The sequence below is a fragment of the Sphingopyxis sp. Soil_C_28 genome, assembly GCF_057657055.1.
The window spans coordinates 1,472,052-1,695,130 of sequence record NZ_JBDGJE010000001.1; the positions used below are offsets into that span (position 1 = coordinate 1,472,052).

Sequence of the window (223,079 nt, forward strand, 5' to 3'; positions counted from 1 at the left end):
CGGATCGCCGCGGAAATCCTGACCCAGCTTGTCGATCTCGTCGAGCAGGAACAGCGGGTTCATCGTGCCGGCCTTTTTCAGGTTCGTCACGATCTTGCCCGGCAGCGAGCCGATATAGGTACGGCGATGGCCGCGAATTTCGGCTTCATCGCGCACGCCGCCAAGCGACTGGCGCACGAACTCGCGGCCCGTCGCCTTCGCGATCGAACGGCCGAGCGAGGTCTTGCCGACGCCCGGAGGGCCGACGAGGCAAAGGATCGGCCCCTTCAGCTTGTTGGTGCGCGCCTGCACCGCCAGATATTCGACGATCCGGTCCTTGACCTTCTCAAGCGCATAATGGTCGTCGTCGAGGACGGCCTGTGCCTTGGCGATATCCTTCTTGAGCTTCGATTTCTTGCCCCACGGCAGGCCGATCAGCGTGTCGAGATAGTTGCGCACCACCGTCGCCTCGGCCGACATTGGCGCCATACCGCGCAGCTTCTTGAGCTCCGCGAGCGCCTTCGCCTTGGCTTCCTTCGACATTTTGAGGCTGTCGATCTTGAGCTGCAACTCGGCCAGGTCGTCACCGCCCTCGCCATTGTCGTTGCCAAGTTCGCGCTGGATCGCCTTCAGTTGCTCGTTCAGATAATATTCGCGCTGGCTCTTTTCCATCTGGCGCTTCACGCGGCCGCGGATCTTCTTTTCGACCTGAAGCACGCCGAGTTCGCCTTCCATGAAGGCGAAGACCATTTCAAGCCGCTTCGACGGGGCGTCTTCAACGAGCAAGGCCTGCTTGTCGGAGACCTTGATATTGAGATTGCCGGCAACGGAGTCGGCGAGACGCGAGGCGTCTTCGATCTGCGACAGCTGCACCGCGGTCTCGGCGGGCATTTTCTTGTTGAGCTTCGCGTAGTTTTCGAACTGATCGACGACCGAACGCATCAGCGCCGCGGTGTCGACGCTGTCGTCGACGGTGTCGCCGACCGGCTTCACGCTGGCCATCACGGTCTTGTCGTTGCTCGTGAGCGCGAGCAGTTTTGCGCGTTCCTTGCCTTCGACCAGCACACGGACGGTGCCGTCGGGCAGCTTGAGCAATTGCAATACGGTGGCGATCACGCCGACATCGTACAGGTCGTCACGCTGCGGGTCGTCCTCGCCCGGGTCGAGCTGCGCAACGAGGAAGATTTCCTTGTCGCTTTCCATCGCAGCTTCGAGCGCGGCGACCGAACGGTCGCGGCCAACGAACAGCGGCACGATCATGTGCGGGAAAACCACGATGTCACGAAGCGGAAGAAGGGGAAAAGATTGCGTCATTACGGCTCCTGGACGGGCGCCGCGACCGGACACACCGCCCTTCTTATAGGGTGTTCATCGCTAATATGGCGTAACTTCGCACGCATTCAATGTCGCTGCGCTGAACAGCGCGGGCAAAGCCGGGCTCAAAACGGCAGCTTGAAGCCCGGAGGGAGCGGCAGGCCGCTCGTCATCTTGCCCATTTCTTCATTGCTCACCCGGTCGGCCTTTTCGCGCGCGTCGTTGAACGCGGCGGCCAGCAGGTCTTCGAGCATCTGCTTGTCAGAGGGGACGATCAGGCTGTCGTCGATGCTGATCGACTTGATCCGGCCTTTCGCGCTGGCAAGGATTTTCACGAGACCACCGCCCGAGACGCCCTCGACCTCGACGCTGTCGAGCTTCGCCTGCGCCTCCTGCATCTGCGCCTGCACCGTGGCGGCGGCTTCCTGCGCCGCCTTCATCATTTCTTCGATCGATTTCATAGGTTGGACTTATGGCGATTGTCGGCTTCATCGACAAGCCTTGCGTCGGGAAAAGCAGCCAAAGCGGCCTTCACCACCGGCAATTCGCGGATTCGCGCGTCATTGTCGGCGAGCGTCGCGGCGCGGATCGTGCCCAAGCTTGGGCGCCCCTCACCCTCGCCCGACCGCACATGCCAGCGGCTACCGGTCTGGGCGAGCAGAGCGTCGCCGAGATCGCGCGCAAACGACGCGCCGAGCGCGCCTGAAGGCGCGAAAACGATACTGCCCGGTTCAAGCTCGATAATTCGCAAATGATCATAAACATCGACTGCAAGTCGATGATTTCCGGTGCTTTCAAGTAGCTGGTGGATCTGCGCGACGGTAAGTGCCGAGGCCGGTGATTCGGTGCTTGCCGAAGCTCGCTGCTCGGCGTCTGATGCAGGGCGAGCTTCGGCCAGTGCGACAGGCTCGACCATCATGCTTTCCTGCGCCGCGGTGACCGCCACCGGCGCGGCGAGCGGCATCGTCGGCACGCCGCCCTTTTCGAGCAGTTTCGCCAGCTCACCCGGATCGGGCATCGACGCGGCATAGATCACCCGCACCAGCAGCATTTCCAGATGTTCGAGCGGATTGTTTGCGCGCAGCACCTCGTCATGGCCCTTGAGCAGCAATTGCCACAGCCGGTTGAGCGGTGCGAAACCAAGCTTTTGCGCCCAGTCGCCGATCCGTTCGCGGTCGGCCTCGGCCAAGGCCGGGTCGTCATGGCGAGACACCTTGGCGAGCGTGATCGCGTGCGTCAGGTCCATCAGCCCGCGCACCATCGCGACGGGTTCGATGCCGAGCGCATATTGCGCTCTAGCAAGGTCGATCGCCGCGCCCGTATCGCCTTCGAGGATCGATGCCATCAGCTGCCCGATAGCCGAGCGGTCGGACAGACCAAGCATCACGCGCACCTGCGCTGCGCCAATCATCCCGCCGCCGTCCAAATCGGCATGCGCGATCGCCTGATCGAGAATCGACAGGCCGTCGCGCACGGATCCTTCGGCGGCATTGGCGATCAGCCAGATCGCCGGCGCTTCGGCCTCGACGCCTTCTTTCTGCAAGATCGAGCTGAAATGGGAAAAAAGCATGTCGGGGGTGATACGGCGCAGATCGAAGCGCTGGCAGCGCGACAGCACCGTCACCGGCACCTTGTTCACTTCCGTGGTCGCGAACAGGAATTTGACGTGCGGCGGCGGCTCTTCAAGCGTCTTCAAAAGCGCATTGAAGGCGTTACGCGACAACATATGCACTTCGTCGATGATGTAGATCTTGTAGCGCGCCGATACCGCGGCATAACGCACCGCCTCGATAATCTCGCGCACATCGTCGACGCCGGTGTTCGACGCAGCGTCCATCTCGATCACGTCGATATGGCGGCCTTCGGTGATCGCGCGGCAAGGTTCGCACACCCCGCACGGATCGATCGTCGGCCCACCCTGCCCGTCCGGGCCGATGCAGTTCAGCGCTTTCGCGATCAGACGCGCGGTCGACGTCTTGCCGACCCCGCGCACACCGGTCATCAGGAACGCATGCGCCAGCCGATCGCGCGCGATCGCGTTGCCGAGCGTACGCACCATCGCATCCTGACCGATCAATTCGGCAAAGGTTTGCGGGCGATATTTGCGGGCAAGGACGCGGTACGGGCCGCTCGACGGTTGCGGGGCCATCTCGGGCAGGTCCATTCCCAGCATCGGGGGTTCGTCGTCGACGGAATCGCTCATGCGCCCGTCTTAGGGGCCACTCGCGTCGTTGTCGAAGGGGGAAATGGGTGGGAGCCGGAACGACCCGCGGCGAATTCGTTGCGGCTGCTTCCTTCCGGACCTGACCGGGTTGGCGAAGACCACGTCCGCCCGACTCCCGCGCCGCATATGGCGGCGGAACAGGCGAAATGCAAGCAGCCTGCTCAGTCGGCCAGATCCGCCGCAACGATGCGCGCCGCGTCGGCGATCACCGCACTTGCGGCGTCACCCTCGACCGTCGGGCGATCGAGATAGATCGCGATCACATATTTCCGCCCGCCCGGCGTCTCGACAAAGGCGACGTCATTATAGGCGGTGCCACACGTGCCGGTCTTGTCGCCCGCAACCCAGCCTTGCGGCAAACCCGCGCGGATGCGTTTCAGTCCGGTCTGACTCTCGATCAGCCAGCCGCGCAATTGCTTGCGGTGTTCAGTCCGCAATCGGTTACCATGGACATAGCCCGCAGCGCTGGTTGCCATCGCGATCGGACTGGTGGTGTCGCGTTCGTCGCCCGGCGCATTTTCGTTCAGCTCGGGTTCTATGCGGTCGAGCCGGGTCACCGCGTCGCCTGTGCGGCGCATCGCGGCGGTGAAAGCGGCGGGGCCGCCGATTTGCTTCAGGATCAGGTTTGCCGCCGCATTGTCGCTGAGCACGACCGCATCGCGCGCCGCGAAGCCAAGCCGTTGCTCGCCCCTGCCATCGGGCCCGATCAGTTTTTCGGTCCCGGGCGAATAGGAGACGAGGTCGGCACGCGTGAAAGATAATGGCGTCCGGAGTGAAATGCCTTTCGCCGCGCGTTCGAGCACCTGTCCTGCGAGCAGCAGTTTGAAGGTCGAGCACATCGCAAAGCGTTCGTCGCCGCGATCGGCCGAAATCAACTGGCCACGCGCATCGACCACGGCGATGCCAAGCCGGCCGCCGCTGCGCTTTTCGATCTCGCGTATCGCCTTGGCAGAGATCACCGAATCACCGAGCGTCTCGCCCGGCGTCGTGGCGCACGCGGATAGTGCCAGTAGCGCAACGGCGGTCAGGACGACCCTCCGCATCAGCGCGGTCCCTGCATATTGCGGCTCTCGGGCGGGATATGCACGGTCAGCCCGTCAAGATCGGGGGTCAGCAGGATTTGGCATGCGAGGCGGCTCGTCCGCCGCACGCCGGCAGCAAGGTCGAGCATATCCTCTTCCATCTCGCTTGCGGGTGGCAGGCGACCGAAATCCTCTTTTGCGACGATGATGTGGCAGGTCGAGCAGGCCATCTGGCCCTCGCAGGTGCCTTCGAGCGGCATCATATGGGCCTGCGCGACGTCGAGAAGGATCGAGCCCGGTTCGGCCTCGGCCTCAGTTCGCGCCTTGCCGTCGGCGTGGATGAAGGTGACGCGCATCAGTTCACACCCTGCAGTCGGGCGGCATCCTTGATGGCAGCGAGGCCGTCACGCAGGTCCTGTTCGCTGGTGTAGCGGCCCCAGCCGAGGCGGATCGAGGCGCGCGCATCGGCCTCGCTGACGCCCATCGCGCGCAGGACGTGGCTGACCTTGCCCGACCCGCTTCCGCACGCGCTGCCAAGCGAAAAGGCAATATGGCGCGCATCGGACATCAGGCGGAGACCGTTCACGCCTTCGCGGCGGACGTTGAGATTGCCATGATAGCGGCGGTCCGCATCGCCGTTGATCGTCCATTCGGGGAGCATGTCCAGCGCGAGCGACCAGAGGCGCTCGACATGCGCCGCATCGGCGTCGAAGCGCTCGGCCGCGAGCGCGGCGGCGGCGCCGAACCCGGCGCAGAGCGCAGGCGACACGGTGCCCGAGCGCATTCCCTGCTCCTGTGCGCCGCCCAGCATGAAGGGCGGCAGGTCAACGCCGTCCCTTACCCACAGCGCGCCGATGCCCATCGGCCCGTGGATCTTGTGCGCCGAGATCGCGATCAGATCGGGGCCGTCAGGGATGGCGACGCGGCCAAAGCCCTGCACGGCGTCGCAAAGCAAAAGGCTGTTTTTTGCGTGCGCCGCCGAGGCGAAATCGGCAACCGGCTGGATCGTCCCGACCTCGTTGTTCACCAGCATGGCGGCAACGATGCCGCCTTCGGGGACGAGCGCGTTTTCCGGCGGCAAAGCGAGGCCCGCGGCATCGACCGGCAGGATCGTCGCATTCAGCCGCTCCAGGCATTGCAGCGACGCGGCATGTTCGATGCTGAGCCCCGCTACACCGCCGGGCATCGCCTCCGCGCCGCGAATCAATGCCCAGTTGAGCGCTTCGGTGGCGCCAGACGTGAAGAACACGCGGCCGCCCGAGGGCAGCAGCGCCGCGACCTGATCGCGCGCGACCTCGACCGCCGCCGCCGCGGCACGCCCCGCCTTGTGCGTGCTCGACGGGTTGCCGAAACCATCGCCCGCGTCATCCAGCCAGCGCAGCATCGCCACGCGCGCCTCCGGGGCGAGCGGCGTCGTGGCTTGGTAATCGAGGTAAATCATCCGGCGGAACCGTCCTTATTGCGAGCGATTCGCAAAAGTTGCAACATGCTACGCAATTTCTATATAGGCGCCATCTTCGCTCCGCCACCCTGCCAGCCCGGCGATTCGGCGGCCAGCCACAAAAGATAAGAGGTGCTCCCATGCCCGACGTGATTTTCCCCGGCCCCGAAGGCCGCATCGAAGGCCGATTCTCGCCCCCGCCGCGTCCGCGCGCACCCGTCGCGCTGATCCTTCACCCGCACCCGCAGGGCGGCGGCACGATGAACGACCGCATCACGCAGGCGATGTACAAGAGCTTCGTCGCGCGCGGTTTCGCCGTGCTGCGCTTCAACTTCCGCGGCGTCGGCCGCAGCCAGGGCACGTTCGACAACGGCATCGGCGAACTGAGCGATGCCGCGTCGGCGCTCGACTGGGTCCAGTCGATCCATCCCGAAGCGCAGACGACGTGGATCGCCGGCTTCAGCTTCGGCGCGTGGATCGGCATGCAGTTGTTGATGCGCCGCCCCGAAATCCGCGGCTTCCTGTCGGTCGCGCCGCCTGCCAACATGTACGACTTCAGCTTCCTCGCCCCCTGCCCCTCGTCGGGCATCATCGTCGCGGGCGGGCAGGACGAGATCGTGCCGCCGGTCGCGGTGCAGAAGCTGGTCGACAAGCTGCGTACGCAAAAGGGCATCACGATCCATCACGACGAGATCCCGCGCGCCAATCACTTCTTCGAGCATGAGCTCGACCAGTTGATGAAGTCGCTCGATAATTATCTGGATATGCGTCTCGCGCCCGATTCGCCGATCCGCTGAACACGCTCCTCCCCGTGGCGCAGCCATGGGGAGGTGGCAGCGGCATGACCGCCTACGGAGGGGCCAATGGCGCGAAGTCGCCGCCCCTCCACCATCGCCTGCGGCGACGGTCCCGCTCCCCATCGCTTCGCGACAGGGAGGAAATTTTGTTATTTCACCGGCACCAGCCAGATCGCGACATTGGCGAACATCACCAGACCCGCAATGAGCATCAGCAGGGCGCGACGGCGATCGCCCTTGCGAAAGACATAGACAGCCCCGCCCGCGAGCAGCGCGCCGGTGAGCATAAGAACAGAGATGATGGTGTCGGACATAGGGCGGCTTTATCGAGGGCGTCACAAATTTGCCACCTCGCTTATGGCCAATCCGCGCGGCTTCGCCTAAAGCGCGCTCATCGATTCCCTGAAGCTTTGCGGGAGCCGCGCCGATGCGCATTGCCATAGCCTCTGATCACGCCGCTTATGAGCTGAAAGCCCTCCTCGCGGACTGGCTTCGCGAGCAAGGCCACGAGGTCGAAGACCTCGGCACCAACGGCCCGGAAAGCGTCGACTATCCCGATTATGGCTACAAGCTCGGCGAAGCGATCGCGGCCGGGCGCGCGGACCGCGGCGTTGCGCTCTGCGGATCGGGCATCGGCATTTCGATTTCGGTCAATCGCAACCCGGCCGCGCGCTGTGCGCTCGTATCAGAGCCATTGTCGGCGAAGCTGTCGCGCGAACATAATGACGCGAATGTCATCGCCATGGGCGCGCGACTGACCGGCATCGACATGGCGAAGGCGTGCCTGGCCGCCTTCCTGACCACAGAATTCGCCGGCGACCGCCACGCGCGCCGCGTCGACAAGCTTTCAAATCCGCCTCAACTGGAGACCAGCCGATGACCACAGACACGCTCGACAAGCCCATCAAATCGGCTGGCTATTTCACGGACGGCGTCGGTACGGTCGACCCCGCCGTTGCGGCGGCGATGAAGCACGAACTCGACCGCGAACAATATCAGATCGAACTGATCGCCAGCGAGAATATCGTCTCGAAGGCGGTGCTCGAAGCACAGGGTTCGGTGTTCACCAACAAATATGCCGAAGGCTATCCCGGTCGGCGTTACTATCAGGGCTGCGCGCCGTCGGACGAGGTCGAAACGCTCGCGATCGACCGCGCCAAGCAACTGTTCGACTGCGGCTATGCCAACGTCCAGCCGCACTCGGGCGCACAGGCGAACGGCGCCGTGATGCTCGCGCTGACCAAGCCCGGTGCGACGATCCTCGGCATGAGCCTCGACGCCGGCGGGCACCTGACCCACGGCGCCCCGCCCGCCATGTCGGGAAAATGGTTCAACGCGGTGCAATATGGGGTGCGTCCCGACGATCATCTTGTCGATTTCGATCAGGTTGAGGCGCTGGCGAAGGAACATCGGCCCGCGCTGATCATCGCGGGCGGCTCGGCCTATCCGCGCACGCTCGACTTCGCGCGCTTTCGCGCGATCGCAGATGACGTGGGCGCGCTGCTGATGGTCGACATGGCGCATTTCGCAGGCCTCGTCGCCGGCGGCGTCCATGCCTCTCCGCTGCCCCACGCCCATGTCGTCACGACGACGACGCACAAGACGTTGCGCGGCCCGCGCGGCGGCATGATCCTGACCAATGACGAGGCGATCGCCAAGCGCATCAATTCGGCGGTCTTTCCGGGATTGCAGGGCGGCCCGCTGATGCACGTCATCGCCGCCAAGGCCGTCGCGTTCGGGGAAGCGCTGCGCCCTGAATTCAAGGACTATGCGAAGGCCACCGTCGCCAACGCACAGGCGCTCGCCGGCCGGCTGAAAGCACGTGGCGCCGACGTCGTCGCGGGCGGCACCGATACGCATCTGGCGCTGATCGACCTTCGTCCGCTTGGCATCACCGGCCGCGATGCGGACGAAGCGCTCGAGCGCAGCGCGATCACCTGCAACAAGAATGGCATCCCCTTCGATCCGCTGCCGCCGGTCAAGACCAGCGGCATTCGCGTCGGTTCGCCCGCGGGCACGACGCGCGGCTTCGGCATCGCCGAGTTCGAGGAAATCGGCGATATGGTCGCCGACGTGCTCGAAGCGCTGCGCGACAAGGGCGAGCATGGCGACGCCGATGTCGAGGCCAATGTCCGTGGACGCGTCCGCACTTTGTGCGAACGCTTCCCGATCTATCAAGGATAAGCAAATGGCACGGCAGCATCCCGAGGAACCGACGCTGGTCGAAGTGACGATCGAAGAAGTCAAGGCGATGGGCAAGCAAGGCATGGCCCATCCCTCGACCCGTCCGGTGCTCACCGGCGGCGCGGTCGGCGCGGTGGTCGGCGCCGTGCTGCCCGTCGTGTCGTGGCCGCTCGGCCTGCTCGCAGGCGCCGCCATCGTGCTTTACAGCCGGGTGAAACGCTAACCCATGCGTTGCCCCTATTGCGGCCATGAAGACAGCCAGGTGAAGGACAGCCGTCCGACCGAAGACGGCGCCGCGATTCGGCGCCGTCGGCAGTGCGAGGATTGCGGCGCGCGTTTCACGACGTTCGAGCGGATCCAGCTTCGCGAAGTCGCGGTGCTCAAGGCCGATGGCGGGCGCGAACCCTTTGACCGTGAAAAACTGATGCGCAGCGTCCAGATCGCATGCCGCAAACGGCCGATCGACGGCGCGCGCATCGAACGGCTGGTATCGGGTATCCAGCGCCAGTTGGAAACATCGGGCGACAGCGAAGTGCAGGCGGCGCAAATCGGCGCCATGGTCATGGAAGCGCTCAAGGGCTTCGACAGCGTCGCCTATATCCGGTTCGCGAGCGTTTATCGCGAATTCACCGAAGCCAAAGACTTTGAGGAATTTGCCTCTTCGGTCACCGAAGCGGCACACAAAAATTGAGCGCGGCCCCGCCCCCCGTCATCGTTCTCGTTCGTCCGCAACTGGGTGAGAATATCGGCAAGGCGGCGCGCGCGATGCTCAATTTCGGGCTGACCGAACTGCGGCTCGTCACCCCGCGCGACGGCTGGCCCAATCCCGACGCCGGACCGGCATCGGCCGGCGCCGACCTCGTGCTGGCCGAGGCGCAGGTGTTTGCCAGCCTGGCCGACGCCGTCGCCGACTGCACCACCATCTATGCCACCACGGTGCGCAAGCGCGGCGTGATGAAACCCGTGCTGACCCCCGAAGCGGCGGCGCGCGAGGTCCATTCGAGTGCGGGCCGCTCAGCTTATGTCTTCGGTGCCGAACGTTCGGGGCTCGAAACCGACGATGTTGCGCTCGCCCACAATATCGTCACAGTGCCGATTAACCCCGCATTCGCATCGCTCAATCTGGCGCAGGCCGTCATCCTGCTGGCCTATGAATGGTCGAAGGGCGTTGCGCTTGCGAGCCCGCCCGAGGTGCCGCTCGACCCGCCCGCGCCGCACGCCGAACTGGAAGAATTCATCCAGCATCTGGTCCGCGATCTCGATGCGAGCGGCTATTTCGTTCCGCCCCAACGGACCGAAGCGACACTGCGCACTTTGCGCACGGCGCTGACCAAGACGGGATGGTCACACAATGATATCAGGATGATGCACGGGGTCATAACCGCTCTTGGCAGGACGCCGCGGCTGCGATAACGGGAGATATTCCTCCTTGGAGACTATCGATGCTGACTCTCGCCCTTGCCCTTGCCCTCTCTGCCGTCGCACCCGAAGCGGACGCCTCGCCGCCGACAACCAGCGACGCGAAGCCGGTGAAACCCAAGATGGTGTGCAGGGCCAACAAAAGCACCGGATCGCGCCTCAAGGGCCGTATCTGCAAACCGCAAGAAGAATGGGACGGCCAGCAGGGCGATCTTCGCAACGACACGAGGCTCCGGGGCGTCGCCGGCAACTAGTCAGACCGCGTCAGCCGGGCCGGCCGGCCCCGTTTCGGCAGTAACTTTGCCGTGAAAAATCCCTCTGAACGCCGCCTCTTTCATGGAGCGATATCATTATGATCTCTGCGTTACTTACCCTTGCCCTGGCGGCAACGTCCGCGAACATGGCCGGAGATCCCCCCGCCAAGCCCGCCAAACCCAAAAAGGTCTGCGAGCGGATCGAGTCGACCGGCAGTAGCGTTCCCAAACGCGTGTGCCGTACCGTCGTCGAACCCGTGAAGCCGAAGGAAGAGGCGACGCAGGCCGTCGCCGACAAGCCACCAGCCGGCGCGACCAACTAAAGGATCAGCTGTCGGCGCGCAGGCGATCCCAACGCGTCGCCTCATAGGCGATCGATTGTTCGACCAGTTCGTTCCACACGGCCCGCAAACGTTCGGGTTCGAGCCCCGCCGATTTGGCTTCGCGCGCGACATTGTCGATCACCTGCGCCTTGCGCGCTTCGTCGCGGACGGTGCCGCGGTCGGTCTTGATGCGTGCGGCCGCATCCATATAACCGAACCGGCGGACGAGCAGCGCGACCAGTTCGCGATCGACCTGATCGACCCCGGCGCGGACATCGATCATCGTTTCGCAGTCTTCGGGAAGTTTGGCGGACGTCATGCGCGCTGCCTTTAGCGGCTTTTTCGACGCTGTCGAGGCATCGTCAGGCAGACAGGCGACAGAAGGCCCTGCAACGCTTGACTTTGCGCCCCTCGCCGTCTAACCGCGCGCCTTCGCAATGGACCCCGCACCCCGGTGAAGCGGCGGTCGCATATGGCATCTCGTCCATATGGTGCGACCCGGGAACCGCCGAAATCCTTCGGCACACAGCATATTGGAGACGACATATGTCGAAGCGCCAGAGCGCCAAGTATAAACTCGACCGCCGGATGGGTGAAAATATCTGGGGTCGCCCGAAGAGCCCGGTCAACCGCCGCGAATATGGCCCCGGCCAGCACGGTCAGCGCCGCAAGGGCAAGATGTCCGACTTCGGCATTCAGCTCCGCGCGAAGCAGAAGCTGAAGGGCTATTACGGCGACATCACCGAGAAGCAGTTCAAGAAGAACTATTTCGAAGCGTCGCGCATGAAGGGCGACACCGGCCAGAACCTGATCGGCCTGCTCGAGCGCCGCCTCGACGCCGTCGTCTACCGCTCGAAGTTCACGCCGACGATCTTCTCGGCACGCCAGCTCGTCAGCCACGGTCACGTCTATGTGAACGGCGTGAAGTGCAACGTCGCCAGCCGTCTCGTGAAGCCGGGCGACGAAGTCACCCTTGGCAAGAAGGCGCAGGAAATGGCGCTGGTTGCCGAAGCGCAGAGCCTGCCCGAGCGCGACCTTCCCGAATATCTGGCGGTTGACGGCACCAAGTCGACCTACGTCCGCGTTCCAACGCTCGACGAAGTGCCCTATCCGGTGAAAATGGAACCCAATCTGGTCGTCGAATTCTATTCGCGCTGATCGGTTCGATCTCGAAATTCAAAAGGGGCGGTCCGGCGACGGGCCGCCCCTTTTTCATCACTTCGGCAAAAAGGCCGATATCTTACGCAGCATGTCTGTGCGCGCTTCGCCGGTTTCGAGGCTGTGCGCGAGTTCGGGATATTCGATCAGCTCGACCCGCTTGCCCTTCCCCTCGAGCGCGCGCTTCATCGTCCGCGATTGCGAGATGTCGACATTCTGGTCGAAACTGCCGTGGAACATCAGCACGGGTACCTTGATCGCATCGGCATTTTGCGCGGGCGATCCTTCGCGGATGTGCGGGCCGGTGCCGATGAATTTCGCGTTGATCCGTGCCGCACCCGCGCCGGACTCCTCATCCTTCAGCTGCTGCAGGTCGGTGACCGGCGCGATCGCGACGATCGCCTTGAACAGATCGGGCGCCAGGACACCCGATTGCAGCGCCGCATAGCCGCCGTATGACCAGCCAACGATCGACAGTTTTTCCGGATCGGCGCCCTGCCCCGACACCAGCCACCGCCCCCCGTCGGCAATGTCGCCGACCGCGGTCTTCCAAGACTGAAATCCATTGTTCTGATACCATTTGTCGCCATAGCCCGATGATCCGCGAAAATTCGGCTGGAGGACGGCATAGCCGCTTTGCGCAAAATATTGGGCCAGCCAGTCAAAGCCCCACTCGTCACGAGCCGACGGCCCACCGTGCGGCATGACAATGGCTGGCAATCCTTTTGCGTCGCTTCGTCCAGGCGGCAGGGTCAGGTATCCCGGCACCATCGTGCCGTCGCCAGCGGGATAGGTCACTGCTTTCACCGGCGACAATTTCAATTCCGATAGCGGAACGCGCGACACCAGCAGCGGGCGCAGCTCTTTTGCCGCGGGGCTGAAGAGATAATAGACACCAGGATCGGTGTCCGATTCCGCACGGACGAGATAACGGCTTTCGTCGGCCGCGGCGTCTACGATCGCCACCTGCCTGCCACCCAACGCATTCGAAAGCGCGCTGGTCATCTTGGCGATCGCCGAATCGGTCATCACTGCTTCGCGCCGGTCGGTCGCAAAGGAAACTCCAGCAATTCGGCCGTTGCGGCCGATGCGCAGTATCTCGTCAACATCGACCTCCGGATGCGCATAAATCGTGCTGATGGTACCGGTGCCGTCAAGCGCCATCGCCACCGCAGCCTTCCGCCCGTCGATCTTCTGAAAGCCAAAAACCCGATTTGTTGCAGCATCGACCGCAACGGGCTCGAAACCGTCTTCGGAAACCACGTCGGTGCGCGACAACGGTTTCCATGCGCCCCCTTCCTTCGGCCGATAAAAGAAGCGGATTATGGGTTCAAACTGCCAGGTATTCGTCGACAACATCTGTACCGCCATGATGCGGACATTGCCGTTCCCGTCCGAGAGATAATGTATGGCATCGCGATTGGCCGTTTCGACACGCCGCGCCGCGCCGGTCACCGAATCGATCCGGTCGACGCCCAATCCTTCCGCGCGGCTCGCAATCCGTGTGCCGGTATCATTTTCGGGTACGTAGCTGCGCGTCATCAGAAGCGAACCATTGTCCGACGCAGACCAGTCAATGACGCTGCCGCCTCGAAAATCTGCGTAAAGCGAGCGCGAACTGCGGCGGTTGCTGAGTACGCGGAGATTTCCGCCGGCGGCGTCGATGGCGATGATGTTCGTCGCCGCCATGATATCGCCCGCGACATTCCCCCTGGTGAACGTCTGGCAAGCGAGTCGCGCGTTCGTCACCCAACCGCACCAGCTGAGGTTTCCGCCTTCTCCGCCGTCGCTCGAAAGGATCTGACGCGGCACGGCCCCCTCGCTCGTATCGACGACATATAGGCCGCGCTTCCGTTTCCCCGACTGGTCTATAAAGGCCAGACGATTGCCATCGGGCGACAGGCTGACGTCGAGGATGGACTCGAGCGCGCCGAACCGCGCCGCATTATCTTTTTCCTGCGCCCCCGACGCACCAATCGGCGACAACGCCGCCACCAAGGCCAGAGCCGAAACGCCCCGGCCAAACCATTCTGAAATCACTGTGCGCCCCCGCTTTTGTTCATACGCGCCGCCAGAGTGATCGAGGCAGCGAAATTATCAAGCGAATTTGGAACCCTAGCGGTTACGATTACCGGCCCGTCCCGCAAAGTCGCCGCGCCTTGCATCGGCGCCCCGCGGCTGGCACAAGCCCGGCCGTCGCAAATGAAACTTTCCAAGGAATTTCCATGCTTCGCTTCCCCCGAACTGCCGCGGCCTTCGCGGTTCTCTTGACTGCTGCCGCGTGCAACACCTCCGACAAGGCCGCGACTTCGGCCACCGCGATCCCCGATGTCCAGATCCCCGAACTGTCGCTCGCAAGGTTGCAGGAAGTGACCAAGGAACTGTCGTCGGATGCCTATGAAGGCCGCGCGCCGGGCACCCCGGGCGAAGAAAAGACCGTCGCCTATATCATCAAGAAATATGAGGAAGCGGGGCTGAAGCCCGGCAACAATGGCAAGTGGACGCAGGACGTACCGCTGGTCGAGATCACTGCGAAAAACGCCACGCCGCTGAGCTTCACCGGCGGCAGGACGCCGGTCACCGCGCAATATGCGAAGGACTATGTCGCGTTCAGCTATCGCGTTCAGCCCAAGACCGCGGTCAAGGACAGCGACGTCGTCTTCGTCGGCTATGGCATAAACGCGCCCGAAAAGGGCTGGAACGACTACGCCGGGCTCGATGTGAAGGGGAAGACCGTTGTCGTCCTCGTCAACGATCCCGACTGGCAGACCAAGGAAGCCAAGGGCGAATTCAACGGCCGCGCGATGACCTATTACGGCCGCTGGTCGTATAAATATGAAGAAGCCGCGCGGCAGGGCGCCGCCGCCGTGCTGATCGTCCACGACACCGAACCCGCCGCCTATGGCTGGAACGTCGTCGAATCGAGCAACACCGGCACCAATTATCTGGCCGAGACGAAGGACGGCGGCGCGAAAGAAACCCTCGCCAACGGCTGGATTCAGCTGCCCAAAGCGAAGGAACTCTTCGCCAGCGCCGGGCAGGATTTCGACAAGCTGCGCGCCGAGGCGGGCAAAAAGGGGTTCAAGCCCGTCGCGCTGACCGGCGTGAAGGCGTCGTTCGGTTTCGACAATGAAATTTCGAAGAAGATGTCGCGCAATGTCATCGGCGTGTTGCCGGGCGCGAAACGTCCCGACGAATATATCCTCTACACCGGCCACTGGGATCACCTTGGCCGCTGCACGCCGGTTGCCGGCGACGACATCTGCAACGGCGCGGTCGACAATGCGAGCGGCATCGCAGGCCTCGTCACGCTGGCGGAGGCGTTCCACAAGTCGGGCGCACCCGACCGCAGCATCGTCTTCCTGGCCGTGACCGCCGAGGAATCGGGCCTGCTCGGCTCGAAATATTATGCCGAAAACCCGGTGTTTCCGCTCGCGCAGACGGTAGGCGGCGTAAACATGGACGCGCTCAACGCGATCGGCCCCGCGAAGGACATCGTCGTTGTCGGCGGCGGCAAGTCCGAACTCGACGCCTATGTCGAAAAGCTCGCCAAGATGGAGGGCCGCACGGTCAAGGCCGAGCCGACCCCCGAAAAGGGCTTTTACTATCGGTCGGACCACTTCAGCTTTGCCAAGCTCGGCGTGCCGATGTTCAATTTCGGCAGCGGCGACGAACTGGTCGAGGGCGGCGTCGCGGCTGGCGAGAAGGCAGCGGCGGACTATGAAAAGAACCGCTATCACGCGCCTGGCGACGAATATGAGGCGATCACCAACTGGGCCGGCATGATGGCCGACCTGCGCCTCTATTATGCCGCGGGCCGGATGCTGGCGATGACCGAGGCGTGGCCGAACTGGACCCCCGGCGACGAATTCCGCGCCGCCCGCGACAAGTCGCGCAGCGCCGCGAAATAGGGCATCGTCATTGCGAGCGAAGCAAAGCAATCCAGGGCGGTTTACGCCGCGCTGGATTGCCGCGTCGCTTCGCTCCTCGTAATGACGAAGCTGAGCAGGATCGAGACCCCATGACCCTGAAAATGCCCGCCGAATGGGCGCCCCACGAAGCGGTGTGGATCGGCTTCCCCCATCTGGCCGACGAATGGTCGGGACAGATCGACGCCGCGCGGCGCGATGTCGCGGCCTTTGCCAACGCCGTCCATGACGGCGGGCGCGGGGAGACGGTGCATCTGCTCGTGCGTGATCATGCCAACGCCGACGTTGCCGAGACGCTCGTCGATGAAGGCGTGCAGCTGTTTGTCGCTCCCTTCGGCGATATCTGGCTGCGCGACACAGGGCCGATCATCGTCGGTACCGGCACCAGGCGCGAGGCGCGCAATTTCGACTTCAACTGGTGGGGCAACAAGTTCGTGATGCCCGGCGACCGGGAAATCGGCCCGATCCTCACCGCGCACGCGGACCTGCCGACGCGGCACCTCGATTGGGTGCTTGAGGGGGGCGGCATCGACGTCGACGGCACCGGGCTGTGCGTCACCACCGAGGAATGCCTGCTCAACATCAACCGCAATCCCACGCTGACCCGTGATGACATCGCGGAGCGGCTGCACCAGTCGCTCGGTATCGACCGCCTGCTGTGGCTCGGGAACGGATTGGTCGGCGACCACACCGACGGCCATGTCGACAATCTCGCGCGCTTCGTCGGCGAGGGCCGGCTCGCGTTGCCCGTCGCGGCGGGTTCGGACGACCCCAATGCGCAGATCTATGCCGACGCGCGTGCCCGCACAGCAGCATTCGGCGGGGTCGAGATCGTCGATCTGCCCTCGCCTGGCCGCGTCGAGATCGACGGCGAAATCGCCGCCGCGAGCTATATGAACTTCTATATCGGCAACAGCGTCGTGGTCGTGCCAACTTACGGCGTTCCGAACGATCAGGCGGCGGTCGAGACACTCGCCGCGCTCTTCCCCGATCGCCGCGCCGTCGGCGTGCCCGCACGCGGGATCATCGTCGGCGGCGGCAGCTTCCATTGCTCGAGCCAGCAGCTGCCGTCATGATCGCGAGCCTGTTCGCCCTTCCTTTCCTGTTTTCTGGCAGCAGTGCTTACATTGTCCGAATGGAATCCTCGCAAGAGCCGCAGCATTACTTCCGTCTCGCCTATCCGCTTACCGCCTTGCAGACTAATGCTGAAGGCGATGCAAAATTCGAAATATGGGTGGATAAGGAGGGGCGACCTGTAAGCTGCAAAATAACCTCATCGGCGGGGCACCCCGCCCTTGATGCAGAAACATGCAAACTGATGATGACCACAGGGAAATGGCGTCCAATGAGGACGCCGGAAGGCGAGCCAAAAGAATTCGCCTATTCCGATACAGCGCAATGGCGTCTGGATCCGTCGACAGAACCGACCCCGCAAACCCGATATCGACAGGACGTTGAATATCCCCCCGCTGCGTTGGCTCTCGGGATTGAGGGCGTCTCCAAGGTTGAACTCGCGATCGACGCGGTGGGCAGCCCAAAGTCATGCAAGCTACTTCAGTCGGCAGGCCATCCCGATCTCGATCAAGCGGCATGCAACTTCCTGATGGGGATGGCGGGATTTCGGCCCAAGGCCGACACCGACGGCGTGCTCCGACCGCTCATATCGGTACAATCGGTAAGATGGAAAATTCCTCGGCCGGCATACAAAGACAAAACGAGCAAAAGCAGTAGCGAATAAGACCGCGACGGACCCGATTCACTGACTGAGCCTCGTGCTATATTAATAGCGACTTTTCTCGCCGCACCGCGCGTGGCATGAGGCGCCCCATGACCCGCACCATCACCGTCGCCGCGCTTCAGCTTCCCCTGCCCGGCCCCGTCCAGCCGAATATCGAAGCCGTTACCGCGCTCGTCGAGGAAGCGGCGGCGAAGGGCGCGCAGGTCATCCTGCCCCCCGAACTCTTCGAAGGCCCCTATTTTTGCCAGGTCGAGGATGAGGAATTGTTCGCATCGGCGCGCCCGACCGCCGAGCATCCCAGCGTCCTCGCGATGCAGGCGCTCGCAGCGAAGCTGAAGGTCGCAATCCCGACGAGTTATTTCGAAAAGGACGGGCCGCATTATTACAATACGCTGGCGATGATCGGTCCCGACGGCGCGGTCATGGGAACGTATCGCAAAAGCCACATCCCCGATGGCCCTGGCTATGAAGAAAAATATTATTTTCGCCCGGGCAACACCGGCTTCAAGGTTTGGGATGTCTTCGGGACGCGGATCGGCGTCGGCGTCTGCTGGGACCAATGGTATCCCGAATGCGCGCGAGCGATGGCGCTGATGGGCGCCGAACTGCTTTTCTATCCGACCGCGATCGGCAGCGAGCCCTATGACGCCGAGCTCGACACCAGCCGCATGTGGCGCCGCGCGATGCACGGGCACGCCGTGTCGAACTGTATGCCCGTGATTGCCGCAAACCGCATCGGCGCCGAGGGCGACGCCAATTTCTATGGCCACAGCTTCATCACCGATGAATGGGGCGACATGACGCAGGCGTTCGGCGCGACCGAAACCGGGGTTCTGATCGAGACGATCGATCTCGACCGTGCCGCCAAGCATCGTGCGGGCATGGGCTTCTTCCGCGACCGCCGGCCGCAGCTTTATGGACGGCTGGTCGAAGATATCTGAACACTGCTGGGGGCGAGCAATGCAACTACCTGACGATATTTTTACCGAGCCCGAGGATGTCGATCCCGAAACGCTCGCGAACCTCGGCCCGCTTCGCCGCCTTGCTGGAATCTGGGAAGGCCAGCGCGGCGTCGACGTCAATCCAAAGGCCGACGGCCCCGAGACGCGCCAATATTACGAGCGGATCGCGATGCAGCCGATCGACCCGCAAGCGAACGGCCCGCAGCTATTCTATGGGTTGCGTTATCATCAGCACGTCAACACGCGCGAGGAAGAGATCAGCTTCCACGACCAGGTCGGTTACTGGCTTTATGAAGTATCGACCGGGCTGATCCTGCAGACGCTGGCGATCCCGCGCGGGCAGATCGCGATTGCGGCGGGGCATGCCGAACCCGATGCGAAGAGGCTGGTGTTGAAAGCGACGCGCGGCGACACCGAATATGGTATCTGCTCGACGAGTTTTCTCGATCTCGCATTCCGGACCGACGCTTACCAGATCAGTGTCGATTTTCATGATGACGGATCGTGGAGCTATATTTCCGACACGACGCTCGTCGTCAAAGGCCGCGAAGAGCCCTTCCTGCATCGCGACCGCAACACGCTGGTGAAGATAGCCGAACCCGACCTCAATCCATGGGCGAAAATCGCCCGCGGCACCTGATCTCAGCTTTCGAAGCGGCGGATGCTTTCGAGGTCGGTACGGTCAAGCGGCTGAGTGAGCCACAAGCCGCCGCGACCAGCACGCGACCAGCGCACAATTGCGCGACGCTTGACCCCGCCCGCGAGGACGAGGTCGAGTTCCTTGCCGACCTCCAGGTGGCCGTCGTGGACGAAACCGGCGCCATTCTGCGAAAGATCGACCAGTTCGATGCTGGTCGTGCCATCGTCGGTCACCGCCTGTGCCTGTGTCCGCACCGGCAGGCGCGGCTGGCGATAGCCGGTGGCGCGTTGTTCGGCCGCCAATTGCTTGAGTACATCGGCGACATCGACTTCTTTATCGAAAGACACGCCGCACCGTCCGGCATCGGACCACACGACTTCGCCCCGCAACACCACGGTATCGGACAGCGCGATCTCGAGTTTCTCGCCGATCGCGATGGGAACCTCGGCCGCAAGCATCATTCCCTTATCGGAAATATTGCGTACCCGCCATAAACCCGCGTCGCCATTGCGCATCACCTTGGCGATGCGCCAAACGGTGCGATAGCGGTCCCCGCCACGACGATCGCCGTCGGCTCCGCTTTGCTGCTCCTCTACCGGATCGGAGAGGCGACGTTGGGTCATGTCATCTACCTTATCGAAACAGCGCCAAACGGAAGCATAACTTCCTATCAATACTGCGTAATACTCAAAATCATTTCGCTACAATACTGGAATTACGCTTAAAATTCAATCATATTGCGGATCATAGTTAACGTCACGTCGGTCAATAAATGCGAAAGCACTCGGATCAGCTGGTTATCGACGGCGAAGTTTTCGCATTTTACATAATTTACGGTGCGAGCGCGCCGGGATTAAGTGTCAAAATGACGGGTTCGACAAAGCCGTCACCGGACCGACCGAACCCAGCGATGCTTTGCGGCATGAAAGCGAAACTACGCTTGACGGCGATATATCTACCGATCAAGTTGAGTTACCGGTTTGATCCCGACCGGCGCAGACGTGTTTTTTCCGGGATCCGCGGCTTTTGACCGGGAAGCAGCTTGCTCCGCGTTACCAACAGCTAAAGCGCGCGATGCTCGGGCGACAGCGCCAGGTATCGTGTTCCCCTCTGCAAAGCATGAGGCGATACGATGCACACATCTACCGAATGATATCATCGCGCGCGCAAAACCACCGCGCCGAACTATTTCACGCCTGACCCAGAAACAGAGGCGGTCTCCCATGAAACTCTCCCTGATACCGCTGCGCGCGTTCGCAGCCGGCGCGCTCCTGTCGCTTGCAGCCTGCGGGGGACCAGCCGATAGCGGCACGACGCTCAAGATCGGCGACCAACTCCACGCGCTCAAATCGTCGCTCGATGTGTCGGGCGAAGGCCAGCCGACCGACTATAAGATCGAATGGGCCAATTTCGTCGGCGGGCCGCCGATCATCGCGGCGCAGACGGGCGGATCGCTCGATGTTGGCTGGATGGCCGAAACCCCGCTGATCTTCGCGCAGGCGGCGGGAAGCCCGGTGAAGGTCGTCGCGGTGAACAAGACGGTCGATGGCGGCGGCTCTCCCTATGCGCTCGTCGTCAAACCCAACTCCCCGATCCGCAGCATCGCCGACCTCAAGGGCAAGTCGGTGTCGTTCATGAAGGGCACGGTTCTCCACTATTTCGTCGCGCGCCTGCTCGACAAGCAGGGGCTGTCGCTGAACGACATCCAGCCGGTGCAGGCCACCGGCTTTGGCACCGGACTGCTCGACAAGGGGGCGGCCGACGCGATCACGATCGGCGAGCCTTATCTGACGCAGGCGCTTGATGCCGGGAAGGTCCGCGTCCTGGCCAGCGGGGCGCCGCCAAACACGCCGGGGTTCTTCTACCTCGTCGCATCGGACGCGGCACTCGCCGATCCTGTGAAGGCGAAGGCGATCGGCGACCTGGTCGCGCGCGCGGCGCGCGCGACGCGCTGGCAGCGCGAGAACTCCGCCAAGGCCGCTCCCGCGCTGGCGAAGCGCTATAATGTCGATGCGGCGATCGCCCAAAAGATCATCACGCGCGCGCCCGCCAGCTATGCGCCGATCAGCGACGCCATCATCGCGGCGCATCAGGACGAGGCCGATCTCTTCTTCAAGGAAGGGCTGATCCGCAAGAAGCTCGACGCATCGCAAATCTTCGACAAGCGCTATGACGACATCGTCGCGGCGCAGGAGGCTCGGAAGTGAACGCGCTGACGCCCATCACGGCCTCGGGCGATCCCGGGCTGCTCGTCCAGCCGATCGTCCGCAAGACGGGAAACCGGTCGGAGCGCTTCTCCTTCGCGCGCCGCGCTACGGGGCCGCTGATCATCGTCGCGCTGTGGGCGATTTCGACGAGCGCGGGATGGATCGATCCGTCAATCCTCCCCTCGCCCGCCGGGCTCGTCGCCGGGTGGCAGCAATTGTGGACCGAACAGGCGCTCGCCTCGCAGATTGCGACTTCGCTCACGCGCGCGCTGGTCGGCGGGACGGTTGGGATCATCTTCGGGCTGATCCTCGGTACCATCGCCGGGCTGTCGAAGCTTGGCGAGGAATTGTTCGACGCCTTGCTCCAGATGCTGCGTACCATTCCGTTTCTCGCGCTCGTCCCCTTGTTCATCGTCTGGTTCGGGATCGGAGAGGCGCCGAAGCTGCTGCTCATCGCGCTCGCGACGATGTTCCCGATGTATCTCAACACCTATGCCGGGGTGCGCAACGTTGATCGCAAGGTGATCGAAGCGATGCGCAGCTTTGGCCTAGGCGGCCGCCGCCTGATCCTCGAGGTCGTGCTACCGCTCGCATTGCCGCAGATTTTCACAGGGCTGCGCTTCGCCCTCGGCGTCTCGGTTCTCGTGCTGATCGCGGCCGAACAGATCAACGCCTCGGCGGGGCTCGGCTACCTGCTCAACAGCGCGCAAATGTACCAGCAGGTCGACGTCATCCTGATCTGCATCGCCATCTATGCCGTGCTCGGCCTCGGCGCCGACCTGATCGTCCGCTCGCTAGAACGGCTGTTCATGCCGTGGCGCGCTGGCATCGCCATCCGATAGGAGATTTATCGATGACCGCCGTCCTTTCGAGCGACTTCGCCGCCGCCGAGCGCGTCGCCGCTCCTGACTTTTCGCACCCCCCGGTCGCGGTCGAGGTCACCGACGTCAGCCGCAATTTCACCGGCGCCAATGTCCTCGACCGCCTGAACCTGACGATCCACAGCGGCGAGTTCGTCGCGCTGCTTGGCGCATCGGGTAGCGGCAAAACGACCCTGCTGCGTATCCTTGCGGGGCTCGATGCCCCCGACAGCGGCGAAGCGTGGGTGCCCGAGGCGCGCACCGTGGTCTTTCAGGAACCGCGCCTCGTCCAGTCGAAGAGCGTCTGGAAAAATGTCGTGATCGGCCTGTCGGGCAAGGACGCGTGGCGTGAACGCGCCGCGGCAGCGCTCGCCGAGGTCGGCCTCGACCATCGCACCGATGCATGGCCCGCGACATTGTCGGGCGGCGAGGCCCAGCGTGCGGCGCTCGCACGTGCCTTGGTGCGTGAACCGCGCCTGCTTCTGCTCGACGAGCCCTTTGCCGCGCTCGATGCGCTGACGCGGCTCAATATGCAGCGACTGATCGGCGAGCTGTGTCAGGCGCATGGCCCCGCCACCCTGCTCGTCACGCACGATGTCGAGGAAGCCATCCTGCTCGCCGACCGCATCCTTGTCCTCAAGGAAGGCCAGATCGGCTTCGACATCCGCGTCCGCCTGCCGCACCCGCGCCGCGCCGGCGGCGAGGAATTCGACGCGCTGCGCGATACGCTGCTCGCCGAACTCGGCGTGCCGCAGGCGCACTAGCGCCCCTTCAACCTACCGCGGCAAAGGCTTTGACCGCCCCGGCATGCATCGGCATGCTGGGGTCAGGGGGATTTCGACTCATGGTAATTTCGCGCGCGCGGGCCTGGGCCACGCGCATGCCCGGATCGGGCTGGATGATCGTCGCGCTTGTTGTCGGCTTTACGATCGGCACCTTCGTCGCTGAATCCTCGCCTGCGGTCGAGGCGGCGCAGCTGGTCGGCGGCATCTGGCTCGACGGCCTTCGCATGACGATCGTCCCGCTGATCTTCGCGCTCGTCGCGACGGGCGTCGCCAGCCTCGGCATGGGCGACCATCACGAAGCCGCACGGCTAGGGCGGCGCTTGCCGCTCGTGCTGATCGGCCTGCTGATCGTCTCGGCGGTCATCGGCGCCTTGATGGTCCCGCCGCTGCTCGGCGCTGTCACAATCGCGCCCGCAGATATCGCCGCGCTGCGCAGCCTCTTCCCTGCCCCGGCTGCGCCGGCGGTCCCCGGCGCGGCTGAAACGGTGCGCGCGATGATCCCGACCAATGTCGTCGCGTCGGCCGCCGAAGGCGCGGTTCTGCCGCTCGTCATCTTCGCCCTCATACTCGGCCTCGCGGTCGGCAAGATCGACCGCGACCGTGCCGAGGCGGTGATCCAGCCGCTGCGCGGGCTCGCCGACGCGATGATCGTTGTCGTCGGCTGGGTGCTGCGCGTCGCCCCTGTCGGCATCTTTGCGCTCGCGCTGGCGATCGGCGCTACCGTCGGCACCGCGGTGCTCGCGATCCTCGCCCAATATCTTGCGATCTCGATCGCCGTCACGCTGGTGCTGATTGTCCTCGGCTATGCGATTGCGCGTTTCGCCGGGGGCGTTCCGCTCGGACGCTTTGCCCGCGCCATGGCGCCGGCGCAGGCGATTGCAGCGAGCACCCAATCGTCGATCGCAACGCTGCCCGCGATGATGGTGAGCGCGGACCGGATCGGCATCGAGGAGCGCAACGCCGCGGCCATCCTGCCAATGGCGGTTGCGACCTTCAAGATCACCGCCCCGTCGAACACGGTGATGATGGCGCTGGCGCTCGCTTGGATGGCGGGAAACGAAATTTCGCCGCTGCAGCTCGCGGTGGCGCTGCCACTCGCGGTCCTCTCGTCGCTCGCGATCCTGGGCATGCCGGGGCAGATCAGCTTCTATGCGTCGGTGGCGCCGACCGCGATCGCAATCGGCGCGCCGATCGAACTGTTGCCGATCCTGTTGGCTATTGACGTCATCCCCGACATGGTCCGCACGGTCGCGAATGTGACGCACGATGTCGCCGCAGCGGCGGCGATCACACCGCCCGCCGCCGTCGATCAATAGCGGCCCGACAGCAGCGCCCCGGCGCCCGGAACTTCGGTCGATAGCCCCAATCGCGTCAGCATCTGGTGGGCGGTACAGATCGCCGCCGACACCACCGGAAGTCCGATCGCATCCTCGATCTTCTGCACCGACGGCAACGACGGCATCTGGACGCACGCCGAGAGGACGAGCGCGTCGATGCCGGTCAGGTCGAGCCTTTTGTAATGGTCGAGCAAGTTGGCGGGATCCTGCGCCGCAACCTCCAGATTATCAGGAATTTCAAGGGCTAGCCAGTCGCTTACCTCTATACCTTCATTCTGAATGTAGGAAACGACCATCTGCGTCAGCGGCTTCATATAGGGGGCGACGAGCGCGATGCGCTTCGCCTTGAGCGCCGCCAGCCCTTCGATCAGCGCACCTGCGCTGGTCACGACAGGCGCGGCGCGGCCGTTCTCGACCGTGCGCTGGTGCAGCCGCGACTCCGACACGCGATGATAGCCCTCGCCCATGCTCATGATCGCAACGAGGCAGGCATAGCCGAGCACGTCGACCGCGGCATCGGACAGTTCGAACGCGCAGCGGTCGGAATCGGCGTCCATCGCCGCGAGTTCTTCCTTCGTCACCTTCTTCATCCGCATCCGCGACGAGTGAAAGGTGAACCGTTCGGGCGCGATGCTCTCCCGCGCGCGGAGCAGCGCGGGGATCTCGGTCTCCATCGTGACGTTCGAGCTGGGCACGATCTGCCCGATGCGGATGGGTCGTGTCATGTTGCGCGCCTCAGACCGCGATGATCGGGTTGCGCAGCGTGCCGATGCCCTCGACGGTGCATTCGACAACATCTCCGGGCCACATGAACTCCTGCGGCGTGCGTCCCGCGCCGACGCCCGCAGGCGTACCCGTGGCGATGATGTCGCCGGGTTCGAGCGTCATCACGCTCGAAATGTCGGCGATCAACTGATTGATATTGAACAGCAGGAAGCGCGTGTTGCTGTTCTGCTTCTCGACCCCGTTCACATGCGTCAGGATGTTGAGATTGTGCGGATCGCCGATTTCGTCGGCGGTGACGATGCACGGCCCCATCGGCGCAAAGCTGTCCTGCCCCTTCGACACAATCCACTGCCCCGCGCGGCGGCAATCGCGCGCCGACACATCGTTGATCACGGTGTAGCCGAACACATGATTCAGCGCATCGGCTTCGGCGACATGCCGCGCGGTGCTGCCGATGATCACCGCGAGTTCGGTTTCCCAATCGAGCTGCTGCGTCACCTTCGCATTGTGGCGGATCGGATCGTTCCACGCGACGACCGCGGTCGGCGGTTTCGAGAAGATCACCGGCTGTTGTGGCAGGTCGTTCGACGTGTCGAGTGATCGCGCTGATTCAGCAACATGCTCGGTATAATTGAGACCAATTCCAAAGATATTCTTGCGCGGGCGCGGGATCGGGGCGAGCAAGCTGACATTGCCCTCGGGCAACGAAGTGCCGATCAGGTCGGCGGTGGTCGCCGCCGCGACGGCTTCCTGCAGGAAGCGCAGCGCAATCGGCCCGAGGTCGATGAAATCGAGCATCGTCGAGGGCAGGTCATGCCCGATCGCATCGCCGAAATATTCGACGTCGATCATAAGCCCGTCGTGGATGAGGCCGAGCCGCGGTTCGGTTTCGACCGTGCGATATGTCACGAAACGCATAGATAGTCCTGTCTGGTCAGGCGGGCTGGTGGCCGCCATTTTCGGAATAGGGTTCCTCGATCCGGACGCCGAGCGCCTCCATCACGGGGAAATCGTTGAACGAGAAGAGGAAGGCCTCTTCGGAAGGATCGAGGTTGATATGCTCGTGCCAGGTCCACGCAGGCACGCAGAAAATATCGTGCGTTCCCCAGTCGAAGCGCTCGCCGCCGATGATCGAATAGCCGCGCCCGCCGGCGACATTATAGACGACATTGCCGGTGTGGCGGTGCGCCTTGCCGCGAAAACCGGGTTCGAGCATCTGCATATGCGCACCCATCGTCTGGAGCGCCCAGCCGCCGGTCAGCGGGTTCGAATAGCGCACCATATGCCCGTCGAACGGCGTGCCGTCGGACACTTTGGCGAGATTCCACAGCGCGTCGCGCGTCGCTTCCCAGCGATAGACCATCACCGGCGACCAGGGCTTATCCCACGCGCCGATGCCTTCGGGCCGAAACGCGCCCCCTCCATAGCTCAACGGCAGGTCGTCGGTCGGAAAGGCGGCTGTCTGCGCTGGCTGGTCATAGACCGCGTAAAAATTGGTCTCGAGGCTGTTCATCAGCGGGATGTCGAGCCCGTCCTGCCAGATCGACATCTCACCGTCGGCGACAACGCCATGGTCGTGCCAGCAGCCCCCCGGCGTCAACACATAATCATTGGCGCCCAAGGTGATGTGGTGCCCATCGACAACGGTATAGGCGCCCTTTCCTTCCATGATGAAGCGATGCGCCGAGGCGGTATGGCGGTGCGCGGGGGTGATCTCGCCGGGGCGCATCGCCTGCATCCCGCTGAACAGCCAGCCGCAGACCGCGGTGTTCTCGCGTCCCGCGTCGCTGTCGTTGAGCAGGGTCACGACGCGGCGCCCGGCTTCCTCGGGCTTCACCAGCTCCAACGCGCGCAGGCACATGTCGCGCATGTCGGCGTAGCGCCAGAGCGTCGGGCGATAGCGCGTTTCGGGCTCCCACGGCTCGATCGCATTGGCGCGCTTCCAGAAGGCGCCTGCATTACGCCCCGCAAGTTCTTGATAAAAGGCTTCGAGTTCGGGCGTATCGGTAACGCGGGCGCGGCCGAGCACATCGTCGCGCGGATCGATGATCGAGCTGTTGTCTGCCATCATGGCATCTCCTCGTCGGAATCGACGGGCTGCGGCTCGTCGACAAACAGGGCCGACGCGCGGGGAGTCCGGTCGACCGTCAGGTTGAAGATGTCGAAGCGGTTATAGCCGCCGATGATGTCGTGCATCAGCTTGGGACGGATACAGTCGCCCAGATCGATATCGGCATAGACGATGCCCTCGTCGTCGATCAGCGCCTCGCCCACCAGATTGCCGTGCGGGTCGATCACCCCCGAAAAGGCGCTGTTCGGGCGCGAGAGCAGCTCGCGGTTCTGCGGGCGCCCGTCGGACATCGCCGCAATGATCTCCTCGCTCACCGCCGAACAGGCGACGATCGTAAAGACCTTGCCCTCGAAGCTGTGCGCGGTCGCGCGGATCTTGATCGCCTCGGCCATATTATAGGCCGCGGGCGCGACGGGCAGCGCGATATAATTGGCGACATGCACCAGCTCGCCCTGCGAAAGTAGCGCAAAGCGCGCGAGCGTATTGGTGTTCTCGCCGCACGCGAGGGTACCGAGCGGCCCGACGGGCGTGTCGTAGACGCGGATCGAGCTGCCGTCGCCGCCGGCCCATGTCAGCTTCTCGGCCCAGGTCGGGACGAGTTTGCGGTGCCGCCCGAGCAGCGTCCCGTCAGCGCCGATAATCAGATTGGTGTTGTAGAGCGTGCCGACGCTCACCGGATCGCGCTCGTTGATGCCGATGACGACGGTGCAGCCATGGTCGCGTGCGGCGTTGCACAGCGCGGCGACCTCCGGCCCGTCGATCAACAGCGAGGCGCGATAGAGGCGCTCGTGCCACTCGGCGCCCTCGATCGGTGTCATCAGCCAGTTCCAATAAGGATAGGCGGAAACGAACACCTCGGGGAAGGCGACAAGCTGCGCGCCGTTTCCCGCCGCCTCCGCGATCAGGGCGCATGCCTTGTCGACGGTGCGTGCGGTGTCGAGAAAGACCGGCGCGGCCTGCACCGCCGCTACGCGCGATTTGGGCAGGAAGGGTGCCGACACCTCGCTCATGTCACCGCCGCCCGCTGGTGATATTGCGGCTTGTCCCACGCGCGCGTTGCGCAGACCTTTTCCAGCCGCTCGACCGTTTCGACAATGTCCTGATAGCGCAAGTAAAGCGGCGTCAGTCCGAAGCGCAAGATGTCGGGCGCGCGGAAATCGGCGATCACGTCAAATTCCTTGAGCGCCTGCACGATCTGATAGCCTTGGCGATGCGCATAGGCGATCTGGCTACCCCGCTCGGCGTGTGCCTGCGTGCTCACCAGTTCGAAGCCATATGCGTCGCACAAAGGCCGCATATGCTCGATAAACAGGTCACCGAGCGCGAGCGACTTGCGGCGCAGTTCGGCCATGTCGGCTTCGAGGATCAGGTCAACGCCCACCTCGAGCGCGGCGAGGCCGAGCACCGGCGGCGTGCCGCACTGGAAACGCTCGATCCCGGCGGCCGGGTCATAGTCCTCCTCGAATTCGAAGGGTCGCGCGTGACCGAACCAGCCCGACAGCACGGGCGTGGCGGCATGGTGCCGCGCGGCAGCGAACAGATAGGCGGGCGCGCCGGGGCCGCCGTTGAGAAACTTATATCCGCAGCCGATCGCAAAATCGGCGTCCGCTCCATTGAGGTCGACCGGGATCGCGCCCGCGCTGTGGCTCAGATCCCAGACGATAAGCGCGCCGACTTCGTGCGCCATCTTGGTTATCGCCGCCATGTCGCGGACACGGCCCGACTTGTAATGGACCTGCGTGAGCAACAGCACCGCGACGTCTTCGTTCAGCGCGTCGACGATGACATCGGGTGCCACGGTCACCGCCTTCACCCGTCCGCACGAAAACGCCTCGATGCCCTGCATCATATAGACGTCGGTCGGGAAGTTCGTCGCTTCCGACAGGATCACACCCCGCTCACGCCGCAACGAAAGTGCAGCCGTCAAAGCCTTGAAAATATTCACCGATGTCGAATCGGTCGCGACGATCTCGCCAGGGTTAGCGCCGATCAGTCGTCCAATCTTGTCGCCAATGCGCCGCGGCGCAGTCGACCATTCGGCGCCAAGCCACGAGGTGATCAGCCCCTCACCCCACTCACTGCCGACAACCTCGGTGAGCCGGTCGCCCGTCGCCTTCGGCAGCGCGCCGAGCGAATTGCCGTCGAGATAGATCAGGCCATCGCGCAGATGGAAACGATCGCGAAACGGCGCCAGCGGGTCGGCGGCATCGAGCGCCGACACATCGGCGGCAAACATCGTGTCGGTCATGCGATTTCCCTCAAGATGGCGCGCACCGGGCTGGCGTCGGCGCCGACAATACGGAGCGGCAGCGCGACGAGTTCGTACCGGCCGGGCGGCACATCATCGAGCACCAGGCCTTCCAATATCCGCATGTCGGCCGCCTTGACCGCATGGTGCGCGTCGAGCGTCTTCGACTGTTCGGGATCGAGCGAGGCGGCGTCGGTGCCAATCAGGCGCACGCCCATTTTACCGAGCCGCGCGATCACATCGCTGGCGATGGCGGTGAAATCGCTATCCCATTGCTCGTGCGGAAATTGCTCATAGGTCCGCAGCAAAACGCGCTCGCTGCCCTCGATCGCACCCCAGTCCACGTCGCCAATCTCGACCCGGCCGCGCGCATGATGGACATCGAGCAGCACGCACGGCCCGATATAGGCATCGAGCTCGCAGTCGGCTGACGAAGCGCCATCATTGGCATAGTGCAGCGGCGCATCGCCATGCGTCCCCGCGTGCAGTGGCGTGAACATTCCGCCGACGTTGACCGGGCAGCCATCGCCGATCACCGCATGGCTGTGCAGCGCGAAAGCTGGCTCTCCCGGCCACACCGGCACCGCGGCGTGCAGCGGCTGCGAAATGTCCCAGATGCGGCTCATGCGCCCTTCCCCGCGGCATAATCGCCGCCCCCATAATCGCCGCCTTCGCGTGGTGCCGCCATGCGCGTGCGCATCGACCAGAGTTCGGGAAAGAAGCTGAGGTCCAGCGCCTTGACGAGATAATTGACCCCCGACGAGCCGCCGGTTCCGGGCTTGTGCCCGATCACGCGCGCGACGGTCTTCATGTGCTTGAAGCGCCATTCCTGGAAATAATATTCGAGCGCGGTGATCTTCTCGGCGAGCATGTAGAGATCCCAATGCGCGTCGACGTCGGTGTAGATTTTGAGCCACGCGTCCTCGACCGCCTCCGACGCCGCATAAGGCTTGGTCCAGTCGCGCTCCAGATGATCGGCCGGGATCGCGAAACCGCGTCGCGCGAGCAGGCGCAGCAGTTCGTCGTACAGCGAAGGTGCTTCGAACGTCGCGCGTAGCCTTTCAGTTGCTTGCGGGTCGTCCTTGTGGACGATCATCATATCTTCGCGCTTGTTGCCAAGCAGATATTCGAGCTCGCGATATTGCTGCGACTGGAATCCCGACGCGCGGCGCAGGAAGCCGCGGAAGGTCAGGAAGTCGTGCGGGGTCAGCGTCGCGAGCACTTCCCAGCTGTGGATCATGTGCCGCTGGATCGTCGCGATGCGGTCGAGCCCCTTGCCCGCCGCGGCGAGGCGATCGGTACGGATCGCGTCAAGGACCAGCCGCCCTTCGTGCAGCACCAGCTTGATCCACAGCTCCATCGTCTGGTGCATGATGATGAAGAGCATCTCGTCGGGCTTGTCCGACACAGGCACCTGCGCCGAAAGCAACTGCGCGGTCTGCAGGTGCCGCGCATAGGTCAGGCCATTGTCCCACTGGATCGTCTCGCCGTCGATTTCGGTCTCGAAAATATCGGTACCGCCGTCGCTCGTTTGCCTGATCATAGGAATGCCTCTCCGCTTGCCGGTCCCGGTCGAGCGAGCGGCAGGCGCCCCTCATAGGCCAGATCGCCCGGATAGACATCTCCGGGCTCAAGCGCGCGCGCATCTGCGATCTTGCGATAGACGCTCGCGAAATCGGTTTCCTCGGTCGCGCGCAGCAAGTCCTCGAAACCCGCCACGACGAAATAAATCTGCTGAAATTCGTCGAAATTATACCGTGTGCGCATCACCCGCTCGATATCGAGCCAGATGCGCTGCGGTTCGGTCGCGGTCAGCGCCGAGAGCGTTTCGGCAAAGCTCGACATCAGGCCGCCGCCAAAGGCGCGCAATTCGCCGTCCTCGACAATCAGACCAAATTCGACGGTGTAGAGCCAGAGCCGCCCGAGAAAGTCAGAAGCGCCCAGCTTCTCGGCCCGCAGGCCGGCTTCCCCATAAGCGACGAGGAAATCGGAAAAGGCCGGATCGGTGAGCATCGGGATATGGCCGAAAATGTCGTGAAACATATCGGGCTCTTCGCTGTAGGCGATCTGCTCGGGCGGGCGGACGAAGTTCGCGGCGGGAAAGCGCTTGTTCGCGAGATGCTCGAAAAAAGGCTGGTTCGGGATCCAGCCGGGCACCGCGACGACTTCCCAGCCGGAAGCGGGCTTCAGCAGCGCGTTGAGTTCGGCGAAATCGGGAACCCCGGGTTTCAACCGGCGAAGGATGTCGAGACCTTCGAGAAACGACCGGCACGCATAGCCATCGAGCGCCACCGCTTGCCGGTCGAACAAGATCCGCCAGGTTTCGTGCTGCCGCGGTGTGAATGCGGCCCAGTTTTGCGGCATCGTCCAGTCGGCCGCGACACCTTCGGGCGGTGCATCGAATATATGTGTTGCGGCCATCGGTCTCTCTCCAAACCTTCGATGCGAGACATAGCGCGGGCGCGAGCGAACATTGTCCGCTTTTTGCGCCCCGACGACGGCGAAAATTCTCAATCGTTCTTTCTATCATGATATTTGCAGGACTATGTTCTTTCGATTACGTTCATGGCCTCAAATTTATGTAGAAACCTGATTCAAGGCAGAACGCATGGACAAGCTCGACTGGAAAATCGTCGCCGCACTCGAACGCGACGGCCGGCAATCCTATGCCGACCTCGGCGAGCAGGTCGGACTGTCCAAATCGCCTTGCTGGTCGCGGGTGAAAAACCTTGAGGAAAGCGGCGTCATCGAGGGCTATGCCGCGCGGCTCGACCCGATCGCGATCGGGCTTGCGGTACAGAGTTTCGTCGAGGTCCAGATCCGCTTCGACGCGCACACCGAATTCGAAGCCGCCGTGCTCGCGCATCCGGCCGTCGTCGAGTGCCACACAACGGCGGGCGAAAGCGACTATCTGCTCAAAATCTTCTCGCGGTCGGCGGATCATCTCGACGAACTGCTCCGCCACAATCTGTCGAAGCTGCCGGGCGTCCAGCGGCTCAAGACCGTGGTCTGCCTCAAGACGATCAAGCGACACGGTCACCTCGCCGAGTGGGCGCGGACGACCGAGAGTCGCGGGCGCGTCGACTAGGGCGGTTGCGGTCACGCCACCCTCGCCTTACGCCCACCATATGACCGAGATTCTCTTGCACGGCTTCTGGCGATCGAGCGCCGCCTATCGCGTCCGCATCGCGCTCGCGCTCAAGGGGCTTGCTTACCGCCAGCAACCGCTCGACCTGATCGCGGGCGAGCAGCACAGCGATGCCTATGTCGGGATTGCGCCCCACCATCTCGTCCCCGCGCTCGAATATGACGGCCGGATATTGATCGAGAGCCCCGCGATCCTCGAATGGATAGACGCCAAATGGCCGGCACCGCCGCTGCTCCCCGCGAATATCGACGAAGCAGCGATCGTTCGTGGCATGGCGGCGCTCATCGCGTGCGACATCCACCCGCTCAACAATCTGCGCGTGTTGAGCGCGATCCGCGGCGATTTCGAGGCGACGAACCCGCAAGTGAAAGCGTGGATCGCCCGCTGGATCACGCAGGGCTTCGCCGCGCTCGAAGTGCTGGTGGCGCGCCATGGCGGCCGCTTTGCCTTTGGCGATACGCCGACGCTCGCCGACTGCTATCTGGTCCCGCAACTCGACAGCGCCGAGCGATACAAGGTCGACCTGACCGCCTTCCCGCGGATCTGCGCCACCGGCGCGGCGGCGCGGGCGCTCCCCGAGATAGCGGCCGCCCGCCCCGAATTGCAGGACGGCGCCCCGGACCAAACGGCGAGAGAATAGCGCCGGCCGCTCAGGGCGCCGCCGGCGGGATTCCGGTCGGGATCAGGAACAATGGCAAGATACGCGCGATCAGGTCGCGCATCGCGTCCTCGGGTTGATCGAGCATCTCGCGCACATGCGGACCGATCAGCGCATCGCCGAACGCCGTGACCGCCATCATCAGCACCGCCGCGCGCACGCGGTCCGGCGCGGCATCGTCGGTCGACTGGCCGACGATCGCCTCGACCAGCCCACGGACCGCGTTGCGGACGGGTTCGAGATGCGCGACATCGCCCGACAGGATGATCCACGCCGCGAGCTGGCCTGCGCCGCCCTTGTCGAACGCATCGAATACCCGGTCGGCAACGGTGCGCGGTGCCGCAGCGTCGGTCTTGAGCAGTTCGACGACATTGTCGAGTGCGATAGTGAGGTCGGTGATCATCGATCCCATCAGCGCCGACTGCAATCCCGCCGCCGATCCGAAATGATGCAATACATTCGCGTGCGACATGCCGATTTCCTGGCCGACGCTGGCGAGCGTCACCGCCGCGGGTCCGCCGCCGAGGAGCAGACCGCGCGCGGCCGCCAGCCCCTCTTCGCGCACCTCGGCACCCGAGCGCTTGCGCCGCTTCTGGTGCGGTCGCGCTTGCTTGTACATGCGATCATCCTTTGCGGCCGCCGCGCCCCGCGACGGCCTTCTGGTAAAAGCCTTACCCGAAAGCCGCCGATTGTCATCCATCCATCCGATCTTGCGCGCTGTCCGGGACGATGATATAAACATTGATGTTAATGTAACTTGATTCACTGAAAGGTTGCACGATGTCCACGCCCCTGCGCACGCCTGATGATATCCGCATTGAAAAGCGCGATCTCAAATTCGGTCGCGATCGGCCGCCGCCACGCTGGTGGCACAGCGGCGATCCCGGCCGCACCGCCTTTTTCAACGCGCTGTCCTCGACCTTCCCCGTGGGCGAGAAATTCTTCATGACCGCGGTGCGCCATTATCGCGAAGGAACCCCGCAGCCGCTGCGCGGCCAGATCGACGATTTTCTCTATCAGGAATCGATGCACACCCGCGAACATGTCGTGTTCAACCGCCAGGCCGAGGACGCCGGTTTCGACATCGCATCGGCCGAAGATCGCGCCCGCCGGACGATCGCCTGGGCGAAGCGTCGGTCGCCGATCCAGCAGCTCGCCGCGACCTGCGCGCTCGAACATTTCACCGCGACGCTCGCGCACGACGCGCTGGCAAACCCCGATCATCTGGGAGGGGCGACCGAGGAGGCCGGGCAGCTGTGGCGCTGGCACGCGATCGAGGAAATCGAGCATAAGGCCGTAGCGTTCGATACCTATCTCCACGCCGCGCGGACAATGACCCCGCTGCGACGCTGGCTCAAGCGCAGCACGGTGATGTGCGTCACGACGATGCGGTTTCACTATGTCATTTTTCGGAACACCGCCGATCTGCTGCGGCAGGACGGCCGCAACGACTGGGCAACGTGGAAGATACTGCTCGCATGGCTCTATGGCCGCCAGGGCCTGATGCGCGCGCTGCTGCGCGGTGTATTCACCTATATGAAGCCGGGATTCCATCCCTGGCAGATCGACGACCGCGCGTTGCTCGGCAATGCGCTCCGGCTGCTCGAAGCCGCCAAGCCGAGGGAATTGGCGGCATGAAGCGGGTCGCTCTCACCCTCGCGGCGGGCGCCGCTTTGGCCATGCCTGCCGCGGTATCGGCTGCTGATATCACCGGGATATGGGCGACGGGCACCGAAGGCGGACGTGTCGAAATCTATCGGTGCGGCAAGGCTCTGTGCGGCCGGATCATCGATGCCAGCCGGCTGCGTGCCAACCCCGACCTGCGCGACATTCGCAATTCGGATGCGAAGCTGCGCCAGCGCAAGTTGAAAGGACTCGTCGTCCTGAACGGCTTCACTGGCGGACCGCGCGAATGGAAAGGCGGCCCGGTCTATGATCCCGAAACCGGCGACGGCGCACCCAGCGGACAGCTGAAACTGCTCGCGAACGGCAAGCTCGAACTCAAGGGCTGTGTCGCCTTTTTCTGCCGCACCAAGCTCTGGAGCCGCGTGAGCTAGCGCGGAATATTGGCAAAACACGCTATTCTGGGCCTTCGCGATGCGCCGCGTCTAAAAGCCCCGGAACGTCGGAACCGGCTCGAACATCAGCGCGAGGAAGCCATAGGCGCTGGCGAGCAGCAACAGCACCCCTGCAGCACCGACCAGCCAGTCGGCGCGCAAGCGGCGGACCAGCAAGGCGCCGATCGGCGCAGCGATAACGCCGCCGATGATCAAGCCAATCGCCGCGGTGCTGAAGCTTTGCCAGCCCATCGTTCCGATAAAGCCGGCGGCGATGGTCACGGTGACGAAAAATTCGGACGCGCTCACCGTGCCGATCACGGTGCGCGGTTCGGCACCCTGCGCCAGCAAATTGGCGCTGACGATCGGTCCCCAGCCTCCGCCGCCTGATCCGTCGGCGATCCCGCCGACCAGTCCGAGCGGCCCGACGAATTTGATGCTGCGATAGGTTTGCGGACGCCGCGCGCCGCGCCAGAGCAGGTAGATGCCGACCGCGCCGAGATAGGCGAGCACGACCGGCCGCGCGATGCTGTTATCGATGTTGGTGAGAATCCACACCCCGATCAGACCACCCACGATCCCGGGCACGACAAGTCGGCGGAACAGCCGCCAGTCGACGTTGCGCTGCATCGCATGCGCCAGTCCCGATACGCCGCCGGTAAAGCTCTCGGCGACATGCACGGCGGCCGACGCCGAAACGGGCGGCAATCCCAGCACGAGCAGCAACGCGGTGCCGATGACGCCGAACGCCATGCCGAGCGCGCTATCGATCAGCTGCGCGGCGAATCCGACAACGATGAAGGGTAGCAGCGCCCAAAGCGTCAGCCCGTCGAATATCGTCACGGGGCGGCCCGCCGGGTGCGCCGGGTTTTGGTCGTGCGACGCGTGAAAAGAAACACGGCCGGAAAACAGAGCGCGATCAGCGACAGCGCGCCGGCGAACACCGGCTCGCCTCCCGCCAGCCATGGCAGTACCGCCGCCCAGATCGACACGCCGAGCACGGTAAGCAGCGTCTGCTCCTGATCGATATCGGTGGCGACCGCCAGCGGGGCGCCGCGGGCGTCGGCGCGCAGCGCCTCGAGACGGCGCGCAACGGGGCTATGCGGCGCCGCGCGCGGACCCGGCATCAGCGAAGACAGGACGGAGCCAAGCCCTGCTCCGACCAGCCGGACACCGACCGCGCGCGCAAAGGCCCGCGGATCTTCCAGTCAGTCGCCCACCGCGCGCAGGCTGAGCCGTCCCCCGAAAACCAGATCGATCAGTGCCTCACCGGTCACCGCCTTGATCGGCCGGTCCTGAACCTCGTGGCTCGCCTCGATCCAGTCGAAGATCGCGTTTGGCACATCGATACTGCAAGCCCGCTCGAGCCCCTGAAATCCGGGCGCGCTATTGGCTTCGCAGATCCGGTATCCTTCATCGTCGAACAGGATATCGATTCCGGCGACCTCCAGGCCCAGCGTGTCGGCGGCGCGCGCCGCAAGGTCGGCCATTTCGCCGGTCGGTGTGTACGCGATGCCGACCCCGCCCAGCGAAACATTGGATTTGAAATGGCCCGCCGGCGAGCGCCGCTCCATCGCCGCGATCACCCGGCCACCAATGACAAGGACACGCACGTCGCGGCCATGGCTCGACCGCACATAATGCTGGAACAGGAAATCGGCCTTGGCGTCGGCGCTTTCGAGCAGGCCCGCGAGATCTTCGAACTGTGTCCGGTCCTCGCATTTGAGGACGCCCGTGCCGCGCGTGCCGCGCAGCGTCTTCACGATCAGCGGGAAGCCCAGCTCGTCCTCGACGATATCGACGCCCATCGGGAACTTGCCCAGGATCGTCGCGGGAATGGGCAATCCGGCGCGCGCGAGCCGCTGCATCGTATGAAGCTTGTCGGCGACAAGGTCGATCGCTTCGGGGCCGTTGATCAGCCGCACGCCGCGACGTTCGAAATGCCGCAGCACCGCAAGGGTGAAATAATCGGTTTCGGCGCCCGTTCGGCACAGGATGAAGTCGGGTCGGGCGAGCGAATGACCTTCATAATGCACCGACCAGCCGTCGACGGGCGCCGCCACGATGTCGAAATTATGGGGCTTCAGGACGTGCAGTTCGATTCCACGCGCCGTTGCGGATTCCTGAAACCGCAGGATTTCTGGCACCTCCGGCAACGCGGGGTCGAGATCCCGTCCAAAGAAAATCCAGCCCAGCAACGATCGCTCCTTCGCTAACCTTCCACTCAGTGCCAGAGAAGGTGCCGCTTGCGCAATCGTTCAAGCGGAAAGCCGCGATAAGCTGTTGTTTTGACGGTTCGATTGCGGTGATCGCTTCATAGCGGACTTAATTAATCCTGCTGATGCGCCTCGCCTAGCCTTAAATCTCGCTTTCGCGGCTCGTTAAATGTCGCATGACCACCAAAGCGACACAATCGAACGAGCCGGTAGGACGGCTTCTGGGTTGGCTGGGGCTTCGCCATTCTCGCGGCGCCCCCCCCGAAGGCGGCCATGCGCCGCCCGACCTTGCGCGGCAGGCGCGATACGAGCTCGCCGCGTCGATCACATCCTTTCTCGTCGACAATGATCTCGACGTCTCGCCGGCCAATCTGCTGCTCGCGCATGGAGCCTTCTCGGGCGGCAATCCCCGGCTCGCACGCCAGATCGTCGCGCAGGCGCAATCGGCCGAAGGCATCAATCAGAAATGGCTCGACGAACTGGGCGAGCAGCAAAGCGGCCAGCCCGACCGGGTCGAACTCGACCGGCTGATGACTCGACTTGAAACCAATCTCGAAGCCTTTCACGCAAATACCAAGGAAGCCCGGACCGCCACCAGCGACTATGGGACCGAACTCGAACAGCATGTCGTCGACCTTGAACAATTGCAGAAAACCGGCCGCATCGTGTCCAGCCTCGCCGACCTCGCCAAGGTCATGCTCGACCGCACGCGCAAGGCGGAGGACGACATGCGCAAGAGCGAGGATGAGGCAAAGGCGCTCCGCCGCAGCCTCGATCGCGCCAAGCGCGACGCCGAACTCGACTATCTGACCGGCCTGCCCAACCGCCGCGCCTTCGAAATCCTGCTCGACCGACATTACAAGGAAGCGCGCGCCGCGGTCGAACCGCTCAGCATCGCCTTTTGCGACATCGACGAGTTCAAGAAGGTCAACGATCTCCACGGTCACGAAGCCGGCGACCGCGTCATCAAAGCGATCGCCGACACGCTGGCACGCATTTCGAACGATCATTGTCATGTCGCACGCCACGGCGGCGAGGAATTCGTCATGCTGTTCCGCGGCCTGACTCCGACACAGGCGGCCGAAAAGCTCGACGATGCGCGCGAAGCGCTCGCCGACCGGCGGCTGATCAATCGCAAGACCGATGAGCCGTTCGGCCAGATCACCTTCTCGGGCGGGGTGGCCGACGTCTTTGGCTATGGCGACACGCGCGCGGCGCTGAAAGCCGCCGACGAAGCGCTCTACAAGGCGAAGGCCGGCGGCCGGAACCGCGTCGAACTGGCCAGCCCGGCTTAAGAAACAAAATTCCCGCGAGGGGGCGGGAGAGCCGCGGACGGTCGCGTACCAGAGCGCGACCGTCCGCGGCTTTATTCATCAGGCTGCGGGTCGCCGTGCGTAAATGCCGAAAGCCGCGATGACCGCATAGCAGAGCGCAGGAAGCAGCAAGGCGATCGCGAGACTGCCCGTCAGGTCGGCGAGCGCGCCTGTCGCCAGCGGCACGACCGCCCCACCGAATATCGCGATGTTGATGATCCCCGATCCATCCGCAGCGCGGCCGCCCAGCTTTTCGGAAGCGAGGCTGAAGATCGTCGGGAACATGATCGCGTTCATCAGCCCGATTGCGAGCAGCGAATAGGCCGCAACATTGCCCGTTGAATTGGCAGAAATCGTGATCAACATAATGGCGCCCACCGCGACGCAGGCCAGCATCTTGCCGGGGCTGATGCGGAGGTACATGAGCAGCGACCCGATGAAGCGCCCGATCATCGCGCCGCCCCAATAGAGCCCTATCATCCAGCCGACCACCGACTCAGGCTGGCCAAGGACGCGGTCCAGCGCAAGATAATTGATGATTAGCGAGCCAATCGAAACTTCCGCGCCGACATAGAGGAAAATGCACAAAGCGCCGAACGCGAAGCGCTTGCGGGTGAGCAGGTCGAAACCGGCAAGGCCGGTGCTCGCCTCATGCCGCTCTCCCTTCAAACGATTGCGGAACAGCCAGACCGCTCCCGCGACCACGGCCAGCGCCACGGCAAGACCAAGATAGGTGTGCAGGATCACCGCGGACTCAGCCGTTCGATACGCATCGAGTGCGGGGCCCGAAAGGTCCGCAGCCTTGACGTTCTGGAGTGACCCCAAGATCAGGCCCGCACCCACAGTCGGAAAAATCCAGGTACCGAGCGAGTTGAACGCCTGCGCAAAGGTCAGGCGGCTGTGCGCGGTCTCGGGCTTGCCGAGCAGCGAGATCAACGGATTGGCGACGACCTGGACGATCACCACCCCGCTCGCGAGCACGAACAGCGCGAACAGGAACAGGCCGTAAACCGCGTTCTGCGACGCCGGAATGAACAGCAGGCAGCCGATCATCATCGTCAGCAAACCCGCCACTGCGCCGCGCATATAGCCGATCTTTTTGACCAGCTTCGCGCCCGGAATGCCGATCACCAGATAGGCGGTGAAAAAGCAGAACTGCACCAGCATTGCCTGCGTGTAATTGAGCGTGAACAGCTCTTTGAGCTTGGGAATGATGACGTCGTTCAGCGACGTGATACCGCCGAAGATGAAGAAAAGCCCCATCACGAACAGCCGCAGTTCGGGCGCGTCGACATGCGTCCCCTGCCCCTCGCCGGCGACCCGATCGCCGCTCGACGCGATATCCGGCGCTAATGCCATTATGTCTCTCCCCAACCTCGTCTCAGGCTAACCCATGCGCCGGTCTTGTCATTTTACGGCGGGCGGGCAAGGCAGATTTTCGCCGACCGCTTCGACATTCGTATTCAGCAGCGTCGCGGCGAAACCCTTGTCGCTCTGGATCGTCGCGGCATAGTCGACCTGCCGCAGATTGGCGCCGGCATCGGCGAAGCAGCGGAGCGGCACCTTAATCGTCGAAACCTGACCATTTGGTGCCGCCTTGACCGCCGCCGAGATGTCGAACGCCTTGCCGCCGAGCGCTATACTGACCGGCGCGCTTCCGACCGCATCGATCCGCCAGTCGACGCGCAGCGCGAAGCTGTTGTTGAGCTGGCGCGACAGATCGGCATAGGGGCCGCTGAGGTGCAGCGCGGCGGGACCGGTCCAGACAAAGGATTTGCCGTCCTCTTGCGCGCGAACATCGACAGAGCGCGTGGCGATCAGCCCGCTCGGGCTCGAAACCGGCCCGGATTCCACCGGCCGAGCGCCACCCGCATCGCTGACCGTCAGCACCCACGGCGCCCGCGCGCGGCCGCCCGAGAAGAAATTCTCGACGTTCAGCGCCGCCGTAATATCGACGCCCAATTCTTCCGATAGCTGCGGCACATTGGTGTTCGTGCCATATTTCAATCCGTAACCGACCGCGAACTGCGGCTTTTCAATCGGTGAGCGTGCGTTAGCGGGCCACGCGAAAGGCAGCGTCCCGGTGAAAGCACGTGCTGTCTTGCCGTCCTTGCCCGCGACCAGTACGTCGGCGACGCCCGCGCCCTGTGAGCCCGGCAGCCAGCCCGCGACGAACGCGTCGGCGGCGTTGATTTCGGGGTTGGTGAACATCGGGCGTCCCGACAGGAACAAGGCGACCACCGGAATGCCCGCCGCTTTCAGCTTCTTGAGCGTCGCGAGGTCGGTCGCTTCGGTCGGCTGATAGTCGAGCGTTGCGACGTCACCCTGGAATTCGGCATAGGGCGGCTCGCCGAACACGACGATCGCAACGTCGGGTTTTTCCTTATACACGCCGCCACCGGACAAAGTCGCGACGCCCCCGGCATCGCGCACCGATTTGTCCAGCGCTTCCCAGATCGTCTGGCCGTTCGGGAAATCCGAACGCACGACGTCGGTGCCCTGCCAGCTGATCGTCCAGCCGCCCGACTGGATCGCCATGCTGTCGGCCGCGGGACCGGTGACGAGCACGCGCGCGCCAGCCTTGATCGGCAAAACGCTGCCGTTGTTTTTGAGCAGGACGAGCGACTTGGCGACCGCTTCGCGCGCGACCGCCAGATGTTCCGGCGTGCCGACCGCTTTCACGACGCTGCGGTCGACATGGCCTTCGGGGAACAGACCGAGCTTGTATTTCACCCGCAAGATACGGCGCACCGCATCGTCGAGCCGCGCGGCCGGGATCGTGCCGTCCTTCGCATGTTTCAGCGCGCTGTCGTACAGCCCCTTCCAGCTGTCGGGCGCCATGAACATGTCGAGCCCGGCGTTGATCGACTGCGCGCAATCGGTGACGCTGCATCCCGCGACCTGCCCATGCCCGTTCCAGTCGCCGACGACAAAGCCCGCAAAGCCCATCCTGTCTTTGAGCGCGTCGGTCAGGAGTCCCCTGTTGCCATGATGCTTGACGCCCTGCCAGCTCGAAAAGCTGGCCATCACGGTCAGCGCGCCCGCATCAATCGCGGCGGGATATCCCATCGCATGTTTCGCGATCAGTTCCTTTTCGTCGACCTTGGCATCGCCTTGATCCTTGCCCTCGAACGTCCCGCCATCGGCGAGGAAATGCTTGGCCGTCGCCGCAACATGCTGCGGCCCAACCGTCTTGCCTGCGACCAGAGGCCCTTGCAGCCCGATCACCATCGCCTTCGCATAGTCTGCAATCAGCTTTGGATCGGACGCATAGCCCTCATAGCTCCGCCCCCAGCGCAGATCCTGCGGCACTGCGAGCGTCGGCGCGAAGGTCCATTCGATGCCGCTACCGGCAATTTCGGCTGCAGTGACCGCGCCGATGCGCTGGATCAGTTCGGGATCGCGCGCGGCGCCAAGACCGATATTGTGCGGAAACAGCGTCGCGCCGGGGATATTGTTATGCCCATGGACGGCGTCGACACCAAAGATGATAGGGATCGCGATGCCGTTCGCCTGCGGACGCAACGACACCGCGCGGAAATCACCGACGAGCTTGGCCCAGTCGGCCGCGCTCGAACGCTCATTGCCACCCGGGCCGCTGTTACCACCCGCGAGGATCGACCCCAGCGGATAGGTTTCGAGATCTTTTGGCGCGATCGTGCTGATATCGGCCTGCACCAGCTGGCCGACCTTTTGCTCGACCGTCATTTTCCTGATCAGCGCATCGATGCGCGCCTCGGTTTTGGGATCGGAAATCGCCGCCGGGCTTTTTGCCGACGGCCACAGGTCCGGATGAACCGTCGCCGCGTCGGTTCCCGAATGTTCCGGTGCCGCCATAGCGGTTCCTGCCAAAAGCATCGCGGTCGCCATGACCATTGCCTGTCGGCGCATCGTCTCTCCCATCCCTCTAATGTGAACGTTATCAAGTTTCATGTCGCATAGCGATGGGATGAAATCAAGCGATGTCTTTCAAAGGAGTTCGGCGCGCGCGCGGCATCGTCGCAAGCAGCAGCACCGCGACGGCGGTCAATCCCGCCAACAGCAGGAAAAGCGCATCGAAACCGAAGCCCGGGACGAGCGAGATCGTCAGCCACGGCATGATCAACGAGGGCACGGTGTTGGTGAGGTTGAAGATGCCCAGATCGCGCCCACGCCGGTCCGAACGCGGCAGGATGCGCAGCGTCTGGCTGGAATGGAGGGAGAGGAAGACCGTCGTCGCGATGCCGAACACCAGATAACTCGCCTTCGCCGCATCGAGCCCCGTGGCGAGCGCCATGCCGACCATCCCAGTCCCCGAAACCGCGGCGCTGACGACGAGGGGCAGAAAGGGCCGGTCGTTACGGTCGGCCCATCGCCCACTCGCCAGTGCGATCGGAATCGCCAGCGACAGCGCCATGCCGAACAGCCGCGCCTTTTCATTGTCGTGCATGTCCGGATCGATCGAGCGGAACCAGAAATAGAGATAGGCGAACAGCGCCGCCTCGGCAATCTGAACGAGGAGGCGAGCAAGCCACATCCGGACCGCAGGACCGCTCGGCCGCGGTGCGGGTTCGCCCAAAGCGCGAGCAGGCGGCGGCGCGACAAGGTCGGCGAAGGCGCGCGGCCGACCGAGCAGCAGCACCGGCAGAACGGCGGTCGCGACGAGCAGCGCGATGACCATCAGCCGCGCCTCGGCGGTTATCAGCCCGGGCCAGGTAACGAGCGCGCCCGACCAGGCACCGAGTGCGGGCGAAAAGGCGAGCAGCCCGCCCAGAAGCCCCTTCTGCTCGTCGGGAACGCAATCCCCCGCCCACGCCGCGAGCGGTCCGAGCATCATGTTGAGCGTCAATTGCCAAGCGACGATAATCGCGACCAGCGACCAGATATCGTGCGCGAGCGGCACCAGCAGCAGCAAGCCGATCGTCAGCACCAACCCCGTCAAGACCCAGCCGCGCCGGTTGCCGGTCCGATCGCTGAGCCAGCCGAACCCGATTCCGCCGATACTCGCGGCAATCGCGCCGAAGAAGGTGACATATCCCAGCATCTGCACATCGGCCGACCCCGCCAGCTGGGTCATTCGCGACGGCAACCAGATCGTCAGGAACGGGACATAGGCGATCGCGCCGCCGGCCGAAGCGAGCGCGTAGAGCAGAAGGAAAGCAGTCGACTGGCGGCGCGGTGCGCCGGTTTCAGCCACCGACGGCAGCCGGCGGCGCCGCGGTCGATCCCCGCTCGGCAAGCCCGCCCTGTACCCGCGTCGGCTCGGTCGGGCGCGGCGCCCCGCGCTGCGCCGCAATGATCAGTTCGACCGCGCGCGATGCGGTTTCGGCAACCGGCTGGTCGACCGCGGTCAGCGCCGGCTGGGTAAAGCGCACCACCGGGGTGTTGTCGAAGCTGACGATCGACAATTGCCCCGGCACATCGAGGCCAAGATCACGGGCGACCTCCAGCGTCGCCAGCGCCATCTGGTCGCTGCTCGCGATGATCGCGGTGGGCGGATTGGGGCGGCACAGCAACTGCCGGGCCGCTGCCGCGCCGGACGCGTAGGTAAAATCGCCTTCTGCGAGCAGCCCGTCAGGCGACAGGCCCGCCGCCGCCATTTCGCTTTCCCAGCCATCGATGCGCCAGCGGCTGAGGCTGTATTCGGGCGATCCCGCGATGAAGCCGATCCGTTCATGCCCCAGGTCGATCAGGTGCCGCGTTGCGCGCCGCGCCGACCCTTCGTCATCCATCGTCAGCGCGATCCCCGCGGCACCGCCGCGCGAGCCGATGCGCGCAAAGGGTATTTTCTGCTGGTCGAGCAGGCCGACGATCAGCGGGTTGTCCGAATGCGGCGGCGTCAGGATCACGCCGTCGGGTTGCAGCGCCGCGATCGCCGCGCGCAGTTCGCGCTCGACATGGTCATTGTGCGTGTCGACGAGCTCGAAGATCATGCGATAGCCGAACTCGGCACATTTCAGCATGCCGCCGAGCAGCATCTGATCGACCCAGTCGACCCCCTGCCGCCCGCGCCAGTCGGCAATCGTGCGTTCGCGGTCGTTTATCGCGAGGATCAGATAGGATCGCGACCCGCTCATCCGCTGCGCCGCGATCGATGGCACATAGCCCAGCTTGTCGATCGACGCCTGGACGCGTTCCTTCATTTCGGGGCGGACATTGGGCTCATTGTTGATGACACGGCTCACCGTCTGCAGCGACACACCCGCATCGGCTGCAACATGCTTGATCGTAACCGACTGCCGCCGACGCCCCATTATGCCCCCTGGCCCACTATCTTGCCGCAAGCGCTAACCGCATCGCCGCGACAATGCCAGCCGCGAACCCGTTCTGCTTCCACAATTTGCCGACATCCGGGGTTGTCGATGCTCATGCCGCCTTCGGTTCTTCGGCGCCGCAATAGCGCGCGACATAGGCGTGATGCTCCGGCAGCGTAGCGACGGTCTGGGCGATATTGTCGCGGATTGACTGGAACAGCCTCTCAACCTCGTCGTCGCGCAGCTTTTCCGCGATGGGGTGATAGCTCTGCGGCTCGATCCCCTGCCCCATCATCACCTGCACCCAGCTGTTCTCGGCGAACAGCTCCTCATATTTGCGGAACACGCGCCCGGTCTCGCGGAACAGCTCGATCTTTTGCTGCAACGAGTCCGGAACCGGCATGTTCGCGACATGGCGCCAGAACGGGCTGTCTCGGCGATTGGTCGCCTTGTAATGCAGCACGACAAAGTCGCGGATCTGTTCGATATCGACGCGCTGCTGGTCGTTGAACTCGGCGGCGTCGCGTTCGCTGACGCGTCCGTTCGGCATCATGCGGATGAAGCGCAGCACCGCACGCTGGATCAGGTGAACCGTCGTCGCCTCAAGCGGTTCGACGAAGCCACCCGCCAGCCCGACCGCAACGCAGTTGCGGAACCATTGCTTGCGTCGCACTCCGCCCCTGAACTTGATGTCGAACGGCTCGATCAGCGGCTCGCCGACGCTGCTCATCAACCGGTCATAGGCTTCGTCGCGCGACAGATAGCCACTCGAATAAACGATCCCCGCGCCCATGCGATGCTGCAGCGGGATGCGCCATTGCCAGCCGGCATCGTGCGCGATCGCCTGCGTATAGGGTTGCGGCGGCCCCAGATGCTTCGACTGCACCGCGATCGCGCTGTCGTTGGGCAGCCAGTGGCTCCAGTCCTCGAACCCCGCATGCAGCGCGCCGTCGATCAGCAGCCCGCGAAAGCCGGTGCAGTCGACGAACATATCGCCCTCGACGCGCCGGTCGCCGTCGAGATGCAACGCGGCAATATCGCCATTTTCACCGTTCAGTTCGACGCGTGCGATCTTGCCCTCGACACGCTTGCAGCCATCGGCCTCGGCCAGCTTGCGCAGGAAGCGGCCATAGAGCGTCGCATCGACGTGATAGGCATAGTTCATGCGTTCTTCGGGCAGGTGCGCGAACTTGCCCTCCATCCCGGCCACAAGCTCAAGGCAATAATCGCTGTACGGCTGTTCGAGCCCGCGTTCGCGCGCGTTCAGCCAGAAATGCTGGAACCCCGCCGACCAATGATCCTTCCCCGACAGGCCGAAACTGTGGAAATAGCTGTCGCCGTCATGCTTCCAATTGTCGAACAGGATGCCGAGTTTGAAGGTTGCCTGTGTCGCGCGCATGAATTCGGGTTCGGGAATGCCGAGGATGCGGTTGAAATTGACCAGCGGCGGGATGGTCGACTCGCCGACGCCGATCGTCCCGATCTGTTCGGATTCGACGAGCGTCAGGTCTATGGTCTTGCCCATCGTGCGCGCGATCGCCGACGCCATCATCCAGCCGGCGGTGCCGCCGCCCGCGATGACGACACGCTGGACAGGTTTCTTGTCGCTCATTTACTCAAAGCCCTCAGCAAGAAGGCGCGCAGCCGGCCCGCCGTCTCGGACGTGAGCGGGGCAAGGATGCTGCGCGCGGTTTCGGGAATATGGTCGGTGACGCGGTCGTCGTTGTCGAAGACATAATGGTCGAACTGATCGCGCCAGATCGCCTTGTCCTCGGGTGGCAGATCGCGGATCGCCAGGATCGCGTGGTTCAGCGCCGCCTGCGGCTGACCGAGCCAGGCGGGTGTGCGGCGCCACCAGTAATTGATCAAAATGTTGAAATCGGCGAGCCCCTCGACATGATGCCACCACATCGACGGGATGAAGATCGCATCGCCGGGTTCGAGGTCGACGGTCAGCGCCTCCGCCATCGCATCGACGAAGCGCGGATGCGCGGCCAGATCGGGCGCGTCGAAATCGACCATGCTGACGACACGACCCGCAGGCGTGTTGTCAATCGGCCCCAGATAGAGGTTGCGGAACGCACTCGGCGGAAACAGCGTGAAGCGGCGGCGGCCCACGGCGCAGCACGCCAGATTGTCGGGAAAATCATTATGCGCGGCGATCTTGGTGCGCGTCCCGATCCAGATGCTCTTGAGCGGATCGCGGTCGCCAAGGCCTATGGGGTTCGCTTCGTCGAGCCCGTCGAAATGCGACGGGATATCGATCGAGGCGAGATAGACGGTGCGATTTTCACCCAGTTCCTCCGCGGTATCGATGCCGGCGAAAATGTCGGCGAGCTTGCCCGTGCCGATGCGGAAATTCATTTCCATTTCGGCGTCGTAGAACAGCCGGCCGTCGTGGCCTGGCGGGCCGATCGATACCTTGAACGGACGCTCGCGCGCATGATCGAGCAAATAGCGCCGCGCCTCACGTGCCGAGCGTTTGCCCGCTTCGACGAGCGGCCAGTCGGCGACAAGGCCGCGGAGGACAAAAGGTTTGCGCGCACCTTCCAGCAACGCATCGAGCCCTGCCCCCTTGTTCCAATCGCGTTCGGGCACCCGCGCCAAACGGTCGGTAAAGGCGCCGTCCTGTTCAGCCACCGCCAAGCCTGCGGTTCTTCCGCGCGACGAGCACCGACAGCTGCGACAGCGAGGCGAGCGCCATGAACATCGGCATCAGGTGCCCCGCCGCGTGCAGCGCGCCCAGCGCCTCGGCGTCGAGCGCGCGCAGCTTCGCCTCGTCGATGATGTGAAAGCCGACAAGCGAATGGATCGACCCATCGTCGAGCGTTACTTCGAGGCTGAAAGGTTCGAGTAGGTCATAGGCAAGCAGTGCGTCGTAAAAGGCGCCGCTCTCGCGATAGCCTTCGTCGAGGTCGCCCAGCCGCTCGGCGATCTCGTCGAGATAAGGGGTCGCGTTGCCATCGGCGTCGAACAGCCGCACCCCTTCGCTCGCTGCCGCAATGCGCGGGTGGTCCATGTCGATATGGACCTGCGCCGGGCCGTCGCCGTTCGCCGGGCGACCGATCAGGAACGGCTGGATCGCGACCGACAGCGGGCGATAACGCGCGTCCCAACGATCACCGTCGAGGAACAGATTCTCGCCATTCTGGAACCCGAACATCGCCAGCGCCGAAAAATCCTCGCGCCCGATTTCGCGGCGGAAGAGGATCGGGAAATGCGCCTGCACGCGGCGAAATTCGGTCGGCACGGTCAGCGTCGCCATAATGTCGTCGCCCAGTTCGGCCCCCGCATCGGTGCGTATGCGCAGGTCGCGGTGGGTATTGTTGTCGAGGACGGCGTGACGAGGCATTAAATTCCTTTCCTATCGCGCGGCGTCGGCGCTGACGCCGGGTTGCAGCGCGTCGAGATAATCGCGACTGGCGGGAAGCGCCGCGGCGAGCGAACGCGCGCGCTGGCGCGTATCGGCGAGCAACCCCGCCGCCCGATCGCTCACGGTCAGGTTGGCAGGCAGCGGATAGCCCATGCCATAGAGGATATATTGGTGGCTTTCGGCCGAGAAAATTTCGTCGACGCGCGGAAAATCCCACATCGACGGCGGCTGATCGCGCCACAGCGCCAGCATCTCGGCCAGCCGCGGCGGAACATGCGCGGGGTCGCGCTGCGCGCGCCAATAGGGCTCCGATCGCCGGCTCAGCGCATAATGGAGCTTGAGGAACTCGACGATGCGGTCCCAGCGGTAGCGGAACAATTCGTTGAAGCGATCGGCGTGGATCGGCATCGCGGCGCGGCTCGCCGGAAAATTGTCGATCAGTGCATTGAGCGACAATTCGATCAGCACGATCGCGGACGCTTCGAGCGGTTCGATGAAGCCCGCCGACAGGCCGATGGCGATACAATTGCCCTGCCAGAACCGCTCCCGATGTCCCGTCGGGAAGCTCAGGCGGCGCACCGGCACCTCGGGCGCGCCCGGCAGGACGCGCGCGATATAGGCGCGCAGCGTCGTCTCGGCCGCATCGTCATCCATGAACCGGCTGGCATAGACGCAGCCGATGCCGCGGCGCGCCGGCAGGCCGATATCCCAGATCCAGCCCGCCGCATGCGCAGTCGATACCGTCTGCGACGCAATCGGGCTGCCCGGCGCGACGGGCACCTGCGCCGCGAGCGCGCGGTCGTTGAACAGGGTGTCGCTGCGGTCGATCCACGCGACGCCCAGATGATTGCCGATCAGCAGCGAGGCATGCCCGCTGCAATCGATGAACAAATCGCCCGCGATATCGCCATTTGCGCGCGTCGCGACCGAGGCGATGCCGCCCTCGACATCGCGCGCGACCGCGACAACATGATCCGAAATGTGCCGAACGCCCAGCTTCTGAACCGCGTGCGATGCGAGCAGCGCCGCAAACTTCCCCGCATCGAGATGATAGGCGTAATTCGCCGCGCCCTGATAGTCGGGCATCGCGCGCTGGCGCGGCGCGAGGTCAAGGTCGCAGACATGCGCTTGCGCGGTCATCGCCGCCGCGAACGGCAGATCGGGCGCACCCGCCTGCCATGCGGCGAGAAGTTCGCCCGTCGGCGCCGCTGGCGGTGAGGTGAACGGGTGGAGATAGCGATCGCCCGCTTCGCCCGTCACCCAGCCGTCGAACCGCGACCCCTGTTTGAACGAGCCATCGCAGGCCGCCAGAAATTCGCCCTCGCCGATCCCGATGGCAGCGAGTGTTGCGCGCATCGTCGGCCAGGTCCCCTCGCCGACGCCGATGGTCGGAATATCGGGCGCCTCGATCAGGGTGACCGAAAGTCGGCCAGCCGCCGCGCGGGTCGAACTGGCGAGACGCGACGCCGCGAGCCAGCCGGCGGTGCCGCCGCCCACGATGACAATCCTCTCGATCGCTTCTTTCATTGCCGTCGATCCTAAGCCAGCTTGCCGCCATCGTCACGCAAAAGAGCCGCGCCCCTAAAAGGCACGACCCTCTTGCCTGCGACCCGGCGGAAGCGGCCCACCCGCTTTAGAAGCTGAACCTGACCCCCGCCGCATAGCGCGCGAAACCGGGCGACACGAAGGTCACATTATTCTCGTGCCTCAGATGTTTGCGTTGCCCTTCGCCCGTCAGGTTGATCGCCTCGACAAAGGCTGTGAGCCCGGGGATGAACTCAAAGCTCGCGCTGGCGTCGATCTGCCAATAGGCCTCGGTGTAGGTCGGATTGGGGCCCGTCCCCGAAAGGAATTTGTCGCGCCAGTTCCACGCGACGCGCGCCTGAAACGGGCCCTTGTCGTAAAAGGCGACCGCGTTGGCCGTGTCGCTGAGGCCGACCAGCGCGAACTGTGCCACCGTCGAGGGCTGCGTGTTGTCGTACGTCGCATCGCCGTTGACGATGGTATAGTTCAGGATCACGCCAAAGCCCGTATCCCAGAAGCTGTGCTGAAGCGCGAACTCCCAACCGTTGAGCGAGGCGGTCTGGTCGCTGTTGACCGGCGTCGTGATCTCGAAATTGACCAGCGGATCGCCCGGCGCGGCATTGATGATATTGCCGGTCACCGTGCTGGGGAAGTTGGTGATGATATATTGGCGGATTTGCGCCACGGTCGCATTGGCACCCAGTGCAGCCAGGGCGGCGTTCCAGCGCGGACCTTCCACCGGCGTAGTCAATCCGAAGGCACTGCTATCGATGCGCGTCGAGGATATGAAGTTGCTCACATCCTTGTGGAAATAGCCCGCCGAAATATAGCTGTCGCGGGCGTAATACCATTCGGCCGACAGGTCGATATTCTTCGACTTATAGGGGATCAGCCCGGGGTTGCCCTGCGCGCCGCCACCGCCGCCAACGCGGAACAATGTGTCGATCGTGCGCCCGCCCTGCATCAGGTCATAGCTGGGACGCGCGATCGTGTGGCTGTACGACGCGCGCAGCTTGACGTCTTCCATCGGCGAGATGTCGAAATCGACCGCGGGAAGCCAATTGTCATAGGATCCCTTGAAGCGCGTGAAATCGCTGTCGCCCGAAAAGACGACGTTGAATTCATTGTCACCCACCCAGGTGGTGGTGACGGGAACCGGCACCAGCGCCGCCGATGAAATGTCGGTCGTTTCATACCGAATACCTGCAACAAGGTGCGCCGGATTTTCGAACAGGTCGAATACCGTCGCCACCTGCAGATAGGGCGCCAGCGTCTTTTCGGAGATGCGCCGGTCGGTGTTGAAATTCGCAAGGCACGTGCCCGGCTGGGCGGAGCCCGTTGCCGGATTGCTGCAGGTCTGGAAATTCTGCTCGACGAGGTCGGCCATCCGCTCGAAATCGAAGGTATAGAAGCTTCCGATCATCCCCTGCTTCGCCAGCCCCGGGAATTTGTCGGGGAGCGTCACGAGCTTGAAAATGTCGTCGGGAATGCTCGACGCCGGCCCCGCGCCGCCCCAAGTGTCGTCGTTCTGGATCGTACCGAACGCCGAACGCACCTTGCTGTCGACGTAGGACACGCCGAAATCGATGCTGTCGAGGAAGCCGACTTCATGGTCATATTGACCGCGCAACTGGACCTGGTTGATCCGGTTACGGAAAACGGCGTTTCGGAAGGCATTGCCGGTCGGCGTGATCAGTGAGGTATTCAGCGGATCGATGCCCGGATACATTCCGTAGGAAATGACCGGCAGGTCGTTCTCGAAATTGATCGTCTGATTCTGGACGCCGAATACCGCGTTGCCCAGCGACATGCTCGACCCGAAACGATTGACCGGATTGACCGCCGCCGTCGAATGATGGCCGTCGAGTTCGAACGTGACGCCGCCCGGCCCGTTCCATTCCAGGTTCACGCCGAGCGACTTGTTCTCCGCCCGGTTTTCGGCCAGCGCGCCGCTGTACGACAGATCCTTACCGCCATAGAGTGCGTTCGGTCCGGGGGTCCCGGCGGGCGCCGCAAAACGCTCGGTATAGAACAACGGCCCGGCAACGGGGCCATCGGTCCACGCGCTCGACGTATCTTCATGGTTAAACCACACGCCGACATTGCTGTTTCGCGTTTCGACCGTGTTGCGCGCGTATGTATAATCGATCGTCGCGGTGAACGCGTCGCTCGGACGGAATTGCAGGACGGCTTGCCCGTTGATGCGCTCACGATTGACGTCGTTGAGGTCATAGGATGCGTTTTGCGGGACCTGATACACATCGGTCGGGTCGGGCCGGTTCGTGATGTTCGCCGCACGCGGCGTGCCCGGCTGCGCGAGCGAACCCCAATTATTCTCGCTACCCAGATAGCCGTCGCGCCAGCCGACATTGGCGTTATTCTCACTCGATTTGCGCTTCTGGTACGAACCCGTGACCAGGATCCCGATCGTGTCGTTGGCGAAGGTCGTGCTGAGAATGCCCGACACTTCGGGCGTGATCGGCTTGCCGTCGTTGCGTGACGAATCATACACGCCCTTGACCGCAAGGCTGCCGCGCAGCCCCGGCTTGTCGAGCGGGCGCGGCGTCCGGAGATTGATGATCGAGCCAATGCCGCCCGATTCCATCGTGACGCGGCCGCTCTTGTAAACCTCGACTCCGGCAATGCCTTCGGAAGCGATGTTGTCGAAGTCGAACGAGCGCGAAGACGGGGCATTGTCGCCGCCGCCGATCAGCGCGGTCGGCATCTGGCGGCCGTTCAGCGTTACGAGGTTGAATTCGGGGCCGAAGCCGCGAACGGTGACCAGCGAGCCTTCGCCGTTCGAACGGTCGATCGACACGCCGGTGATGCGTTGCAGCGATTCAGCAAGGTTGGTGTCGGGGAATTTTCCGATATCTTCGGCGGAGATCGCATCGACGACGCCCTGCGCCTCGCGCTTGATGTCGGCCGACGCCGCAAGGCTGGCGCGAATGCCGGTGACGATGATTTCGTCGCCGTTCACTTCGCCCTCGGCCGGCGCTTCCTGCGCCACCGCCACCTGCGCCATGCCCATCAAGGACAGTGCCGAAGTACCGACCAGAAATTTGGCAAGCCACTGCTTTTGAGACGCCCGCATCCCCATTCCTCCCAATTCAGCCGCTCTTGTAATGGCGGCATTCGCTTAATGTGAACGTTATCTAAATGGGAACGTTATCATTGTCAACGCGCCGACCGTTACATTTGGGTCACAATGTTGCGGTTTTTTGCGCAGCAAACGTATGCAGCAAAAGCCTATGGCTGAAAGCTCAACGGCTCCAGCGCGCAAAAATCGCAGTCGGGAGAAGCAATCCCCGTGCCTCTTCGCGCACCGCAAGCTCGCCGCATTCGACCTTGCCCGGCAGGTCGGCAAAGAGCTGGGCCAGCAGTTCGCCGATGGCGAGCGCCGACATGCGCACGGCGTAGACGGTGAGGAACAGCGCACGGCTGTCGGCGTCGAGCAACTGGCGGCAGTCGGTGAGCAAGGGCGCCAGCCCTTCCTCGAGCTGCCAGCGTTCGCCGGTCGGGCCGCGGCCGAATTTGGGCGGATCGAGCAGGATCGCGTCATAGCGTTTCTCGCGCCGGACCTCGCGCGCGGTGAACTTGCCCGCATCGTCGAGGATCCAGCGGACAGGCTTGTCGGCCATATCTGCCAGAGCGGCATTCTCACGCGCCTGCCCCACCGACTTCTTCGACGCATCGACATGGGTGACCGAGGCGCCCACCGCGGCGAGCGCCTGGCTGCCGACACCGGTATAGCCGAACAGGTTCAGGAAGGCGGGGTCGGGCTTGTCGGCGACGCGGTCGCGCAGCCAATCCCACACCGGCGCCATGTCCGGAAAAAAGCCGAGATGACGAAAGGGCGTGCACTGCGCGGTGAAGCGCGTTTCGCGCCACGCGAGCGGCCAGCCCTCGGCGGGCACCGGCCCGTTATAATACCAGCGCCCGCCGCCATCGTCGTCCGATGCGGGAATAAATTCACCATCGGCCGCCTCCCATTCGGCGGCGGACAGCGCGGGCGCCCACATCGCCTGCGGTTCGGGGCGGATGAAACGATAGCGACCATAGCGTTCGAGCTTGCGCCCGTTCCCGCTGTCGACCAGCCCATAATCGTCCCACGGCTCACCGACGAGCGTGACGAGAGGCAGAAGATCAGCCACGCGCCGCTTCCGCCAGCACAAAGGCCTTCACCGTGTCATAGTCGCCTGGAAGGCGCGTGTAGCGTTCTTCGCGGTCGAAGAGATTGCCGAGCCGCGCCGGGAGCGGCGGACGAACGCCAGTCGCACGCTCGACCGCTTCGCGGAACTTGGCGGGATGCGCGGTCGCCAGCGTGACGATGGGAATGTCTGCATCGATGTCGAGCGCGCGCGCCGCGGCGAGGCCGACCGCACTGTGCGGATCGATGATCTGCCCGCCATGCTCCTGCGCCCAGCGCAGCGCGAGCGCCATCGCATCGCCGTCGATGCTCGCGCTCGAAAACAATCCGCGTGCGCCGGCGAGCATATCGGCGGGGATCGTCATCGCGCGGTTCGCGTCGAATTCGCCCATCATGCCCATGATCGCCGCGCCGTCACGGCCCGACAGGTCGAACAACAATCGTTCGAAATTGCTGCTGACCTGGATGTCCATGCTGGGGGTCGCGGTCGCGGTGACCGTGCCCGCGCTATAATCGCCGCTGGTCAGCGCGCGGTGCAGGATGTCGTTGACGTTCGTCGCGACGACGAGCTTTGCAATCGGCAGCCCCATCTGCGCCGCAACATAGCCCGCGAATACGTCGCCAAAATTGCCCGTCGGCACGCTGAACGCAATCGGGCGGTCGGGACCGCCGAGCCGGACAGCGGCATAGAAATAATAGACGACTTGCGCCATCAACCGCGCCCAGTTGATGCTGTTCACCGCCGACAGCGTGACCTGGCTGCGCGCCTCTTCGTCGCCGAACAACCGCTTCACCATCGCCTGCGCGTCGTCGAAGCTGCCGTCGATCGCAATGTTATGGACATTGGGCGCGAGCACGGTCGTCATCTGGCGGCGCTGTACGTCGCTAACGCGGCCTTCGGGATGCAGCATGAAGATCTGGATATGCTCGCGCCCCGCGACCGCCTCGATCGCCGCCGACCCGGTGTCGCCCGACGTTGCGCCGACGATCGTGATGTTGGTGTCGCCACCCGCAAGAAACTTCTCGAACAGCTGTCCGAGCAATTGCAGCGCAACGTCCTTGAACGCGAGCGTCGGGCCGTGGAACAGTTCGAGCAGCCAGTGGCGATGGTCGAGCTGGACGAGCGGGGTCACTGCATCATGGCTGAATCGGCCATAAGCGGCGCGGCACAGCTCGCGCAGCTCGTCTTCGGTCAGCACGCCCTCGACGAAGGGCCGCATGATGCGCACCGCGGTTTCGGCATAGTCCAGTCCCGCAAGCGCTCGAACCTCCTCGGCCGACATCTGCGGCCATTTCGCCGGCAGATAGAGGCCGCCATCGCTGGCGAGGCCCGCAAGCGTTGCGGCACGAAAGTCGAGGGTCGGCGCAGAGCCGCGGGTGCTGATATATTCCATGGCGGCCCAGCGCCTAGCGGGCCGACGTCAAGGCCGCAAGCGGCGACGGACGGCCAATATATAGATGACGAGCGCCGCCGCAGCGAACAGGAACCATTGCCCCGCATAAGCGAGGTGGTTGTTCGGCGTGTTTTCAGCCGACGGCACGGCGCTGGCACGAAGGCCAGTGACGGGCGTATCGGCAATCAGCATCGCGCGTGCGGGCGTGGCTTTGCCCATCGCGCGCTCCATCACCGTTGGCTGGTCGGGGCCTGGGACGATCGTTCCTTGCACGGTGCCGCCCTTCCATTTGGGAGGGGCAAAATCATCACCGATGCCAATATCGACCAGCACGCCCGGCCCCTCGGCGCCGGTCCGGCAGTCGGCGATCATGCGAATGCCTGCCGTCCCCTTCCGGTCGGTGCCGCTGCGCGGGTCCCAGCGGACGGGTTCGAGGCAGACGATGCTGCTTTTGCGAAAGAGAAAGGCGTCGGGAACAGGCGGCAGTTCGGGATATGTCACCAACGACGACATCGCGGTGTTGCGCTGGAAGAGCGCGATCAGCGCTTCCTTTTCGGTCTTGCGCTGCAGTTGCCAGACGCCGAGCCCGATCATCACCGCGACCGCAACGAGCACGAGGATCGTCGGGATCAGCGGCCAGCGTTTCGTTGCAGCTTCAGTCATTTTTCTCGTCCACCTCTCGGCCCTCGGCGGCCTGACGCTGGTGCTCGCTTGCCAGCAGCGCGCCTTTGCCGATGCGCAGGCCATAGACAATCGCCGCGGCGGTCAGCGGCACCCACAGGATGACATGCACCCACAAAGGCGGCCGCACGAGGGAATCGAGCGTCAACGCGAGCGCAATAAGCAGCGCGCCGACAATGAGCGTGAGAAAAGCCGCGGGACCATCGCCGACATTATAGCGACTATAATCGAGACCGCAGCTGTCGCATTTTGCCCGGAACTTCACCGGCCCGTCGAACAACGTCGAAGCGCCGCATTCGGGACAGAGACCAAAAAGGGCAGCGCGCCATAACGGCGGCTGCCCCTTTTGAATTTGATCGCCAGCGGGCAATTTAGTGCGCGGCGACCGGCGCGCCCCAGCCGCCCCAGACATAGACGATGATGAAGAGAAACAGCCACACGACGTCGACGAAGTGCCAGTACCATGCAGCGGCCTCGAAACCGAAATGCTGAGTCGGGGTGAAGTGACCCTTATAGGTGCGGACGAGGCAGACGATCAGGAAGATTGTACCGACGAGCACGTGGAAGCCGTGGAAGCCGGTCGCCATGTAGAAGGCCGAGCTATAGTTGCTCTGCCCGAAGCCCCACGGCGCGTGCATATATTCATAAGCCTGGATGGTCGAGAAGACCGCGCCGAGGATGATCGTCAGCCACAAGCCCTTCTTCAGCCCTTCGCGGTCGCCGTGGATCAGCGCATGGTGTGCCCAGGTGATCGTCGTGCCCGAGCAGAGCAGGATCAGCGTGTTGAGCAAAGGCAGCGAGAAGGGGTCGATGACTTCGATGCCCTTCGGCGGCCACATGGTGATCGCCGCAGCGCCGTCCTGGCCGAACAGCGAAGTTACCGCGCCGTCGACATATTCGATCGGGACCGGGAACAGCGAGAAATCGAACCATGCCCAGAACCAGCCGACGAAGAACATGACTTCGGACGCGATGAACAGGATCATGCCGTAACGCAGATGGAGCTGGACGACCGGGGTGTGGTCGCCGGCATGCGCTTCGTTGATGACGTCCGACCACCAGCTGAAGAAGGTGGCGATGACGCCCATGAAGCCAAGGCCGAGGACCCATTTGCCGATCCCGCCGAAATAGTCGGCGTGCATCGCCATGACGAGTCCGAAGAACATCACGAGCGCAGCGACCGAGCCGATGAGCGGCCAGACGCTGGGATTTACGAGGTGGTAGTCATGATGTTTCGCACCGGACATGGCGTTTTTCCCGTTTTTAGCAGCCCCAGCATGACGATTCCCCATCATCTGCCGGTCTTGTTAGACTCTTGTTCGCGGCCTTAGCTCGCCTTTTTACCCTCGTCTACAGGGTGGAAGGTGTAGCTGAGGGTGATTTCCTGCACGTCGCGCGCGTCGGGGTCGTCCATGATCTTTGGATCGACGAAGAACAACACCGGCATGCGCATCTGCTGCCCCGGCTCCAGCCGTTGCTGTGTGAAGCAGAAGCACTGGATCTTGGTAAAATATTTGCCGGCCTGATCGGGCGTGACGTTGAAACTGGCGGTCCCGACGACCGGGTGCGCCGAATTATTCTCGGCGATAAAGATCGCCATGTCGCGCGCGCCGACGCTGACCGTGTCGGTCGGATGCTCGGGATAGAATTTCCACGGCAGGTTCGGCGAGACATTCGCGTCGAAGCGTACCGAGATCGTGTTCGACAGGATTTGCGGCTCGGCCGCCGCGGCGACCGGGTCGTAACGCTGCGTCGTGCCACCGAAACCGGTCACGCGGCAAAACAGATCGTAAAGCGGCACCGCCGCGAACCCGAGCCCGGTCATCGCCAGCGCCAGCAGCGCGGCAAAGCTTGCGGTCTTCGCATTAGGGGACATCCGCCCGATCATGAGAAAATCTGCATCTTTGCGATAGTGATGAAGAAAAAGAGGATCGCGAGCGCGCCGAGCATCCACGCCATCATATTGGCACGGCTGCGTTGGCGGCGGCGATATTCGGCCTCATCGAAGGGTTCGAGATTCGGGTCTTCGGTCATAAGGGCCACCAATGGTCGGCGACGACGGCGCCGAACAGAATGAAAAGATAGGCGATCGAATAGGCGAACAGGCGCTTTTCGGGCTGCATCAGATCGCCCTCACCCGTTGCGCGCGTGCCGACCTGGACCGACAGCGCCACAAACAGCGCCGACAGGATCACCGCGGTCCAGCCATAGAGCGCGCCGGTGTAACCAAGCGGCCATGGCGCAATCGCCGCAACCGCCATGATTACCGCATAGAACAGAATCTGGCGCCGCGTCGATTTCTCGCCCGCGACGACCGGCATCATCGGGATACCCGCAGCGGCGTAATCCGAGCGCATGAACAGCGCGAGCGCCCAGAAATGCGGCGGCGTCCACAGGAAGATGAGCAGAAAGAGCAGCACCGGCAGCGGCGCGATCGATCCCGTCGCCGCAACCCAGCCGATCAGCGGCGGAAAAGCGCCTGCCGCACCGCCGATAACGATATTCTGCGGCGTCCGGGGCTTCAGCCACATGGTGTAGATGAAAACGTAGAAGAGGATCGAGCCGGCAAGCAGCAGCGTCGCCTGCCAGTTCGACGCGAACAGCATCAGGAACAGCGAAAAAGCTGCCAGGCCGACGCCGAATTGCAGCGCGGTCTGCGGGTCGAGACGTCCGGCAGGGAGCGGCCGGCCCGCGGTCCGCTTCATCTTTGCGTCGAGCCCCGCCTCATACCACTGGTTGAGCGCACCCGAAGCCCCTGCCCCAAGCGCAATGGCAAGAATCGAGGAGAAAGCGAGCACCGGAGGCACATTGCCCGGCGCCGCGAGCAAGCCGCACAGCGCGGTGAACACCACGAGAGACATGACGCGCGGCTTCGTCAGCGCGAACAGGTCGCGCCAATCGGCGGGTAGCGCCGTGTCGGCTTGAGTCAGGCTTTGCGCCATGGTTACTCCGGCCCGATGATCATGCGCCCCCTGCCGACAATCGGCAGGGGGAAGCACAAATCAGGCGATACGCGGCAGTTCGTTGAACTGGTGGAACGGCGGCGGGCTCGACAGCGTCCATTCGAGCGTCGTCGCGCCTTCGCCCCACGGATTGTCGGCGGCCTTCTTGCCCGCGAACAGCGAGTAGCCGATGTTCAGGAAGAAGAAGAGCATGCCGACGCCCATGATCACATAGCCGTACGACGAGATCAGATGCCAATGCGCATAGGCTTCCGCATAGTCGGGGTAACGGCGCGGCATGCCCTGCTGTCCCAGGAAGTGCTGGGGGAAGAACATGACGTTCACGCCGATGAAGAAGACCCAGAAGTGCAGCTGGCCCAAGGCTTCGCTGTACATCCGGCCCGACATCTTCGGGAACCAGTAATAGAAGCCGGCGAAGAGCGAGAAGACCGCGCCCAGCGACAGCACATAGTGGAAGTGCGCGACGACATAATAGGTGTCGTGCAGGTTGGTGTCGACGCCGCCATTGGCGAGCACGACGCCGGTCACGCCGCCAACGGTGAACATGAAGATGAAGCCGAGCGACCACATCATCGGCGTCTTGAACGTCATCGAGCCGCCCCACATGGTAGCGATCCAGCTGAAGATCTTGATGCCCGTCGGGACCGCGATGACCATCGTCGCGGCGGTGAAATACATTTTCAGGTTCACGCTCATGCCGACCGTGAACATGTGGTGCGCCCACACGATGAAGCCGACGACGCCGATCGCGACCATGGCGTACGCCATGCCGAGATAACCGAACACCGGCTTCTTGCTGAAGGTCGAGATGATCTGGCTGACGATGCCGAAGCCCGGCAGGATCATGATGTACACTTCGGGATGGCCGAAGAACCAGAAGAGATGCTGGTAGAGAACGGGGTCGCCGCCGCCTGCCGCATCATAGAAGGTGGTGCCGAAGTTACGGTCGGTCAGCAGCATGGTGATCGCAGCGGCCAGAACCGGCAGTGCGAGCAACAGCAGGAAGGCGGTGACCAGCACCGACCACACGAACAGCGGCATCTTGTGCAGGGTCATGCCCGGCGCGCGCATGTTGAAGATGGTGGTGATAAAGTTGATCGCACCCAGGATCGACGCCGCGCCAGCGAGGTGAAGCGAGAAGATCGCCATATCGACCGCGGGGCCAACCGAACCGCTGGTCGACAGCGGGGCATAGACCGTCCAGCCGGTGCCCGCGCCATTGCCGCTGCCGCCCGGAACGAACAGCGAGCCCATCAACATGACGAACGCGACGGCGGTCAGCCAGAAGCTGACATTGTTCATGCGCGGGAACGCCATGTCGGGCGCGCCGATCATCAGCGGGACGAACCAGTTGCCGAAACCGCCGATCATGGCGGGCATGACCATGAAGAACACCATGATCAGGCCGTGCGCCGTGATCATCACGTTCCAGAAATGCTTGGCCGCGGTCAGATCCTGCGCGCCGCCGAGCGCCTGCGCCCAGGTGCCCAGATACTGGACGCCGGGATGCGCGAGTTCGAGGCGCATCATACCCGAAAGCGCGCCGCCGACGATGCCGGCGATGATCGCGAAGATCAGATAGAGCGTTCCGATGTCCTTGTGGTTCGTCGACATGAACCAGCGGACGAAAAAGCCCGGCGTGTCGTGGTCATGGTCGTCATGCGCGTGATCGGCATGGCCATGGGCGGGTGCAGTTGCAGCGATATCGGTCATCTGTCGGACCCCTTATTAATTCTTGGCGGCCGGGACGGCGGCAGGCGCCGCTGCGGGTGCAGCTGCGGTCGGCGTTGCGGCAGGCGCCGCTGCCGGATCGGCGGCGGCAGGTGCCGGAGCAGCCGCAGCGGGTGTCGCGGCGACCGGGCCAGCCGGATTGCCGCCCTTCGAGCGAACCCATGCTTCCCACTTTTCGACCGGGAGCACTTCGACCGCGATAGGCATATAGCCGTGATCGACGCCGCAAAGTTCAGAACACTGGCCGTAATAAACGCCGACCTTGTTCGCGGTGAACGTCGCTTCGTTGGCGCGGCCGGGGACCGCGTCCATCTTGGTCCAGAAGGCGGGAACCGCGAAGCTGTGGATCACGTCGGCGCCGGTGATGATCAGTTTCACCTGACGGCCGACCGGAACGACCATGCGGTTGTCAACGGCGAGATGATAGGGCTCGCCCGCGGCGATCGCCTTGTCCTCGGGCAGGATCTTCGAGACATATTCGCCGATGCCCTGGTCGGGATAGGCATAGCCCCAATACCATTGGTAGCCCGTCACCTTGATCGTCAGCGCGTCTTTCGACGGCGGCTCATATTGCTGGGCCAGAAGCCGGATCGACGGCACCGCGATCACCGCGAGGATCAGCACCGGAATGGCGGTCCAGATGATTTCGATGAAGGTGTTGTGCGTCGTCTTCGACGGAATCGGGTTCGCCTTGGCGCGGAACCGGAACATCACCCAGAGCAGAAGGCCCAGAACAAGCAGCGTGATAAAGGTGATCACCGGCAGCAGGATGACGTGGTTGAACCAGTAAGCCTGTTCGCCGACCGGGCTGACCTGCGGCTGGAAATCGATGCCCGCATCGATCGGCTGGCCGACCCCGGGGGTCGGCTTCATCGGGACGTAAGTTGCATCGCCAGCCGGAACGGCGGCGGTCGTCGCCACCGGCGCTGCTGCCGGAGCAGCCGCATCGGCGACGGCCGGAGCCGGATTCGCCGGAGCCGTTGCAGCAGGTGCTTCGGCCGGAGCCGTCGCGGGTGCCTGCGCATGGCTGACGCCCACTGCGCCAAGCGACAAAGCCGCCGCAATTACAAGGGTTTTCAAGCTCTTCATAAGGATAGTGCCGCCCGTTGCCTGTTGTTCTTATTGATGCCCCTTCCCCCCTGCAGCAGCGGCCGGACACGCGTCACGGCAGCCGGCGGAAGGGCTGAAACTCGCGGGCGCTATAGACCCGCTTGCCGCTTGCCTCAAGCATCTCTAACACTATTTTACGGCTGGATAATCTTCACCGCCAAAACCCGGTCGCCTGCCATGGGCGACGCACTGGACAAAAGAACAATTCTCCCATGACCGATGATGAAATCCTGGCCGAATTCCGCGCCGCCGACGCCTTGCTGCAGGGCCACTTCCTGCTCTCCTCCGGCCGCCACAGCGAATATTATCTGCAGTGCGCGCGCGTGCTGATGGACACCGAACGCGCCGGACGGCTCGCGGTCGCGCTTGCCGCCAAACTGCCGCGCGACCTGAAACAGGCGATCGACATCGTCGTCTCGCCTGCAATGGGCGGCGTCATCATCGGTCATGAAATGGGCCGCGCGCTCGGCAAGCCGGCGCTTTTCGTCGAGCGGCCGACGGGCACCTTCGAACTGCGGCGCGGCTTTACCATCGACCCCGGAGCCAAGGTGCTGATGGTCGAGGATGTCGTGACCACCGGCCTGTCGTCGCGCGAAGCGATGGCCTGTATCGCGGCGGCGGGCGGCGAAGTCATTGCCGAAGCAGCGCTGGTCGATCGCTCGGCAGGCAATGTCGACCTCGGCATTCCCTTCTATCCGCTCGTGGCCATCAATTTCCCGACCTATGCCGAAGACGCGCTGCCGCCCGAACTCGCGGCGACCCAGGCGATCAAGCCGGGGAGCCGCGCGAATTGAGCCCGTCGCAGCCCGGCCGCCTTCGCCTCGGCGTCAATATCGACCATGTCGCGACGATCCGTAACGCGCGCGGCGGCGAGCATCCTGACCCGGTGCGCGCGGCCGAGATCGTCGCGGCGGTCGGCGGCGACGGCATCACCGCGCATCTGCGCGAAGACCGGCGCCATATCCGCGACGATGATCTGGCGCGCATTCAGGCCGCGACCGACCTGCCGCTGAACCTCGAAATGGCGGCGACCGACGAAATGGTCGAGATCGCGCTGCGCCACAATCCGCACGCCGCGTGCATCGTCCCCGAAAAGCGCGAGGAACGCACGACCGAGGGCGGGCTCGACGCCGCGGGGCAGCACAACCACCTCGCGCCGATTGTCGCGCGGCTGAACGATGCGGGCATCCGCGTCAGCCTGTTCATCGAACCCGATCCGCGTCAGATCGAGGCGGCAATGCGCCTCCGCGCCCCGGTCGTCGAATTCCACACGGGCCGCTATGCGCATGTCGAAGGCGAAGAACGCGCCATCGAACTGCGCCGCCTCGCCGACGCCGCCGCTCTCGCGTGGAAAAATGGCATCGAACCGCATGCGGGTCACGGCTTGACCTATGAAAATGTCGTTCCGGTCGCCGCGATTCCGCAGCTGGCCGAACTCAACATCGGTCATTATCTGATTGGCGAGGCGATCTTTACCGGGCTTGAGGATGCGGTGCGCCGGATGCGCGCGTTGATGGACGAGGCGCGAGGCGCGCTGTGATCATCGGCCTCGGTTCCGACCTCTGTAATATCAAGCGAATCCAGAACTCGCTCGATCGCTTTGGCGAGCGGTTCGAAAATCGCGTTTTCACCGATATCGAGCGCGCCAAGGCCGCGCGGCGGCCGTTCACCCGCGCCGGCACTTACGCCAAGCGCTTCGCGGCGAAGGAAGCCTTTTCGAAAGCCGTCGGCACCGGGTTCAAGCGCGGGGTGTTCATGAAGGACATCGGCGTCGTCAACGCGCCGTCGGGGGCGCCGACGCTCGCGCTGACCGGCGGGGCGGCCGAGCGGCTCGCACAGATGACACCTGCGGGCCACACGGCGCACATCCATTTGACGCTGACCGACGACCATCCGTGGGCGCAGGCGTTCGTCATCATCGAAGCAATCAAGGACTGAAATCGACATGGCGAAGAACAAGGCGCAGGACGAAGGCGGCTGGGGCAAGCTGATCCGCGACATCGTGGTGATCCTGCTGCTCGTGCTGGGCATCCACAGCTGCGTCGCCAAGCCTTTCTATATCCCGTCCGATTCGATGATGCCCGTGCTGCGCAACGGCGATCGCCTGATCGTCAGCAAATATCCCTATGGCTGGTCCTATTCGTCGGTCAGCTTTCACCTCGCGCCCAAAACCGCCGGCCGCTGGTTCGGCAAGCTGCCCGAGCGCGGCGATATCGTCGTGCTTGAACACCCGGTGTCGCGGATCGACTATATCAAGCGCGTGATCGGGCTGCCCGGCGATACGATCCAGCTCCGCAACGGCGAACTCAGCATCAACGGTAAGCCGGTGAAGCGTGAAGTTCAGCCGATGCTGGCGATTCCGGTCGACCCGAACCTGCCCGGCCCCGACAGCAGTCTGAACCGTTTCGTCACCCGCGGCGCCGACGGGAAAGCGGCGCTGGAGCTTCCCATCGTCCGTGAGACGCTGCCCGGCGGGGCGACGTTCGACACGATCGACATGGGCCCCGGCTACACCACCGACGATTATGGCCCGGTGACCGTGCCCGCCGACCATCTGTTCCTGATGGGCGACAACCGCGACGGCAGCGCCGACAGCCGGGTCGGCACCGACCAGAAGGGGCTGGGCGGCCCCGTTCCGTTCGACGCCATCGCGGGGCGCGCCGAGATCATCAGCTTTTCGACCGATGGAACGGCTGAGTGGTATAACCCGCTCAGCTGGTTCAATGCCTTGCGTTCGGGCCGCGCGGGAACCGACCTGCGCCCCGAACGTGACACCAAAGCAAAATAGGGAATAAGGGCATGGCGGCGACGACGACCAGAAAAACCGGCGGAGCGCGCGCCGCAAAACCTGCCGATGGGCATACCGAAGCCCCCGGCCCGACCGAAATCCGCAGCGAGCCGGTCCGGACCGAATTGCTGAAGGCTGGCGTATGGCTCGGCCTCGCACTGTTGATCGGCCTCTGCATCATATTGATCCAGCCGATCCTGTTGATCTTTGCCGGTATCGTGATGGCCTCGATGCTCGACGGCGGAACCCGCCTGCTGGGCCGGGTGCTTCCGATTGCGCGCGGATGGCGGCTCTTGATCGTCTGCCTGTCCCTCCTCGCTTTTATGGTGTGGACGGCGATGTTCGCAGGCTCGCAGATCGCCGACCAGGCCGCCACCCTGCAAACGGTCGTAATGGGTCAGGTTGAGCGGATCGCGGCATGGGCGAGCGACCATGGCATGGGCAATTTCCAGCTCGATACCAAAACCATTTCGGACAATCTTGCCGGCACATTCGGCCGTGTCACTGCGGCAGTGGGCACGGTCCTCGGCGGCCTGACCAGCCTCGTCATGATCCTTGTCCTGGGCATCTTCATCGCGATCGAGCCGCGGCTTTACGAGCGCGGCGTCGCGTGGATGCTGCCGATGAAAAGCCGCGAGAATTTCTACATCACCACTGCGCGCATGGGCTTCACCCTCCGCCGTCTGATGGCGGGACGCCTGCTCGGCATGCTCGTCGAGGGCATCGGCACCTGGCTCGCCTGTCTCGTCGTCGGCATCCCGATGGCGGCGCTGATGGGCCTTCTGACCGGCTTGCTGGCCTTCATTCCCAATATCGGCGCGATCGTTTCGGGCGTGCTGCTCGTGCTCGTCGGCTTTTCGGCGGGAACCGACACCGGCCTTTGGGCGATCGCGATCTATTTCGTCGTCCAGACGGTCGATGGCTATCTGATCGTCCCGATGGTCGCGAAGAAGACCGTCGACCTTGCGCCCGCACTCGTGCTTGGCGCGCAGATCCTGTTCGGCGCGCTGCTCGGCCTCATGGGCCTGTTCCTCGCCGACCCGATCGTTGCGATGATCAAGGTAGCGCTGGAACGCGAAGCCGAGCGGAATGCCGGCGGCGCTAAAACGAAAACGGCGGCGGACTCCTGAGCCCACCGCCGTTTGAATTTGGTTTAAGCGGCGCGCTTACGGCTGCGGCGCGCCGGGCGGCGGACCGGCCTGACCACCCGGAGCGCCGCCGGGGGCGCCCTGCATCATCTGTTGCTGCTGCATCATCTGCTGCTGTTGCTGCATCTGCTGCTGCATCGCGCGAACCTCGGCTTCCGACCGGAAGTCGAGCAGGGTCACGTCGAAATGAAGCGTGCTGCCCGCGGGGATCGGCCCGGTGGCACGGTCGCCATAACCGAGCTGTGCGGGAATGGTGATCTTGTACTCACCGCCCTTTTTCATCCGGACCAGCGCTTCCGAGAAGCCCGGAACGACCTGAGCCACCTGCATCGGCGCCTGTTCATTGGCATCGAAGACGGTGCCATCGTCGAGCTTGCCTTCATATTTCACCAGCACGACGTCGGCCTTGGTCGGGCTTGGACCCGTGCCTTCCTTGACGACTTCAAAGCCGATGCGGGGAGTCATATGCCAGGCAAAGGCTGCGCCAGCGACGAGCAGCGCCGCAAGGCCGAACCACATCAGCCACAGGCCGCCCTTGTTCACCGGGCGCAGTGGAACCGTCGTTACGCTCATTTTAGCTGATCCTTCCGCAAGCGCCCGCGGGCGCGAATATTGGCGAGGCCTATAGGCGGTGCGGCGCGGGGCGGTCCAGAGGCAATATGCCTGCGTCGGACGCACAAAAAAGGCGCTGCGTTGCCGCAGCGCCTTTTTCACGATCGGATCCCGAACGGAAAACGGGTCTTACTTGATCCCGTCGCGTTCCATCCGCTTGCGCTCCATCTTGCGGGCGCGGCGGACAGCTGCGGCGTGCTCACGCGCGCGCTTTTCGCTGGGCTTCTCGTAATGACGGCGCAGCTTCATTTCGCGATACACGCCCTCACGCTGCAGCTTCTTCTTGAGCGCGCGAAGGGCCTGGTCGACATTATTGTCGCGAACGATGATCTGCATGTGCCGTGTCGTCTCCGGTTCGTCCAACGATGAACGGCCACCGGATATCCGGTCCGCCATAAATCGCCGATATGAGGGCAATAAAAGAAGCGCCGCGAAGCCGCGACCTTCCGATGGCTGGGCCACTAAAAGGATTCGCGGCGAAATGCAAGCCCCCCGCGGTAAACCGGGCTTGTCGCGCTATCGAACCGCCCTGCCCGCTCGGGATTGTGTCGCTCCCTATCCTTATGGCATAGGTAGCAGGACGCAACTAACATCATAATGAGGGACAGGCCATGGCGACCCAGCTCAAGCGCAACAGCAAATATAGCGAAGCCGAATGGACGGCGCGGCAGGAACTTGCCGCCTGCTACCGTATCTTCGCGATGATGGGCTGGGACGAGATGATCTTCAACCATATCACGGTGAAGATTCCCGACGAGGACGGCAGCTATCTGATCAATCCCTATGGCATGCATTTCAGCGAAGTGACCGCCTCGACGCTGATCAAGATCGACATCGACGGCAACAAGGTCGATGAGGACAATCCCTGGCACGTCAACAAGGCGGGCTTTGTCCAGCACAGCCTGTTCCACCGCGTCCTGCCCGACGCGCACGCGATCATCCACACCCACACCACCGCGACGGTCGCGGTCTGCGCGCTCGAAGGCGGGCTGCAGCCTGTGAACTTCTATGCCTGCAATTTTGCCGGCCAGCTCGCCTATCATGATTTCGAGGGTGTCACCGTGCGCGAAGAGGAAGGCGAGCGCCTCGTCCAGAACCTCGGCGACAAGCGCATCCTGATGCTCAAGAATCACGGTCCCGTCGTGATGGGCAAGACGCTGACCGAAGCTTTCATCAAATATTGGGCGCTCCAGCGCGCGTGCGAGATCCAGCTTGCGACGATGAGCATGGGCAAGCCGATCACCGTTCCGCAGGAAGTCATTGCGGTCCACCAGCGCGACCTGTTCATGGCCTCGATCCCCGGACAGGCGGGCAAGGCCGAATTCGACGCGATGGTGCGCAAGGTCGACAAGATCGACGCAAGCTGGCGTGATTGAGGCATCCAACAGGCTGGGCACCAATAAATAGGGACAGTCCCTATTTAATTGCGCAGTTTCGATTGCGCATAATGCCGTCCCGATTAAATAGGGACAGTCCCTATTTATTGGTGTTGCGCAGCGCATGACGCGATTCTCGGTCAACGACCGCCCGGTCGAATATCGCATGGAACCCGAAACGCCCCTGCTGTGGGCGCTGCGCGACGCGTCGAACCTGACGGGCACCAAATATGGCTGCGGCACCGGCGAGTGCGGCGCGTGCACTGTCGATATCGACGGCGAAGCGATTCGCAGCTGCATGGTCACGATCGCCGAATGCGAGGGCCGCTTCGTCACGACGATCGAGGGGCTGGCCCGAGATCGCAGCCATCCGGTCCAGCAGGCATGGGTCGCCGAACAGGTCCCCCAATGCGGGTTTTGCCAGTCCGGGATGATCATGGCCGCCGCCGCCCTCCTCCGGACGAACAGCAATCCCAGCGATGCCGAAATCGACGCGGCGATGACCAACATCTGCCGCTGCGGCACCTATCCGCGCATTCGCACCGCGATCCGGCTTGCCGGTCGCGTCGTGCGCGGCGAGGAACGCATTGCCGCCGCGCCGCCGCCGGGTATCCGCCCCGAAGATGCGGCGCGCGCCGTCCCTGCGCTTCGCTTGCCCCCCGGCACCTGAACCTCTTCGTTCATGTAGCTGAACCGCAGGCAACAGACCGGTCAGCCATCGATCATCTTGCAAGGCGTAAGAATCACACCATCATCCCGGCTGGCGTCTCCAGCAAGCGGGACATGAGTTGGAGAATGGCGAGATGAAGAAGATGTTCGGAGGGTTGCTCATCGCTGCAACGATCCTGACCCCGATCGCCCCGGCCGCCGCACAGGCGTCGGGCGAGCGGGTACAGATCGCGCAGCGCGGCGACCGGGGAGACCGCGGACCGCGCGGTCCCGAAGTGCGCCGCGGTGGTGGCGAAGCACGGCCTCAGCGCCAGCAAAGCGAGCAGCCGCGGGTCGAGCGCCAGCAGCGCAGCGACGTGCGTCAGCAACAACGGCAGCAACGCGGCAATGACCAGCAGCGGCAGGCTCAGCGTCAGCAGTGGCAGCAGCAGCGTGGGAACGACGCGCAACGTGGGAACGATCAGCAGCGCCAGCAATGGCAACGGCAGAACGAGCAACGCCAGACCCAGCAGGTCCAGCGCCAGCGCGGCGGCACCTATGATCGCAACAACGACGGCCGCATCGACCGCCAGTGGGATCGCAATCGCAACGGTCAGGTCGATCAGCGTTACGATCGAAACGACAACAACCGCGTCGATCGCCGCTACGATCGCAATCGCAACGGCGATCTCGACCGCCGCTGGGATCGCAACAACAATAACCGCATCGACCAGCGCGACGGTCGTTACGATCGCAATCGCGATGGCCAGATCGATCGCCGGTACGACCGCAACAACAACAACCGCGTCGATCGCCGGTATAACGACAATCGCAGGAACAGCTGGAACCGCGACTGGCGCAACGACCGCCGTTACGACTGGCGCAGCTATCGCAACCAGAACCGCAGCCACTACCGGATGCCGCGCTATTACAACCCGTATCGCGGTTACGGATATACGCGCTTCAGCATCGGTTTCAGCCTGAACTCGCTCTTCTATAGCTCGCGCTACTGGATCAACGACCCCGGCTATTACCGTCTGCCGCCGGCTTACGGCGGCACCCGCTGGATCCGCTATTATGACGACGCGCTTCTGGTCGACACCTATTCGGGCGAAGTGATCGACGTGATCCACGATTTCTTCTGGTAATATTCCTTTCGGTTATCAGATGACAAACTGAGGGGCTGGTTCGCCAGCCCCTCTTTTTATGCGCTTGCCCTCCCCCGCCCGCCGCGCCACGGTGGCGGAAACAAACAGGGGAGATTTCATGCGTAAACTGGGAATGGTCGCAGCGGCTACGCTCGCGCTGCTCGGCACGACGGCATATGCGAAAACCACCATCGTCTATGCGGGTCGCGTCATCACCGACGCCAGCAAGCCGGCGCAGGGCCCCTCGACGATCACCATCACCGACGACCGCATAACCTCGATCACGCCCGGCCGCGCCGCAGCGCCCGCCGACGCCGAAGTCGTCGATCTCGGCGACAAGACGCTGCTTCCCGGCCTCATCGACCTCCACGTCCACCTGACCGGCGACCCCGGCGACGATTATCGCGCCGCGGCGGTCGATCCCAATGAATGGGGCGTCGTCGTCGGGGCGAAGAACGCCGGAATCACGCTGCGCGCGGGCTTCACGACAGTGCGCGAAGCGGGTTCGGCGCAATATACCGCATACGCGCTCCGTCGCGGCACCGCGAATGGCTTTATCGAAGGGCCGCGTATCATTGCTGCCGGTCCCGCCCTGTCGATCATCGGCGGGCACGGAGACGTGACGGGCTTTCGCGAGGATATTCATGCCGTCCTCGATGAAGGCTATACCTGCACCGGCGCGGTCGAATGCGCCGAAAAGGTCCGCAAGGCCTCGCGCGCGGGCGCCGACGTCATCAAGATTACCGCAACCGGCGGCGTGCTGTCGCAACAGGCACGCGGGCTCGAAGGCCATTTCACCAGCCCCGAGTTGCAGAGCATCGCCGACACCGCCCACTCGCTGGGCCTGAAAGTCATGGCGCATGCGCATGGCGCGGGCGGGATCACCTCGTCCGCCGCAGCGGGTATCGACAGCATCGAACATGGCACTTTCGCCGATGATGCGACGCTGCGGGTCATGAAGGCCAAGGGCACCTATCTCGTCCCGACGCTGATGGCGTTCGAGGGCATTCGCGAACGGCTCGGCAAGGGTATCTACACCCCGACGGTCGAGAACAAGGTGCGCATGACGCTCGGCGACGTCGGCAAGGCCGTGATCCGCGCCAAGGCGCTTGGCGTGCCGGTCGCGTTCGGTACCGACGCCGGGGTGTTCGAACATGGGCGCAATGCCGGCGAGTTCGCGCTGCTCGTCAAATATGGGCTGACCCCGCGCGAGGCGCTGGCGAGCGCGACGACGGTCGCGGCGACGCTCTTGTCGATGGATAATGAAATCGGCCGCATCGCACCGGGCATGTCGGCTGACATGATCGCGGTGACGGGCGACCCGCTGACCGATGTCACCGTGCTCGAAAAGGTCGACTGGGTAATGGCGCGCGGCCGGATCGCCGACTGATCGAAGCCGTCAGGCGGCGCGGCGGACCCGTCCCCGCGCCGGCGGCACGATCTTCGGGCCGATCAGCTCGTCGATATCGACCGCGACCGCGAACTGGACCCCGACGCGGTTGCCCGCCGACCAGCGCGCCTCGGCATCGAGCAGCTGGTCGGCGCCGAATTCGAGCGTCAGCGGGGTTCCGGGCGGAACATTCCACAATCCTTCGACCAGCGCGCCGCGCGACGACATGTTGCGGACGATCGCCTCATAGCGGTAACCGCCGCTGCCGATGTGAATCGTACGGAAGGTCGTCAGCCGCGGGGCACGCGCGCTTTTATATCCCTTCGCCTCGGCGCGGCCGCCGCCTTCGCGCAGCAACGCCAGAACCTCGACCAGTTCCATCGGCTTGCCATAGATATAGCCCTGAACATGGCTGCACCCGAGCCCGCGGATCAGCGCCAGATCGTCGTGCGTCTCAACCCCTTCGGCAGTGGTTTCCATCTTGAGTGCGGTCGCGAGGCCGACGATCGACGAGATGATCGCAGCGTTCATGCTGCTGGGATCGGCGGCGCCGAGGACAAAGCTCTGGTCGATCTTGATCTTGTCGAACGGCGCCTTCTTCAGATAGCCGAGCGCCGAATAGCCGGTCCCGAAATCGTCGAGCGCCAGCCGCACGCCGGTGCGCTTCAATTTCTGGAACATCGCCAGATTTTCCGGACTTTCGTCGAGGAAGACGCCTTCGGTAATCTCGAGTTCAAGCTGGTCGGGGCGAATCCCCGCCGCCGACACCGCGCTCATGATCGTCGCGGGCAGCTTTTCGTTGGCGAACTGGCGGGGCGAGACGTTGACCGCGACACGATAATCGGAACCAAGGCGTGCGATCGTCGCGCAGGCGGTGCGGATGATCCATTCGCCGATCGGCACGATCAGGTTCGATTCTTCGGCGATAGGTATGAACTTCGACGGGCTGATCAGGCCGTCGGTTGCATGGTGCCAGCGGATCAGCGCCTCGAACCCCGAAATCCGTTCGCTGCCGACATCGACGATCGGCTGATAGAGCAGCTTCAGCTCGTCCTTCGCGAGCGCATCGCGCAGCGCATCCTCGATCGCCTTTCGCTCGCTCGCCTGATTGTGCATCGCATCGGCATAGAAGCGATACACCCCGCGCCCGGCGTCTTTCGCCGCGTACAAGGCCAGATCGGCGTTGCGGACGAGTGCCGACGCGCTCACCCCATGCCCGTCCGACACCGCGATGCCGAGCGACGATCCGATGCGGACCTGCTCGCCTTCGATCGCGAATGGTTTGGCAAGGCTGAGGATGATCGCATTGGCGATGCCGGCAAGCTTTTCGGGCTGGCTCATTTGCGGCACGACGATCTGGAATTCGTCGCCGCCGAGCCGCCCGACCTGCCCCTTGTCGCCGACGATCTGCGTCAGCCGTCCGGCGACCTGTTGCAACAACTGATCGCCGACCGGATGCCCCAGCGTGTCGTTCACCGCCTTGAACCGGTCGAGGTCCATCAACAGCAGCGCGCACGGCTGCGGCTGGCCGCTATGGCTCTTGAGCGCGCGTTCGAGCAGGTCCGTGATGTGACGCCGGTTCGCAAGGCCGGTGAGCGTGTCGTAGCGCGCGAGCTGATTGATCTCGCGCTCCGACCTCTTCTTGTCGGTCAGGTCGGTACCGCTGCCCCGAAATCCCTGAAAATTGCCGAGCTCGTTGCTGATCGGATGGCCCGAGATCGACCACCAGCGCTCCTCGCCCGGCACCGCCGCCTGCACCGTCAGCTCCTTGAACGGCGTACGCGACGACAGGCTGAACCCCAATGTGCGCTCTTCGCTTTCGTCGTTACCGATCCGCTTGCGGATGATGTCGGTAAAGGGGTGGCCGAGCAGGTCCGACAACGGTCGTTCGATCCGCGCTGCCACGGTTGGCGAGATATAGACGAGTTGCCCATAGCGGTCGGTTTCCCAGAACCAGCCGCGCCCTGCTCGCTCGAAATCGCGCATCAGGTTCAGCGCCCGCTGCTGGTCGCTGACGCCCAGCCGCGCGGTGCGCGTGGCGCGGCGCTGATGGCGGATATCCTCGCGCATCATCACGATCAGAAGGCCCAGAAAAACAAAGCCTGCGACCGCGAACGGCCACGAGGCGATGCCAATGGCGCCGCCCAGCGCCGTCGCACCCGCAAAGGCGAAGAAAGCGGGCCGCACGACCGCCACCGCCGATGCGGCGACAAGGAGCGAGCCGATGTGGATCGCGGTAAAGGCGTCGAAATGGCGGCTGCCGTCGGGGACCGCGATCGCATCGAACGTCGCCGCCGCGTTAAGCAGCGTCCCGAGCGCGATCAGCGCCATGCACAGCATCGCCATCGCCCGCACATGCCGATGCGCGATCGGTCGCGGCTTGCGCATCGCCTGCCCGATCACCGTCAGCACAATGTCGCACAGCAGGCCGACCGCCATCACCAGCCAGTGCGAGGGGTGATCGAGGAAACCGGCGACGCCCGGCAGGAAAGCAAAGGTCAGAAACGCGAGGACGCGGCCGATCAGCACATAGTGCCACAGCTTCGCCACCCGCATCAGACGGGTGACGAACTCGGGCGAATCGAACAGCGATTCGTCGGATGACGACTCGCCGATCCCCGGCCTGATTATGCTGCGCCGAACCCCCAATTTCCCGATATTCCCCGCTTGTCTGGTCGGGGCAATCAGTGGCCGGGAAAGGGTTGCCAAATCCTTACCTTAACGTCGTGATTTCCGCCGATATTGTGCCAAAACGGAAGGGGTTTGGTTTCGGTTCCGGGCTTGTTATAGAGGGGCATGCCAGCCGTCCGCTCATTCCCTCCCGACCGATTTTTCGACCGCAGCGAATGGTCGGCGATCACCCGCGCCTCGTCATGGCGCGGTATCTGGCTCGTCGCCCACGCATGGATCGTCAGCATCGCGCTCGTCGGCGTCGCCGCCTGGTCGCAGAACCCCGCCCTGTGGCTGCTCGCCATCGTCTTTGTCGGCGGGCGCCAGCTCGGGCTCGCCATCCTGATGCACGATGCCGCGCACGGCGCGTTGCATCCGAACCGCAAACTCAACAATTTCCTTGGCCAATGGCTGACGGGCGCCGCGGTCGGATCGGACCTGATCGCCTATCGCACCTATCATCTGCAGCATCATAAATTCACCCAGCAGCCCGAAGACCCAGACCTGTCGCTGTCGAAACCTTTTCCGACCACGCGCGCCAGCCTGTGGCGCAAGATGCTGCGGGACATGACCGGCCAGACCTTCTTCAAACAGCGCCTCGCACAGTTCGGATTCGCGCTGGTCGGCCTCAAGGCCATGCTGCGCGGCGAAAAAGTCGAGAAGGGCGCAAAGAGCACCAAGGCCGGGACGCCGTTCAACAAGCAGTCCGACGATGGCATGACGTCACCGACGGTCGATGTCGCTGGCGCAATGGCGGTGGCGCGCGCGGTGGGCCGCTTTCTCGTCGCCCAAGCGATACTGTTGGCGGCCTCGCTCGCGCTTTATGGATGGACGCCGTACCTGCTCTGGCTCGCCGGGCTTGCGACGACCTTTCAGCTTTACCTGCGCGTCCGCAACATCGCCGAACATGCGTGCACGACCACCGGCAGCGACGATCCCTTCAGCCATGCGCGGACGACCAACGCCGGCTGGCTGGCGCGCGCGACGGTTGCTCCATATTGGGTGAATTATCACGCCGAACATCATCTGTTCATGGGGGTGCCCTGCTATCGGTTGCCGCAGGTGCATGCTGCGCTCGGCCGCGCGGGCAAGCATGATTCGATGACGATTGCGCCGGGCTACGCCGCGGTGCTGCGGCAGGTCACCGCCAAAGGCTGATCAGCCTTCCTGAACGAAACGCGCGCCAGCGCGGTCCTTGACCGTCTTTTCGGGGTCGAAAATCATCCCGTTCATCGCGACATAGACGCCCGGCGGCAGCGTCTGTGCCGCCGCCAGCGCGAAGCCGACGTTGAATTCGGCATCGCTCGCGCGCACCGACGCGGGCTGCATCGCTCCCGTCATCACGATCGTCTTGCCCGCGATCCCCGCAAGCACCCGGCCGGTGACGACCATCGTATCGGTTCCGTGTGTGACGAGGATGCGCGTGGCATCGCTCGCGGCGACCGCAGCGCGGATCGTCTCGCGATCGGCATCATCCAGTTCGAGGCTGTCCTTGCGCATTAATTGCGTCACGCGGTGCGGAACATGGACATTATTCTCGCGCAGCAGGTCGGGAATCGCCGCAGGGCCGATCTGGAATTCGGACAGGGCATCGAAATAGACTTTGTCGATCGTCCCGCCGGTCGTGAAAATCTCGATCATATCGGTCATGCACACTCGTCCCGGACCGGCAGCGCCGGGGTGCCGTCGGGCGCGGCGAACGGCCGCTTGAAGGTGAAGGCGTCGGCCGACGGCCCGTTCGCGGCGAGCCGCGCAATCGCCGCCATGCCCTCGGCGACGGTCGGGCGATGCCCCGCGGGGACCCACCACAGCGCCTGGAACATGGCAATATGGTCGAACCACTCCTTGCGTCGCCGCATGATCGCGAGGTGCTCGGGATTGCGATAGACATAGGCGGCGAGCGCATCGACGTCGCGCCACACCGACATGTTGGCGATGACGTGCGGGTCGTCGGTCACCGCGACATCGGTCGCATCATTGCCATCGCCTGTGAGGCGCCAGACGAAACCGTCGGACGCCTCTGCGAGCGCGTTCACAGGATCGAGCGCATCCATGAAGTCGCGGTTGGCGACATGCTCGGCCGGCAGGCGAAAGCGTGCGACGTTGATCTGTGCGAGTTCATAGTCCGCCATGCCCCGCTCCTCAGTCCAAAGCCTCGGCGATCAACCGCCGCGTGTTGTCGATTCCGAACAACGCGATGAAGCTGCCCATACGCGGCCCGGCACTCGAACCGAGCAGCGTTTCATACAGCGCCTTGAACCAATCACGCAGATTTTCAAAGCCATAGGCCTCGTTCTTTCCGATCTCATAGACGATATTCTGGATATCGTCGGCGCCGGCGTCGGCGGGCAACTTAGCCAATCTGTCGTCGAGTTCGCGCAGCGCCGCGACCTCGCCGCCTTGCGGCTTGCGGCGATTGAGCGTCGGCGCGACATAGTCGCGATTATACGCCATCGCATTGTCGATCAGCCGGTCGAGTTCGGGCCAGGTCGCGGCGTCGGCGCCATCGACATATCGGCCGAGGTAGCGCCAGATCTGATCCTTCGACGCATCGGCGCCCATCACCGCGACGAGATTGAGCAGCAACCCGAAGGTCACGGGTAGCTCAGCCGCGGGAATATCCTCGGCGCGCGCGACATGGACGTGGTGCACGGGGTTGCCGAGGCGCTTGTCGGCCTCCTGCGCCGGATAGCTGCCGCGCATTTGCAGATATTCGTCGATCGCCTTCGGGATCACGCCGATGTGCAGCTGCTTCGCAGCCTTCGGTTCGCGATAGGCGAAAAAGGCGAGGCTTTCCTCGCTGCCATAGTCGAGCCACTGCTCGAGGCTCAGGCCATTACCCTTCGACTTCGAGATCTTCTCGCCCTTTTCGTCGAGGAACATCTCGTAGATCAGCCCCTCGGGCTTGCGCCCGCCGAGCGCCTTGGCAATCTTGCCCGACTGGACGCCGCTGTCGGTCAAATCCTTGCCGTACATCTCGTAATCGACGCCGAGTGCGACCCAGCGCATCGCCCAGTCGACCTTCCACTGCAGCTTGGCGCCGCCGCCAAGGATGCTGTGCGTGATCGTCTCGCCCGCGTCCTCGAACGACACCAACCCCTTGTCGGCATCGACGACGGTCACCGGCACTTGCAGCACGATCCCCGATGTCGGGCTGACCGGCAGGATGGGCGAATAGGTCGCCGCGCGCTCGGCGCGCAGCGTCGGCAGCATGATGTCGAGAATGTCCTGGTTGTGGCGCAGGACATTCTTCAGCGCGTCGTCGAACGCGCCCGCCTTGTACCGCTCGGTCGAACTGACGAATTCATATTCGAAGCCAAAGCGGTCGAGAAACTCGCGCAGCATCGCATTGTTATGATGTGCGAAACTCTCGAACTTTCCGAACGGATCGGGAATCGCGGTGAGCGGCTTGCCGAGATATTCGCGCAGCATGTCGCCGTTCGGCACATTGTCGGGAACCTTGCGCAGCCCGTCCATGTCGTCGCTGAACGCGACAAGGCGCGTCGGTGCGCCGCCGGTCAGCGCCTCATAGGCGCGGCGAACCATCGTCGTGCGCAGCACTTCGTTGAAGGTGCCGATATGCGGCAGGCCCGAGGGGCCATAGCCCGTCTCGAAGATGATCGCCTCGCCGCCGGGCTTGCCATCCGGATAGCGTTTGACCAGCTTGCGCGCTTCCTCGAACGGCCAGGCCTTGGACGTTTGCGCGGGTTCGCGCAGCGAAGGATGAAGGTGCAGGTCAGTCATGCCGCGCCCATAGCGGCAAGAAGAGGGAATGGGAAGAAGACCGGACGCACCGGCCTTCTTCCTTCGATCACCCGCGCGGCTGGATTGCGGGCAGGAAGCTGCTCTTGCGCAGCAGCAGCGCCGATACGATCGACACCAGCAGCGCGACCGGCAATATCTCCGTCAGGGTCAGCGCCATGCGGAACAGCGGGTTCTTATACTGCTCCGCCATTGCCCCCATCTCGGCCGAAAACGCCGCGATCTCGGCCGCCGGTTTGCCCGCGGCGCGCATATCCTCGACGCTTGTGGCGATATAGTCGGCCATGAAGGTCCCCCCGGTTTGCCACATATAAAATTCCCAGCCGAGGATATAGAATAGCGACGCAACAAGCCCGATCCCGAACCCGACGCCCAGCGCCTTCCAGAAGGTGATGACCCCGCCCAGATTGACGTCGCGATAGCGCTTCACGCCGATGAAGACGAACAGCAGCGCGACCAGCATCGACAGATAGCCGGCGACCATCCCCATCGCGCCATGATCGGCAACGAAGGTGATGCTGATGAACATTCCGATGATGACGATGACGCCCGCGATGGCGCCGTAGACTGCAATGATCCTGCCCATGATATTCTCCCCAAATGGTGGATGCCACCCGGGATGGGACGAAACAACGAGCGAAATCCATCGCCCAAACGGGTGATTTGACGTTGTCGCCCGAATTTACGGCAGGATATCGAGCGTCCGTGCCTTTTGCACCGCCTGCGTCCGGCTGGCGACCGCCAGCTTCTCATAAACCCGCGCGACATGCGTCTTCACCGTGTTGGGCGAGATATCGAGCTGACGCGCGATGACCTTGTTGGCGTGCCCTGCCGCGAGCATTTCCAGCACCTCGCATTCGCGCGCGCTGAGGCCGAGCGCCGCGACCGCAGCGTCGTTGCGCACAAAGGCCTGACGTGGCCGCGCGGTGAGCCGGTTGCCGGCCCAGATTCCGAGCGCGACGAACAGGATCGCGATGCACGCGATGTAGAATTCGGTCGACCAGCGGTGCACGACATGTTTGTAATTCAGCCACTCAAGCAAAAAAGCCGCTGCGGCAAGGGCTGTGCCATAGAGGATGATCGGACGGGCCATGATCGGCGTAGATCATTGTCGGCCGCGGCTTGCAACACTGTCCCGGCGCAAGCCAACATCGTTACCGGAAAATTTACCATGCTGGCGTAGCGTCCGATCCATGGACAATTTTCGCACCCCCACGGCCCGCACCCACAAGCGCACCCCGGTATCGATCGACGTCACCGTCAACGGCGTACTGAATTTCATCGACGGCCGGATCACCGACTTGTCGGAAGGCGGCGCACGGATCGACGGGGCGAGCATGCCCGCGCGTTCGCGTTGCGAAATCCATTATGGCGGACAGGTGACCTATGCGGTCGTGATGTGGTCGGAATATGACCGCATGGGCGTACGCTTTCCTTATGAGCTGACGCACGGCGCGCTGTATAACGCCCTGAAAATCGCGCGCGACGCATCGATGGTCGAGCCCGCGCAGATTTTCCAGACGGCGCGTCCGATCAGCTTCGGACGTCGCGGACTTTCCTGATCGATCCACCGCGGCCGGCTTGCCGCGTTCGCCTTTTGTCCCTAGCTAGGGGGAGATGGCTCCCGACCCGCTCACCCTGCCCGCGATCCATGCGAGTCATATCGGCATCTGGATCGCCGACACGCATGGCCGCGTGCAGCGCGTCGGGCGCGGCGAGGCGATCGCTGCGGTCGCCGCAACGCCGCATTTGCTGCTCAACGCGACACTGACGGGCGACCGGCTTGGCTATCCTGAGCTGTCGGGACTCGACCTGCTCGAACTCTTCGCTTTCCTCTATCCCGCGCGCTTCGCAGTGCCGACCCCGGCGGGAATCGCCGCCGCCATCAGCCTGACGCCGCCGAAGAGCGAGGAAGACATAGCCGCCTTCCTGCCGAAAGCGGCCGCGGCGATGCTCGGCAGCCTCGATGATCCCGACTGGCCCGAGCGCGAAGGCGCATGGCACGGCGTGCAGGCGCTGGTCCGCCAGCGCTGGTCGTGGTCGCCGCTCGTCCAGCCACGTCTTTCGGCGCCGGAAGGCAATGATCGCTGGCTGTTTGCGCGCCTGCCCGAATGGGAGGAAACGCCGCCGCGCGGAGCGCCACGGCAAGTCAAGATCAACGTCGAGGACGTCAGCGCGCGCCTCGACCGGCTGACCGGCGATGGCGCCGAGCGCCGTCCGGGCCAGCAGGATTATGCCCGCGCAACCGCGGCAATCTTCGAACCGCGCGATCGCAAGGACACGCCGCAGATGCTCGTCGCCGAGGCAGGGACCGGGATTGGCAAGACGCTGGGCTACCTCGCGCCCGCCAAGCAATGGATCGACCAGTCGGCAGGCAGCGTCTGCATCTCGACCTTTACCAAGGCGTTGCAACGCCAATTGTCGCGCGAGACCGAAAAGCTCTATCCCGACCCCGAAACGCACCGCGAAAAGGTCGTCGTGCGCAAGGGGCGCGAAAATTACCTGTGCCTCCTCAACCTGGAGGATGCGTTGCAGGGCGGCTTTTCAGGCCGCGCCGCGATCCTCGCGCAACTTGTCGCGCGCTGGGCAGCGTATAGCCGCGACGGCGACATGATCGGCGGCGACCTGCCCGGCTGGCTCCCTGCCCTGTTCCGCCGCAACGGCACCACCGCGCTGACCGACCGTCGCGGCGAGTGCATCTATGCGGGCTGCCCGCATTTCCGCAAATGCTTCATCGAACGCTCGGCGCGCGCTGCGACGCAGGCCGACATCATCATCGCGAACCATGCGCTGACGATGGTGCAGGCTGCGCGCCCGCGTGACGGCGGGGCGCCAGCGACGCGGCTGATCTTCGACGAAGGCCATCATTTGTGGGACGCCGCCGACAGCATGTTCGCCGCGGCGCTCACGGGGCAGGAAGCCGTCGAAATCCGCCGCTGGGTGCTCGGCCCCGAGGGCAAGTCGCGTGGCCGCCGTCGCGGCCTCGCCGCGCGCCTTGCCGATGTCGCGAGTTATGACGAGGCGGGCGACCGCGCGATTCAGGCGGCGATCGCCGCCGCTGCCGAATTGCCCGGCGACGGCTGGCTCGGGCGATTGTCCGAGAATGCGCCGTGGGGCGCGATCGAACAATTGCTCGTCGCGGTGCGCGGGCAGGTTTATGCCCGCGCGGTCGACACGCGGACCGCCGACGCGGGCTATGGCCTCGAAACCGAACTCGCCGACCCCGATTCCGACCTTGTGACGGCTGCCGCGGCAGCGAGCGATGCAGTCGAGGCGTTGCTTCGCCCGCTGATGGCACTCGGCAAGCGACTCGACGCACTCGTCGACGATCCGCCAGACTGGCTCGACGGACAGGCTCGAGCACGCGTAGACGGCGCGCGGCACAGCCTTGGCACCCGCATCGACACATTGGGCGGCTGGCTCTCGCTGCTTGGGCGTGTCGGCGGCCCCGCCGATCCCGATTTCGTCGACTGGCTCGCGGTGGACCGCTACGATGGGCGCGAATTCGATACCGGACTGCATCGCCACTGGCTCGACCCGGCCAAGCCGATCGCCGAGGTCGTCTATCGCCCGGCACAGGGCGTGCTCGTGACCTCCGCAACGCTGCGGAACGGCGGCCATGGCAGCGGCGGCTGGGCCGACGCCGACATCCGCACCGGCGCGCGCCACATGGACGGCGGGGTGCAGCATTTCGCCGTCCCCAGTCCGTTCGACTATGCACGCCAGTCGGAGGTGCTGATCGTTACCGACATCGCGCGCGGCGACCTGCCCGCGCTCGCTGGCGCGTATAGCCGGTTAATCGAGGCGTCCGGCGGCGGCGCGCTCGGACTGTTCAGCGCGATCCGGCGGCTGCGTATCGTCCATTCGCGTATCGCCGACCGTCTCGCGCGCGCCGGGCTGCCGCTTTATGCCCAGCATGTCGACCCGCTCGACACCGGGACGCTTGTCGATATCTTCCGCGCCGACCCGCACGCTTCGCTGCTCGGCACCGATGCGCTGAGGGACGGCGTCGATGTACCGGGCGAATCGCTGCGACTGGTCGTGATGGAGGGCGTGCCCTGGCCGCGCCCGACGATCCTGCACGCGGCGCGGCGCGCGGCACAGGGGGGCAGCGCCTATGACGACATGGTCATCCGCGGGCGCATCGGTCAGGCGTTCGGTCGCCTGATCCGCCGCGCCGACGATTTCGGCCAGTTCGTGATGCTCTCCCCCAGTTTCCCGTCGCGCCTGCTCAGCGGTTTCCCCGAAGGCACGCCGATCCGCCGCCTGCCGCTCGACGAAGCGGTCAACCATGTCGCCGCTGCGAATGTCGAAAGGCGAAAAAGCGCCTATGCCGCCTTTTCACCGTCATGAGTTTGCGGCACAAGGCAGCGAATTTTCGGGGATAGCGCAGCGGCGCGGGGAGAAATTTTGAAGACTTTGACCATATTGCGCCATGCCAAATCGGGTTGGGACGTACAGGTCGAGCGCGATTTCGACCGCCCGATCAACAAACGCGGCGCGCGCGGCGCCGATCTGATCGGGCAATGGCTGAAAAGGCAAAAGCTGCCGGTCGATCGCATCATCGCCTCGCCTGCGGTGCGCGTAACCGAAACCCTCGATATCTTTCAGCCCGCCGCCGACTTGGGCACCATCGAGCCGCACTGGGACCGGCGCATCTATCTCGCTTCCGCCGCGACGCTGATCGACGTCATCCGCGACACGGGTCGCGACGCCGACCATCTGCTGATCTCGGGTCACAATCCCGGGCTGGAAGATCTGATCCTGATGCTCGTGCCCGAATCGGCGGACGATGAATTACGCGCGAAGGTCGAGGAAAAGCTGCCGACCTCGGCGCTGGCGCGGCTCGAACTCGATATCGACGACTGGCACGCCCTCGACGTGAACATGGCGCGGTTCGCCGGCTTCATTCGTCCGCGCGATCTCGACCCGAGCCTCGCGCCAGCGATGGATAACGACTAAAATTTAGTCGAGCGCGGCGACAAGCCTCTGGCGGAGGGCGACCAGTGCTTCGACCGGAACGCCAGCCGCGGTTCGCACCGGCCCCGCACTATCGAGCACCTCGCGCGTCAATGGCGTACGCGCCGTGGGCGCCGCCCCCGGTTCGGACAGCGCCTTGCGCGCACCCTCGACGGTAAAACCCTGCACGTGCAGCAGATGATGGATCCGCTCAGCCAGCGCGACGTCTTCGGTCCGGTAATAGCGGCGGCGACCCGAACGCTGGAGCGGCGTCAATTGGGGAAAACGCGTCTCCCAATAGCGCAGGACATGCGTCGGCACGCCGATGCGGACCGCAAGTTCGCCGATGGCGAGCATGGCGCCCGATGCCTTGCCGCCATCGTCGGACATGTCAAAATCCGACATGGGTCATATCCGGTCTATTTGCCGGCAACGCGCGCTCGCATCGTCTGGCTGGCGCGAAAGGTCATCACGCGCCGCGGCAGGATCGGCACTTCGATGCCGGTCTTTGGGTTGCGACCGACCCGCTGCGCCTTGTCGCGCAGCACGAAGGTGCCAAAGCCCGAAATTTTCACATTCTGCCCGCCGGCAAGCGCGTCGGACATATGATCGAGAATCGATTCGACGATCGAGGCCGATTCATTGCGCGACAGCCCGATCTGCTGGTTGATCCGCGTCGCAATGTCGGCTCGTGTAAGAGTCCCTGCGGTCATGTTGATCCCTTCCCCCTCTGAAGCGAAATGCAAGATTGGTTCCCGGACAGCCCCCACCGTCACGAGTCCCTTCAGCATGTGTAACAAATAGGAATTAATCCGCCAAACTGAAACGGATGGAGCGAGAAGTTCACGCGCCGGAGCGAAACGTCAGACGCGCAGGACTGCGGCGCCCCATGTGAAGCCGCCGCCCATCGCCTCGAGGACCACCAGATCGCCGCGCTTGATGCGCCCGTCGCGCACCGCGAGATCGAGCGCGAGTGGTACCGAAGCGGCAGACGTATTGGCATGCTGATCGACCGTCAGCACAACGCGTTCGGCCGGCAAACCCAGCTTTTTGGCGGTTGCGTCGATGATCCGCTTGTTCGCCTGATGCGGCACGACCCAGTCGATCGCATCGGGTGACAGGCCGACATCGGCCATCACCTCGCCCAGCACCGACGCAAGGTTGGTGACGGCATGGCGGAATACTTCGCGTCCCTGCATGCGGACATGACCGACCGTTCCGGTCGTCGACGGCCCGCCGTCGACATAGAGCATGCCTGCGTATTTTCCCTCGGCATGAAGGCGGGTCGCCAATATGCCGCGGTCGTCATCGACATCCTCGGCCGACAGGACGATCGCGCCCGCGCCGTCGCCAAACAGGACGCAGGTCGTGCGGTCTTCCCAGTCGAGGATACGGCTGAAGGTTTCGCTGCCGATCACCAGCGCATGCTTTGCTGCGCCGGTGCGCAGCATCGAGTCGGCAACCGACACCGCATAGAGGAAGCCCGAACAGACCGCCGCGACGTCGAAGGCGATGCAGTCGGGCGTACCAAGAAGCGCCTGCACCTTCGTCGCGCTGGCCGGAAACGTATTATCCGGGGTCGCGGTGGCGAGGATGATCAGGCCGATGTCGGATGGCTCGAGCCCGGCTGCTGCCAGCGCTTGCTGCGCAGCCGCAGCGCCCAGCGTTGCCGTCGTCTCGTCCGGTTCGGCGATATGGCGAAAGCGGATGCCGGTACGCTCGACGATCCATTCGTCGCTGGTGTCGACACGCTCTGCCAGGTCGGCGTTCGACACCCGGGTGCGCGGCAGGGCCGAGCCGGTGCCAGCCAGGATCGCGCGCAGCGTCATGCCGCGTCGCCGCTACGGAAATTCGCGAGATCCTCGGTCACCTGGCGCGTGATATCCTTCTCGATCAGCTCGGCGCAAAGGTGGACGCAGTTCGCGACCCCCTTTGCATCGGCGCTGCCGTGGCTTTTGAGCACGACGCCGTTCAAACCGAGGAACACCGCGCCATTGTGATTGTTGGGATCGAGATGATGTTTGAGCAGCTCGGTCGCGGGGCGTGAGATCAGGAAACCGATCTTCGAGCGCGTCGAACTGGTGAAGGCGCGGCGGAGCAGGTCGGTGACGAAGCGCGCAGTGCCCTCGATCGTCTTCAACGCGATATTGCCCGAAAAACCGTCATGGACGATGACATCGACTTCGCCGCGCGACAATTTGTCGCCTTCGATGAATCCGGTGAATTCCATCGGCAGGCCATGCGCCTCGCGCAGCCGCGCCGCGGCATCGCGAATCTCGTCGGTGCCCTTGAGTTCCTCGGTGCCGATATTGAGCAGCGCGACGCGCGGCCGCTGAAGCCCCATCGCGGTGCGTGCGTAGGCGGCGCCCATCACGGCGAACTGGATCAGATTGTTGGCATCGCAATCGGTGTTGGCGCCAAGGTCGAGCATGACGACATCGTTATCGCCCAGCGTCGGCAGCAGCGCCGCGAGCGCCGGCCGGTCGATCCCCGGCATCGTGCGCAGCGCCAGTTTGGACATCGCCATCAGCGCGCCAGTGTTGCCCGCCGACACGGCGCCGCCGGCATCGCCGCGCTTCACCGCGTCGATCGCCAGCCCCATCGAGGTGCTTTTCGCTTTGCGCAGCGCCTGGCTCGGCTTGTCCGAACCCGACACCACGCCGTCGGTGTGGATGATATCCGATGCCGCGCGCAGATTGGGGTGGTTTTCAAGCGCCGCCTTGATCTGCACCTCATCACCGACGAGGATGAAGCGGAGGCCGTCGTGCTTGTGGCGCGCCATGGCGGCGCCGGCGAGCATCATCTGCACGCCGACGTCACCGCCCATCGCATCGATTGCGATTCGCGGTGTCAGTGCCATTTTAGCGCCCTCCGGCTAAATTCTTACGCGCCGACCGACACCACTTCGCGGCCATTATAATGGCCGCAAGAGTTGCAAAGATTGTGCGGGCGCTTCAGCTCGCCACAGTTCGGGCATTCCTGAAAGGCTTCGACCTTCAGGCTGTCGTGGCTGCGACGCATGCCGCGCTTCGAGGGCGAGGTTTTTCGCTTGGGAACGGCCATGATATTTCCTGCATTCTTAAAGTGTGTGTCACGAATCGGCTACCCGGATTTGTCACCCCGTTGCCGGAAATGACTGGCCCGCCCGCCACGCCGAAGCCTGTTCCTGGCTATATAAGCCGGGAAAAATCTTCCGCCGGAGGGTGCCTCAACGCCAGATGGTGTCGGGTGCCGGATCGGGCGGGGCTATAGCGTTTTTGCCCGCAAAGGCAAGCCCATTGCATCCACAATTGCGCGGGCTTGCCGCTCCGGTCCGGGGATGCCACAGCGATACAGTCCGATCACGGCAATGTGGCGGCAAACAATGGGGGAAGCCAAATGATAATCTTGCCGATCAGCCTGACGATCGCCGCCGGCGCGGCGCTGCTCAACCTGTGGCTCTCGGTCCGCGTTGGCCGGGTGCGCACGAAAGAAAAGGTGTTCATCGGCGACGGCGGCAACGACCTGCTGACGCGGCGCATGCGCGCGCACAGCAATTTCGTCGAGAACACCGCTTTCGTGCTGATACTGCTCGCGCTGGTCGAACTCGGCCTCGGGTCGTCGCTTTGGCTGTGGGGTGTCGGCGCGCTCTATCTCGTCGGCCGCATCCTGCACGCGCTGGGTATGGACGGGCTGATGTGGGGCCGGATGGTCGGCACCATTATCACCATGCTCACCCAGCTCGGCCTCGCGCTGGGCGCGCTCGCGATCGTCTATCTGACGCCGACGGGCATCACGACGACGGCGATCGAGGAAACCACGGTCGCGGCGCCGCGATAATCCTTCTCCCCTCCCGCTTGCGGGAGGGGTTCAGCCCGCCGCCCCCAGCGCCATGTCGCTGACGAAGGGATTGGTGCGCCGTTCGTGCGCAAAATTGCTGTGCGCGCCGTGCCCGGGCAGGAATGTCGTGTCGCCGCCCAGCGGCCAAAGCTTCTGCGTGATCGAATCGAGCAATTGCTGGTGATTGCCGCGCGGGAAGTCGGTACGGCCGATCGATCCTTGAAAGATCACGTCGCCGACAATCGCCAGCTTCGACGGTCCGTGATGGAAAACGACGTGGCCGGGGGTGTGGCCGGGGCAATGGATGACATCGATCGTGAGGTTACCGACGGTCACCGTGTCGCCATCGACCAGCCAGCGATCGGGCTCGAACACCTCGCCGACCATGCCGAACCGTGCGCCGTCTTCGGCAAAGGCCTCGATCCAGAAGCGGTCGTCCTCATGCGGTCCCTCGATCGGCACGCCCAGCTCTTTCGCGAGCATGCCAGCCTGGCCGCAATGATCCATATGGCCGTGGGTGACGAGGATCTTTTCGACCTCGACCCCGGTCTGCCGGGCTGCGTCCTTCAGCTTGTCGAGGTCGCCGCCGGGATCGACAAAGGCCGCCTTGTTGGTTTCGGTGCACCACAAAAGCGTACAATTCTGCTGGAAGGCGGTGACGGGTACGATCGCGGCGCGGAGCGGAGGATTGGGAGCGTTCATGCCCCGCGATGTGGGCAAGATGACGCAATTTGGCAAGCCCGCGCCGCTTAGCGCAGCGTCATCGTGTCGCCTTCGACGTTCACCGCGGCCAATCTCGAAAGGAAGCTTTGCCCGAGCAGCGATATGCCCATATCGGAGTCGATCACCGCCGCCTGCACGTCGCGCACCTCGACCCCGTCGACCTCGACACTGTCGAGCATGACCATTCGCATCGGCACGACGCCGCCTGCGGTGCTGGCGGAGCCACCGACGGGAAGGTCGTCGACGTTAATCCCGATCGCCTCGGCATCGCTGCGCGTCAGCGCCACGATCGACGCACCGCTGTCCACCAGCATGCGAATATTTCGCCCGTCGATCTCGGTATCGGCGTAGAAATGCGAATCGCCCGAACGCTCGAGCAGAACCTCGCGCGACGAGCGCGAATCGCCGCTGGCCGCCGCCGCGGCCAAAGACTTGTCCTTACGAAGCTTGTGCGTCGTCCAATTGTCGTGATTGCCCGAAACGGCAGCTGGCGTTTCCACGGCGACATGGGACGAAGACCGGCTGGCGACCCCCGCCAAGCCGACCGCCACCGCCGCGATACCGACGGCCAATCCAATAACACGCCCCAACATGAGACGGCTTTTCCCGGAAAAGGGTTGGAGATTGGTTAAACGGGTTCGCGCCGTTCGATGAACGCCCGCCAGGTCGGCGTGTCGCCGCGAATGCTGTAGGCGATCCGCGCGCAGGCATAGGGTGTCCCCGGCCTGTTGTCGGCATCGACGGCCGTGGCCGGCCACGGCCCCTCGCCCTTGCCACCGGCGGACCAGCAAACCAGCGCCTCGGCCTCCTGCCCTGTCTCGATCGCCGCGCGCTCGTCGGCGTTCAACGATGGCGGCGCCGTCCATCCGAATATCGCATGCTGCGTCGCGTCACTGGAAAACAGGGCGTGAAGGAACGGGCTCGCCGGGTCGCGAAGCAGGCTATGGACGAGATCGCGGTCGGCTGCCGCCAGCCATTGTCCGCCGAGCAGCGGCCCCCACTGCGCCTCGTCGCGCGACCGAAGCGCCGCTGCCAATTGGCTTGCCGCGGCTTCGAAGCGCGGCGTCCATGCCGAATCAGCGGCGAATGGAGCAAGTCTGGAGGGCGACGGGGCAGCATCCGGGGCGACCGGCAACAACGAAACGGGGGCTCCGTCGTCGCTCGATTCGGTTGCCATGACCGGCATGGCGGCGAAAACGGCGACCAGCGCCGATGCAATCAGGAAAGCGCGCATGCCCGGGTCATAGCAGAAATTGCCGCGCCTGTCAGGCGCCCGCCGGCACCAGTGCACCGCGCATCCACAGCGGCGCAGCCGACGGATCGATGCCCTCGACCCGACGATGCTCGACCGACCAGCCAAGTTCGGGATAGGCGACGACCTGTCGCTTCTCGTCGGCCGCGCCGATCGGCACGACGACGAGCCGCCGGTTGACCTTTTGCCGCCAGTTCATCCGTGCGGTATTTTCCTGCCCGACGTAACAGCCCTTGGTAAAGCTGACCCCGTTCAGTTCGGCGGCATTGCATTCGAGCCACAGCGTCGTGCCGTCGCCAAGCTCGCCGCGCCCTTCGGTGACGCCGAGCGCCAGGCGATGCGCGCGCCATGCCGCGTCGGCGCCCTCGCCTTCGCCCGGGGGCGCAAGCCAGCGCTGGCCAAGTTCGGAAAGCCGGGGATCGACAACGCCGAGGTCGCCTTCGGGTGCCCAATGGACCGCCAGACCGGGTTCGACCGCAATCGTGATGGCGCGGCGAAGACGATAGAGCGTCAAGCGCTTCGCGAGCGCCTCGGCGGCATCGCGTTCGCAATCGATCAGGACGTCGTCTTCGTCGCCCCAGATCAGGAAATCGAACAGCGCCTTGCCCTGCGCGGTCAGCAGCGCCGCCCATACCGGCAGATTGCCCGACGTGTCGCTGGTCACCAGCCCTTGCAGGAAGCCGCGGACATCCTCCCCAGACAGACGGATGAGGGCGCGGTCGATGAGGGTGGTATTGGCCATGACGATAATTTAGGGGCAGAACAGCCAAAACCAAGCACCCTTTTCTTCGCGAGACCCGCATGACCGACCGCCTGACGATCCGCCGCCCCGACGACTGGCACGTCCACCTGCGCGATGGCGCGATGCTGGACCATGTCGCGCCCTATACCGCGCGCCAGTTTGCCCGGGCGATCGTGATGCCGAACCTGTCGCCGCCGGTGACGACCGCCGAAGAGGGCCGCGCCTATCGCGACCGGATCAACGCCGCGGTCCCGGCCGACCTCGAGTTCACCCCGCTGATCGTCGCCTACCTCACCGACCATAGCAGCGCCGACGAAATGGCGCGCGGCCATGCAGAAGGCGTGTTCACCGCGGCCAAACTCTATCCCGCAAACGCGACCACGGGCAGCGCGCACGGCGTCACCGACATCGCTAAGATCATGCCGGTGCTCGAACGCATGGCAGGCATCGGCATGCCGCTGCTGATCCACGGCGAGGTTACCGACCATGACGTCGACATCTTCGACCGCGAGGCGGTGTTTATCGAACGCACGCTCGAACCGCTGGTCCGCGCCCTCCCCGCGCTCAAGATCGTGTTCGAACATATTACGACGGCCGAGGCCGCGCAGTTCGTTGCCGACGCGCCCGTCAATGTCGCCGCGACGATCACGCCGCAGCACCTGCACATCAATCGCAATGCGATGCTCGTCGGCGGCATCCGGCCGCACGCCTATTGCCTGCCCGTCGCCAAACGCGAACATCACCGGCTTGCGGTGCGAAAAGCCGCCACGTCGGGGTCGCCGAAATTCTTCCTCGGCACCGACAGCGCCCCGCATGCGGTGCATACGAAAGAAGCTTCGTGCGGCTGCGCCGGGATTTTCAACGCGCCCTATGCGCTCGAAAGCTATGCGACCGCGTTTGACCAGGACGGTGCGCTGGGCAATTTCGAAGGCTTTGCCAGCGAACATGGACCGCGCTTCTATGGGCTTCCGCTCAACACCGGCACGGTGACGCTCGAACGCGCCGAGGTCGTCGTGCCCGATCGCGTTGGCGAGGTCGTCCCGTTCCACGCCGGTGAAACGCTCGGCTGGCGCATCGCCTCTTAAGCCGCCGGCATCATCCGGTCGGCGCGCATCTTGCGCCACATGTCGAAACTGAACACCGCGATGCTGACCCAGATCAGCAGGAAACAGACGAGTTGCGCGGGCTTCAGTGGTTCATGAAAAACGAAGAGGCTGAGCAGAAAAGCAATGCTCGGCGCGAGATATTGGACGAAGCCGAGCGCCGCATAGCTCATCCGGCGCGCCGCGGTCGCGAACAGCAAAAGCGGCACTGCTGTAACGACCCCGCCCGCCGCGAGCAGCCAGCTGATCCCAGCTTCCGATCCGAAACCGCGCCCGTCGCCGAGCCAGATATAATATGCCGCGCCGGCAATCGCCAAAGGCAACAGCAATGTCGTCTCGATCGCAAGGCCGGGCAGCGATCCGACCGGCACGATCTTGCGGATCAAGCCATAGGTGCCGAAACTGAACGCCAGCGTAAGACTGATCCACAATGTGTCGAGCGCGCCCGCCAGCAGGATCGCGACGCCGATGCCCGCGATGACCACGGCCAGCCCCTGAAGCCGGCTCAGCCTTTCGCCGAGGAAGATCATCCCGAGCATCACATTGACCAGCGGGTTGAGATAATAGCCGAGACTGGCCGCGAGCACATGGTCGGTGAAGATCGAATAGATATACACCAGCCAGTTGAGCGCGATCAGCACCGAACTGACCAGCAGCAAGCGCAGCACGCGCCAATCGCGAAGCGCCGTCAGATAGTCGCCGATCTGGCGCCGGAACGCCATGATCAGGAAGCAGAGCGGCAGAGACCAGACGATCCGCTGCGCCAGCACCTCGGCGGGCGGTACGCTCGATAACAGCTTGAAGAAGAGCGGAACGAAGCCCCAGATCAGATAGGCACCGAGCGCGAAGGGCAAGCCGCCCTGATTGCTCCCCGAGGGGGCCGCTGGCTGATTCATGATCGAAAGCTGCCTTCCGGCCGAAGATTCAGATGATGCCGCCGCCCAGCATCAGGCGGATAACGCCGATGACGATGACAACGATGTTCAGATTGCGCCCGCTCGTCTTGTCGGACATCGCGCCGAGCGCGAGGCCGATTACGGCAAAGGGCACGATCACCCAGTTTGCCCAACCCAGCAGCGGGATGAACGCAAAAACGGCCAGAACCAAGGCGATGGCGCCAATGACGAGCGATCCGATATTCAACATATCCGGATTGTCGCACGCCGCTGACGACGCGGCAAGGCCCTTTCGGTTCGTCGATGGAACAGGGCATTTCGTCTTGTTGCCTTGGGTTAATGCAACGGGTTTGCGACCCGGCTCGTTTTCCGGTCGAAGCGCCCGGTCTTGTGCAAGCGAGACGAGGCGCAGAACCAGGAAAGGACTTTAACATGCGTAATTTCACCAAGGGCCTGATGGGCGCGTTTGCCGCCGCCAGCGTCGCCCTGACCGCGCCGGCCTATGCAGGCATCGCGGCTCCGGCGAAGGCCGATGGTTTCCATCAGCTCGACCAGTCGTCTAACTTCTACAAGAAGCGCAAAGATCGCCGCTATTATGCCCGCGACGAACGCATCAATTCGAACACCCGCGTGTGGCGCGACAATGACGGCCGTTATCGCTGCAAGAAGGACAATGGCACGACCGGCCTTCTGATCGGCGGCGCCGTCGGCGGCCTCGCGGGTCATGAGATCGCAGGCGGCGGCGACAAACTGCTCGGTACCGTGCTCGGTGCCGCCGGTGGCGCCCTTTTGGGCCGCGAGATCGACCGCGACAAATATCGCTGCCGCTAAGCGATAGCTAACCGTCTCGAGTGCGGGTTCGGACCCCTCCAATCCGTACGCGCTGATGGCGAAGGCACCGGGCTAAACCCCGGTGCCTTCAAGCGTATGCGCTTGCCGAATGCGCCCTCTTGCCGCAGAAGCGTCGACCAATCGCCGCGGGAGAGACTTTATGCTGAACGGCCCCCTGCTCGTTACCGAGCGACTGATCCTCCGCCCGCCCGCGACCGAGGATTTCGACGGCTTCGCCGAAATGTGCACCGAAGAAGAAACGATGCGCTTCATCGGCGGCACCTGCCCGCGCTCGCAAGCCTGGCGCGCCTGGTGCACGCTTGCCGGCGCGTGGCATATCCGCGGCTTTTCGATGTTTTCGGTGATCGAACGCGCGACCGGTGAATGGGTCGGACGCCTCGGCCCGTGGGAACCCGACGGCTGGCCGGCACCCGAGATCGGCTATGGCGTGCGCGCCAAATTCGCCGGCAAGGGCTATGCGCTCGAAGGCAGCGTCGCGGCGTGCGACTTCGCAGTCGAATTTCTGAAATGGCCCGAACTGATGCACAGCATCGACCCGGACAATATCCGGTCGCAGGCGCTGGCAAAACGGCTCGGCGCCACGAACAGCGGCCCCACCCGCCTTCCCGCCCCTTTCGAGGATGCGCCGGTCGATGCGTGGACGCAGAGCGCCGATGCGTGGCGGGCAAAGCGCAAGGAATTCCTGCCCGGAGCGTGAACCAACGAGCGAAAACGTCTCGCTTCGGGACGGTTTTCGGCTAACAAACCCCTGCCCGTTAACGCATTTTATTTGGGCCTTTTTGACCAGGATCGGGCATTCCCGGTAAAGGATAAGGGAGTGTTAGCGATGATGTTGCGCGGAAAATGGCTGGTTACCGGCTTGCTGATGGCGGCGGCGCCGCTTGCCGGCTGCCGGGATAATCCCGAAGCCAAAGCCGAACTCTCGCCGCTCGACGACGGGCTGACCAATGCCGATCCGGCAATCAAGGGTTCGCTCGAAGACAAGATCATGGTCGACCCCAAATTGGCTGGCCAGTCGAACAAGAACGCCGTGGGCCCGGGCAACAAGCCCGTCGACGGCGGGGTTCCGGGCTTGGCGGGCGGCAAGGCCGCGACCGCCGCCGAAGCCGCCGCGGCGCAGGCGGCGGGCAAATTGCTCACCGCCCCGAAAGCTCTGCCGTTTGAAGCGGGATGCGACGGCTGCGAGGCGCAGAAACGCCCTGTCACGATCGGCGCGCTCGCGCGCGACCAGCAAAAGGGCAGCTGCGACGCCAAGCTCACCTATGGCAATGGCTGGGCCGACCGTCTTCCCGCCGCGTTCAAAGTCTATCCACGGGCGACGCTGCGCGAAGCCGCGGGCATCGCCGGTGGCAAGTGCAACATTCGCGTCGTCAATTTCCAGACCGCGGCGTCGATGCAGGCGGTGCTTGATTATTATCACACGATGGCGATCCGCGCCGGCTATACCAGCGACCACCGCGTCAACGGCAGCGAACACATGCTCGGCGGCACGAAGGGCGATCTCGCCTACGTGCTGATGATGCGCCGCGACGGCGGCATGACCGACGTTGATCTGGTCGCGTCCGGGGGCAAATAAGCGCGAGGCAAATAAGCCAATTTTTCGAACGCAATGAAAAGGCCCCGGGGAGAGGGAACCCCGGGGCCTTTGTCATGCTTGCGTGACGAACAAGTCGTCAGATCTTGTCGCCGAGCGCACCTTGGACCTTGCCCTTCACATTCTGGGCTTCGCCCTTGCGCTCCTGCGCCTCGCCTTCGGCGCGGAGGCGTTCATTGTCGGTCGCCTTGCCGATCGCCTGCTTGGTGTTGCCAGCGGCTTCGTTGGCGAGGCCTTTGGCTTTTTCGGTGAATTCACCCATGATGTATCTCCTTTGATTGCAGGGAGAGGCCGAGCGACCTCTTACTGTATCAACGTGGAGCGACGGGCAAGGTTGCGCATTTTGCGACTAACCGCTTGTCGTAAAATGATTTTTTTATCGGAACATCTGCGACTAGCGGCGCGTTGATGTTCAAATCAGTCCCGCCAGCGGGCTCGACGGATCGGCATAGCGCCTGAGCCCCATCCGCCCCGACAGATAGGCATCGCGCCCCGCTTCGACCGCCAGCTTCATCGCCCGCGCCATGCGGATCGGGTCTTTCGCCTCGGCAATCGCGGTGTTCATCAGCACGCCATCGCAGCCCAGTTCCATCGCAACCGCGGCATCGCTCGCGGTCCCCACGCCCGCATCGACGAGCACCGGCACCGACGCGCCTTCGACGATCAGGCGGATGGTAACGCGGTTCTGGATACCCAGCCCCGATCCGATCGGCGCGCCGAGCGGCATCACCGCCACCGCACCCGCATCCTCGAGCTGCTTCGCCGCGATCGGATCGTCGACGCAATAGACCATCGGCAGAAAGCCTTCCTTGGCGAGCACTTCGGTCGCCTCGAGCGTCTCGCGCATATTCGGATAGAGCGTCTTCGCCTCACCGAGCACCTCGAGCTTCACCAGGTCCCAGCCGCCCGCCTCGCGCGCCAGCCGCAGCGTGCGGATCGCATCATCGGCGTTGAAGCAACCCGCGGTGTTGGGCAGGTAGGTGATCTTCCTGGGATCGATATAGTCGGTGAGCATCGGCGCATTCGGATCCGACACATTGACGCGGCGCACCGCGACGGTGACGATCTCCGCCCCCGACGCTTCGACCGCGGCGGCATTCTGTTCGAAATCCTTATATTTGCCGGTCCCGACAATCAGCCGCGACGTAAACGTCCGTCCGGCAACGCTCCAAGTGTCGGTCAACAACCGCCTCCCACAAAATGTACGATTTCCAGCGCATCGCCCTCGGCGAGCGCGACGTCGGCGAGCGTCGAGCGCGGCACGATCGTGCGATTGCGCTCGACCGCGACCTTTTTCACATCAAGCCCCAGCGAGGCGACGAGGTCGGCGATGCTGCCTTCGCGCACCTGCCTTTGTTCGCCGTTGAGGATCACAGAAATCACCGCGGGTCCGCCTTGCTTTGCCTTTGCCGAGCAGCCCATATAGGGGGACCGCGCGTCCTCGCAACCGAAAGCCCGACCCTTGACCGACAAGCCCCTGACCATTGAGCGCTCCAACGAGCGGACCGACAAGCCCACCGTCTTTGTCTTTTCCGGCCCCAACCTCAACCTGCTCGGCACGCGCGAGCCCGAGATTTACGGCCATGACACGCTGAACGACATTCATGCGCGGCTCGAGGCGCAGGCCGCCGAGCTGGGTCTGCGCGTCGAATGCCGCCAGACGAACCATGAAGGCGTTCTGATCGACTGGCTGCACGAAGCCTATATCGCGGGCGCGAAAGCGGTACTGCTCAACGCCGGCGGTTATACACATACATCGGTCGCGATCCACGACGCGATCCGGTCGATCAAGGTGCCGGTGATCGAGGTTCATCTGTCGGACCCGATGACCCGCGAAGAATTCCGCCACATCAGCTATGTCGGCATGGCGGCGGTCGACCATTTTGCAGGGCATGGCGCGAACAGCTATACGCTGGCGCTGGACGCCGCCGCCCGTCTCTGACAATAGGGCGCATCAAAAACGGGGTCCGAGCGTCCTTTTAATAGACGCCGCAGCAACAGGAAAATTCTCATGGGTGACCATAAAGACAATGGCATCAACATCGATCCGGCCTATGTGCGCGCGCTCGCCGAGCTGCTCGACGACACCGGATTGTCCGAAATCGAGGTCGAAGACGGCGAACGCAAGATCCGCGTCGCGCGCCAGCTGACCGCCGCCACAGCGCCCGTCGCCTATGCGCCCGCGCCCGTTGCGGCACCGGCTGCGGCCGCGCCGGCAGCTGCCGCAGCTCCCGCCGCCGACAGCTTCGCCGACGCCGTGAAGTCACCGATGGTCGGCACGGTCTATCTTTCGCCCGAACCCGGCGCGCCGAATTTCGCCGCCATCGGTTCGGCGGTGAAGGCCGGCGACACGATCCTGATCATCGAGGCGATGAAGGTCATGAACCCGATCGTCGCGCCTGCCGCGGGCACGCTGAAGGGCGTGCATGTCGAAAACAGCCAGCCGGTCGAATTCGACCAGCCGCTGTTCACCATCGCCTGAGCTTCGCATGGCTATCGAAAAACTCCTGATCGCCAACCGCGGCGAGATCGCGCTGCGCATCCACCGCGCGTGCCACGAAATGGGCATCAAGACCGTCGCGGTGCATTCGACCGCCGACACCGACGCGATGCACGTCCGCTTGGCCGACGAGGCCGTGTGCATCGGCCCGCCGGCGGCGAAGGACAGCTATCTCAACATCCCCGCGATCATCTCGGCAGCCGAAATCACCGGCGCCGACGCGATCCATCCGGGCTATGGCTTCCTGTCCGAAAACGAGCGTTTCGCCGAGATCATCGAAGCGCATGACATGATCTTCGTCGGGCCGAAGCCCGAGCATATCCGCACCATGGGCGACAAGGTCGAGGCAAAGCGCACCGCGGTCGCGCTCGGCCTGCCGGTCGTTCCGGGTTCGCCCGGCGCGGTCACCTATGGCGACGAGGCGCGCAGGATTGCCGAGGGCATCGGCTATCCGGTGCTGATCAAGGCGGCATCGGGCGGCGGCGGACGCGGGATGAAGGTCGTTCCCGATGCCGACAGCCTCGAAAGTCTGATGGGTCAGGCTTCGAGCGAAGCGGCGGCGGCGTTCGGCGATCCGACCGTTTATATGGAAAAATATCTCGGCAATCCGCGCCACATCGAATTTCAGGTGTTTGGCGACGGCCGGGGTACGGCGATCCACCTTGGCGAGCGCGACTGTTCGCTTCAGCGCCGCCACCAGAAAGTGCTCGAAGAAGCCCCCTCGCCGATCATCTCGGCCGACGAGCGAGCGCGTATGGGCAAGGTGTGCGCCGACGCGATGGCGGCAATGCAATATCGCGGCGCCGGCACGATCGAGTTTCTGTGGGAAAATGGCGAGTTCTTCTTCATCGAGATGAACACGCGCATCCAGGTCGAACATCCGGTGACCGAAATGATCACCGGTTTCGACCTCGTCCGCGAACAGATTCGTATCGCCGGCGGCCGCGACCTGTCGGTGAAGCAGGAAGATCTGGAATTTCGCGGTCATGCGATGGAATGCCGCATCAACGCCGAGGACCCGCGCACCTTCATGCCCTCGCCGGGCAAGGTCACCAATTATCACGCCGCGGGCGGCATGCATGTGCGCGTCGATAGCGGGCTTTACGCCGGCTATTCGATCCCGCCCTATTACGACAGCATGATCGGCAAGCTGATCGTTTACGGCCGCACGCGCGAAAGCTGCATGATGCGGATGCGCCGCGCGCTCGAGGAAATGGTGATCGGCGGGGTGAAGACGAATATTCCGCTGCATCAGGCGCTGCTCGCCGATCCCGATGTCATTCACGGCGATTACACGATCAAATGGCTCGAAGAATGGCTGGCGCGGCAGGATGAAGAGGCCAAGGCCTGACAATCCAATAAATAGGGATAGTCCCTATTTAATCGCTTCGGTCGCTCTGATCCAAAGCGCTGCCTCTGGTTAAAGGGGGACTGTCCCTATTTATTGGAGATGCGCCGAACTGTGCGCCACCTCACTTTCACTGTGGATGCTTTTTGGCTATGGGCTTTAACCATGGTCAAAAACTCCCCCTTTTCGGCGCGTCCCGTTGCGGCGCTTCTTCTTCCGCTGAGCCTGCTCGCGGCGCCCGCTTTCGCGCAGCCGGGGGTCAAGGAAGATTCGGTGATCCTCCAGCCCGACAAGGTGAAGGACGACGCGCCTGTCGTCGCGGTCCAGATCGACATGCCGAGTTGGTCGGAAGAGAATGCGACCGCGCTCCTGAGCTTCATCGAAAAGGTCGGCGACGAAGGCCTGTTCGCAAAGGACTATAACCCCGACGGCCTCGCCGCCGCGATCCTTGGCGGTGATCAGGCGAAACTCGACAAGGCTGCGACCGACAGCTTCCTGTTGCTCGCCACGCACCTGCGCGACGGCCGCACGCCCAATGCAGCGCGCAAACAATGGTTCATGGTCGACAGCGACGGCGACAGCGAACCCTTGCTCTCGCTACTCACCGCCGCGCTCGGCGCCGGCACGGTGACAGAAACGCTCGCGACGCTCGACCCTGTGCATCCCGACTTTGCGGCGCTCAAAACGTCGCTCAAGAAAGCGAAGACGCCCGCCGACGCCAACGCGATCCGCGTCAATATGGAACGCTGGCGCTGGATGCCGCGCGCGCTCGGCGAACGCTATGTGGTCAGCAACGTACCCGAATATCTGACCCGCGTCGTCCACGGCGGCACGATCATCGCGACCCACAAGGCCGTGGTAGGCAAGGCGACGACCGCGACGCCGCAACTCAATCCGATGGCAACCGGCATCATCGTCAACCCGACCTGGACGCTGCCACGCAGCATCATCAATGAAGGCATTGGCGCAACCATCGCCAACAACCCGGCATCAGCGCGCGCGCAGGGTTATACCTGGACGGGCAAGGGCAAGACGCTGTCGGTGGTACAAAAGGCCGGACCGAACAACGCGCTCGGCGTGATGAAAATGGAAATGCTCAACGAGCATGCGATCTATTTGCACGACACGCCATCGAAGGGCGCGTTCGCTGCCGCTGCGCGCGCCTTCAGCCACGGCTGTATCCGCACCGAGCGCGCACTGCATTTCTCCGGCCTGATGGCAGTGATGTTCGCGGGCAAAAGCCCCGAAGAGTTTGGCGAGGCAATCGCTAGCGGCGAAACCACGCGCTTCGGCTTCGACCAGCCCTTCCCCGTCTATGTCGCTTATTGGACCGTCATTCCCGATGGCAAGGGCAGCGTGAAGAAACTCGCCGACATCTACGGCCGCGACGCGCCCGTCGTGGCGAGCTTCGCCAAGCCCGGCCGCCCGACCGCAACGATCATCGCACCCAAGCCGCCCGAAGTCGTGCCAACGGTCACCACCGCGCGCGCGACAACGCCGGGGACGAGCGGGATTTATTGAGAAATATCCGGTTTCGACCAAGAGTTGCCGTTGATCCTCCCTGTGGCGAAGCCATGGGGAGGTGGCAGCGCGAAGCGCTGACGGAGGGGCGATGGAGCCGACGTTGCCGCCCCTCCACCATCCGCTTCTCGGACGGTCCCCCTCCCCATCGCTGCGCGACCGGGAGGATGAAAAGGTCCGCTTCCCACCCCAAAGCGGGCGTCGCGATTAATCCGCCGTCTTCGGCAACGGCCCGCTGAACGAACTCGCGCGCCGCAGATTCTCCATCCCCGGCAGCGGATCGGCCGGCGGCAGTTCGAACGGCTTGGGCATCGGCGGCGGCAGGCTGAGCCGATCTGCGAACAGCAGCCGTCCCGGGCCGAGCTTGTAGAGGATCATCGGCAGCAGCTCTTCGCCAAAGACGAAGCAGCCTTCGCTGCGCCCCAGCTTGCCCTGCGTCGCGATCAGCGCCGGATCGGCATACCAGGCGCCATGAACGACGATCGCACGCGAATCGGCCGAATAATTGTCGGGCTCCAGCCCCGCGAGCCGCATCGACGATCCGTTGGCGCCCCAATAATAATCGCTGGTGCGATACGCGCCTCGCGACGTCGCGAGCGATCCCACCCGGTTCGAGAAATTCTTGAGCCAACCGTCATGCTGCGGATCGGACCCGCGGCCATGCGTCACCGGGAACATGTCGACCTTGCCTGCGATCATGTCGACCAGTGCGAAGCGCGGGCGCGAAGACGGCAGGCCGAAATCGACGACGCCGACGCGGTCGCTCTGCGGGATATTGCGTCCCTGCATCGCCAGCTGTTTCCTCGCGACGGCCAGATAATCCACCGGCGGCGGCAAAGGCGCCACCGGCTGCTGAATCCAGTTGGGCAGCTGCGCGCGGGCGGGCACGGCGGCCATGGCCCCCGCTCCTGCCATCGCGGCGAGTAACGCCCTGCGATCGATTAATTCATTCACTTGCAACACAACCCCGCATTGGCCGCCTGTGACGGTCCGTCGACTTTGCATAAGTCGTGTTTCGGCCGCGAAAGGCAAGCAGGTGGTTCCCCTTCATGCGGGAGGATGTGCCATATATGCTATGAATAGCGAGTTTACGCTGCTGTAAGGCTGCGTTAGGGCGGGCGCTATGAACGCGACCATCTGGCACAACCCCGCTTGCGGCACCTCGCGCAAGACGCTGGCGATCCTTCAGGAAACCCCCGGCGTCGAGCTGACCGTCATCGAATATCTGAAAAACCCGTACAGCGCGGACAAGCTGCGCCAGCTGTTCAAGGATGCCGGCCTGACCGCTCGCGACGCGTTGCGCCTGCGCGGCACCGACGCCGAAGAGCGGGGCCTGAAGGACGCGAGCGATGACGAAATCCTCGCCGCGATGGCCGCTAACCCGGCCTATGTCGAACGCCCGATCGTCGAAACCGACAAGGGCGTCCGTCTGTGCCGCCCGCAGGATTTGGTGCGCGAAATCCTCTAACCCGCTGCGATCCGCCCACCGGCGATGCGAAAGCGCGTGACCGGTCCCGGCATCTCGTCGAACAGCGCCGCTTCGGTCCCCGTCAGCCACGCCTGCCCGCCCTGCCCCGCCAGTCGCTCATAGAGTGCACCGCGGCGCAGCGGATCCAGATGCGCCGCAACCTCGTCAAGCAGCAGAACCGGGCGCTGTCCGCGCGCGCGCGCGACGCTATCGCTATGCGCGAGGACGAGCGAGAGCAGCATCGCCTTTTGCTCGCCGGTCGAACAGCGCGCGGCGGCGCGCCCCGTCGCCGCGTGGATGGCCGAGAGATCGTCGCGGTGCGGTCCTGCGGTGGCCCGGCCCGCCGCGGCATCGATCCGGCGGCGCGATGCAAACAGCGTTTTCAACGCTTCGACGTCATGCGGCGCCTGACGCGGCTGCCCATCGCTGTCGATCAGTGTCAGTATCGGGCGCGCAAAGGGCGCGTCGGGCTGCCCCGCGAGTTCGGCGGACAGGCCGGCCAACATCCGCTGCCGCGCGGCATCCATCGCCGCGCCATGTTCGGCAAGCTGCGCCTCAAGGCTTGTAAGCCATTGCTGGTCGACCTGCCCCGGATCGGCCAGCAATTTCCCGCGCGCGCGGAGCGCCGCCTCGTAGCGATTGCTGTGCTGCGCATGCCGCGGATCAAGCGCGAGAACGAGCCGGTCGAGAAAGCGTCGCCGGTTGCCGGCGGTCTCGACGAACAGCCGGTCCATCGCGGGGGTCAGCCACAGCACCGCCAACCACTCGCCGAGCGCGGTCGCAGCCGCCGCCGCGCCATTGACACGCACGATCCGCCGCCCGGGCTGCGCGGCCTCGATCCCGGTCCCCAGCGCTACCGGCGCCAGATCCGCGCCCGCCTGAACCTCGGCAAAGACCGCGAACCCCCCGCTCGCTCCGTCGCGCACCATGTCGGACAGCGCGGCGCGGCGCAGCCCGCGGCCGGGCGCGAGCAGCGAGATCGCTTCCAATATGTTGGTCTTGCCCGCGCCATTATCCCCGTGCAGCGCGACGAGCCCCGGGGCGGCCGCCATGTCCGCGCCGGCGTGATTGCGAAAATCGGTCAACGAAAGGCGGGTCAGCGTCATCTGGCTTTGCGCCTACCTCAGTGCACCGTGCGATTCCAGCCCGGCGCCGCCGAAGGTTGCATTGAAATTTTTCCGACTATCGGTGATTTTCACCATCGCAGCGCATTTTTCGCGCTGAAATAATATGTCGCCAACCCAAAAACCCCGGTTAACCGCCAATGAATGAAATTGGCACGGTCCCTGCAATACTGTTGGCATCCACCGGACAGTCCGGATGGAAGGTTCAAGGAAGGAAAATATCATGGCCCATTTCAATGTCGACTCGTTCAAGAGCTACGCGATCGCCGCAGTTGCTTCGCTTTACTGCTCGATGATGTTCCTCGCTGCCGTCGGTTCGCACGGCCTGGTCGCCTGACCAGCCGCGGCGCTTAATAACGCCGGCCAGGCGGCCGGGATGGAAAGGAAAGAAATGAAACAGGGTTTTCGCAAGAATCGTCGCGATGGTGTGATTTTCGGCGTGTGCGCCGGAATGTCGGACCAGTTCGGCATCGACGTCTTGTGGACGCGCGTCGGCTTTGTTGCCCTGACGCTTTTGGGCTTCGGCCTGCCTCTGCTGCTGTACCTCGCCGTCGCGATCCTCGCGCCCTAGGACAGAGCATAAGGGCCGGACGCTTTCAAAGCGCAATCGCACCGGCCCGCATATCCCAGGACCAAGGGCTCACCGGCCACCCCCGGTGGGCCCTTTTCTATTTCGGCCGCACGGAGAAGCGATAGGGGATGTACAGGAATACCTCGGTCGCGCTCGCCTGCGCCCAGATCAACTGCTCGTTTAGCCCCTGCACCTCGACGCCATAGTCCGCCCCGAAAGCACCCGCCGTCTTGAGCGCCTCGGCCGCAACCAGCTTCACAATCTCCGGGCGATATTGATCGGGGTTGATGATCGTCAGGGTGATACCGCCGCGCCGCTCCATCAACGCGCGACCCTCGGCGGGCACCGCCTTGATAAAATTGTCGATCCGCGATTGTGCGCTACCGACTGATCCGGCGAGCTTCGCTTTCACGAACACCGATATTTCGCTGGTGTCGGGACGGCCGCCGCCCGAAAAAACGAGGTCGCGGAAATTGGCGGCGGTCACCTTCGTCAGTTCGAACTCGCCGGTGACGAGTTCGACCCCCGCAGCCTCGGCGCGGCGGATCGCGGCTTCGATCATCGCGTGGATCTCGCGCTTGCGGACCGCCTCGTCGCGCGAGTCCGAGGTGAACTTTACCGGCTGGATCGCGCTGTCGGCGGGACGCCGCAGTCCGACAACGGTCTGTTCGTCCGAAAGATAATCGGCCGAGGCACGTTGCCCCGTGACCACCACTTCGCCCACGATATTGCTGTTGTCTTGCGCTTGTGCCGGCAGCGCGACCGCCAACAGCGCTGCGCCGATCAGATAGACTCGCATCGCCCGTCTCCCTCCCGTTGAAGCGAGGAAGCTAACAGTTTGGCGCCAAAGAAAAAGCCCCGCCGGATCGCTCCGGCGGGGCTTATCTTTTTCAGGCTGTCACCCGAGAGCGAGAATAGGCTTACGCCTCGTCGCCCTTGATCAGGTAATCGCCGGCATCGGCATCGCTGCCGTGCGTTTCGCCTTCGACAGCGCCCAGCGGATCGTCACCCAGTGCGGCTTCGGGGCCTTGCGCCAGTTCGGCGGCATGCTCTTCGGCTGCGCTCTGCGGCGCGATCAGATGCGCCTGGTTCGCGGCGCGCATGGAGGCACGCAGCGCGGCATCCTTGCTCGACGCGGTAACGCGAACGCGGTTCATGGCAGCGCCGGTACCCGCCGGGATGAGGCGGCCGACGATGACATTTTCCTTGAGGCCCTGCAGCGAGTCGATCTTGCCCTGCACCGAAGCCTCGGTGAGAACGCGGGTCGTCTCCTGGAAGGACGCCGCCGAAACGAAGCTGCGCGTCTGCAGGCTCGCCTTGGTGATGCCCAGCAGAACCGGGCGGCCTTCGGCGTGCTTGCCATTCTTCGGCAGCTTGGCGTTATATTCCATCATCTCCAGATAATCGAGCTGTTCGCCCGGCAGCAACGTCGTGTCGCCGCCTTCGGTGATCTCGACCTTCTGCAGCATTTGGCGAACGATCACTTCGATATGCTTATCGTTGATCTTCACGCCCTGCAGACGGTAAACTTCCTGGATTTCCGCGACGAGATATTCGGCCAGCGCCTCGACGCCCATGACGTCGAGAATGTCGTGCGGGTTCGGCGAACCGCTGATCAGCGCGTCGCCGCGCTTGACCTGGTCGCCTTCCTGCACTTCCAATACCTTCGACTTGGGGATCAGATACTCGACCGTATCGCCTTCTTCCGGAACGATCGCGATCTTGCGCTTCGCCTTGTAATCCTTGACGAATTCAATGCGGCCGCTGATCTTCGCGATAACGCTGTTGTCCTTCGGAATGCGCGCTTCGAACAGCTCGGCAACACGCGGCAGACCGCCGGTGATGTCGCGCGTCTTCGACGCTTCGCGGCTGACACGGGCCAGAACGTCACCCGCCTGGACCGTCTGACCGTCCTCGACCGAAAGCATCGTGCCGACTGCAAGCAGATAGCGTGCCGCTTCACCCGACTGATCGTCGAGCAAGGTCAGGCGCGGCTGAAGGTCTTCCTTCTTGGCGCGGCCCGCCGAGCGATATTCGATCACGACGCGCTGGGCGATGCCCGTCGCTTCGTCGACCTGTTCGATCAGGGTCTTGGTGTCTTCCAGATCCTGATACTTCACGATGCCCTGCTTTTCGGTGATGAGCGGCATGGTGAACGGATCCCATTCGGCAATCCGCTCGCCCTTCTTCACCTTCTCGCCATCCTTGTGCAGGATCTGCGCACCATAAGGCAGCTTGTGCGACGCGCGTTCGCGGCCTTCGCTGTCGATGATCGCGATTTCACCCGAACGCGCGAGCGCCAGACGGCGGCCACGCTGATCGACGATGGTGTGCATTTCGCGATATTCGATCGTGCCGTCCGAAATCGCTTCGGCGTTCGACTGCTCGTTGACCTGCGCCGCACCACCGATGTGGAACGTACGCATCGTCAGCTGCGTGCCCGGCTCACCGATCGACTGCGCAGCGATAACGCCGACAGCTTCACCGATGTTCACCGGGGTACCGCGAGCAAGGTCGCGGCCATAGCATTTGCCGCAAACACCCAGCACCGCTTCGCAAACCAGCGGCGAACGGATCTTGACCGACTGGACTTCGGCATCTTCGATCCGCTGCGTCGTCGGTTCGTCGAGCAAAGTGCCGACGGGCGCGATGATGTTGCCGTCCTTGTCGACCACATCTTCGAGCGTCGTACGGCCGAGGATACGCTCACCCAGCGAGGCGATCGTCGAACCGCCCTGGATGATCGCACGCATTTCCATGCCGCGTTCGGTGCCGCAATCTTCCTCGATCACGACGCAGTCCTGCGACACGTCGACCAGACGGCGGGTCAGATAACCCGAGTTTGCCGTCTTGAGCGCCGTATCGGCCAGGCCCTTACGCGCACCGTGGGTCGAGTTGAAATACTCGAGAACGGTGAGGCCTTCCTTGAAGTTCGAGATGATCGGCGTTTCGATGATCTCGCCCGACGGCTTGGCCATCAGGCCGCGCATGCCGGCAAGCTGCTTCATCTGCGCCTGCGAACCACGAGCACCCGAGTGGGCCATCATATAGATCGAGTTGATCGGGGCGAGACGACCCGTTTTCGGATCCTTCGGCTCGGCCCGAATTTCGTCCATCATCGCGTTTGCGACCTTGTCGCCGCACTGCGACCAGGCGTCGATGGCCTTGTTGTACTTTTCCTGCTGCGTGATCAGGCCGTCCTGATACTGCTGCTCGAAATCCTTCACGAGCGCGCGGGTATCGTTGACCATACCTTCCTTCGAATCGGGGATGATCATGTCATCCTTGCCGAAGGAAATGCCCGCCATGAACGCGTGGCGGAAGCCCAGCGCCATGATGGCATCGGCAAACAGCACGGTCTCTTTCTGGCCGGTGTGACGATAGACCTGATCGATCACGTCGCCGATTTCCTTCTTCGTCAACAGGCGGTTGACGACGTCGAAGGGAACGGTGTGCGATTTGGGCAGGCATTCGGCAATCAGCATACGACCGGGGGTCGTTTCGAAGCGCTGAAAATATTCATTGCCCTTCTCATCGGTCTGCGGAATGCGGCTCGTCACCTTGGTGTGCAGCGTGACCGCACCGATGAACAAGGCCTGGTGCACTTCGGCCATATCGGCCAGCAACATGCCTTCGCCCGGCTCGCCGGGGCGTTCCATCGACAGATAATAGAGACCCAGCACCATGTCCTGCGACGGAACGATGATCGGCTTGCCGTTCGCGGGGCTCAGGATATTGTTCGTCGACATCATCAGGACGCGGCATTCCAGCTGCGCCTCGAGGCTCAGCGGAACGTGCACGGCCATCTGATCGCCGTCGAAATCGGCGTTGAATGCCGAGCAGACCAGCGGGTGAAGCTGGATCGCCTTGCCTTCGATCAGCACGGGCTCGAACGCCTGGATGCCCAGACGGTGAAGCGTCGGAGCGCGGTTCAGCATGACCGGGTGCTCGCGAATGACTTCGTCGAGGATGTCCCAGACTTCCTTGCGTTCCTTTTCGACCCACTTCTTCGCCTGTTTCAGGGTCATCGACAGACCCTTGGCGTCGAGGCGCGCATAGATGAACGGCTTGAACAGTTCGAGCGCCATCTTCTTCGGCAGGCCGCACTGGTGGAGCTTGAGTTCGGGACCGGTCACGATGACCGAACGGCCCGAATAGTCGACGCGCTTGCCGAGCAGGTTCTGACGGAAGCGGCCCTGCTTGCCCTTGAGCATGTCGGACAGCGACTTCAGCGGACGCTTGTTGGCGCCCGTGATCGTGCGGCCGCGACGGCCGTTATCGAACAAGGCGTCGACGGCTTCCTGCAGCATGCGCTTTTCGTTGCGGACGATGATGTCCGGCGCACGCAGTTCCATCAGGCGCTTCAAACGGTTGTTACGGTTGATCACGCGGCGATAGAGATCGTTGAGATCCGACGTCGCGAAACGGCCGCCGTCGAGCGGCACCAGAGGGCGCAGTTCGGGCGGGATCACGGGGACGACTTCGAGGATCATCCATTCGGGGCGGTTGCCGGAATCGATGAACGATTCCACGACCTTGAGGCGCTTGATGATCTTCTTGGGCTTCAGCTCCGACTTGGTCGTCGCCAGATCTTCCATCAGATCGGCACGTTCCTGCTCGAGATCGAGATTCTCGAGGAGCACGCGGATCGCTTCGGCGCCGATGCCGGCCGAAAAAGCGTCCTCGCCATATTCGTCCTGCGCGTCGAGCAGTTCGTCTTCGGTCAGAAGCTGGAACTTCTCGAGCGGCGTCAGGCCGGGCTCAAGAACGATATAGGCTTCGAAATAGAGGACGCGCTCAAGCTGCTTCAGCTGCATGTCGAGCAGCAGGCCGATGCGCGACGGCAGCGACTTCAGGAACCAGATGTGCGCAACCGGCGCGGCGAGCTCGATATGGCCCATGCGCTCGCGGCGGACCTTGGTCACCGTGACTTCGACACCGCATTTTTCGCAGACGATGCCCTTGTATTTCATGCGCTTATACTTGCCGCACAGGCATTCATAATCCTTGATCGGACCAAAGATGCGCGCGCAGAACAGGCCGTCACGCTCGGGCTTGAACGTGCGGTAGTTGATGGTTTCGGGCTTCTTGATCTCGCCGAACGACCACGAACGAATACGCTCGGGGCTCGCGATGCCGATCTTGATCATGTCGAAAGTTTCGGGCTTCGCGACCGGGTTCATGAAGTTGGTAAGCTGGTTCATATTCTAGCTCCACTCTTCCCCCCTCGCGCTAAGCGAAGGGGGTGAGGATAAGATCTTATTCGGCGGCTTCGGGAAGGGCATCCGGGAGATTGTCGGGGTCTTCTTCTGCATAGGAAGACAGTTCGACATTGAGGCCCAGCGAGCGCATTTCCTTGACGAGCACGTTGAAGCTTTCGGGAATGCCGGCCTCGAAGGTGTCGTCGCCCTTGACGATCGCTTCGTAAACCTTGGTGCGGCCGATCACGTCATCGGACTTCACGGTCAGCATTTCCTGAAGCGTGTACGCCGCGCCATAAGCCTGCAGCGCCCACACTTCCATTTCACCGAAGCGCTGGCCACCGAACTGCGCCTTACCGCCCAGCGGCTGCTGGGTAACAAGCGAGTACGGCCCGATCGAACGCGCGTGGATCTTGTCGTCGACCAGGTGATGGAGCTTCAACATATAGATGTAGCCCACGGTCACCTTACGGTCGAAACGATCGCCCGTGCGGCCGTCGTACAGGTCCGACTGACCCGATTCATGCAGACCCGCGAGGGTCAGCATGTTCGTGACGTCGGCTTCCTTCGCGCCATCGAACACCGGGGTCGCGAACGGAACGCCAACGCGCAGGTTGTCGGCCAGTTCGATGATGCTTTCGGCATCGCGTCCCTTGATGTCGTCGGCATATTCGGCGCCATAGACATGCTCGAGGGCGTCACGCACGGCTTCGGGCATCTGCCCGCCGACCGCGTCGGGATTGGCATCGCGCCACTCGTCGAGCGCCGTCGTCACCTGACGACCCAGACCGCGCGAAGCCCAACCAAGGTGGGTTTCAAGGATCTGCCCGACGTTCATGCGCGACGGCACGCCCAGCGGGTTCAGCACGATGTCGACATGCGTGCCGTCTTCGAGGAACGGCATGTCCTCGACCGGCAGCATGCGCGAGATGACGCCCTTATTGCCGTGACGGCCGGCCATTTTGTCGCCCGGCTGCAGCTTGCGCTTCACCGCAACGAAGACCTTGACCATCTTGAGCACGCCCGGGGCGAGTTCGTCGCCGCGCTGCAGCTTTTCGACGCGATCTTCATATTTCGCGTTGATGCGCTTGATCGCGTCGTCATACTGCGCCTTGATCGCTTCGAGAGCGGTCTGGCTGTTGTCTTCGACAACCGCCAGCTTCCACCAATCGGCACGATCGAGTTCGGTCAGCATCTCTTCGGTAACGACGTCGCCCTTCTTCAGGCCCTTCGGAACCGCGCTGGTCGCCTGACCGATCAGGATATCCTTGAGGCTGGAGAAGGTCGCACGGTTGAGGATCGCGCGCTCGTCGTCGGCATCCTGCTTCAGACGCTCGATTTCTTCGCGTTCGATCGCGATCGCACGTTCGTCCTTGTCGATACCATGACGGTTGAAGACGCGGACTTCGACGACCGTGCCCGAAACGCCCGGCGGCAGGCGAAGCGAGGTGTCGCGCACGTCGCTCGCCTTTTCACCGAAGATCGCGCGCAGCAGCTTTTCTTCCGGCGTCATCGGCGATTCACCCTTGGGGGTGATCTTGCCGGCCAGAATGTCGCCCGGGCCGACTTCGGCGCCGATATAGACGATGCCCGCTTCGTCGAGGTTGCGAAGCGCTTCCTCGCCGACGTTCGGGATGTCGCGCGTGATGTCCTCTGGCCCCAGGCGCGTGTCGCGCGCGGTGACTTCGAATTCCTCGATGTGGATCGAGGTGAAGACGTCGTCCTTCACGATGCGTTCGCTGATGAGGATACTATCCTCATAGTTATAGCCGTTCCACGGCATGAACGCGACGAGCACATTCTTGCCGAGCGCCAGTTCGCCCAGTTCGGTCGACGGGCCGTCGGCGATGATATCGCCGGTGCGGACCACTTCGCCCACCTTCACCAGCGGACGCTGGTTGATGCAGGTGTTCTGGTTCGAACGCTGGAACTTCTGGAGGCGATAGATGTCGACGCCCGACTTGCCGGGTTCGACCATATCGGTCGCACGGATAACGATACGCGTCGCATCGACCTGGTCGATCACGCCGCCGCGGCGCGCCGCGATGGCAGCACCGGAGTCACGCGCAACGGTTTCTTCCATGCCGGTGCCGACGACCGGAGCCTCTGCCCGCAGCAGCGGCACAGCCTGACGCTGCATGTTCGAACCCATGAGCGCGCGGTTGGCGTCATCGTTTTCGAGGAACGGGATCAGCGATGCCGCGACCGAAACAAGCTGCTTCGGCGACACGTCCATCAGCGTGATCTGATCGCGCGGGGCCATCAGGAACTCGCCGGCTTCACGCGCCGAGATCAGCTCGTCGATAAAGCTGCCATCGTCGTTGAGATCGGCGTTCGCCTGCGCAACGGTGTGCTTCTGCTCTTCCATCGCCGAGAGGTAGACGACGTCGGTCGTCACCTTGCCGTCGATGATCTTGCGGTACGGGGTTTCGATAAAGCCGTACTTGTTGACGCGCGCAAAGGTCGCGAGCGAGTTAATCAGACCGATGTTCGGGCCTTCCGGCGTTTCGATCGGACAGATACGGCCATAGTGCGTCGGGTGAACGTCGCGGACTTCGAAGCCTGCGCGTTCGCGCGTCAGACCGCCCGGCCCGAGCGCCGAAACGCGGCGCTTGTGCGTCACTTCGGACAGCGGGTTGGTCTGATCCATGAACTGCGAAAGCTGCGACGAGCCGAAGAATTCGCGAACCGCGGCGACGGCCGGCTTTGCGTTGATCAGGTCGTTCGGCATGACGGTCGACACGTCGACCGAACTCATGCGCTCCTTCACCGCGCGCTCCATGCGGAGCAGGCCGACGCGATACTGGTTTTCGAGCAGTTCGCCGACCGAGCGGACACGACGGTTGCCGAGGTTGTCGATATCGTCGATCTCGCCCTTGCCGTCCTTCAGGTTCACCAGCTCCTTGACGACGGCGAGGATGTCGTCGCTGCGCAGCGTGGTGACCGTGTCCTCGGCGTCGAGGCCCAGGCGCATGTTGAGCTTGACGCGGCCCACGGCCGACAGGTCGTAACGCTCGGGGTCAAAGAACAGCCCGCCGAACAAAGCTTCCGCGGTTTCGCGCGTCGGCGGTTCGCCGGGGCGCATGACGCGGTAGATGTCCGACAGCGCCTGATCGCGATCCTCGGCCTTGTCGGCCTTCAGCGTGTTGCGGATCCACGGGCCGGTGTTGTTGTGGTCGATGTCGAGCAGGACGAGCTTGTCGATGCCCGCGGCGTCGATCTTCTCGAGATTCTCGGCGCTCACTTCGTCGCCGGCTTCGATGTAGATCTCGCCGGTCGACTCGTTGATCAGGTCATAGGCGCTGTAACGGCCGAAGATTTCCTCGGTCGGGATCAGCAGCGTGTCGAGACCATCCTTCGCGGCCTTGTTGGCAAGGCGCGGGCTGATCTTGTGGCCGGCGGCAAAGACGACTTCGCCGGTCTTGGCGTCCACGACGTCGAACGCGGGCTTCGAACCGCGCCAGTTTTCGACCATGAAGGGCACGCGCCAGCCGTTTTCGGCGCGCTCGAAGATCAGGCGGTCATAGAAGTGGTTGAGGATTTCCTCGCCCGTCATGCCCAGCGCGTACAGCAGGCTGGTCACCGGCAGCTTGCGCTTGCGGTCGATACGGACGTTGACGATGTCCTTGGCGTCGAATTCGAAGTCGAGCCACGAACCGCGATACGGAATGACGCGAGCAGCGAACAGGAACTTGCCCGACGAGTGGGTCTTGCCGCGGTCATGGTCGAACAGCACACCCGGCGAACGGTGCATCTGCGACACGATGACGCGCTCGGTACCGTTGACGAAGAAGGTACCGTTGCCCGTCATCAGGGGCATGTCGCCCATGTAAACGTCCTGCTCCTTGATATCGAGCACCGAACGCGTGTCGGTTTCGCTGTCGACTTCAAAGACGATCAGACGCAGCGTGACCTTCATCGGCGCCGCATAGGTGATGCCGCGCTGGCGGCATTCGTCGACGTCATATTTGGGCGATTCAAGTTCGTAATGAACGAAGTCGAGCTCGGCGGTGCCGGCGAAATCGCGGATCGGGAACACGCTGCGCAGCGTCTTCTCGAGGCCCGAGACGTAACCGACAGAGGGGTCGGACCGCAGGAACTGTTCATAGGATTCGCGCTGAACCTCGATGAGGTTGGGCATTTCCACGGCTTCGTGGATGTTACCGAACAGCTTGCGGATTCGCTTGGTCGCGGTTGCTTCGAGGGCTTTGCCCACCGACTTCGCCTTGGTCGCCATAAGTGATTGTCTCGCCTGTCAAAAATCAAAATCGCGAGCGCTCCGACGCGAAAAAAGCCGCAGGCAACCGTTGCCGGTTTACCGCAGCTTTCCACGCCTGTCGAAATCCCCGCCGACCTATCCGTACAGCCCGCTGCGCAAAGTCAGGCTCTATCTCGGACGATGGGGTGAGACGGCGATATAGGATTTAGGGCCCTGGGTGTCAATGCGGACCGGCACGTTTCGGGATGCCGCATCAATTCACCGCGCCCTGCGCACGGTTCGTCATTGCGGCATAGCCCTTATCGGCTCCGGTGCGTTCGAAACCCGACCGTTCCATACCAACGCTCGTATAGGAGATCAGATTTAATGCGGAAATTTGCACGCCTTTTCACCAGCCTTTCTCTCGGCGCAGCCGCCATCGCCGTTCCGGCGATCGCCCAGGAAACCCCTGCTGCCGCGCCAACAGCCTCGGCTGCGCCCGCATCCGCAGGATTGACCGCAGGCGCCAAAGTCTTTGATTCCACCGGCGCTGAACTCGGCACCGTCACGAGCATCGATGGCGCAAATGTCGTCGTCGATCTTGGTGAGGGCAAGCAGGTCACGCTCCCAGCTAATAGCTTTGGCATGCTGGAGAAAGGTCCGACGATCGGCGCGACCAAGGCAGTCGTCGTTGCTGCGGTCGATCAGGCTACGGCTGGCGCGGACGCCAAGCTTGCGGCAGCACTGGTCCCCGGCACCGACGTGAAGAGCGCAAAGGGCGCAACAGTCGTCGGCAAGGTGAAACTGGCGGAGGCCGATGGTGTCGTCCTGACCACTCCGACTGGCGACGTGAAGCTGCCGCGCAACGCGTTTTTCGTTGGAGCTCACGGCCTCGCGACGAGCTTCACCGCCGAACAATTCGCCGCGGCCGTCGCACAAGCTTCGCCAGCATCAGCCGCGCAAACGGAAGCAACCGCCCCGGCGGACGCCGTAGCGGAAGAAGCGGCCGAATAAACTGTAATGATGAATGGATAAGGGCGCGGTTTTTCCCGCGCCCTTTTTCATGCGCGCTGCGCGCTAGAAAACACCCTTCAGCAGATTGGCCGGGTTCCGGCGAAGCGCCGCCTCCTCGCCCGCCATATAATGAAAAATGCCTTTCAGCGCCTGTTCGGTCACCGACCGCGTCAGCCCGTCGCGCGTCAATCCGGCCGACGCCATCAGCTGATTGCCCTTCGACAGCTGGTCGAGCTGGCGATAGGCGCCGAAATTTTCGAGCGCCGAACCGATCAGCGGCGATACCTTGGTGAACAGCACGCTCCCTGCGCTCGTCTGAAGATAGCGCGTCGCGCCATCATTCTTCGTCACCAGCGCCGGTGCATCGCTCCAGCGCAGATTGTCGATCGCGGCGCGAAACACTGGCTTGGCCTCGCCCGCCGCCTTGCCGCCGGCATCGTTCAGGCTTTTGGTCAGATTGGTCGTGAGCCCCAGCCTGTCGCCCATGCCGAACAATTTCGAAGCGAGCTTCCCGTTCGCGCCCGGCAACAATATGCGCACCGCGGTATCGGCGTAAAAGGCCCCCGGCTGCGCGAGTTTGTCGAGCGCGCCGTCGGAGGCATTGCCGATCAGCCCCTTCACGCCGCTCTTGGGCAGTTTGGCAAAAGCCCATGGCGCGCCGGCCAGTGCGAACATCCCGGCCATCCCCGCCAGCAACATCCGCCGTGTCGCCCTTGCCTCTTCGGTATCCATGATGTGCCTTCCGCTGCCAATGCTCGCTGCCGAACCCTATCAGCAAACTTGCCGCCACCAAAGCGCGATGAGGCGGGACAGGGTTGGTGAATGGCGCCCGTTACGTGCGCGCGAATGTCGGCTTTGGGGTGGTTAGCTGCCGTTCCCGGCGACGCTCAGTGGCGGGTGCCCGACATTGAGAAGTCGCAAAATCTGTTCACCTTTGTGGGTCAGGTCGATCGAGGTGTTCACCATGATGGTGGGATCAGGAGCATCAACGCCGAACGCCTTGCGCAATAAATTTGACGATTCCTCTTGCGGAACCGGCAGGTGACCTTCTCGCCCGATCGACATTTTGACTAACCCGCGATCCGAGAGGAACAGCAGGCTTTCCAAGAAGGGGTCACGTTCATAGTTGGGGGCCATGTAGCTCAGTTCGAGGAACGAATGGGTTCCATCGCTTAGCTCATCCAAAACATGGATTACCGGGTTCCAGTCGATGTTCACTCGCTCTTGATAGCGAGGGCGTGGCGAACTTCAATGAAGGACCGCAATCGGTCGTTTCCGGTCATTCCTTCCAGATAGACCGCGCACGGCCGAAATGGGGTGGGAAGCGGACTTTTTATCCTCCCTGTCGCGCAGCGATGGGGAGGGGGACCGTCCGCGAAGCGGATGGTGGAGGGGCGGCAACGTCGGCTCCATCGCCCCTCCGTCAGCGCTTCGCGCTGCCACCTCCCCATGGCTTCGCCACAGGGAGGATCAAGGGCAACTCTCGGTCGCTACCCGCCACCAAAAACAGAGAGGCGCGGTCTTGCGACCACGCCCCTCCCCCTATCTCGCGATAATCTTGTCTTAGCGCGACGCGAGCCGCATCGGGCCGGCTTTCGATGCCCACTGGATCGCTTCGCTGCCCCCCATCGCGCGGATGAAACAGGTCTGGCCGTGCGCCTTCAACTCGTTGCAAAGGCTCGTCGCGTCGGCGCGCGTTGCAAGGCCGTTGACCGTCAGGCGATAGAAGGTGCGGCCGTTCACCGTCGCGGCGTGGCTCGACGCCGGGAAATTCGCCAGCGCGCCATTGCGCTTTTTCAGGCTGCCCCATTTTTCCTTGGCGATGCCCAGACTGTCATAGGCGCCGAGCTGAACCGCCCAGCCGTTCGGCTTCTTTGCGTCAAAGCCCATCGCCTTGGGAATCAGCACCGTCGCAAGCTCGATCGCCTGCTTCTGCGCGGGGCGAATACGCCCTTCGCCCTCGACGCGCGGCGCGGCGCGATATGGCGCGGCATCGGCAAGGATCACGTCGCCGGCGGCCTTCGGCTGCGGCAATTCGGTCACCGGAACGACACCGTCGGCGGTGCGCTCGGGCATGGGCAGTTCGACGCTGCGAATGGCGCTGCCCGCGTCGGCAAGAACCGGCGGCGGCGGTGCATAGGTGGCAACCGGCGCCGGATCGGCGCTCGCCAGCTCGACGGCGGGCGCGCCCGCAGCCATCTGCGTATCGCTGAAATTGCTGAGCGCGAGCCGTACCGGCATGCCGGCATCCTGCTGCGCCTTGGTGCCGATCAGGCTTGCGACGCGGATTTGCGAATTCGGCTGTTCGGCCAGCTTCGACCATTCGGCCATCCGCGCCTCGAGCTTGGCGATCGACAGATCCTGCGAAGCGAGAACGCGGGCCTGCACCCAGCGGCCCGACAGGGCAAAGGCGAGCGCCAGATTCTGCCGCGTGCGCGCACCCGCATCGGGCGCCCGCGCCGCTTCGCTCAGCACATAGATCGCGCCTTCGCTGTCACCCGCCAGCGCCAGCGCCAGGCCCAGATCCGATGCCGGCACCGTCTCGCGATGCTGGGTCAGCAGCGCGACCGCATCGGCATTCTTGCCCTGCGCGATCTGCGCCAGCGTCAGCGAAAGGATCGTATTGCTGTCGGTTGCGCCAAGTTCCATGGCCTCGGTCAGCGCCGCCGTCGCCGATGCGAAGCGGCCGTCGTTCAGATAGGCCTGACCCAGCAACGCACGATAGCTGCCATCGCGCGGGCTGCCCGCCACCGCCGTTTCGGCGAGGCTGACGGCCTTGCTGACCTTGCCGGCTTCGAGCGCGACGCGCGCGTCGCTGGCCGATTTGGCAGCGATCGCGGGCTTGCCGGCGGCACGCGACGGTGCGTCGGCCATCTTGCCCATCCCGCTGCAACCCGTGGCTGCACCGAGGACAAAGCCCGATACGGCCAGTTTCATCAGCATCTTGCGGTTCATGTCTGAGTCCCCTGTTCTTCGTTCAGCGCTGCACGCGACGCGGCGGGCGAGCAGCCGGCAGGCGGCTCGCCATCGCGTCGATTTCGGGCAGCGTGGACAGATATTCGTCGAGCAGATCGGTCAGGATGACCTGCGACGACCGGTTCGTCACCGCGCTCGCCAGGCGCAGGCGCAGATGGCGTTCGGCGTCGAGGCGCAGCGTGAACGCCGCCTTTTCGCGAGCGCGCAGTGCGCGCGGCGCCTTTTCCTTCTTCGGCGCAGGCACGGGACGCGCTTCGACCTTGCGGGCCACCGCGGCGACGCGCTCGATCAGCGATTCCTGCTGGCGAACGATTTCGGGAACTTCGGGCGCTTCGGCTTCGAACTGGTCGGCACCATAATCGTCGGTCAATCCGGTCACTTCGCCGGTGAATTCATCCGTCGGTTGCGGCATCAGCTCGTGCCCGACGCTCTCGTCGACCGCCTGTTCGGCCTCGACATTGTGCGCCAGCACCGATCCGGTGAGCAAAGGCTTGAGGTCGAGCATCCGCGCGGGTTCGCCCGACTGGTCGGGATCGACATCATAACCCATGTCGTTCCAGCCGAGGTCGTCATAACCGCCGGCGTTCATGGGTGCGGGGCCGCTACCGAGCGGCTGGCGGCGCATGGCGGGACGCGCTCCGCCCTTGCGGGCAAGCAGTCCGGCGCTCAGCGATGCGAGGGGTTTTGGTTCGCCCATGGTTCCCGAACTCCCCGTCACTGGCCAGCGATGCGGCGGCCGAAGCCACCACCCATCGGGCGAACCGCGCCATAATTGCCCTGTGTCGGCAACGGCGCGGCAAATACGGTCCGGCGGAAATTCTTTTCGAGACGGTCGTTCATATACGTCCACAGCTGGCGGATTTCATCGGCGGAGCGCCCGTTGGGATCGACCTCCATCACGGTGCGGCCGTCGATCATCGACGCCGCATAGTCGGTGCGGTGATGCAGGGTGATCGGGGCGACGGTGCCGTGCTGCGACAGCGCAACCGCGGCTTCGCTGGTGATCTTGGCCTTGGGCGTGGCGCCGTTGACGACGAACACCAGCGGCTTGCCGGCGCGTTCGCACAGGTCGACGGTGGCGCCGACGGCGCGCAGATCGTGCGGGCTCGGCCGGGTCGGAACGACGATCAGTTCGGCGACCGAAATCACGCTCTGGATCGCCATCGTGATCGCCGGCGGCGTGTCGATCACCGCCAGTTTGAAGCCTTGTTGGCGCAGGATTTCGAGGTCGGAGGCAAGCCGCGCGACGGTCGTCTGAGCAAAAGCCGGAAGATCGGTCTCGCGCTCGTTCCACCAGTCTGCGAGCGAGCCTTGCGGATCGATGTCGATCAGAACGACCGGGCCGGCGCCCGCTAGCTGCGCTTGCACCGCAAGATGCCCGGACAGCGTCGTCTTTCCCGACCCGCCCTTCTGTGAAGCCAATGCCAATACGCGCACTGCTGTACCCCCTCGGAAATCCAATAATCGGCGAAGGAATGCCATGCGGGGCGCTAAAATTGAGTTAACGATGATAAAAAGAGGGTGAACGACTTCCTCGCGAATATGGTAAACGACTCCTCAACAAAAACTTGTGCCATAACGGATCAGCTTCGGCAGCGGGTGCATGTCGCTAACGCAGTGTTAGCCATTGCGCGCTATAAGGAACCCGGGGACTGCAGCCGCTTCATGCGGCGCAAGTCATTGGAGAATAAGATGCGTTCATTCCGCACCGCCGTTTCGCTGGCTCTGCCGCTGATCGCGGCATCGATGCTGGCGGCGCCGGCCACTGCTGACGTCAAGGACGGCGTCGATGCCTGGCAGGCGGGCAATTATCAGGGCGCAGTCGCCGAATGGCGCCCGCTCGCGATCGCCGGCGACGCCGACGCACAGTTCAACCTCGGCCAGGCGTACAAGCTGGGCCGCGGTGTTCCCGCCGATCTGGTGCAGGCCGAGGCCTGGTATCGCCGCGCCGCAAAACAGGGGCATTTGCAGGCCGAGGACAACCTCGGCCTCGTGCTCTTCACCGCGAATCGCCGCGCCGATGCGATGCCCTTCATCCTCGCTTCGGCCGCACGCGGCGAACCGCGCGCGCAATATGTTCTGGGCACCGCGCACTTCAACGGCGACCTCGCGGCGCAGGACTGGCCGCGCGCCTATGCGCTGACCAAGCGCGCGAGCGACGCCGGGCTCGGCATCGCTTCGGCACGCCTCGCGCAGCTCGACAGCCTGATCCCGCTCGATCAGCGCCAGCGCGGTCTCGCGATGCTCCCCGAAATCGAAAAGGGCGAACAGCAGGCGCGTCTTGCCGCGGTCAACGCCGCCGCGCCGCCCTCCCCCAAAGCCGCGCCCGCATCGCCGGTGAAGGTGGCCAGCCTGCCCGCGTCGGTCCCCGGCACCAGCTACACACCGCCACCGGCGATCGGCACACCTCCGGCGCCGAAGCCTTCGCCCGAACCGATCCGCAGCGTCGCCGTGCCATCCTCACCCGTCGCGAGCGCAGCGGCAGCCGCCGCTGCCGAAGCGACCGCCGACGCCGTGGCCGCGACGGGCCAGCCGGGCACGACCTATGCGCCGCCGCCCGAGAGCGGCAAGCTCCCGCCGAAGCCCGCGCCGGCAAAGCCCGCCGAACCCACGCCCGCGCCGGTCAAGGCGGCGCCCGTTGCAGCCGCAGCAGCCACGCCCGCGCCCGTCCGCGTCCACAATGGCACCGCAAGCCCCTGGCGCGCGCAGTTCGGCGCATTCGGGGTCGAGGCAAACGCGCGCAACCTCTGGGCTGCGCTCGAAAAGAAGAATCCCGCTTTCGCCGGCCGAACGCCCTATCTGGTCAAGACCGGCAAGCTCACCCGCCTGCAGGCCGGTGGCTTCGCGAACAAGGGCGAGGCCGAAAGCTTCTGCGCGTCGGTGCGCAAAGGCGGCCAGACCTGCCTGGTGGTCGATAAATAGTTAAGCCACGCAAAGAGGCATTCGGATAAACGCGTCCGAATTCAGAAAATCTCTACTCCGCCCTGCTCTTCTGCCATCGCCGGACCGGTGCGGCGTCCCATCGCGAACCGAACCGTTTCGACGCACCCCGTCGCGCCCTGCGGTGACGGCTCGGCGCTCGCGTTCTGGATGATCGTCAATGCCGCCTGACCGAAGTCGGCCGAGGGCTGCGCCGCGACGACCTTCGCATTGCCGATGCCGCCCCACGGCGCGATGTCATAGGTTATGATCGCCCAGCCTTCGATCGAGCGGCGCCGCCAAGGTTCGGGGAACCGCGTTGCCAGCGGCCGTTTCCAACGCGATTTGGCTTGGCAATTGCTGCCCACGGGACGAAAATCCTGTTCGGCGGGGGCCGGCGGCGAGGCCAATGTCCCGGGCGCTTTCCAATAGGGGTAGCGGCACCCCTTCCGCGCACCGCCGGTAAAGCGCGAATTGCCGACCGCCTTCCTTGCTGCGTCATCGAGTGCTTTGTTGCCAGTGCCGAACACTGTCTTCGTCCCGACGGGCGCGCCGGTGCCGTCGGTGTCGTAGCCGACGAGCGACCAGTCCTTCACCCCCGGTGTGCCCGGCAGCTTGTCGAAATCGGGAAAGGCGCGCAGCAGCGGCTGCGGAAAAGGCGCGGTTGTGCAATCTCCCTCACTTTTGATCCGTTCCCACCCCTCCTTCGGCAGCGGGCCGGACGTCGGCGTGATCGAGTAGGACACCAGATCGGCGACCGGCGCTTGGTCGAGCGCGCTGATTTGCGCGACATAGGTGATCCGGCAATTCTGGAGCGCACCGTCGGGGAAACGGCTCGCGGCGAGCGCAGGCGCGACGTCGCTGGAAAAGCCCGTAGATCCCTCGCTGTCACGCGCGATCGAGAGCGGGCGTCCCGAGGCATCGATTTCGAACTTGTAGGAAATCGACGGCGCGGTGATCGTCATGCCCCAGCTCAGCTCGCTCAACGGGCGCCGCAGCGCCACATGCGCCACGGGCATCCCACCGCACTGCACATCGCCAGGCATCCAGCCGAGCAGCATACGCGTCGGCGGCCCTCCGTCGGGTCCAAATCGCGGCGGGGGCATCGAGATATCCATCGTCATTGCCAGCAGGCCAAAGAAAACGCCCGATTTCAGCATATGCAACATCCTCAACCGCGCTTGATCCGGGACCAAACCTAGCGCGATCGCGGCAGCTTACAAGCTTGAAAAGGCGCCGATAACAACGCTATTTTTCACCCGCTTTCTCGTCCGCGAGTCGCTTGGCGAGCAACTTGCGCGAGCGGTCGACATAGGCGCGGCAAGCCCCCGGCTTGTCATTATAGCGCCCTTCGCCCGCATTGTCGGGATGCGCCGAGATCAGGATATCGCACGCGGTCGCGTCCATCTTGCGATAGCTTGCCGCGAACGCCGCGACGATCGGCGCGCTCGCGGGTGCGGTGTAACGATAGTCATCCGCCGACACCGGGTTCAGGCTCGATGCGAAGACGATCGTCTTGCAGACCTTGTCCTCACACGCCTGCCAGCGCCAGCTCATGCTTCCCATCGTATGCCCCGGCGTCGCGATCGCGGCGATCGATATCTTGCCGAGCTTCAGCACCTCGCCATCGCCGATCACGCGCAGCCGCGTCACCGCCGGCCAGCTCCCACCATAGGCGAGCTGCGGATCGTCCTTGGCGTGCCTGCCCGACCGCAGCCCCTCGGCGCCGCGCGCGCTCGCCACTACCGTCGCGCCGGTGTCGCGCGCCAGCGCGGCCAGACCGCCGGCATGGTCGAAATGCGGTTCGGTGCTCAGAATAAATTTGATGTCTTTGGGGTCGAAACCCAGCTTGCGAACATTGGCGAGGATCGCCGGGGCCGCCTGCGGCAGCGCACCGTCGATCAGCACCAGCCCGTCGCCGGTATCGATGAGCGCGACGCTCAGCCCGCCAAAGCCGACGAGATAGCTCGTCCCGAAAATCTTCTCCGGCGGCTGCGGCGCCAGCCATTCGGTTGCACGCGAAACCGCCATCGGCCGCGTCAGCGGATCTTCCGCGCCCGGCGCCACCCCGCCCGCCACCATCTGCGCATTCGCCTCTTGGGCGAGCGGCAGCGGCACATGGCTCGCGCCCGCCAGCCAGGCGGCAATTGTCATCATCACGATCATATCCGTCTCCCTTCCCCGCCGGGATGCCGCGCTCGGGCGCCGCCCACAAAGCATGATTTCTCGACAAAGCCATGAGAATAATTGATGACTGCGCCATGGACCGCGCCCAGCTCCCCTTGAACGCCCTCCGTGCCTTCGAGGCCGCTGCGCGTCACCTCAACTTCACCCGCGCCGCGATCGAATTGTGCGTCAGCCAGGGCGCGGTCAGCCATCAGGTCGCGCAGCTCGAACGCCGTCTCGGCACGCGCCTCTTCCACCGCCTGCCGCGCGGCCTCGCGCTCACCGACGAGGGTCACGCGCTCGTCCCCGTCGTCGCCGATGCGTTCGATCGCGTCGCGGCAACGCTCGACCAATATGCCGATGGCCGGTACCGCGAAGCGCTTAAAGTCGGCGTCGTCGGCACCTTTGCGACCGGCTGGCTGCTCCCCCGCCTCGATGCCTTCGCGCGGGCGCACCCTACGATCGACCTGCGCATATCGACCAACAACAACCGCGTCGATCTGGCCGGCGAGGCGCTCGACTATGCGATCCGCTTTGGCGACGGCGCGTGGCACGGAACGCATGCCGAGCCTTTGCTCGCCGCCCCGATGGCGCCGATCTGCGCGCCCGCGATCGCCGCGCGCCTCAAAAGCCCCGCCGACCTCGTCCCCGAACGCCTGCTCCGTTCGTACCGCGCCGACGAATGGGCGCTGTGGTTCGGCGCCGCGGGCGTTGCGGCCCCGGTTTTCCGCGGCCCGATGTTCGACAGTTCGGCGTTGATGGTGACCGCCGCCGCCGCGGGCCTTGGCGTCGCGCTCGCTCCGCCCGCGATGTTCACTCGCGAACTCGCGTCGGAACTGCTCGTTCAACCTTTCGCGCTCACGATCGACGCCGGGCGCTATTGGCTCACGCGGCTGATGTCGCGCCCCGAAAGCGAGGCGATGCAAAGGTTCCGCGGCTGGCTAGTCGGCGAGCTCGCAGTCGAAGCGCCGCCGGGCTGAGCCGGTTCGCGACCGGCGCCGCACCCGGATCGCCAATATCAGATCGCGGTGCCGGCTGCGTTCGACGCGCAATATGCGGACGACGCGGTCGCCCTGCACCATCAGCAACGCCCCGGTGAGCGCTAGTGGCATCCCGATCAGCACGGCCAGCACCTGCTCCGCGCGCCCGTCGACGACCATGTCGCCGACCAGCGGCACGGCATAGCCCGCCCCCATCGCCAGAAAACCGGCGGCGCGCCACGCGCGGTCGTATCGCCTCATGCGGCCACCCGCCGGCCGCCACGCCGCGCCGATCCGCCGATGACGATGGTCCCCGCGGCAGCGATCGCCGCCGCCATATCGGGCGCGGCGCCATGATCCCCGCTCCACAGCAGGATATCGGCAGGAAAGCCGGATTCTTCCCGCAGGGCGGTCAACAGGTCGCATGGCTCGAACAGCAGCCCGATCGCCGGATCGCGCATCCGCATGGCAATCGCCTGCGCTTCGCGGATCGACGACGGGGCGGCGTCGATCCCGCGCGCTTCGATCGCGGTAAAGCCCAGCGCGCGGGCGTGCCGGGCGGCATGGATCAGCAACCTTCCGTTGCCGCATGCGACATCGACGATGCGCAAACTTCGGCGGCGCCTCAACCAAAGATGATGGAGCGCGGCGGCAACGACCGGCCAGCGCAGATCGACGCCCGAACGCCGAAAGGCAGACGGGCCGGCATCGCGAACCGAAGGTTTGCGCGCGGCATGAACGGCTATATCGATAATCATGCCCCGAATTTAGGAGCGCAGCGCATAAAGTTTCGAGAGCGATTTCAGCGTGCTGCATAAAGTCGGCGTAAAGCCTGCCGGCGCGTTCAAGGGAAAACCGCGCGACAGTGTTTACACTGTAAACTCCACCATTGTCGGCGCAACCCTTATGTTAACATCGAAAACATTGACTGACCCCGCAGCGCGGCGGCGCCCCCGCCGCCGCCCCCTGCTGTGCAGCGGCTGCCATCGCGCCGATCGATTACTGAATGTCGGATAAGAGGTCGAAAGCCGACGCCAACATCGCTAAGCTCTGGCCGTGGATTTCTCGATCATACTTGTCTTTTCATTCAGCGCCTCAATCGCGTTCACGATCCTGATCGGTATTACCCTCGCCAAAAGATCACGGCCGCGATTGGTGTGGCCTTTTGCATTTTCGACGTTTTTGGCTGCGTCTGAGTTTGTAGGCACGCCGGAAATGGCCAGATTGGGGTTCTGGTTTCCTGGACTCGCGCTGGTTGCAATTTGGGCGGCGTTCGGGACCATTTTCGGCGCCTTTGCAGCAAAGCGGACAATCTCTGCGATCCGATGGCTTTCCCGCTGAACGACCGCAATTGGCTGATTGCGCCTGATCCGCAAGATAGCCTAAGGCCCCGACAGTGAACAAAAAGGGGAAAGCAATGGCCGCGTCATTTTCAGTGGACGATCGACGCGAGCATTTTGCTTATTGCGTCCAGCTGTTTGGCGGCACCACTGCATTCTCGCGGCGCCTTGGCATCGACGAGCGGGCGATCCGTCGTTTCATCAATGGCGAGCGGCCACTCGGTGACGGGCTTCTGGAAGACACCGCAAAGGCATTGCGTCTGCTCATTGATGAAGCGACTGCGGCCGAAGCACAAATCGCGGCCACATTGCGCGTTCCGCCGACCGATCCGTCGTAACTGAAATTGGTCGATACCCGCCGTTCCTATGGCAGGCGATATATCTCGGCCGTCACACGAAACAGGCCGCTAAAGACCCTCCACGATACGCCACGCTCACGCCGCCATGCGCAGCCGGTTCCGCCCGTCGCGCTTGGCAACATAAAGTGCCTTGTCGGCGCGGTGCAGCAGCTCTTCGATGTCGGCCTCACCGTCATAGATGGCCAGCCCGACGCTGATCGTCGCTTGCGGCAGTCCTTCCTCGGCAACGGTGCCGGTCTCGACCGCCCGGCGGACGCGCTCGGCGACGATCTCGGCCGCCTGCGCGCTCGACCGCTGCAATATGCACACGAATTCCTCGCCGCCGATGCGGCCCAGCATATCGCTCTCGCGCAACGCTGCATTGGCGCGCTGCGCAACCCGGCGGATGACCTGATCGCCAGTGGCGTGACCATAGGAATCATTGATCCGCTTGAAATGATCGATGTCGAAAACCGCAACCGCAAGCGGCGCGCCATTGTCGCGGGCGCCAGCGAGGGCCTTTTCAAGAAAGGCCAGCGTATGGCGGCGGTTCGGCAGGCCCGTCAGCATGTCGGTGTTGGCGACCCGCTCGGCCGCGCTGCGTGCTGCTTCGAGTATCCGGGCATTTTCGACCGTCTCGGTCACGTCCTGAACGGTCCCGAAAATGCCGACCGCCTTGTTGCCGCGGCCCATTTCGATCGATCCGTGCGATTTGACGTGCCGGATCTCGCCGTCGGTGCGCAGGATCCGCCCCTGAAATTCGAAGGGCTGCCCGGTGCGAACCGCTTCCGCCAGAATCTTTCGTACCGCCAGCCGGTCTTCGGCGACATATTGCTGGACGCTATAGTCGACGTCGACGGCCATCCCGGGCTCCAGCCCGTGAACGCGGTACGTCTGGTCCGACCATTGGATCGTCCAGCCGATCAGATCGACACGCCAATGGCCGACCAGCGCCGCAGCCTCGGCCTGGAGCAGCCAGCGATTGCTTTGCTCCAGACGTTTCGCCAGCCGCTGGCGTCCGATCAGCAGCGAAGCGAGCGGCAAGGTCGTGAACAACAGAACGAGCAGATAGAATTGCAGGAACAAGACCCTTGTCTTCTGCACGCCGTCGATTGCCGCGATCGGGCCATAACCCTGCCCCGTCAGCAGCGATGCGATGATCGTCACGATCAGCATCCCCGCCGCGGCGCCAAAGGGGCCAAGCCGATAGGCGGCGGCCACCACCGCGATACAGGGCAGGAAGGACACCGGAAATTGCGCCTGCGAAAAGGCCAGGATGGTGACCAGCCCGGCGGCGGTCAGGATCGCGGTCGCCTCTGCCTTCATTCTCACGGGCGCGTTGGACAGCGCGTTCGTACCCACCATCCGCGCCAGCATCACGATCGGCGGGGTTACGATCAACATGCCGAGCATCACCGTCGTCAGCCACGAGAGAAAGAAATCGAGCCCCCTTCCCGCGAGCGCCCAGGCGAGGATCGCGCTGACGACACTGGCCGCGAAGGCTGCGGTGCAAAAGCTGACGACCGATCGCGGAACCATGAACGATATTTCGCCGGGCTCGCGGCGGCGGATCAGCCACAGCGCGACCGCCGCCTCGCAACAGTTCGAAATGGTGAACGCAACGCAGGTCCATAGCGGCGCGCCGCCCAGCATATTGGCGGCAAGGCTGGCCCCGACCATCCCGGCGAACGCGACAATGCGCGCACGCGCCGGCATCAACAGCAAAAGCGCAAGAAAATAGCCGCTGGGGGGCCAGACCGCCGCGATATTGTCGGCACCCTTGGTCGCATGCAGCGACAGGTTCGCGAGCAGGAAATATCCTGTTGCGGTCAGGAGGAACCAAAAGACCGCCTCGACTCTGGGGGACAGCGACTGGGCCATGCGACCAATTAACCGAAAAGGGGAAAAGAAACCGCTAATATTATGAAGGAGCTGTCTGATCCCGCCGCATCCCTATATTGCGCGGCGCGTCAGGCCTTTCCACCAAAGGTCAGCCCGACGACCTTCTCGACCATCGCCTCGTCCCACCCGATACGCCGGTCGAGGATCAACATCGCAAGGCCGTGCACCAATGCCCAGGCATGGAGTGCCGCGGTGTCGGGGTCCTCAAGGTGCGGCATCGTCTGCGTGACCCCGGCCCGCAACAAATTATAGCCCACCTCTCCCCCGTCGGCGCCTGGCTCGCAGCGTTCGGACATCTGGCGGGTAAAGCTCAACCGGAACACCGCCGGCTCGTCATAGGCGAAGCGGACGTAGGCGATGCCCGTCGCCTTGAAGCCCGCATGACCGCCGCCCGCCTTCAGCCATGCCTGCGCCTGCAGCGCACCGAGCCGGCGCAGCCCCTCGTCGGCGAGCGCGTCGAGCAGCGCCTCCTTGTCCGGGAAATGCCGGTAAAGCGCGGTCGCACTGACGCCCACGTCGCGCGCCAGCGCCCGCAACCCCAGCTCGGCGCCGTCGCCTTCGCCGAGCCGCTTCAGCCCCGCCGCGATCACCGCCGCGCGCAGGTCGCCATGATGATAAGCGCCCGACGCCTTCGCGCCGCCCCTTTTTATGTTGACACTGTTATCTTTGTTCGCCATCATGTTTTCACTGTAAACATATCGAGTCGTCCGCACAAGCCCCACGCTACGCGGCACTTTCGCCAACATCCGTAAGGAGCAATATCATGGCAAGCAACGTCGAAACCCTGATCCGCGGCGCCGTCGTCAAAGGCATCGGCAAGGTCGCCGATTTCAACCGCAAGCGCCTCCCCCGCCCCACCGATGCCCACCCCTTCCTCACCGGCATCCACCAACCGATGACCGAGGAACTGACGCTCGAAGGCCTCCGCGTCGAAGGCGAGATCCCCGTCGCGCTCACCGGCCGCTATCTGCGCAACGGGCCGAACCCCGCCATCGCCCCCGATCCCGCCAGCTATCACTGGTTCACCGGCGCGGGCATGGTCCACGGCATCCGCATCGAAGGCGGCAAGGCCGACTGGTACCGTAACCGCTGGGTGCGCGGCAGCGAGGCCTGCGAAGTGCTGGGCGAAGCACTGCCACCCGGCCCGCGCGCCGACCGCAACGACGCACCCAACACGAACGTCGTCGGCCTCGCAGGCCGCACCTTCGCGATCGTCGAAGCAGGCGGTAAGCCCGTCGAGCTCGGCTATGAACTGAACACGATCGCACATAACCCGTTCGACGGCACGCTGGTCGGCGCCTACACTGCGCATCCCCACCATGATCCGGTCACCAACGAGGTCCACGCGATCACCTATCGTGGCGACGAGCCGAACAAGGTCTGGCACGTCGTGATGGACAGCGGCGCGCATGTCATCCGCGAAGAGGCGATCGCGGTGAGCGATGGTCCGTCGATCCACGACTGCGCGATCACCGAAAATTACGCGCTGGTGTTCGACCTGCCCGTCACCTTCTCGATGAAGATGCTGCTGTCCGGTTATCGCTTCCCCTATGCATGGAACGACGCGCATCAGGCGCGGGTCGGCCTCCTCCCCAGGAGAGGCGACGGCGACAGCATCATCTGGGTGCCGGTCGAGCCCTGTTATGTCTTCCACCCCGCCAACGCCCACGAAACGGCCGACGGCAAGGTGATCGTCGACGTCGTCGCGCACGAAACCATGTTTGCGGAATCGAAACGCGGCCCCGACAGCCAAAAGTCACGCATGGAACGTTGGACGATCGATCCGGTCGCAGGCACGACGATCCGCGCGGTCATCCACGATCATGCGCAGGAATTTCCGCGCTACGACGAACGACTGACCACACAGGCCTATCGCTATGTTTACAGCGTCGCGATGCCCGACGGCGAAAGCGTCGAATGGGCGATGGCCGACACGCGGCTGTTCCGCCACGATCTGAAGCAGGGCACGACCACGATCCATGATTTCGGTGCCGGTCGGCATCCCGGCGAGTTCGTCTTCGTTCCGCGCAGCCCCGACAGCGCCGAGGATGATGGCTGGCTGATCGGGCTGGTGGTCGACATGAATGACCAGACCACCGACCTGGTCATCCTCAACGCCGATGATTTTACCGGGTCACCGCAAGCTGTCGTTCACCTGCCGCATCGGGTCCCTCCTGGCTTTCACGGCAACTGGGTCGCGGACTGACGATCTCAGGGCGCTTCATCAACGCCTCGGTCACCCATAGCGAGCGTTCGTTGTCGACATCGATCGCGGTCGCCCCGTTGCTCACCAGCAGCGGGGCGACTTCAATTTCCAGATGGCGGGAAATGCGCGCGAAGAGATGGTGGATCGGCCCCAGTCCGAAACGGAAGCGAAGCAGGTTGATCAGGCCGAACGCCTGCATCACGCGCAGCGGCTTCTTGACGAACTGACCACCGCCACGAAAAGCCTCGGCGGCGCGCAACGCATTGGGATGTCCGATCCAATATGCATTGCAGTTCGACACCGCGACGTCGGAAAACTCGTAAAAGCGCCGCTGCCCCTCAGGATGGACCGCGAGCACATCTTCGCGCCGCGCCAGCGCGACGCCGGCTTCGGCGCCCAGCCGCTTCGCCCCAGCCTCGATCTCGGCAATTGTCGCCGGCGTCAGCAGGCAATTGTCGGCGGTCGTGATAAACAGCGGAAACGCCGCTACCCCCGCAACCGCAAGGACCGAGTCCGCAAGATTGTCCGCAGCCGGCACGACGATCAGCCGCTTGCCCAATAATTCCGCCACCGGGTCGTTCAGATCATCCAGCAGCGCCGCGTGGTGCGTGGAAACGAACACCCGCGCCGCCGAACTGTCTGCTGCGCATTCCAGCACATGGGCGATCATCGGCCGCCCCGCGACCGGCACAAGGCATTTGTCAGCGACGCCATGCGCCTTGGCGAGCGGATCGGCGGCACCCGGACGGCGGCCCGCGAGGATCAGGATCGACCCGCTCATGCCGCATCCCGCCGCGCCGCCGCCGGTGCGATCTGGCGGATCATGCTTTCTGCGACGATCGTTTCGATCAGCGTCGAGTGGGTGAAACCCGCCGCGACCGCCGATCGCGAAAACAGCTTCTCGGACCAGAGGTTGCAGTTGAGGTTGACCTCGAGCAGCCGGACGTCGCCCGTCGCCTGATCGACACGAAACTCGAACCGACCATAATCGAACGGGCGGAAGATATCCGCCATCCGCTTTGTATATTCGGTAACACGGCTGGCGATTAGAGGATCGTCAAAGCGCTTAATGCAATATCCGACGTTGCCGATCAGATCGCGCTTTTCCTGATAGGTGCGAAGCTGCGTCGGGTCGTCCTGCTCGAAGATCATCATCGGCAGCATCGCAGGCTCGCCGCGCAGCGTGATCACCGGCACTTCAATATCGCTGCCGTCGATAAAGGGTTCGACCAGCGCGTCATGGTCGAGCGCGTGGATTTCGGCAATCGATTGCGCGAGTTCGATCCGGTCGTGCGCGTCACGCACGCCCCACGAAGCCGAGCTGTTGTTCGGCTTGATCACCCAGCGCCGTGCGGGCGGACAGCGCGACACGTCGACGGGCGCGCCGCGGCGAAACAGAGCCCAGGACGCGGTCGGAACGCCCCGCGCCGCGGCCTCGAGCTTGGTCAGATGCTTGTCGTCGGACAGGCCGCGCACGATCGGCGACGCGCCGAGATATGGCAGGTCATGCTGGTTGCAAAGCAGGGGAAGCAGCATTTCAGAATTGAAGAAGCCACCGCGATTGAGCAGCGGGAAAACGAAATCGGCGGATGGCCGGTCGAACAGCGCGGCATAGCTGTCCGCGATCAACAATTCGATGCCGAGCCCCTCGAGCGTTTCGCGCATCTCGCGGTGATAGAGCGCGTGATTGCCATCGTCGGCATGCAATCCCCCGGTCCAGCGGGCGTGTTTGGCGATAAAGAGAAGCCGCTGCGTTTCGCGCAGATGGCTTGGAAGCCGGGTCGGGGCAAGGTCGGTCGTCTTCATGCGCGGCATTAACCACGCCCAGGTTGCGCGGCGATGACGAATTGGTGACCGGCGCGACGTCAAAGCGCAAGATCTCTGTCATCTTTACATATTCCGCTTTGTAAAAGCAGGCTTCATGAACACCCACGAACGGGTCCGCGGCACCGCTCGGCTGACCCCTAAACTGATCGTCGACCGCGATCAGCGGTACTCGAATCTTCGCCGCGCCGTTCGGCAGCAACGGCTCATCGTGTAAACCGACCCGCAAAGGCAGCACTTTCGCGAGGCGGTTCGTTCGTCTTTCACTATGACGAAAAATATCGCCCTCTCCCGCCCCGCCATGAGCGCGATTGCCGCGTTCCTGGTCCTGTCCACGCCCGGCGCTTTTGCGCAGGAAACCCCCACCGTTACGATGACACCTCCGATTGCTGCGCCGACGCCGCAAACCCCGCCGACGGTGGCCGAGCCGACGACGACGGCACCCGTTGCAACCTCGCAGGTTGCACAGCCGGCCGCATCAACACCGGTGGTTATCCGCGTACCGCTGGATATCGCGCCTGAAACTGCTGCACCGGCGCCCAAGGCTGCCGAACCCGCCACCGCTCCGGCACGTGCCGAGCGAACGGCCCGGCGCGCTAGACCCGCAGCAGCCGCACCAGTTGCCGCGGCTCCCGCCGCCGCAACTCCTGCAGCCGACACGCCGCTGCCCGACGACGCAGCGCCCATCGCGGCACCCCTGACGACGAATATAGAGCCGATTGCCGAACCGGCGGCGCCCGTTGAAATGGCCAGCACGACCCCGACGGGTAATGAATTTCCTTGGGAGCTTGCCGGTGGTGCCGCCGCGCTGCTGATCGTTGGCGGTGCAGGCCTGGCGTTTGCCGTTCGCCGCCGCCGCGTGCACGACGCAGAATCCGCGGCCTATGCGTATGAGCCCCAACCCGTTGCGCCGCCTGCGCCCGCCACAGCAGAAACGCAGCCATGGATCACGCCCGCTTACGCTCCGCGCGAAGAGGTTGCGCCGCGCACAGTGCCCGCATTCGCAGCCGCGCCGAGCGGCAGCATGGGTCGTCACGAAGCCATGGCGATGGCGGGGCCGACGGACGACAATCCGTTTGCAACGCTAAGCAAGCGCCTGAAGCGTGCGCGTTTCCTCGATCGTCAGGAACGCGTTGCCTATGATGAGACGCTCGGAGCCCAGAAGGATATGACCCGCAAACCGGTGAGCGCTTGGGAAATCGCCCAGCGTCCTGCCCCGGCTATGCAGGAACAGGAAGTGCGCCGTCCCGAACCGACGCGTGTCCGCACCTCGACCAGCTTCCGTCCGGGCTATTCGAACAATTGAGCCCGACGATCCGCTGTGGTCCCCTCACCGCATAGAAAAAGGGCGGTGCCTCGCGGCGCCGCCCTTTCTCTTTTTCGCTGGAACCCCGGCCGGATGAACCGGCGGGATTCTCGCAAACTGATTACTTCAGTTCGACGGTGCCGCCAGCGGCGAGGATCTTGGCCTTCAGCTCTTCAGCTTCTGCCTTGTTCACGCCTTCCTTGATGGCCTTCGGCGCACCTTCGACAAGTGCCTTGGCTTCGCCAAGACCCAGGCCGGTGATCGCGCGGACTTCCTTGATGACGTTGATCTTGTTGCCGCCGTCACCCGTCAGAATGACGTCGAATTCGGTCTGCTCTTCAGCAGCCGGGCCAGCAGCCGCAGCAGCCGGAGCGGCAGCAACAGCAGCAGCAGCCGAAACGCCCCACTTTTCTTCGAGCAGCTTCGACAGGTCAGCTGCTTCGAGGACGGTCAGAGCCGACAGTTCTTCAACGATCTTTGCAAGATCAGCCATGTTCATTCTCCATCAGAACCGGGATATCCCGGCAGTAAGTTTAAAGGTTAGTTCGAAATCACGCTGCTTCTTTGGCGGCATATGCGCCAAAAACCCGCGCCAACTGGCCAGCCGGGGCTGCGGCAATCTGCGCAACCTTCGTGGCCGGAGCCTGTACCAGACCGATGATCGTGGCACGAAGCTGGTCGAGCGAGGGAAGCGAAGCCAGCGCCTTCACGCCATTCACGTCGAGGACCACGTCGCCCATGCCGCCACCAACGATTTCAAGTTTGTCGTTGGTCTTGGCAAATTCCACGGCGATCTTTGCAGCCGAGACCGGATCGGTCGAGGTTGCAAGGGCCGTGGGACCGGTCAGCAGGTCGCTGATACCGGCGTAGGACGTGCCATCGAGCGCGATTTTGGCAAGACGGTTCTTCGTGACGCGAAAGTCGGCCCCTGCATCGCGCATTTGCTGGCGCAGCACCGTCGACTGGGCGACGGTCATGCCAAGGTTGCGGACGACCACAACCGAAGCAGCTGACGACAGCGTAGCGTTCAGCGAGGATACGGCTTCGGCCTTTTCCGTACGATCCATGCCTATACTCCACTCATCTGCCCGGATGCCCGCGCGCAGAAACGCACGCACCGCCGGGCGGCTAAAACACGCAAAAACAGACTCGAGCCGAGGCTCGGCTGTATTTGCGCAACGATGTCCGATGGGGTCGGTCAAGACGCGTCGCCTGGATACAGGCGGGCGACCGAAAAAGACTGTTCCCCGTCTCGGCTGGAAATTAAGAAGGGCAAGTCCCCTTCACCAACTGTCTCGGACGGAATTGCCGCGGGCGAACCCGTGGCAACACGGGGGCGCTATTAGCGTTGATGGCCGCAGAGTCAAGGCCGATCGCGGGTCTGGCATCCCCTCGCATGGCTTGCCGGGCCCGAGCTGCATCGGCTAACGTCCCGCCGATGATCCGCATCCGGGAATCCACGCCCGACGATGGCGAGCGCGCTGTCCAGATATGGCGCAATGCCGTCGATGCTACGCACGACTTCCTGACAACCGAAGACCGGGCGGCGATCGAAGTCGAGGTCAGGGGATTCCTGCCCATGGCCCCACTCTGGCTCGCGGTAGATGTCGATGACCGTCCTGTCGGCTTCATGCTACTCGACGGAACGAGCATGGAAGCGCTGTTCATCGACCCCGCGCACCGGGGCCTCGGCATCGGACAGGCGCTGGTCACACATGCGCTGGGACGCTGCCCTTCGCTGACGACCGAAGTGAACGAGCAGAATGCGCAAGCGGTCGGCTTTTACAAACGGCTGGGGTTCGTTGCCACCGGTCGGTCCAAACTGGATGGCCAGGGCCGCGACTATCCGCTGATCCACCTGCGCTTCGGCCCCGCAGCCTGATCGCGTCGAACCGCGCACGGCATGGCCGATGAAGAATCTTTCCAGCGCCCCTTGCGCAAACTATACTACGATATATCTTAGACGCATCCAGAATAGCTCTGAGGAACGATAAATGATTTTTTATGCAAAAATGGATGGCCGCGGATGCGGTGGGCGGCACGCGATGCATCGCGGCGGCGGACGCGGCTTTGGTCATGGCTTCGGGCATGGCTTTGGGGGTGGAGGCCGGCGTGGCGGCGGCCGGGGCGAGCGCGGCGAACGCCGGCGGATGTTCGATGGCGGCGAATTGCGGTTGGTGCTGCTCAAGCTGATCGCCGACGAACCGCGCCACGGTTATGACCTGATCCGCCAGATCGAAGAACTCACCGGCGGCACCTATGCGCCGAGCCCCGGCGTCATCTATCCGACGCTGACGATGCTCGACGACATGGACCTGATCGAAGCGCAGCAGAGCAACGGCGCGAAAAAGCTGTTCGCGATTACCGACGCCGGGCGTGCCGAGCTCGAGGCCAATAGCGAAATCGTCGAAGCCGCAATCGCGCGCCTGACCGCGATCGGCGAAGAAACGCAGCGCACCGACTTGGCGTCGGTCCGCCGCGCGATGGGCAATCTGCGCCAGGTTCTGATGAACCGCCTCGGCGACCGCGACCTCGACAATGCGGCGCGGCACGACATCGTCGCGCTGATCGACGAGGCGGCGCAGAAGATCGAGCGGCTGTAAGGAGCATAGCCATGACGGTTTCAGCAACGGCCAAAGTGCCCACCGCGCACGCGAACAAATATCTCCAGCAATTGTGCAAGCATTGGCAGCATAATCTGGCGGTCGAGTTCACCGCCGAGCACGGCACCGTGACCTTCCCGAAGGATGCGCGCGGAGGCGACTGGCCGGACGATGCGCTGGTCACTTTCGATGCCGCGGCCGACAGTTTGTCGGTCCGCATCGATGCCAGCGTCGGCGAGCAGCTTGAAGGACTGGAGGGCGCCGTCGCCCGCCACCTCGATCGCTTCGCCTTTCGCGAAGCGCCGCTGGCGTTCGACTGGCAGGCCGTTTGAGCCCCTTCCCTTCGTCATCCCGGGCCTGACCCGGGATCCAGAGCACCCTTGATCGGAAGCACAGTGCATGCGGTCATGGACCGCGGATCAAGTTCGGGGTGACGATCAGGGAAATGGGCTTTGCTTGCGCCTGCCGCCTGTCCATATCGTTTTACGATATTATCGATTGACGATAAATATTCGCGCTTATATATCGTTCTTCGATAAACAACCTATCGGAGAACGATATGCCCGTTTCCAACCCTGCCTTGCTCGGCGTGACGCGCGGTCTGCTTTGGCTGATCCTGGGGCTGATCGCCGCGTCGGGGGTGCTGGTCGTCGGCGTCGCGATCGCGCTCATCATCGCCTGGCCCGAAGTCTTGGCCGAATTCCGGAACAGTCCGGAGTTCATCGACGTCACGACGCTTCGCGTCCCGGTCAGCATGCTGATGCTGCTGCTCTTCGCGATCCTCGCTGCCGCCGCCTATATCGTCCGCCAGCTTCAGGCCCTTGTCGCGAGCACGACGAGCGATCCTTTCGTCCCGGCAAACGCCGCGCGGCTGCGCCGCGTCGGCTGGGCGCTGGTGGTGACGCAGTTGCTGGCGATCCCGCTCCAGTGGACCGCGAGCAGCATTGCGAAGGCGGGCAGCGAATTCGGCGGAATGGGCGGCATCTCGCTCGGCAGCCTGCTCGCGATCCTGCTCGCTTTTGTCCTTGCCGCGGTGTTCGAGCGAGGCACAGCGATGCGCGACGAGCTGGAAGGAACCGTGTGATGGCGATCGTCGTGAAACTGGACGATCTGCTTCTTGCAAAGCGGATGACGCTCACCGACCTGTCCGACCGCATCGGCATCACTCTCGCCAATCTGTCGATCCTGAAGACCGGCAAGGCCAAGGCGATGCGCTTTTCGACGCTCGAGGCGATCTGTGCCGAACTCGATTGCCAGCCAGGCGACTTGCTGGCGTACGAAGCCGACAGCTGAATACAGCCCGGCAACCCTCTGCCCCGCTTCGCCTCGCCGGTCGGAGCGGGGCCTTTCTGTATGCGGGAACGCAAACCTGGCGATGGCGCGCCCGTGAAGTCGTCCGGCGCTGAACTGCTGCCTAGCGATCCGTTCGATCGGGCAAGCCGTGAGCGGCCGGGCTATAGCTGGTCAGGCCGGGGCGTGAAACGACCTCATGTGACCATGTCCTCTTCCTCTTCCGCGTCGGGCGAATCGAGCGAGTCCGATTTATTCGATTTCATGCCCGCGACGGTGCTGGCGGCCCAGCCACGCCTGACGGCATCGATCAACCATCGCGGCGCATTCGCCGACTTGCCCCCGGTACCCCACACCGCGCGCGCGCCATATCCGACGTGGATGGTGAGCGGCCCCATATAATCGACCGCAGCGCCGATGCCGGTGGCGCCCAGACGCGCGCACGCCTCGACATATGCTTCGAATATCGCCTGCCCCGCGGGATTCGCGAAGGAAATCGCGGCGCCGTCCTTTTCAAGACGAAGATCGGCCGCATAGCCGAGATCGTGCCGCACCGACCCCGTGCGTTTTCCTCCGGGCGTTCCCAGCTTTGCCTGCCCGCCCGACACGACGCGCACCCGATCGATACCGGCGACGTCGGCCGCCCCGATCAATAAATCCTTGAGTATCTTTTGAATTGGCAGGTCGCGTATCTTGCCCTGCGTATCCTCGATCAAGGTCGCCATAATTCTTCCCCCACTACCGACTCGAAACGAGCGGCGCGGGGAAAGCTTATTCGATCGCTAGTCCAGTTCAACGACCTATTGGATCCAGACTGGCGGAACGCTGACGGGCGTGGCATCCCGACAAAAATATCAGGCGATTATTGCCTTGTTACGTGAGTAGAGAAAATAAACCGCGAGACCGGCGATATTCCAGATGCCGAACCACATCTGCGTCTGCACAGGCAGGCTGAAGAACAGATAAATGCAACCGAATACTGCGATGCCGCCGACCACCCACGGCATCGGCGCACGGAAGGTGCGCGGCGCATCGGGCGCGCGGCGGCGCATGATGAGCATGCAGATCGACACCGCGGTGAAAGCCGCCAGCGTGCCGGCATTGGCGAGCGCGGCGAGTTCGCCGAGCGGAATAAAGCCCGCGAGCACGGCAACGACCAGCGCGGTGAAGATCGTGATCCGCACCGGCGTCCCGCGCGACGACAGCCTGGCGAGGCTGGCGGGGAGCAGACCGTCGCGTGCCATGGTGAAGAAGATGCGGCTCTGGCCATAAAAGAAGGCGAGGATGACCGTCGGCAACGCGATGATCGCCGAGACGGCGAGATATTGCGCCGCGAGCGGGCTGCCGAGTTCGCGCAGGATCAGCGCGAGCGGCTCTGGGCTGTTGGCAAAACGGGTATAGGCGATGGCGCCCACCGCCGCGACTGCCACCGCGATATAGATGACGACGCAGACGAACATCGAACCGACGATCCCGATCTTGAGATCGCGGTCGGGGTTGCGCGTTTCTTCTGCCGCGGTCGCGATCGCATCGAAGCCGTAGAAGGCAAAGAAGATGATCGCCGCAGCCGCCATCACGCCGCGCTCGACGCCGTCCGGGCCCATATGCTTGCTAAAGCCATAGGGGCTGAAGGGTTCGAGATTGGCAGCATTAAATGCCGGAAGTGCTACGGCGACAAAGATGACGAGCGCGACGACTTTCACAAGGACGAGGACGGCGTTGAGCGTTGCGCTTTCGCGCGTGCCGACGAGCAGCAGCCCCGCGACGACGGCGATGATTGCGATGGCCGGCAGGTTGACGATGCCACCAAGTTCGGGCCCCTGCATCAATGCCATCGGGATGCCCGCCCACGCCTCCAGCAACGGCGCCGCATAGCCCGACCAGCCGACCGCGACCGCGCTGACCACGAGCGAATATTCGAGGATCAGGCTCCACCCGACGATCCATGCGAGCAGTTCGCCGATCACCACATAGCTGTAGGTGTAGGCGCTGCCCGACGCCGGGATCATCGTCGCCATTTCGGCATAGGCGAGCGCGGCGCAGGCGCAGATCAGACCCGCGATGCCGAAGGACAGGATGACCGCGGGGCCCGCCTTGTCGGCGCCGACCCCGATGAGGGTGAGAATGCCCGTGCCGACGATCGCACCGACGCCAAGCGCGATCAGGTGCGGCCAGCTCAGCGTCCGCGCAAGTTCTTGCTGACCATCCCGCCGTTCCGGAACGATCGGTTTGCGGCGAAACAGGCTGTCGGACATGTGGCAGGCTCCCCTTTGTGCTTTGAGGTGCTTTTAAGGGGGTGGTGGCACAGCGCAAGCCGCGCGGTCGGATAAGTGGGACGGTGGCTTTGGGATGGGAGGCTGACCTTTTTATCCTCCCTGTCGCGCGGCGATGGGGAGGGGGACCGTCCGCGAAGCGGATGGTGGAGGGGCGGCAACGCCGGCTCCATCGCCCCTCCGTCAGCGCTTCGCGCTGCCACCTCCCCATGGCTTCGCCACAGGGAGGATCAACGGCAACTCTCGGTCGCTTCCAGTCACTCGTCATCCCGGATTTGATCCGGGATCCATTGGCGCGACGGCAGCTGTGGACCCCGGATCAAATCCGGGGTGACGATTAAAGGGGATGCTGGCATCAGCCAAAGCCTCTGGCCCTGGCCAAGCCCGTCAGACCAAAGCTTCGATCGCCTCGGCCAGCTTCGCATCGCGTTCCGACAAGCCATCGGCGTCGTGCGTCGTCAGCAGGATGTCGACGCGGTTATAGACGTTCGACCATTCGGGGTGGTGGTCCATCTTTTCGGCGATGATCGCGACGCTCGCCATAAAGCCGAAGGCCTGCGCGAAATCGGCAAATTTGAACTGGCGGGTGATTGCGTCGCGCGTCGGTTCGTGCGTCCATTCGGGGAAGCGGGCGAGCAGCGCGGTGCGGGCGTTTTCGTCGAGTTTCTGGACCATGATTACTCTCCCGCTGGTCAATGTCGTGCGCCCGCCATAAGGAAGGGCGCGATGAGCGACAAGAGTGCCCTGCCCGATTTGACCCCTGAGCTTCCCGGCGGATGGACCGGCGGCGCGCCCGACGCCGATGCGATGTTCGCGATGGCCGAAGCAGCGCTCGAGACCCTGCCCGCGGCGTTCAAACCGCATATCCAGGGCGTCGTGGTCGCGATCGAGGAGTTCGCCGACCACGAGACGCTCGCCTCGCTCGAGATCGAGCATGCCTATGAACTCACCGGCCTTTACGAAGGCCGCCCGCTGACCGAGCGCAGCATCGACCAGAGCGGCGGCATACCCGACCGCGTTACCCTCTATCGCATCCCGATCCTTGTCGAGTGGATCGAAACCGGCGAGCGGCTCGACACGCTGGTCCGCCATGTGCTGATCCACGAAATCGGGCATCATTTCGGCTTTTCCGACGACGATATGCACGCGCTGGAAGACATGGCGTGAGCGTGTTGCTGCGGATCGATCGGCTGGCGTGCATTCGCGGCGACCGGCTGCTCTTCGAAGACCTGTCGCTCTCGCTGACCCGCGGTGACGCGCTGTGGCTGCGCGGCCCGAACGGTGCGGGCAAGTCGAGCCTGATCCGCCTCGCCGCCGGCCTGCTGCGTCCGGCGGCGGGAACGGTCGAATGCCGCGGGCGCATCGCGCTGATCGACGAAGCCGCGGCGCTCGACGCCGAATTGCCGCTGCGCCGCGCGCTCGATTTCTGGGCGCGGGTCGATACCGTCGACGGCCACACGGTCGATCGCGCGATGGACGAGATGGGGTTGGCGCCGCTGGCCGAGGTGCCGGTGTCGATGCTGTCGACCGGGCAGCGCAAGCGCGCCGCGATGGTGCGCGTTATCGCCAGCGGCGCGCCGATCTGGCTGCTCGATGAGCCGGCGAACGGCATGGACGACGCGGCGCAGGCACGGCTGGTCGCAGCCATTGCGAAGCACCGGGCAAATGGCGGCGCGGTCCTGCTCGCGTCGCACTTCGCGCTCGCCATCCCCGACCTCGCCGAACTCGATATGGGGGCGCTCGCTTGACCGCCCTCATTGCGCTCTTCTGGCGCGATCTGCGCCGTGCCTGGGGCAGCGGAGCGCTCTGGCTTCCCGTGCTCTTCTTCCTGCTCGTCGCGACGGCGTTTCCGTTTGCCGTCGGACCCGACGCACCACTTCTTAAACGCGCGGGAGGCGGGATGGTGTGGGTCGCCGCCCTGCTCGCCGCCCTGCTGCCGATCGACCGGCTGGTGCGGCCCGACCGCGAGGCGGGCGTGCTCGACCAGCTTGCGGTGCGCGGGATCGCCGATGAAGTCATCGCGGCGGTGAAGATCGCGGCGCACGCGATTGCGTTTGGGCTGCCGTTGATGATCGCCTTGTTCCCTGCGGCGGCGTTGCTGGCGCAGGACGCGGCGCGGGTTGAGGTGCTGATGGTGGGAATTGCGATTGCGATCCCGGCGCTGGCATCGCTGGCGGTGCTGAGCGCGGCGCTGACCGCGGGAGTCAAGGGCGGCAGCGCGATCGGCGGGCTGCTGGTGCTACCGCTGGCGGTGCCGATGTTGATCTTTGGCGCCGGGATGCTCGATCCGTCGGGGCGCGGGGCGATGAAGTTGCTGGGCGCGACGAGTTTGCTGCTGACGGTCATCGGTCCGTTTGCGGCCGGGGCGGCGCTTCGCGGGCTGCGCGAATGACGCGGCAGTCGCTCGCGCATATCGCGCTCGTCGTTCGCGATTATGACGAGGCGATCACCTTCTACGTCGAGACCTTGGGCTTCACGCTCGTCGCTGACGAGTATCAGCCGGCGCAGGACAAGCGCTGGGTGCTCATCGCGCCGCCGGGCAATCCGCCGGGGGGTGCGACGATCCTGCTGGCGCGTGCCGCTAATGAAGGCCAGGCGAAGTTTATTGGCGACCAAGCGGGCGGGCGCGTCTTCCTGTTCCTGCAGACCGACGATTTATGGCGCGACTATCAGCGGCTGATCGACAAAGGCGTGCGGATCGAGCGCGAGCCGATCGAAGCCGATTACGGCACCGTCGCGGTGTTCCTCGACCTTTATGGCAATAGGTGGGACCTTATCCAGTTCGCCCCGGCGCCCCGCGCATAAGAAAAGGGCCGGAGTTTCCCCCGGCCCTTCCTAAATCATCTGGTGCCTATCAGGCGCCGGTCACGTCGGCCGTATCGACCTTCACGCCGGGGCCCATCGACGACGACAGGGCGATCTTGCGGACATATTTGCCCTTCGCGCCGGCCGGCTTCGCCTTGACGATCGCGTCGACGAAAGCGTCAAAGTTCTGGCGGAGCTTTTCCTCGCCGAACGACAGCTTGCCGAGGCCGGCGTGGATGATCCCGGTCTTTTCGACGCGGAATTCGATCTGACCGCCCTTGGCGGCCTTCACGGCGTCGGCGACGTTCGGGGTCACGGTGCCCAGCTTCGGGTTCGGCATCAGGCCCTTCGGACCCAGCGTCTTGCCGAGGCGGCCGACGATGCCCATCATGTCCGGCGTCGCGATGACGCGGCCATAGTCGAGGTTACCCGCGAGCATGTCTTCCATCAGGTCTTCGGCACCGACCTTGTCGGCGCCGGCGGCCAGCGCCTTGTCGGCATTGTCGCCGCGCGCGAACACGGCAACCTTGACGTCCTTGCCGGTACCTGCGGGGAGCGTTACGACGCCGCGGACCATCTGGTCGGCGTGGCGCGGATCGACACCGAGGTTGATCGCGATTTCCATCGTTTCGTCGAACTTGGCCGAGGCCAGTTCACGCACCGTCTTCAGCGCTTCGTCGACAGCGTGAAGCTTCAGCGCGTCAACCTTGCCCTCGAGGGCCTTCTGCTTCTTGGTCAGCTTTGCCATCGGATCAGCCCTCCGTCACTTCGAGGCCCATCGAGCGCGCGCTGCCCTCGATGATCTTCGTAGCCTGTTCCAGATCGTTCGCGTTGAGATCCTTGAACTTGATTTCGGCGATTTCGGTCAGCTTCGAGCGGGCGATCTTGCCACCGCTGATCTTGCCGGGCTCCTTAGAGCCAGCCTTCAGGTTCGCAGCCTTCTTGATCAGATAAGTCGCCGGGGGCGTCTTCGTCACGAAGGTAAAGCTCTTGTCGGCGAACACGGTGATGATCGTCGGGGTGGGCGTGCCCTTTTCCATGGAATCGGTCGCGGCGTTGAACGCCTTGCAGAATTCCATGATGTTCACGCCGCGCTGGCCGAGTGCCGGCCCGAGCGGCGGCGAGGGGTTTGCGGTCCCTGCCGGAACCTGCAGCTTGATGTAGCCGCTAATCTTCTTAGCCATGATGGCCTCCTGTCTTTCTGTCGGTTCGCCGTTGCCGGTGAACCTCAAAATTAGCGGTCAAGCAGAAGGGCATCACCCCTTCCTCCCGCGCGGAATCACGCCCTTATCTGACGCGAAGCGGCGCGCATAAGCGCAAACGCCGCAGAAAACAAGCCTTATGCCGACGGATCGTGGCGGATCAGCCCTTCCTGCACCGCCGAGGCGATCAACGTGCCGTCGCGCCGATAGATGCGCCCGCGGTTGATCCCGCGCCCGCCGCCGCTCCAGTCGCTGTCCATGACATAGACGAACCATTCGTCGACGCGGATGTCGTCGTGGAACCACATCGCATGGTCGAGGCTGGTCGAGAACAGACCCGGCGTATCCCACGTCATCCCATGCGGCATCAGGGTCGTCGAGAGCAGCCCCATGTCCGAGGCATAGGCCAGCAGAGCGCGGTGGATCAGCGGATCGTCGCCGACGGGCGAGGCAATGCGGAACCATTCATATTGCATCGTCGCCCGCGCGGACGGCGGCGGACGGAAGGCGCGGACCTCGAACGGATGCATGCGCGCCATATGTTCGATGCGCCGGTCGCTGATCTTGGGATCGACCGCGATGAAATCGGCGAAATCCCAGCATTCCTCGGGCGGCAGGATGCCGGTCATCGGAATCTGATGCGACAGGCCCTGTTCGGGCGCCTGGAACGATGCGGTGAGGTTGAAGATCACCTTGTCGTCCTGGCGCACGACAACGCGGCGGTTGGCGAAGCTGCGGCCGTCGAAATCGCGGTGGACCCGAAAATGCAGCGGCTTCGCTTCGTCGCCGCCGCGCAGGAAATAGGCGTGGAGCGAATGGACGCTCTTGTCGGAATCGACGGTGCGCGCCGCCGCGACCATGGCCTGCGCGATCACCTGCCCGCCGAAAATGCGCTGGCGGCGCGGCTTGGTGAAGGCGGGATAGGTAAATTCATCGGGCTCGTCCGCCGCCTCGAGATCGAAGAGGTGGACGATATGCCGGACGAGCCGCTCGCGATCGACGCTGGCGTAAATTTCGCGCGCATGGACGGCACGAGCCTGCATCTCTTCGGGAGTGAGGCTCATGGCGCGTTCCATTCAGTGGGCTTCGCGCGCGCCCGAAGGCGCGCCACGATATTATTTGAAGCGTTCGACCTGTTCGAAGTCGAGCTCGACCGGGGTGGCGCGACCGAAGATCGACACCGACACCTTGACGCGCGCCTTTTCGAAATCGAGTTCCTCGACCAGCCCGTTGAAGCTGGCAAAGGGACCGTCGAGCACCTTGACCTGATCGCCGATTTCGTAGTCGACGCGGATTTCCTGCTTCGGGCGGGCCGCGGCCTCTTCCTTGCTATTCAGAATGCGCGCGGCCTCAGCTTCGCTGATCGCCTGCGGCTTGCCCATCGATCCGAGAAAGCCCGTGACCTTCGGCGTGTTCTTGACGAGGTGATAGACATCGTCGGTCATCGTCAGCTTGGCGAGGACGTAACCCGGGAAGAACTTGCGCTCAGCCTGGACCTTCTTGCCGCGCTTTACCTCGGTGACGGTTTCGACCGGCACTTCGACCGCTTCGACGAAGTCGGTGAGGCCCAAACGTTCCGCGTCGGAAAGCACCGAATCGCGAACCTTGTTTTCGAAACCCGAATAGGCGTGAATGATGTACCAGCGCGCCATAAGTCTAACTATCCTGTCCCTGTAACTGCGGCGATTAGCGCGCGAGCGACGTCAGCCAGCTGACGATCGCGTTGAAAACCGTGTCGACGCCGAAAAAGAACAGCGAAAGGATCGTCATCATGATGAGGACCATGATCGTCGTCTGCACCGTCTCGCGGCTGGTAGGCCACACGATCTTGCGGGCTTCGGCGCGTACCTGATTGATAAACTCAGCCGGGCTGGTCTTCGCCATATTGATCGTCCTGTCCTTTAACGTCTTCGGTTCGGAGCAGATGGGTTGCCGCCCCCGGCGCGTCAAGCGTGCCTTGGGGCAATACTCCGCCCACCCTCCCCGAGAATGTCGGCGAAAGGCGGAAGGAAAACGGCGCATCTGTCCGAATGAAAGCGGCCTTTACTTGCGCCGTGCGGCGATTGCAAGTGCGGGGTCAGGCGCAGCGCGCGAGTCCGCGCTGCATCATCAGCAGCAGGCCGACCATGACGATCCAGCTGACCGTCGGCTGAAGCGCGAACAACAGGTGCAACTCGCGCGCCGCCGAATCGCCGTTTTTCGGATCGAAGCCTACTAGATCGAGCGCGAGGTAGCTGACCGCGATCGCGGCGGCGACGCCGAATTTCTGCATCAGGTTGAGCAGTGCAAACAGAAACGCCGAGCGGCCCCGCCCGCAGCGCACCGCATCGCGCGGGATCAGGTCGGCGAGCATCGAATAGGTGAAAAGCAGCCCGACGAAGCCTGTCCCGAGCATCAGCGAAAAGCCCACCGCCTGCATCAAACCCCGCGGTTGCTGAAACAGGGTTGCGACAAGCAGGCCGGAGATCAGGAGCCCCATCGCCATCATCATTGGCGGCTTGCCGAAACGCCGGGCAAGAAAGGTCCACAGCGGCGACGCAAGGGCCCCACCGATGAAGCTCGCGAAGAGCAATACCGCGCTCTGCCCGTCGAGGTCGAGCACTGCGGCCGCGAAGAAGACGAAGAGCGACGTCAGCGACCCGAAGGCAAAGCTGTTGAGGAATTGGACACCGAGCAGCAGCATCAGCGGCGGGAATGACAGCGAGGCGCGGATCTCGTGCCGCCAGCCGATGCCTGCGTCCGCCACGACGGCGCGCGGCGGGACGAGGCGCATCGCGAAAAGCGCGATTGGCACCATCAGCAGGAAGAGGCTGGCATAAGCCATGATCCTCCCCTGCAGGCTGATCCCGGGGATCAGCAGTTGCGCGGCCGCGGGCGCGGCAAAGGCGAGGATCAGGGCGATCTTCGCAAACCAGTCGCGCATGCCATATAGCAGCGCGCTGTCGGCGGGCGAATGCACCAGCGCGGAACCCCACGACAGCTGCGCGACCTCATAGACGCTGTAACTCGAATAAAAGAGCACCATCATCAGGAACAGCGCCGCGAACGGCAACCGATCGCCGACCGTCACAAGAGTCAGCAGCAGGACGGCCAGCGGACCGATCGCCAGCAGCATCCAGCGCCGATGCGCACCCAGCCCGGTCCGCACGCGGTCGACCATCGTGCCGATCAGGGGATCGACGACGCCGTCCCAAATGGTCGTGAGCGAGAAGAGCAGCCCGACGAGCGCAACCGAAATCACCCCGCCCTCTGCGATATAGGGCGGCAGATAGACGCTGAATGGCAGGCCAAGGATCACCGTCGGCCCCGCGGTCGCGGCGTAAGCGGCAACCGTACGCGGGCGCAACGCCGGGGTTTCGTCGGCCGGGGTGGCCAAAGGCAGGGTTGTACTGGCCAAGGCGTGAGGCTCCCGAAGCAGGCGCTGGCACGCTTTCAGTTATTGACAGTCGTGTCAACAGGCCGCAGCGACCGAAGGGCCCTGCTAACGGATATTGAAATGGGACAGGAAAGGCTGGAGCCGCCAGTCGATCTCTTCCGGGTCGAGCCATTCGTCCTCGATCCCCATCAGTGTGCTCAGCATCGAATCGCCAACGACGATATCGAAAAACAGGCGCGCAGCGGCCTCCGGACGGTCGATGTCCGCCTTGCCCGTTGCCGCCCATTCCGCGAACAGGTCGATCAATTCCTCGAGCGCGGGTACATGCAGGTCGCGGTAAATCTGCATCGCGAATTCGTGGTCACGTAAGCTCTCGGATATCAACATCCGCATCAGGGCAACGGCGTGCGGCGATTCCATCAGCTCGCTTTGGCGATGCGCGTAGCTCTTAAGGATTTCGACCGTCGACAACCCCCGGGTCGCGTCGTCTTCGAGCGATCGCAGCATCGCTTCGTCGCACCAGCGGGTTGCGATCGCGCGAAGCAGCCCCTGCTTGTTGCCGAACAATTCATAGAGCGTCGCGAGCGACCCGCCCGAACGCTTGACGATTTCGGCAAGGCTGGTGCGTTCATAACCCTGCTCGAGGAACAACGACTCCGCCGCGTCGAGAATCGCGCTTTGCCGCCGTTCGCGCGGTGACAGCCTATCTATCTGACATAAATCCGATTCCGGCGTGTTCAATTGCAGTTCCTCTCGCTTGCTCTTTTCTGTAATTTAAATTACATGGCGCGCCAGCGCAAGCTTTTGCGTATATATAAGTCTCGCACAACTGCGATTTTTCAGGGGTCCATATGAGTCGCTTTCGTCTTCCTGGCTGCGCCGCCGGCGCTGCGCTGGCGCTGTTGCTGGCCTCCTGCTCCTCCGAAGCGCCCCCCGCCCCTCCGCCGCCCGAGGTCAATATCGTGACGATCCGCACGCAAGCCGTGCCGAATGTCATCGAGCTGCCGGGCCGCGTCCAGGCTTATCGCACATCCGAAGTGCGCGCGCGCGTCGACGGCATCGTCGAACGGCGCCTGTTCAACGAAGGCAGCTTCGTACGCGCCGGTACCGCGCTATTCCGTATCGATCCGCGACAGCTGACTGCGACGGTCAATGCGGCGCAGGCGCAGCTATCCCGGGCCCAGGCGACCGCCGCCAACGCACGGCAGGTCGTTGGCCGCTATCAGCCGCTGCTCGCCGACCAAGCGATTGGAAAACAGGAATATGACGCCGCGGTCGCCGCGCAGCGCACGGCAGAAGCCGATGTGCAGGCCGCGCAGGCCAATCTGCAATCGGCGCGCCTGAATCTGGGTTATGCATCGGTCACCGCACCGATTTCCGGCCGCGCGCGCCGCGCCGAGGTCACCGAAGGCGCGCTCGTAAGCGCGGGTGCGGGCACGCTGCTCACCACGATCGAGCAGATCGACCGCGTTTATGTGAATTTCGGCCAGTCGAGTTCGGATCTTTTGGCGACGCGCCGCGACATGGGATCGGGCAAGGTCAGCGTGCCGCAGCTCGAACGCGTCGAAGTCCAGCTGATCCTGGAGGACGGCTCGGCCTATCCGGTCGCCGGCCATCTCGATTTCCTCGATCTGTCGATCGACGAGGCGACGGGCACCGCGGCACTGCGGGCTGAATTCCCGAACCCTGCGTCGGCGCTTTTACCCGGTCAGTTCGTTCGTGCCCGCATCTTCGCCGGCAACCGTGCCGACGGCGTGTTGATCCCGCAGCGTGCGGTCAAGCTGGCCGCCGATGCGGCGAGCGTGATGGTGCTCGACGCCAAGAATGTTGCGACGCCGCGCCCGGTGAAGCTGGGCACGATGGTCGCGGGCCAATGGGCGATCCTCGACGGGCTGAAACCCGGCGACCGGGTGATTATCGACGGGCTGCAAAAGGTCCAGCCGGGCCAGCCCGTGCGGGTTGCACAGCCCAAGGGAACCGCATCGACCCCCGCGGCAAAGCGCTGATCTGACATGACCCCCCGCTTTTTCATCGACCGGCCCATCTTTTCCTGGGTCATCGCCATCGGCATCCTGTTGTCGGGCATCATCGCGCTGCGCAGCCTGCCCGTGGAGCAATATCCGACGGTCGCGCCGCCATCGCTGACGATCGGCGTCACCTATCCGGGCGCCGATGCGCGCACGCTTGAACAGAATGTGACGCAGGTCATCGAGCAGGAGCTGAACGGGGTCGAGGGCTTCCTCTACATGGCCTCGACCAGCGAATCGAACGGCACTGCGTCGATCACCCTGACCTTTGAGGCGGGGACCGACATCGATAACGCACAGATGGAGGTCCAGAATCGTCTGCGCCGTGTCGAGCAGCGCCTTCCCGAGGATGTTCGCCGCCAGGGCATTTCGGTTACCGAGGCCAACGCGGGCTTTTTGCTGATCGTCGCGATCACGTCGAAGACCGGCAACACCGATCCGATGGAGATCAACAATTTCGCGAACACGCGCGTGCTCGACGAGCTGCGGCGTGTAAACGGCGTCGGCAACGTCCAGGCTTTTGCGCCGGAATATGCGATGCGCATCTGGCTCGATCCGCAAAAGCTCGCGTCGTTTAATCTTTCGCCGGCCGAAGCGCTCGGCGCGGTGCAGGAACAGAATAGCCAGACCCCGGGCGGGCAGCTGGGCGACCAGCCGATCGCCAAGGGCGCGCAGCTCAACGCCGTCATCACGACGCAGGGCCGCTTCACCAAGCCCGAGCAGTTCGAAAGCATCATCCTGCGCGCGAACCCCGACGGGTCGGCGGTCACGCTGGGCGATGTCGGCCGCGTCGAGCTGGGGGCGGCGAGCTATCTCTTTTCTTCCGAGCTCAACGGCAAGCCGATGGCGGGCCTTGCGGTCCAGCTGACCCCCGGCGCGAACGCCTTGTCGACCGCGGAAGGTATCCGGGCGCGGATGGCCGAACTGTCGAAAGGCTTCCCGCCCGACGTCACCTGGTCGATTCCCTATGACACGACGCCGTTCATCAGCCTGTCGATCGAAGAGGTTGTCGTGACCCTCGCCGAGGCGATGGTTCTCGTCTTCCTCGTGATGTTCCTGTTCCTTCAGAATTGGCGCGCGACGGTCATCCCGACGATCGTCGTGCCGATCGCGCTGGCGGGCGCCTGCCTTGGCCTGTGGATGTTCGGATTCTCGATCAACGTGCTGACCCTGTTCGGCATGGTGCTCGCGATCGGTATTCTCGTCGATGATGCGATCGTCGTGATCGAGAATGTCGAGCGGATCATGAACGAAGAGCATCTGCCGCCCTATGAGGCGACAGTGAAGGCGATGAGCCAGATCACCTCGGCGATCATCGGCATTACACTGGTGCTGATCGCGGTGTTCATTCCGATGGCCTTCTTCCCCGGATCGACCGGCGGCATCTATCGCCAATTCTCGATGACGCTTGCAATCTCGATCGCCTTCTCGGCGTTGCTTGCACTGACGCTGACGCCCGCGCTGTGCGCAACGCTGCTGAAGCCGCACGACCAGACCGAGCGCAAGGGCCGAATCGGGGCGTTTTTCGACCGATTTTTTGGCGGGTTCAATCGCTGGTTCGGGCGCACGACCGACCGCTATCAAAGCGGCGTGGGCAAGATGCTGACAGCGCCGCTTCGCTGGCTCGTTGTGTTTGTGGCGATGGTCGCGATCACCGGACTACTGTTCACCCGCCTGCCCGGCTCCTTCCTGCCGCAGGAAGATCAGGGATACCTGGTGACGGTGATCCAAGCGCCCCCGGGCGCAACGACACAGCGCACCAACGAGGCGACAAAGCAGGTCAAAGCCTTCTTCGCCGAGCAACCTCAAGTCGCCAATGTCGTGTCGGTCAACGGCTTCAGCTTCTTTGGCCAGGGCCAGGCGAACGCGATCATGTTCACCCCGCTGAAGCCATGGGACGAACGCACGGGCGACGGCGACAGCGCCGACGCGATCGCGGGCAAGGCTATGGGCGCTTACGCGAACATCAAGGAGGCGTTTGCCTTCTCGCTGAGCCCGCCGTCGATCCCCGAGCTTGGCACGTCGAGCGGCTTTACTTTCAAGCTGCAGGATCGCGGCGGCAATGGGCGCGATGCGCTGATCGCCGCGCGCAATCAGATGCTGGGCGGCGCGATGCAGAGCAAGCTGCTCGCCAACGTGCGTCCCGAGGGTCAGGAGGATGCGCCGGTCCTGAAGGTCGATATCGACCGGATTCAGGCGCGCGCGCTCGGCCTGTCGATCGGCGACGTCAATGCGACGCTCGCGATCAGCTTCGGTAGCGCTTACGCCAACGACTTCACCCGCGAAGGCCGCGTGCTCCGCGTGCTGCTGCAGGCCGACGCCGCGAGCCGGATGACGCCGCAGGATGTGCTCGAACTGCGCGTGCGCAGCGCGAACGGCGACATGGTGCCGTTCGGATCGTTCAGCAAGGCCGAATGGTCGGCCGAAGCGCCGCAGCTGCAGCGCTATAACGGCTATCCCGCGATGACGATTTCGGGTGAACCCTCGCCCGGCCAGTCGACCGGCGAAGCGATGGCGGAAATGGAACGGCTGGCCGAGACCCTCCCTGCGGGCTTCTCGTTCGAATGGACCGGCATATCCTATGAGGAAAAGCAGTCGGCGGGCCAGATCGGCATGCTGCTCGGCCTGTCGCTCGTCGTCGTCTTCCTGCTCCTCGCGGCGCTTTACGAAAGCTGGGCGGTGCCGGTCGCGGTGCTGCTGGTGGTGCCGTTGGGCGTGCTCGGCGCCGTGCTCTTCTCGATGTTCCGGGGCCTGTCTGCCGACATTTATTTCAATGTCGGACTGATCACGATCATCGGGCTCGCTGCGAAAAACGCGATCCTGATCGTCGAATTCGCGATCGAACAGGAAGCCGAAGGCAAATCGACGCTCGACGCAGTGATGGAAGCGGTGAAGCTGCGCCTGCGGCCGATCATCATGACCAGCCTCGCCTTCATCCTCGGCATGGTGCCGCTCGTCATCGCGAGCGGTGCTGGCGCGGCCAGCCGTATCGCGGTCGGTTCGGGCGTGATGGGCGGGATGATCGCTGCGACCCTACTCGGTATCTTCTTCATCCCGCTATTCTACCTGTCGGTGCGCAAATGGATCAGCCGCAAGCGGCCACCTGCACCGACCGAAAAAGGACATCATGAGGAATTCGGTCATGCGTAATCTGATCGCGCTGCTCGCAGCGACGACGCTCGCCGGATGCGTCAACATGGCGCCGAAGCACGAGCGTCCGGCGCTGGCGACCGCGCCCGACTATCCGGCCGAGTTTGCCGGCGACGTCACGCTGGGCCAGCGCGCGACTGAAGTCGCATGGCGCGATTTCTTCGCTGACCCGCAGCTGGAAGTGTTTATCGCACAGGCGATCGAACGCAACCGCGACCTCGCCGTCGCCGTTGCGCAGATCGAGGAAGCGCGCGGGCTTTACCGCATTCAGGACGCCGACCGTCTGCCAACGGTGGGCGCGAGCGCCGACGCAACGCGCACACGTGGCCCGTCGCTGACCGGCGCGGGAACCGACACGACCAATCGCTATTCGGTCGGGGTCGGCGTGACCTCGTTCGAGCTCGATTTCTGGGGCCGGGTCAAAAACCTGTCCGAGGCCGCGCGCAGCCAGTATCTTGCGACCGAACAGGCCGAGCGCGCCTTTCGTCTCGCGCTCGTTCGCGACATTGCCTCGACCTATTTCTCGTCGCGCGGCGCCGAGGAGCAGATCGAACTCGCCGAAGCGACGGTGACAAGCCGCAAGGAAGGGCTGCGCATTGCGCAGCGCCGCCTTGATGCGGGGGTCACCTCGGCGCTCGACTATCGCCAGTCCGAAACATTGCTGACGCAGGCCGAAACCCAGCTTGCGAGCCTGAAGCTCGGCAAGGCGCAGGCGGACAATTTCCTCGCCGTCCTGACCGGCGGCCCGGTTCCCGGCCCGCTGCCCGCGCCGCTGCCACTCGTCGCGCAAGGCCAGTCACCGACGCTCACCGCTGGCCTGCCGTCCGACCTGCTCGTCGCGCGCCCCGACGTGGTTGCGGCCGAAGAAAGGCTGCGCGCCGCGCGCGCCAATGTCGGCGCCGCGCGTGCCGCCTTTTTCCCTTCGATCTCCCTGACCGGCAACCTTGGCTTCGCCTCGGGTTCACTCGATAATTTGTTCAGCAACGACGGGTTCGGCTGGAGCTTTGGCCCGTCGATCAGCCTGCCGATCTTCGATTTCGGGCGGAACAAGGGCAATCTGACGATCGCCGAGGCGCGCGAGAATATCGCGGTCGCAACCTATGAACGCACCGTGCAGGGTGCCTTCCGCGAAGTGGCCGACGCGCTCGCCGGGCGCCGCTACCTCGCCGACCAGGTCCAGGCGCAGGAGCGCGGGACGCTGGCACAGCGGCGGATCGCCGACCTTGCACGCAAGCGGTATCGCGAGGGGGTTTCAACCTATCTCGAGGTCCTCGACGCCGAACGCAATCTGTTCGCCGCCGAGCAGGCGCTGATCGAACTCAGGCGCGCGCAGGTCGACAATCTGGTGACGCTCTATGTCGCGCTGGGGGGTGGATTGGTCGAGCGTCGCTGAAGCGCGGACGCTAGGCCTTCTTCGAACCGCATGCCTGCAGGAAGCCTGCGGCCATGAACGAGGCCATGCGTGCCTTGATCGCTTCGAAATCCTCCGATTTGCAGAGGCCGCCCGACAGTTTGTCGATGCGTCCGGTACGCGCGAGCGTGACCATCAGCGCACCGGTGACGAAGTGATAGCCCCAGAAAATATCTTCCTCGGCGCAATCGGGCATCGCACGCTTCAACAGGTCGATCAGGCGTAGCACAACCGGATCGAAATGGCTGTCCATCAGCTCGGCGCCCCATTCGGGGGTATTCGCAACCTGCGCGCCGAGCGCGCCGTAATTCTTCCAGCCGTCGCCGCCATGGATGTAGAGATCAAGGTCTGTATCGAGAAAGGCGTGAAGTGCGCCCTCAATCGTCGGCTTACCCGCGGCCATGCGCTCATATTCGTCGAGCGCCTGCATCCGCTTTGTGCTCGTCACGACCGCGCGCCGCGCGAACACCGCGTCGAACAGCTTTTTCTTGTCCTCGAAATAATAGTTGAGCAGCGTGTGATGCACGCCGACGCGTTTTGCGACATCCTTGAGCGTGACGCCGTGCAGCCCGTGCTTCGAGAAGAGATACTCGGCCTCGTCGAGAATCTGCTCGATCGTTTCGGCGCGCTGTTCGGCCTTGGTCGATCGCCGACGCGTTTTTGCCTGATCTGTCACGATATCGGTCTTCAATCCCTGTTCGGCGGCGATTGGGCCGGTGGCATCCCGCACCCGATTAACCCTCGCCATATTCGCCCCGCAGGCGAATCTTATCGATTTTTCCGGTCGGCGCCAGCGGCATGGTATCGAGCCGCACCACCGCATCGGGAATCCACCAGGGCGCGACGCGGCCCTTGAGCGGTGCGAGCAGGTCGGCGTCGCCGATCTCCTCGCCCGCGCGCAGTTCAACGAGGAGTATCGGGCGTTCGCCCCATTTGGCGTCTTCGCGGCCGATCACCGCGGCGAGCGACACCGCGGGCAGCGCGCCGACGACAGCCTCGATCTCGGCCGGATTGATCCATTCGCCGCCCGATTTGATCAGATCCTTGGCGCGGCCGGTGATCACCAGATTGCCCTTGGCATCGATGCGCGCGAGATCACCGGTCACGAACCAGCCGTCGGCATCGGTCGCGGGTTCATCCTGACCGAAATAGCGATCGACAACCGCCGATCCGCGGACGTGCAAATGCCCCTCGCCCCCGCGCTGTTCGGCGAGCGGCGCGCCACCGGCGTCGGTGAGCAACAGGTCGACGCCGATCGCCGGCCGCCCTGATACAGCGGCCGACCGGTGTGGGTCGGCAGGCGGCGCGATGGTGCCGAGCGGCGACAATTCGGTCATGCCCCAGCTTGTCTGGACCGTGACACCGAGCAGCCGCTCGATCCGTTCCATCAGCGCGGGCGCCAGCGGCGCGCCGCCGACGATGATTCGCCCAAGCGACGGCAGCGCGTCGCCGGTTTTTTCGATATGTTCGGCAACGCCGAGCCACACGGTCGGCACGCCAACACCGACAGTCACATTTTCGGCGGCGATCAGGCGGGCGAGGCTCGCGCCATCGGCCTGGCGGCCGGGCAGCACGAGCTTACCGCCGACGGCGGGCAACGCGAAGGGGAGCCCCCAGGCGTTGGCGTGGAACATCGGCACGACTGCGAGTACCGCATCGCGCGCGGTCAACGCCATCACATCGGCCTGCAACGCACGCAGCGTATGAAGGAAGCTTCCGCGGTGGGTGTAGGTGACGCCCTTCGGCGCGCCGGTGGTGCCCGACGTGAAGCAGAGGCCGGCAGGCGACGTTTCGGGGAAATCGCCCCAAGTCGCTTCGCGTCGAGCGTCGGCGATCATCGGCTCGATTTCCAGAAGCGGCGGAGCCGATGCGGGCCAGTCACTGGCAGAACCGTCGATAATCAGCACGCGCTCGATTGCGGGTGCCCGCTCGACGATCAGGCGTGCGAGCGGGAGAAGGTCGGCACTTGCGACAAGTATTTTCGCGCTCGATTGCACCGCCATCGACGCGAGCTGCGTTCCGGTCAGTCGCGGATTGAGCGTGTGGCAGACCGCGCCCATGCCCATCACCGCATACCAGGTTTCGACATGCGCCTGACTGTTCCACGCAAGGGTCGCGATGCGGTCGCCCTTTCCGATGCCGAAGCCGGCGAGCAAGGACGATATCGCGAGGCTGCGGCCGCGCAGTCCGGCGTAATCGACCCGCCCTATGCTGCCATCCTCACGCGCGGTCACGACCTCCGCATCGCCATGCCAGCGCGCCGCATGGTCGAGGAATTTGTTCAGCGTAAGCGGAAAATCCTGAATGCTGCCGTCGATCATGGGCAGTCGGCACCCTTCGCCAGCACCGGAGACATGATGCCGGTGTTCCAGTTCCAAGGCTGCTTGCCTGCGGCGCGGCGGCGGCACACCGCCGCTTCGTGGAGCTCGTACATACCTGGCATCAAGCGTGCACCGGCGCGCGGGATGTCGGCGAAGGCCATGAAGTCCGCGTCCTTGCCGTAGGGGCGCCATGCCGCATGCCCCGCGGCCTCTGGCTTGCCGGTCCTGGCGAACGACACCCAATAATCGCCCATCGCGGCAGCGAAGCGGCGTTCGGCCACCGTGTCGGGAATTTTGGGCCAATAGGGCGGCGTGTCGCTGGCGGTGCCGAACACGAACGGGATTTCGGCGGCGTGGAAACCGTGCAACCCATATTCGCTCGCGGCAGGATAGCCGTGGTCGAAGAGGTAAAGATAGGCGGGCTGGCCGAGCGCGGCCTGTTTGATCGCAAGCCGTTCGGACGTCCAGCCATAGAGCGCGTCGCGCAGCGTAGCGAGGACCGTCTCGCCCAGATCCTTGGCGGGATAGAGTTTGAGCCAGGCATCGGCGAGGTCGCCATATCGTTCACGGATCGCGGTCTCATAAGCTACGGCATTGGCGGGAACCGGCGGCGCAAGCATGCGCAGCGAGCGGATTTCGCCAATGTTGAACCCGGCGATCATCGGAACCGGTGCTTGTTCGCCGCGGTCGAAGATGTCGACGAGTTGGCCGGGCAATATCTTGCCGTCGACGGTTCCCCACGAAAAATAGCCCGCCTTCAGCGCGCCGTCCGAAAGTAAGCTTGCGTCCATCGCGCGGAGCGCTGTCAGATCGGTCGCGCCAAGGGCGGCCGCGATCCGTGCGCCGGTCGCTTCGGCAGCGGGCTCGCCGTGGCGGTATTCCTTCAGCGACGGGGTCGAGATCATATAGGCGCTTTGCGCAATCGTCTTGTGAAACAGGCCTCGCGCCTTTGGCGACGCCATCAGATACATTACGCTGAGCGCGCCCGCGGACTCGCCCGCGATCGTGACATTGGCCGCATCGCCGCCGAACGCGCCGATATTTGCCTTCACCCATTCGAGCGCTGCGATCTGGTCGAGAAGGCCGTAGTTGCCCGAGACGCCGTCGGGAGATTCCGCGCTGAGCGCCGGATGCGCCATATAGCCAAGGACGCCGAGCCGATAGTTGATCGAGACGACGATCGCGCCGCGCGCCGCGAGGTTCGCGCCGTCGTACATGCCTTCATGGCTGTAGCCAGTGGTGAGCGCGCCGCCGTGGATCCATACGATCACCGGCGCATCCTTCGCCTGTTCGGGCGCCCATATGTTGAGCGTCAGGCAATCCTCGGAAATCTTTGCGGGCGGATTGGCGTAGAGGTGTACTGCGGTCGGGCGCGGCTGGATACAGGCGGCGCCAAAACTCTGTGCCTTGCGCACGCCCTGCCACGCTGGCAGCGGCAACGGCGCTTTCCAGCGGAGCGGGCCGACCGGCGGCCGCGCAAAGGGAATGCCCTTGAACTCGCGGACCTTGCCGGCGGTCTTGCCCTCGAGCGTACCGGCGGGCGCTTCGACCACCGGGCTCGCCGCGATTGCGGGCGCCGCCATCAAAAGCCCAGCTACCGATAATGTAGCGCGCAATTTCTTCATGCTGCCAACTCCTGCCGGCTATCCTCTCGGCGGAGGCGCCGCGCTAGCCAGAGGAAAAGTCCGATCGCGATCAGATAGAAGGGCGTTAGCGTGTACAGCGCCGTTTGCAGCCCATGCAGGTCGCCCTGCGCCTTGAACCAGTCGCTGGCAAAACCGACCCATGTCGGCCCCAACCCCAATCCGATGAAATTCATGATGAGCAGCAGCAGGGCGCCCGCGAGCACGCGCTGATTCGGCTTCACTTCCTCCTGAACCAGCGCGACCGAGGCCGAGAGGTAGAAATAGTTGAAGATCATCACAGCGGTGAGCAACGCAAGCGCCAGCGGCCAGCCCGGCGCCCAGACGAAGGCAACATAAAAGGGCATCGCGACCACCAGCGAGAGCGCGGGCGCAATCGCATAGCCGGCCCGCGATTCGCGGACCATGCGGTCGATCACGCGGCCCGAGACGATCATCCCGCCGCCCATGCCGATCAGCAGCACCAGCGCATACCAGATCGCGACGTCACCCAGCACCATCCCCTTTTCACGCATCAGGAACAGCACCGCAAAATTGCCGAGGCCATAGGTCACGAACTGCGTCGCGCCGCTGCCCAGCGCCGCGAGCATCAGGATCGGATGCGACAGGAACATGCGAACCGTGGGCCAGAAGGCCGCCTTGTCCTCAGACAGTGAATTTGCGCGCGAAGCCGCCACATCAGTCGCACCGCGTTTCGGCTCGCGCACCGTCAGCCATACGATTAGCGCCGTGACGATCCCGATTACCCCCACCGCGATGAAGGGGATGCGCCAGCCGAAACGCTCGGCGATCGCGGCGCCGAACGCCACGCCCGCCGCCGCGCCGATCGCCGGGCCGAGATTGAAGATGCCGAGCGCCGCCGCACGCTTGCCGGGCGGATAGGTGTCGGTGATGATCGCATAGGAGGGCGGCACGCCCCCCGCTTCGCCGAAGCCGACGAGCATCCGCGCCATCACCAGCTGCGTATAGTTGGCGGCCATGCCGCACGCGACAGTCGCCCCGCTCCAGATCGCGCACGCGGCCGACAGGACGCCGACGCGGCTGGTGCGGTCGGCGAACCAGCCGACGGGAATCGCGATGAAGCAATAGAACATCGCAAAATAGAGCCCGCTGATCAGCCCGAGCTGGCCGTCGCTGATCTGGAGCGCATCCTGAATCGGCTTCGCGAGGATCGACAGCAACTGCCGGTCGAGGAAGTTCAGGACATAGACGAAGCAGAGCATTCCGAGCACGAACGTGGGATTGCCCCCCGGCCGCGTGGACGCTGCGGCCGGAGAGAGGGAGGCTTCTGCACCCGCCATCGCCTAGAGCCCGTAGCCGAGGCGGATGCCGAAGGTGCGCGGGCGCATCGTCCCGAAGCGGCTGACGAGGAAGGCTTCGGGGTGGATGTAGGTGATCGAATGATCGTCGAAGAGATTTTCGACATAGAACTGCGCCGAAATATCGCCCTTTTTCAAACCCAAGCTGAGATTGACGTTGCTGTAGGCATCGGTCTTTCCGAACGTCGCGAGCGGCACGTTGGGGCGGCCCGGCGTATTCGGGAAGCTGCTGTTATACGACCCGATATGCTGGGCATTGACCGCCAGCATCGCATCGATGTCGCTCGCCAGCTTAAAGCTGTACGACATATAGGCCGAACCCTGGATACGCGGTGCCGACAGGCGGTGGCCGAGCACGGCGCCCGAAATCGCCGCCTCGGCGGGCGACAGCTTGGTGATCTTCGCGTCGTTGTACGCGCCGTTGAAACCGATCGCCCAGCCCGTTGCAGGGATCACGCCGACTTCGAATTCGAAGCCCTTGCTGCGCGCGGCGCCGATGTTGGTCGCAAACTGCACCGAGTCCGATACACGGTTCGCCTGCGCCTGAATGTTGCTCCAGTCGATCTGATAGAAGGCGGCGTTGATGCTGACGCGGCCGCCGAGCCAACGGCCCTTGGCACCGATTTCATAGCTTTTGAGATTGTCCGACGTCGCACCGAAGGGAATGATGAGATCGTTCGGATCGACGAGGCTGGGCCGGTTGGCGAACGCGTTGACGATCGGGGCGCGGAAGCCCGTCGAGAAGGTCGCGTAGGTGGTGAGCGTATCGCTCGGCTTGAAGGTCGCGCTTGCCTTCCACGACGGCTTCGATCCTTTCGCCTTGACGCCCTCGACTGCCGCATAGGGCGTGAAAGTGTTGAAGTTCACCGGAATGCGGAGCAGCGCATAGTCGTAATAGTTGAAACCGCCCGCGGTGGCGAGATAGCCGCCCGCTTCGGTGAAGCCCTGCGCCGAAGTTTCGCCATACCGCATGCCGCCGGTGAGCCAGAACTTGTCCGAGAAGCGATAGGTCAGCTCACCGAAGCCGGCGATTTCCTTGCTGATCTGATGGGTATATTGCTTCTGGAAATATTTGTCGGGAAGACCCGTGATTCCCCGCGCTGCAAGGAATTTCGGGTTCGAACGATAGAAATAATCGACGTCGCGGCGGCGGTTCAAATAGAAGCCACCGACGACGAACTGAAACGGGCCGTCGAGCGTCGACGCAAGCCGCGTTTCCTGGACGAACACCTTGTCATAACCATCGGCATCGAGACCGAAGGCGATCGGCGCGCCGGGGAACGAACCTGCCGGGAAAGTGCCCGCGAGATCGACGTAGAAGCGTTGTTCGAAGTCTGAATAGGTCGACGAGCTGGTGAGCTTGGCAAAGTCGAACTCATAATCGATCGTCGCGTTCGCGATCAACTGCTTGCCGGTAAAGCGATCGGGCTCGTCTGAAATGCGCTTGTTACGCCCGAGCCCGGGGCTGGTCAGCGAGCTGTCCTTCGGATTGCTATATTCATAGGAGCCGAGCAGCTTGATCGACAGGCGATCGGTCGGGCGCCACAGCAAGGTCGCGCGGCCGCCATAATCGATCAGCGTGTTCGAATTCTTCACGCCCGTCCCGACATTGTCGAGATAGCCTTCCTCGTCGCGGTAGAAACCGACGACGCGCAGCGCGAGCTTGTCTTCGACCAGCGGCACATTGACCATCGCATTGTAGCGCTGGCGGATCGAATCCGAGCCGGTCAGCCCGAGATCGACCAGCGCCGAGACGTCGAAATCATTGAGGTCGGGGCTCTTTTGCAAAATGCGCATAGCGCCCGACAGCGAGCCCGAGCCGAACAGCGTTCCCTGCGGCCCGCGCAGGAATTCGACGCGCTCGACGTCGAAAAGGTTGGGATCGACGACGGTGGTATTGCCGATCGTCGAGACGGGAAGCTCGTCGATATAGATCGCGACCGAGCTTTGCAGGTTGGCGTTATAGCCGTTGGTTGCGATACCGCGCGCGGTGAAATTGTTGAAGTTGGCGGTCGGTTTGTTGAGCACGACGCCCGGCGTCTCGCGCCCGATGCCTTCATAACCGACGATGCCCTTTTCGGTCAGCTCTTCCTGCGAAAAGGCCGAGATGCTGATCGGTACGTCCTGAATGCGCTCGGCGCGGCGCGTTGCGGTGACGATGATGTCGTTGCCGTCGTGCGCCTGATCAGCCTGCGGTGCGGTACCGGCGGCATCCTGCGCGGCGGCACCCACCGGAATTGCGAAAAATGCGCCCGCGCATATGGACGCAAACAGCTTTGCCCTCATCTTGCCCTCTCCCATTCATCGCCGCTCGATCGTCGGCATGCGGCATTCATGGCACTGGTTCTGGCGCGAGTCAACATTCACTCTCACGAGTGTGAATGAAATAATCGAGAGTGTCGGGGGGCGGCAAAGGACAAAATTCGACAGCGGCGCGGGATCAAAATCATTCCCCGTCAGCGCCTCTGTGGCTATGCCGGCCGCGACGGCGCGCTTGCCCTGCGCACCGCGACAATCCGGGAACACCGCGATGACGACCGAAACCGCCGCCCCTGCCCTGCTCAAGGATCTTCTCGGCCTGCGGGCGCTGCAGACAATCGCCGATGCGGGGACGGCAGCCTCTCCGCACTTCGACCGGACAGCCTTCCTACGTGCCGCATCGGACGGGCTCGACGCTTTGTCGATCATGGAACGCGTGCGCCATATCGCCGACGCGATCCATGCGGCGCTGCCCGGCAACTATGCGAAGGGGCTCGCCGTTGTCCGCGCGATGGCGCCGCGACTGAACCATGGGTTTCAGGCGATGGCGGTCACCGAATATGTCGCGCGGTACGGGCTCGATGATTTCGACCTGTCGATGGATGCGCTCGCCGACCTGACGCGCTTCGGTTCGGCCGAATTTGCGATCCGTCCGTTCCTGGCGGCCGACACGCCGCGCGCGCTGGCGACGATGACGCGATGGACCGACGCAGAAGACGAGCATGTCCGTCGCCTCGCGAGCGAGGGAGCCCGGCCGCGCCTGCCGTGGGCGGCGCGCGTCCCGGCGTTAAAGGTCGATCCGACGCTGGCGGCACCGATCCTCGAAACACTGAAGGCCGACCCGAGCCTGTACGTCCGCAAATCGGTCGCGAACCATCTGAACGACGTCGCCAAGGACCGGCCTGACTGGTTGCTGGCCCGCCTTGCGGAATGGCCGCAGGACGACGCGCATACGGTATGGATCATCCGCCATGCGCTGCGCACGCTGATCAAGAAGGGCGATCCCGCCGCTCTGGCGCTGATCGGCGTTAGCCATGGCGCCGCAGTGACCATTAGCGAATTCGCTATCGCTCCGGCGGCCGTACGTCTCGGCGACCGGATCGCGATCGCCGCGGATCTTGTTTCGGACTCATCCGACCAACAGCGGCTGGTCGTCGACTACCGAGTCCATTACGCTCGCGCGGGCGGCAAGACTGCCGCCAAGGTCTTCAAGCTGAAGACTTTCGAACTGACTGCGGGCGACACTGTGTCGCTGAACATCAGCCAGACGATCCACGATTTCAGCACACGCCGCCACCATCCGGGGCGGCATGAGGTCGAATTGATCGTAAACGGACAGACGATGGCGACCGCCGCGTTCGAGATTCTGCCAACGAGCTGAAATCAGCCCGCAAATATTTTAGCGCGGCGGTTCCGGCGGCGACGGTGGCTCGGTCGTAACCTCGGGCGGTGGCTGCCCCTCCTGAATTGGCAGGCGCAGGTCGATCCGGCTGCCGTTGATTTCGGTCGAGATCACCGCGTCGCCGCCTTCGATTCCCACGCGCGTGCGGTCGCCGATCGGAATGGCGCCGATATCGGGAATATCGAGCGGCTCGACGGGGCCCGTCGGATCGACAGCTTTTTTGGGCTGCGGCGATGTCTTCTTGCCCGATGCCTCGGTCATGAAATCGCGCCAGATCCGCGCCGGCAACCCGCCGCCCGATATGCCTTGCAGCGGAGTGTTGTCGTCGTTGCCGATCCACACCCCAACGACGAGCCCGTTGGCGTAGCCGACGAACAGCGCGTCGCGATTGTCCTGACTGGTCCCGGTCTTGCCGAAATTGGCTTGCGGCAGTCGCGCTGCACGCCCGGTCCCGCGATTGACCGCGGCGCGCAGCATCTGCTCGATTTCTTCATGCTCGTCGGACCCGAAGCTGCTGGGCCCGGAGATCAGATTTTCGAACCAGCCCTTTTCCTCGGCCTTGAAGGCGCGCGGTTCGACCGGATAGCTGTTCGCCGCGACCGCGGCATAAGCGGCGGTGAGTTCGAGCAGGGTCATGCTCGACGTGCCGAGCGCAAGGCTGGGGTCGCCCTTTTCCATCGGTGCGGTGACGCCAAGGTCGCGCGCCATATCGATGACCTTGTCATCGCCGACCTGACGCAGCAGCCGCACCGCGGCGACATTGCTCGACGAAGCGAACGCGTCTTCGAGCGTGATCGATTTCGAATAGGCGCCGCCGGAATTTTTGGGACGATAGGATCCGGTCTCGATCGCGCTGTTGTCGATGATGTCGTCGGGATCCCAGCCCTCGCGCAGCGCCGCCAGATAGACGAACAGCTTGAAAGTGGACCCCGGCTGGCGCCGCGCCTGCGTCGCGCGATTGAAGGGCGACGCTGCATAATCCTTGCCGCCGATCATCGCGACGACTTCGCCGTTCGGGCGCATCGCGACGAGCGCGACCTGTGCCTTGCCCAGCCCTGCGCGACCGGTCACGCGGCGCGCGACGCCTTGCAATCGCGCATCAAGCGTCGTCGCGATCGTCTGGCGCGAATAGCCGACGTCGCTCAATTTGCGCGCCTCGGGCAGCGCCCAGTCGGCGAAATAGGTTCCGGTCGGCAGCGTGTTGCGGCTGCGCACGTCGATGCGCGGGGTGCGCAGCGCCTTGCGCTCCTCCTCGGTAAGATAGCCCGTCGCGACCATCGCATTCAGCACCAGCCTCATGCGCTTTTCGGCGAGATCGGGGTTTTTGGTCGGCGCGAGCCGCGACGGCGCCTGCACCAGGCCCGCAAGCATCGCGGCCTGCGCCGGGGTCAGTTTTTCGGGCTGGCGATAGAAATAATGGAGCGACGCGGCGCGCAGGCCATAGGTATTGTCGCCGAAATAGGCGTTGGACAGATAGCGTTCGAGAATCTCGTCCTTGCTCAGCCACGCTTCGAGCCAGAAGGCGATCAGCGCTTCGCGCGCCTTGCGGCCGAGCGTGCGTTTGGGCGTGAGGAAGGTGAATTTCGCCAGCTGCTGCGTGATTGTGCTGCCGCCCTGCGTGCGCCCGCCCGTCACATTGCTCCACACCGCGCGCGCGATGCTGCGCGGGTCAACGCCCCAATGCGTATAGAAGCGCCGGTCCTCGATCGCGAGGAAGGCGCCAGTAACATGTTTGGGCAAATCCTTTGCCTTCACGGGCGTATCGACGATCGCCCCGATCCGCGCGATCGGGGTGCCGTCGGATGCGAGCAGGGTGATCTGCGGCGGTGCGATCGGCTCGAGCGATTTCGACAAAGGCGCGGTGAGTGCAAGCCAGCCGACGAGCAGGATGAAGAGGATGCAGAAAATGGCAAAGCCGCGCGAAATCCGGCGCAGCCATTTGCGGCGGCGCGTTTCGGGAACGACGGGAAGCACCGGATCGGTGATAGGGCCACCCGGCATTGCGGCGAGCGCCGGATCGGGGCTGTCGGATTTGCGGAACCATTTCATGCGCGGAGTCCGTATTACAACCCCAACACAGCATAAGCAAATGCGTTATGCGGTGCACCAAATTCCCCGATTCTCTAAGAAGAGCAGCGACTTGATCGCGCTGCAGCGATAAGATGCCACCGAAATGCCCCGCATGTCCAGAGAGCGATGATATGAGCCAAACAGCGACCCGCTATTGCGACCTGGTGATGAAGGGTGGCATCACCAGCGGCATCGTCTATCCCAATGCTGTCCTGGCGCTGGCGCGCGATTTCCGGTTCAAGAATATCGGCGGGACGTCGGCAGGCGCCATCGCTGCGGCGGCGACCGCTGCGGCCGCGCTCGGCGACCGCAAGCATGTCGCGTCGGGATCGAGCGCGCCCTGCCCGGCCACGCTTGGCTTTGCTGGTCTTGAGCGCATCGCGGCACAGCTTTCGTCGCAGGGCTTTATTTTCGGCCTGTTCCAGCCCGCGCGTGGCGCAAGAAATGCCTATCGCCTGATCGTCACACTCGCCGGCAATGCGGGAGGGGTTCGCAAGGCCTGCGTGGCTGCGGTCGCGGTGGTCGCGATCGCGCCGCTCGAGGCGCTGCTTCTGCTCGGACTGTTTCTCGCGCTCGGTTACGGGCTTGCAGGACCGGCGGGACTTGCGGCGGTGGCCTTGCCTGCGGCGATTTGCGCCTATCTCGGCGCCGCGATTTGCGCAGTGCTGCGCATCGCGCGCGTCGCGAGGCGCAATCTGCTCGGGCTATGCTCGGGCCTGACGGTGCGCAAGGGCGCGCGCACGCCGGCGCTGACCGAATGGTTGCACGATGTCCTGCAATCCTTGTCGGGCAAGGCATCGTCGGAGCCGCTGTTGTTCGACGACCTGTGGGCGGCGCCGCGCTATCCGGGCGAGCCCCAAACCGAAACCGCGATATCGCTGCAGATGATCACGACCGGCGTGTCGCATCACGAACCGCGCACGCTGCCGTTTACCGATGCGACATTCTGGTTCCTGCGCGAGGAATTCGATCTGCTGTTTCCCGCCGAGGTGGTCGATGCGATGGTCGCGATGGCGGGCCCGCCCGATCGTGTCGGCGACAAACATTATTACCGCTTGCCGGCAAAGGGTCGGATGCCGGTGTTGGTGGCGATGCGGATGAGCCTCAGCTTTCCGCTGCTGATCAGCGCGGTGCCGCTCCACGAACCGGTCGCGAGACGGACCCGCGAGGCCAATATCGAGGGCGAGGCGATCGACGACGGCGAAGAGACCAAAGAGACGTCGCTCAGCCAGAGCACCGACAGTCTGGCGACGGGCGGCGAGGCGCCGGCCTCTTCGATCGAAAGCTTTCGCATCTGCTGGTTTTCCGATGGCGGCGTGGCCAGCAATTTCCCGCTTCACCTGTTCGATGCGCCGCTGCCCCGCTGGCCGACCTTTGCGATCAACCTTGTCTATCCCCAGAGCGGGTATCGGGACTCTCCGGTCGAAAGCCCCGAGCCGCAAAATGCGCGCGACAGGGCCGAAGCCGCGGTGTGGCTTCCGCTTCACAACAACCGCGGCTGGCAACGCAGCTATAGTTCGATCGCGCGGCCGCTCGCGCTGGCCGAGATGTCGGGGTTTGTTTTCGGTATCATCGGCACGATGCAGAACTGGCGCGATTTGCTGCAATCGCGGGCGCCGGGGCAGCGCGACCGGATCGTCCACGTCTCGCTCGATGCGACCGAGGGCGGTATGAACCTCGACATGTCGCAGGACATATTGGACAGCATATCGCTGAAAGGCACAGCGGCCGGCGAGCGGCTCTATCAATTCTCCTTTGACAACCATGTCTGGGTACGGTGGCGCAACGTCGCCTCGGGGTTGCAGCGCTATTCGATACGGATCGCGGCAAGCACGACCACCGCCCCGCCAATCCCCGCCTATGCGGCGGCCTTCGCGACCGTCCGGATGGGAACGCCGCCACCCGTTTCGTACAAATTCCGGTCCGCCGAGGCGCAGGCGGGGGCGCAAAAGCTGTTTGCCGATCTCGTCTCCGACGGCAAGGACTGGGCCGACCTTGGCCCCGACCTCAGCGACGGGACACCGAGGCCGCTCCCGCAGATGCAGATTACACCGATCTACTAATTGGCGGGGCCGTCGCGATCCTGCTGCGGCGATGCCTGATCGTCCTTTTTGATGAAGCTCATCTTGCCCTGCGGTTCGAGGATCGCCCACGCGACATCGGACATCTGGCCAATTCCCGCGAGCCGCATTTCGGACAGGATCTCGTCGCGCGTCAGGCGGTCACGCCGCAGATTGTCCTGCACAATCTCGCCATCGCGAACGACGACACGCGGCGTGCCCTCCAGAAAATCCTTGGCACGCGGGAACAGATAGGCGGTCCAGCTGAGCACCAGCGCCCAGAAGGCGAAGGTACAGATTGCGAGCGTCGCGCCGGTCAGACTGAAGTCATTGTGCGTCACGCCCTGTTGAATCAGATCGCCGAGCACGACGAGTACGACAAATTCGAACGGCGTCATCTGACCCAGTTCGCGCTTTCCGAGCAGGCGGATGAGCAGGAACAGGATGAAGAACATCGCCGTGGCGCGAAAGACGATATCCATCAGGGGAGAACCTTGATGCGAAGCGGCATCGTGCCGATCCGCCGGCTGCCGTCAAAAACCACGACGTCGCCCCTCGTGCCGGCAAACAACGGTGGATTGATCTGGCCGTCGATCTTGACTTGCAAGCGGTCCCCGGCATCGAGCGGGCCGTAGGAGAAATGGAACAGGCCGTCCTCGAAGTTCTCTTCGGCGGGCGCCGGGATCATCGTATTCACGGTCATGTCTTGCCAGAGCGCCGGCGACACCGCGATGATCGCGTCGCCGATCGGCACCCGCGCCGTGAGAGTAATGTCAGTCTCGAAGAATTCGCCATTTCGGATCGTCGTCGGGGTTTTCACGACTAGGCGCACGTCGCCGAAATCCGTGCTTTTGGGCGTGCTCGGATGCCCCCCGGTGAAGCCAAGAAATGCCGCCAGCAAGAGCCCCCCAAGAATCAGGATCGAGATCGGGCTGGCGTGCCGATCCCATATTCGCGTGTGCGATGCTTCGGGATTCAGTCCTTCGAGCGCCTGCATGCAGTCCTCCGATCCGCCGCCCATCGTCACCAGATGACGCGCGGCTTTTCTTCGACGCGTGGCGTCGCGGTTCGTTCCGCTTCCTGCGCTAGGCTGGCGTTTGATCTCCGCTCGGCGAAGGCTCGTCCCATCCGGCCTCGGTCGCCTCGAACCGCGATCCCGTCTCAAGCGTGCGATGCACCGGGCAGCGATCGGCGACGGCGATCAGTTCGGCGTGCTGCGCATCGTCGAGAGTGCCTTCGATCTCGACGCGGCGGCTGAAGACATCGGGCTTTTCTGCGCCCTTTTCTTTCCGGTGCGTCACGCCGGTGCGGATCCGATCGACTGCCCAGCCCTTCCGATCGGCATAGAGGCGCAACGTCATTGTCGTGCACGCGGCCAACGCGGCGGACAGCAGGTTGAACGGCGTCGGGCCCGAGCCCAACCCGCCGGCACTTTCGGGCTCGTCGGCGATGAACGCCGCCTTCCCGGCCCGCATCGCGAGCTGGAATTTACCGAGCCCCGTTTCCTCGGCCTCAGCATCGAACTGGCTGGCCGCGGTCGGCGGCGTTGCAGGCAGATATCGGCCGGCCCAAGCCGAAATCATGTCGGCGGCGAAATCGGCATCGCGCGCGTTGGTCAGCAGATGATCGGCACCGTCCAGCGAGACGAAGCTCTTGGGATGCCTGGCCGCGAGGTACATGCTGGTGACATTTTCGATCCCGACAACCTGATCAATCGGCGAATGCAGAAGCAGCAAGGGCCGTTTCAGCTTTGCGAGGCGCGCGCCCTGATCCTGTTCGCGCAGACTGTCGATGAACGACTTGCTGACGGTGAAGGGCCGGCTCCCGATCGCCACGACCCCGCTGCCTTCGCGCTCGATCTTCTCCAGCCCTTCGGGATCGAACTGATGGAGCGCATGCTCGACGTCGAACGGCGCCGCGATCGTTGCAACGGCATGGATGTCGGGCAGTGATGCCGTTGCCGCGATGACGGCCGCGCCGCCGAGGCTGTGCCCGACAAGCAGCATCGGCGGCATCCCGGCCTCGGCCATCGCCTCGGCGGCGGCGACCAGATCCTGTACATTATGTGCAAAACCCGATGCGCCGAATTCGCCTTCGCTGGTGCCAAGGCCGGTGAAGTCGAACCGCAGGATGCCGATGCCGGCACCGGCAAGGCGGCGCGAAATCCGCACCGCAGCCTTGTTGTCCTTGCCGCATGTGAAGCAGTGCGCGAACAGCGCCCACGCCTTTGTCGAGCCGACGGGCAGTTCGAGCCGGCCCGACAGGCGCTCGCCATGGGCATTGGGGAAGTCGAAAGGACGCGTCGGCATGTCTCTCTCCGGTATCGCAGCGTTGAACCACGGTCACATAACAGAAATTCGGAAAGGACGGGACTGCCGAGGCGCGGGCCTTTACGTGGCCTCCTTTGCGAGCGTATCGCGCGCAACGCGCTGAAGCGCCGCGGCCTGCGCATCCGAAAGGCCCAGTTCGTCGGCGCCCTTTTCCTTGGGGCCAAGCGTCGTCGGATCGACCCCGGTGATCGCGCCGAAGGTCACGAGCGCCGAAAGATAATAGCCCGCAACGCTCGCGTGATAATGGTCGTACGCCCACAGATCGAGCTGGCCATAGCCGATCCCGTCATAGGGATTAGGATCGGCGACGCCTGTCGTCATCGCCCGGTTCCAGGCCTGGCCGACCGGCACGATACCCGCCACGGACGGATTGGCGTTTCGTGCACGGTCGGCGGCGGCGCGGAGGTCATCGGCCATCGCCGTGACCGGCTTTCCGTACCAGGGGCCCTCGGATTTATAGATCTGGTCAGCGCGCGACCAGGTTGCCGCGAGACGGATGTCGACGGCGGGATTACGCGCCTTGAACAGCGCGGCGAGCCGGTCGACGTTGCGCATATAGTCCGCCGGATCGCCGGGCTTTGCGCGGTCGAGCGTGCTGAATTCCTGCAGCACGACGATGTCCCACTTGCCGTCGAACAGCTGGCGCCGCTCGTCATAGTGGAAGCCGAGCGACTTGCCGCCCTGCGTCTCGAGGCTGACGCGATAGTCGAGACCGGCCTGCTCGGCGAACAGCTTGAACAGCGCGGGCACGCCGCCATAACCCGCATTGTTGAGGTCGGTGACCGACCCTGCGCGCCAGTTTCGCGCGGCCGAATGCGCGCCCTGCGTGAAGCTGTTGCCGATGAACAGGATCGTTTTGGGAGCGGCCTTCGGCGGTGCGGGAGGAGTCGCGCCGGCGGCGGTCGGCGCGGGCGCGCTCTCCTTTGCCAGAGCCGCCGGCGCGACGGCGAGCGCGGCAGCGCCGATCAGAAACCAGATGCCGTGCCCGTATTTCATATCAGAACTCCGTAGTGACCGAGGTGTACCAGTAGCGGCCATAGGGGCTGTAGAGCGACCCCAGATAGCCTTCGGACGAAAGCGGCGGCTTTTCGTTCGTGATGTTGCGCACCCCGACGCGCCAGCGCATGTCGCCGCCGAGGTTGCCAGCATCCTTGATCCGCACCTGCGCATAAAGGTTGCCCGTCACCTGCGACTTGACCCGCCACGGGTTGCCGTCGGCATCGACGAACGCCGTCTCGTCGACCGCGCCGGTGTAGCGCGCGAAGGCGCCGACCTGGAACTGGCCGAGCGACCAGGTCAACGACGCCGTACCGCGCCATTTCGGGCGACCATTCGCCTCGATCAGATTCTGTGTTTCGGGCAAGGGCGTCGCGGCGTTGATGTCGCCGGCTGCGGCGGCGGCGACGAGCAGGTCGACGGCATCGCCCGGCGCGCGCGAGAATTTGAGCAGCCGCGTCGTGTTGACCGAGAAATCGAACTTGCCGACATCGGTCTTCGGCGACTGCCAGTAGAAGGCGAAATCGAGCCCGCGAACCGTCTGCGGCAACAGATTGACGAACTGGTCGCGGACGGTCGTGATCCGGCCCACCGGCGCGATGCCCGTCCCCGCGAAGGCCGCGATATCGTCGGCGTTGGCGGCGTCGCGAATGACGTTCGGGTTCGACGATCCCTGCAGACGCATCAGATAGTCGAGCGCGACCGCGGTATCGTTACCGAGAATGCCGACGATGCCCTTTTGCTTGATCGACCAATAGTCGACGGTGAAAGTCATGCGGCCGAGGTCAGCGGGGATGAAACTGGGCTCGAACACCGCACCGAGGTTATAATTGGTGCTTTTTTCGGGTTTGAGGTCTGGATTGCCCGAAACACGGCGAGCGTAGCCGACATTGTTGCCGCATGCGGTGAAAGTGGCGATCCGCCCTGCCCGCAGATCAACTTCGCAGCGCAGGAAATCCTGGCTGGTCGCGAGGCGCGCATATTCGACGGCGTTGACCTGTTCGAGGTTCGGGGCGCGGAAGCCTTGCGAGAAGGAGCCGCGGAAGCGGATGCCGTCGACGACGTCCCACGCCGCTGCGATCTTCGGCCGCGCAACGCTGCCGAAATCGCTGTAATGTTCGTAGCGGCCGGCAAGCTGGATGTCGAAACGCCGGACGAGCGGGATATTCATCTCCTCCGACACCAAAGGCACCGCGAGTTCGGCGTAGGCGGCGGCGACCGTGCGCTTGCCATAGGTATCGGGATTGTCGCTAACCGCCGCGGCATCGCTGATGGTGATCGCACCCGACACCGCATCGACGAAGGGGCTCGATCCGTCGACCGCCGAATCGCGATTGTCGCGCTGCGTCTCGCGCCGAACTTCGAGGCCGAAGGCCATGCCGACGTCGCCGCCGGGCAGAGCGAAGAGGTCGGCGCGCGAGGCGCGGAAATCGCCCATCGTCAGCGTCGTTTTCGACCGGCGCTGAAGCTCGAAGGTGATTGCGTCGAGTGCTGTCTGCGAGCTGGGGGTGCAATCGCCCGAACTCAGGCTGTCGATGCAGCCGCCGTTGAAGGGGTTGTACGCGTCGGGGGTCGCGAGCGCGAGGCTCCGCTGGAGCGCCGAACTGCGCACCGCGAGACTGCGGTCGACCGCCGAAGCTTCGGAATAGACAAAGGCGCTGTCCCATTTGAAACCCGCCGCCTCGCCGCGTACGCCAATCAGACCGCGTAGCTGCTCGCCGGAAACTTTCACCGCCTGCGGCCCCGTGTCAACGAAGCGATAGGTGGTGAGAAGCACCGGCAAGCCCGCGGCGGGCACATTGACGAGGCCCGGGATGCGGTTGGGGTTGGGCAGCCCATTGATCGTCGTCGCACCGAAGGGGTTGTAATAGTTGCTGGCCGGGATCCAGATCTGGTTGAGGTTGATCACCGGCGGTTGGATGCGCGTCGTTTTCGAACGGTAATAGCCGAACTCGCCGAACAGAGTCAGGTCGTCGGTCACGTCATAATGACCGTTGATGAAGGCGTTGTAGCGCTTGACGCTCGGCATCACGGTGGTGCCGACGGCGGTATCGTAGCGCAGGTCGCGGAAAGCATTGTTCGTCGCGAGCGCGGTGTTCACGAGGCAGAGGTCGGCGGTGAGCGCCTGGGAGCATCCGCCGAGGCGTGTCGGGCGAACCGTGAACGCGCCTGCGGCGGTCGTCAGGTTCGTGGTCCCGCGGCGTGGGCGGCCGCCAGTCACCGGAACCATCAGTGCTGGCCATGCACCGCGCGTTGCGCGTGCGTCAGGAACCTGTGAATCGGCGAAATCGGGATCGTCGGCGAACAGCGGGCGAAGGTTCGCGGAGGCGGTAAAATCCTGATCCTCGGCGCGCAGCGCCGAGCGGTCGGTATATTCGAACGAGGCCGTGATATTGCCGCGATCGAAGCTCTTGCCCGCTAGGATATTGCCCTGGAATTCGCGCAGGTGTGTGCCCTCGGCGCCGCCATATTGCGCCTGCATCCTGAGACCGTCGTAGTTGTCCTTGAGCACGGTGTTGACGACGCCCGCGACGGCATCCGAGCCGTAGAGCGCCGCAGCGCCGTCGAGCAGCACTTCGAGCCGCTGGAGCCCCGTCGTCGGGATCGCGTTCGAATTATAGCTCAGCACCGGGACCGTGCCGGTGTCCGACAAGCCCTGGCTCGCGGGGTGGGTGACGATGCGGCGGCCGTTGAGCAGCACGAGTGTGTTCCCGACGCCGAGCGAGCGCAGGTTGACGGAACCCACGTCACCGCGCGCCGCGTTGCTCGTCTGCGCATTGTTTCCGGGGTTGAAGCTGACATCGCCCATCTGCGGAATGTTGCGGATCAGTTCATCGCCGCTGACCGCACCGATCGCGTCGAGCCTGTCCTGCCCGACCACGACCACCGGCAGCGCCTCGGTGACGCGTGCGCCCTCGATGCGCGAGCCGACGACGACGATTTCGTCAGCTGGAGCGCCATCGGCTTGCGGGTCTTCATTGTCGGTTGGATCGGCCGCCGTCGTCTGGGCCCGGGCGGGTGCGCTCGCAAGAAGGCAGATCGCCGTACTCGCCAGAAGCATTGTTCCAAAACTGCGCCTCATTGTCATTCTCCCCAATTTTTTGGTTCTAAATTTTGTGTCGTTTCGGCCTCAATCGGCGTCGGTTTCGATTGGCTGGGCCGCAATCGGCGCCGGTTCGCCGTTCAGCGCACGGTCCAGCGCGTCACGGTCGAGTGCATTCTCCCAGCCCGCGACGACGATCGCCGCGAGCGCGTTGCCGATGAAGTTGGTGAGCGCGCGGCACTCGCTCATGAAACGATCGATGCCAAGGATCAGCGCCAGCCCCGCGACCGGAACCGTCGGCACGGCGGTCAGCGTCGCCGCGAGCGTGATGAAGCCCGCGCCGGTTACCCCGGCGGCGCCCTTCGAACTCACCATCGCCACGAGCAACAGCGTGATCTGGTCACCCAGGCTGAGGTCGATGCCCGTCGCTTGTGCGACGAACAGCGCGGCGAGCGTCATATAGATATTGGTCCCGTCGAGGTTGAAGCTGTATCCCGTGGGCACGACCATGCCGACGACCGACTTCGCACAACCGGCCTTTTCCAGCTTTTCCATCAGGCTGGGCAGCGCGGCTTCGGACGACGAGGTGCCAAGCACGAGCAGCAGTTCGGCCTTGAGATACGCAATCAGCCGGAAAATCGAAAAGCCGGAAAAGCGCGCCATCGCGCCCAAGACAACGACGACGAACAGGATCGAGGTCAGATAGAAGGTCGCAATCAGGGCGCTGAGATTGACGAGCGATTCGACGCCATATTCGCCGATGGTGAAAGCCATCGCCCCGAATGCGCCGATCGGCGCAAAGCGCATCAGCATTCCGACGAGATAGAAGAAAACACTCGAAAGCTTTTCGAGCATGCCGAGCACCTGTGCGCCCGCGGCGCCGGTATGCGACAAGGCGATGCCGAACAGGATCGCCGCGAACAGCGCCTGCAGGATCGAACCCGACGTCAGCGCAGAGACGAACGTCGTCGGAATGATCGCGAGCAGGAAACCGACGAGCGTCGTATCGTGCGCCTTCGCGTCATATTCGGCGATCTTCGCGACCGCGCCGGGGTCGAGCGTGCGCGGGTCGATGTTCATCCCCGCACCCGGTTGCACTACATTGGCGACGATCAGCCCGATGACCAGCGCGAGTGTCGAGAAGAAGAGGAAATAGGCGAAGGTCTTCACCGTCAGGCGCCCGAGTGTCCGTCCCCCGCCCACCGACGCGATGCCGGTCGAGACTGTCAGAAAGATCACCGGCGCGATGATCATCTTTACCAGGTCAATGAAACCTTTGCCGAGCGGCTGGAGCTTGACCCCGACCTCAGGCCAGAAATGACCGAGCAGCACCCCGCCCAAAATGGCGCCGAGCACCTGTACATAGAGGTGCGCCCACCAGCGCTTTGGCCGCGCGGGCTCGGGTATCGCGCTCATATCGATCGTGGCGGCCACCGGCCTCTCCCTCTGTCAGGCGCCCGTTTCGACGCGATCCACGGCCGTTGTTCGGCCGCGACATAAAAATAGGCGTGGGTATGAAGAGTGGTCAAACAGCCGCCCCATATTCTTAATTATCTGTAATTATGACATATTATTTGCGATCACACATCGGCGCTCTTCAATCTGTGCAAAAATCCGCATACGTATCCGGCATATTGTGCAATAATCCGCACATGCCCTCTCCCGCTGAGTCGTCCCAAACCATCCCACGCCTCGACCGAAGGCGGTTGCTGCTGGCGACGATCGCCGGCGCGCTGATCCTGCTTGTTGCCGCGCTCGGCCTGTCGGGATGGGCAGCGGGTCATGCGCACGCGCAGGCCGATGTCGAGGCGCGGCAAAATGCCCGCGCGCATGCGAGCCTGCTCGAAAGCGAGTTGCAGAAATTCCGCCTGCTGCCGCGTGTGCTCTCGGAATTTCCGGACGTTCGCACCGCGCTCGCCGACAAGAGCGACGCCGCGTCGCGCCGGCTCGATCGCGAACTGGAGCAGTTGGCCGCGCGGACCGACGCCGCGGTCCTCTATGTGATCGACGCCAGCGGCACCACGATCGCCGCGAGCAACTGGCGCGAACCGAAGAGCTTTGTCGGCGAGAATTACCGGTTCCGCCCCTATTTTCAGGGCGCTATGCAGAATGGCGAGGCCGAACTCTTTGCACTTGGCACGGTGAGCGGACGGCCGGGCCTTTACCTCGCGCGCCGCGTCGACGTCAGCGGCCGGCAACTGGGCGCGATCGTGGTCAAGGTCGAGTTCGACAAGCTTGAATCGCGCTGGACTGATTCCGCCGCGACGACGATCGTGACCGACGCCGCCGGCATCATCGTCATGACGAGCGAAAGCGGCTGGCGCTTTCGCTCGTTCAATGCGATCTCCGCCGCGAAGCAAAAGCAGCTTCGCGAGACACGCAGTTATGGCACCGCGCGGCTCGACCCGCTGCGCGTTGGAGCCGATATGTTTCGCCGCGCCGATGAACGCATCTCGCTGCCCGGAAGCACTCTCCACCTCTTGCAGCCCGCGAAGCCCGCGCGCGACAGCGCCAATGCGACGGCCCGCGTAATCTTCCTCATATTGCTCATCCTGGTCGGCGCAGCGGTCGTGACGCTGCTTCGCGTTGTCGAGCGACAAACGCTTCGGCAAGCAGCACACGACGCGCTTGAGCGCGAAGTCGCCGCACGCACGCAGGATTTGCGCACAGCGAATGACGATTTGCGGCATGCCTCCGAACGTCAGGCCGATACCGATCGCCGTTACCGCGCCGCGCGCGAGGAGCTGGCGCAGGCGAGCCGGCTTGGCTCGATCGGACAGATTACCGCGGGGGTCGCGCACGAGATCAACCAGCCGATCGCCGCGATCCGCACCTTCGCCGAAAACAGTCTGCGCTATCTCGAACGCGAACAGACCGACAAGGCGCGCAGCAATCTGGGCACCATCGTCGAGCTTACCGCGCGCGTGGGCGCGATCACCAACGAGCTGCGCAATTTCGCGCGGCGCAAACCGACGCCGCTCGGTCCGGTTCCACTGCAATCGGCGATCGACGGCACCAGCCTGCTGATCGGCGACCGGCTCCGCGCGCAGGGCATCGCGCTCGACATTGTTGTCGAGAACCCGGCGCAGAGCGTTCACGCCGACCGCGTCCGGCTCGAACAAGTGCTCGTCAATATATTGCAGAACGCCGCCGACGCGGTGCAGGGCGTCACGGACCCGCAGATCGATCTTCATGCCCATGGCAGCGACCCTGTCCACATCGACATCTGCGACAGCGGACCGGGCGTTGCCGCCGACCTGTTGCCACAGCTCTTCACGCCCTTCGTCACCGGCCGTCCCGACGGCCTCGGCCTCGGTCTCGCCATCGCGAGCGATATCATGGCCGAGTTCGGCGGCACGCTGACCCTGATTGCTTCGCCGCTGGGCGGCGCCGGGTTCCGCCTGACATTGAGGCCGGCATGAGCTTTTTCACCGGCGAGCAGACGATCTTCTTCGTCGACGACGATGCGGCGCTGCGCGAGGCGAATGTCCAGACGCTCGACCTTGCGGGCCTTGCCGTCGAGGCCTTCCCCGACGCGCAGAGCGTCCTGACGCGCATCGACGCCGACTTCTCGGGCATCATCGTCACCGACATCCGCATGCCGGGGATGGACGGGCTCGAGCTGCGCGCGGCGATCCATGGCATCGATCCCGGTATCCCCGTGATCCTGATCACCGGCCATGCCGACGTCGCGATGGCGGTACGCGCACTGCATGACGGCGCCTTCGATTTTCTCGCAAAGCCCTTTGCCGCCGATCATCTCGTCGGCATCGTGCGCCGCGCGCTGGCGCATCGCGCGCTGATCCTCGACAACCGCCGCCTTGTTACCGCAGCCGACGCGATCGACAGCCCGCTGATCGGCGAAAGCGCCGCGATGCTGCGGCTGCGCGAGACGATAACGCAGCTGGCGCAAGCCGATTTCGACGTGCTGATCGAAGGCGAGACGGGCACTGGCAAGGAACTGGTCGCGCATATGCTCCACCGTCAGAGTCGGCGAAGCGCGGCATCGCTGGTCGCAGTCAATTGCGCGGCGCTGCCGCAGGAATTGGCCGAGGCCGAACTGTTCGGCAGCGACCTGGTCGACCGGAGCAGCGGCAAGCTTGGCCAGGCGGGGCGTATCCGAAGTGCGCATCGCGGCACATTGTTCCTCGACGAAATCGACACGATGCACCCGTCGGTACAGGCCAAGTTGCTGCGCGTGATCGAGGAACGCGAGGTGCAGCCGATCGGCGCCAGCGTGCCCGAACCCGTCGACCTGCGCGTCGTCGCGGCGACGAAGACCGACCTGATGGATGCGGTGCGCGGCGGCGCATTTCGCGAAGATCTTTATTACCGCCTGCATGTCGTGAAACTGCGCATCCCGCCGTTGCGCGAGCGGCGGTCGGATATTCCGCAGACCTTCGCCTATTTCCTCGACGAGGCCGCGGCGAAGATGGGGTTGGCCGGTTTTGCGATCGACGACAGCGTGCGCCGTCACCTCGTCGAGCATGACTGGCCGGGCAATGTCCGCGAACTCAAGAATTTCGCCTATAGCGTCGTGCTCGACCTGCCGTCGGACCCCGGCCTGTCGTCGATGCCCGCCGACGCCCCGCTCGCCGAGCGCGTTCGCCGGTTCGAGGCGACGATCATCCACGACACGCTGGCGCAGACGCGCGGCAATATCGCCGAAACGATGGCGCGGCTGGGGGTGCCGCGGAAGACGCTTTACGACAAGATGCAGAAGCTGGGTATCGACCCGAAACGGTTCCGCGGCTGACCCCGTTGGGCTATTTTCCCTGCGCCGCCAGTATGCGCAGGATATTGCCGCTCCACATTTTTTCGATGTCGGCATCGGAATAGCCCGCGGCCTTCAGCCGTTCGGTGACTTTCGGCAGCGCGGTGATGTCCTCGATTCCCGGCAATCCGCCGCCGCCGTCCCAGTCGGCGCCGAAGCAGATATGATCGACCCCGCCGACCTCGATCGCGCGCAGGACCATCTTCATATAGGCGTCGAAATCGGCCGCCCACATCAGTTCGGCCTTGTCGAGTTCACGCCACTGGCGATTGAGGTCGGCCTGTTCGGCGGGCGTCATCTTGCCGATCCGTTCATACTTGCCGAACAGTTCGCCGCGCGCGGGCGACATGTTCATTTCGGACATGAAGATCGTCGAGATGCACATTGCACCGCCTTTGGCCGCGAGCGCCTTCAACCGCCCCTCGTCGAGATTGCGCGGATGGTCATACGCCGAGCGCAGGCTCGAGTGCGAGAGCAGGATCGGATATTTCGACAGCGCGAGTATCTGGTCGAACGCGGCATCCGAAGAATGGCTCGCGTCGATCATAATGCCGAGCCGGTTCATCTCGCCCACCCATTTTTTGCCGAGCGGGCTCAGCCCCTTCCAGCGGCCCTCGCCCGTCGCGCTGTCGGCGAACTGGTTGTCCTTCGAATGGACCGGCCCGGCGAGGCGCAAACCCTTGTCGTAGAAGGACTGAAGCAGCGAAAGATCTTCGCCCAGCGGATAGCTGTTCTCCATCGACTTGAAGGCAGTCAGCTTGCCTTCCTTGTTCAGCCGCACGGCATCGGCCGCGGTCAGCGCCGGAGCGATTGCGTCGGCGTGTTTAGCGATGGTGCGATCGATCAGATCGGACCGCGCGCGTGCGAAGGCAAGCGCATCGGCATAGTCCTTCGCGGTCAGCGGGCCCTGTTCGGTATAGATGGCAAAGAAGCCGCCATCGAGATTGCCATCCTTCATCCGCGGAATATCGAGCTGCGCCATGTCATCGGCGGGCGTATGACGGTCGGCAAAGCTCCAGCCCGCACGCTCGAAATGAAGCGGCGTGTCGAGATGCGTGTCGAGGACGAGCATCCGGCTGTGAAGCGGCGCTTCGGGGGCCTTCACCTTCTCGCCGCCCGAGCAGGCCGTCAGCATAGTGGCGGTCAGCAGGAGCGCGATGCGGTTCATTTCTTGTCCTCGACGGGCTTCAGGTCGAGATCGTGATAATCCCAGCTGAAATCGGCGATCGGGCTGACCGCCTTCATCGTCACGCCGGTGATCTTGCCGTCGGCGTCGAGCGCAAAGGTGACGTAGGCGGGTTCGATCGCCGCATCGTCGAAATCGGTGACGAAGCTGTCATACTGCCAATGCTTCAGTCGCCCCGCCATCCGCGGGGTCGAGGTAAAGTCGATCGTCAGCCCCTTCGGCGTCTGCCCGATAACGATATCGCCATACCAGGGATCGCGGTAACGCCCGGCGTAACCGGTCAGCGAGAGCGACGGCCCCGACTTGACCGGCGATGCCCGTTTCTGTTCGAGGAACGCCTTCCCGCCTGCGAGCCGCGCCTGATACCAATCCTCCCATTTCGCGATCCAGCCATAGTCGGGCTGGTCCAGATAATGATCGAGCAGTTCGTGCGTGAGGCCGAGCAGCATCCCGCTGTCCTCGCTGTTCATCATGATCGCAAAGCCGACATTTTTGTCGGGGATCATCACGACGCGCGTGATCGATCCGAAAACCCCGCCGCCATGCGAAATGATCCGGTGACCGCGATAATCCTGTACCTGCCAGCCGAGCGCATAGGCCTGTTGCATCGGCTGCGCGGGTTTGAGGCTGTCGGGAAGCGGGTTGATCGGCATCGGGGTGACCGGCGCCCACATTTCGGCCGCCTGCTTTTCGCTGAACAGCCGCTTGCCGTTCGGCAGCGCGCCGTGCGCGAGCTGGATCTTGAGCCACGCCGCCATATCGTCGGCGCTGAGCGCGAGCCCGCCCGCAGGCGCGCCGTTGCGGCCGAGTTCGTCGCGCTCGTCGAGCGCGGCCTGCGGGCCGAGACCGCGCAGCGGTCCTGACAGGCGCGCGTGCGGCCACGAGCGATTGGGGATGCGGAAACGATCCTCGCTGTCGCTGGTGGCGTTCTTCATCCCGCCGGCGCGCAAGATTCGCGTCCGCATGAATGCTTCCCATGTCTGTCCAGTGACTTCTTCGATCAGCTGGCCCGCGACGGTGTAGAGGATGTTGTCATAGGCATAGGCCGAGCGGAAGCTGGTCTTGGGTTTGAGATAGGCAACGTGCTCGACGGTCTGTTTGCGCGTCAGATGCGTGCGCGGCACGAACATCAAATCGCCCTGCCCCAGCCCCAGCCCGCTGCGATGGACGAGCAGGTCGCGGATCGTGATCTCGCGCGTCACCCACGCGTCGTGCATGCGGAACCACGGCATATGCTTGATCACGGGATCGTCCCACGCGATCTTGCCCTCGTCGACGAGGATCGCGAGCGCCGCCGCCGTCATCGCCTTGCCCGTCGAGCCGGTCTGGAAGATCGTTTGCGCATCGACCGGTGCGCGTTCGCCGATCTTGCGCACGCCCCAGCCGCGCGACAGGGTTGTCTTGCCATCTTCGACGATCGCGATCGACACGCCGGCGGCGCCGACTTTCTTGCGCAGCGCCTCGACGCTTTCGCCGATATCGGTGGGCGGTTCGGCCCAGGCGGGCGCTGCGACCGACAGCATCAGCGACAGGGCGAGCAGGCGAACGGTCTTCATGGCAGGGTCTCCATATGGGGGGCGGTCGACGGACGCAGCAGGCGCCAGATGCCGATGGTGAGGAGCGGAACGACGAACACCGCGAGGAACAGCCACGCGAGGAAGCGATAGCCGCTGGCGATCAGGTCGATCAGGCCGATGCGCGCTGCAACGAACATGCAGCCGGCCAATATTACACCGCCGATCGCGGCGCGCGCACCCGTGCCGAGCGGCGCGCGGCCGCGCATCTCGACCACCCCCGACACCCGTTCGTTGATCGCATGGATCGCGCCGACCCCGCTTTCGAGCAGCGCAGCAAAGATCATCAGCTGAAAAACGATGTGGAATCCCGGCACCGCCATCTGGCGCAGCAGGAAGTCCGACGGCAATGTCTCCGCTCCGATCGCGGGATAGAAAGCCATCATCGCGACGAAGAAGAGAATTGCGGGCAGCATGGTGAGCGGTCCGGCGATGATCCCGGCGATCACCGCGTCGCGCTGGCTGGTCAGATGACGCAGCACCGGAAGGATGATGACCGCGCCGACGATATTATAACTGGCATAGGTGATCCCGCCCGCGACCCAATTGCCCGAAGGCGGCGGCGCATTGGCAAAACCCTGCCAGATCAGGCCGCCGAAACTCGACAGCGCAAAGATCAGGAACAGGGAATAGACCGCATAGATCAGCATCGAGGCGTATTTGAACAGGGTTTCAACGACGTCGGTCCCGAAGGCGGTAAAGGCAATGATGCTGACCGCAAGCAGCGCGGAGCCCGCGAACTCGGGCCAACCAAAGGTTGCAGCCCCTATCGCCCCCGCTGCCGCACCGAACACCGCGAGGATCAGGATGACGAAGATCAGATAAGCGATCTCGAATGCGATCCAGCCGGGCCCAAGAAGCCCTTCGAAAAAACTGCGATAGTCATAAGCGCCGAGTTTGCGCGCGAGCGCGAAGGTCAGCGCGGCGACGATGCTCCAGATGAGCGTCGCAAGCAGCATCGCAGCGAGCCCGCCCCACGGGCCGGAGGGCACGAAATATTCGGCCAGCTCGCGCCCGGTCGCATAGCCGCCGCCGATGATGACGGCCTTCAGTGCAAACCCGGGCAGCAGGAAGCGCTGAAACCAGCTCGACCTGCCGCCCGTCTCGCCCACACTCACGCGAGACACGTTTCGACGAGCGCGTCGAACGACGAGCCGCCGCGGATCGGGTCGGCGACGGGAAGCGCGAGGCGTTGCCGCTCGGCCACCATCAGCGCCTCGGCAGCATCGGCCTCATAGGCCGATGTGTTGAGGCTGACACCGCCGCAGCGGATCGCCGGATTGGTGCGGCTGCCGAGGCGGATCGTCAGGTCGATCACCTCTTCGATCGAGGGTAATTCAAAACTTTCCAGACCCAGGATCACCTTGCGCGCCGGATCGTGGCAGACGACGAACACATCGGGCTGGCTGCCGTGGAGCAGGCCAAGCGACACCGCCGCATAGGCAGGATTGAAGATCGACCCCTGCCCCTCGATCACATCCCAATGCGTGTCGGGGGCGTCGGGGCTCAGCATTTCTGCCGCGCCGGCCTCGAAATCCGAAATCACCGCGTCCATCGGCATGCCGCCGCCCGCGATCATGATACCGGTCTGGCCGGTCGCGCGAAAATCCGCATCCACGCCGCGTTCGACCAAGGCCCGGTGCAACGCCAGCGCGGTATATTTCTTGCCGAGCGCGCAATCGGTGCCGACGGTGAGCAGCCGCTTGCCGCTCCGCTTGCGGCCATTGCCGACCGGAATCGACGGCGGCGGGGTGCGAATGTCGATCAGGCGCCGCCCCGTACGCTTCGCCGCCTCGGCCAACGCGGGAACGCTGCCTAGCCGGACGTGCAGCCCGCTGACGATGTCGAGGCCCGCCTCCATCGCCTCGACCAGCGCGGCGACCCAGCTATCCCCGATCACGCCGCCCACATTCGCGACACCGATCACCAGCGACCGCGCGCCCGCCGCCCGCGCATCGGCGGGCGACAGACGCGGCAGACCGGTGGTGACGGTGCAGCCAGTGATCGCGAGTTCCCCGACACATCGGTCGGCCGCCCAATCGGCAAGACCGAAGGCGGTCTTGGCATAGCCCGCCTGGGTCGTGTCGCCGAGGAACAGCAGATAGGGCTGCGGCAGGTTCAGGCTGCCCGCCAGCCTCCCGATGGGCGCATTCATTATGTCCAACTCCAATCCGCTCAAAAAGCCATGTCGAGCGCAACGCCCACCGTCCGCGGCTGCAGGGGCGAGATCGCAAGGAAACTCGGCCGATTGAGTCCGTCGGCCATAGTCGCCCGCGCCATCTCCCCCTTATTGTCGAGCAGGTTGCGAGCATAGGCGCGCAGTGTCCAGTGGTCGTTGAAGTTGATCGAGGCGTTTAGGTCCACCGACGTATAGGGCCGTGCGCGCGCGGCGAGCGGATCGCTTTCGACCAGCGACAGACGACTGCTCGCGTGGCGAACGCCGACGCCGAAACTGCCCTTGTTGCTGCTGCCGAGGGCAAATTCATAATCGGCGCGGAGCGCGCCGCTGAATTTCGGCACCGCGGGCAAGCGGTCACCGTCGGCGCCGCTGATATCGGGGACATCCTCGCTGAGCACGGCGTCGGTGTAGCTGCCCGTCGCGCTGATCGTCAGGCCGGGTGCCGGACGCAGCGCCAAGCTACCCTCGATTCCCTTGCTTCGGGCCTTGCCGCCGTTCGCGCCGCCTGAGACGCCGCCAAAGGAGCGCACGACCTGAATGTCGGTCCAGTCCATCAGGAAGAGCGCGACATCGACCGATACCATGCGGTCGGCGAAATCGGCCTTGAGGCCGACTTCGTAGTTTTTCATCCGGTCGGCGTCGACCGTTGGCGGCACATTGGGAACGATGACGTTGGGTCCGCCCGGACGATAGCCGGTGGCGAGGCGCGCATAGAGCATCGCATCCTCGTTGATGTGGAACTGCGGACTGATCGAATAGGTGAAGACATCCTCGGACGATTTGCCGGGATCGTCGGCCTGCGGCACGATCGCGCCCGAGCTGATCTGGCGGAAGGTCTGCTTGTTGCGCGCCCAGCGAAGGCCACCGGTGATCTCGAACTGCTCGCTGAGCTTGAAGGTCGCGTTGCCGAAGACCGCATATTCCTTGTACGTCGCGGGCAAGCCGACGGTGGCGAGCGGGTCGAGCGCAGCAATCGGATTGCCCGCCATGTCAAACGACCGCACGAGCTGGGCGTTGCTGGTTGTCTCGTCGGTGAAAAAGCCGCCGAGCAGCCATTCGAAACGTCCGCCGCTGGGCGAAGCAAGGCGCACTTCCTGCGTCCATTTTTTAAGGCCGAGATCGAGCGAGAAGGGCGTGATGCCGGGCGCGATCGGGGGGTTGGTAAGGAAGGGGAAGAGGACGCCGAAGGCATAGCTCGCGTCCTGCACCTGCGCGCTCTGCGTCTTGCTGTAGGTCGTCGCAGAGGTCAGCGTTGCGGCACCGAAATCATAGTCGATCGTCGCCGAATAATAGTCGAGATCGACGTCGAAGGATTCGGGTACATAATTGTTGTACGAGCGACCATCGCCGAGGCGCACGCCGGTGAGATCCGCAGCGTACAGGCCATTCCCCTCGGAATCGAGCGACTGCCAGATGCCCGCCAGCTTCACGCTGAGATCGGGCGTCGGCGTCCACAGCAGCGCAACGCGGCCGCCGCGCTGTTCATAATCATTCTGGTCCTCGAGCGCGGCATTGTTGACGCTGTCGACCCAGCCCGGCGTGCTGCGCCAGGCGAAGCTTCCGCTGACCGCGAGCTTGTCCTGGACGATCGGCACATTGACCATCGCCTGCGCGCCCCAGCCGAGCCCGTCGCCACCCTTGATCGCGAAACCCTCGACGCCAGCCTTGACGCTGAACCTGTTCGTGTCCGGCTGGACCGTGACATATTTCACCAGGCCGCCAATCGAGCTGGCGCCGTAGAGCGTGCCCTGCGGACCTTTGAGCACTTCGATCCGTTGCAGATCATAGGGCATGAGGTCGATCGTGAACGCCCCGGCCCGATTATAGATCGCGCTCGACCCCACGGGGGCGTCGTCGAGATAAATGCCGACGGTCTGGCTGTTGTTAAGCGGCGCAACACCGCGCAGCGTGATCGTCGTCTGCCCCGGCGTGCCGCTGTTGCTGACGTTCATGCCAGGGACGTAGCCCGCATAGTCGACAAGCGAAGCGGCACCCTGTTCCTGCAGCTCATCGCCGCTGATCACCGCGATCGAAATCGGCACGTCCTGTACATTCTGCGTACGTTTCTGCGCCGTCACGACGATTTCGCCCGCCGTTTCCATTGCGGCGGCGTCCTGCGCCTGTGCTGGCATCGCGATCATCAGTGCGGCTAAGCTTGCTGCAATAAACAGTCCCTGTTTCATCGTCTTACCCCCAGACTTGGGCGAGCAGGCGGCGGAAATTGCCACCGAGCACGGCCCGGATGTTTTCGTTCGAATAACCACGGCGGATCAGTTCTTCGGTGAGATCGAAGGTCTTGAGCGGATGATCGAAGCCATCGATGTCGATCTTGTCGCGAAAGGCGTAGCTGCCCTTGTAGCTCCCCTTAAGCGCGGCATATTCGGCCGGAATCATATCGTCATAACCGTGCAGGTCGGCGTCCGAGCCGATGCCGACATGATCGACCCCGACCAGCTTCGCGACATGATCGATATGATCGGCCATATGCCCGACATTGGTCGGATCGGTCGTGCGCACGAACATGCGGACCCCGGTGATGCCCATCACGCCGCCCTTCGCGGCCAGCGCCTTAATCGCCGCATCGGTCTTCACGCGCGGGTGATCGACCAGCGCGCGCGCGTTGCTGTGGGTGATCGCGATCGGCCCCTTGGCGATGGCGATCGCATCGAGCGTCGTCTTGTCGCCGCAATGCGAGACATCGACGAGCATGCGCTGCTTTTCCATCTCGGCGATGATCGCGGCGCCATAGTCGCTGACGCCGCCATCGACGCGTTCGGTGCTGCCCGACCCGATCAGATTCTGGGCGTTATAGGTGAGCTGCGCGCAGCGCAGGCCAAGGCGGCGGAACAGCGCAACGTCTTCCAGCTTTTCGAAATGCTCGGCATTCTGGATGCCCATGATGACGGCGCATTTCTTGTCGGCCTTGGCACGGTCGAGGTCGGCAACGCCGTCCACCAGCGTGAACACATGGCTGTTACGCCCGGCAAAACCCTGCCATCCGGCGAGGAATGCAAGCGCCTGTTCTTTCGCATCGGGGCCCCCGAGACCGTAGGCGTTATGAAATCCGGTGATCCCGCTGGCCTTGAACTCGGCCGCTTCGGCGTCGGTCAGCCGGTGTGCGACATAATCTTCGGACATCGTGATCTTGAGCGGCGCGAGCATGTCGATGACGAGCGATGAAGCGACCAGATCGACCGCGCGGCGCGAGTAGCTTTTCCCGGGCGCTGAGGCGAAGGCAAAAGCGCCCCGGTTTATCATCGGCGCCGACAAAGCTACCCCGACCGCGCCCGCAATGACCGCGCGGCGCGTTGCTGTGAATGACGTGGTCATTCCAGTCTCCCTCTCTTGTTGATTTCAGTTTCAAGACTATTGTCCTAATTGGAAAATTGTCAACCCGTTTAGGACATATATTGGACTGGCTCTAAATTTCTGCAGCGCGGTGGATTATCCGGCCCCGATTTTCGACACACCGCGCAAGACAGTTTCGGTGAAGATATACCCCGACAAGCGGAAAGGCTGGCGATCGGGAAAACGCTCGACCCGAAGGTCGAGCGTGAGGCCCCGGACGCTTTGTATCGCCGTCAATAGGTCATCCCGAAGCCATAGAGATGGAAGACGAGCGTCACCCATACGAGCACCAGAGCGGCAAGGATGAGCAGCACCGCGCCGAGCTTCATCGTCCAGCGGCGCCTGTCCTTGATGCTGAGCCACAGGTGCCAGCCCGCGGTGATCAGCAGGCCGAAGGCGGCCAGCGGAGTCAGGATGCGCAGCAGGTGGATCAGCCAGTCGAGCGGACCGCCGATCGCTCCGATATCGGCCGAGAAAGCCGCGATCAGTCCGAACCAGCCGGCCAGCGCACCGATTGCGAGCCATGCGAAGACACGCGACAGGCGGTAGGCGCGGCGCGCCTTGCCTTCGAGCGGGAAATCCGCCTTGAAGTTGCGACGCACCAGCGCGCGCACCGGCCATGCCAGCGCCGCGAGCAGGGTGATGCCGAAGGCGAAAATCAGCGCCGGATTGAGCCATGCGGCATTGACGCTCGTCGGCGCGGGTTCGAACACCATGAACGGCGAGCCAGCATCGATGCTCCAGCGCATAACGCGGCCGTCCTTGACCTCGGCGGCAAGGCGTTCATTCGTTCCCGTGTCGCGCCATACAAAGGGTTCGACTTCGACCCAGTCGCGCGCGCCCGCACCCATGCCATCAAGCGCCGGCAGGGTGATCTTGCCGTCCTCGGTCAGCGAAACCGTCATCTGCCCGAGCAAGCCGAACAGGCTCATGAAGTTGGTGAACGACCCGCGGCTGCTGACGTAATTTCCGACCATCATCTGTGCATGCTGGGCGGCGGTCTTGGCATCGACCTGCCCCGGCTTTTCAGTGCCAGGGAGATAGCGGTCGGCGAATTTATGGAACAAAGCGCTGCGCACCGCGCCAGCGTCGCCCTGTTTACCGGCGCTGTTCATCGAGATGAATACGCCGATGTCGGCATCGGGGAACAGCCACAGATAGCTGTGGAACCAGACGGTGTCGCCGCCATGCGCGATCGCGCGGTGGCCGTTGACCCATTGTTCGTAGAAACCAAGCGCCATGCTGTTGAGCGGGCCGACGCCGGGTGCCTTGAAATCGTGCATCTGTTTCGCGGTCTCGGGCTTCAGCAGCCCCGCGCCGTCGTTGAGGTGCGCGATCATGAACTTGCCCATGTCGGCGCCGCTGGCCGACAAACTGCCCGCAGGGGCGGGAATGACCAGCTCGAACGGCTTCGCTTTTTGCGTGACGTCGGGATAACCCTTCGACATGTGCGGCGCGAGATTGGCGGGAAGCGGCTGGCGGAACGACGAATGCGTCATGCCGAGCGGCGTGAAGATGTGATTTTCGATATAATTGTCGAAGGGTTCGCCGCTGACCCGCTCGACGATATAGCCCGCCAGCGCGGTCGCATAGTTCGAATAGGCCGGCGTCGTACCCGGTGCGAAGACGCGGTCGGGCAACGCGAGCGGCATCTGTTTATTCAGCGCCATCACCGCTTTGGGGTCGCTGCTGATCAGATAGCGTACCGATTCCTGAAAGCCCGCGGTGTGCGTCATGATGTTGCGCATCGTGATCGGCTTGCCCTGATAGGCCGGGATCTTGAAATCCAGATAGGCGTTCACATCCTTGTCGAGATCGATCTTGCCGGCCTCGACCTGCTGCATCACCGCAGTCCAGGTGAAGAGCTTCGACACCGAGCCCGGGCGGAAAAGCGTGGTTTCAGGAAGCACCGGCGCGCGCTTGGCGACATCGGCGAAGCCATAGCCCTTTTCGAGCACGACCTGATTGCCGCGCACGACGACCACGACGGCGCCCGGGATGCGCGCGCGTTCGAGCGCATAGGGCAGATATCCGTCGAGCCAGGCTTCGAGGTCCTTGGCATCGAGCGCGACGGGCGCTGCGGACACCTTGGCGGCCGACACGGCGGCGGCTTCGACTTTCTTTGCGGTGGGCGCGGGCACCGGTCCCTGCGCCGCCAATGGCAGCGCGGCAAACGCCGCCAGCCCGATCATCGCCTTGCGGATGAAACGCATCGCTTTCCCCTTTTCCTTTACGCGGTCTGTCACACCTTGCAGCAAGCCGCGCGACCCCTTACCAAGGACCAACATCTATTAGCCCGATAGGGACATAATGATCCTGATTGGAAAATTGTCAAATATGGAATGGAAAAATTAATGGCGGATCGCATGGCCCCGCCCACGCTCGGCACGGTGATGAAGGGCATCCGCGCCCGAAACGGCTGGACGCTCAAGGAAATGAGCGCGAAATCGGGCATCCCGGTATCGACCCTGTCGAAGGTCGAGCACGACCGGCTGACGCTCAGCTATGACAAGTTGCAGCAGCTGAGCCAGCGACTCAGCATCCGCATGTCGGACCTGTTCGCCGAGGATGAGGACAATGGCGCGCCGCGCGTGACCGGCCGCCGCAGCATCGGTACGATCGATCAGGCGGTGCGCGTCACCACCGACAATTACGACTATCATTATCTGTGCACCGACCTGCGCCAAAAGCGGATGATCCCGATCATCACGCGAATCCGGGCGCATAGCGCGCGCGAGTTTGGCGATCTTGTCCGCCATCAGGGCGAGGAATTCATCTTCGTCCTCGAAGGCGAGGTCGAGATTCACACCGAATTCTATGATCCCGTCGCGCTCAAGACGGGTCAGGGCATCTATCTCGATTCGTCGATGGGGCACGCCTATGTCGTCGCCGAAGGTTTCAAGGAGGCGCTGGTGCTCGGCGTCTGTTCGAGCGCCGACGACGGGCTGATGGACAGCCTGATGAGCCTGCACGGCTAAAAACCCTTCTTTTGCGGAGAAATAGATGGCATCGCGTCGGCAGTTCGCCCCTTCCCTGATGCTGCTGTGCAGCTCGATGCTGTTTTCGGCGTCGGTCGCTGCGAATCCCGCAGCGCCCGCCTATGACCTGATCATCCGCGGCGGCACGATCTACGACGGGTCGGGCAAACCGCCCGTCGCGGGCGATGTGGCGATCAAGGGCGACCGCGTCGTCGCGGTCGGCACGGTCAGCGGCACCGCAAAGACCGAGGTTTCAGCCAAGGGCATGGCGGTCGCGCCGGGCTTTATCAACATGCTGAGCTGGGCGACCGAATCGTTGATCGCCGACCCCAAAAGCCAGAGCGACATAAGGCAGGGTGTGACGCTGGAGGTGATGGGCGAAGGCTGGTCGATGGGACCGATGAACGCCGCGATGAAGGCCCTCGAGACCGAGCGGCAGGGCGACATCAAATATCCGATCGAGTGGACGAGCCTCGGCGACTATCTCGGCTATCTGGAGAAGCGCGGGGTTTCGACCAATGTCGCGAGCTTCGTTGGCGCCGCGACGGTGCGCGTCCACGAACTGGGCGAAGGCGACGTCGATCCGACTTCCGAACAGCTCGCCCGCATGCGCGCGCTGGTCAGGCAGGCGATGAACGAAGGCGCGATGGGGGTCGGCAGTTCGATCATCTATGCCCCCGGCTCCTACGCCGAAACCAACGAGCTCGTAGCACTGACCAGCGAAGCCGCCAAATGCGGCGGCATGTATATCAGCCACATGCGATCCGAAGGCGACCGGATCGAACAGGCGGTCGACGAACTGATCGACATCTCGCGCCGATCGGGTGCGCCCGCCGAAATCTATCACCTCAAAATGGCGGGGCGCAGCAACTGGGGCAAGCTCGACACGATCGTGAAGAAGATCGAGGATGCGCGCGCCGAGGGGCTGAAGATCACGACCGACATGTACACCTATACCGCAGGCGCGACCGGGCTCGATGCCGCGATGCCGACATGGGTGCAGGCGGGCGGGCTGGAGGAATGGATCAAGCGGCTGAAAGATCCCGCGATCCGCGCGCGCGTCGCCGCCGAGATGAAAAAGCCGGGCAGTGACTGGGAAAATCTCTATTTCGGTGCGGGCGCCGACAAGATGATCCTGTCGGGATTCAAGAACGACGCGCTCAAGCCGCTAACCGGCAAGACGCTCGCCGAGGTTGCGGCGATGCGCGGCAAATCGCCCGAAGAAACCGCGATGGACCTCGTCGTCGAGGACGGATCGCGCGTCGGCACCGTCTATTTCCTGATGTCCGAGGACAATGTGCGGAGGCAGGTGCAACTGCCGTGGATGAGCTTTGGCTCCGACGCGTCATCTCAAGCGACCGAGGGCGTGTTCCTGAAATCGGGCGCCCACCCGCGCACCTATGGCAATTTTTCGCGCCTGCTGGGCCGCTATGTCCGCGACGAGAAGCTGATCTCGCTCGAACAGGCTGTGTATCGCCTCACCGTCCTGCCCGCGTCCAATCTGGGTATCAAGGATCGCGGGGCGCTGAAGCCCGGCTATTATGCCGATGTCGTTGTTTTTGACCCGGCGACGATCGGCGACCGGTCGACCTTCGAAAAGCCGCATCAATATTCGGTCGGGATGCGTGACGTGTTCGTCAACGGCGTCGGCGTCCTGCGCAACGGCGAGCACAGCGGTGCGACCCCCGGCCGCGCCGTGCGCGGAGCAGGCTTTAACCGCTGCAACTAGGCGGCGAGCAGGCGGTGCTGTTCGGCGGGTGATTTGAACAGGAAATCACACGGCAGGCCAAGGCGGACACTGGCCTGACAATGCGGCGCGGCGCGATCGACGTGACGGTCGGCGAGCCGCCCGGCAAATCGCAGCGCGGTGCGGTCGAAGCGTGTGAGATCATAGCGCGGCCCCAGTTCCAGCTTGCGCCGGATATGACCGGGAAGCAGCGACACCGATGCGCGCGCAATGGCACGATGCAGGAAACGCGGCACGCCGGGCGCGGCGCGGCCCGACTGGATCATATCGAGAAATTCGAAGATGATCGGATGCGATTCGAACGCGGGTTCGAGATCGTCCATCATCGCCATGAACGCGCCGACCGTCGGCGGTGTATGCCGCGCCCCGAACTCGCGCCCGATCGCGTCGCCGTCACGCATGAAGCGATCCTTGTCGCCGCCGCTCAGCGGATGGACGAAGCGATCATAGGCCATCAGGAAGCCATAGGATGCGGTCGCCGCGACCCAATCGAGCAGGACAGGATCGAGTGCGCGATATCTGGCACCGGCTGGCGTCTCGCCTTTCACCTTGCCGTGCATGCGATTGACCTGGCCGATGACGGCTTTCGCGCTGCTCGCCGGACCATAGCAAGCGAGCATCGCGACGAGCCCGGTACGCCGCGAGCGGCCGATCGGATCGACCTTGTAAGTCGAATGATCCCATACCCCCGACCGGATTCGCGGCTCGGCAAATTCGAGCAGCACGGCCGCGATGCCGCCGATGCCGAGCGCGATCGGGTTCTTGTAGACACGCCACTGGACGCTGTCGGGCGCCAGCAACGCGGGTTCGCCAACGGGCGCGGCGAAATCGATCGCCGTTCCCAGATATTCACTCTGCATCGGCAGACGCGCCACGCGGTTTTTCTCCCTCAAAATTCGTAACCCACGGTCAGGCCATAGGTTCGCGGCTGGTTGGCGAAACGCACGACGACGTTCGCGTTGCTGGCGACCGCCGACCAATAATATTTGTCGAAGAGATTCTTCGCCCAAAGCGAGACCGACCAGCCGCTCTCGTCCTTGAGACCAAGGCTGGCGTTGACGGTGCCATAAGCGTCGATCTTATAGAGATCGATGTCCTCGAAGATCGTGTTCGATTTGCTCTGATAGCGCGCGCTGACGGCCCCGGTCAGGTTGACCGTATCGCTGACCCGCGTGTCATAGGCGAGCGTCAGGCTGCCCTGAAATTTCGGGCTGTAGATGAATTGGGCGCCGTCGAAATTCTCGGGCTGCCCCGCCGCGTTGGTCCCGTTGTAATTGTTGATCTGCGTCTTGAGCCACAGTGCATTGGCGGCGAGCGTCAGCCCGGTCGCCGGGCGGATAGTCAATTCGCCCTCGACGCCATAGGCCTTGGATTCGGGAACATTGTCGAGCCGCGACAGCGCGGTGTAGATCGGGTCGGCGAAATAGGTGCTGATCTGTTTGTCGCCATAATCATAGTAAAAGGCCGACAGATTGGCTTGGAGCAGGCGGTCAGCGAGCGTCGCCTTGATTCCCACTTCATAAGCGGTCAGCTTTTCCTGCTTCACCGGCGCATTCTGGCGCGCGAGGTTCGCGGCGTTGATCGGGGTTGTTCCCGATTTATAGCCGCGCGAGACCGACGCATAGAGCAAGGTATCGTCGTTCGGTGACCAGTCGAGCGCGACACGCCAGGCGACGTTGTTTTCCTTGAGCAGCGACTGCACCTCGCCGAACGTGCCGGTGGCGGGGTCGAAGGTGTTGCATTGCCCCTGCGCGATCTGCGGCGCGAGCACGCCATAGGTTTGCAGGTAGAGCGCGCGGTTCACGACATTGACGTTGGGCAGCATGTTGCCGTTGAAGTCGCGTGAGCAGCCGTTGTAGCGCTGTTTGTCCTCTGTGTAGCGCACGCCGACCGTCAGCTTCAGCTGCTCGGTCAGTTCGGCATCGGCATTGGCAAAGAGGCTCCACGTCGTCGTGCGGATCCGGCCGATATCTTCATAAGTGCGGAAGGCCTGGCTGAGCTGAAGCGGCGTATAACCCGCCGAATTGAAAAGCGGACTGGCCAGAAGCGGCGCGCCGGCGGCGCGGATCAGGCCGACATTGGCATTCTGGCCGAGCAGCGTGCGGTTTGAATCGAGAATACGGTCGTTGGCGTAATAGCCGCCGACGAGCCAGTTCACCGCCCCCGCCTCGCCTTCGACATGCAGTTCCTGCGCAAAGCTCTTGATCCGACCGACCGTGTTCTGGAGCAGAATCTCGAAGGGCGCCCCGCTCCAGTCGGACAATGCGTTGCGCTTGAAATCATTATAGCTGGTGAGCGAGACAAGCTTCATCGTGTCGCCGAGGTCCTGATCCCAGCGCAGTTTCAGCCCCCAGAAGCGGTTGTTCTCCGCCAGCGGGCCGTCGAGGCCCAACCCGGTACCGATGTCGGCCGAGCGACCGGCTTCGGGCGCCCAGTCGGCCTGGCTTGCCTTGGTCGGGAAATTGTTCGCCAGATAGGTCGGAAGCCCCGGCGCGTTGAAAAAGCGCGAGTTGCTTGTGCCCGTCGCGGGGTTGGTTGCGGGGGTGAAACCAATCCCCTGCCCCGCCACGGTGTCCGACTTGTTGCGCCAATATGTGACCGACAGATCGAAATGCGTTCCGGGCGCGGGATCGATCGCGAGCGCACCGCGGACGCCATATTTCTCGACCTCGCCGAGGCGCTCGCCGCGCGAGTTGCTGACCTGCCAGCCCTTGTCGCTATTTTCGCTGCGGAACGCGATCCGCCCCGCAACGCCTTCGCCAAGCGGACCCGAAATATAGCCGCCGATATTGTAGGTCTGATAATTGCCTAGATCGGCTTTGATGCTCCCCTTGAAACTGTCGGTCGGCTTGGCGGTGATGAAGTTGATCAGCCCTGCGGTGGTGTTGCGGCCATAGAGCGTGCCCTGCGGTCCCTTGAGCACCTCGACGCGTTCGAGGTCCATTACCGGCCCGGTGTTCATGATCGGATAGGCATAGGCGACTTCGTCCACATAAGTACCGACGGTCGAGGTCGCGGACAGGTTGATCGTGTTGAAGCCGATCCCGCGGAGGGTATATGTCGGCACGCCCTGGTAGCTTTGCGAGACGGTGAAGCTGGGCGCCACGGTGGTCAGGTCGCGCATGTCGGTGACGCGCAGATTTTCGAGCGTTGCGCCGTCGACGGCCTGGATCGCCATGCCGACATCGTTCATCGACTCCGCACGGCGCTGCGCGGTGACGATAATGTCGCCTTCGGCCGCGACCGCATCGGCGGGTGCTTCCTCGGCGGCGAACGCCGGCACCGCCAGGGCGAGACCCATCGCCGAACCGGCGCCCAAGAAAATTCGCATTGCCTTCATCACTCATCCTCCCTCAAACAGCTTGTCGCGGGGCTCGTCGTTGTGCGAGCGTCACGCGAAGCCGGACCGTGACAGAACATAGAATTGCGGCCCAAGGGACAAGCTGACATCTGTGTCAGGATAGGGAGCGGAAAACGGGTCATGGATCATCAGCGCCAATGTTGGACCGCAATGCCGGCGCTGATCGCGGCAGTACAGGCCGCGGGTGACAAGATCGGCCTGCCCTATGTCGCGGCGCAGGCCGATCTGGGCGACCCCGAACCGATGAGCGACGAAGCGGGACGTCCTTATGCCGAAACAAGCTTTCGCTGGATCGACCCGGACTATGCCTATTGGCGCGACCGCAAGCTTGCGCTGCACATAGCCTTCCTGACCGCGGCGCGGCTTGTTGCCGAGCCTTTCTATTACAGCGATGGCCGCCTCGGCACTTGGCGTGCGACCCATTTGCTCGAAGCCGTCGACTGTTCGCAGGCACGCAATACGCCCAATTTCGGCGAAGCGATCATTGCGCCGATCCATCTGCCTCGCGGGCTCGTTGGGGCGGTCTTCTGGTGCTCGCGCGAACCGGTAGGCGTCGAGGCGCTGTTCGCGGAACATGCGGGCGACCTGCACAATCTGGCACTGAAGATCGTCGCGACCCACAATGAAGCACGCGACCGGCCGCGCAACGCGACAGTGCCGCAGACGCTGACGCGCCGCGAGGTGCAGTGCCTGCGCTGGGCCGCGGCAGGCAAGACCGATGGCGAGATCGGGACCATTTTGTCGTTGTCAGTGTCGACGGTGCGCTTTCACCTGCGCAACGCATCGGCAAAGCTCGGCGCGACGGGGCGCGCGCAGTCGATCCAGATCGCCGCAGGGCTCGGCTTTGTCGGCGCGCGCGCCGCCTGATGCAGGTGCCAGCTTGGCCCTGCCCGTGGACGGCGTACAAACCGGCGCCATGGACATGCTGAACGACCCGGCCCTGAACAGTTTTCGCGAAGAGGTTCGCGCCTTCCTCGAAAGCCGGCTTCCCGATGACTTGCGCCGCGCCGCCTTGCGCGCCACGAGCGTTTTTATCGACCCGTCGGTCTCGCTGCCATGGCAGCAAATCCTCCATGCCAAAGGCTGGGCCGCGCCCGACTGGCCGGCCGAGTTCGGCGGACCCGGATGGGACGAGGTCGAGCGTTATATTTTCGCCGCCGAATGCGCGCGCGCCGGCGCGCCGAACCTCGCGCCGATGGGACTGAAGATGGTGGCGCCGGTGATCATGCATTACGGCACCCACGAGCAGCGCGCGCACTATCTGCCGCGCATCCTGTCGGGCGAGGATTATTGGTGCCAGGGCTTTTCCGAACCCGGCGCGGGGTCGGACCTTGCCGCGCTGCAACTGCGCGCGACGCCCGACGGTGACGACTATATCCTCAACGGATCGAAGATCTGGACCACCCATGCGCAATTCGCGAACCGCATGTTCGCGCTCGTCCGCACGTCGAACGAGGGCAAGCCGCAGGCGGGGATCAGCTTCCTGCTGCTCGACATGGCGACGCCCGGCATCAAGGTCGAGCCGATCCGCACGCTCGCAGGCGATCATGAGTTCAACCAGGTGTTTTTCGACGATGTCCGCGTGCCGCAGGCGAACCGGCTGGGCGGCGAGAATGAAGGCTGGTCGGTCGCAAAGCATCTGCTGACTTTCGAGCGCGGCGGCAAATATGCGCCGGGCCTGATCGGACGGCTCGAACGGCTGCGCAAACAGGAGCATCTCGATCCGATGCTGCGCGCGCAGCTCGATCGCGAAGCGGTGACGCTGAAGGCGCTGCAAGCGCTCGAACTCAAGGCGATGCGCGGCGTCGGCGGCAGCGCGGCGCTCTATGCCTCGGCGCTGAAAGTCCTCGGCACCGAAATCGCGCAGCGCATCGATACATTGGCGTGCGACGTTGCGGGCTATGCCGCGTGGGCGGATGCCGACGGCCAGACCTCGGCCGAGATGACGGTAGCTGTGCCGCGTTATCTCAACGATCGCGCAGCAACGATTTACGCCGGCTCGAACGAGATCCAGCGCGACCTGATCGCGCGGCTTATGCTGGGCTAGGCGCCGCCTCGGCAAAGCGCGCCAGATGGTCGGCACGCGGGCCGAATGCGGCGGTGATCGCCAATACCCGTTTAAAATGCCCGCCAAGGCTGAGTTCCTCGGTCAGCCCCATCGCACCGTGGATCTGCACCGCGCTTTCGCCAACGAGACGCGCCGCATCGCCGACCTCGATACAGGCGGCACTGACCAACTGCCCGCGGTCAGCGCGATGTTCGTCGACGGCAAGGATCGCGGTTTCGGTGAGCGCGCCCGCCTTCATCATCGCAAGCTGCATATCGGCGGCACGGTGGCGCAGCGACTGGAAACGGCCAATCGCGGTGCCGAACTGCCTGCGCTGGCCCAGATAGTCGATGCTGTCGGCGATCATCCGTTGCATCAGGCCCACCGCCTCTGCGCAGCGCCCCGCAAGGATCAGGTCATTCGCATAGTCGGCCAACCGGCGCGCGTCGGTCCCGGTCGCCAGCGCGTCGCCGTCGCCCGCCTTCAAAGTGAAGCTGAGATCGGCTGAGACGCTGCCGTCGTGCATGATGCGGTGACGCTGCTCGACCTTTGCGCCGTCCGCCGCGAACAGCAGCAGCAGATCGCGGTCGGCGAGCAGGAACAGGTCGGCTTCGGCCCCGCCCGCCACCAGCGCGGCGGTGCCGCGAACCGTCAGGCCTTCGACGACTGGCATCGACGCCGTCGAGGCTGCACAGACGATGGCAATGCGCCGACGTCCCGCAGCAAGATCGGGCAAGGCCGGATGGTCGGGCGTAGTCTGCGCAAGCAACATCGTCGCTGCGGCGTGCGAGAGCCAGTCCGCGCCCGCGAGCGCAGGTCCCAGTTCGGCCATGACAAGGGCAATATCGACCATACCCCCACCAAAGCCGCCCATCTCTTCAGGAAGCGCGATGCCCGCGAGTCCGAGCGTATCCGCGAGCGCACGCCAACCGGGACGCGCATTACCGGCGAGGAAGCGCTGGACGCTTTCCTGAAGCAACCGTTGCTCCTCCCGAAGCGGCAAGTCGAGAACCGCCATGTCAGATCGTCCGCTGCGTGGCGCGCGCGTGGAAAATATCGTGCTTCATTTGCTCTCCCGCCCGTTTCCTGCGGCATTCTCCGCACGGGGTCTAGCTGATTGGTGTGTCAGGTCGGACGATGGCACCCGCCCTCTCGCGGTCGCGCGATATACTTAGTAATAAAAGTATCGCTTGTTCGCGAAATGCGCAGCATAGGGCGAATCGATGACGGGATGTGCGAACAGATGACGACATGAATTCAATCTGGCTTCCCGCCTCGTTGCTCGGAGGGCTGTTCCAGGCATGGCGCACCGCGCTGCAGCAGCGCTTGCGCGCCGAACTCAGCGTCAGCGGCGCGGGTCTGGTCCGTTATCTTTACGGCCTGCCCTTCGCTCTCGCTTTTGCCGCGACCTGGCTGACGATCCAGGGCATGCCGATACCGAATTTCGGGACGGCCTTTGCCGCATTCGCCGTCGCGGGCGCGATTACGCAGATGGTGGGGACGATCCTGCTGATCATGGCGTTCGGCCACCGCGGGTTCGTCGTCGGCACCGCCTTTTCCAAAACCGAAGCGGTGCAGGCGGCGCTGGTGACCGCGCTCTTCCTTGGCGAGCGGCTGCCGTTCCTTGCATGGATGGGGATCGTCGCAGGCGTGGCGGGGGTGTTGACGCTGGCGCTGGCGGGACGCGGGGTTTCGGGCCGCGAGATGTGGCGCGCGCTGAGGCAACCCGCGGCGCTGTGCGGTCTTGGTGCCGGGTCAATGTTCGCCCTCGCCGCGATCGCGGTGAAGCTTGCCACCGCCGAGCTGGACGATGTCGATCTCATCGGCTCGGCGCTCGTCACACTCGTCGTAGTGATGGCGATTCAGACCGGGCTGCATCTGGCATGGGTAGTGGTTCGCGACCGCGACACCTTTCATGCCGTATTCCGACAGTGGCGGACGTCGAGCCAGGTCGGCCTGCTTTCGGCGCTCGGTTCAGCCTGCTGGTATATCGGCTTTGCAGCGGCCCCCGCCGCACTGGTGCGGATCGTCGGACAGGTCGAGGTGGTCTTCACGATCGGCTTTGCGCATTTCTATCTGCGCGAGCCCGTTCGCTGGCATGAAATCGCCGGACTGTTGCTCGTCGTCGGCGGGGTCGTGATGGCGTTGCTGGCGACCTTTTAGGGAAAGGCAGGCGCCTTGCTCACCATCGCCGGCAAAGGACGCCCCATGACGCCGGTGAGCCAACCCGCCGCTTGGACGATATGCGGCAGCGTCAGGCCGGTTGCGACGCCACTGCGTTCGAGCAGATAGACGACATCTTCGGTCGCGACATTGCCCGCCGCACCGGGCGCGAACGGACAGCCGCCCAGCCCGCCGAGCGATGCATCGACCGTCGCGGCGCCCTCGTTCACCGCGGCCCACACATTCGCGATGCCGCTGCCGCGCGTGTTGTGGAAATGGACGCGCACCGGCAGGCCGCCGACCGCGTCGCGCACACGCCCGACCATATCCGACACTTGCGCCGGGACACCGACGCCGATCGTGTCGGCGAGCGCGATTTCGCGCGGGCCAGCGTCGGCGGCGCGTTTTGCCATCTCGACCACGCGAGCGACCGCAACCTCGCCTTCGAACGGACAGCCGAAGGCCGTGGCAATGGTGATCTGTCCGCTGCGTCCCGCCGCCCTTGCCAGCGCGACGATCTCCATCGCGGCGGCGAGCGATTCATCGGAGCTTTGTCCCTGATTGCGAATACCGAAGCTGTCGCTCGTCACGCACACGGCCCCCAGCTCGTCAATCCGTCCGGTCGCGAGCGCGCGTTCGGCGCCGCGGCGATTGAGGACGAGACCGATATAGGTCACATCGTCGCGCTCGGGTAGCATCGCGACCAGTTCCTCGGCGTCGGCAAGCTGCGGCACCTTCTTCGGATTGACGAAGCTTGTTACCTCGATACGGCGCACGCCATAATCGATCGCGCGTTGAACAAGCCTGAGCTTGTCGGCGGTCGAGACGATTGCGGCTTCGTTCTGCAGTCCGTCGCGCGGACCGACTTCGACCATTTCTACAACATGATTTTTCAACATCTTGCGTCCTGAATTTTCCGAGTCATTTGCAGGTTGAAAATTACATAGCATTCTAAGTATACTATGACCATGGGCGAGGCAGGCCGTTCTTATCAGAGTCGGCCGCGAAAGGAATGATATGAGCGAGACGAGCAGCGGGGGCGCGCTGGAGGGCATCAGGGTTGTCGAGATGGGGCAGCTGATCGCCGGTCCCTTCTGCGGTCAACTCCTGGGCGACATGGGCGCCGAGATCGTCAAGCTCGAACCGCCGGTGACCGGCGACCAGATGCGTAACTGGGGCCAGGGCGACAAGCCCAGCTGGTGGCGCGTGATCGCGCGCAACAAATATTCGGTCGCCGCCGACCTCCGGTCCGAAGACGGCCAGCAACTGGCGCGCGAACTGATCGCCAAGGCCGATATACTGATCGAGAACTTCCGTCCCGGCACGCTCGAGAAGTGGAACCTCGACCCCGTGGAACTGCGCAAGACGAACCCCGGGCTGATCGTCGTGCGTGTGTCGGGTTATGGCCAGACCGGTCCCTATTCGGCACGCGCCGGTTTTGGCGGCATCGGCGAGGCGATGGGCGGCTGGCGCGGCATCGTCGGCTATCCCGATCTGCCGCCTGCGCGCATGGGTGTATCGATCGGCGACACGCTCGCCGCCACATACGGCTGCATGGGCGCGCTCGCCGCGCTTCACCATCGAAGCAAGACCGGCGAAGGCCAGATCGTCGATTCCGCGCTATACGAAGCGGTGTTGCAGGTAATGGAATCAACCGTGTCCGACTATTCGGCCAGCGGCACCAAGCGCCGCCGTACCGGGTCGACGCTGCCCGGCATCGCGCCGTCGAATGTCTATCCGTGCCGCGACGGCGAATATCTGATCGGCGCCAATCAGGACGGGGTCTTCGCGAGGCTTGCGGCAGCGATGGGGAGGCCCGAACTCGCGAGCGACGAACGTTATGCCACGCACCGCGCGCGCGGGGTACGGCAGGCAGAGCTCGACGCGCTGATCGGCGAATGGACCGCGACGCTGACGATCGGAGAGCTGGAAGCGAAGATGGTCGAAGCCGGCGTTCCTGCGGGTCGCGTCTTCGACGCCGAGGATATGATGAGCGACCCGCATTTCACGGCGCGCGAGGCACTGGTGACGGTCGCCGATGCGGAATTCGGCGAAGTCACGATGCAGGGGGTGTTTCCGAAGCTGTCGGCAACGCCGGGCAGCGTCCGCCGCCCTGCTCCGCTGACGGTCGGACAGGATACGCACGATGTTCTCGAACGCTGGCTCGGGCGGGAGGTTTGACGCGATGATCACGCTTTTTGGCGGCCCCACCCCCAACGCGCGCAAGATCGCGATTGCGCTCCTCGAAATGGGGCTCGAATGGCGGCTAGACTATATCGACATCCTCGCGGGCGATCAGCTGACGCCCGAATTCCTTGCGCTCAATCCAAACAACAAGACCCCGGTGATCGTCGACGACGAAGGGCCCGAGGGGACGAGCTTTACGCTCTGGGAAACGGGCGCGATCCTGCTCTATCTCGCCGAAAAGACCGGGCGGTTCGTGCCGACCGATCCGGCGGCGCGCGCAACCTGCTGGCAATGGCTGATGTTCCAGGTGTCGGGCGTTGGCCCGATGTTCGGGCAGGAAGCGCATTTCACTCACTATGCCAAGGACCGGCATGAATATGCGATCGCCCGCTATTCGCGCGAGGTCGACCGGCTGATGATGGTGATCGACAAGCGCCTTGGCGAGGCGGAGTGGCTTGCGGGCGACGACTATACGATCGCGGACATGGCGACCCTGCCCTATCTGCGCCGCCAGCTGATAGAAAAGGCCGGGCGTTTTCCGAACGTCGATCGCTGGGGCGCCGCGATGCTCGAACGCCCCGCGGTCGCCGAAGGAATGAAGGCGGGCGTCGCGCGCGCCGAGACGATCGAGGGCGGCCTCACCGGATTTACCGACGAGCATCGCGCGATCCTGTGGGGCGACCGCCAGCACGTAAAGCGCTGAACCTTAGTCTTTGACGACGGCGGCGTGATTCGCGTCGCCGAACATGTTCGACCATTCCTTGTCATCGAGCTTTTGATGGCGGCCGACATATTTCGCCGGAGCCTTCAGATCGTCGCGCGACATCGCGCCAACGACGGCGGGGCGTTCACGGATCCGTTCGAACCAGCCGTGCATCGCGGGCCATTCGTCGAGCCCCATGCCCATGACAAAAGCCGACGCACGGCCGGGCCAGATCGCCATGTCGGCGATGGTGTAATCGTCGCCCGCGACATAGGCGCTCTTCTCCAGCCGTTTTTCAAGCACGGTGAGCAAGCGCTTCAATTCCCTCGTATAGCGCTCGATAGCATAGTCCTGTCCGGCGGGGGCATAGCGCAGGAAATGGCTCGCCTGCCCGCCCATCGGTCCCAATCCGGCGACCTGCCAGGTCAACCACGACAGCGTCGCCGCGCGCGCCGCACCCGATGCGGGCAGAAATCGTCCGCTCTTTTCGGCAAGATATTGCAGGATCGCGCCGGACTCGAACACCGTTACCGGCTCGCCTCCATCCGCAGGATTCTGGTCGACGATCGCGGGCAGCTTGTGGTTCGGATTGATGCGCCCGAACGCGGCGGTCAACTGGTCGCCCTCGAAAATATCATAGGGACTGACACGATAGGGTTCGCCGATTTCCTCGAGCATGATCGCGATCTTCTGCCCGTTGGGGGTCGCCGAATAATGGAGGGCGATCATCTCAGAGCACCTCGTGGATCACATGGCGCACCCCGAAATCGGTGCGCTCGCCGACGCCGACCGCGAGCACGCCATTAAGCCAGCCATATTTCGCGCTCGCGGTTTCGAACACCGGCGCGATTCGCAGATAGTAGAGCGAGGGGTCGGCATCGGGGACAGCCGGATCGGCGAAGGTCGCGCGCACATCGTCGGGAATGATGTTGCGGCCGGTATAGCTCAGATAGATGAGGTCGCCATCGTCGGTCTGCCACACCGCGCGCGCATCGAAGGTGCCGACCGAGGCGCTGTCGCCAAGCCTTCCGCTGCGCGACCAGTTGCCACCACCGGGCAACACTATACCGTTGATCCGCGGGCCAAAAAATCGCCCACCACTAATGTACCCCATTCGCTGGTCGCCGAACGGTGACGCACCGACGCCGATGATTCCGCCCCCCACCTCGAACTCGACGGTGCAGAGATGACGGGTCGCGAGCACGTTCGGTGTCGCCTGCGCATTTTCTTCGTTCATGATGCGAATCCTCTTCCTGCCTATGGACAAGTATAAAACCATTAGTATACTAAGGGTCAATCAGATTGACGGATCGGAAGGCTTTCCGGGACCGCAACAACAAGCTCTATGGGAGGGTGAAGATGAAGGCGCATAACCAGTTCCTGCTGTCCGGCGTGGCAGTGATCGCGATGCTTGCCAATGCCGCACCGGCAATGGCGCAGGCAGCCCCTGCCGATACGGCAGACGTCGACGACAGCAACACCAACGAAATCATCGTCACCGCCCAGAAGCGCGAGCAAAATCTGCAGAACGTGCCGATTTCGATGGAAGTCGTCAGCGGCGCGAAGCTTGCCGAGTTCAACACCAGCGATATCAAGGCGGTGATGAACTACACGCCGAACGTCTTCGTCCAGTCGACCGCCGGCAACGACGTCATCTATATCCGCGGCTTCGGCTCGCCGCCGGCGAACTTCGCCTTCGACCAGTCGGTCTCGCTCTATGTCGACGGCATCTATGCCGGCCGCAACCGCCAGGCGCAGGCGCCCTTCTTCGACCTCGCGCGCGTCGAAGTGCTGCGTGGTCCGCAGGGCGCTTTGTTCGGCAAGAACACCGCGGCGGGCGCGGTCAGCGTCGTGTCGGCGGGTCCGACGAAGGATTTCGAAGGCGCGCTCACCGGCATCTATAACTTCGACCACAAGGGCACCGACTTTTCCGGCTATCTGTCGGGTCCGATCAGCGACACGCTGGGTGCGCGCTTTGCGTACAAGATCGTCAATCAGGACGGCTATATCTACAATCGCGCGACCGATCATGACGATCCCGAAATCAAGTCGCAGCTGCTACGTCTGACCGTGAAATGGGAGCCGTCGGCCAATTTCGATTATACCGCGAAGGTCGAGTACGGAAATCGTGAAGTCATCGGCGGCATCACCGTGTCGAGCCCGCTGACCAGCGGTCAGGATCCGCAGACCACGCGCTATCTCGATCGCTCGGCACTCGGCGACGAGGGGAACAAGAACAAGTCGGTGATGATCTCGGGCGTCGGCAACCTCGCGCTCGGCGATTTCACGCTGACCTCGGTCACCGGCTACAGCTGGTTCAAGTCGAAGATCGTCAACGGCTTCGACCAGACGATCCCGAACGGCGGCGGCGCCTTCGTTCCAAACTCGGTCTATAACGCCTTCCCCGAACGATTCGACCAGATTTCGCAGGAAATCCGCATCCTGTCGCCGACGGGCAAGACCTTCGAATTCATCGCGGGTGCCTATTACGACAAGTCGGATTACACGCTCGAGCAGTTTCAGGGCTTCAATATCGCTGCCCTGAATTATTTCGGCCGCATCGACAGCCTGTTCCGGCAGAAAGCCGAAAGCTGGTCGGTGTTCGGCCAGGCGACGTTCAATATCAGCGACGCATTCCGCGCGATCGGCAGCCTGCGTTACAGTCACACCAAGAAAGACGCCGATTTCGCATCGCGGCTCGTTTACGGCCCCTTTGCGCTGCGTCCGATTTCGAGCGCTACGGGTTCGATCAGCGAAGGCAATGTCGATCCGTCGGTGACGCTGCAATATGACATCGCCCCGCGCATCATGGTCTATGCAACATGGGGCCGTGGCTCGAAATCGGGCGGCTTCGTCTCGAACACCCTCGGCACGACGAGCGCGACCTTCACCTTCGAACCCGAACAGTCCGAGAATTTCGAAGCCGGCATCAAGTCGACTTTGTTCGACGGCAAGGTCGTCGCCAACATCTCGGCCTATCACACCAAGTTCAAGGACCTGCAGGTTTCGGTCTATCAGCCGGCGACGTCGAGCTATCTGACCGGCAACGCCGCCGCCGCAACGTCGAAGGGGCTGGAAGGATCGCTCAGCATCTTCCCGATCCCCAATTTCGACATCAGCGCGTCGGCCGCCTATTCGGATATCAAATATAACGACTATCCCGGTGCGGCCTGTCTTGCCAGCCAGCCGTTGTCGGTTTGCAATCCCGCACAGACCGATCGGACGCAACCGAACCACGTCGCGAACAATAACCTGGCCGGTTACCCCGTTGCCTATTCGTCGAAATATACGGGAAGCGTGACGGCACACGCGCGGTTCGACCTGTCGAGCGATCTGAAGTTCGACATCACCGGCGTGGCGTCGGCGCGGTCGAAATATTTCAATTCGGACAACCAGAGCCCGATCTTTGGCGTGCAGGGCGGCTATGCGAAGCTCGACCTTCGTCTCCAGCTCGCCGATCAGGACAACAGCTGGCACGTCGCGCTCGTCGGCAAGAATCTGACCAACGAAAAGACGATCGGCAGCGCCTTCAACCTGCCGTCGCCGATCACCGCGACGCCGCGCGCGATCCTCTATCTTGAGCCCACCCGCAATATTTCGATCGAGGCCGGGATCAAGTTCTAGGTTCGAATTCGATGTCCCAGGGATCGGCCGCCGTCGACGCTTTCCTCCAGAGGGAAGCGGCGGCGGCGGTCGTGACCTGTTATGCGTCCGCGCTCGATGCGCGCGACTGGGCGGCGTATCGCGCCCTCTTCGCCGAAGAGATCGATATCGATTATGGTGAGATCGGTTCGCTCGTTGCGAAGGTGCCGGCGGATGAGTGGACGAACCGCTGCAAAGCGCTCGAAGGCTTCGATGCTACGGCGCACCAACTGCATAATATCGCCGTGACCCTCGATGGCGACCGCGCGACGGTGACCAGCATCGTCGATGCCGTCCATGTGGTCGCCGTCGATGACCGCGCCATCGTCGGCGACCTCATCGGCCGTTACACGCACCGGCTCGTCCAGCAGAATGGGTGGAAGATCAACGGGGTCACGCTGAACGTGGTTGGCTATCCCGCCGGAAAAGAGATCTTCGACACCGCCTTCGCCGCAGCCCGCATCAATTTTGCCGAAAGAAATTCGCGATGATCGACGTTTATTTCACGCCCACGCCGAATGGTCACAAGGTGTCGATCATGCTCGAGGAGGTCGGGCTGCCTCATCAGTTGCTGGCGATGAACATGCTGGAAGGGGATCATCTGACCCCCGAATATCGCCGCATCAACCCTAATGGCCGCCTGCCTGCGATCGTCGACCATGATCCAATCGGCGGCGGCGCGCCGCTGCCCATATTCGAGTCCGGCGCAATACTGCTCTATCTCGCCGAAAAGAGCGGCCAGCTGCTCCCTGAAAGCCCGCGCCGCCGCAGCCAGGCCCAGCAATGGCTGATGTGGCAGATGGCAAGCTTTGGCCCGATGCAGGGACAGGCGCATCACTTCATCCGTTACGCGCCCGAGGGGCAAAGCTATCCGATCGAGCGTTATCGCAACGAGACTTTGCGCCTGCTCCACGTGCTCAACGGTCGGCTGAGCGAAGCCGAATATCTGGCCGAGGAATATAGCATCGCCGACATCGCTGCATGGCCGTGGACGCGCGCGATCCGCGCGATCGGAATGACGCTCGACGATTATCCCGCGGTCGCCGACTGGTTCGCAAGGATCGGCGAGCGGCCCGCGGTCATCGCGGGCACCGACGTCAAAAATGCCGCAAACCTGTCGAGCGCGCGGCCGGTGCTGACCGAGGAGCAATGGTCGAACCTGTTCGGCAGGAATATGCTGGAAGCGCCAACGCGTTAGACCGTGTCGGCGTGGCCCCACTGATATTCGACCTTGCCGTCCAGCCGCCGCACCGCGACCCAATCGCCGCCCGCGAGGCTGTCGTCCTTGATCAGCATCGCGACGCCGCCCGCGATATCCTCGGGCACGCACGCCTCGTTGTTCGCCAGCACGGTCTTCATCCATTCGGACTTGCCGCCCGCGCCCGTGGTATCGAGGATCGGTGTGTCGACCAGCCCCGGCAGCATGCCCGCAACGCGGACATTGCATTCGTCCTTCAGCGGCGCGCAGCAACGCGTGAACATCATCACCGCCGCCTTGGTCGTTGCATACATCGCGTCATAGAAACCCGTGCCCAGCGCGACCGTCGACACGGTGTTGATAATCACCCCGCCGCCGCGCTTTTTCATCGCCTGCACGGCAATCTGCGTCGCCGCGACCAGCGAGGTTATGTTGACGTCGATGATCCAGCGGATGCGCGCGGCATCGACGTCGGGAAATTGCGGCAGGCCCGACACCACACCCGCGTTGTTGTGCAGGATATCGACGTCGCCATGCGCACGGAACCAGGCTTCGGTCGCGGGAATGTCCGACAGGTCGAGCCGGTGAACACTCGCCCGCGCACCTGCGGCCTCGACCAGCCGCGCCGTCTCGGCAAGCCCTGTCTCGTTGACATCGACGAGGGCAATCTCTGCCGCACCGCGGCTCGCCAGCATCACCGCGGTCGCGCGGCCAATGCCGCCGGCCGAGCCCGTGACAATGGCGCTTTTGCCGTTGATATCCATCTCTTCTCTCCCATCGATTTCGCCGTTACCGTAAAGCACGTTGACAGATAAACTTAAATACCTAAGTATTTTTTGGGCGAGAAGACTCGTACATATCTGGGGAGAGTTATGACAGACGCCACCGCCCTCAATGGAGGCGCCGCCGCGTCCGACAGCGGCCTTGCGCTGCGTCGCAACGTCGCGCTCGTGATGCTGTTCGTGGTCGGGACGATCAACTTCGTCGACCGCCAGCTCCTCTCCGTTCTCGTCGAGCCGATCCGCGCCGAAATGGACTTCAGCGACACGCAGTTCGGGCTGCTGACCGGTCTCGCCTTCGCGCTCTTCTATGCCGCGATGGGGGTGCCCGTCGCGATGGTCGCCGACCGCTGGAACCGCATCAAGCTGATCGGCATCGCATGCGTCGTGTGGAGCGGCTTTACCGCGGCATGCGGCTTTGCTTCGAATTTCTGGCAGCTCGCGCTGATGCGCTTCGGCGTCGGCGCGGGCGAAGCCGGCGGCACCGCGCCCTCGTTGTCGGTGATCGCCGATTATTATCCGCCGGCGCAGCGTCCGCTCGCAATCGGCATCTTCACGCTCAACGGCCCTTTCGGCGTGTTTGTCGGTGCCGCGTTCGGCGCATGGGCGGCCGCGAATATCGGCTGGCGCAACGCGTTTGTCGTCATCGGCATTGTCGGCATATTGGTCGCGCCGCTGCTGATCTGGCTGGTGCGCGAGCCGGCGCGCGGCCAGATGGATTTGCACAAGCCCGCCGACGAAGCCGTGCCCTTCAGCCAGAGCCTCGCGATGTTCATCCGCCGCCCGTCGCTCCGCATGGTGATGATCGGCAGCGGGCTCGCCGCCTTCGTCAGCTATGGCATGCTTAACTGGATCCCCGCCTTCCTGATGCGCACGCAAAAGATGCCGCTTGAGGCGATGGCGACCTGGTTCGCACCCGCCGCGGGCATCACCTTTGGCATCGGTATCCTGGGCGGCGGCTGGCTGGTCAGCCACCGCGCGAAAACGTCGGCGCGCGCCTATGGCACGATCCCGGCGCTCGCGACTGCGGTGCTGATCCCGACCTTTATCGCCGCTCTACTCGTCGATACCTGGCAGCTTTCGCTCGCGCTGATGCTGATCCCGATGGCGGCGTGCACCGCCTATGTCGCCCCTGCCCTCGCGCTGGTGCAGAATCTCACCCCCCCGCGCTCGCGCGCGACCGCAGCCGCGGTCCTGATGCTGATGTTCAACATCGTCGGCCTCGGCCTCGGCCCGCTGTTCGCCGGGGTCGTCAGTGACTCGCTGAAAGACGCGCACGGCGTCGACAGCCTGCGGTGGGCGCTGATGGCGCTGATGCCGTTCGCGGCGGCCGCGGGCATCGCGCAGTACCGGATGACGCGCCATCTCGAAAAGGATTTCGCCGAATGACCGACGTTGCGGGCAAGACCGCTTTCATCACCGGTGGCGCGAGCGGGCTTGGCTTTGCAACCGCCCGCGCGCTCGCTGCCAAAGGTGCATCGGTAATTCTCGCTGATATCGATGCCGATCGCGGCGAGGAAGCTGCCGCAACCTTGCGCAGCAAAGGCGCGAACGCACTCGGCCTCCAGCTCGACGTCACCAGCGAGGATAGCTGGGCAGAAGCAGGCGCCAAGGCGCGCGAATTCGGCCCCGTGCGCGTCCTGTTCAGCAACGCCGGGGTCGGCGGCGGATCGGGGCCCTTCGAGCAATATGACACCGACGTCTGGCGCTGGAACTATGCGGTCAACGCGCACGCGCATCTCTACGCTTGCCGCACCTTCCTCGGCGATATGAAGGCGAGCGGCGAAGCGAGCCACCTTGTCATTACCTCATCGATGGTCGCCATCGTCCCACCGCCAATCTCGGTCGCTTATATAAGCTCCAAATATGCGACGCTGGGTATCGCAATGGCGCTGCGTAATGAACTGGCGGGAACCTGCGTCGATATTTCGGTACTGATGCCCGGCATGTCTGCAACGCGGATCGTCGAGACCACGCGCGACCTCCGCCCCGCCCAAGTCGAGGTCGGCAACGCCGCGGCGACAAGCCAGGCGATGCAGGGTGTGCTCGCAGGCGGCATGTCGCCCGACAAGATCGGCGCGCGCGTTGTGCAAGCGATCGAAGCCGGCGAATACTGGATTTTCACCCACCCCGAATGGAAGGCGATGGCCGAACTGGTGACGAAGGATATGCTGTCGTCCTTCGGTCCCTCGGCCGATCCAGCATATAAGGGCGACGACATCGACGGACTGATCGCCGCGAATGGCGGCCGCATGTTCGGCGCGAAGGCTTAAGGAGAGCATCATGGCAGAGCAGGACGACATCCGCGCAATGGCCCAGCGCTTTTTCGATGCGATCGAGGCGGGCGACATCGAGACGATGCAAAGCAGCTTCACCCCCGACGCCGAGATCTGGCACAACACCGATGAATTGATCGTCACCCCGGCGCAAACCGCGCAGACGCTGACCGGCATGGTCGCACGGATCAAGGACCGCGAATATGCCGACCGCCAGCTGACCACCTTCCCCGGCGGTTTCGTCCAGCAGCATGTCCTGAAGGGCAAGCGCGTCCATGATGATGGCGAGGTCCGCCTGCCCTGCGCGATCATCTGCAAGGTCGAGGGCGGCAAGATCACGCGCCTCGACGAATATTTCGACAGCGCGCATGTTGCCGAATTCCGCAAATTTGCGAACGCCTGAGGAGTTAGTCATGCCCGTTCTGCGCCAGGTTCCCCGATCCGAAGTCACCGACGAGACCGTCACCGCTTATTACAACCGCCTGTTTGGCGACCGCGATCCGGTCGCAGAACCCGGCACCGCGACGGGCACGCCCGGCGACTGGTGGACGGTCTTCGCGCTCGCGCCCGACATCTTCAAGCACGCGGTCGACGGCTTCGCGGTCTATCGCCACCCGGCGCGCAAGATCGATCCGGTGCTGCGCGAGCTCGGCCAGACGCGTGCCGGCTGGGTCAAGGGCAGCCAGTTTGTTTTCTCGCAGCATTGCAAGTCGCTGCGCGGTCTTGGCGTCAGCGAAGAGAAGATCGCGGGTATCGCCTATTGGCAGGTTGCGGACTGCTACAATGAGCAGGAGCGCACCGTGCTGGCCTATGCCGATTGCCTTGCGCAGGCGAGCGGACGCGTGCCGCTCGAGGTGTTCGACAAGCTCAAGACCTTCTGGAACGACGAGCAGATTTTCGAATTCACCTACATCACTTGTCTTTATGACATGCACGCGGTGATCACCCGCGCGCTGCGCATGGAATATGATGCGCGCGAGGATCCTATCGTCGAGGTTGCGGCACCCGAAGGCTTCAGCGCCGCCGACTTCCTCAGCGCCCCGCGCCCCGCCAGCGGATGATGAATTATGGCCCGCCCGAGATCGTCGCGACCGGCCTTCGCTTTCCCGAAGGCCCGGTGCCGATGCCCGACGGATCGGTGCTGCTGGTAGAGATCGCGCGCGGAACGCTGACGCGCGTTGCGCCCGACGGCAGCCTGTCGGTAATCGCTGAACTCGGCGGCGGGCCGAACGGACTCGCAATCGGTCCCGACGGCGCCGCCTATGTCTGTAACAATGGCGGTTTCGAATGGATCGAAGCGGGCAGCCTGCTGTTCCCCGGCCACGCCGCACATGCCGAGGCGTGCGGGTCGATCCAGCGCGTCGACCTGTCAACGGGGGCAGTCACCACACTCTACGACAGCTTTGAGGGCGAAAGGCTCAAAGGGCCGAACGATATCGTGTTCGACGCAAACGGGAGCTTCTGGTTCACCGATCATGGCCAGGTTCGCGACACCGGCCGTGACCATGGCGCCGTCTATTATGCCGCCGCCGATGGATCGAATATCAGCCGCCAACGTCCCGACATGATGGGGCCGAACGGCGTGGGTCTTTCACCCGACGGCAAGACGCTCTACGTCAGCGAGACGATGACCGCGCGCGTCTGGGCGATGGATATCGTCGTACCCGGCAAACTGGCACCGCCCCCGCCCTGGGCACCCGGGCGTTTCGTCGGCACCCCGCCTGCCTTTCGCCTGCTCGACAGCATGGCAATCGAGGAAAGCGGGCGCATCTGCGTCGGCACGATGGTCGAGGGCGGAATCACGATCTTCGATCCCGACGGCGGGGCGTCTGAGTTCCTGTCGCTGCCTGACGTCGGGATCACCAACATCGCCTTCGGCGGCACCGACCGGCGCGAGGCCTATATCACCGCTTCGACAACGGGGACGCTTTACCGCGTGCGATGGCCGCGCCCCGGATTAATCGTCAACTAAGTTGACGATTAATCCGGGTGATGATAAAAGGATGGGGAGAGGATAAAATGAAATTCTATAACAGCGTCGGCCCGAACCCGCGCGTCGTGAAGCTTTTCATGGCCGAAAAGGGTATCGAGATCCCCGAGGTCAGCGTCGACCTGCGCGGCGGCGAGAACCGGCGCGCGCCCTATAACGTCGATGTGAACCCGACCGGGCAGACGCCCGCACTCGAGCTCGATGACGGCAGCTTCCTCTGCGAAGTCACAGCGATTTGCGAATATCTCGACGAGTGTTTCCCCGGGACGACGCTGATCGGCTCGACTCCCGAGGAACGCGCAACGACACGCATGTGGACGCGGCGCGTCGACCTCAAAATTTGCGAGCCGCTCACCAACGGTTTCCGCTTTGCCGAGGGCCTGTCGCTGTTCGAACCGCGGCTGCGCTGCCTGCCCGAAGCGGCCGACGGACTGAAGGCAACCGCGCAGGACGGAATCAAATGGCTCGACGCGCAGATCGCTGGGCGCGAGTTTATCGCGGGCGACGCATTCAGCCTCGCGGACATCATGCTGTTCGCCTTCCTCGATTTCGGCGCGTCGGTCGGTCAGCCGATCGACCCTGCCTTCACCAATATCGTGCGCTGGTACGAGCGGATGAAAAGCCGCCCCAGCGTCAATACAAACTGAACCACAAGGAGATGGATCATGGCTGCGAATAGCGAGTTCGAATTCTGCGGGGTCAACCACCTCGCGCTGGTGTGCAAGGATATGGCGAAAACGGTCGAATTTTATCGCGACACGCTCGGCATGCCGCTGACCAAGACGATCGACCTGCCGGGCGGGCGCGGCCAGCATTTCTTTTTCGATATCGGTAATGGCGACAGCCTCGCCTTCTTCTGGTTTCCCGAAGCGCCCGAAGCGGTGCCCGGCATCTCGGCCCCCGCCGCGCTACCGACGCAGGGAAGCTTTGTTTCGGCGCACGGATCGATGAACCACATCGCGATCAACGTGCGTGCCGACAAGTTCGACGATTATTACAACCGGCTGGTCGAGAAGGGCATCAACGTCAGCAAGGTGCTGAACCACGACGACAGCCCGATGCAATCGACCGACGAGTTACATCCCGGCGTCTTCGTGCGCTCGGTCTATTTCTTCGATCCCGACGGCGTCTGCCTCGAATTCGCCGCATGGACGAAGGAATTCGACGAAAGCGACGTCGCGCACGATCCGGTACAGGCCGACGGCACGAAGCGCGAAGGCCTCATCACGGGCCGGACGCCGGTGCCCGCCGAATAGATATTCCCAAGGTACCACTGGGAACTCCTCCTGAACCCGGCTTTTGCCGGGTTCTTTTTTAGCCCACTGCCCGATCGCGGCCTTCCCAGTAAGGCGCGCGCAATTCACGGCGCAGCACCTTGCCCGACGGATTGCGTGGCAGCGCTTCGATGAATTCCACACTCTTCGGGATCTTGTACGCCGCGATCCGTTCGCGCGCCCATGCGACGATATCGGCGGGATCGACCACCGCCCCCGCCACGGGCACGATCAGGGCCTTGACGCTTTCACCCCACTTATCGTCGGGCACACCGATCACCGCGACATCGGCGACGCCAGGACAGCCCATGATCGCACTCTCGACCTCCGCCGGATAGACATTCTCGCCCCCCGACACGATCATGTCCTTGATCCGGTCGTGGACGAAATAGAATCCGTCAACGTCGCGATAGCCGACGTCACCGGTGTGGAGCCAGCCACCCGCGAGGGTTTCTTCGGTCGCCTTCGCGCGGTTCCAATACTCCTTCATCACGATGCCGCCGCGGATCGCGATTTCCCCGATCTCTCCCTCGCCAAGTTCCCGGCCTTCGCCGTCGAGGATCGCCATCGCTGCGCCGGGCCACGGCTTGCCGCACGACGTCAGCTTGCCCGGCAGGTCATGTGCACTCGGCGAGAGATAGGAACCACCGCCGGCAGATTCGGTCATGCCATAGAATTGTACGAAGTCGCAGCCGAACGTCGCACGCGCGCGGCGCAACACATCCTCGGCGATCGGCGACGCCCCATAAGCGATCGATTTGAGCTGCGGATAGGCGCCGGTATTCGCATCGGGCTGGAGCAGCATCATCTGGATCATCGCGGGCGCCAGGAAGGCGTGTGCGACATCCTCTTCACGCATCATGCGGACCGCGTCGGCGGCGGTAAAATCCTTGACCAGCACGAGACGCCCGCCCTGCGCCAATCCCGAAAAGCTGACATTGGTGCCCGCGACATGGAACAGCGGCATGACGATCATCACCGTTTCGTCTTCGCCATAGGCAAAGCCATCGACCTCGGTCGCGGCTTCGAGGAAGGTGCGGTAATTGGCGTTGGTCAGCACGACGCCCTTTGGCAGGCCCGTGGTGCCACTGGTATAGAGCTGGAGCACGTCGTCGGTGAGTTGGGGAGGGTCGGCCAGCGCGGTGTCGGACGCTTCGCCGACCCACGCGTCGAACGGCTCAAACGCCGGATGTTCGCCATAGAGCGCGATCAGACGCGGCGGCGATGCAAGGCCCGCCACCGTCGCAAGCGCACATTCGAAAAAATCTTCGCCGACAAAGAGCAGTTTCGGCCCGGCGTCGCCAAGAATGAAGCCGATCTCGGCGGGCGCAAGGCGGCAGTTGATCGGCGCGAAACAGGTTCGCGCGCGGGCAGCGCCGAAGAACAGCGGATACCAGCTGTCGTGATTCTTGGTCAGCGCCGAGACGCGGTCGCCGGGCGCGATGCCGGCTGCAACCAATGCGTGCGCGACGCGGTTCGACCGGGCATCGAGCTCCGCAAAGCTCGTCTCGCGCGTCCCGAATTTCACTGCGGTCGCCTGTCCCCGCACACGCGCCTGTGCTGCCGGTATATCCGCCAGCGTCCGGATGGCCTCCAGATCGATCATTTCGCTCTCCCAATCGTCGTTTCGACTTGAATTAGATAGAATACTAAGCAAATGCTTGGCCAGATAAAAATTCGAGAGGAATGGCCTTGTTCGACCACCCCATCCTGCCGACAACAATCGTCGGAAGCTACCCCCAGCCTGACTGGCTGATCGACCGCGAGCGGCTGAAGGCCAGCCTGCCCCCGCGCGTCCGCGCCGAGACGCTGTGGCGCATCCCCGAACCCTGGCTCGCCGACGCGCAAGAGGCCGCGACCTTGATGGCAATCCGCGATCAGGAAGAGATCGGAATCGACATCGTCGGCGACGGCGAGATGCGCCGCGAAAGCTATTCGAACCGCCTCGCGACCGCACTGTCGGGGATCGACAGCGAGAAGCACGGCACCGCGATCGACCGCACCGGCAACGCCAATCCGGTGCCGCTCGTCTCGGGCCCGATCCGCCGTGTTGCGCCGATCGAGGCGCAGGATGCGGCCTTCCTGCGCCGCCATTCGACCAAGCCGGTGAAGCTCACCCTGCCCGGCCCGTTTACGATGACGCAGCAAGCCGAAAACGGCTTTTATCCCGACGCGCGGTCGCTCGCGATGGACTATGCCGACGCGGTCAATGCCGAGGTCAAGGATCTGTTCGCGGCGGGCGTCGATGTCGTCCAGCTCGACGAACCTTATCTCCAGGCGCGCGCCGCCGAGGCGAACAACTATGCGATCGAGGCGCTCAACCGCGCCCTTGACGGCGTCGACGGGACGACCGCGCTCCACATCTGCTTTGGTTATGCGATGGTGCACCATGGCGCGGGCGCGACCGGACCGAAGCCCAAGGCCTACGACTTCCTCGCCGAGCTTGAGGCATCGGCGATCGACGTGATCTCGATCGAGGCGGCCCAGCCGGGGCTCGACCCCGCGATCCTTGCCGAACTGCCGACCAAGACGATCATGTACGGCGTGCTCGACCTGTCGATTCCGGAGGTCGAAACCCCCGAGATCGTGGCGGGCCGCATCCGCGACGCGCTACGATATGTCGATGCCGAACGGCTGTGGATCGCACCCGACTGCGGGATGAAATATCACAGCCGCCCGCATTCGCAGGCGAAGCTGAAGGCGATGGTCGATGGCACGGCGATCGTAAGGGCGGAGTTGAAGTAAACCAGACCTCGTCATTCCCGCGAAAGCGGGACCCCAGTTGCAACCTTAGCTCGCTGGGTTCCCGCTTTCGCGGAAATGACGATATTTATTGATCGATGAACGCGGTCAACAGCGGCACCACCACCTCGGGCGCCTCGACCGTCGGCAAATGACCCGCGCCCGCAATCACCTCAATCCGTGCCCCCGGGATCGCGTCAGCAATCTCGTCGTGATGCGCGCGGCTGGTGATGCCGTCCTTCTCGCCCCACGCCAGCAACGTCGGCACCGCGATCTCGCCGAGCCGCGGGCGGCTATCAATGCGCGCCATGATCGCGCGCTGCTGCGCGAGAAAGGTCTCGGCGCCAGTATCCGCCGCCATTTTCCGTGCGATGCCGAGCAGGCGTTCGTCTTCCCGTTTCTCTTCGGGAAACAAGATCGGAATACGCTCCTCGACGACTTGATCGAACTGCCCGTTTTCGACGAGGTCGATATAGCCCTGCCGCCGTGTGGTCTGTGCCGGGCCATCGGCCGATGCGAGCGTCGAGATCAGCACCAGCTTTGCGACCCGCTCGGGCGCGCGGCGCATCACCTCGAACGCGATGAAACCGCCCATCGCATGTCCGACCAGCACGAACTTCGGCGGCGCAAAGTCGAGCAGACGCTGTGCAAAACCCTCGATCGTGTCATCGCTTCGGTTATCAGCGACGATCACTTCGCGATCCGTCCACGCATCAATGAGCGGCCGCCACACGGCATCGGTCAAAAGCTGACCTGTTATCAAAACAATGGGAAGCGACATTAGAACACCTGATGAAGAAGGGATTTGCCCGCCGCGAGCCGGTGGCAGTTTTCATGTGCGACCGTCAGGCTGCGCACGAGCGTTTCGGGCGTCAGCCAGGCGATATGCGGCGCGAGCACCGCGTTCGGAAGGCCGAGGAGCGGATTGCCGCGCGGCAGCGGCTCCTCGGCAAACACGTCCAGCCCGGCGCCGCGTAGATGACCCGAGGTCAGTGCCTCGACGAGGCGCGCCTGATCGACCAGTTCGCCGCGCGCGGTGTTAACCAGCACCGCCCCCTTCTTCATCGCGAACGGATCGATGCTCGCGCGCGTCTCGTCGGTGAGCGGAATGTGTAGCGAAATGATATCGGCTTCGGCGATCAAGTCATTGAATGGGCGATATTCATATGGGCCATCGCGGCGGTTGCGCGCGGTGTAGATCACCTTCGCGCCGAGCGCCGCCAGCACCGGCGAGAGCCGCTGCGCCGAATTGCCGAAACCGACGAGACCGACGGTGCGGCCGCCGATCTCCCCCACGCTGTCGAGTTCGGACGGATCGGCGGTCCACCCTTCCCCGCCGCGCGTCCGCGCGTCGAAGAAGCAGGTACGGCGGAGCACCGCCATCATCAGCGACAGCGCCATTTCGGCAACCGCCTGGCTGTTCGTTCCCGGCATGTTGCACACCGCGACGCCATGGTCGCGGGCGACATCGAGCGCTATGGTATTCACCCCGACGCCGAGCTTCTGGATCAGCTTCAATTTCGGCGCCGAGGCGATGAAATTGCCCGTGACCGGCGTCAGCACATGGAGCAGCGCGGTGATCTCGCCCGCAACCGCGTCGAGGGGTGCCGCTTCATCGACATGGACGACAACGCCCGCGCCGAAGATCGCATCGACAGCCTGACGGAACCCGGGGCTCGGGCGGGCATGGAGCACGATCATGCGTGAACCGCCCCAATCGATCCGGCAAAGGCGGAGAAGCCCGCGAACACGGCATCACTGCCCATGGCGCCTTCAATCCGCAGCATTTCGTTCCATTTCGCCATGCGTTCCGACCGCGTGAAGCTGCCGACCTTCAATTGCCCCGCATTCCAGCCGGTCGCGAGGTGCGCGATCGTTACATCCTCGCTCTCACCCGAGCGCGCCGAAACGATCGCGCCCCAGCCGCGCGCGACCGCCGCATCGAGCGCAGCCTTTGCCTCAGTGACGGTGCCAACCTGATTGACCTTGATCAGCGCTGCGTTGCACGCCGCCGCGTCGGCCGCGCGCTCGACACGCGCGGCATTGGTGACGAGCACGTCGTCGCCGATGATCTGCACATGCTCGCCGACCGCGGCGGTCACGGCTGCCATCGTCGTCCAGTCGTCCTGCCCCGCCGGGTCCTCAACCGAGAGGATAGGATAGGCTTTCGTCCATTCGATGATGCGCGTCGCCATCTCCGCGCCAGACAGCCGCCGGTCGTCGAGCGCGAGGTCATAGCCGTCGGAATCGCCCAGCTCGTTCGCCGCGATGTCGAGCGAGATGAACACCTCCTCGCCCGCGCGATGCCCGCTCGCCTCGATCGCCTTCGTCAGCGTGTCGAGCGCGTCCTCGTTCGACGCGAAGTTCGGCCACCAGCCGCCTTCGTCGGCGACGCCGGTGAGCGGGCCCTTGGCTTCCATCAGCCGGCCCGCGGCGCGATAGACATCGTCGGTGATTTCGAGCGAACGGCGGAAGCTGCCCGCCCTGGGGCACATGATCATGAAATCCTGCACATCGGTGCGCCGCCCCGCATGCGCCCCGCCGCCGAAAATCTGTATTTCAGGCAAAGGGATGCGGACCTTTTTTCCATCGGCGAGATAGCGCCACAGAGGCTCGCGCGCGTGCGCCGCGGCGGCATGCAGCACCGCCATCGACACCGCGACGACGGCGTTGGCTCCAAGCCGCGCCTTGTTTGCCGTCCCGTCGAGCATGCATAGCGCCGCATCGACCGCCGCCTGATCGCGCGCATCCATGCCGGTCAGCGCGGGGGCGATATCGGCACCGATCCCGGCGACCGCGCGATTGACGCCGAAACCGCCAAACGCTGCCCCGCCATCGCGCAGATCGATCGCCTCATGCGCGCCGCGCGAGGCGCCGGCGGGCGCAATCGCGCGCCCGATCGCGCCCGATTCCAGTACCACCTCGGCCTCTACGGTGGGCCGCCCGCGCGAATCCCAGACCTGTCGGCCGGTGACGGAGGCGATACGCGAAGTCATGCAAATGTCCTTTTCCAGTTGGTGACGAGCGCGTCGAGAGGTGCCGGCGCAAGGATCAGCGCCCGCGCCTGTTCGCGCACGATATGCTTGTGCTCGGGGTCGGTGAGATAGGGCGCGGGCGACTTGCCCTCGACGCGTGCGAGCAACAACGCCGCGGTCAGCTTGCCCGCCCGAAACAGCAGTCGGTCGGGGTCTTCCCAGTCAATCCCGGCGCGATATGTCGCGACGAGCGCCCCGGCCGCGTCATTCAACTGCGCATGGCCCAACCACACTGCCTTCAGAAGCAGATGCGTCGTGCAGAACGCGAGGTCGAACGCCGGATCGCCATAAACGGCGCATTCGGCGTCCAGGAACACCGGCCCATCGGCGCTCACCAGGATGTTCTTGGGGCTGACATCGCCGTGGACGAGCGCAATCTTGCGCGACGAAAGATCGTCGGCGAGCGCGCGGAGCAGCGGCGCCAACTTCGCGTCATGGTCGGCAACATGGAGCAGAAAGGGATCGACGCGCAGCGCCCGGAACATGTCGTCGTTCGGAAAGGCGTCGCGGTCGGCATCGTTGTTTGCGGTCGCCGCGTGCACTGCGGCGATCCCCCGTCCCACCTTTGCCGCGAAATCGGGGTCGACCCGGCCCGCCGTCAATTCATCTTTCCACACCGGACATCCGGGCAGGAAGCGCATTGCGAAGGCAAAACCCGTCGGCAATTCCGCCAGCACCTCGGGCGCGATCCGCGCATCGACCTCGCGCGCGCGTTTCAGCCACCGCACTTCGCTCTGCCCACGCTCGACCGGCGCCAGCCATTCGGCCGCGACGCGGAGCTGCGGCAACGGCCGCTTGACAACGATGGGGCCGGTCGGCGTCTCGACCTTCCACACGTCGCAAGACACGCCGCCGGTCAGCGGCTCCAGGACGACATCGCCCTGCCCCGCCAGCCCGGCAGCTCGAAGTTCTTCCACGATTTCGGCGTCGGCCGTCACCTCAGAGCTTCTCCCGTATCCACGCACCGACAAGATCGGCGGCATTTTGTCGCTCGGCAATCGAATCTTCGAAATAATGCGCGCCGGCGATCAGTTCGATCTTCTTGTCGGTCGAGCCGAGGAAATCAAAAATCTTGCGCGCATCGCTCGGGAATACGCCGGTATCGGCCAGCCCCTGCACGACCAGTGCGGGGGTGTCATGTTTGGCGAGATGCGGCTGCCCCTGGCACGGCGAAGTTTCGAGGCTCCACATGTTGAGCCACGTCTTGATCGTGTTCGCACGTCCGATGCTGGGGGTACGGTTCGCGATCGCGGGGTCGCCGCGATAGCACCAGTTCGGCTTGCGGTCCGACGGGTCGATCGCCGGATCGACGCAGCGGATATCACCCCAGCAACGGAACATCGGAAAGATGCGATCGGGGATGCCGGCGTCGTTGAGCCGCTTGAGTTCGGCCTTTGCCCAGTCGGTGATGCGCTGGTTTCGTGAGCGTTGCGCCGCACGATAACGCGCGATGAATTCATCCGAATAAGGCGGGCCATTGTCGGGGTTGAACGGGTCGAGTGCGGGATCGGTCAGGGTCGGATCATTCTCGTCGATCACCGACGCGTCCATCCAGTCGGTCAATACCTCGGGCCGTCCCTGATGCGCGTTGAAGCTGATATAGAGGTCACCTTTGATCAGCTGCGCCAACGCATCCTGACCCACGGCGGGCAGCCGGTCGGTCAGCGTCGGCGCGATGGCCTCGGCCTGATAGGCACCCATCAGCGATCCGCCGCCCGAATTGCCCAGGATTACGATCTGTTCGACCCCGGCCTCTTCCTTCAGCCACTTCATCCCGACGCCGATGTCGAGCACCGCATGTTCGAGCAGGAACTGATCCTCGACCCCGCGATAGCGCGTGTTCCAGCCGAGGAAACCAAAGCCCTGCCGCGCGAAATAGGGCGCTATATAATGTTCGGAAAAATCGACATTATAATGGGTCGCGATGATCGCGACCTTCGGGCGCGTGCCGCTTTGCGTCCAATAAATGCCCTGGCATGGATGTCCACCCGCCTGAATACGCGGCGCGGTCGGCGACACACGCCCGATAAATTGCACGTCCAGCCCGTCGATCCCGTTCGGGTCCATCATCGTCTCTCCTGTTTCGATTATGATTAGCGGGTGACCTCGAAGGGCAGCGTGTAGCCTTCCAGCCCCGCGCGGATCGCCTTCTTGTCGATCTTGCCGGTTGGCCCGAGCGGGATTTCGTCGACGAACAATATATCGTCGGGCATCCACCAGCGCGCGATCTTGCCGTCGAGATACGCCTTGAGATCATCGGCACATGCGTCGGCGCCAACCTTCAACTGGCACAGCAGGATCGGGCGCTCGTCCCACTTCGGATGCGCAACGCCGACGACTGCGGCATTGGCGACGGCGTCATGCCCCATTGCGATATTCTCGATCTCGATCGAACTGATCCACTCGCCGCCCGATTTCACGACATCCTTGGCGCGGTCGGTGATCTGCATATAGCCTTCGGCATCGATCGTGCTGACGTCGCCGGTGTCGAAGAAGCCTTCGTCGTCGAGCACGTCGCCGCCCTCGCCGCCATAATAGGCGCCCGCGATCGTCGGCCCCTTGACCATCAACCGGCCCGGCGTCTTGCCGTCATGCGGCAGGCGTTTACCGGCATCATCGACGAGTTTCATGTCCAATCCGCAAAGCAGCCGTCCCTGTTTGAGCTTGTACGCCATCTGCGCGTCGTCGGTCTTTGCCGCGACCGCGGCATTGGGCACCGACACGGTGCCGAGCGGCGAGGTTTCGGTCATCCCCCAACCTTGGATGACATCGACACCATAATCGTCGCGGAAGGTGCGGATGATCGACTCGGGACATGCCGACCCGCCGATCGTCACGCGCTCCAGCGTCGTGAAGAATTTTCCATTTTCCTGCATATATTGCAGCAACATCTGCCACACTGTTGGCACGGCGGCCGAATAGGTCACGCCCTCCTGCTCGATCAGATTATAGATCGATTCGCCGTCCATCCGCTGCCCCGGCAGCACAAGTTTCGCGCCGACGGCGGGCGCCGAATAGACAACGCCCCATGCATTGGCGTGATACATCGGCACGACGAGCAGCACCGTGTCGCGCGCCGACAGTGCCAGCGCATCGCGCTGCAAGGTCATCAGCGCGTGGATGTAATTCGAGCGGTGCGAATAGAGCACGCCCTTGGGGTTACCCGTCGTGCCGCTGGTATAGCAAAGCCCGCACGCCGCATTCTCGTCAAACCCGCCCCAGACATATTCGGTCGGCTGTCCCGCGATCCAGTCGTCGAAGCTGGTCGCGGCAAAGCTGGTTTCGGGCATCGACCCGGCATTACAAAAGAAGATCACCTTTTCGATCGACGGCACCTGCGGCAGCAATTCCCCGACCAGATCGGCGGTCGCGGGATCGGCAATCAGCAGCCGGTCCCCGGCGTGGTTCGCGATATAGGCGATCTGTTCGAGAAACAGCCGCGGATTCAATGTGTGGAGCACCGCGCCCATCCCTGCCGCGCCGTACCAGGCCGCGAGATGGCGCGCGCTGTTCCAGCCCATCGTCGCGACACGATCGCCGGGCCCGATCCCTTCGGCGGCGAGGGCGTTCGACACGCGCTTCGCATCGGCATGAACGTCGGCATAGGTCGAACGGGCGATACGCCCCTCGGCATCGCGCGACACGATTTCGCGCGTGCCGTGCCAGTTTGCCGCATGGTCGAGAATCCGGTCGACCGTCAGTGGCACATTCTGCATCAACCCGTCCATGCGGCCCTCTCCCGGTTATCGTTATAATAGATAGTATACTAAGTATTTTATCTTTGCAACGTCGCTCTGCCTTGCTTCGCCCGCGTCGCTCTTCTAGCGTGACGGCGTCGGCACTCCGCCGGTAACAGGGGCCTATCGCAGCGTCATATGCGCACAAACCAGCTCATCATCGCCCTTTTCCAACGCTTCTGCTGGCTTGACGAAGGGCTGCAGGCACGGCTTCACGATCATGGCTGGCCCGACGTCAATCGCCCGCAATCGATGGTGATGACCAATATCGTCAGCGGCATCGTGCGCCCGTCGGACATCGCCCGCAACCTGGGGCTATCGCGGCAGGCAATACACAGCACGATCAACCAGATGGTCAAGCTCGGGATCGTACAACTCGAGGTCGATCCCGATGATCGCCGTCATATGATCGTGTCGCTGACCGATCTGGGCGGACGCATGCGCAAGGACGCACAGCGGTCGATGGATGCACTCACCGCGCAGATCGCCGCAATGCTGGGGCAGGACAAGTTCGACGCGCTGCTCGCGGCGCTCGAGGCGGACTGGGGCGATAATATCGAACGGGCGGCGCCCAAGCAGCGGCGCCGAGGCGCCTAAACGGCGAGCGCCTTCGCAACCGCAATCAACCGACCGGCGGTCATGTCGACGAGCGAGGCGGGCAACGCCGCGTTCAAGCTGCCGTCCTCGGCGAAAGCCGTATGCGCGTTCGGAACCACCACCTGCTCGGGGATCACGAGCATCTGGATCGTCGACAAGATCTGGCGCAGGTGCATCAGCCCGCGCAGCCCGCCGAACGGGCTGATCGACGCCGACATGATCGCAGCCGCCTTGCCGCGATAAGCGGTCAGCGCGACGGGCCCCTCGTCACCGGTAGGCCGCGATGCCCAATCGATCGCGTTCTTGAGCAGCGGCGACAGCGAGCCATTATATTCGGGCGACACGAACAACAGCCCGGTCTGTGCGGCAAAGATCGCCTTGAGCTTCAGCGCGTCGGGTGGAAAATCATTCGCCTCAAGCGCCGCCGAATAGAGCGGCAGTTCGAACGCAGCGAGGTCGACGCGCGTCACGCTTGCGCCCTGCGATTCGAGACTCGTCGCGGCGAGTTCGCCCAATGCGCGGTTGAAAGATCCCTCGCGGATACTGCCCACGATAACGGCGATGCTGGTCATTTTCCCTCCCGGACAATATGGTTAGCATACTAACCTATTGCCCGGCCTATGGTCAACGGCAAGCGATCAGGCTTTGATTTCCGAAAGAACCGCCAGTTTGCGCGTTTCATCGGCCAGGTTGTCGATCACGCGGCGCATCAATCCCTGAAGCACTTCGACTTCCTCGTCGGTCATGCCCTTGGTCGCGATCTCGTGAATCTCGGCGTTCATCGGCGCCAGGACCAGTTCGAGCTTCTTGGCATGCGGGGTCAGGTGGATGAAGGTCTTGCGCCGGTCGTCGGCGGTTTTCTTGCGCGTGATCAATCCGGCTTTTTCCAGCCCCTTCAGCGCGACCACCGTGGTCGGCTCACGCATCCCGACGCGCTCGCTCAATTCGCGTTGTGTGATGCCATCCTCGCGCCACAATTGGCGCAGGAAACGCCACTGGCCCGCCGACACGTCGTGCGTCAGCGTACGGCGTTCGAGCAACCGCGAAAAGGAGCGGAAGACGACGCGCGCCAGATAGCCGATGCTGTTTTCAGGATCGGTATAATATTCGGCTGGATGCCGGTAATCCTGTGTTTTCCTGGCCAAAACGCTGCTCCCCTGTCACGGCCCCGACGTCGGACGTCCGCCCGCGCGAGCGCGAACCTTAGGACGCGAAGATTCGCCCGGCAACCTCCTTCGTCGCCGCTTTGCACGGCATAGCACTTCCAACCTCTCGATAAGGTTGGACAAGATCGCAATCTCCATTTACTTAGAATACTAAGCTCATGGAGTTGTCGTGCAGAAATTCACCCGGATCATCGCGGTTGCGGCACCCTTGCCGCTGGCCAATGTCGACACCGACATGATCATCCCCGCGCAATATATGAAATCGCTGACGCGCACGGGCCTCGGTCGGCATCTGTTCCGGGAATTGCGCTTTGCCGGCGACACCAGCGAGCGCGACGATTTCATCCTGAACAGACCCGCCTGCCGCAAGGCACAGATATTGATCGCGGATCGCAACTTCGGCTGCGGATCGTCGCGCGAACATGCGGTGTGGGCGCTCGCAGACTTCGGGATCCGCTGTATCATCGCGCCGAGCTTCGGTGACATATTCTCGGGCAATGCGCGCAAGAACGGCCTGTTGCTGATCCGCTTGCCCGAAGCGCTGTGCGGACGGCTACGCGAAGAGATCGCGCTCGCGCAATATGCGCCGATCGGGATCGACCTCGAGCAACAGCAAATCCGCCTCGCCTCGGGCGAAGCGATTTCGTTCGAGATCGATCCCGGCGACCGTCGCATCCTGATGGAGGGGCTCGACGACATCGGCCGCACGCTGCGCCACGCCGACGAAATCGCGCGGTTCGAAGCGGCGACCTAGCGGAGCATCTCCGGCGACGCGATACAGCCTGCGACCGCGCTCGCCGCCGCGAGCGCGGGGCTCATCAGGTGCGTACGCCCGCCCCGACCCTGCCGATTCTCGAAATTCCGGTTCGAGGTTGCGGCGCAGCGTTCACCGGGCTGCAAGCGATCGGCATTCATCCCGACGCACATCGAACAGCCCGGCTCGCGCCAGTCGAACCCCGCGTCGCGCAGCACCGCGTCGATTCCTTCTTCCTCGGCCTGTTTTTTGACCAGACCCGAACCCGGCACGACCATCGCGCGAACATGCGCGGCAACGCGGCCGCCGCGTACAACATCCGCGACAATGCGCAGGTCTTCTATCCGGCTGTTGGTGCAACTGCCGATGAATATCCGGTCGAGCCGCTGGCCGGCGATCGCCGCCCCCGGCATCAGGTCCATATAGTCGAGTGCACGTTCGGCCATCGCGCGCGCGTCGGCATTCGCCAGCGCGGCCGGGTCGGGAATGCACCCGTCGATCGCCACGACCTGCGACGGATTGGTGCCCCAGCTCACCATCGGTCGAACGTCGCGCGCATCGATGCGTATTTCGCGGTCGAACATCGCGTCCTCGTCACTCGCCAGCGCACACCAGCGCCGCAGCGCCGCATCCCATGCGGCCCCCGTCGGCGTCGCCGGCCGGCCGGCCAGATAGGCAAAAGTCGTCGCATCGGGGGCCACCAATCCCGCCCGCGCGCCCATCTCTATGCTGAGATTGCAAAGCGTCATCCGTGCCTCCATCGACAGCGCGCGGATCGCTTCGCCGGCATATTCGATGACATGCCCACCCGCGCCGTCGACCCCGGTAACGCCGAGCAGGTGCAGCGCGAGATCCTTTGCATGGACGTGCGGCGTGAGCGTCCCCCCGACGATGACGCGCATATTACGCGACCGGCGCTGGCGGATCGTCTGGGTCGCCAGCACATGCTCGACCTCCGACGTTCCGATGCCGAATGCGAGCGCGCCGAACGCGCCATGCGTCGAGGTGTGACTGTCGCCGCAGACGATCGTCATCCCCGGCTGCGACCGCCCCTGTTCGGGACCGACGACATGGACGATGCCGCCGCGCGGATCGCCCATCGGGAAATTTTCGATACCGAAACGCCGCGTGTTGCTGACCAGCGCCTCGAGCTGCGCTCGCGCTTCGACGTCGGCGACACCGGCGGGGCCAGCCGCCTGCCCCGCCGTCGGCACATTATGGTCGGACAAGGCAAGCGCGCGTTCGGGGCGGCGCACCGCACGCCCAGCCGCTGCCAGCCCCGCGAAGGCCTGCGGCGACGTCACCTCATGGAGCAGGTGCAGATCGATATAGAGCAAGGTCTCGCCGTCATCCTCGGCGACAGCGTGCGCGTCCCATATCTTGTCGTAAAGCGTGCGCGGCCGGCTCACAGTTTCCCGATCGTTTCGCGCTTCGGCCCCATATATCCGAAGAGATAAGCTGCGACCTTTCGCATCTGTATTTCTTCGGCGCCCTCGGTGATGCGATATC

Annotated in this window: 220 protein-coding genes and 1 other RNA gene (1 of these 221 only partly in view); 89 read left to right on the top strand and 132 right to left on the bottom strand. The window is 63.8% G+C overall.

The features are described from left to right. The 7 genes from lon to AC3A43_RS07005 all read right to left on the bottom strand — a co-directional run. Positions 1–1,293, bottom strand: the 5' portion of a protein-coding gene (gene lon, locus AC3A43_RS06975; protein WP_487791788.1) for an endopeptidase La. It extends 1,104 nt beyond the left edge of the window; only the first 1,293 of its 2,397 coding nucleotides appear in the window; the start codon lies at positions 1,291–1,293; the stop codon falls past the left edge of the window. A gap of 125 nt (positions 1,294–1,418) precedes the next feature. Then, positions 1,419–1,754 (bottom strand): YbaB/EbfC family nucleoid-associated protein, encoded by a 336-nt coding sequence (locus AC3A43_RS06980; RefSeq protein ID WP_487791789.1) that lies wholly within the window; start codon positions 1,752–1,754, stop codon positions 1,419–1,421. Further along, positions 1,751–3,496: a DNA polymerase III subunit gamma/tau gene (locus tag AC3A43_RS06985; RefSeq protein WP_487791790.1), complete on the bottom strand. Its 1,746-nt coding sequence runs from the start codon at positions 3,494–3,496 to the stop codon at positions 1,751–1,753. The genes AC3A43_RS06980 and AC3A43_RS06985 overlap by 4 nt, the downstream gene beginning before the upstream one ends. 43 nt (positions 3,497–3,539) lie before the next feature. Continuing rightward, an RNA gene (gene ffs / locus AC3A43_RS06990) (signal recognition particle sRNA small type) lies at positions 3,540–3,637 on the bottom strand. A 41-nt stretch (positions 3,638–3,678) separates the two neighbouring features. Then, positions 3,679–4,560 carry a class A beta-lactamase gene (bla, locus tag AC3A43_RS06995; protein WP_487791791.1) on the bottom strand — a complete coding sequence of 294 codons (882 nt, stop codon included), beginning with the start codon at positions 4,558–4,560 and terminating at the stop codon, positions 3,679–3,681. Next, positions 4,560–4,898 (bottom strand): 2Fe-2S iron-sulfur cluster-binding protein, encoded by a 339-nt coding sequence (locus tag AC3A43_RS07000; protein ID WP_487792037.1) that lies wholly within the window; start codon positions 4,896–4,898, stop codon positions 4,560–4,562. Before AC3A43_RS07000 ends, bla (AC3A43_RS06995) begins: the two co-directional genes overlap by 1 nt. Continuing rightward, positions 4,895–5,980, bottom strand: coding sequence for a cysteine desulfurase family protein (locus AC3A43_RS07005; protein ID WP_487791792.1), 1,086 nt, complete (start codon positions 5,978–5,980; stop codon positions 4,895–4,897). The genes AC3A43_RS07000 and AC3A43_RS07005 overlap by 4 nt, the downstream gene beginning before the upstream one ends. Positions 5,981–6,120: 140 nt before the next feature. On the opposite strand from AC3A43_RS07005, the gene AC3A43_RS07010 reads away from it, so the two are divergent. Next, positions 6,121–6,777, top strand: a complete 657-nt coding sequence (locus AC3A43_RS07010) for an alpha/beta hydrolase (RefSeq protein WP_137753710.1) — start codon at positions 6,121–6,123, stop codon at positions 6,775–6,777. Positions 6,778–6,926: 149 nt separating this feature from the next. On the opposite strand, the gene AC3A43_RS07015 is transcribed toward AC3A43_RS07010, so the two are convergent. Further along, positions 6,927–7,091, bottom strand: a complete 165-nt coding sequence (locus AC3A43_RS07015) for a hypothetical protein (RefSeq protein ID WP_487791793.1) — start codon at positions 7,089–7,091, stop codon at positions 6,927–6,929. A 113-nt stretch (positions 7,092–7,204) separates the two neighbouring features. Between AC3A43_RS07015 and rpiB the strand changes: the two genes are divergently transcribed. From rpiB to AC3A43_RS07050, 7 genes are all read left to right on the top strand, one after another. Further along, a complete protein-coding gene (gene rpiB / locus AC3A43_RS07020; protein ID WP_487791794.1) occupies positions 7,205–7,657 on the top strand; it encodes a ribose 5-phosphate isomerase B in 453 nt (150 codons plus the stop codon). After that, a complete protein-coding gene (glyA, locus tag AC3A43_RS07025) occupies positions 7,654–8,961 on the top strand; it encodes a serine hydroxymethyltransferase (RefSeq protein ID WP_487791795.1) in 1,308 nt (435 codons plus the stop codon). The genes rpiB and glyA overlap by 4 nt, the downstream gene beginning before the upstream one ends. Positions 8,962–8,965: 4 nt before the next feature. After that, the gene (locus AC3A43_RS07030; RefSeq protein WP_487791796.1) at positions 8,966–9,184 is read left to right on the top strand and encodes a hypothetical protein; all 219 of its coding nucleotides are present in this window, start codon (positions 8,966–8,968) and stop codon (positions 9,182–9,184) included. A 3-nt stretch (positions 9,185–9,187) separates the two neighbouring features. Beyond that, positions 9,188–9,652: a transcriptional regulator NrdR gene (gene nrdR, locus AC3A43_RS07035; protein ID WP_487791797.1), complete on the top strand. Its 465-nt coding sequence runs from the start codon at positions 9,188–9,190 to the stop codon at positions 9,650–9,652. Beyond that, on the top strand, positions 9,649–10,374 hold the full coding sequence (locus AC3A43_RS07040) for an RNA methyltransferase (RefSeq protein WP_487791798.1): 726 nt from the start codon (positions 9,649–9,651) through the stop codon (positions 10,372–10,374). The genes nrdR and AC3A43_RS07040 overlap by 4 nt, the downstream gene beginning before the upstream one ends. 29 nt (positions 10,375–10,403) lie before the next feature. Continuing rightward, positions 10,404–10,634, top strand: coding sequence for a hypothetical protein (locus AC3A43_RS07045; protein WP_487791799.1), 231 nt, complete (start codon positions 10,404–10,406; stop codon positions 10,632–10,634). Between the two features lie 146 nt (positions 10,635–10,780). Then, entirely contained in the window at positions 10,781–10,957 is a 177-nt protein-coding gene (locus AC3A43_RS07050; RefSeq protein WP_487791800.1) for a hypothetical protein, read from the top strand. Positions 10,958–10,961: 4 nt separating this feature from the next. Here AC3A43_RS07050 and AC3A43_RS07055 read toward each other — a convergent pair whose 3' ends face one another. After that, entirely contained in the window at positions 10,962–11,276 is a 315-nt protein-coding gene (locus tag AC3A43_RS07055) for a chorismate mutase (protein WP_487791801.1), read from the bottom strand. A gap of 227 nt (positions 11,277–11,503) precedes the next feature. Between AC3A43_RS07055 and rpsD the strand changes: the two genes are divergently transcribed. Then, positions 11,504–12,115, top strand: coding sequence for a 30S ribosomal protein S4 (gene rpsD, locus AC3A43_RS07060; RefSeq protein ID WP_166939717.1), 612 nt, complete (start codon positions 11,504–11,506; stop codon positions 12,113–12,115). A 57-nt stretch (positions 12,116–12,172) separates the two neighbouring features. Here the strand turns inward: rpsD and AC3A43_RS07065 are convergent, their stop codons facing one another. Further along, the gene (locus AC3A43_RS07065) at positions 12,173–14,155 is read right to left on the bottom strand and encodes a S9 family peptidase (RefSeq protein WP_487791802.1); all 1,983 of its coding nucleotides are present in this window, start codon (positions 14,153–14,155) and stop codon (positions 12,173–12,175) included. Positions 14,156–14,340: 185 nt separating this feature from the next. Here AC3A43_RS07065 and AC3A43_RS07070 point away from each other — a divergent pair, with 185 nt between their 5' ends. From AC3A43_RS07070 to AC3A43_RS07090, 5 genes are all read left to right on the top strand, one after another. Then, positions 14,341–16,026 carry a M28 family metallopeptidase gene (locus AC3A43_RS07070; RefSeq protein WP_487791803.1) on the top strand — a complete coding sequence of 562 codons (1,686 nt, stop codon included), beginning with the start codon at positions 14,341–14,343 and terminating at the stop codon, positions 16,024–16,026. Between the two features lie 110 nt (positions 16,027–16,136). Beyond that, entirely contained in the window at positions 16,137–17,120 is a 984-nt protein-coding gene (locus AC3A43_RS07075; RefSeq protein WP_487791804.1) for an agmatine deiminase family protein, read from the top strand. Continuing rightward, a complete protein-coding gene (locus tag AC3A43_RS07080) occupies positions 17,117–17,782 on the top strand; it encodes an energy transducer TonB (RefSeq protein ID WP_487791805.1) in 666 nt (221 codons plus the stop codon). Before AC3A43_RS07075 ends, AC3A43_RS07080 begins: the two co-directional genes overlap by 4 nt. Before the next feature lie 89 nt (positions 17,783–17,871). Next, on the top strand, positions 17,872–18,723 hold the full coding sequence (aguB, locus tag AC3A43_RS07085; protein ID WP_487791806.1) for an N-carbamoylputrescine amidase: 852 nt from the start codon (positions 17,872–17,874) through the stop codon (positions 18,721–18,723). 19 nt (positions 18,724–18,742) lie between these two features. Continuing rightward, on the top strand, positions 18,743–19,384 hold the full coding sequence (locus AC3A43_RS07090) for an FABP family protein (protein WP_487791807.1): 642 nt from the start codon (positions 18,743–18,745) through the stop codon (positions 19,382–19,384). Positions 19,385–19,386: 2 nt separating this feature from the next. Here AC3A43_RS07090 and AC3A43_RS07095 read toward each other — a convergent pair whose 3' ends face one another. Further along, entirely contained in the window at positions 19,387–20,007 is a 621-nt protein-coding gene (locus AC3A43_RS07095; RefSeq protein WP_487791808.1) for a PilZ domain-containing protein, read from the bottom strand. A 600-nt stretch (positions 20,008–20,607) separates the two neighbouring features. On the opposite strand from AC3A43_RS07095, the gene AC3A43_RS07100 reads away from it, so the two are divergent. From AC3A43_RS07100 to AC3A43_RS07115, 4 genes are all read left to right on the top strand, one after another. After that, the gene (locus AC3A43_RS07100) at positions 20,608–21,591 is read left to right on the top strand and encodes an ABC transporter substrate-binding protein (protein WP_487791809.1); all 984 of its coding nucleotides are present in this window, start codon (positions 20,608–20,610) and stop codon (positions 21,589–21,591) included. Next, positions 21,588–22,433, top strand: coding sequence for an ABC transporter permease (locus AC3A43_RS07105; protein WP_487791810.1), 846 nt, complete (start codon positions 21,588–21,590; stop codon positions 22,431–22,433). The genes AC3A43_RS07100 and AC3A43_RS07105 overlap by 4 nt, the downstream gene beginning before the upstream one ends. An 11-nt stretch (positions 22,434–22,444) precedes the next feature. Continuing rightward, positions 22,445–23,215 carry an ABC transporter ATP-binding protein gene (locus AC3A43_RS07110; RefSeq protein ID WP_487791811.1) on the top strand — a complete coding sequence of 257 codons (771 nt, stop codon included), beginning with the start codon at positions 22,445–22,447 and terminating at the stop codon, positions 23,213–23,215. An 80-nt stretch (positions 23,216–23,295) separates the two neighbouring features. After that, positions 23,296–24,552 carry a dicarboxylate/amino acid:cation symporter gene (locus AC3A43_RS07115; RefSeq protein WP_487791812.1) on the top strand — a complete coding sequence of 419 codons (1,257 nt, stop codon included), beginning with the start codon at positions 23,296–23,298 and terminating at the stop codon, positions 24,550–24,552. Here AC3A43_RS07115 and AC3A43_RS07120 read toward each other — a convergent pair. The 8 genes from AC3A43_RS07120 to phhA are packed head-to-tail and all read right to left on the bottom strand — an operon-like array spanning position 24,546 to position 32,039. Next, complete coding sequence (locus tag AC3A43_RS07120) at positions 24,546–25,298, bottom strand: maleate cis-trans isomerase family protein (RefSeq protein ID WP_487791813.1); 753 nt, start codon at positions 25,296–25,298, stop codon at positions 24,546–24,548. The two genes, AC3A43_RS07115 and AC3A43_RS07120, sit on opposite strands and share 7 nt — an antisense overlap. A gap of 10 nt (positions 25,299–25,308) precedes the next feature. Next, positions 25,309–26,217: a fumarylacetoacetate hydrolase family protein gene (locus AC3A43_RS07125; protein ID WP_487791814.1), complete on the bottom strand. Its 909-nt coding sequence runs from the start codon at positions 26,215–26,217 to the stop codon at positions 25,309–25,311. Positions 26,218–26,233: 16 nt separating this feature from the next. Continuing rightward, positions 26,234–27,370, bottom strand: a complete 1,137-nt coding sequence (locus AC3A43_RS07130; protein WP_487791815.1) for a cupin domain-containing protein — start codon at positions 27,368–27,370, stop codon at positions 26,234–26,236. Continuing rightward, positions 27,367–28,380 (bottom strand): carbon-nitrogen hydrolase family protein, encoded by a 1,014-nt coding sequence (locus tag AC3A43_RS07135; protein WP_487791816.1) that lies wholly within the window; start codon positions 28,378–28,380, stop codon positions 27,367–27,369. The genes AC3A43_RS07130 and AC3A43_RS07135 overlap by 4 nt, the downstream gene beginning before the upstream one ends. Beyond that, positions 28,377–29,618, bottom strand: coding sequence for a kynureninase (gene kynU / locus AC3A43_RS07140; RefSeq protein WP_487791817.1), 1,242 nt, complete (start codon positions 29,616–29,618; stop codon positions 28,377–28,379). Before kynU ends, AC3A43_RS07135 begins: the two co-directional genes overlap by 4 nt. Next, positions 29,615–30,244, bottom strand: a complete 630-nt coding sequence (gene kynB / locus AC3A43_RS07145) for an arylformamidase (protein ID WP_487791818.1) — start codon at positions 30,242–30,244, stop codon at positions 29,615–29,617. The genes kynU and kynB overlap by 4 nt, the downstream gene beginning before the upstream one ends. Further along, positions 30,241–31,161: a tryptophan 2,3-dioxygenase gene (locus tag AC3A43_RS07150; RefSeq protein ID WP_487791819.1), complete on the bottom strand. Its 921-nt coding sequence runs from the start codon at positions 31,159–31,161 to the stop codon at positions 30,241–30,243. The genes kynB and AC3A43_RS07150 overlap by 4 nt, the downstream gene beginning before the upstream one ends. Continuing rightward, entirely contained in the window at positions 31,158–32,039 is an 882-nt protein-coding gene (phhA, locus tag AC3A43_RS07155) for a phenylalanine 4-monooxygenase (protein WP_487791820.1), read from the bottom strand. Before phhA ends, AC3A43_RS07150 begins: the two co-directional genes overlap by 4 nt. A 187-nt stretch (positions 32,040–32,226) precedes the next feature. Here phhA and AC3A43_RS07160 point away from each other — a divergent pair, with 187 nt between their 5' ends. Beyond that, entirely contained in the window at positions 32,227–32,706 is a 480-nt protein-coding gene (locus AC3A43_RS07160; RefSeq protein ID WP_487791821.1) for an Lrp/AsnC family transcriptional regulator, read from the top strand. A 40-nt stretch (positions 32,707–32,746) separates the two neighbouring features. Further along, a complete protein-coding gene (maiA, locus tag AC3A43_RS07165; protein ID WP_487791822.1) occupies positions 32,747–33,406 on the top strand; it encodes a maleylacetoacetate isomerase in 660 nt (219 codons plus the stop codon). 10 nt (positions 33,407–33,416) lie between these two features. Here the strand turns inward: maiA and AC3A43_RS07170 are convergent, their stop codons facing one another. Beyond that, the gene (locus tag AC3A43_RS07170) at positions 33,417–34,043 is read right to left on the bottom strand and encodes a TetR/AcrR family transcriptional regulator (protein ID WP_487791823.1); all 627 of its coding nucleotides are present in this window, start codon (positions 34,041–34,043) and stop codon (positions 33,417–33,419) included. Between the two features lie 161 nt (positions 34,044–34,204). Between AC3A43_RS07170 and AC3A43_RS07175 the strand changes: the two genes are divergently transcribed. Both AC3A43_RS07175 and AC3A43_RS07180 read left to right on the top strand, forming a co-directional pair. Further along, the gene (locus tag AC3A43_RS07175) at positions 34,205–35,062 is read left to right on the top strand and encodes a metal-dependent hydrolase (RefSeq protein ID WP_487791824.1); all 858 of its coding nucleotides are present in this window, start codon (positions 34,205–34,207) and stop codon (positions 35,060–35,062) included. Further along, entirely contained in the window at positions 35,059–35,481 is a 423-nt protein-coding gene (locus AC3A43_RS07180) for a DUF2147 domain-containing protein (protein WP_487791825.1), read from the top strand. The genes AC3A43_RS07175 and AC3A43_RS07180 overlap by 4 nt, the downstream gene beginning before the upstream one ends. A gap of 51 nt (positions 35,482–35,532) precedes the next feature. Here the strand turns inward: AC3A43_RS07180 and AC3A43_RS07185 are convergent, their stop codons facing one another. The 3 genes from AC3A43_RS07185 to AC3A43_RS07195 form a co-directional block, all read right to left on the bottom strand. Continuing rightward, positions 35,533–36,318, bottom strand: coding sequence for a sulfite exporter TauE/SafE family protein (locus AC3A43_RS07185; RefSeq protein ID WP_487792038.1), 786 nt, complete (start codon positions 36,316–36,318; stop codon positions 35,533–35,535). A gap of 2 nt (positions 36,319–36,320) precedes the next feature. Next, positions 36,321–36,608: a hypothetical protein gene (locus AC3A43_RS07190; RefSeq protein ID WP_487791826.1), complete on the bottom strand. Its 288-nt coding sequence runs from the start codon at positions 36,606–36,608 to the stop codon at positions 36,321–36,323. 81 nt (positions 36,609–36,689) lie between these two features. Next, entirely contained in the window at positions 36,690–37,679 is a 990-nt protein-coding gene (locus AC3A43_RS07195; RefSeq protein WP_487791827.1) for an ATP-grasp domain-containing protein, read from the bottom strand. A gap of 194 nt (positions 37,680–37,873) precedes the next feature. On the opposite strand from AC3A43_RS07195, the gene AC3A43_RS07200 reads away from it, so the two are divergent. Continuing rightward, a complete protein-coding gene (locus AC3A43_RS07200; protein ID WP_487791828.1) occupies positions 37,874–38,992 on the top strand; it encodes a sensor domain-containing diguanylate cyclase in 1,119 nt (372 codons plus the stop codon). A gap of 78 nt (positions 38,993–39,070) precedes the next feature. Here the strand turns inward: AC3A43_RS07200 and AC3A43_RS07205 are convergent, their stop codons facing one another. From AC3A43_RS07205 to coxB, 19 genes are all read right to left on the bottom strand, one after another. Continuing rightward, a complete protein-coding gene (locus tag AC3A43_RS07205; RefSeq protein WP_487791829.1) occupies positions 39,071–40,369 on the bottom strand; it encodes a sugar MFS transporter in 1,299 nt (432 codons plus the stop codon). A 48-nt stretch (positions 40,370–40,417) separates the two neighbouring features. Then, the gene (locus AC3A43_RS07210) at positions 40,418–42,847 is read right to left on the bottom strand and encodes a glycoside hydrolase family 3 protein (protein WP_487791830.1); all 2,430 of its coding nucleotides are present in this window, start codon (positions 42,845–42,847) and stop codon (positions 40,418–40,420) included. Positions 42,848–42,965: 118 nt separating this feature from the next. Beyond that, entirely contained in the window at positions 42,966–44,186 is a 1,221-nt protein-coding gene (locus AC3A43_RS07215; RefSeq protein ID WP_487791831.1) for an MFS transporter, read from the bottom strand. Then, complete coding sequence (locus AC3A43_RS07220; protein ID WP_487791832.1) at positions 44,179–45,243, bottom strand: LacI family DNA-binding transcriptional regulator; 1,065 nt, start codon at positions 45,241–45,243, stop codon at positions 44,179–44,181. Before AC3A43_RS07220 ends, AC3A43_RS07215 begins: the two co-directional genes overlap by 8 nt. 112 nt (positions 45,244–45,355) lie before the next feature. Further along, the gene (locus AC3A43_RS07225) at positions 45,356–46,855 is read right to left on the bottom strand and encodes a tryptophan halogenase family protein (protein WP_487791833.1); all 1,500 of its coding nucleotides are present in this window, start codon (positions 46,853–46,855) and stop codon (positions 45,356–45,358) included. Then, positions 46,852–47,883: a cupin-like domain-containing protein gene (locus tag AC3A43_RS07230; RefSeq protein WP_487791834.1), complete on the bottom strand. Its 1,032-nt coding sequence runs from the start codon at positions 47,881–47,883 to the stop codon at positions 46,852–46,854. Before AC3A43_RS07230 ends, AC3A43_RS07225 begins: the two co-directional genes overlap by 4 nt. After that, complete coding sequence (locus AC3A43_RS07235) at positions 47,876–48,595, bottom strand: SapC family protein (protein WP_487791835.1); 720 nt, start codon at positions 48,593–48,595, stop codon at positions 47,876–47,878. The genes AC3A43_RS07230 and AC3A43_RS07235 overlap by 8 nt, the downstream gene beginning before the upstream one ends. Before the next feature lie 12 nt (positions 48,596–48,607). Beyond that, positions 48,608–50,143: a tryptophan halogenase family protein gene (locus tag AC3A43_RS07240; protein ID WP_487791836.1), complete on the bottom strand. Its 1,536-nt coding sequence runs from the start codon at positions 50,141–50,143 to the stop codon at positions 48,608–48,610. Between the two features lie 106 nt (positions 50,144–50,249). Then, positions 50,250–53,234, bottom strand: a complete 2,985-nt coding sequence (locus AC3A43_RS07245; RefSeq protein WP_487791837.1) for a TonB-dependent receptor — start codon at positions 53,232–53,234, stop codon at positions 50,250–50,252. A 169-nt stretch (positions 53,235–53,403) separates the two neighbouring features. Then, positions 53,404–54,282, bottom strand: coding sequence for a class I SAM-dependent methyltransferase (locus tag AC3A43_RS07250; RefSeq protein WP_487792039.1), 879 nt, complete (start codon positions 54,280–54,282; stop codon positions 53,404–53,406). Positions 54,283–54,286: 4 nt separating this feature from the next. Beyond that, positions 54,287–55,684, bottom strand: a complete 1,398-nt coding sequence (gene thrC, locus AC3A43_RS07255) for a threonine synthase (protein ID WP_487791838.1) — start codon at positions 55,682–55,684, stop codon at positions 54,287–54,289. A gap of 27 nt (positions 55,685–55,711) precedes the next feature. After that, positions 55,712–56,347 (bottom strand): SURF1 family protein, encoded by a 636-nt coding sequence (locus AC3A43_RS07260; protein ID WP_487791839.1) that lies wholly within the window; start codon positions 56,345–56,347, stop codon positions 55,712–55,714. Beyond that, positions 56,340–56,777, bottom strand: a complete 438-nt coding sequence (locus tag AC3A43_RS07265) for a DUF983 domain-containing protein (protein ID WP_487791840.1) — start codon at positions 56,775–56,777, stop codon at positions 56,340–56,342. Before AC3A43_RS07265 ends, AC3A43_RS07260 begins: the two co-directional genes overlap by 8 nt. Further along, a complete protein-coding gene (locus AC3A43_RS07270) occupies positions 56,737–57,612 on the bottom strand; it encodes a cytochrome c oxidase subunit 3 (RefSeq protein ID WP_487791841.1) in 876 nt (291 codons plus the stop codon). Before AC3A43_RS07270 ends, AC3A43_RS07265 begins: the two co-directional genes overlap by 41 nt. A gap of 80 nt (positions 57,613–57,692) precedes the next feature. Next, positions 57,693–58,241 carry a cytochrome c oxidase assembly protein gene (locus tag AC3A43_RS07275; protein WP_487791842.1) on the bottom strand — a complete coding sequence of 183 codons (549 nt, stop codon included), beginning with the start codon at positions 58,239–58,241 and terminating at the stop codon, positions 57,693–57,695. A gap of 8 nt (positions 58,242–58,249) precedes the next feature. Beyond that, complete coding sequence (locus AC3A43_RS07280; RefSeq protein WP_487791843.1) at positions 58,250–58,399, bottom strand: hypothetical protein; 150 nt, start codon at positions 58,397–58,399, stop codon at positions 58,250–58,252. Continuing rightward, entirely contained in the window at positions 58,396–59,307 is a 912-nt protein-coding gene (locus AC3A43_RS07285) for a heme o synthase (protein ID WP_487791844.1), read from the bottom strand. The genes AC3A43_RS07280 and AC3A43_RS07285 overlap by 4 nt, the downstream gene beginning before the upstream one ends. 60 nt (positions 59,308–59,367) lie before the next feature. After that, positions 59,368–61,041, bottom strand: coding sequence for a cytochrome c oxidase subunit I (gene ctaD, locus AC3A43_RS07290; protein WP_487791845.1), 1,674 nt, complete (start codon positions 61,039–61,041; stop codon positions 59,368–59,370). A 15-nt stretch (positions 61,042–61,056) separates the two neighbouring features. Then, positions 61,057–62,148, bottom strand: a complete 1,092-nt coding sequence (gene coxB / locus AC3A43_RS07295) for a cytochrome c oxidase subunit II (RefSeq protein ID WP_487791846.1) — start codon at positions 62,146–62,148, stop codon at positions 61,057–61,059. 233 nt (positions 62,149–62,381) lie between these two features. On the opposite strand from coxB, the gene pyrE reads away from it, so the two are divergent. Genes pyrE through AC3A43_RS07320 form a run of 5 tightly spaced genes read left to right on the top strand, consistent with a single transcriptional unit; the run spans position 62,382 to position 66,087 of the window. Beyond that, on the top strand, positions 62,382–62,963 hold the full coding sequence (gene pyrE, locus AC3A43_RS07300) for an orotate phosphoribosyltransferase (RefSeq protein ID WP_487791847.1): 582 nt from the start codon (positions 62,382–62,384) through the stop codon (positions 62,961–62,963). After that, the gene (locus AC3A43_RS07305; RefSeq protein ID WP_487791848.1) at positions 62,960–63,709 is read left to right on the top strand and encodes a pyridoxine 5'-phosphate synthase; all 750 of its coding nucleotides are present in this window, start codon (positions 62,960–62,962) and stop codon (positions 63,707–63,709) included. Before pyrE ends, AC3A43_RS07305 begins: the two co-directional genes overlap by 4 nt. Further along, positions 63,706–64,107 carry a holo-ACP synthase gene (gene acpS, locus AC3A43_RS07310; protein WP_487791849.1) on the top strand — a complete coding sequence of 134 codons (402 nt, stop codon included), beginning with the start codon at positions 63,706–63,708 and terminating at the stop codon, positions 64,105–64,107. Before AC3A43_RS07305 ends, acpS begins: the two co-directional genes overlap by 4 nt. A gap of 7 nt (positions 64,108–64,114) precedes the next feature. Further along, positions 64,115–64,957, top strand: a complete 843-nt coding sequence (lepB, locus tag AC3A43_RS07315) for a signal peptidase I (protein ID WP_487791850.1) — start codon at positions 64,115–64,117, stop codon at positions 64,955–64,957. 11 nt (positions 64,958–64,968) lie between these two features. Further along, positions 64,969–66,087, top strand: coding sequence for an AI-2E family transporter (locus tag AC3A43_RS07320; RefSeq protein WP_487791851.1), 1,119 nt, complete (start codon positions 64,969–64,971; stop codon positions 66,085–66,087). A 36-nt stretch (positions 66,088–66,123) separates the two neighbouring features. On the opposite strand, the gene AC3A43_RS07325 is transcribed toward AC3A43_RS07320, so the two are convergent. Together AC3A43_RS07325 and rpsU are read right to left on the bottom strand one after the other, a co-directional pair. Beyond that, a complete protein-coding gene (locus AC3A43_RS07325; protein ID WP_487791852.1) occupies positions 66,124–66,678 on the bottom strand; it encodes an FKBP-type peptidyl-prolyl cis-trans isomerase in 555 nt (184 codons plus the stop codon). Between the two features lie 168 nt (positions 66,679–66,846). Next, entirely contained in the window at positions 66,847–67,053 is a 207-nt protein-coding gene (gene rpsU / locus AC3A43_RS07330; protein ID WP_037510267.1) for a 30S ribosomal protein S21, read from the bottom strand. Between the two features lie 275 nt (positions 67,054–67,328). Here rpsU and AC3A43_RS07335 point away from each other — a divergent pair, with 275 nt between their 5' ends. The 4 genes from AC3A43_RS07335 to AC3A43_RS07350 all read left to right on the top strand — a co-directional run bounded on the left by AC3A43_RS07335 (position 67,329) and on the right by AC3A43_RS07350 (position 71,279). Further along, on the top strand, positions 67,329–68,093 hold the full coding sequence (locus AC3A43_RS07335) for a class II aldolase/adducin family protein (protein WP_487791853.1): 765 nt from the start codon (positions 67,329–67,331) through the stop codon (positions 68,091–68,093). A gap of 124 nt (positions 68,094–68,217) precedes the next feature. Continuing rightward, the gene (locus AC3A43_RS07340) at positions 68,218–68,763 is read left to right on the top strand and encodes a (2Fe-2S)-binding protein (RefSeq protein ID WP_431563283.1); all 546 of its coding nucleotides are present in this window, start codon (positions 68,218–68,220) and stop codon (positions 68,761–68,763) included. Between the two features lie 133 nt (positions 68,764–68,896). Beyond that, positions 68,897–69,889: an RcnB family protein gene (locus AC3A43_RS07345; protein ID WP_487791854.1), complete on the top strand. Its 993-nt coding sequence runs from the start codon at positions 68,897–68,899 to the stop codon at positions 69,887–69,889. A 118-nt stretch (positions 69,890–70,007) separates the two neighbouring features. Next, positions 70,008–71,279, top strand: a complete 1,272-nt coding sequence (locus AC3A43_RS07350; RefSeq protein ID WP_487791855.1) for a metal-dependent hydrolase family protein — start codon at positions 70,008–70,010, stop codon at positions 71,277–71,279. 9 nt (positions 71,280–71,288) lie between these two features. Here AC3A43_RS07350 and AC3A43_RS07355 read toward each other — a convergent pair whose 3' ends face one another. Then, on the bottom strand, positions 71,289–73,928 hold the full coding sequence (locus AC3A43_RS07355) for an EAL domain-containing protein (protein WP_487791856.1): 2,640 nt from the start codon (positions 73,926–73,928) through the stop codon (positions 71,289–71,291). 147 nt (positions 73,929–74,075) lie between these two features. On the opposite strand from AC3A43_RS07355, the gene AC3A43_RS07360 reads away from it, so the two are divergent. After that, positions 74,076–75,107: a fatty acid desaturase family protein gene (locus tag AC3A43_RS07360; protein ID WP_487791857.1), complete on the top strand. Its 1,032-nt coding sequence runs from the start codon at positions 74,076–74,078 to the stop codon at positions 75,105–75,107. Here AC3A43_RS07360 and AC3A43_RS07365 read toward each other — a convergent pair whose 3' ends face one another. The 5 genes from AC3A43_RS07365 to AC3A43_RS07385 form a co-directional block, all read right to left on the bottom strand. After that, entirely contained in the window at positions 75,108–75,590 is a 483-nt protein-coding gene (locus AC3A43_RS07365) for an asparaginase domain-containing protein (RefSeq protein WP_487792040.1), read from the bottom strand. A 5-nt stretch (positions 75,591–75,595) separates the two neighbouring features. Then, positions 75,596–76,081 (bottom strand): DUF3291 domain-containing protein, encoded by a 486-nt coding sequence (locus AC3A43_RS07370; protein ID WP_487791858.1) that lies wholly within the window; start codon positions 76,079–76,081, stop codon positions 75,596–75,598. A gap of 10 nt (positions 76,082–76,091) precedes the next feature. Beyond that, positions 76,092–77,693: a lysine--tRNA ligase gene (locus AC3A43_RS07375; protein ID WP_487791859.1), complete on the bottom strand. Its 1,602-nt coding sequence runs from the start codon at positions 77,691–77,693 to the stop codon at positions 76,092–76,094. A 67-nt stretch (positions 77,694–77,760) separates the two neighbouring features. Beyond that, positions 77,761–78,297 carry a DUF4199 domain-containing protein gene (locus tag AC3A43_RS07380; protein ID WP_487791860.1) on the bottom strand — a complete coding sequence of 179 codons (537 nt, stop codon included), beginning with the start codon at positions 78,295–78,297 and terminating at the stop codon, positions 77,761–77,763. A 96-nt stretch (positions 78,298–78,393) separates the two neighbouring features. Continuing rightward, positions 78,394–78,804 carry a response regulator transcription factor gene (locus AC3A43_RS07385; RefSeq protein WP_487791861.1) on the bottom strand — a complete coding sequence of 137 codons (411 nt, stop codon included), beginning with the start codon at positions 78,802–78,804 and terminating at the stop codon, positions 78,394–78,396. Between the two features lie 100 nt (positions 78,805–78,904). Between AC3A43_RS07385 and AC3A43_RS07390 the strand changes: the two genes are divergently transcribed. Genes AC3A43_RS07390 through AC3A43_RS07400 form a run of 3 tightly spaced genes read left to right on the top strand, consistent with a single transcriptional unit; the run spans position 78,905 to position 82,673 of the window. Beyond that, positions 78,905–79,273 (top strand): PilZ domain-containing protein, encoded by a 369-nt coding sequence (locus AC3A43_RS07390; protein ID WP_487791862.1) that lies wholly within the window; start codon positions 78,905–78,907, stop codon positions 79,271–79,273. A 55-nt stretch (positions 79,274–79,328) separates the two neighbouring features. Beyond that, entirely contained in the window at positions 79,329–82,064 is a 2,736-nt protein-coding gene (locus AC3A43_RS07395; RefSeq protein WP_487791863.1) for an ATP-dependent DNA helicase, read from the top strand. A 57-nt stretch (positions 82,065–82,121) separates the two neighbouring features. After that, positions 82,122–82,673 (top strand): SixA phosphatase family protein, encoded by a 552-nt coding sequence (locus AC3A43_RS07400; RefSeq protein ID WP_487791864.1) that lies wholly within the window; start codon positions 82,122–82,124, stop codon positions 82,671–82,673. A 3-nt stretch (positions 82,674–82,676) separates the two neighbouring features. Here the strand turns inward: AC3A43_RS07400 and AC3A43_RS07405 are convergent, their stop codons facing one another. The 5 genes from AC3A43_RS07405 to rpmF form a co-directional block, all read right to left on the bottom strand. Further along, positions 82,677–83,075, bottom strand: coding sequence for a MerR family transcriptional regulator (locus AC3A43_RS07405; protein WP_487791865.1), 399 nt, complete (start codon positions 83,073–83,075; stop codon positions 82,677–82,679). Positions 83,076–83,089: 14 nt separating this feature from the next. Continuing rightward, complete coding sequence (locus tag AC3A43_RS07410; RefSeq protein ID WP_487791866.1) at positions 83,090–83,383, bottom strand: integration host factor subunit alpha; 294 nt, start codon at positions 83,381–83,383, stop codon at positions 83,090–83,092. Positions 83,384–83,533: 150 nt separating this feature from the next. After that, entirely contained in the window at positions 83,534–84,499 is a 966-nt protein-coding gene (locus tag AC3A43_RS07415; protein ID WP_487791867.1) for a beta-ketoacyl-ACP synthase III, read from the bottom strand. Further along, complete coding sequence (plsX, locus tag AC3A43_RS07420; protein ID WP_487791868.1) at positions 84,496–85,530, bottom strand: phosphate acyltransferase PlsX; 1,035 nt, start codon at positions 85,528–85,530, stop codon at positions 84,496–84,498. The genes AC3A43_RS07415 and plsX overlap by 4 nt, the downstream gene beginning before the upstream one ends. Before the next feature lie 23 nt (positions 85,531–85,553). Next, positions 85,554–85,733 carry a 50S ribosomal protein L32 gene (rpmF, locus tag AC3A43_RS07425; protein WP_487791869.1) on the bottom strand — a complete coding sequence of 60 codons (180 nt, stop codon included), beginning with the start codon at positions 85,731–85,733 and terminating at the stop codon, positions 85,554–85,556. Positions 85,734–86,048: 315 nt separating this feature from the next. On the opposite strand from rpmF, the gene AC3A43_RS07430 reads away from it, so the two are divergent. After that, the gene (locus tag AC3A43_RS07430; protein WP_487791870.1) at positions 86,049–86,489 is read left to right on the top strand and encodes an MAPEG family protein; all 441 of its coding nucleotides are present in this window, start codon (positions 86,049–86,051) and stop codon (positions 86,487–86,489) included. 30 nt (positions 86,490–86,519) lie between these two features. On the opposite strand, the gene AC3A43_RS07435 is transcribed toward AC3A43_RS07430, so the two are convergent. The 4 genes from AC3A43_RS07435 to ygfZ are packed head-to-tail and all read right to left on the bottom strand — an operon-like array spanning position 86,520 to position 89,206. Next, a complete protein-coding gene (locus AC3A43_RS07435; protein WP_487791871.1) occupies positions 86,520–87,191 on the bottom strand; it encodes an MBL fold metallo-hydrolase in 672 nt (223 codons plus the stop codon). A gap of 47 nt (positions 87,192–87,238) precedes the next feature. Then, positions 87,239–87,805: a retropepsin-like aspartic protease family protein gene (locus AC3A43_RS07440; protein ID WP_487791872.1), complete on the bottom strand. Its 567-nt coding sequence runs from the start codon at positions 87,803–87,805 to the stop codon at positions 87,239–87,241. Positions 87,806–87,840: 35 nt separating this feature from the next. Continuing rightward, on the bottom strand, positions 87,841–88,446 hold the full coding sequence (locus AC3A43_RS07445; protein WP_487791873.1) for a hypothetical protein: 606 nt from the start codon (positions 88,444–88,446) through the stop codon (positions 87,841–87,843). A gap of 31 nt (positions 88,447–88,477) precedes the next feature. After that, positions 88,478–89,206, bottom strand: a complete 729-nt coding sequence (gene ygfZ / locus AC3A43_RS07450; RefSeq protein ID WP_487791874.1) for a CAF17-like 4Fe-4S cluster assembly/insertion protein YgfZ — start codon at positions 89,204–89,206, stop codon at positions 88,478–88,480. A gap of 59 nt (positions 89,207–89,265) precedes the next feature. Here ygfZ and pyrC point away from each other — a divergent pair, with 59 nt between their 5' ends. Then, positions 89,266–90,291 (top strand): dihydroorotase, encoded by a 1,026-nt coding sequence (gene pyrC / locus AC3A43_RS07455; protein WP_487791875.1) that lies wholly within the window; start codon positions 89,266–89,268, stop codon positions 90,289–90,291. Here the strand turns inward: pyrC and rarD are convergent. Both rarD and AC3A43_RS07465 read right to left on the bottom strand, forming a co-directional pair. Next, positions 90,288–91,205: an EamA family transporter RarD gene (rarD, locus tag AC3A43_RS07460; protein WP_487791876.1), complete on the bottom strand. Its 918-nt coding sequence runs from the start codon at positions 91,203–91,205 to the stop codon at positions 90,288–90,290. The two genes, pyrC and rarD, sit on opposite strands and share 4 nt — an antisense overlap. A gap of 28 nt (positions 91,206–91,233) precedes the next feature. Continuing rightward, positions 91,234–91,455 carry a hypothetical protein gene (locus AC3A43_RS07465; protein WP_487791877.1) on the bottom strand — a complete coding sequence of 74 codons (222 nt, stop codon included), beginning with the start codon at positions 91,453–91,455 and terminating at the stop codon, positions 91,234–91,236. A 182-nt stretch (positions 91,456–91,637) separates the two neighbouring features. Here AC3A43_RS07465 and AC3A43_RS07470 point away from each other — a divergent pair, with 182 nt between their 5' ends. From AC3A43_RS07470 to AC3A43_RS07480, 3 genes are all read left to right on the top strand, one after another. Further along, on the top strand, positions 91,638–92,036 hold the full coding sequence (locus AC3A43_RS07470) for a glycine zipper 2TM domain-containing protein (RefSeq protein ID WP_487791878.1): 399 nt from the start codon (positions 91,638–91,640) through the stop codon (positions 92,034–92,036). Between the two features lie 160 nt (positions 92,037–92,196). Beyond that, complete coding sequence (locus AC3A43_RS07475; protein WP_487791879.1) at positions 92,197–92,754, top strand: GNAT family N-acetyltransferase; 558 nt, start codon at positions 92,197–92,199, stop codon at positions 92,752–92,754. A 129-nt stretch (positions 92,755–92,883) separates the two neighbouring features. After that, the gene (locus tag AC3A43_RS07480) at positions 92,884–93,633 is read left to right on the top strand and encodes a hypothetical protein (protein ID WP_487791880.1); all 750 of its coding nucleotides are present in this window, start codon (positions 92,884–92,886) and stop codon (positions 93,631–93,633) included. Between the two features lie 97 nt (positions 93,634–93,730). On the opposite strand, the gene AC3A43_RS07485 is transcribed toward AC3A43_RS07480, so the two are convergent. The 3 genes from AC3A43_RS07485 to thiS form a co-directional block, all read right to left on the bottom strand. After that, positions 93,731–93,913, bottom strand: coding sequence for a CsbD family protein (locus AC3A43_RS07485; RefSeq protein ID WP_487791881.1), 183 nt, complete (start codon positions 93,911–93,913; stop codon positions 93,731–93,733). Positions 93,914–94,063: 150 nt separating this feature from the next. Beyond that, positions 94,064–94,834, bottom strand: coding sequence for a bifunctional sulfur carrier protein/thiazole synthase protein (locus AC3A43_RS07490; protein ID WP_487791882.1), 771 nt, complete (start codon positions 94,832–94,834; stop codon positions 94,064–94,066). Continuing rightward, entirely contained in the window at positions 94,831–95,034 is a 204-nt protein-coding gene (gene thiS, locus AC3A43_RS07495) for a sulfur carrier protein ThiS (protein WP_487791883.1), read from the bottom strand. Before thiS ends, AC3A43_RS07490 begins: the two co-directional genes overlap by 4 nt. 79 nt (positions 95,035–95,113) lie before the next feature. Between thiS and AC3A43_RS07500 the strand changes: the two genes are divergently transcribed. From AC3A43_RS07500 to AC3A43_RS07515, 4 genes are all read left to right on the top strand, one after another. After that, positions 95,114–95,593, top strand: coding sequence for a type II 3-dehydroquinate dehydratase (locus AC3A43_RS07500; protein ID WP_487791884.1), 480 nt, complete (start codon positions 95,114–95,116; stop codon positions 95,591–95,593). A 69-nt stretch (positions 95,594–95,662) separates the two neighbouring features. Then, positions 95,663–96,133 carry an acetyl-CoA carboxylase biotin carboxyl carrier protein gene (gene accB, locus AC3A43_RS07505; protein WP_487791885.1) on the top strand — a complete coding sequence of 157 codons (471 nt, stop codon included), beginning with the start codon at positions 95,663–95,665 and terminating at the stop codon, positions 96,131–96,133. 7 nt (positions 96,134–96,140) lie between these two features. Further along, a complete protein-coding gene (gene accC / locus AC3A43_RS07510; RefSeq protein ID WP_487791886.1) occupies positions 96,141–97,502 on the top strand; it encodes an acetyl-CoA carboxylase biotin carboxylase subunit in 1,362 nt (453 codons plus the stop codon). A gap of 162 nt (positions 97,503–97,664) precedes the next feature. Further along, on the top strand, positions 97,665–99,020 hold the full coding sequence (locus AC3A43_RS07515; protein ID WP_487791887.1) for a L,D-transpeptidase family protein: 1,356 nt from the start codon (positions 97,665–97,667) through the stop codon (positions 99,018–99,020). 207 nt (positions 99,021–99,227) lie between these two features. Here AC3A43_RS07515 and AC3A43_RS07520 read toward each other — a convergent pair whose 3' ends face one another. Then, positions 99,228–99,917, bottom strand: coding sequence for a murein L,D-transpeptidase catalytic domain family protein (locus tag AC3A43_RS07520; protein WP_487791888.1), 690 nt, complete (start codon positions 99,915–99,917; stop codon positions 99,228–99,230). Between the two features lie 226 nt (positions 99,918–100,143). On the opposite strand from AC3A43_RS07520, the gene arsC reads away from it, so the two are divergent. Next, entirely contained in the window at positions 100,144–100,488 is a 345-nt protein-coding gene (gene arsC, locus AC3A43_RS07525; protein ID WP_487791889.1) for an arsenate reductase (glutaredoxin), read from the top strand. Here the strand turns inward: arsC and recF are convergent. Beyond that, positions 100,485–101,594, bottom strand: a complete 1,110-nt coding sequence (recF, locus tag AC3A43_RS07530; protein WP_487791890.1) for a DNA replication/repair protein RecF — start codon at positions 101,592–101,594, stop codon at positions 100,485–100,487. The two genes, arsC and recF, sit on opposite strands and share 4 nt — an antisense overlap. Before the next feature lie 409 nt (positions 101,595–102,003). On the opposite strand from recF, the gene AC3A43_RS07535 reads away from it, so the two are divergent. Beyond that, positions 102,004–102,183, top strand: a complete 180-nt coding sequence (locus AC3A43_RS07535; protein ID WP_487791891.1) for a PspC domain-containing protein — start codon at positions 102,004–102,006, stop codon at positions 102,181–102,183. A 97-nt stretch (positions 102,184–102,280) separates the two neighbouring features. Here AC3A43_RS07535 and AC3A43_RS07540 read toward each other — a convergent pair whose 3' ends face one another. The 4 genes from AC3A43_RS07540 to AC3A43_RS07555 form a co-directional block, all read right to left on the bottom strand. Continuing rightward, positions 102,281–102,982 carry a TonB-dependent receptor gene (locus tag AC3A43_RS07540; RefSeq protein WP_487791892.1) on the bottom strand — a complete coding sequence of 234 codons (702 nt, stop codon included), beginning with the start codon at positions 102,980–102,982 and terminating at the stop codon, positions 102,281–102,283. Between the two features lie 121 nt (positions 102,983–103,103). Continuing rightward, positions 103,104–107,387 (bottom strand): DNA-directed RNA polymerase subunit beta', encoded by a 4,284-nt coding sequence (gene rpoC / locus AC3A43_RS07545; RefSeq protein WP_487791893.1) that lies wholly within the window; start codon positions 107,385–107,387, stop codon positions 103,104–103,106. Between the two features lie 55 nt (positions 107,388–107,442). Further along, positions 107,443–111,621: a DNA-directed RNA polymerase subunit beta gene (gene rpoB / locus AC3A43_RS07550; RefSeq protein WP_487791894.1), complete on the bottom strand. Its 4,179-nt coding sequence runs from the start codon at positions 111,619–111,621 to the stop codon at positions 107,443–107,445. 235 nt (positions 111,622–111,856) lie between these two features. Beyond that, positions 111,857–111,985 carry a hypothetical protein gene (locus AC3A43_RS07555; RefSeq protein ID WP_487791895.1) on the bottom strand — a complete coding sequence of 43 codons (129 nt, stop codon included), beginning with the start codon at positions 111,983–111,985 and terminating at the stop codon, positions 111,857–111,859. A 110-nt stretch (positions 111,986–112,095) separates the two neighbouring features. Here AC3A43_RS07555 and AC3A43_RS07560 point away from each other — a divergent pair, with 110 nt between their 5' ends. Next, positions 112,096–112,596 carry a hypothetical protein gene (locus AC3A43_RS07560; RefSeq protein WP_487791896.1) on the top strand — a complete coding sequence of 167 codons (501 nt, stop codon included), beginning with the start codon at positions 112,096–112,098 and terminating at the stop codon, positions 112,594–112,596. 63 nt (positions 112,597–112,659) lie between these two features. On the opposite strand, the gene AC3A43_RS07565 is transcribed toward AC3A43_RS07560, so the two are convergent. The 5 genes from AC3A43_RS07565 to AC3A43_RS07585 form a co-directional block, all read right to left on the bottom strand. After that, complete coding sequence (locus AC3A43_RS07565) at positions 112,660–113,328, bottom strand: DUF4197 domain-containing protein (protein WP_487791897.1); 669 nt, start codon at positions 113,326–113,328, stop codon at positions 112,660–112,662. 132 nt (positions 113,329–113,460) lie between these two features. Continuing rightward, entirely contained in the window at positions 113,461–113,814 is a 354-nt protein-coding gene (locus AC3A43_RS07570; protein WP_487791898.1) for a hypothetical protein, read from the bottom strand. A gap of 345 nt (positions 113,815–114,159) precedes the next feature. Further along, positions 114,160–115,551 carry an SPOR domain-containing protein gene (locus AC3A43_RS07575; RefSeq protein WP_487791899.1) on the bottom strand — a complete coding sequence of 464 codons (1,392 nt, stop codon included), beginning with the start codon at positions 115,549–115,551 and terminating at the stop codon, positions 114,160–114,162. A 22-nt stretch (positions 115,552–115,573) separates the two neighbouring features. Next, on the bottom strand, positions 115,574–116,269 hold the full coding sequence (locus AC3A43_RS07580) for a hypothetical protein (RefSeq protein WP_487791900.1): 696 nt from the start codon (positions 116,267–116,269) through the stop codon (positions 115,574–115,576). A 17-nt stretch (positions 116,270–116,286) separates the two neighbouring features. Then, positions 116,287–117,009 (bottom strand): ParA family protein, encoded by a 723-nt coding sequence (locus tag AC3A43_RS07585; RefSeq protein ID WP_037518907.1) that lies wholly within the window; start codon positions 117,007–117,009, stop codon positions 116,287–116,289. Between the two features lie 255 nt (positions 117,010–117,264). On the opposite strand from AC3A43_RS07585, the gene AC3A43_RS07590 reads away from it, so the two are divergent. Then, positions 117,265–118,494, top strand: coding sequence for an SPOR domain-containing protein (locus AC3A43_RS07590; protein WP_487791901.1), 1,230 nt, complete (start codon positions 117,265–117,267; stop codon positions 118,492–118,494). A gap of 41 nt (positions 118,495–118,535) precedes the next feature. Here AC3A43_RS07590 and AC3A43_RS07595 read toward each other — a convergent pair whose 3' ends face one another. After that, positions 118,536–119,651: an energy transducer TonB gene (locus AC3A43_RS07595; RefSeq protein ID WP_487791902.1), complete on the bottom strand. Its 1,116-nt coding sequence runs from the start codon at positions 119,649–119,651 to the stop codon at positions 118,536–118,538. A gap of 88 nt (positions 119,652–119,739) precedes the next feature. Beyond that, positions 119,740–120,657 (bottom strand): subclass B3 metallo-beta-lactamase, encoded by a 918-nt coding sequence (gene bla / locus AC3A43_RS07600; protein ID WP_487791903.1) that lies wholly within the window; start codon positions 120,655–120,657, stop codon positions 119,740–119,742. Between the two features lie 95 nt (positions 120,658–120,752). Here bla (AC3A43_RS07600) and AC3A43_RS07605 point away from each other — a divergent pair, with 95 nt between their 5' ends. Beyond that, complete coding sequence (locus AC3A43_RS07605) at positions 120,753–121,637, top strand: LysR family transcriptional regulator (RefSeq protein ID WP_487791904.1); 885 nt, start codon at positions 120,753–120,755, stop codon at positions 121,635–121,637. On the opposite strand, the gene AC3A43_RS07610 is transcribed toward AC3A43_RS07605, so the two are convergent. The 3 genes from AC3A43_RS07610 to AC3A43_RS07620 all read right to left on the bottom strand — a co-directional run bounded on the left by AC3A43_RS07610 (position 121,599) and on the right by AC3A43_RS07620 (position 122,920). Next, positions 121,599–121,898 (bottom strand): hypothetical protein, encoded by a 300-nt coding sequence (locus AC3A43_RS07610; protein WP_487791905.1) that lies wholly within the window; start codon positions 121,896–121,898, stop codon positions 121,599–121,601. The two genes, AC3A43_RS07605 and AC3A43_RS07610, sit on opposite strands and share 39 nt — an antisense overlap. Beyond that, positions 121,895–122,395 (bottom strand): class I SAM-dependent methyltransferase, encoded by a 501-nt coding sequence (locus AC3A43_RS07615; RefSeq protein ID WP_487791906.1) that lies wholly within the window; start codon positions 122,393–122,395, stop codon positions 121,895–121,897. Before AC3A43_RS07615 ends, AC3A43_RS07610 begins: the two co-directional genes overlap by 4 nt. 285 nt (positions 122,396–122,680) lie before the next feature. Then, positions 122,681–122,920: a hypothetical protein gene (locus AC3A43_RS07620; RefSeq protein ID WP_487791907.1), complete on the bottom strand. Its 240-nt coding sequence runs from the start codon at positions 122,918–122,920 to the stop codon at positions 122,681–122,683. A 134-nt stretch (positions 122,921–123,054) separates the two neighbouring features. On the opposite strand from AC3A43_RS07620, the gene AC3A43_RS07625 reads away from it, so the two are divergent. After that, positions 123,055–123,315: a helix-turn-helix domain-containing protein gene (locus AC3A43_RS07625; protein ID WP_487791908.1), complete on the top strand. Its 261-nt coding sequence runs from the start codon at positions 123,055–123,057 to the stop codon at positions 123,313–123,315. Between the two features lie 96 nt (positions 123,316–123,411). On the opposite strand, the gene AC3A43_RS07630 is transcribed toward AC3A43_RS07625, so the two are convergent. Together AC3A43_RS07630 and AC3A43_RS07635 are read right to left on the bottom strand one after the other, a co-directional pair. Continuing rightward, the gene (locus tag AC3A43_RS07630) at positions 123,412–125,196 is read right to left on the bottom strand and encodes a sensor domain-containing diguanylate cyclase (protein WP_487791909.1); all 1,785 of its coding nucleotides are present in this window, start codon (positions 125,194–125,196) and stop codon (positions 123,412–123,414) included. Between the two features lie 89 nt (positions 125,197–125,285). Beyond that, on the bottom strand, positions 125,286–125,894 hold the full coding sequence (locus tag AC3A43_RS07635) for a TetR/AcrR family transcriptional regulator (protein ID WP_487791910.1): 609 nt from the start codon (positions 125,892–125,894) through the stop codon (positions 125,286–125,288). 86 nt (positions 125,895–125,980) lie between these two features. Here AC3A43_RS07635 and AC3A43_RS07640 point away from each other — a divergent pair, with 86 nt between their 5' ends. Next, positions 125,981–127,423, top strand: coding sequence for an 8'-apo-carotenoid 13,14-cleaving dioxygenase (locus tag AC3A43_RS07640; protein WP_487791911.1), 1,443 nt, complete (start codon positions 125,981–125,983; stop codon positions 127,421–127,423). On the opposite strand, the gene AC3A43_RS07645 is transcribed toward AC3A43_RS07640, so the two are convergent. Next, positions 127,344–128,204, bottom strand: a complete 861-nt coding sequence (locus AC3A43_RS07645; protein ID WP_487791912.1) for an NTP transferase domain-containing protein — start codon at positions 128,202–128,204, stop codon at positions 127,344–127,346. The genes AC3A43_RS07640 and AC3A43_RS07645 overlap by 80 nt on opposite strands. Next, on the bottom strand, positions 128,201–129,238 hold the full coding sequence (locus AC3A43_RS07650; protein ID WP_487791913.1) for a D-alanine--D-alanine ligase family protein: 1,038 nt from the start codon (positions 129,236–129,238) through the stop codon (positions 128,201–128,203). The genes AC3A43_RS07645 and AC3A43_RS07650 overlap by 4 nt, the downstream gene beginning before the upstream one ends. A 310-nt stretch (positions 129,239–129,548) precedes the next feature. Here AC3A43_RS07650 and AC3A43_RS07655 point away from each other — a divergent pair, with 310 nt between their 5' ends. Then, entirely contained in the window at positions 129,549–130,553 is a 1,005-nt protein-coding gene (locus tag AC3A43_RS07655; protein WP_487791914.1) for a hypothetical protein, read from the top strand. Positions 130,554–130,674: 121 nt separating this feature from the next. Here the strand turns inward: AC3A43_RS07655 and rplL are convergent, their stop codons facing one another. Together rplL and rplJ are read right to left on the bottom strand one after the other, a co-directional pair. Next, positions 130,675–131,046 carry a 50S ribosomal protein L7/L12 gene (rplL, locus tag AC3A43_RS07660; RefSeq protein ID WP_037516187.1) on the bottom strand — a complete coding sequence of 124 codons (372 nt, stop codon included), beginning with the start codon at positions 131,044–131,046 and terminating at the stop codon, positions 130,675–130,677. A 58-nt stretch (positions 131,047–131,104) separates the two neighbouring features. Further along, positions 131,105–131,620 carry a 50S ribosomal protein L10 gene (gene rplJ / locus AC3A43_RS07665; RefSeq protein WP_487792041.1) on the bottom strand — a complete coding sequence of 172 codons (516 nt, stop codon included), beginning with the start codon at positions 131,618–131,620 and terminating at the stop codon, positions 131,105–131,107. Positions 131,621–131,991: 371 nt separating this feature from the next. Between rplJ and AC3A43_RS07670 the strand changes: the two genes are divergently transcribed. From AC3A43_RS07670 to AC3A43_RS07690, 5 genes are all read left to right on the top strand, one after another. Beyond that, positions 131,992–132,435 carry an acetyltransferase gene (locus tag AC3A43_RS07670; RefSeq protein ID WP_487791915.1) on the top strand — a complete coding sequence of 148 codons (444 nt, stop codon included), beginning with the start codon at positions 131,992–131,994 and terminating at the stop codon, positions 132,433–132,435. A gap of 112 nt (positions 132,436–132,547) precedes the next feature. After that, positions 132,548–133,156, top strand: a complete 609-nt coding sequence (locus AC3A43_RS07675; RefSeq protein ID WP_487791916.1) for a PadR family transcriptional regulator — start codon at positions 132,548–132,550, stop codon at positions 133,154–133,156. A gap of 11 nt (positions 133,157–133,167) precedes the next feature. Then, positions 133,168–133,488: a DUF2218 domain-containing protein gene (locus tag AC3A43_RS07680; RefSeq protein ID WP_487791917.1), complete on the top strand. Its 321-nt coding sequence runs from the start codon at positions 133,168–133,170 to the stop codon at positions 133,486–133,488. Between the two features lie 227 nt (positions 133,489–133,715). Beyond that, complete coding sequence (locus AC3A43_RS07685) at positions 133,716–134,240, top strand: DUF2975 domain-containing protein (protein ID WP_487791918.1); 525 nt, start codon at positions 133,716–133,718, stop codon at positions 134,238–134,240. Next, entirely contained in the window at positions 134,240–134,449 is a 210-nt protein-coding gene (locus tag AC3A43_RS07690; RefSeq protein WP_487791919.1) for a helix-turn-helix domain-containing protein, read from the top strand. Before AC3A43_RS07685 ends, AC3A43_RS07690 begins: the two co-directional genes overlap by 1 nt. Positions 134,450–134,643: 194 nt before the next feature. Here the strand turns inward: AC3A43_RS07690 and AC3A43_RS07695 are convergent, their stop codons facing one another. The 3 genes from AC3A43_RS07695 to AC3A43_RS07705 all read right to left on the bottom strand — a co-directional run bounded on the left by AC3A43_RS07695 (position 134,644) and on the right by AC3A43_RS07705 (position 137,394). After that, the gene (locus AC3A43_RS07695) at positions 134,644–135,171 is read right to left on the bottom strand and encodes a hypothetical protein (RefSeq protein ID WP_487791920.1); all 528 of its coding nucleotides are present in this window, start codon (positions 135,169–135,171) and stop codon (positions 134,644–134,646) included. 129 nt (positions 135,172–135,300) lie between these two features. Further along, entirely contained in the window at positions 135,301–136,701 is a 1,401-nt protein-coding gene (locus tag AC3A43_RS07700) for an amino acid permease (RefSeq protein WP_487791921.1), read from the bottom strand. Between the two features lie 405 nt (positions 136,702–137,106). Next, on the bottom strand, positions 137,107–137,394 hold the full coding sequence (locus AC3A43_RS07705; protein ID WP_487791922.1) for a 4a-hydroxytetrahydrobiopterin dehydratase: 288 nt from the start codon (positions 137,392–137,394) through the stop codon (positions 137,107–137,109). 51 nt (positions 137,395–137,445) lie between these two features. On the opposite strand from AC3A43_RS07705, the gene AC3A43_RS07710 reads away from it, so the two are divergent. Genes AC3A43_RS07710 through AC3A43_RS07725 form a run of 4 tightly spaced genes read left to right on the top strand, consistent with a single transcriptional unit; the run spans position 137,446 to position 139,524 of the window. Further along, a complete protein-coding gene (locus tag AC3A43_RS07710) occupies positions 137,446–137,886 on the top strand; it encodes a metallopeptidase family protein (RefSeq protein ID WP_487791923.1) in 441 nt (146 codons plus the stop codon). Continuing rightward, on the top strand, positions 137,883–138,467 hold the full coding sequence (gene ccmA / locus AC3A43_RS07715; RefSeq protein ID WP_487791924.1) for a heme ABC exporter ATP-binding protein CcmA: 585 nt from the start codon (positions 137,883–137,885) through the stop codon (positions 138,465–138,467). Before AC3A43_RS07710 ends, ccmA begins: the two co-directional genes overlap by 4 nt. Further along, entirely contained in the window at positions 138,464–139,111 is a 648-nt protein-coding gene (locus tag AC3A43_RS07720; RefSeq protein ID WP_487791925.1) for a heme exporter protein CcmB, read from the top strand. Before ccmA ends, AC3A43_RS07720 begins: the two co-directional genes overlap by 4 nt. Next, entirely contained in the window at positions 139,108–139,524 is a 417-nt protein-coding gene (locus AC3A43_RS07725) for a VOC family protein (protein WP_487791926.1), read from the top strand. The genes AC3A43_RS07720 and AC3A43_RS07725 overlap by 4 nt, the downstream gene beginning before the upstream one ends. Before the next feature lie 49 nt (positions 139,525–139,573). Here the strand turns inward: AC3A43_RS07725 and rplA are convergent, their stop codons facing one another. The 7 genes from rplA to AC3A43_RS07760 all read right to left on the bottom strand — a co-directional run bounded on the left by rplA (position 139,574) and on the right by AC3A43_RS07760 (position 144,843). Beyond that, complete coding sequence (gene rplA / locus AC3A43_RS07730; RefSeq protein WP_487791927.1) at positions 139,574–140,272, bottom strand: 50S ribosomal protein L1; 699 nt, start codon at positions 140,270–140,272, stop codon at positions 139,574–139,576. Positions 140,273–140,276: 4 nt separating this feature from the next. Further along, complete coding sequence (gene rplK, locus AC3A43_RS07735; RefSeq protein WP_487791928.1) at positions 140,277–140,708, bottom strand: 50S ribosomal protein L11; 432 nt, start codon at positions 140,706–140,708, stop codon at positions 140,277–140,279. 155 nt (positions 140,709–140,863) lie between these two features. Then, positions 140,864–141,790 carry an acyl-CoA thioesterase gene (locus tag AC3A43_RS07740; protein WP_487791929.1) on the bottom strand — a complete coding sequence of 309 codons (927 nt, stop codon included), beginning with the start codon at positions 141,788–141,790 and terminating at the stop codon, positions 140,864–140,866. Between the two features lie 51 nt (positions 141,791–141,841). Then, positions 141,842–142,378, bottom strand: a complete 537-nt coding sequence (gene nusG / locus AC3A43_RS07745; protein WP_487791930.1) for a transcription termination/antitermination protein NusG — start codon at positions 142,376–142,378, stop codon at positions 141,842–141,844. A gap of 34 nt (positions 142,379–142,412) precedes the next feature. Further along, on the bottom strand, positions 142,413–142,610 hold the full coding sequence (gene secE, locus AC3A43_RS07750; RefSeq protein ID WP_331135094.1) for a preprotein translocase subunit SecE: 198 nt from the start codon (positions 142,608–142,610) through the stop codon (positions 142,413–142,415). Between the two features lie 193 nt (positions 142,611–142,803). Then, complete coding sequence (locus AC3A43_RS07755; RefSeq protein WP_487791931.1) at positions 142,804–144,123, bottom strand: MFS transporter; 1,320 nt, start codon at positions 144,121–144,123, stop codon at positions 142,804–142,806. Positions 144,124–144,207: 84 nt separating this feature from the next. Beyond that, entirely contained in the window at positions 144,208–144,843 is a 636-nt protein-coding gene (locus AC3A43_RS07760) for a TetR/AcrR family transcriptional regulator (protein ID WP_487791932.1), read from the bottom strand. 110 nt (positions 144,844–144,953) lie between these two features. On the opposite strand from AC3A43_RS07760, the gene AC3A43_RS07765 reads away from it, so the two are divergent. Genes AC3A43_RS07765 through AC3A43_RS07775 form a run of 3 tightly spaced genes read left to right on the top strand, consistent with a single transcriptional unit; the run spans position 144,954 to position 150,672 of the window. Continuing rightward, positions 144,954–146,108, top strand: a complete 1,155-nt coding sequence (locus tag AC3A43_RS07765) for an efflux RND transporter periplasmic adaptor subunit (RefSeq protein WP_487791933.1) — start codon at positions 144,954–144,956, stop codon at positions 146,106–146,108. Between the two features lie 6 nt (positions 146,109–146,114). Further along, positions 146,115–149,279, top strand: a complete 3,165-nt coding sequence (locus AC3A43_RS07770) for a multidrug efflux RND transporter permease subunit (protein WP_487791934.1) — start codon at positions 146,115–146,117, stop codon at positions 149,277–149,279. Next, on the top strand, positions 149,272–150,672 hold the full coding sequence (locus AC3A43_RS07775) for an efflux transporter outer membrane subunit (protein WP_487791935.1): 1,401 nt from the start codon (positions 149,272–149,274) through the stop codon (positions 150,670–150,672). The genes AC3A43_RS07770 and AC3A43_RS07775 overlap by 8 nt, the downstream gene beginning before the upstream one ends. A gap of 10 nt (positions 150,673–150,682) precedes the next feature. On the opposite strand, the gene AC3A43_RS07780 is transcribed toward AC3A43_RS07775, so the two are convergent. From AC3A43_RS07780 to AC3A43_RS07800, 5 genes are read right to left on the bottom strand one after another with little or no spacing between them, the layout of a single operon-like run. Beyond that, positions 150,683–151,438 (bottom strand): TetR/AcrR family transcriptional regulator, encoded by a 756-nt coding sequence (locus AC3A43_RS07780; RefSeq protein WP_487791936.1) that lies wholly within the window; start codon positions 151,436–151,438, stop codon positions 150,683–150,685. Then, on the bottom strand, positions 151,425–153,011 hold the full coding sequence (locus AC3A43_RS07785; protein WP_487791937.1) for an AMP-binding protein: 1,587 nt from the start codon (positions 153,009–153,011) through the stop codon (positions 151,425–151,427). The genes AC3A43_RS07780 and AC3A43_RS07785 overlap by 14 nt, the downstream gene beginning before the upstream one ends. Further along, entirely contained in the window at positions 153,008–154,636 is a 1,629-nt protein-coding gene (locus AC3A43_RS07790; protein ID WP_487791938.1) for a carboxylesterase/lipase family protein, read from the bottom strand. The genes AC3A43_RS07785 and AC3A43_RS07790 overlap by 4 nt, the downstream gene beginning before the upstream one ends. Beyond that, a complete protein-coding gene (locus AC3A43_RS07795) occupies positions 154,633–155,955 on the bottom strand; it encodes a spinster family MFS transporter (RefSeq protein ID WP_487791939.1) in 1,323 nt (440 codons plus the stop codon). Before AC3A43_RS07795 ends, AC3A43_RS07790 begins: the two co-directional genes overlap by 4 nt. A 3-nt stretch (positions 155,956–155,958) precedes the next feature. Continuing rightward, complete coding sequence (locus AC3A43_RS07800; protein ID WP_487791940.1) at positions 155,959–158,259, bottom strand: TonB-dependent receptor; 2,301 nt, start codon at positions 158,257–158,259, stop codon at positions 155,959–155,961. 244 nt (positions 158,260–158,503) lie between these two features. Here AC3A43_RS07800 and AC3A43_RS07805 point away from each other — a divergent pair, with 244 nt between their 5' ends. Continuing rightward, positions 158,504–159,613 carry a DNA alkylation repair protein gene (locus AC3A43_RS07805; RefSeq protein ID WP_487791941.1) on the top strand — a complete coding sequence of 370 codons (1,110 nt, stop codon included), beginning with the start codon at positions 158,504–158,506 and terminating at the stop codon, positions 159,611–159,613. 18 nt (positions 159,614–159,631) lie between these two features. Here the strand turns inward: AC3A43_RS07805 and AC3A43_RS07810 are convergent, their stop codons facing one another. After that, the gene (locus tag AC3A43_RS07810) at positions 159,632–161,635 is read right to left on the bottom strand and encodes a transglycosylase domain-containing protein (RefSeq protein WP_487792042.1); all 2,004 of its coding nucleotides are present in this window, start codon (positions 161,633–161,635) and stop codon (positions 159,632–159,634) included. Between the two features lie 200 nt (positions 161,636–161,835). Here AC3A43_RS07810 and AC3A43_RS07815 point away from each other — a divergent pair, with 200 nt between their 5' ends. Continuing rightward, the gene (locus tag AC3A43_RS07815; RefSeq protein ID WP_487791942.1) at positions 161,836–163,767 is read left to right on the top strand and encodes a hypothetical protein; all 1,932 of its coding nucleotides are present in this window, start codon (positions 161,836–161,838) and stop codon (positions 163,765–163,767) included. On the opposite strand, the gene AC3A43_RS07820 is transcribed toward AC3A43_RS07815, so the two are convergent. From AC3A43_RS07820 to AC3A43_RS07845, 6 genes are all read right to left on the bottom strand, one after another. Further along, the gene (locus AC3A43_RS07820; protein ID WP_487791943.1) at positions 163,764–164,246 is read right to left on the bottom strand and encodes a DUF421 domain-containing protein; all 483 of its coding nucleotides are present in this window, start codon (positions 164,244–164,246) and stop codon (positions 163,764–163,766) included. The two genes, AC3A43_RS07815 and AC3A43_RS07820, sit on opposite strands and share 4 nt — an antisense overlap. After that, positions 164,246–164,761: a hypothetical protein gene (locus AC3A43_RS07825; protein WP_487791944.1), complete on the bottom strand. Its 516-nt coding sequence runs from the start codon at positions 164,759–164,761 to the stop codon at positions 164,246–164,248. The genes AC3A43_RS07820 and AC3A43_RS07825 overlap by 1 nt, the downstream gene beginning before the upstream one ends. Before the next feature lie 88 nt (positions 164,762–164,849). After that, positions 164,850–166,073 carry a bifunctional alpha/beta hydrolase/OsmC family protein gene (locus AC3A43_RS07830; RefSeq protein WP_487791945.1) on the bottom strand — a complete coding sequence of 408 codons (1,224 nt, stop codon included), beginning with the start codon at positions 166,071–166,073 and terminating at the stop codon, positions 164,850–164,852. Between the two features lie 81 nt (positions 166,074–166,154). Then, positions 166,155–167,090, bottom strand: coding sequence for an SGNH/GDSL hydrolase family protein (locus AC3A43_RS07835; RefSeq protein ID WP_487791946.1), 936 nt, complete (start codon positions 167,088–167,090; stop codon positions 166,155–166,157). 1 nt (position 167,091) lies between these two features. After that, positions 167,092–170,172: a TonB-dependent receptor domain-containing protein gene (locus AC3A43_RS07840; protein WP_487791947.1), complete on the bottom strand. Its 3,081-nt coding sequence runs from the start codon at positions 170,170–170,172 to the stop codon at positions 167,092–167,094. Between the two features lie 48 nt (positions 170,173–170,220). Next, positions 170,221–171,549, bottom strand: coding sequence for a dicarboxylate/amino acid:cation symporter (locus AC3A43_RS07845; protein WP_487792043.1), 1,329 nt, complete (start codon positions 171,547–171,549; stop codon positions 170,221–170,223). Positions 171,550–171,839: 290 nt separating this feature from the next. On the opposite strand from AC3A43_RS07845, the gene AC3A43_RS07850 reads away from it, so the two are divergent. Next, entirely contained in the window at positions 171,840–173,555 is a 1,716-nt protein-coding gene (locus tag AC3A43_RS07850; protein WP_487791948.1) for a sensor histidine kinase, read from the top strand. Then, positions 173,552–174,889 (top strand): sigma-54-dependent transcriptional regulator, encoded by a 1,338-nt coding sequence (locus tag AC3A43_RS07855; RefSeq protein WP_487791949.1) that lies wholly within the window; start codon positions 173,552–173,554, stop codon positions 174,887–174,889. Before AC3A43_RS07850 ends, AC3A43_RS07855 begins: the two co-directional genes overlap by 4 nt. Before the next feature lie 10 nt (positions 174,890–174,899). On the opposite strand, the gene AC3A43_RS07860 is transcribed toward AC3A43_RS07855, so the two are convergent. The 7 genes from AC3A43_RS07860 to AC3A43_RS07890 all read right to left on the bottom strand — a co-directional run bounded on the left by AC3A43_RS07860 (position 174,900) and on the right by AC3A43_RS07890 (position 185,407). Then, a complete protein-coding gene (locus AC3A43_RS07860; protein WP_487791950.1) occupies positions 174,900–176,075 on the bottom strand; it encodes a dipeptidase in 1,176 nt (391 codons plus the stop codon). After that, positions 176,072–177,649 (bottom strand): serine hydrolase, encoded by a 1,578-nt coding sequence (locus tag AC3A43_RS07865; protein ID WP_487791951.1) that lies wholly within the window; start codon positions 177,647–177,649, stop codon positions 176,072–176,074. Before AC3A43_RS07865 ends, AC3A43_RS07860 begins: the two co-directional genes overlap by 4 nt. Beyond that, positions 177,646–178,785 carry a YkvI family membrane protein gene (locus AC3A43_RS07870; RefSeq protein WP_487791952.1) on the bottom strand — a complete coding sequence of 380 codons (1,140 nt, stop codon included), beginning with the start codon at positions 178,783–178,785 and terminating at the stop codon, positions 177,646–177,648. Before AC3A43_RS07870 ends, AC3A43_RS07865 begins: the two co-directional genes overlap by 4 nt. Then, entirely contained in the window at positions 178,782–179,822 is a 1,041-nt protein-coding gene (locus tag AC3A43_RS07875; RefSeq protein ID WP_487791953.1) for an N-acetyltransferase DgcN family protein, read from the bottom strand. Before AC3A43_RS07875 ends, AC3A43_RS07870 begins: the two co-directional genes overlap by 4 nt. A gap of 20 nt (positions 179,823–179,842) precedes the next feature. After that, positions 179,843–182,029 carry a TonB-dependent receptor gene (locus AC3A43_RS07880; RefSeq protein ID WP_487791954.1) on the bottom strand — a complete coding sequence of 729 codons (2,187 nt, stop codon included), beginning with the start codon at positions 182,027–182,029 and terminating at the stop codon, positions 179,843–179,845. A 4-nt stretch (positions 182,030–182,033) separates the two neighbouring features. Beyond that, entirely contained in the window at positions 182,034–183,176 is a 1,143-nt protein-coding gene (locus AC3A43_RS07885) for a dipeptidase (protein WP_487791955.1), read from the bottom strand. A gap of 251 nt (positions 183,177–183,427) precedes the next feature. Then, the gene (locus AC3A43_RS07890) at positions 183,428–185,407 is read right to left on the bottom strand and encodes a serine hydrolase domain-containing protein (RefSeq protein WP_487791956.1); all 1,980 of its coding nucleotides are present in this window, start codon (positions 185,405–185,407) and stop codon (positions 183,428–183,430) included. A 153-nt stretch (positions 185,408–185,560) separates the two neighbouring features. Here AC3A43_RS07890 and AC3A43_RS07895 point away from each other — a divergent pair, with 153 nt between their 5' ends. After that, positions 185,561–186,172: a helix-turn-helix domain-containing protein gene (locus tag AC3A43_RS07895; protein ID WP_487791957.1), complete on the top strand. Its 612-nt coding sequence runs from the start codon at positions 185,561–185,563 to the stop codon at positions 186,170–186,172. A gap of 25 nt (positions 186,173–186,197) precedes the next feature. After that, positions 186,198–187,901, top strand: a complete 1,704-nt coding sequence (locus tag AC3A43_RS07900; RefSeq protein ID WP_487791958.1) for an N-acyl-D-amino-acid deacylase family protein — start codon at positions 186,198–186,200, stop codon at positions 187,899–187,901. On the opposite strand, the gene AC3A43_RS07905 is transcribed toward AC3A43_RS07900, so the two are convergent. Both AC3A43_RS07905 and AC3A43_RS07910 read right to left on the bottom strand, forming a co-directional pair. Next, positions 187,898–188,794, bottom strand: a complete 897-nt coding sequence (locus tag AC3A43_RS07905; protein WP_487791959.1) for an oxygenase MpaB family protein — start codon at positions 188,792–188,794, stop codon at positions 187,898–187,900. The two genes, AC3A43_RS07900 and AC3A43_RS07905, sit on opposite strands and share 4 nt — an antisense overlap. A gap of 14 nt (positions 188,795–188,808) precedes the next feature. Then, positions 188,809–191,250 (bottom strand): TonB-dependent receptor, encoded by a 2,442-nt coding sequence (locus AC3A43_RS07910; protein WP_487791960.1) that lies wholly within the window; start codon positions 191,248–191,250, stop codon positions 188,809–188,811. 150 nt (positions 191,251–191,400) lie between these two features. Between AC3A43_RS07910 and AC3A43_RS07915 the strand changes: the two genes are divergently transcribed. Both AC3A43_RS07915 and AC3A43_RS07920 read left to right on the top strand, forming a co-directional pair. After that, entirely contained in the window at positions 191,401–192,147 is a 747-nt protein-coding gene (locus tag AC3A43_RS07915) for a helix-turn-helix transcriptional regulator (protein WP_487791961.1), read from the top strand. Positions 192,148–192,160: 13 nt separating this feature from the next. Further along, positions 192,161–193,327 (top strand): acyl-CoA dehydrogenase family protein, encoded by a 1,167-nt coding sequence (locus AC3A43_RS07920; RefSeq protein WP_487791962.1) that lies wholly within the window; start codon positions 192,161–192,163, stop codon positions 193,325–193,327. Here the strand turns inward: AC3A43_RS07920 and AC3A43_RS07925 are convergent. After that, complete coding sequence (locus tag AC3A43_RS07925; RefSeq protein ID WP_487791963.1) at positions 193,314–194,345, bottom strand: acyl-CoA dehydrogenase family protein; 1,032 nt, start codon at positions 194,343–194,345, stop codon at positions 193,314–193,316. The genes AC3A43_RS07920 and AC3A43_RS07925 overlap by 14 nt on opposite strands. Positions 194,346–194,578: 233 nt before the next feature. Between AC3A43_RS07925 and AC3A43_RS07930 the strand changes: the two genes are divergently transcribed. Next, a complete protein-coding gene (locus AC3A43_RS07930; protein ID WP_487791964.1) occupies positions 194,579–195,490 on the top strand; it encodes an EamA family transporter in 912 nt (303 codons plus the stop codon). Here the strand turns inward: AC3A43_RS07930 and AC3A43_RS07935 are convergent. After that, a complete protein-coding gene (locus AC3A43_RS07935) occupies positions 195,487–196,389 on the bottom strand; it encodes a hydroxymethylglutaryl-CoA lyase (RefSeq protein ID WP_487791965.1) in 903 nt (300 codons plus the stop codon). The genes AC3A43_RS07930 and AC3A43_RS07935 overlap by 4 nt on opposite strands. Before the next feature lie 118 nt (positions 196,390–196,507). On the opposite strand from AC3A43_RS07935, the gene AC3A43_RS07940 reads away from it, so the two are divergent. Then, positions 196,508–197,671, top strand: coding sequence for a CaiB/BaiF CoA transferase family protein (locus AC3A43_RS07940; protein WP_487791966.1), 1,164 nt, complete (start codon positions 196,508–196,510; stop codon positions 197,669–197,671). Between the two features lie 4 nt (positions 197,672–197,675). After that, complete coding sequence (locus tag AC3A43_RS07945) at positions 197,676–198,380, top strand: glutathione S-transferase family protein (RefSeq protein ID WP_487791967.1); 705 nt, start codon at positions 197,676–197,678, stop codon at positions 198,378–198,380. Positions 198,381–198,383: 3 nt separating this feature from the next. Here the strand turns inward: AC3A43_RS07945 and AC3A43_RS07950 are convergent, their stop codons facing one another. Beyond that, entirely contained in the window at positions 198,384–199,109 is a 726-nt protein-coding gene (locus AC3A43_RS07950) for a glutathione binding-like protein (protein ID WP_487791968.1), read from the bottom strand. A gap of 1 nt (position 199,110) precedes the next feature. Next, positions 199,111–199,617 (bottom strand): DUF3237 domain-containing protein, encoded by a 507-nt coding sequence (locus AC3A43_RS07955; RefSeq protein ID WP_487791969.1) that lies wholly within the window; start codon positions 199,615–199,617, stop codon positions 199,111–199,113. Positions 199,618–199,739: 122 nt separating this feature from the next. Between AC3A43_RS07955 and AC3A43_RS07960 the strand changes: the two genes are divergently transcribed. Genes AC3A43_RS07960 through AC3A43_RS07970 form a run of 3 tightly spaced genes read left to right on the top strand, consistent with a single transcriptional unit; the run spans position 199,740 to position 203,220 of the window. Continuing rightward, the gene (locus AC3A43_RS07960; RefSeq protein WP_487791970.1) at positions 199,740–202,004 is read left to right on the top strand and encodes a TonB-dependent receptor; all 2,265 of its coding nucleotides are present in this window, start codon (positions 199,740–199,742) and stop codon (positions 202,002–202,004) included. A gap of 11 nt (positions 202,005–202,015) precedes the next feature. Continuing rightward, a complete protein-coding gene (locus AC3A43_RS07965) occupies positions 202,016–202,513 on the top strand; it encodes a nuclear transport factor 2 family protein (protein WP_487791971.1) in 498 nt (165 codons plus the stop codon). Beyond that, the gene (locus AC3A43_RS07970; RefSeq protein ID WP_487791972.1) at positions 202,510–203,220 is read left to right on the top strand and encodes a glutathione S-transferase N-terminal domain-containing protein; all 711 of its coding nucleotides are present in this window, start codon (positions 202,510–202,512) and stop codon (positions 203,218–203,220) included. The genes AC3A43_RS07965 and AC3A43_RS07970 overlap by 4 nt, the downstream gene beginning before the upstream one ends. Here the strand turns inward: AC3A43_RS07970 and AC3A43_RS07975 are convergent. Beyond that, positions 203,217–203,984 carry an SDR family NAD(P)-dependent oxidoreductase gene (locus AC3A43_RS07975; protein WP_487791973.1) on the bottom strand — a complete coding sequence of 256 codons (768 nt, stop codon included), beginning with the start codon at positions 203,982–203,984 and terminating at the stop codon, positions 203,217–203,219. The genes AC3A43_RS07970 and AC3A43_RS07975 overlap by 4 nt on opposite strands. A 108-nt stretch (positions 203,985–204,092) precedes the next feature. On the opposite strand from AC3A43_RS07975, the gene AC3A43_RS07980 reads away from it, so the two are divergent. Genes AC3A43_RS07980 through AC3A43_RS08010 form a run of 7 tightly spaced genes read left to right on the top strand, consistent with a single transcriptional unit; the run spans position 204,093 to position 209,521 of the window. Continuing rightward, complete coding sequence (locus AC3A43_RS07980) at positions 204,093–205,388, top strand: spinster family MFS transporter (protein ID WP_487791974.1); 1,296 nt, start codon at positions 204,093–204,095, stop codon at positions 205,386–205,388. Then, positions 205,385–206,272 carry an SDR family NAD(P)-dependent oxidoreductase gene (locus tag AC3A43_RS07985; RefSeq protein ID WP_487791975.1) on the top strand — a complete coding sequence of 296 codons (888 nt, stop codon included), beginning with the start codon at positions 205,385–205,387 and terminating at the stop codon, positions 206,270–206,272. Before AC3A43_RS07980 ends, AC3A43_RS07985 begins: the two co-directional genes overlap by 4 nt. A gap of 10 nt (positions 206,273–206,282) precedes the next feature. After that, a complete protein-coding gene (locus tag AC3A43_RS07990) occupies positions 206,283–206,678 on the top strand; it encodes a nuclear transport factor 2 family protein (RefSeq protein WP_487791976.1) in 396 nt (131 codons plus the stop codon). Positions 206,679–206,688: 10 nt separating this feature from the next. Beyond that, a complete protein-coding gene (locus AC3A43_RS07995; protein ID WP_487791977.1) occupies positions 206,689–207,336 on the top strand; it encodes a carboxymuconolactone decarboxylase family protein in 648 nt (215 codons plus the stop codon). Beyond that, positions 207,333–208,247, top strand: a complete 915-nt coding sequence (locus AC3A43_RS08000) for an SMP-30/gluconolactonase/LRE family protein (protein WP_487791978.1) — start codon at positions 207,333–207,335, stop codon at positions 208,245–208,247. Before AC3A43_RS07995 ends, AC3A43_RS08000 begins: the two co-directional genes overlap by 4 nt. 47 nt (positions 208,248–208,294) lie before the next feature. Then, positions 208,295–208,912 (top strand): glutathione S-transferase family protein, encoded by a 618-nt coding sequence (locus AC3A43_RS08005; protein WP_487791979.1) that lies wholly within the window; start codon positions 208,295–208,297, stop codon positions 208,910–208,912. 18 nt (positions 208,913–208,930) lie between these two features. Further along, the gene (locus AC3A43_RS08010; protein ID WP_487791980.1) at positions 208,931–209,521 is read left to right on the top strand and encodes a VOC family protein; all 591 of its coding nucleotides are present in this window, start codon (positions 208,931–208,933) and stop codon (positions 209,519–209,521) included. Between the two features lie 58 nt (positions 209,522–209,579). On the opposite strand, the gene AC3A43_RS08015 is transcribed toward AC3A43_RS08010, so the two are convergent. After that, positions 209,580–211,145, bottom strand: a complete 1,566-nt coding sequence (locus tag AC3A43_RS08015) for a long-chain-fatty-acid--CoA ligase (RefSeq protein WP_487791981.1) — start codon at positions 211,143–211,145, stop codon at positions 209,580–209,582. 80 nt (positions 211,146–211,225) lie between these two features. On the opposite strand from AC3A43_RS08015, the gene AC3A43_RS08020 reads away from it, so the two are divergent. Continuing rightward, positions 211,226–212,284, top strand: a complete 1,059-nt coding sequence (locus AC3A43_RS08020) for a 5-methyltetrahydropteroyltriglutamate--homocysteine methyltransferase (RefSeq protein WP_487791982.1) — start codon at positions 211,226–211,228, stop codon at positions 212,282–212,284. 85 nt (positions 212,285–212,369) lie between these two features. On the opposite strand, the gene AC3A43_RS08025 is transcribed toward AC3A43_RS08020, so the two are convergent. The 6 genes from AC3A43_RS08025 to AC3A43_RS08050 are packed head-to-tail and all read right to left on the bottom strand — an operon-like array spanning position 212,370 to position 219,044. Further along, positions 212,370–213,062 carry an alpha/beta fold hydrolase gene (locus AC3A43_RS08025; protein ID WP_487791983.1) on the bottom strand — a complete coding sequence of 231 codons (693 nt, stop codon included), beginning with the start codon at positions 213,060–213,062 and terminating at the stop codon, positions 212,370–212,372. Next, the gene (locus tag AC3A43_RS08030) at positions 213,062–213,982 is read right to left on the bottom strand and encodes an NAD(P)-dependent oxidoreductase (protein ID WP_487791984.1); all 921 of its coding nucleotides are present in this window, start codon (positions 213,980–213,982) and stop codon (positions 213,062–213,064) included. Before AC3A43_RS08030 ends, AC3A43_RS08025 begins: the two co-directional genes overlap by 1 nt. Next, positions 213,979–215,277 (bottom strand): phosphopyruvate hydratase, encoded by a 1,299-nt coding sequence (gene eno, locus AC3A43_RS08035; protein WP_487791985.1) that lies wholly within the window; start codon positions 215,275–215,277, stop codon positions 213,979–213,981. Before eno ends, AC3A43_RS08030 begins: the two co-directional genes overlap by 4 nt. After that, complete coding sequence (locus tag AC3A43_RS08040; RefSeq protein ID WP_487791986.1) at positions 215,274–216,254, bottom strand: phosphotransferase family protein; 981 nt, start codon at positions 216,252–216,254, stop codon at positions 215,274–215,276. The genes eno and AC3A43_RS08040 overlap by 4 nt, the downstream gene beginning before the upstream one ends. 1 nt (position 216,255) lies before the next feature. Beyond that, positions 216,256–217,386, bottom strand: coding sequence for an alpha/beta hydrolase (locus tag AC3A43_RS08045; RefSeq protein WP_487791987.1), 1,131 nt, complete (start codon positions 217,384–217,386; stop codon positions 216,256–216,258). Positions 217,387–217,409: 23 nt separating this feature from the next. Then, positions 217,410–219,044, bottom strand: a complete 1,635-nt coding sequence (locus AC3A43_RS08050) for a long-chain-fatty-acid--CoA ligase (protein ID WP_487791988.1) — start codon at positions 219,042–219,044, stop codon at positions 217,410–217,412. 147 nt (positions 219,045–219,191) lie between these two features. On the opposite strand from AC3A43_RS08050, the gene AC3A43_RS08055 reads away from it, so the two are divergent. Then, positions 219,192–219,650, top strand: a complete 459-nt coding sequence (locus tag AC3A43_RS08055) for a MarR family winged helix-turn-helix transcriptional regulator (RefSeq protein WP_487791989.1) — start codon at positions 219,192–219,194, stop codon at positions 219,648–219,650. Here the strand turns inward: AC3A43_RS08055 and AC3A43_RS08060 are convergent. Together AC3A43_RS08060 and AC3A43_RS08065 are read right to left on the bottom strand one after the other, a co-directional pair. Next, positions 219,647–220,222 (bottom strand): NADPH-dependent FMN reductase, encoded by a 576-nt coding sequence (locus AC3A43_RS08060; protein ID WP_487791990.1) that lies wholly within the window; start codon positions 220,220–220,222, stop codon positions 219,647–219,649. The two genes, AC3A43_RS08055 and AC3A43_RS08060, sit on opposite strands and share 4 nt — an antisense overlap. 66 nt (positions 220,223–220,288) lie before the next feature. Next, the gene (locus tag AC3A43_RS08065; RefSeq protein WP_487791991.1) at positions 220,289–220,795 is read right to left on the bottom strand and encodes a MarR family winged helix-turn-helix transcriptional regulator; all 507 of its coding nucleotides are present in this window, start codon (positions 220,793–220,795) and stop codon (positions 220,289–220,291) included. 190 nt (positions 220,796–220,985) lie between these two features. Here AC3A43_RS08065 and leuD point away from each other — a divergent pair, with 190 nt between their 5' ends. After that, positions 220,986–221,570 (top strand): 3-isopropylmalate dehydratase small subunit, encoded by a 585-nt coding sequence (leuD, locus tag AC3A43_RS08070; protein WP_487791992.1) that lies wholly within the window; start codon positions 220,986–220,988, stop codon positions 221,568–221,570. Here leuD and leuC read toward each other — a convergent pair. After that, positions 221,567–222,979 carry a 3-isopropylmalate dehydratase large subunit gene (gene leuC, locus AC3A43_RS08075; protein ID WP_487791993.1) on the bottom strand — a complete coding sequence of 471 codons (1,413 nt, stop codon included), beginning with the start codon at positions 222,977–222,979 and terminating at the stop codon, positions 221,567–221,569. The two genes, leuD and leuC, sit on opposite strands and share 4 nt — an antisense overlap. Positions 222,980–223,079: the final 100 nt, after the last annotated feature.

Excerpts from the sequence above, each read along its gene's own strand:
- AC3A43_RS06980 (WP_487791789.1), bottom strand. The coding sequence starts at position 1,754 with ATGAAATCGATCGAAGAAATGATGAAGGCGGCGCAGGAAGCCGCCGCC.
- AC3A43_RS06985 (WP_487791790.1), bottom strand. The coding sequence starts at position 3,496 with ATGAGCGATTCCGTCGACGACGAACCCCCGATGCTGGGAATGGACCTG.
- bla (WP_487791791.1), bottom strand. The coding sequence starts at position 4,560 with ATGCGGAGGGTCGTCCTGACCGCCGTTGCGCTACTGGCACTATCCGCG.
- AC3A43_RS07005 (WP_487791792.1), bottom strand. The coding sequence starts at position 5,980 with ATGATTTACCTCGATTACCAAGCCACGACGCCGCTCGCCCCGGAGGCG.
- AC3A43_RS07010 (WP_137753710.1), top strand. The coding sequence starts at position 6,121 with ATGCCCGACGTGATTTTCCCCGGCCCCGAAGGCCGCATCGAAGGCCGA.
- AC3A43_RS07015 (WP_487791793.1), bottom strand. The coding sequence starts at position 7,091 with ATGTCCGACACCATCATCTCTGTTCTTATGCTCACCGGCGCGCTGCTC.
- rpiB (WP_487791794.1), top strand. The coding sequence starts at position 7,205 with ATGCGCATTGCCATAGCCTCTGATCACGCCGCTTATGAGCTGAAAGCC.
- glyA (WP_487791795.1), top strand. The coding sequence starts at position 7,654 with ATGACCACAGACACGCTCGACAAGCCCATCAAATCGGCTGGCTATTTC.
- AC3A43_RS07030 (WP_487791796.1), top strand. The coding sequence starts at position 8,966 with ATGGCACGGCAGCATCCCGAGGAACCGACGCTGGTCGAAGTGACGATC.
- nrdR (WP_487791797.1), top strand. The coding sequence starts at position 9,188 with ATGCGTTGCCCCTATTGCGGCCATGAAGACAGCCAGGTGAAGGACAGC.
- AC3A43_RS07045 (WP_487791799.1), top strand. The coding sequence starts at position 10,404 with ATGCTGACTCTCGCCCTTGCCCTTGCCCTCTCTGCCGTCGCACCCGAA.
- AC3A43_RS07050 (WP_487791800.1), top strand. The coding sequence starts at position 10,781 with ATGGCCGGAGATCCCCCCGCCAAGCCCGCCAAACCCAAAAAGGTCTGC.
- AC3A43_RS07055 (WP_487791801.1), bottom strand. The coding sequence starts at position 11,276 with ATGACGTCCGCCAAACTTCCCGAAGACTGCGAAACGATGATCGATGTC.
- rpsD (WP_166939717.1), top strand. The coding sequence starts at position 11,504 with ATGTCGAAGCGCCAGAGCGCCAAGTATAAACTCGACCGCCGGATGGGT.
- AC3A43_RS07070 (WP_487791803.1), top strand. The coding sequence starts at position 14,341 with ATGCTTCGCTTCCCCCGAACTGCCGCGGCCTTCGCGGTTCTCTTGACT.
- AC3A43_RS07075 (WP_487791804.1), top strand. The coding sequence starts at position 16,137 with ATGACCCTGAAAATGCCCGCCGAATGGGCGCCCCACGAAGCGGTGTGG.
- AC3A43_RS07080 (WP_487791805.1), top strand. The coding sequence starts at position 17,117 with ATGATCGCGAGCCTGTTCGCCCTTCCTTTCCTGTTTTCTGGCAGCAGT.
- aguB (WP_487791806.1), top strand. The coding sequence starts at position 17,872 with ATGACCCGCACCATCACCGTCGCCGCGCTTCAGCTTCCCCTGCCCGGC.
- AC3A43_RS07090 (WP_487791807.1), top strand. The coding sequence starts at position 18,743 with ATGCAACTACCTGACGATATTTTTACCGAGCCCGAGGATGTCGATCCC.
- AC3A43_RS07095 (WP_487791808.1), bottom strand. The coding sequence starts at position 20,007 with ATGACCCAACGTCGCCTCTCCGATCCGGTAGAGGAGCAGCAAAGCGGA.
- AC3A43_RS07100 (WP_487791809.1), top strand. The coding sequence starts at position 20,608 with ATGAAACTCTCCCTGATACCGCTGCGCGCGTTCGCAGCCGGCGCGCTC.
- AC3A43_RS07110 (WP_487791811.1), top strand. The coding sequence starts at position 22,445 with ATGACCGCCGTCCTTTCGAGCGACTTCGCCGCCGCCGAGCGCGTCGCC.
- AC3A43_RS07115 (WP_487791812.1), top strand. The coding sequence starts at position 23,296 with ATGGTAATTTCGCGCGCGCGGGCCTGGGCCACGCGCATGCCCGGATCG.
- AC3A43_RS07120 (WP_487791813.1), bottom strand. The coding sequence starts at position 25,298 with ATGACACGACCCATCCGCATCGGGCAGATCGTGCCCAGCTCGAACGTC.
- AC3A43_RS07125 (WP_487791814.1), bottom strand. The coding sequence starts at position 26,217 with ATGCGTTTCGTGACATATCGCACGGTCGAAACCGAACCGCGGCTCGGC.
- AC3A43_RS07130 (WP_487791815.1), bottom strand. The coding sequence starts at position 27,370 with ATGATGGCAGACAACAGCTCGATCATCGATCCGCGCGACGATGTGCTC.
- AC3A43_RS07135 (WP_487791816.1), bottom strand. The coding sequence starts at position 28,380 with ATGAGCGAGGTGTCGGCACCCTTCCTGCCCAAATCGCGCGTAGCGGCG.
- kynU (WP_487791817.1), bottom strand. The coding sequence starts at position 29,618 with ATGACCGACACGATGTTTGCCGCCGATGTGTCGGCGCTCGATGCCGCC.
- kynB (WP_487791818.1), bottom strand. The coding sequence starts at position 30,244 with ATGAGCCGCATCTGGGACATTTCGCAGCCGCTGCACGCCGCGGTGCCG.
- AC3A43_RS07150 (WP_487791819.1), bottom strand. The coding sequence starts at position 31,161 with ATGATCAGGCAAACGAGCGACGGCGGTACCGATATTTTCGAGACCGAA.
- phhA (WP_487791820.1), bottom strand. The coding sequence starts at position 32,039 with ATGGCCGCAACACATATATTCGATGCACCGCCCGAAGGTGTCGCGGCC.
- AC3A43_RS07160 (WP_487791821.1), top strand. The coding sequence starts at position 32,227 with ATGGACAAGCTCGACTGGAAAATCGTCGCCGCACTCGAACGCGACGGC.
- maiA (WP_487791822.1), top strand. The coding sequence starts at position 32,747 with ATGACCGAGATTCTCTTGCACGGCTTCTGGCGATCGAGCGCCGCCTAT.
- AC3A43_RS07170 (WP_487791823.1), bottom strand. The coding sequence starts at position 34,043 with ATGTACAAGCAAGCGCGACCGCACCAGAAGCGGCGCAAGCGCTCGGGT.
- AC3A43_RS07175 (WP_487791824.1), top strand. The coding sequence starts at position 34,205 with ATGTCCACGCCCCTGCGCACGCCTGATGATATCCGCATTGAAAAGCGC.
- AC3A43_RS07180 (WP_487791825.1), top strand. The coding sequence starts at position 35,059 with ATGAAGCGGGTCGCTCTCACCCTCGCGGCGGGCGCCGCTTTGGCCATG.
- AC3A43_RS07190 (WP_487791826.1), bottom strand. The coding sequence starts at position 36,608 with ATGCCGGGTCCGCGCGCGGCGCCGCATAGCCCCGTTGCGCGCCGTCTC.
- AC3A43_RS07200 (WP_487791828.1), top strand. The coding sequence starts at position 37,874 with ATGACCACCAAAGCGACACAATCGAACGAGCCGGTAGGACGGCTTCTG.
- AC3A43_RS07205 (WP_487791829.1), bottom strand. The coding sequence starts at position 40,369 with ATGGCATTAGCGCCGGATATCGCGTCGAGCGGCGATCGGGTCGCCGGC.
- AC3A43_RS07210 (WP_487791830.1), bottom strand. The coding sequence starts at position 42,847 with ATGGCGGCACCGGAACATTCGGGAACCGACGCGGCGACGGTTCATCCG.
- AC3A43_RS07220 (WP_487791832.1), bottom strand. The coding sequence starts at position 45,243 with ATGGGGCGTCGGCGGCAGTCGGTTACGATCAAGCATGTTGCAGCCGAT.
- AC3A43_RS07225 (WP_487791833.1), bottom strand. The coding sequence starts at position 46,855 with ATGAGCGACAAGAAACCTGTCCAGCGTGTCGTCATCGCGGGCGGCGGC.
- AC3A43_RS07235 (WP_487791835.1), bottom strand. The coding sequence starts at position 48,595 with ATGCCTCGTCACGCCGTCCTCGACAACAATACCCACCGCGACCTGCGC.
- AC3A43_RS07240 (WP_487791836.1), bottom strand. The coding sequence starts at position 50,143 with ATGAAAGAAGCGATCGAGAGGATTGTCATCGTGGGCGGCGGCACCGCC.
- AC3A43_RS07245 (WP_487791837.1), bottom strand. The coding sequence starts at position 53,234 with ATGCGGGCGTCTCAAAAGCAGTGGCTTGCCAAATTTCTGGTCGGTACT.
- thrC (WP_487791838.1), bottom strand. The coding sequence starts at position 55,684 with ATGGAATATATCAGCACCCGCGGCTCTGCGCCGACCCTCGACTTTCGT.
- AC3A43_RS07260 (WP_487791839.1), bottom strand. The coding sequence starts at position 56,347 with ATGACTGAAGCTGCAACGAAACGCTGGCCGCTGATCCCGACGATCCTC.
- AC3A43_RS07265 (WP_487791840.1), bottom strand. The coding sequence starts at position 56,777 with ATGTCTGGGGCGGCTGGGGCGCGCCGGTCGCCGCGCACTAAATTGCCC.
- AC3A43_RS07270 (WP_487791841.1), bottom strand. The coding sequence starts at position 57,612 with ATGTCCGGTGCGAAACATCATGACTACCACCTCGTAAATCCCAGCGTC.
- AC3A43_RS07275 (WP_487791842.1), bottom strand. The coding sequence starts at position 58,241 with ATGTCCCCTAATGCGAAGACCGCAAGCTTTGCCGCGCTGCTGGCGCTG.
- AC3A43_RS07280 (WP_487791843.1), bottom strand. The coding sequence starts at position 58,399 with ATGACCGAAGACCCGAATCTCGAACCCTTCGATGAGGCCGAATATCGC.
- AC3A43_RS07285 (WP_487791844.1), bottom strand. The coding sequence starts at position 59,307 with ATGGCGCAAAGCCTGACTCAAGCCGACACGGCGCTACCCGCCGATTGG.
- ctaD (WP_487791845.1), bottom strand. The coding sequence starts at position 61,041 with ATGACCGATATCGCTGCAACTGCACCCGCCCATGGCCATGCCGATCAC.
- coxB (WP_487791846.1), bottom strand. The coding sequence starts at position 62,148 with ATGAAGAGCTTGAAAACCCTTGTAATTGCGGCGGCTTTGTCGCTTGGC.
- pyrE (WP_487791847.1), top strand. The coding sequence starts at position 62,382 with ATGACCGATGATGAAATCCTGGCCGAATTCCGCGCCGCCGACGCCTTG.
- lepB (WP_487791850.1), top strand. The coding sequence starts at position 64,115 with ATGGCGAAGAACAAGGCGCAGGACGAAGGCGGCTGGGGCAAGCTGATC.
- AC3A43_RS07320 (WP_487791851.1), top strand. The coding sequence starts at position 64,969 with ATGGCGGCGACGACGACCAGAAAAACCGGCGGAGCGCGCGCCGCAAAA.
- AC3A43_RS07325 (WP_487791852.1), bottom strand. The coding sequence starts at position 66,678 with ATGAGCGTAACGACGGTTCCACTGCGCCCGGTGAACAAGGGCGGCCTG.
- rpsU (WP_037510267.1), bottom strand. The coding sequence starts at position 67,053 with ATGCAGATCATCGTTCGCGACAATAATGTCGACCAGGCCCTTCGCGCG.
- AC3A43_RS07335 (WP_487791853.1), top strand. The coding sequence starts at position 67,329 with ATGGCGACCCAGCTCAAGCGCAACAGCAAATATAGCGAAGCCGAATGG.
- AC3A43_RS07340 (WP_431563283.1), top strand. The coding sequence starts at position 68,218 with ATGACGCGATTCTCGGTCAACGACCGCCCGGTCGAATATCGCATGGAA.
- AC3A43_RS07345 (WP_487791854.1), top strand. The coding sequence starts at position 68,897 with ATGAAGAAGATGTTCGGAGGGTTGCTCATCGCTGCAACGATCCTGACC.
- AC3A43_RS07350 (WP_487791855.1), top strand. The coding sequence starts at position 70,008 with ATGCGTAAACTGGGAATGGTCGCAGCGGCTACGCTCGCGCTGCTCGGC.
- AC3A43_RS07360 (WP_487791857.1), top strand. The coding sequence starts at position 74,076 with ATGCCAGCCGTCCGCTCATTCCCTCCCGACCGATTTTTCGACCGCAGC.
- AC3A43_RS07365 (WP_487792040.1), bottom strand. The coding sequence starts at position 75,590 with ATGATCGAGATTTTCACGACCGGCGGGACGATCGACAAAGTCTATTTC.
- AC3A43_RS07370 (WP_487791858.1), bottom strand. The coding sequence starts at position 76,081 with ATGGCGGACTATGAACTCGCACAGATCAACGTCGCACGCTTTCGCCTG.
- AC3A43_RS07375 (WP_487791859.1), bottom strand. The coding sequence starts at position 77,693 with ATGACTGACCTGCACCTTCATCCTTCGCTGCGCGAACCCGCGCAAACG.
- AC3A43_RS07380 (WP_487791860.1), bottom strand. The coding sequence starts at position 78,297 with ATGGGCAGGATCATTGCAGTCTACGGCGCCATCGCGGGCGTCATCGTC.
- AC3A43_RS07385 (WP_487791861.1), bottom strand. The coding sequence starts at position 78,804 with ATGGCCCGTCCGATCATCCTCTATGGCACAGCCCTTGCCGCAGCGGCT.
- AC3A43_RS07390 (WP_487791862.1), top strand. The coding sequence starts at position 78,905 with ATGGACAATTTTCGCACCCCCACGGCCCGCACCCACAAGCGCACCCCG.
- AC3A43_RS07395 (WP_487791863.1), top strand. The coding sequence starts at position 79,329 with ATGGCTCCCGACCCGCTCACCCTGCCCGCGATCCATGCGAGTCATATC.
- AC3A43_RS07405 (WP_487791865.1), bottom strand. The coding sequence starts at position 83,075 with ATGTCGGATTTTGACATGTCCGACGATGGCGGCAAGGCATCGGGCGCC.
- AC3A43_RS07410 (WP_487791866.1), bottom strand. The coding sequence starts at position 83,383 with ATGACCGCAGGGACTCTTACACGAGCCGACATTGCGACGCGGATCAAC.
- AC3A43_RS07415 (WP_487791867.1), bottom strand. The coding sequence starts at position 84,499 with ATGACGCTGCGCGCGATCCTGGCTGGCACCGGCTCGGCCCTGCCGCGC.
- plsX (WP_487791868.1), bottom strand. The coding sequence starts at position 85,530 with ATGGCACTGACACCGCGAATCGCAATCGATGCGATGGGCGGTGACGTC.
- rpmF (WP_487791869.1), bottom strand. The coding sequence starts at position 85,733 with ATGGCCGTTCCCAAGCGAAAAACCTCGCCCTCGAAGCGCGGCATGCGT.
- AC3A43_RS07430 (WP_487791870.1), top strand. The coding sequence starts at position 86,049 with ATGATAATCTTGCCGATCAGCCTGACGATCGCCGCCGGCGCGGCGCTG.
- AC3A43_RS07435 (WP_487791871.1), bottom strand. The coding sequence starts at position 87,191 with ATGAACGCTCCCAATCCTCCGCTCCGCGCCGCGATCGTACCCGTCACC.
- AC3A43_RS07440 (WP_487791872.1), bottom strand. The coding sequence starts at position 87,805 with ATGTTGGGGCGTGTTATTGGATTGGCCGTCGGTATCGCGGCGGTGGCG.
- AC3A43_RS07445 (WP_487791873.1), bottom strand. The coding sequence starts at position 88,446 with ATGCGCGCTTTCCTGATTGCATCGGCGCTGGTCGCCGTTTTCGCCGCC.
- ygfZ (WP_487791874.1), bottom strand. The coding sequence starts at position 89,206 with ATGGCCAATACCACCCTCATCGACCGCGCCCTCATCCGTCTGTCTGGG.
- pyrC (WP_487791875.1), top strand. The coding sequence starts at position 89,266 with ATGACCGACCGCCTGACGATCCGCCGCCCCGACGACTGGCACGTCCAC.
- rarD (WP_487791876.1), bottom strand. The coding sequence starts at position 91,205 with ATGAATCAGCCAGCGGCCCCCTCGGGGAGCAATCAGGGCGGCTTGCCC.
- AC3A43_RS07465 (WP_487791877.1), bottom strand. The coding sequence starts at position 91,455 with ATGTTGAATATCGGATCGCTCGTCATTGGCGCCATCGCCTTGGTTCTG.
- AC3A43_RS07470 (WP_487791878.1), top strand. The coding sequence starts at position 91,638 with ATGCGTAATTTCACCAAGGGCCTGATGGGCGCGTTTGCCGCCGCCAGC.
- AC3A43_RS07475 (WP_487791879.1), top strand. The coding sequence starts at position 92,197 with ATGCTGAACGGCCCCCTGCTCGTTACCGAGCGACTGATCCTCCGCCCG.
- AC3A43_RS07480 (WP_487791880.1), top strand. The coding sequence starts at position 92,884 with ATGATGTTGCGCGGAAAATGGCTGGTTACCGGCTTGCTGATGGCGGCG.
- AC3A43_RS07485 (WP_487791881.1), bottom strand. The coding sequence starts at position 93,913 with ATGGGTGAATTCACCGAAAAAGCCAAAGGCCTCGCCAACGAAGCCGCT.
- accB (WP_487791885.1), top strand. The coding sequence starts at position 95,663 with ATGGGTGACCATAAAGACAATGGCATCAACATCGATCCGGCCTATGTG.
- accC (WP_487791886.1), top strand. The coding sequence starts at position 96,141 with ATGGCTATCGAAAAACTCCTGATCGCCAACCGCGGCGAGATCGCGCTG.
- AC3A43_RS07515 (WP_487791887.1), top strand. The coding sequence starts at position 97,665 with ATGGTCAAAAACTCCCCCTTTTCGGCGCGTCCCGTTGCGGCGCTTCTT.
- AC3A43_RS07520 (WP_487791888.1), bottom strand. The coding sequence starts at position 99,917 with ATGGCCGCCGTGCCCGCCCGCGCGCAGCTGCCCAACTGGATTCAGCAG.
- arsC (WP_487791889.1), top strand. The coding sequence starts at position 100,144 with ATGAACGCGACCATCTGGCACAACCCCGCTTGCGGCACCTCGCGCAAG.
- recF (WP_487791890.1), bottom strand. The coding sequence starts at position 101,594 with ATGACGCTGACCCGCCTTTCGTTGACCGATTTTCGCAATCACGCCGGC.
- AC3A43_RS07535 (WP_487791891.1), top strand. The coding sequence starts at position 102,004 with ATGAAACAGGGTTTTCGCAAGAATCGTCGCGATGGTGTGATTTTCGGC.
- AC3A43_RS07540 (WP_487791892.1), bottom strand. The coding sequence starts at position 102,982 with ATGCGAGTCTATCTGATCGGCGCAGCGCTGTTGGCGGTCGCGCTGCCG.
- rpoC (WP_487791893.1), bottom strand. The coding sequence starts at position 107,387 with ATGAACCAGCTTACCAACTTCATGAACCCGGTCGCGAAGCCCGAAACT.
- rpoB (WP_487791894.1), bottom strand. The coding sequence starts at position 111,621 with ATGGCGACCAAGGCGAAGTCGGTGGGCAAAGCCCTCGAAGCAACCGCG.
- AC3A43_RS07565 (WP_487791897.1), bottom strand. The coding sequence starts at position 113,328 with ATGGATACCGAAGAGGCAAGGGCGACACGGCGGATGTTGCTGGCGGGG.
- AC3A43_RS07575 (WP_487791899.1), bottom strand. The coding sequence starts at position 115,551 with ATGAACCGCAAGATGCTGATGAAACTGGCCGTATCGGGCTTTGTCCTC.
- AC3A43_RS07580 (WP_487791900.1), bottom strand. The coding sequence starts at position 116,269 with ATGGGCGAACCAAAACCCCTCGCATCGCTGAGCGCCGGACTGCTTGCC.
- AC3A43_RS07590 (WP_487791901.1), top strand. The coding sequence starts at position 117,265 with ATGCGTTCATTCCGCACCGCCGTTTCGCTGGCTCTGCCGCTGATCGCG.
- AC3A43_RS07595 (WP_487791902.1), bottom strand. The coding sequence starts at position 119,651 with ATGCTGAAATCGGGCGTTTTCTTTGGCCTGCTGGCAATGACGATGGAT.
- bla (WP_487791903.1), bottom strand. The coding sequence starts at position 120,657 with ATGATCGTGATGATGACAATTGCCGCCTGGCTGGCGGGCGCGAGCCAT.
- AC3A43_RS07605 (WP_487791904.1), top strand. The coding sequence starts at position 120,753 with ATGGACCGCGCCCAGCTCCCCTTGAACGCCCTCCGTGCCTTCGAGGCC.
- AC3A43_RS07610 (WP_487791905.1), bottom strand. The coding sequence starts at position 121,898 with ATGAGGCGATACGACCGCGCGTGGCGCGCCGCCGGTTTTCTGGCGATG.
- AC3A43_RS07615 (WP_487791906.1), bottom strand. The coding sequence starts at position 122,395 with ATGATTATCGATATAGCCGTTCATGCCGCGCGCAAACCTTCGGTTCGC.
- AC3A43_RS07620 (WP_487791907.1), bottom strand. The coding sequence starts at position 122,920 with ATGGTCCCGAACGCCGCCCAAATTGCAACCAGCGCGAGTCCAGGAAAC.
- AC3A43_RS07625 (WP_487791908.1), top strand. The coding sequence starts at position 123,055 with ATGGCCGCGTCATTTTCAGTGGACGATCGACGCGAGCATTTTGCTTAT.
- AC3A43_RS07630 (WP_487791909.1), bottom strand. The coding sequence starts at position 125,196 with ATGGCCCAGTCGCTGTCCCCCAGAGTCGAGGCGGTCTTTTGGTTCCTC.
- AC3A43_RS07635 (WP_487791910.1), bottom strand. The coding sequence starts at position 125,894 with ATGGCGAACAAAGATAACAGTGTCAACATAAAAAGGGGCGGCGCGAAG.
- AC3A43_RS07640 (WP_487791911.1), top strand. The coding sequence starts at position 125,981 with ATGGCAAGCAACGTCGAAACCCTGATCCGCGGCGCCGTCGTCAAAGGC.
- AC3A43_RS07645 (WP_487791912.1), bottom strand. The coding sequence starts at position 128,204 with ATGAGCGGGTCGATCCTGATCCTCGCGGGCCGCCGTCCGGGTGCCGCC.
- AC3A43_RS07650 (WP_487791913.1), bottom strand. The coding sequence starts at position 129,238 with ATGCCGCGCATGAAGACGACCGACCTTGCCCCGACCCGGCTTCCAAGC.
- AC3A43_RS07655 (WP_487791914.1), top strand. The coding sequence starts at position 129,549 with ATGAGCGCGATTGCCGCGTTCCTGGTCCTGTCCACGCCCGGCGCTTTT.
- rplL (WP_037516187.1), bottom strand. The coding sequence starts at position 131,046 with ATGGCTGATCTTGCAAAGATCGTTGAAGAACTGTCGGCTCTGACCGTC.
- rplJ (WP_487792041.1), bottom strand. The coding sequence starts at position 131,620 with ATGGATCGTACGGAAAAGGCCGAAGCCGTATCCTCGCTGAACGCTACG.
- AC3A43_RS07670 (WP_487791915.1), top strand. The coding sequence starts at position 131,992 with ATGATCCGCATCCGGGAATCCACGCCCGACGATGGCGAGCGCGCTGTC.
- AC3A43_RS07675 (WP_487791916.1), top strand. The coding sequence starts at position 132,548 with ATGATTTTTTATGCAAAAATGGATGGCCGCGGATGCGGTGGGCGGCAC.
- AC3A43_RS07680 (WP_487791917.1), top strand. The coding sequence starts at position 133,168 with ATGACGGTTTCAGCAACGGCCAAAGTGCCCACCGCGCACGCGAACAAA.
- AC3A43_RS07685 (WP_487791918.1), top strand. The coding sequence starts at position 133,716 with ATGCCCGTTTCCAACCCTGCCTTGCTCGGCGTGACGCGCGGTCTGCTT.
- AC3A43_RS07690 (WP_487791919.1), top strand. The coding sequence starts at position 134,240 with ATGGCGATCGTCGTGAAACTGGACGATCTGCTTCTTGCAAAGCGGATG.
- AC3A43_RS07695 (WP_487791920.1), bottom strand. The coding sequence starts at position 135,171 with ATGGCGACCTTGATCGAGGATACGCAGGGCAAGATACGCGACCTGCCA.
- AC3A43_RS07700 (WP_487791921.1), bottom strand. The coding sequence starts at position 136,701 with ATGTCCGACAGCCTGTTTCGCCGCAAACCGATCGTTCCGGAACGGCGG.
- AC3A43_RS07705 (WP_487791922.1), bottom strand. The coding sequence starts at position 137,394 with ATGGTCCAGAAACTCGACGAAAACGCCCGCACCGCGCTGCTCGCCCGC.
- AC3A43_RS07710 (WP_487791923.1), top strand. The coding sequence starts at position 137,446 with ATGAGCGACAAGAGTGCCCTGCCCGATTTGACCCCTGAGCTTCCCGGC.
- AC3A43_RS07725 (WP_487791926.1), top strand. The coding sequence starts at position 139,108 with ATGACGCGGCAGTCGCTCGCGCATATCGCGCTCGTCGTTCGCGATTAT.
- rplA (WP_487791927.1), bottom strand. The coding sequence starts at position 140,272 with ATGGCAAAGCTGACCAAGAAGCAGAAGGCCCTCGAGGGCAAGGTTGAC.
- rplK (WP_487791928.1), bottom strand. The coding sequence starts at position 140,708 with ATGGCTAAGAAGATTAGCGGCTACATCAAGCTGCAGGTTCCGGCAGGG.
- AC3A43_RS07740 (WP_487791929.1), bottom strand. The coding sequence starts at position 141,790 with ATGAGCCTCACTCCCGAAGAGATGCAGGCTCGTGCCGTCCATGCGCGC.
- nusG (WP_487791930.1), bottom strand. The coding sequence starts at position 142,378 with ATGGCGCGCTGGTACATCATTCACGCCTATTCGGGTTTCGAAAACAAG.
- secE (WP_331135094.1), bottom strand. The coding sequence starts at position 142,610 with ATGGCGAAGACCAGCCCGGCTGAGTTTATCAATCAGGTACGCGCCGAA.
- AC3A43_RS07765 (WP_487791933.1), top strand. The coding sequence starts at position 144,954 with ATGAGTCGCTTTCGTCTTCCTGGCTGCGCCGCCGGCGCTGCGCTGGCG.
- AC3A43_RS07770 (WP_487791934.1), top strand. The coding sequence starts at position 146,115 with ATGACCCCCCGCTTTTTCATCGACCGGCCCATCTTTTCCTGGGTCATC.
- AC3A43_RS07775 (WP_487791935.1), top strand. The coding sequence starts at position 149,272 with ATGCGTAATCTGATCGCGCTGCTCGCAGCGACGACGCTCGCCGGATGC.
- AC3A43_RS07780 (WP_487791936.1), bottom strand. The coding sequence starts at position 151,438 with ATGGCGAGGGTTAATCGGGTGCGGGATGCCACCGGCCCAATCGCCGCC.
- AC3A43_RS07785 (WP_487791937.1), bottom strand. The coding sequence starts at position 153,011 with ATGATCGACGGCAGCATTCAGGATTTTCCGCTTACGCTGAACAAATTC.
- AC3A43_RS07790 (WP_487791938.1), bottom strand. The coding sequence starts at position 154,636 with ATGAAGAAATTGCGCGCTACATTATCGGTAGCTGGGCTTTTGATGGCG.
- AC3A43_RS07795 (WP_487791939.1), bottom strand. The coding sequence starts at position 155,955 with ATGGCGGGTGCAGAAGCCTCCCTCTCTCCGGCCGCAGCGTCCACGCGG.
- AC3A43_RS07800 (WP_487791940.1), bottom strand. The coding sequence starts at position 158,259 with ATGAGGGCAAAGCTGTTTGCGTCCATATGCGCGGGCGCATTTTTCGCA.
- AC3A43_RS07805 (WP_487791941.1), top strand. The coding sequence starts at position 158,504 with ATGACGACCGAAACCGCCGCCCCTGCCCTGCTCAAGGATCTTCTCGGC.
- AC3A43_RS07810 (WP_487792042.1), bottom strand. The coding sequence starts at position 161,635 with ATGCCGGGTGGCCCTATCACCGATCCGGTGCTTCCCGTCGTTCCCGAA.
- AC3A43_RS07815 (WP_487791942.1), top strand. The coding sequence starts at position 161,836 with ATGAGCCAAACAGCGACCCGCTATTGCGACCTGGTGATGAAGGGTGGC.
- AC3A43_RS07820 (WP_487791943.1), bottom strand. The coding sequence starts at position 164,246 with ATGGATATCGTCTTTCGCGCCACGGCGATGTTCTTCATCCTGTTCCTG.
- AC3A43_RS07825 (WP_487791944.1), bottom strand. The coding sequence starts at position 164,761 with ATGCAGGCGCTCGAAGGACTGAATCCCGAAGCATCGCACACGCGAATA.
- AC3A43_RS07830 (WP_487791945.1), bottom strand. The coding sequence starts at position 166,073 with ATGCCGACGCGTCCTTTCGACTTCCCCAATGCCCATGGCGAGCGCCTG.
- AC3A43_RS07835 (WP_487791946.1), bottom strand. The coding sequence starts at position 167,090 with ATGAAATACGGGCACGGCATCTGGTTTCTGATCGGCGCTGCCGCGCTC.
- AC3A43_RS07840 (WP_487791947.1), bottom strand. The coding sequence starts at position 170,172 with ATGAGGCGCAGTTTTGGAACAATGCTTCTGGCGAGTACGGCGATCTGC.
- AC3A43_RS07845 (WP_487792043.1), bottom strand. The coding sequence starts at position 171,549 with ATGAGCGCGATACCCGAGCCCGCGCGGCCAAAGCGCTGGTGGGCGCAC.
- AC3A43_RS07855 (WP_487791949.1), top strand. The coding sequence starts at position 173,552 with ATGAGCTTTTTCACCGGCGAGCAGACGATCTTCTTCGTCGACGACGAT.
- AC3A43_RS07860 (WP_487791950.1), bottom strand. The coding sequence starts at position 176,075 with ATGAACCGCATCGCGCTCCTGCTGACCGCCACTATGCTGACGGCCTGC.
- AC3A43_RS07865 (WP_487791951.1), bottom strand. The coding sequence starts at position 177,649 with ATGAAGACCGTTCGCCTGCTCGCCCTGTCGCTGATGCTGTCGGTCGCA.
- AC3A43_RS07875 (WP_487791953.1), bottom strand. The coding sequence starts at position 179,822 with ATGAATGCGCCCATCGGGAGGCTGGCGGGCAGCCTGAACCTGCCGCAG.
- AC3A43_RS07880 (WP_487791954.1), bottom strand. The coding sequence starts at position 182,029 with ATGAAACAGGGACTGTTTATTGCAGCAAGCTTAGCCGCACTGATGATC.
- AC3A43_RS07885 (WP_487791955.1), bottom strand. The coding sequence starts at position 183,176 with ATGACCACGTCATTCACAGCAACGCGCCGCGCGGTCATTGCGGGCGCG.
- AC3A43_RS07890 (WP_487791956.1), bottom strand. The coding sequence starts at position 185,407 with ATGCGTTTCATCCGCAAGGCGATGATCGGGCTGGCGGCGTTTGCCGCG.
- AC3A43_RS07895 (WP_487791957.1), top strand. The coding sequence starts at position 185,561 with ATGGCCCCGCCCACGCTCGGCACGGTGATGAAGGGCATCCGCGCCCGA.
- AC3A43_RS07900 (WP_487791958.1), top strand. The coding sequence starts at position 186,198 with ATGGCATCGCGTCGGCAGTTCGCCCCTTCCCTGATGCTGCTGTGCAGC.
- AC3A43_RS07910 (WP_487791960.1), bottom strand. The coding sequence starts at position 191,250 with ATGCGAATTTTCTTGGGCGCCGGTTCGGCGATGGGTCTCGCCCTGGCG.
- AC3A43_RS07915 (WP_487791961.1), top strand. The coding sequence starts at position 191,401 with ATGGATCATCAGCGCCAATGTTGGACCGCAATGCCGGCGCTGATCGCG.
- AC3A43_RS07925 (WP_487791963.1), bottom strand. The coding sequence starts at position 194,345 with ATGGCGGTTCTCGACTTGCCGCTTCGGGAGGAGCAACGGTTGCTTCAG.
- AC3A43_RS07930 (WP_487791964.1), top strand. The coding sequence starts at position 194,579 with ATGAATTCAATCTGGCTTCCCGCCTCGTTGCTCGGAGGGCTGTTCCAG.
- AC3A43_RS07935 (WP_487791965.1), bottom strand. The coding sequence starts at position 196,389 with ATGTTGAAAAATCATGTTGTAGAAATGGTCGAAGTCGGTCCGCGCGAC.
- AC3A43_RS07940 (WP_487791966.1), top strand. The coding sequence starts at position 196,508 with ATGAGCGAGACGAGCAGCGGGGGCGCGCTGGAGGGCATCAGGGTTGTC.
- AC3A43_RS07945 (WP_487791967.1), top strand. The coding sequence starts at position 197,676 with ATGATCACGCTTTTTGGCGGCCCCACCCCCAACGCGCGCAAGATCGCG.
- AC3A43_RS07950 (WP_487791968.1), bottom strand. The coding sequence starts at position 199,109 with ATGATCGCCCTCCATTATTCGGCGACCCCCAACGGGCAGAAGATCGCG.
- AC3A43_RS07955 (WP_487791969.1), bottom strand. The coding sequence starts at position 199,617 with ATGAACGAAGAAAATGCGCAGGCGACACCGAACGTGCTCGCGACCCGT.
- AC3A43_RS07960 (WP_487791970.1), top strand. The coding sequence starts at position 199,740 with ATGAAGGCGCATAACCAGTTCCTGCTGTCCGGCGTGGCAGTGATCGCG.
- AC3A43_RS07965 (WP_487791971.1), top strand. The coding sequence starts at position 202,016 with ATGTCCCAGGGATCGGCCGCCGTCGACGCTTTCCTCCAGAGGGAAGCG.
- AC3A43_RS07970 (WP_487791972.1), top strand. The coding sequence starts at position 202,510 with ATGATCGACGTTTATTTCACGCCCACGCCGAATGGTCACAAGGTGTCG.
- AC3A43_RS07975 (WP_487791973.1), bottom strand. The coding sequence starts at position 203,984 with ATGGATATCAACGGCAAAAGCGCCATTGTCACGGGCTCGGCCGGCGGC.
- AC3A43_RS07980 (WP_487791974.1), top strand. The coding sequence starts at position 204,093 with ATGACAGACGCCACCGCCCTCAATGGAGGCGCCGCCGCGTCCGACAGC.
- AC3A43_RS07985 (WP_487791975.1), top strand. The coding sequence starts at position 205,385 with ATGACCGACGTTGCGGGCAAGACCGCTTTCATCACCGGTGGCGCGAGC.
- AC3A43_RS07990 (WP_487791976.1), top strand. The coding sequence starts at position 206,283 with ATGGCAGAGCAGGACGACATCCGCGCAATGGCCCAGCGCTTTTTCGAT.
- AC3A43_RS07995 (WP_487791977.1), top strand. The coding sequence starts at position 206,689 with ATGCCCGTTCTGCGCCAGGTTCCCCGATCCGAAGTCACCGACGAGACC.
- AC3A43_RS08000 (WP_487791978.1), top strand. The coding sequence starts at position 207,333 with ATGATGAATTATGGCCCGCCCGAGATCGTCGCGACCGGCCTTCGCTTT.
- AC3A43_RS08005 (WP_487791979.1), top strand. The coding sequence starts at position 208,295 with ATGAAATTCTATAACAGCGTCGGCCCGAACCCGCGCGTCGTGAAGCTT.
- AC3A43_RS08010 (WP_487791980.1), top strand. The coding sequence starts at position 208,931 with ATGGCTGCGAATAGCGAGTTCGAATTCTGCGGGGTCAACCACCTCGCG.
- AC3A43_RS08015 (WP_487791981.1), bottom strand. The coding sequence starts at position 211,145 with ATGATCGATCTGGAGGCCATCCGGACGCTGGCGGATATACCGGCAGCA.
- AC3A43_RS08020 (WP_487791982.1), top strand. The coding sequence starts at position 211,226 with ATGGCCTTGTTCGACCACCCCATCCTGCCGACAACAATCGTCGGAAGC.
- AC3A43_RS08025 (WP_487791983.1), bottom strand. The coding sequence starts at position 213,062 with ATGTCGCTTCCCATTGTTTTGATAACAGGTCAGCTTTTGACCGATGCC.
- AC3A43_RS08030 (WP_487791984.1), bottom strand. The coding sequence starts at position 213,982 with ATGATCGTGCTCCATGCCCGCCCGAGCCCCGGGTTCCGTCAGGCTGTC.
- eno (WP_487791985.1), bottom strand. The coding sequence starts at position 215,277 with ATGACTTCGCGTATCGCCTCCGTCACCGGCCGACAGGTCTGGGATTCG.
- AC3A43_RS08045 (WP_487791987.1), bottom strand. The coding sequence starts at position 217,386 with ATGATGGACCCGAACGGGATCGACGGGCTGGACGTGCAATTTATCGGG.
- AC3A43_RS08050 (WP_487791988.1), bottom strand. The coding sequence starts at position 219,044 with ATGGACGGGTTGATGCAGAATGTGCCACTGACGGTCGACCGGATTCTC.
- AC3A43_RS08055 (WP_487791989.1), top strand. The coding sequence starts at position 219,192 with ATGCGCACAAACCAGCTCATCATCGCCCTTTTCCAACGCTTCTGCTGG.
- AC3A43_RS08060 (WP_487791990.1), bottom strand. The coding sequence starts at position 220,222 with ATGACCAGCATCGCCGTTATCGTGGGCAGTATCCGCGAGGGATCTTTC.